Source organism: Streptomyces sp. NPDC002564 (genome assembly GCF_042889645.1).
In the GTDB taxonomy this organism is placed as follows: Bacteria; Actinomycetota; Actinomycetes; order Streptomycetales; family Streptomycetaceae; genus Streptomyces.
The window spans coordinates 338,114-560,728 of the sequence record NZ_JBIARE010000001.1; the positions used below are offsets into that span (position 1 = coordinate 338,114).

Sequence of the window (222,615 nt, forward strand, 5' to 3'; positions counted from 1 at the left end):
GGCCGGCGGCTTCGACCTGACGGCGCGCAAGCGGCTGGCAGGAGAAGCGTTCCGGCACACCGCCGCGTACGACGTGGCGGTGGCCTCCTGGTTCGCCGAGGGCTACGCGGCCGACGGCGAGTCCGGCTTCCCCGAGTTCCTCGGCGCCACGTACGCGCGCGACAACGTGCTCCGCTACGGCGAGAACCCGCACCAGGGCGCGGCCCTCTACGTCGACGGCACGGGCGGCCTCGCCGAGGCCGAGCAGCTGCACGGCAAGGAGATGTCGTACAACAACTACACGGACACGGACGCCGCGCGCCGTGCCGCGTACGACCACGACGAGCCCTGCGTCGCGATCATCAAGCACGCCAACCCGTGCGGCATCGCGATCGCCGGGAACGTCGCCGAGGCGCACCGCAAGGCGCACGCCTGCGACCCGCTCTCCGCGTTCGGCGGCGTGATCGCGGTGAACCGCCCGGTCAGCAAGGAGATGGCGGAGCAGGTCGCCGACATCTTCACCGAGGTCATCGTCGCGCCCGACTACGAGGACGGCGCGCTGGAGGCCCTCACCAAGAAGAAGAACATCCGCGTGCTGCGCGCCCGGCAGGCGCCGGGCAACGCGGTCGAGGTCAAGCAGATCGACGGCGGCGCGCTGCTGCAGGTCACCGACCGGCTGCAGGCCGACGGCGACAACCCCGCCAACTGGACGCTCGCCACGGGCGACGCGCTGAACGCGGGCGAGCTCGCGGAGCTGGCGTTCGCGTGGAAGGCGTCCCGCGCGGTGAAGTCCAACGCGATCCTGCTCGCCAAGGACGGCGCCTCGGTCGGCGTCGGCATGGGCCAGGTCAACCGCGTCGACTCCGCGAAGCTCGCGGTCGAGCGCGCGGGCGAGGAGCGGGCGCGCGGTTCCTACGCCGCGTCCGACGCGTTCTTCCCGTTCCCCGACGGGCTGGAGATCCTGACCTCCGCGGGCGTCAAGGCCGTGGTGCAGCCCGGCGGTTCGGTCCGCGACGAGCTGGTCGTGGAGGCCGCGAAGAAGGCGGGCGTCACGATGTACTTCACGGGGACGCGGCACTTCTTCCACTGAGCCGCAGCTGCATCCATAGCCGCACACGATGGTGGCCGCGCCCCCCCCGCGGGGGGCGCGGCCACCATCGTACGTACCCGACTTGCTCAGTAGCGCGGGCGGTTGAACCACGCGGCGCCCGACGGGGCGATCATCGCCGCGGCCATGATTCCGCCGAAGCCTATCCAGAGCAGAGCCCAGACCAGTCCCACGGTCGTGTCGGCGTCGGCCGAACCGATCAGGATGAGTACCCCGAACAGGGCGCCGAGGATGCCGTACACCATGGTGGTGATACGGATCCCCTGTCCCCCCTTCGAGAACTTCACGCCGAGCGTGATCGACAGCGCGGCGAGCCCGAGGAAGAGCAGAGCGATGACCAGGATGATCGCGGCCGAGTCCTGCCCGATGTCGGAGAACTCGTTGTCCCCGAAGGTGTCGGACGCCGCGTCCGAGGCGTCGTTGACGGTGGCGGCAGCGAAGATCGCGAAGAGGCCGAGCAGCACTTGCACCGCGGCGACGATGAACAGGAACACACGAGCGGTCATCATCAGACCCGGCATCGTCTGCTGCATCATGTTGCCGCCCGGGTAGCCGGGGTAGGCCGGCTGCTGCGGGTAGCCGTAGGCCTGCTGCGGCGGGACGCCGGGCGGGCCCTGCTGGGGGTAGCCGTACCCGGGAGCGGCCGGGGGCTGCTGGGGCGGCTGCCCGTAGGGGTTGTTCGGGTCGCCGTAACTCATGGCGGTCTTCCTCCGTCGGGTGGTGCGGGGACGACGCGGCACATCACGGAGGAAGGTCTTACAGATGCGGTCCGTCCCCCCGACACTGCCCGCGGCACTGTGCCGCATATCGTTCTTTAGGCGTGGCTTATTTGTCCAGCCGCATTCCCTATGTGTTGTGCAAGTGCAACCTCGCTGATCAGCGGGGGGACCGGGGTGGGGCCGGGGGAGTGCCCTGATTGGTACCGGGCGGGTCTCATCCGGGAAGATGGAGCCATGACCGCCCAGATTCTCGATGGCAAGGCCACCGCAGCCGCGATCAAGTCCGAACTGACCGCCCGCGTGGCGGCCCTGAAGGAGAAGGGCGTCACGCCCGGACTCGGTACCGTCCTGGTCGGCGACGACCCGGGCAGCCAGAAGTACGTCGCGGGCAAGCACCGCGACTGCGCGCAGGTCGGCATCGCCTCCATCCAGCGCGAACTGCCCGCCACCGCCTCCCAGGAGGAGATCGAGGCGGTCGTCCGCGAGCTCAACGACGACCCCGCGTGCACGGGCTACATCGTCCAGCTCCCGCTGCCCAAGGGCATCGACGAGAACCGCGTCCTGGAGCTCATGGACCCGGACAAGGACGCGGACGGCCTGCACCCGATGAACCTCGGCCGCCTCGTCCTGAACGAGCCGGCGCCGCTGCCCTGCACCCCGTACGGGATCATCCGGCTGCTCCGGCAGCACGACGTGGAGATCAAGGGCGCCGAGGTCGTCGTCGTCGGCCGCGGCGTGACCATCGGCCGGCCCATGCCGCTCCTGCTCACCCGCAAGTCCGAGAACGCCACGGTCACCCAGTGCCACACCGGCACCCGTGACCTCGCCGCCCACCTGAAGCGCGCCGACATCATCGTGGCCGCGGCGGGCGTGCCGCACCTGATCAAGCCCGAGGACGTGAAGCCGGGCGCCGCCGTCCTGGACGTGGGCGTCTCGCGCGACGAGAACGGCAAGATCGTCGGAGACGTCCACCCGGGCGTCGCCGAGGTCGCCGGGTGGATCTCCCCGAACCCGGGCGGCGTCGGCCCGATGACCCGCGCCCAGCTCCTGGTGAACGTCGTCGAGGCCGCGGAACGCGCCGCGCGCTGAACGAGAAAGAGGCCAGGTCATGAGCGCAGAAGCTGACCCGGGCAGCACCCCCGGGGAACCGCGGGCCAAGGGCGCGGTCAGCGCGCCCGGCCCGGACGGGCAGCCGCGGAAGGTGTCCCGCCGCTTCCCGCTGTTCACGCGCGACACCGCACGGCCCGAGGGCGGCGGCCGTGCCGCGCCGGGCGACGCCCCCGCACCGGCCCGCCAGTGGCCGCTGCTCTGCGTCGTCTCGCTGGTCGGACTGGGCCTGCTGCTCACCGCGCTCGACGTGTTCCGCGTCGGCACGATGCTCGTCGGTATCGCCCTCGTCGGCGGCGCCGTGCTGCGCTGGGCCCTGCCGGACGTGGGCATGCTGGCCGTCCGCTCGCGGTTCACGGACATGGTCACCTACGGGGCGCTCGGCCTGGCCATCGTGCTCCTCGCGATGATGGCGCAGCCCAATCCGTGGCTGGTCATCCCGTTCCTGGACGACACGCTGCACTTCACGATCTGACCGATCCGACCGACCGAGCTGACCGAGCGGCGCGTGCCGGGCGCACGTGTGACGGTGGCCCGTCCCATCCCCCGTGGAGGACGGGCCACCGTCGTCCGGGGCCCTGCGCCGCTGCCCGACGTTACGGGCGGCCTCGCCGCGGCGTCGTCACCCGCTCGGTTGACCCCGGCTGCCACGGGCGCGGTAGCCGGTCGGTTCCTACAACTTCCGCGGTACCGCCGCTGGTTGACGTTCCGCCGGTCATACGCGCGTTACGCTGCGGCGATGCGGATCCGCCCCCTCGCCGTCGACGCGCTCATCGCGGTCGCCCTGACCACGGTGGCGGTCCTCCTCGGCCAGGAGTCCGCCCAGCAGGGCTGGACCGCGCTCGACCCCCTCGGATACGCCCTGGTCGCCCTGGTCAGCGTGCCCGTCGTGGTCCGCGCCAAGGCCCCGGTCGCCGTCACGCTCGTCATCCATGCGGCGTGGTTCGGCTACGTCAGCCTCGGCTACTGGCCCGTCGTCGGGACCTTCGGGCCGATGCTCTGCGTCTACACCGTCGCCTCCCTGCGGCCCCCGCGCACCTCCCTCGCCTGCACGGGCCTCATGGCCGCCCTCTGGATCTACGCGGGCGCGATCAGCGAGGGCGCCTCCATGCCGTCCGTCGTCGGCCAGGCCGTCGGCTTCTCCCTGGTGCTGTGGCGCTTCGGGTACGTCGCGCGCCGATCGGCCGAACTGGCCCGGCAGTTGAAGCTGGAGCAGGACGAACGGGCCCGGCGGGAGGTCGCCCAGGAGCGCGGCCGGATCGCCCGCGAACTGCACGACGTGGTCGCCCACCACATGTCGGTGATATCCGTGCAGGCGGGCCTCGCCACCTTCGTGTTCGGCTCCGACCCGGCCACGGCGCGCTCCGCGCTCGGCACCATCTCCGGCACCAGCGGCGAGGCCCTGGAGGAGCTGCGCCGCATGCTGCGCGTCCTGCGCTCCGAGGACGGCGAGCCCGGCGACGGGGAGCCCGCCGCGCCGATGCCGGGCCTGGCCCGCCTGGACGAGATGGTCGAGCGGGTACGCGCCGGGGGTGTTCCCGTCACCCTGCGCGTCACGGGAACACCGCGCCCCCTCGCGCCCGGCATCGAACTCTGCGCGTACCGCGTGGTCCAGGAGGCGCTGACCAACGTGCTGAAGCACGCGCGCGGAGCCGCCGCCTCCGTCGAACTCGCCTACCGGCGCGCCCACATCGAGGTCGCGGTCACCGACGACGGGCAGGGGGTGATTTTGGACAGAGTGCGAACCGGCAGCGGGCACGGCTTGATTGGGATGCGGGAGAGGGCCAAGCTCTACGGCGGGGCGATCAGCATCGGCCCGCTGAGCGAGGGGGGTTTCGCCGTGCGCCTGACCCTGCCGACCTCGGCGCGGGCCGCGGCGCAGGGGGACGACAGGGCGGAATGACCGGATGACCGGCTCCATCAAGGTACTTGTCGTCGACGACCAGTTCCTCATTCGCGCGGGGCTCGTGGGCCTGCTGCGCGCCGCGCCCGGCATCGACGTGGTCGGCGAGGCGGGCGACGGCGACGAAGCGGTCGCGCTCGCCGCCGAGACCCGGCCCGACGTCGTCCTGATGGACATCCGGATGCCCGGCACGAACGGCATCACCGCCACCCGGCGCATCCTGGCCGCGGCCGCCGAACCGGCCCCGCGCATCCTGGTGCTGACCACCTTCGATCTCGACGAGTACGTGTACGGGGCGCTGCGGGCCGGTGCCTCCGGCTTCCTGCTCAAGGACTCCGGGCCCGAACGTCTGCTCGCCGCGGTGGCGGCCGTCGGCGGCGGCGACGCGCTCTTCGCGCCCAGCGTGACGCGGCGCCTGGTCGAGGCGTTCACGCGGCAGGCGCACGGGAACGGCTCCGACACGGGCGACGGCGGCGGACCGCCGCCGGACCTGGGGGCGTTGACCCTGCGCGAGGTCGAGGTCCTGAAGCTGATCGGGCGCGGGCTGACCAACGCGGACATCGCCGAACGGCTCTACATCAGCGAGGCCACCGTCAAGACCCATCTCAACCGCACCATGAGCAAACTCGACCTGGACAGCAGGGCGCAGGCGGTCGTGGTGGCGTACGAGACGGGGCTGGTGACGCCCGGCGGGTGAGGGCGGCGGCCCGGGTGGCGTGGCCGGGCGGGGTGGCTCGGCCGAGTGGCGTGGCCGGGCCGGGCCGGGCTGTGCTGGGCTGTGCTGGGCTCAGCAGGTGACGACCTTGCCGTAGGAGCCGCGGCCCCAGGTCCACTCCCACTGCTCGCCGTTTTGGTACGTCAGGCAGGGCGAGTCGTTGCCCCAGTCGATCACGACCTTCAGGTGCATGGCCCGGCCGCACTGGTTGGTCACCTTCACGTACTTGCGGTGCTTGACGACGTCCCGCTTGACGCAGGCGGGGGCGGTGGGGGCCGCCGAGGCGGACGGGGCCGCGGGGGCTGCGGGGGCTGCGGGGGCTGCCGCCAGGGCGAGGCCGAGGCCGAGGCCGGTGGCGAGGAGGGCGGACGCGGCGGTCCTGCCGGTGGTGGAGCGCTTGCCGTGCTTCATGTGCGGGTCCCTTCGGGGCGCGTGGCGTTGCCGCACCGAACTCTGCCGAGCGCGGGGGGCCCTGAGCCGCAAGACATGGCCGAAGTCGCCCTTTCGGGGAGGCGGTGCCCGTCCTCACCCCCGTGAGAGGGCGGGCACCGCCGGTCTGGGTGGGATGTTTCCCACTGGAATCTCCCGATATAAGCGGGGCGTTCCGCTCGTGAACCAGCGTCATGGACGCGCCATTCGCGGACAAGGGATGGCTGGTCCCTGTGGCACGGAGGTGACCATTCCGCAACGGTGTCCGGCCCGCGCTACGGGACGGGGTGCCGGGCGGGTACGAAAGGGGGGTGGAGACGAAGGGCGGTGGCGCGGCGGTGGGACACTGGGCCGGACGCCGCGCGGAGCTCGGGGAGCTCGGGGAGCGCGGGGAGTGCGCCCCCGCTCCGGGAACTGACATCCTGGCTTCGCGCATCCCTCTGGGTGGTCCGGAACGGGTCGGCGCGGGGTCGGCGGAGGTCCGACGCGGGGGCACGACAGGAACGTACGGGGGGAACAGGGGGAGTAATGCCTCGTTGGAAAGCGCTGCCGGATGAGCTCGATCCGCAGGTCAGGGAGTTCGCCAGTCAGCTGCGCAGGCTGGTCGACCGCAGCGGGCTGAGCATCGCCGCGGTGTCCGACAGGACCGGCTACAGCAAGACGTCGTGGGAGCGCTATCTGAACGGGCGGCTGCTGGCGCCGAAGGGTGCGATCGTCGCGCTCGCGGAGGTCACGGGGACGCAGCCGGTGCATCTCATCACCATGTGGGAGCTGGCGGAGCGGGCGTGGAGCCGTTCCGAGATGCGGCACGACATGACGATGCAGGCGATTCGGATCTCCCAGGCGCGGGCCGCGCTCGGGGAGTTGGGGACCCAGGCCGCGGGCGGTGGACCGGGGGGCGGATCGGGGGGTGGGGGTTCTCCTGCTTCGGGTGCTTCGGGTGTCTCGGGTGCCGCCCCCTCGTCCAGTACCTACGGGGCGTCCAGTTCGTACGGTGATGTCTCGCCGTCCGCCTTCGGCGCGCCCGGCACGGGGCAGCAGCCGTCTGCCGGCGGGAGCTCGCCCGACGGGCCGCGGCGGCGCGGGAAGCTGACGATGATCCTCGCCGGTGTGGTCGGCGTGCTCGTCGTCGTCGCGGCCGTGGTCCTGATGACCGGGCTGGGGGGCGGGGACGACAAGAACGACGACGCGGCGAAGCCTTCGGTGACGCCCTCCAAGAGTGACTCCAAGCGTCCCGCCGGGGTCGAGTGCGGCGGCAAGGACTGTGCCGGCAAGGACCCCGAGGCCATGGGCTGCGGCGGCGGTCTCGCGAGGACGACCTCGCGGGCTACGGTCGGCAAGGCGCAGGTCGAGGTGCGGTACAGCAAGGCGTGCGGGGCCGCGTGGGCGCGGATCACGCAGGCCACGCCGGGGGATGAGCTGACGATCACGGGGTCCGGCGGGGGGGCCTCGGCCAAGCAGGGCAGCAAGGTGAACGAGGACTTCGACGCGTATACGCCGATGGTGGCCGCGGAGTCGGGGACCGCGGCCAAGGCCTGCGCGACGCTGACGTCCGGGCTGAACGGCTGCACGGAGTAGGGCGTCTGCGTCCTGGGTGGGTGTCTGCGCCCCGGGTCTCGTCGTGGGGCGGGGCCGCGGGGGTATGTGCGTACTCGCTATCCCTGCGCCCCGCTGCACGAACAAAGACGCCATTGTTTCCTCGGTGCTCCGTGCGCACATACCCCCACGTCCCCTCCGGCCGGTTGGGCGGGTGCGGGTCGGTGGGGGCCCGGACGTCCCCTTGCGTCGCGCTCGCGGGTGCGGGGCGGTGGGGGCTCGTACGTCCCCTTGCGGGTGCGGGGCCGTGGGGCCCGTATGTCCTCTTGCGTCTTGCTCGCGGGTGCGGGGGCGTGGGGTTTCGGCGTTGGTTTCCCGGTGCTTCTTGTGTGGAGTCGCAGGTCGGAGGGGGGTGTTGGAGGGCGGTGGAGAAATTTTGCGGGGTGGGGCATGAGCCGGGGATCGGGGGGCAGGCGGACCGTACCCCCACGGGAGTGGTCACACCCCCATGGCGGCCGCCACGCTCCCCCCCCCGACGTGGTGGCCGCCTCCCCCCACTGGAGTGGGGCCGCCATGTCACCCCCCCCGACATGGCGGCCACCCTCCGCCCGGAGTGGGGCCGCCGCGTCACCCCCCGACACGGCGGTCACCCTCCAATGGAGTGGGGCCGCCGCGTCACCCCCCCCGACGCGGCGGCCGCCCTCCCCCTCGGGGAATCGCCCCGGCACGGGGGCCACCCGCACCGTTCAAGTCGGCGCCGTGCCCTGTGGGGCGGGCCACACCGACCCGGCGGTCAGGGGTGGCCGGGGCGCGATAGCCTGACGGCGGATCTCTCTTGATGCCAAGAGATCGATCATCGAGAGGCGATCGAGGACTCGACGAGGCGTCGGCGGGGATCCAGGAACAAGGGGATCCAAGTACGAACGTCGGGGACCCCCACCGCCAGCTGTCTTACGGAGATCGCCATGACCCGCACTCCCGTGAATGTCACCGTCACCGGCGCGGCCGGCCAGATCGGCTACGCGCTGCTCTTCCGCATCGCCTCGGGCCACCTGCTCGGCGCGGACGTGCCGGTCAACCTGCGCCTTCTCGAGATCACGCCGGCCCTGAAGGCCGCCGAGGGCACCGCCATGGAGCTCGACGACTGCGCCTTCCCGCTGCTGAACTCGATCGAGATCAGCGACGACCCCAACGTCGCCTTCGACGGTGCGAACGTCGCCCTGCTCGTCGGCGCCCGCCCCCGCACCAAGGGCATGGAGCGCGGTGACCTCCTGGAGGCCAACGGCGGCATCTTCAAGCCGCAGGGCAAGGCCATCAACGACCACGCCGCCGACGACATCAAGGTGCTCGTCGTGGGCAACCCGGCCAACACCAACGCGCTCATCGCGCAGGCCGCCGCCCCGGACGTACCGGCCGAGCGCTTCACCGCGATGACCCGCCTCGACCACAACCGCGCGCTGTCGCAGCTGGCGAAGAAGACCGGTACCTCGGTCTCCGACATCAAGCGCCTGACGATCTGGGGCAACCACTCGGCCACCCAGTACCCGGACATCTTCCACGCGGAGATCGCCGGCAAGAACGCCGCCGAGGTCGTCAACGACGAGGCCTGGCTCGCCGGTGACTTCATCCCGACCGTCGCCAAGCGCGGTGCCGCGATCATCGAGGCCCGTGGCGCCTCGTCGGCCGCCTCCGCCGCCAACGCCGCCATCGACCACGTCCACACCTGGGTCAACGGCACCGCCGCGGGCGACTGGACCTCCATGGGCATCCCGTCGGACGGCTCGTACGGCGTGCCGGAGGGCATCATCTCCTCCTTCCCCGTCACCACCAAGGACGGCAAGTACGAGATCGTCCAGGGCCTGGAGATCAACGAGTTCTCGCGTGCGCGCATCGACGCGTCCGTCAAGGAGCTCGTCGAGGAGCGCGAGGCCGTCAGCGGTCTCGGCCTCATCTGAGTCCCGTACGACGACGACCGCCCCGGCAGTTTCTGCCGGGGCGGTCGTCGTACGGGGCCTCACGTCCGGGGCGCGCTTCGGCCGTAGCCGAGGGTGACCAGCGCCGCCGCGGCGATCACGATGAGCGCCACGACGCGCAGCGCCGCCTCCATGCCGCCCGCGAAGCCGTCCGAGGTGTGCGCGGCGAGGGCCGTGCCGGTGACGGCCACGCCGAGCGCGGCACCGACCTCGCGCGCCGAGGTGCTGAGCCCGGAACCGAGACCCGCCTGGTGCGGTGGCAGTGAGCCGACGACGTTCAGCGTCAGGGTGGGCATGCACAGGCCGGTGCCCGCCGAGATGACCAGCAGCCAGCAGGCGTAGCCCGCGTACGGGGTCGAGGCGTCCGCGGTGGACGCGCCGAGCAGGCCGAGGCCGATCAGGAGCAGGCCGCCGCCCGCCGGTACCCGCGGCGACCCCTTCCAGCGCGCGGCGAGCCGGGGCACGAGCACCATGCCGAGGGTCAGCGGGACGATGGCGAGGCCCGCGCGGGCCGCCCCGAACCCCTTCTCGTACTGCAGGTACTGCGAGTTGACGTAGAAGAGCGAGAAGAGGCCGAAGAAGCTCGCGGCCGTGCCGAGGGTCGCGGCGCGCAGTCGTGGCGAGGCGAACACCCGGGGGTCGAAGAGCGGGGCGCGCGAGCGCAGCGCGTGCGCCAGGAAGAGGGCGGCGAGGAGCGCGCCGGTCGCGAAGGCGGCCAGGATGCGTGGCGACGTCCAGCCGTACAGCGGGCTCTCGATGATGCCGAAGAGCAGCGCGAGCAGGCCGCCGGTGAGCAGCAGCGTGCCGAGCGGGTCGAGGGAGGGCGCCCGCTGCCCGACCGTCCGGTCCGTGCGGGGCGCGGTGCGCGCCACGGCGAGCGCGAGCAGCGCGGCGACGGGCACGATCGCCCAGAACAGCGCGCGCCAGGACAGGTACTGCCCGGCCAGGCCCCCGGCGACGTTGCCGACCAGGCCGCCGAGCCCGGCGGCGAGGGTCCAGGAGGCGACGGCGCGCGGCCGGTCCTGCGGAGGTGCGACGCGCATCAGGATCGACATGGTCGCGGGCAGGATCAGCGCGGCGCCCGCGCCGGACAGGCCGCGCCCGGCGATCAGCGCCGCGGGTGCGGCGGCCGTCGCGCTGACGGCCGCGCCCGCCGCGAAGAGCCCGAGCCCGCCGAGCAGCGCGCCCTTGCGGCCGTACCGGTCGCCGAGCGCGCCGGCCGGGATGAGCAGGCCCGCGAAGACGATGACGTAGGCGTCGACCGTCCACAGGAGCTGACCGGACGAGGGGTGCAGGCCGGACGAACTCAGCTGCGGGACCAAGAGGTTGACGGCGGCGACCATGCCCTGCGCGACCAGGACGCAGGCGCAGAGGGTGAGCAGCGTGGAGCGCTTGAGGGATGACGGCGTGGGCGCGGCCGGGCCCGGCGGCACGGGCGGCTTCGGCGGCTTCAGGGCAGGCGAGGGCAAGGCTCCTCCTCGGGAGCGCGGTGGTGTGGGATGCCCTGTCACCGTAGGCTCGCGACGACTTGCATTCCAGTGCAACTTTCACAAGGGATTGATGCGTGTGACGCATTCCGGCAGCTCGGACCTCGATCTCAACCTGCTGCTCGCCCTCGACGTGCTGCTCGACGAGCGGAGCGTGTCCGGCGCGGCCCGCAGGCTGCACCTGTCGGAGCCCGCGACGAGCCGCACCCTCGGCCGCATCCGCAAGGCGCTCGGCGACCCCGTCCTGGTCCGCGCCGGACGCCAGATGGTGCCCACGCCGCACGCCCTCGCCGTGCAGGCGGAGGTGAGCGCGGTGGTGGAGCGGGCCCGCGCGCTGTTCGCCGGGCCCGGCGCCGTCGACCTGCGCACCGTCTCGCGCACCCTGACGATCCTCGGCTCCGACGCGATCGCCGCCGCGTACGGCCCCGAGCTCTTCGCCCGGGCCGCCGCCGAGGCCCCGGGGATCCGGCTGCGTTTCCTGGGCGAGAGCCACGTCGACGAGCCGGCGCTGCGGCAGGGCACCGCCGATCTGGAGCTCGGCGTCATCGACACGACGGCGCCCGAGGTGCGGGTGGAGCAGCTCCGCGAGGACCGGATGCTCGGCATCGCGCGGCCCGGCCACCCGCTGCTCCGGGGACCGCTCACGGCCCGCCGGTTCGCCGCGGCCGACCACGTGACCGTCTCGCGCAGGGGGCGCCTCACCGGTCCGCTGGACGCGGCGCTCGCCGGACTCGGCGTCGACCGGCGGGTGGTGGGCAGCATGGCGACCTTCTCGTCGTCCCTGTTCGTGCTGTTGCGCACGGACCTGGTGGGCCTGGCCGCGTCCTGGACCCGGCCGCTGGCGGAGGCCGTCGGCCTGGTCGCCTTCGAGATCCCGCTCGACCTGCCGCCGCTGCCGCTGGGGATGGCCTGGCACCCGCGGCACGACGCGGACCCGGCGCACGCCTGGCTGCGGGGGTGCGCGCGGGAGCTGCTGCTGCGAGGGCGGTCGTCGTAGATCTTGCTCCCCTGCTCCCGAATGTAGTACTTCTTATACATGGGCGAGCAAGTGCACAACAGGTTGGCGATGGTGCGCGCCGAACGGAAGGTGTCGCGGCAGAGCCTGGCCGAGGCGGTGGGCGCGCACTACCAGACCATCGGCTACATCGAGCGGGGGCAGTACAACCCGAGCCTCGACCTCGCGCTGAAGATCGCGACATTCTTCGGTCTTCCGGTCGAGGCGCTGTTCTCCCTCGAACCGTTCCGCCCGCTCGCGGATCAGGTCTACGGGAGGAACCAGTGATGAAGAGCGACGACCGGCGCGCCCTGACGGGCTACGACCGGCGCATGTACGCCCTCATGAACCGGCGCGAGGGCGCCTCGCTGCACGCCACCGCCGCCCGCCGCCGCACCGCCGTGGGCACCCACATCGCCCTGACCGCCGCGGCCATCGCCTGCTGGCTCGGGTCCGTGCTCGGCGAGGCGCGCTGGGCGACCTTCGGCCTGCTCGCGCTGCTGCTGCCGTGGTGCCTGGCGACCGGGATCATCAACGGCGCCACCCGCGGCCTGCTCGAACTGCGCACCCGCGCCCTGGACGAGCGCCAGCGCGCCGAGCGCGACCGCGTGGCGTCCCTCGCGCACCGCGCGATGATGTGGCTGCTGCTCGGCACGACCATCGCCGTCGGCTGCGCGGGCCTCGCGGGCGCCGGCATCGAGGGGCTCGTCTTCCCCGTGCTGTTCAGCGTCTTCGTCGTGCACTGGCTGATGCCGCTGTGGGTGGCCGGTCTGACCGCCGCCGACGAGCCGGTGGACGACGTCGCGTTCGACGAGGCGGCCGTCCACTAGCCCGCACACGGCGACGGCTCAGGTCTTCTGCAGCTGCTCCTGCAGCTTGGAGACGTCCACCGACTCGTCCGCCGACGGAGTCTTCGTCGGCACCGGCTCGTCGTACGCGGAGAACGTCGTCGTCGTGTCGTCGCCGTCGCCCTTCTCCACCGCCTTCACCAGGTACGGCTTGCCCTCGGTGGCCACGTACAGCGTGGTCTCCTTGCCGTCGTCCGTGCCCGTCAGGGGGATCACGGGCATGCCGTCCTGCGTGGTCGGCTCGCCCTTCTTCAAGGTCTTGCCGTCGTCGTCGGAATCGTCGGAGTCATCGGCGTCGTCGGCGATGTCGCGCTGGATCTCGCCGAGGTCGCACACCCCGGCGATGTCCTTGAGCATCGCGTCGCCCGTCGTGCCGTGGACCCACCGGTTCTTGAAGATCTCGGCGGCCGCCTCGCCCTCGCCGCCGGGGATCTGGGTCGTCCAGAACTGCTCGTCCGGCTTCATCCACACCTTGTCACCGCGCTTGACCAGCTCCAGCGAGGCGCCGCCCGCCATCTTCATGGAGCCGACGCAGTTGCCGTCCCGGTCCAGGGTCAGATCCATCGACGTCGGATCGTCCGCCTCGATGTCGGCGTCGGAATCCGGGGACGGATCGGCGTCCGGGGACGCGTCCCGCGTGGCGTCCGCGCCCGTCTCCCGTACCGCGATGTGCACCGACTTCGCGTCGAGCAGCTCCTGCTTCGCCCGGTCGGAGATCTCCCGCGCGCTCAGGTCCTCGACGCCGTTGCCGTCGCGCCGGTCGGCCGCCGTCGTGCCGCCCGCCCGGTCCTTCCTGCCGTCGTCGTCCGCCGAGCACCCGGGCACGGCCAGCAGCGCCAGCGCACAGACCGCCGCGCCGCCCAGCGCGCGCCGACGGGACGTTCTCCCGCGGAACACTCCGCTCATGTCGTCACCTCCGGTGACAGATCGTGCATCGAGCGTACGTTTTACGCGGAGTGCCCGCACGCGCAGTGACACGGCGCACTTTCGGCCACGGGACAGGCATGCTTTCGCCCTCCTCGGGCAGGTGCACCCGGCTACCGCGAGTGACAGGCGGGGCATATGACAGGAACGGAAGGCAAACGGGACGTGTCCGCACAACAGACCATCCATGTGGGCGGAGAGTGGCGTGCAGCCGCCTCCGGCGCCACCCGCGAGATCCTCGACCCGGCGGACGCACAGCCGTTCGCCGTGATCGCCGAGGGCTCCACGGAAGACGCGGACGCCGCCATCGCCGCCGCCCGCCGGGCCTTCGACGAGGGCCCCTGGCCCGGCACGCCCGTCGCCGAGCGCGCCGCGCTGCTGCGCCGCGTCGCCGACCTCCTCGTGCGCGACCGCGAGAAGATCGGCCTCCTGGAGAGCCGCGACGCCGGCAAGACCCTCGAAGAGGGCCGCGTCGACGTGGACTGCGTCGCCGACGCCTTCCGCTACTTCGCCGACCTCGTGATCGGCGAGGGCGCGGGCCGTGTCGTGGACGCCGGCTCCGACGACATCCACAGCGTCGTCGTGCACGAGCCGATCGGCGTCTGCACGATGATCACGCCCTGGAACTACCCGCTGCTCCAGGCCAGCTGGAAGGTCGCCCCGGCGCTCGCCGCGGGCAACACCTTCGTCATCAAGCCCAGCGAGGTCACCCCGCTGACGACGGTCGCCCTGGTCGAGCTGCTCGTCGAGGCCGGTCTGCCCGCGGGCGTCGCCAACCTCGTCACCGGCCCCGGCCACACCGTCGGCGCCCGGCTGTCCGACCACCCCGACGTCGACCTGGTCTCCTTCACCGGCGGCCTCGTCTCCGGCACCAAGGTCGCCCAGGCCGCCGCGCTCGGCGTGAAGAAGGTCGCCCTGGAGCTCGGCGGCAAGAACCCCAACGTGGTGTTCGCCGACGCCTGCGCCACCGAGGAGGGCTTCGACACCGCCGTCGACCAGGCGCTCAACGCCGCCTTCATCCACAGCGGGCAGGTCTGCTCCGCCGGTGGCCGCCTCATCATCGAGGAGTCGGTGCGCGAGCGCTTCGTCGCCGAACTCGCCCGCCGGGCCCAGAAGATCAAGCTCGGCCGCGGCACCGAGAAGGGCGTCGAGTGCGGCCCGCTCGTCTCCCAGCAGCAGCGCGAGAAGACGGAGAGCTACGTCGCCTCCGCCCTGGAGGAGGGCGCGGTGCTCCGCTCCGGCGGCAAGCGCCCCGAGCCGAGCGACGTGCGGCCCGCCGAGGGCTACTTCTACGAGCCGACCGTGCTCGACCAGTGCCACCGCGGGATGAAGGTCGTCCGGGAAGAGGTCTTCGGCCCGGTCCTGTCCGTCGAGACCTTCCGCACCGAGGACGAGGCCGTCGCCCTCGCCAACGACACCGAGTACGGCCTCGCGGGCGCCGTCTGGACCAGCGACGCGGGCCGCGCCCGCCGCATGGCCCGCCGGATGCGCCACGGCACCATCTGGATCAACGACTTCCACCCCTACCTGCCGCAGGCGGAGTGGGGCGGCTTCGGCAAGAGCGGCGTCGGGCGCGAGCTCGGCCCCGCGGGCCTCGCCGAGTACCGCGAGTCCAAGCACATCTACCAGAACCTGGCACCGCAGCCGGTGCGCTGGTTCGCCGGCTGACACCGGGCGAGCACGAGGGATGCGCGGGGCGGTACGACCGCCCCGCGCACAGCACGTTCAAGCACCCCCCGCTCATTACGCGCAAGCACCTTGGCACGACCTCGCAGGAAGAGGAGCACGTACGCATGTCTGACCAGACCGAGTTCGACTACGTCATCGTCGGTGGCGGCACCGCAGGATCGGTGATCGCGTCCCGGCTCACCGAGAACCCGGACGTCACCGTCGCCGTCATCGAGGGCGGTCCCAGCGACATCGGCCGTGAGGACGTCCTCACGCTGCGCAAGTGGCTCGGCCTGCTCGGCGGCGAGCTCGACTACGAGTACACGACCACCGAGCAGCCGCGCGGCAACTCGCACATCCTGCACAGCCGCGCCAAGGTGCTCGGCGGCTGCTCGTCGCACAACACCCTGATCTCCTTCAAGCCGCTGCCGTCCGACTGGGACGAGTGGGAAGAGGCGGGCGCCACCGGCTGGAACGCCGAGGCGATGGACCCCTACTTCGGCAAGCTGCGCAACAACATCGTGCGCGTCGCCAAGAAGGACCAGAACCAGATCGCCACCGACTGGGTCGAGGCGACGAAGACCGCGCTCGGCGTCCCCGAGGTCGTCGGCTTCAACGACCAGCCCTTCGACGAGGGCGTCGGCTTCTTCGACCTCTCGTACCACCCGGAGAACAACAAGCGGTCCTCCGCCTCGGTCGCCTACCTGCACCCCCACATGGAGGCCGGTGACCGCCCGAACCTCCACCTCTTCCTGGAGACCTGGGCCACCGGTCTTGAGCTGGACGGCACGACCGCCCGCGGCGTCCACGTCCGCACCAAGGACGGCGCCGAGAAGCTGCTGACCGCGCGCCGCGAGGTGGTGGTCTGCGCCGGTGCCGTCGACACGCCGCGGCTGCTGCTGCACTCCGGCATCGGCCCGAAGAAGGACCTGGAGGCCCTCGGCATCCCGGTCGTGCACGACCTGCCGGGCGTCGGCGAGAACCTCATCGACCACCCCGAGTCGGTCATCGTCTGGGAGACCGACGGGCCCATCCCCGGCAACTCCGCGATGGACTCGGACGCCGGTCTGTTCGTCAAGCGGGACCCGGCCCATAAGGGCCCGGACCTGATGTTCCACTTCTACCAGATCCCGTTCACGGACAACCCGGAGCGGCTCGGGTACGAACGCCCCGAGCACGGCGTCTCGATGACGCCGAACATCCCCAAGTCCCGCTCGCGCGGCCGGCTCTACCTCACGTCGGCCGACCCCGAGGTCAAGCCGGCCCTGGACTTCAAGTACTTCGAGCTGGACGAGAACGGCGTCGACTACGACGGGCAGACCCTCGTCGACGGCATCAAGCTGGCCCGCAAGGTCGCGCAGGCCCAGCCGTTCGCCAAGTGGCTCAAGCGCGAGGTGTTCCCCGGTCCCGACGTCACCGACGACGCCGAGATCAGCGAGCTCGTCCGCAAGGCCGCGCACACCGTCTACCACCCCGCGGGCACCTGCCGAATGGGTGCTTCCAGTGATGAACTCGCGGTGGTCGACCCGGAGTTGAAGATCCGGGGCATGGCAAATATCCGTATCGCGGACGCATCCGTCTTCCCGACGATGCCCGCCGTGAACCCGATGATCGGAGTACTCATGGTCGGGGAGAAATGTGCCGAGATCCTTGGTGGTGACGGCCGATGAGCGAGGCCGCCGTGAACACCACGGACACCACGACCGGCACGACCGGCACCGAGGAGCAGGGCGAGCGCCCCGTCTTCGCCGTACAGAACCTCTGGAAGGTCTTCGGGCCCAAGGCGGAGCGAATACCCGGCGACACCGAGCTGCACGGCCTGAGCCCCGCCGAACTGCGCGAGCGGACCGGCTGCACCGCCGCCGTGCGCGACGTGTCCTTCGAGGTCAAGAAGGGTGAGGTCTTCGTCGTCATGGGCCTGTCGGGCTCCGGCAAGTCCACCCTCGTACGCTGCCTGACCCGCCTCATCGAGCCGACCTCCGGCGCCGTCGCCATCGACGGCGAGGACGTCCTGGCCATGGACAAGGCCCGCCTGCGCGAACTGCGCCGCCACCGCGCCGCCATGGTCTTCCAGCACTTCGGCCTGCTGCCGCACCGCTCGGTCCTCGACAACGTCGCCTACGGCCTGGAGATCCAGGGCGTCGGCAAGGCCGAACGCCGCGCCAAGGCCCTCGAAGTCGTCAAGAAGGTCGGCCTCGAAGGCCTCGAACAGCGCAGGCCCGGCCAGCTCTCCGGCGGCCAGCAGCAGCGCGTCGGCCTGGCCCGCGCCCTCGCCGTCGACCCCGAGGTCCTCCTCTTCGACGAGCCGTTCAGCGCCCTCGACCCGCTGATCCGCCGCGACATGCAGGAAGAAGTCGTCCGCCTGCACCGTGAGGAGGGCCGCACGATGGTCTTCATCACCCACGACCTCAGCGAGGCCCTCAAGCTCGGCGACCGCATCGCCCTGATGCGCGACGGCCGCGTCGTCCAGCTCGGCACCCCCGAGGAGATCGTCGGCTCCCCGGCCGACGACTACGTCCGCGACTTCGTGGCCGACGTGGTCCGCGCCGACGTCATGAGCGTGCGCAGCGCGATGCGCCCGGCCGCCGACGACGAGGCCACCCGCGGCGCGGCCCTCGCCCCCGACGCCAAGGTCTCCGAGGCCATCGAGGCCGTCGCCCGCTCCGGCTTCCCGGTGCGCGTGATGGACGGCAAGCGCTGCCTGGGCGTCGTCGACCACGCCGGGCTGCTCGCCGTGGTCGCCGGCACCGCCGCGCCCGCGCCCGCCGTCCCCGGCCAGAGCGGGGTGGTCGTCTGATGGCCACCGTCACCGCATCGGGCCCCGTCCGGGACACCGGGATCGGCGCACTCCTGCGACACCGTGTCGTCGGCAAGCTCCTGCTGCTCGCCGTCGCCGCGGCCGTCCTCGTGCCGATCGCGAACGCCAAGTGGGCCTCCGGCGCCTGGCCGGACGCGCTCACCGTCGACCTGACCGAGCCGTTCGGCAAGGTCAGCGACTGGATCATCGACAACCGGGACAGCCACTGGCTGTTCACCTACTTCTTCGGCCACATCAGCAACGCCATCGTGCTGTCGGTGCGCGCCGTCTACCTGGTGCTCCTCGCGGGCGGCTGGGCCGGCGTCGTCGTCGGTGCCGCGCTGATCGCCTGGCGCGTCGCGGGCGTCCGCCTCGCCGCCCTCACGGCCGCCTCGTTCGCCCTGTGCGGCCTGCTCGGCATGTGGGTGCCGACGATGCAGACGCTCGCCCTGATGGTCGTCGCCGTCCTCGTCTCCGTGGTGCTCGGCGCGCTCATGGGCCTCGCGGCCGGGCTCAGCGACCGGATCTTCCGCCTGCTGCGGCCGGTCCTGGACACCATGCAGGTGCTGCCCGCCTTCTCGTACCTGCTGCCCGCCGTGCTGATCTTCGGCGTCGGCGTGCCCGCCGCGGTCCTCGCCACCGTCATCTACGCCGCCCCGCCCATGGCCCGCCTCACGGCGCTCGGCCTGCGCGGCGCCGACGGCGGCGTGATGGAGGCCGTCACCTCGCTGGGCACCACCGCCCGCCAGCGACTGTTCTCCGCGCGCCTCCCGCTGGCCCGCAAGGAGCTGCTGCTCGGCCTCAACCAGACGATCATGATGGCCCTGTCGATGGCCGTGATCGCCTCGATGATCGGCGGCGCCGGCCTCGGTGACCGCGTCTACCAGGCCCTCGGCTCCGTCGACGTCGGCGCCGCACTCGCCGCCGGCATCCCGATCGTGCTGCTCGCCGTGGTCCTCGACCGCGTCACCGGCGCGGCCGGCGAGCGCCTCGGCGCGGACCACGCCACCGGCGGCAACCCGTGGCTGACCGGCGGGCGCGGCTGGGGCCTCGCCGCCGTGGTGACCGTCGTGGTCGCCGTCGCCCTCCGCCTCGCCGACCGCCTCGACTGGCCGGAGACCTGGACGGTGAACATCGTCGAGCCGGTCAACACCGCCAAGGAGTGGATGGTCGACCACCTCTACACCGGCGTGCCCGTCGTCGGCGGCACCGCCGACTGGGCCGCGCACTTCACCACCTGGGTCCTCGACCCGGTCCGCGACGGACTGCAGTGGATGCCCTGGTGGTCGCTGCTGCTCGTGGTCGCCGCCCTCGCCTGGCTGATCGGCACCTGGCAGACCGCGCTCACCGCGGTCCTCGCGATGGCCGGCATCGGCGTGCTCGGCGTCTGGGACAAGTCCCTCGACACGCTCTCGCAGGTCCTCGCCGCCGTCGCCGTCACCATGGTGATCGGCTTCGCGGTCGGCATCGCGACCGCCCGCAGCGCCCGCTTCGAACGGCTGCTGCGGCCGGTCCTCGACATCTTCCAGACCATGCCGCAGTTCGTGTACCTGATCCCGGTCGTCGCCCTCTTCGGCATCGGCCGCGCCCCCGCGGTCGCCGCGGCCATCGTGTACGCGCTGCCCGCCGTCATCCGCATCACCACCCAGGGCCTGCGCCAGGTCAGCCCCGCGGCGATGGAGTCCTCGCGCTCCCTCGGCGCGACCAGCTGGCAGCAGCTGCGCCAGGTCCAGCTCCCGCTGGCCCGCCCGGCCCTGCTGCTCGCCGTCAACCAGGCGGTCGTCCTGGTCCTCGCCGTCGTCGTCATCGGCGGCCTGGTCGGCGGCGGCGCGCTCGGCTACGACGTGCTGTACGGCATCGCGCAGGGCGACCTGGCCTCCGGCCTGGTCGGCGGCGCCGCCATCGTGTGCCTCGGCCTGATGCTGGACCGGGTCACGCAGCCCACCGAGCGCCGTGTGAAGAAGGGGGCCTGACATGCGAGTCCGTACGCGCGCACTGAGCGCCGTGATCGCGGCCGGCACCCTGCTCGCGCTGAGCGGGTGCGGCAAGGCCGACATGACCAAGCAGTCCTCCCCGTACGCGAACGCGGCGGGCGCCAAGACCGTGACGCTGTCCGTGCAGTCCTGGGTGGGCGCGCAGGCGGACGTCGCCGTCGCCGAGTACCTGCTCGACCACGAGCTGGGCTACCGGGTCGACAAGGTCCAGATCGACGAGGTCCCCGCCTGGGACGCCCTCAGCCAGGGCCGCGTCGACGCGATCATGGAGGACTGGGGCCACCCGGAGCAGGAACAGCGCTACATCAAGGACAAGAAGACGATCGTCCCCGGCGGCGACGTCGGCGTGACCGGGCACATCGGCTGGTACGTCCCGACGTACTTCGCCAAGAAGCACCCGGACGTCACCGACTGGAAGAACCTCAACAAGTACGCGGACCAGCTCCGCACCGCGGAGAGCGGCGGCCAGGGCCAGCTGATGGACGGCTCCCCGTCCTACGTCACGAACGACAAGGCGCTCGTGAAGAACCTCGGCCTGGACTTCAAGGTCGTCTTCGCGGGCTCCGAGGCGGCGCAGATCACCCAGATCGAGCAGTTCGCCAAGCAGCGGAAGCCGTTCCTGACGTACTGGTACAAGCCGCAGTGGCTGTTCGAGAAGGTGCCGATGACGGAGGTGAAGCTGCCCGCGTACAAGGAGGGCTGCGACGCCGACCCGGCGAAGATCAAGTGCGCCTATCCGCACACGCCGCTGCAGAAGTACTTCAACGCGGACTTCGCGAAGAACGGCGGCGAGGCCGCGCGGTTCCTGAAGAAGTTCAACTGGTCGGAGGAGGACCAGAACGAGGTCTCCCTGATGATCGCCGACAAGAAGATGTCGCCGCAGGACGCCGCGAAGGCGTGGATCGACAAGAACGAGTCCAAGTGGAAGGCGTGGCTGCCCGCGTCCAAGTAGCAGCACACCGCCCACGGCAGGGGGTTCGCCGCCACGTGCCGGGTGCCTTCGCACACGTGCCGGGTGTCTCCGCAGAGGCACCCGGCACGCGGCGTCCGCGCCGGACCCGGGGCGGCTACCCCAGGTCGGCGGCGATCTCGCGCAGGGCCGCCATGGTCCGGTGCGCCAGGCCGGGCCCGAACGTGATGCGGGTGGCGCCCAGTTCGCCCAGCTCCCGCGGGGCGGGGCCGCCCGGCCGGGCCAGGACGTTGACCGGCGCCCCGATCCCCGCCCGCAGCACGGGGATCGCCTCCGCCGGCGCGAAGATCGGGTACACGCAGTCCGCGCCCGCCGCCACGTACCGGCGGGCCCGCTCGACCGCGGCCGCCGGGTCGGCGACGCCCCGCAGGAACGTGTCCACCCGCGCGTTCACGAACAGCTCCGTGCCCGCCGCCTCGCGCACCGCGGCGAGGAACTCGGCCTGCTCGGCCGGGTCCCGGAGCGTGCCCGCCCCGTCCCCGTCGCCGCAGGAGTCCTCCAGGTTGCAGCCGACCGCGCCCGTCTCCAGGAGCCGCTCCACCAGCTCCTTGGGCGCGAGGCCGTAGCCGGCCTCGACGTCCGCGCTCACCGGCACCGACACGGACCGCACGATCCGCGCGACCGCCGCGAACATCTCCCGGGGCGGCACCTGCCCGTCCTCGTACCCGAGGGACAGCGCGATCCCGGCGCTGGGCGTGGCGAGCGCCGGGTGTCCGGCCTCCTCGAAGGTCCGGGCGCTCGCCGCGTCCCACGGCCCCGGCAGGACCAGCGGGTCGCCCGGCGCCCGGCCGTGGTGCAGGGCGCGCAGGGTGTCGGCGGCGCTCACCATGCCGGGCCTCCGGGGGCGATGCGGCGGCTGACCATCAGCCGGTTCCAGCTGTTGATGACGGTGATCACGCCGATGAGGTGGGCGAGTTCCCCCTCGTCGAAGTGCGCGGCGGCCCGTTCGTACACGTCGTCCGGCACGAAGCCGCCCCCGGAGCCGGACGCCTGGGAGGTGCCCCCGGTGAGCACGGTGATCGCCTCGGTGAGCGCGAGGGCGGCGCGCTCGCGGGCGGTGAAGAGCTCCCCGGCCTCCTCCCAGGCGTTGAGGAGCGCGATGGGCTTGGTGCTCTCGCCGTTCTTCACCGCCTCGTCCACGTGCATGTCGAGGCAGAAGGCGCAGGCGTTGATCTGCGAGGCTCGCATCATCACCAGCTCGGCGAGCACGGGGTCGCCGAGACCCTTCTTCGCGGCGCCGCTCAGCGCGCCCATCGCGCCCGCGACGCGCGGGTCCAAGTGCGTGGTGCGGGGGCTCACTTGGCCTCTCCCGCCTTGTAGTGTCCCGGCACCTGGCGCGTGCTGACGCCGAAGCGGTTCCACGCGTTGATGACGGTGATCGCGGCGATGAGCTGGGTCAGCTCCGCCTCCTCGAACTGCGCGGCGGCCCGCTCGTACACGTCGTCCGGCACGAAGCCGTCGGTGAGCACGGTGATCGCCTCGGTCAGTTCGATCGCGGCGATCTCCTTGGCCGTGTAGAAGTGCCGCGACTCCTCCCACGCGCTGAGCTGGATGATCCGCTCGACGCTCTCGCCGGCCGCGAGGGCGTCCTTGGAGTGCATGTCGAGGCAGAGCGCGCAGCGGTTGATCTGCGAGGCGCGGACCTTGACGAGCTCGAAGATCACCGGGTCGAGGCCCCGACGGGCGGCCGCGTCGAGCTTCATCATGGCCTTGAAGACCTCGGGGGCGTGCCGGGCCCAGTCGAGGCGGGGCGTGTGCTCGTGGACGTGTCCCGCGGGGGCCGTCGTGCTGTCGGTGCTGGTGGTCTCGTTCGTCGTCATGCTCTCGACCCTACGATCGCGGTAGCCCACGGGTATGGTCCATTTCCATGGAAGAAACGTGGGCCACTCTGGGCGTCGACCTCCATCTGGAGACCGGCGGCGACGCGTCCCGCCACGGCGTGCGCCGGGGTCTCACGGATGCCCTGCGCGAGGCCGTGCGTGGCGGCAGGCTCGCCCCCGGCACCCGCCTGCCGTCGTCCCGCGCTCTCGCCGTCGACCTCGGCATCGCGCGCAACACGGTCGCCGACGCGTACGCCGACCTGGTCGCCGAGGGCTGGCTCACCGCCCGCCAGGGCTCGGGCACCCGGGTCGCCGAGCGCGTGGTCACCCCGCCCGCGCGGCCCCGGCCGCCCGGCCGGAAGGGCGGCGCGCCCACCTACGACCTGACCCCCGGCCGACCGGACCTGTCGGCCTTCCCGCGCGCGGAGTGGCAGAAGGCGGCCCGCCGTGCGCTCGCCGCGGCGCCCGACGACGCGCTCGGCTTCGCGGACCCGCGCGGCCGCGTCGAGCTGCGCACCGCCCTGGCCGGCTATCTCGCGCGGGCCCGCGGCGTGCACGCCGACCCCGGACGCATCGTCGTCACCGCCGGGTTCGTGCACGCCCTCGCGATCCTCGGCCGGGTGCTGCGGGCGCGCGGACTGCGCACGGTGACCGTGGAGTCGTACGGCCTCGACCTGCACTGGAACCTGCTGCACCGGGCGGGCCTGCGCACCGCCCCGCTCGGCTTCGACGCGCTCGGGACGGACGTCGCGGGCCTGGCCGCCGGGTCGTCCAAGGCGGTCCTGCTCACCTCCGCCCACCAGTTCCCGATGGGCGTGCCGCTGCACCCCGACCGGCGCGCCGCCGCCGTCGACTGGGCGCGGCGCGCGGGCGGCCTGATCCTGGAGGACGACTACGACGGTGAGTTCCGCTACGACCGCCAGCCGGTCGGTGCGCTCCAGGGCCTGGACCCCGAACACGTCGTCTACCTCGGCACGGCCAGCAAGTCCCTCGCACCGGGCCTGCGGCTCGGCTGGATGGTGCTGCCGGCCGGCGTCCACGACGAGGTGCTCGCCGCGAAGGACGCGGACGGCGCGTCCTGCGGCGCCCTGGACCAGCTGACGCTCGCGGAGTTCATCACGTCGGGGGCGTACGACCGGCACGTCCGGCGGATGCGGTTGCGCTACCGGCGCCGCAGGGACGACCTGGTGCGGGCCCTCGCCACGGCGGCCCCCCACGTCGAGGTGCACGGCCTGGCGGCCGGCCTCCACGCGGTCCTGCGGCTGCCCCCGGGTCACGAGAGGACGGTGGTCCAGGCGGCCAACTGGCAACACCTGGCCCTCCAGGGCCTGTCCCTCTTCCGCCACCCGGAGGCGACGCCCCAAGACCAGGACGGCCTGGTCGTCGGCTACGGCACCCCCGCGGAACACGCCTGGACAGGAGCACTGCAGGCACTGTGCAGGGTGCTGGCGGGGGCGGGCGGGTGAGGGGTGGGGATGGGGGGAAGCCTCTCGGGTGAGGGGGGCGCGGGGATCGGGAAAGTCCCCTGGCGGGAGGGAAAATCAGCCCCTCCGGCGTTTGAGGAGCGGGGTCCGGGGCGGAGCCCCGAGGCGGGGCCGAAGTCGGGGTGCCGCGGAGCGCAGGGGCGGGGCCGAAGTCGGGGTGCCGCGGAGCGCAGGGGCGGGGCCGAAGTCGGGGTGCCGCGGAGCGCAGGGGCGGGGCCGAAGTCGGGGCGCCGCGGAGCGCAGAGGCGGGGCCGAAGTCGGGGCGCGGAAAGACCCGTCACCGCACCCCCTCCGCCGGCGCCTCCCCGAAGCGGGCCAGCGCCAACGCCCCCGCGACGGCCACCGCGAAGCCGAGGACCGCCAGCCAGCCGAGCCCCTCGCGGGTGCGGTCGCCCAGCCAGACGACGCCCACCAGCGCGGGCCCGATCGTCTCGCCGATCACCATCCCGGCCGTCGCCGTCGTGACCGACCCCCGCTGCAGCGCGGAGGTGAGCAGCAGAAAAGCCGCACCCCCGCCCACCAGCAGCGCGTACACCGCCGGATTGGCGACCAGCGCCCCCGGCGACACGTCGTCGATGAGCCGCACGGCCACCTCGACCACGCCGAAGCCGCACCCCGCCCCCAGGCCCAGCGCCAGCGCCCGCCCCCGGTCGGGCAGCCGCCCGGCCACCGCGCCGACCAGCAGGACGGCGACGGCGATGCCCAGCATCACGTACCGCAGGGCCGTCGACCCGGCCCGGTCGCCCTCGTCGCCGGACGCCAGGCCCAGCATCGCGAGCCCCGCGCACACGACGCCCACCGCACCCCACTCGACACCGCTCAGGCGCACGCGCAGCAGCCGGGAGGCGACCACCGCGGTGACGGCGAGGCTCGCGGCGAGCGCCGCGCCCACCGCGTAGATCGGGACCGAGCGCAGCGCCACGATCTGCAGCACGAAGCCGAGTCCGTCCAGGGCGAGCCCCGCGAGGTAGCGCCACTGGCGCAGGGCGCGCAGCAGCAGCGCCGGGTCGACGCCGGAGCCGGTGCCGGGCGCGGTGGCGCGCGCGGCGACCGCCTGGAGAACCGAGGCCGTACCGAAGCAGACCGCCGAACCGAGTGCGCAAATCATCCCAAGAGACACGAAGTGACTGTAGAGGACTGCAGAGGGCAGTGAGCCGGGAGGGACAAAGGAGACCCGAGGGACATCCGGGGGAGGGGGCTGGCACGCTCCGGCGGGGCTTCCCTACGCTGACGTGCCGTACGGCTGCGTACGGCACGTACATCGCGTACGGCTACGGGGGAACGGGACACATGGCACAGAACACTCCACGACGGCTGCGCTCCAGCACGGTCGTCCTCGGCGGCATGGGCGTCCTCGCCGCGGCCCTGACCTCCTGCGGCTCGGACCCCGACCGCCGCTGCGTGGACCGGGACAGCTACGACACCATGCTCGGATACAAGATCGTCGCCGACAGCAACTGCAAGGCCGGGGCCTCCTCGGGATCGTCCGGATCAGGAAGCTCCGGCGGCTCCGGCGGTTCGTCGGCGGGCAAGGGCCGCACCGCGGGCTCCGGGGGATACGGCACCGGCAAGACCTCGGGCCGCACCGAACCCGCCTGGTACTACGACGCCGACGTGGACGGCCGCTACGCCGACTCCGGCACCTTCAGCCGCAGCGAGGCCGTCGACCGGGACGGCTTCGGCTGCTCGGGCAGCGGCAGCGGCGGCGGCTGAGCGGCACGCGAGGGAACCGGACGCGTACGCCATGGAACGCCGCACCACGCGACCCCGCCCCGGCTGGCAGCGCACGGTCGAGGAGCAGGGCCTCGTCTACCCGCTGACCCGCTACCCGGACGACAGCCTGCGCCCCTACTGGGACGAGAGTGCCTACTACGTCTTCTCGCTGCCCGAGGTGGAGGCGCTGGAGGAGGTCGTCGAGGAACTGCACGGCATGTGCCTGGCCGCCGCCGCGCACATCGTCGAGCACGACCGCCTCGCCGACCTCGGCATCACCGACCCGAGGGTGGCCGCCGCCGTCACCGAGGCCTGGCACCGCAGGGCCGAACTCCCTTCCCTGTACGGCCGTTTCGACCTCCGGTACGACGGTACGGGCCCGGCCAAGATGCTGGAGTACAACGCCGACACGCCCACCTCGCTGGTCGAGGCGGCCGGCCCGCAGTGGTTCTGGATGGAGGAGCGCTTCCCCGGCGCCGACCAGTGGAACTCCCTCCACGAGCGGCTCGTCGACGCCTGGAAGAAGCAGGCGCCGCTGCTGCCGCCCGGCGGCCCGCTGTACTTCGCGCACTCCGCGGCCGACGAGCTCGGCGAGGACCTGATGACCGTCGCGTACCTGCGCGAGACGGCCGACCAGGCGGGGCTCGCCACGGAGGCGATCTCCATGGAGGACATCGGCTGGGACCGCCTCTCGCGCCGCTTCGTCGACAAGCGCCTGCGCTTCATGCGGAGTTGCTTCAAGCTCTACCCGTGGGAGTGGCTGACCACGGACCGCTTCGCGCCGCACGTCCTGGAGACCCTCGACAACGGCGGCGGCACCGGTTCGACGCTGTGGATCGAGCCCGCCTGGAAGATGCTGCTCTCCAACAAGGCGCTGCTCGCCGTGCTGTGGGAGCTGTATCCCGGTCACCCGAACCTCCTCCCGGCCTACCTGGACGGCCCGCGCGAACTCGCCGCGGGCCGCGGCTACGTCACCAAGCCGCTGCTCGGACGCGAGGGCGCCGGGGTGACGGTGCACGAGCCGGTGGACACGTCGGCGGGAACCGCCCCGGTACCGGCCCCCATCGACGACGGCCTGCGCGACGAGCCCTGCTGCTACCAGGAGTTGGCCCCGCTGCCCGACTTCGACGGCAACCGGGTCGTGCTCGGCGCGTGGGTCGTCGAGGACGAGGCGGCGGGGCTCGGCATCCGGGAGTCGACGGGGCTGGTCACGGACGAGTACGCGAGGTTCCTCCCGCACGTCATCCTGTGAGCCGACCTTCACGTAAGGCTGGCTGCCGAGCGCCGGCGGTGGCAACGATCCCTCGACACCACCGCCTGCATCATGACCTGCGCCGACCTGCGCCGGACGCCGCGCAGGAGGCCCAAGCCTGCCCACCGGACCACCCGCCCCCCCCCGGAGGACTAGTCGTAGTACCCCTCGGTCATCTCGATGCCGACGGACTCGGACCCTTCCCCACGGCCCTCGCCCCGGTGCCTGAGGTCCATGGCGAGCGGCTCGGACTCACCCTTGAAACGGAGCTCGACGGTCCAGGTGTCGATGGAGTCGTCGGCGAAGTCGGCGACCACCGGCTTGTGCGCGGCGGCCCCCCACTCCTTCACCCACTCCCGGGCCGTCGCATCCGCCCCCGCGCTCTCCCGGGCCAGCCCCGCGAGCCCCTCGGCGTCCCGCTCCTTCAACCGCACCACGGCCTGCTCGACCACGGCGAGCGTCTCGGGTATGGGGCGCCCCGTGACGGTCAGGTCGAGCTCGGCGGTGCCGTCCCGCACATACCGGGGCGCCTTGTCGTCCTCCCTGAAGGCGACCTGGCAGGCGGCGAAAAGCCCCACCGCCGCCGCCACCAACGCGCACCAGTGCCACGCCCGAACCCCCACCGAACCCACTCCGTCACACAGCCGTACTCATCAGGGCAAAAGAGCAACAAAGCTATGCGGACCCAGGAGGACCCACCAGGGCCGAACGTCCCGAAACGGACGCGGGTGGGGGCGTGGGCGGGGGAGCGGGGCCGGGCACGCGCGAACGAACCGTGGACCCCGGGTGCGCCGGACGTGCAGGACGCACCGGACGTGCCGGACGCACGGGACGCACGGGACGCACCGGGCGTGCCGGACGCACGGAACGCACCTGACGTGCCGGACGCACGGAACGCACCTGACGTGCCGGACGCACGGAACGCACCTGACGTGCCGGACGCACGGAACGCACCGGACGTGCCGGACGCGCGCTAGCTCAGCACCGCCCGCAACTGATCCAGCCCCCAGTCCAGATCCTCCTTGCTGATCACCAGCGGCGGAGCGATCCGGATCGTCGACCCGTGCGTGTCCTTGACCAGCACCCCCTTCGCCATCAATTTCTCGGAGATCTCCCGCCCCGTCCCGTACGACGGGGCGATGTCGACACCGGCCCACAGGCCGCGTCCGCGCACCTCGGTCACCTTGCCCGCGCCGGTCAGCAGACCCAGCTCGGCGTGCAGGTGTTCGCCCAGCTCCGTGGCCCGCTGCTGGAACTCGCCCGTCGACAGCATGTCGACCACTTCGAGCCCCACCGCACAGGCGAGCGGATTGCCGCCGAACGTCGACCCGTGCTCGCCCGGCTTGAACACCCCGAGCACATCGGCGTCGGCGACCACCGCCGACACCGGCACGACCCCGCCGCCGAGCGCCTTGCCCAGGAGGTAGACGTCCGGCACCACGCCCTCGTGCTCGCACGCGAACGTGCGTCCCGTCCGGCCGAGCCCCGACTGGATCTCGTCCGCGATGAACAGGACCCCGCGCTCCCGGGTCAACTCCCGCACCCCCGGCAGATATCCGGCCGGTGGCACCAGGACCCCGGCCTCGCCCTGGATCGGCTCGATCAGCACCGCCACGGTGTCCTCCGTGACCGCCGCCCGCAGCGCCTCCAGGTCGCCGTACGGCACGATCTCGAAGCCCGGGGTGTAGGGCCCGAAGTCGGCCCGCGCCTCCTCGTCCGTGGAGAAGCTGATGACGGTCGTGGTCCGGCCGTGGAAGTTGCCCGCCGCGACGACGATCTTCGCCCGCCCGTCCGGCACCCCCTTGACCCGGTACCCCCACTTGCGCGCGGTCTTCACGGCCGTCTCGACGGCCTCCGCGCCGGTGTTCATGGGCAGCACCATCTCCTTGCCGCAGAGCTCGGCAAGGCGCGTACAGAACTCGGCGAAACGGTCGTGGTGGAAGGCCCGCGAGGTCAGCGTCACCCGCTCCAGCTGTGCCTTCGCGGCGTCGATGAGGCGGCGGTTGCCGTGCCCGAAGTTGAGCGCGGAGTACCCGGCGAGCATGTCGAGGTAACGGCGTCCCTCGACATCGGTCATCCACGCGCCCTCGGCCGTGGCGACCACGATGGGCAGCGGATGGTAGTTGTGCGCGCTGTGCGCCTCGGCCTCGGCGATGAGCCGCGCACCGGTCGGGCCGGTGCCGGATCCGGTGGCCGATGACGGCGACGGGGCTGACGACGATGACGTGCGGGGAGATGGCGTACTCGACACGGGGTCTCCGTTCGTCCTGCGGCGTGGGGCGGGTGTGGCGCCCAAGTTCTATCGTCGCTCGCATCGCGGACGAAGAAACCTGCCGTACCGGCGTGCCCGCTAGGGTGGCCCCGACAGCACGGTGACTGGCGCGCGGGGAACCGACCCCGAGGAAGCCGTGTGAGGCAGAACCTTCGAGGTGCCGCCCGCCTGGGCACCCCGGGACCACGACCGGACACTGACCGCTCGCCCCGGAGGACGCCATGACTCTCCCTTCCCTTTCCGCTGCCGCCCAGCAGCATCCCGCCCTCGCCGCCGAGGATCCCGAACTCGCCGCCCTCATCGGTGCGGAGGAGCAGCTCCAGGCCGACACGCTGCGGCTGATCCCCAGCGAGAACTACGTCTCCGCCGCGGTCCTCGAAGCGTCCGGAACCGTCCTGCAGAACAAGTACAGCGAGGGCTACCCCGGCCGCCGCTACTACGAGGGCCAGCAGAACATCGACCCCGTCGAGCGCCTGGCCATCGCCCGCGCCAAGGCCGTCTTCGGCGTCGAGCACGCCAACGTCCAGCCCTACTCCGGCTCCCCGGCCAACCTCGCCGTCTACCTCGCCTTCGCCGAGCCCGGCGACACCGTCATGGGCATGGCCCTGCCGATGGGCGGCCACCTCACCCACGGCTGGGGCGTCTCCGCCACCGGCAAGTGGTTCCGCGGTGTGCAGTACGGCGTGCGCCGGACCGCCGACCCCGCGACGAACGGCCGCATCGACCTCGACGAGGTCCGCGACCTCGCGCTCAAGGAGCGCCCCAAGCTGATCTTCTGCGGTGGCACCGCCCTCCCTCGCACCATCGACTTCGCCGCCTTCGCGGAGATCGCCCGCGAGGCGGGCGCCGTCCTGGTCGCCGACATCGCGCACATCGCCGGCCTCATCGCGGGCGGCGCCCACCCCTCACCGGTGCCGCACGCCGACGTGATCTCCACGACCACCCACAAGACCCTGCGCGGCCCGCGCGGAGCGATGCTCATGTCCCGCGAGGAGCACGCCAAGGCCATCGACAAGGCGGTCTTCCCCGGCCTGCAGGGCGGCCCGCACAACCAGACCACCGCGGCCATCGCCGTCGCCCTCCACGAGGCGTCCCGGAGCTCCTTCCGCGACTACGCCCACGCGGTCGTCGACAACGCCAAGGCCCTCGCCGACGCCTTGCTCGCCCGCGGCTTCGACCTGGTCTCCGGCGGCACCGACAACCACCTGATCCTGATGGACCTCACCCCCAAGGACGTCCCCGGCAAGGTCGCCGCCAAGGCCCTCGACCGGGCCGGGATCGTCGTCAACCACAACACCGTGCCCTTCGATCCGAGGAAGCCCTTCGACCCCTCGGGCATCCGCATCGGCACCCCCTCCCTCACCTCGCGCGGACTGGGCACCGAGCACATGGCTGCCGTCGCCGAATGGATCGACCGCGGTGTCGCCGCCGCCCGCACCGGCGACGAGGCGGCCCTGACGAAGATCAGGTCCGAGGTCGCCGACCTGATGGCCGCTCATCCGGCGCCGGGCCTGCCGACCACCTGACGCCCCCGCCCGGGTCGGCGGGGCGGCGACTCACAGGTCCCGCAGCTCCTGCCGGGGTCCCGGCTCCTGCGGGCGCCTCCGCCACGCCGACGCCGCGGCCCAGCGCCCGGCCACCGGTCGCCGCAGCAGCAGCGCGGCGACCGCGCCGGCCCCGGCGCCCGGTATCGCCCACCACCAGTCCGGGTCCGTACTCCCCGGTGCGCCGGTGCCGGCGGCGGCCGGCCGCCGGGCGCCGCCCGTCCCGGTCTCCTCCGCGGCCGTCGGCGCCGGCTTCGACCCCATGCCCGGCGCGATCCCCGAGGTGCCCCGGTCGGACGCCCTGCCCAGCAGGCCGAGCTCCTTGAACAGCGAGGTGAGGCGCCGGGGGTCCTTCGCCCGGTACCAGTCGCCGTTCATGGAGTCGGGGTCCGTCGACCGGTGCACCCAGACCTCTTTGCCCTTCTTGCCGGGCTGCGGGGGATAGACCCGGTCCACCCGCCACGGCTGCACGTCGTGGACCATCCACGTGACGTTGATCTGGCGGGTGCTCTCGCCGATGCCCAGGCCCGGTGGGTCCTCGCCGCCCCGCTTCCCTGCGGAACCGGCGGGCTGCAGCATGCGCTCCAGCGCGCCGTACTCCTCGTCGCTGTAATACAGCGCGGCGCTCCGGGTGCTCTCCGGTGACACCAGCAGCACGCTCGTCGGCCCGCCCGCCGCCGCCTCCGGCGCGCCGAAGGCCACCAGCGCCGCCGTGACACCCAGTCCTGCCGCCGCCCCGCACCAGCCCCTTGCCGTCCGCATGTCCGATCCCCCCAGCCGCCCGCCGGCGCGCCCTCCGCGCCGGGTTCACTTCTGGTACACCGCCCGAGCCGTTCAGGTTCCCGATCCGCCCGCACCGATCCGCGGTGCGTTTCCTCACGGGGCGGACCTCTCCGGGACGGACCGCGCGATCTCCACCGCCCGCTCCTTCGACGGCACGCCCTCAAGACGCAGCGTCAGGTCCGTCCCCCGCGTCCACAGCAGCGTCGGCCCCGCCGTCCGCTCGGAGCGGCGCCAGCGGTCTCCGTCCTCCTGTTCCAGCCAGAACGTGAGCCGGTGCGGCCGGGCGAACCAGAGCCCGGTCCCCCCGTCGATCCCGACCCACTCGGGCAGCCGCGGCACCGTCTTGGCGACGCCGGGGTCGAGCAGCGCGGGGAACTCGTCGAGGCGTATCGTCCCGCCGTCCTCGTACCAGCAGAGGGTGAGCAGGACGTGGGCGTCCGGGCCGCGCGTCACCGACAGCGCGTCCGGCGTGCCGAGCGACCTCGGCACCACGGGCGCGAACCCGGCCAGCCGCCGGGCCCGCGCCGCCGAAACCGGATCACCGCAGCCGCGCCCGCCGGGACCGGCCGACGGCGTCGCCGACGGGTCGTACCGCACCTCGACCCCGCCGAAGTCGAACCAGTCGACGACGGCCGCCCGCACCGGAGGCGTCAGCGCCAGGACCGTGAGCAGCCCGCACAGCCCGGCCGTCACCGTCCGCCACCGCATCCGCAGACCGCGCCGCAGCCCGCGCAGCCGCTCGCCGGGACCGGGCCGCTCGGCCACCGGCACCGGGGCCTGCTCCGCGATGATCCGGGCGAGCACCCGCTCGGCCATCGTCTCCGCGCCCGCGCCCCCGGCGTCCATCGACCGGCCGAGCGCGCGCAGCTCCGCGCGCAGCCGAGCCGCCTCCTCCGCGTCACCGCGACCGCCCTCGCGGCGCCGCTCACCCACGTCCCTCGCCTCCCGCCTCGGACAGCAGGTCGCCCAGCTTGCGCAGCGCGCGGTTCAGCCGGGACTTCACCGTGCCCCGCGGCCAGCCGAGCGCCTGGGCCGTCTCCGCCTCGTCCATCTCCAGGAGATAGCGGTAGGTGACGACCAGCCGGTGGTCGTCGCCGAGCCGGTCGACGGCGGCGAGCAGCGCGGCCCGGCGCTCGTCCGCCAGCGCGGCCACCGCCGGATCCGCCGACTCCGGTATCAGCGGCTCGGCTTCGGCGAGCGCGGCCTCCCGGCCCACGACCGACCGCTGACGCACCGCCGAACGCACTGTGTTCCTCGTCTCATTGGCCACGATCGCGAGCAGCCACGGCTTGAAGGCCGAGCCGTCCCTGAATCGCCCGAGTGAGCAGTACGCCTTGAAGAAGGCCTGCTGCACCACGTCTTCCGCGTCCGATCCCGCGCCGAGTGCCACCGCCGCCCTGAGCGCGATGCCGGTGAACGCCCGCACCAATTCCGCGTACGCCTCCGCTTCTCCGGCGCGCACGCGGGCGATCACCGCACCCTCGTCGACGACGCGGCCCCCCTCCAGGACCTCCCCCTGTGTCCTCACACTCTTGATACACCGGCCGTGGCGGATCGGTTCCCATCCGTCACACACCTGTTTCCGACCTATGAGAGTCACCTGAGAGAATGGGCACCATGGCCTCTGAACGACCTCGTGTGCTCTCCGGAATCCAGCCCACCGCCGGCTCGTTCCACCTCGGCAATTACCTCGGCGCGGTCCGCCAGTGGGTGGCGCTGCAGGAGTCCCACGACGCCTTCTACATGGTGGTGGACCTGCACGCGATCACGGTCCCGCAGGACCCCGCGGAGCTGCGCGCCAACACCCGGCTCGCCGCCGCCCAGCTGCTCGCCGCGGGTCTCGACCCGGAGCGCTGCACGCTGTTCGTGCAGAGCCACGTGCCCGAGCACGCGCAGCTCGCCTGGGTGATGAACTGCCTCACCGGTTTCGGCGAGGCCTCCCGCATGACGCAGTTCAAGGACAAGTCCGCCAAGCAGGGCGCCGACCGCGCGTCGGTCGGCCTGTTCACGTACCCGGTCCTCCAGGTCGCCGACATCCTGCTGTACCAGGCCAACGAGGTGCCGGTCGGCGAGGACCAGCGTCAGCACATCGAGCTCACCCGTGACCTCGCCGAGCGGTTCAACGGCCGCTTCGGCGAGACGTTCACCGTGCCGTCGGCGTACATCCTCAAGGAGACGGCGAAGATCTACGACCTTCAGGACCCGTCGATCAAGATGAGCAAGTCGGCGTCCACGCCGAAGGGCCTGATCAACCTGCTCGACGAGCCCAAGGCCACCGCCAAGAAGGTCAAGAGCGCGGTCACCGACACCGGCACCGAGATCCACTACGACGTGGCCGAGAAGCCCGGCATCAGCAACCTCCTCGGCGTGTACTCGACCCTCACCGGCATCGGTATCGCCGAACTGGAGCAGAAGTACGTCGGCAAGGGCTACGGTGCGCTGAAGACCGACCTCGCCGAGGTCATGGTCGAGTTCGTGACCCCCTTCCGGGACCGCACGCAGCAGTACCTGGACGACCCGGAGACGCTCGACTCGATCCTGGCCAAGGGCGCGGAGAAGGCTCGTGCGGTCGCCGCCGAGACCCTCGCGCAGGCGTACGACAAGGTGGGCTTCCTGCCCGCCAAGCACTGAGCAACCGCACCGGACGACCGCTGTACGGCGCCGCCCACCGGGCGGCGCCCCTCTGCCCATCGACACGACGACAGGAGTACGACGTGGGGACCGTAACGATCGGCGTCTCGATCGCGGTCCCGGAGCCACACGGCAGCCTGCTCCAGGAGCGGCGTGCGGGCTTCGGGGACCCCGCGGCGCACGGCATCCCCACGCACGTGACCCTGCTGCCGCCCACCGAGGTGGACGCCTCGGCGCTGCCCGCGGTCGAGGCGCACCTCATCTCGGTCGCGGCGGCCGGCCGGCCCTTCCCGATGCGGCTCTCCGGGACGGGCACGTTCCGTCCGCTGTCGCCGGTCGTGTTCGTCCAGGTGGTGGCCGGTGCCTCGGCCTGCTCCTGGCTGCAGGAGCGGGTGCGCGACGCGTCCGGTCCGATGCCACGCGAACTGCAGTTCCCGTACCACCCGCATGTCACCGTGGCGCACGGCATCTCCGAAGAGGCCATGGACCGCGCGTACGAGGAGCTCTCGGAGTACGAGGCCGAGTGGTCCTGCACCGGCTTCGCCCTCTACGAGCAGGGCGCCGACGGCATCTGGCGCAAGCTGCGCAACTTCCCCTTCGGCGGCTCCGTGGTGCCCCCTCAGGCCCCGGCCCCCGCGGCCCGGGGGACGCTGCCCGCTCGCTGACCGGGGACGCCGCCGGCCCGGACGGCTAGACCGGCAGCCGGCGGAACACCGGCCGCGGCACGTGCCGCAGTGCCGACATGACCACCCGCAGCGCGCCGGGCACCCACACGGTCTCCGAGCGGCGCCGCAGCCCGGTCTCGATGGCCTCCGCGACGGCCTCCGGAGTGGTCGCCATGGGCGCCTCCTCCAGGCCCGCCGTCATCTTCGAGCGCACGAAGCCGGGGCGCACCACCATCACGTGCACCCCGGTGCCGTGCAGGGCGTCGCCCAGGCCCTGGGTGAACGCGTCGAGGCCGGCCTTGCTGGAGCCGTAGATGAAGTTCGAGCGGCGCGCCCGCTCGCCCGCCACCGAGGAGAGCACCACCAGGGAGCCGTGCCCCTGGGACTGCAGGGCCCGTGCGCAGACCAGGCCCGCCGAGACCGCGCCCGTGTAGTTGGTCTGGGCGACGCGGACCGCGGCGAGCGGCTCGTCCTCGTCGCGGGCCTGGTCGCCGAGGATGCCGAAGGCGAGCAGCACCATGTCGATGTCGCCCTCGGTGAAGATCTTGCCGAGGGACTCCTCGTGGGACTCCGGGTCGAGCGCGTCGAAGGCGACGGTGCGCACGTCCGCGCCCATGTCGCGCAGGTCGGCCGCGGCCTTCTCCAGGTCCGGCGACGGGCGCCCGGCCAGCCACACGGTACGGGTGCGGCGGGCGACGAGGCGGCGCGCGGTGGCGAGGCCGATCTCGGAGGTGCCGCCGAGGACGAGCAGGGACTGAGGGGTGCCGAAGGCGTCTTTCATGAGTACCGGTCTCCTAGAGGGCGAGGCGGCGGGAGAGGTCCGAGCGGAACACGCCGCGCGGGTCGAGCTCGGCCCGCAGGGCGCGGAAGTCGTCGAGACGGGGGTACATGGCGGCGAGCGTCTCGGGCCGCAGACGGGAGTCCTTGGCGAGGTAGACGCGCCCGTCGGCGGCGGCCACCTCCTCGTCGAGCTCGTCGAGGAAGGCGCCGAGCCCGGGGAGGTTCGCCGGGATGTCGAGGGCCAGGGTCCAGCCGGGCATCGGGAAGGAGAGCCAGCCCGGATCGCCCTCTCCGAAGCGCTTGAGGACGGCGAGGAAGGAGGGGCAGCCCCGGTCGGAGATGCGCCGCACGATCTGGCGCAGGGCCTCTTCCTTGCCGTATCCGACGACGAACTGGTACTGCACGAACCCGCCGCGGCCGTAGATGCGGTTCCAGTGCGGGACGCCGTCCAGGGGGTGGAAGAAGGTGGAGAGCTTCTGCAGTTCGCCGGTGCGGGAGCGGGGCGCCTTGCGGTACCAGAGCTCGTTGAAGAGCCCCACCGAGGCCTTCCCGAGGAGCCCCTCGGGGACGAACGGGGGCGCGGCGGGCAGGTGCCCCGGACGGAACGCCAGAGGGGCTCTACGCGCGCGTGAGCGCCGCGGAAGGGCGTCCAGGGGAGCGTGGTCGCCGCGTGTGAGGACCGAGCGGCCCATGGCGGCGCCGCGCGCCAGGAGGTCGATCCACGCCACCGAGTAGCGGTAGCGGTGGTCGGTGGCCGTCAGGCGGGCCATCAAGTCGTCCAGATCCGTGGCCCGTTCCGTGTCGACGGACATCAAGGACGTCTGGACCGGGAGGAGTTCGACGGTCGCCGACAGGATGACGCCGGTCAGGCCCATGCCGCCGGCCGTCGCGTCGAACAGGGGGCTGCCGGGTTCGACCGTGCGGACCGTGCCGTCGGCGGTCAGCAGGTCCAGGGACAGGACGTGGCGGGAGAAGGACCCCGAGACGTGGTGGTTCTTGCCGTGGATGTCGGCGCCGATCGCGCCGCCGACGGTCACATAGCGGGTCCCCGGTGTGACCGGCACGAACCAGCCGAGGGGGAGCAGCACTTCCATCAGGTGGTGCAGGGAGACGCCCGCGTCGCAGACGACGGTGGCCGCGGGGGCGCCCGTCGGCGAGGTGCGGGTGGTGTCGATGACACGCACCCGGTCCAGGCCCGTCATGTCGAAGACGGCGCCGCCCGCGTTCTGCGCCGCGTCCCCGTACGCCCGTCCCAGGCCGCGCGCGATGCCGCCGCGCTCCCCGCAGTCGCGCACCGCCGCCGCGGCCTCCTCCGGCGTACGGGGTCTCACCAGCCGGGCGGTCGTGGGCGCGGTGCGGCCCCAGCCGGACACGGACACGGCGGGTGACGCCGGGACCGGGGCGGGGGCGAGGGAATCGGCGGGGGAGTCGGCAGGCATGCATGTGACCGTATCGCCCGCAAGTGTGCGGTTTGCTCTAAATCATCCGCTCTCTCACCGAAATGGGTGATTGAGCGAGTGTCATTCAACATTGTCGAAAATATTGGCAGTTTGCCTAGAAGAGTCGAGATGCCCAGCTCTTGCCCAGCTCTCGAATGTCCTTGAACGTCCTTGAATGTCTTCGAAAAAGAGGCGACATGCACGACATGGACCACCGGTTGCTGTCGGCCCTGCGCGACTGCGGCACCGACCCGCGCGTGGCGTCCGCCGCCCGCACCCTGTCCCGTACCGGCGAGCACGGCGCGCTCTGGATCGCCGCGGGCCTGGTGGGCGCCGCCGTCGACCGCGAGCGCCGCGGCGCCTGGCTGCGCGGCACGGCGCTCACCGCGGCCGCCCACCTGGCCAGCATGGGCGTCAAGCGGATCGTCCGCCGCCCCCGCCCGGCCGACCGCGGAGACGTCGAACCCCTCGTCCGCACCGCGGGCCGGCACTCCTTCCCCAGCTCGCACGCCACCTCGGCGGCCGCCGCCACCGTCGCCTACGGCGCGCTGCGCCCCGTCGGCGCCCATCTCGTCCCACCGCTGGCCGCCGCCATGTGCGTCTCCCGGCTGGTCGTCGGCGTCCACTACCCCACGGACGTGGCCGCCGGCGCGGCGCTCGGCGCCCTCACCGCGCGCGTGGGCGCCGCCTGGATGAACGGAGGCCGCGGCTGATGCCTGAACGTATCTCCACCGTCCTGGAGCGGCCGGGACCGCCGCAGCCGTCGCGCCCGGCGGCCACCGGGCTGCCCCTCGGCCTCCTGAAGACCGCGCGCCCCCGACAGTGGGTGAAGAACGTCCTCGTCGTCGCGGCGCCCGCCGCCGCCGGCGAGCTCTTCTCCCGGCACGCCCTGATCCAAGTCGCGATCGTCTTCGCGCTGTTCACCGCCGCCGCGTCCGCCGTCTATCTGATCAACGACGCGCGCGACGCGGACGCCGACCGCGCCCACCCCACCAAGTGCCGCAGGCCCGTCGCCGCGGGACAGGTGCCGGTGCCCGTCGCGTACGCCGTCGGCGGGCTCCTCGCCGTCCTCGCGCCCACGGCCGCCGCCGTCCTGTGCACACCGCTGACCGCGGCGCTCCTGGCCGCCTACGTAGGCATGCAACTCGCCTACTGCATCAGCCTCAAGCACGTCCTGGTCGTCGACCTCACCATCGTCACGACCGGCTTCCTGATGCGCGCCATGATCGGCGGCCTCGCCCTCGACATCCCGCTCTCGCGCTGGTTCCTCATCACGACCGGCTTCGGCGCGCTCTTCATGGTCTCCGCCAAGCGCTACTCCGAGGCCGTCCAGATGTCCGCCGACTCGGAGAAGCTGGGCGCCACGCGCGCGTTGCTCACCGAGTACACCACCGGCTACCTCCGCTTCGTGTGGCAGCTGGCCGCCGGGGTCGCCGTCCTCGCGTACTGCCTGTGGGCGATGGAGGAGGGCGGCACCGCCAACGGAAGCCTGCTGCCGTGGCGCCAGCTGTCCATGGCCGCCTTCATCCTCGCGATCCTGCGCTACGCCGTCTTCGCCGACCGGGGCACCGCGGGCGAGCCCGAGGACGTCGTGCTGCGGGACCGGGCGCTCGCGGTGATCGGCCTGGTGTGGCTCGCGATGTACGGGCTCGCGGTCACGGACTGGTGAGCTCGTCCCCGCGCGAGCGGCTGCGGGCGCTCGGCCCCGAACTGCTCGGCTTCGCCGCCGCCGGCCTCTGCGCATACGCCGCCGACCTCGGCCTCTTCGTCTGGCTGCGCGGCCCCGTGGGCCTGGACCCGCTGACCGCCAAGGCCCTGTCCTTCCTCGCGGGGTGCTCGGTGGCGTACGCCGGCAACGCGCTCGGCACCTACCGGAGCAGGACCGCGGACGTCCCGCGGCTGCGCCAGTACGCGGTGTTCTTCGCCGTCAACATCGCGGGTGCCCTCGTCCAGCTGCTGTGCATCGCCGTGTCCCACTACGGGCTCGGGCTGACCTCGCAGCGCGCGGACACCGTCTCGGGCGCCGGAATCGGCATGGCACTCGCCACTGTTCTGCGGTTCTGGGGTACACGGACCTTGGTCTTCCGCACATCGGGCAGGACATCGGACAGGACCGCAGGTACGGAGGCGTCATGGACTGGTTGAAGAAACTGCCCGGCATCGGGCCGCTCGTCGAGAAGGCGATGCGCACGCACGCGTGGCAGGCCTACGAACGGCTCGACCAGGTGCACTGGGCGCGCCTCGCGGCCGCCATGACGTTCATCAGTTTCCTCGCGCTGTTCCCGCTGCTGACCGTCGCCGCCGCGATCGCCGCGGCGACGCTCTCGAAGAAGCAGCAGGACACCCTGGAGAGCAAGATCTCCGAGCAGGTCCCCGGCATCTCCGACCAGCTCAACCTGGACGCGCTGGTGGCCAACGCGGGCACCGTGGGCCTCGTCGCGGGCGCCCTGCTGCTCTTCACCGGCATCGGCTGGGTCGGCTCGATAAGGGAGTGCCTGCGGGCCGTCTGGGAGCTGGCGGACGAGGAGGAGAACCCCGTCCTGCGCAAGGCCAAGGACGCCGGGGTCCTCATCGGGCTCGGCGGCGTGGGCCTCGCGTCGTTCGCCGCGTCGGCGCTCGCCTCGACCGCCGTCGGCTGGGCCGCCGACCTCATCGGCATCGACGAGCAGGGCTGGGGCGCGGTGTTGCTCCAGGTCATCGCGTTCGCCATCGCCGTCCTCGCGGACTTCCTGCTGCTGCTGTACGTCCTGACGCTGCTGCCCGGCGTCCAGCCGCCCCGGCGCTCGCTCATCACCGCGGGGCTGATCGGCGCGGCCGGCTTCGAACTGCTCAAACTGCTGCTCGGCGGCTACATCAAGGGCGTCGCGTCGAAGAACATGTACGGCGCCTTCGGCGTGCCCGTCGCGCTGCTCCTGTGGATCAACTTCACGGCGAAGCTGATGCTGTTCTGCGCGGCCTGGACGGCCACGCGGAAGGCGAGGACCACGGAGGACCCGGCCGCGGAGGGCGCGGCCACGGAGGACCCGGCCGCGCAGGCGGGCGCTGAGGACTCACCCGCGGAAGTCACCCGTACAGGGGACGGAAAAGGCGAAGAGGCAGTCTCCGTAGAGGCCGCCTCCTCGCCCGCTCCCTCCGAAGGAGCCACCCGCGCGGACCGCTTCTCCGAAGAGCGCCGTCAGTCCTGACGCGCGTCCTGACGCGCGCGCCGCCCGCCCTGGCCGGGCAGCGGCAGCCGGCGACGGATCACGAAGACGCCGGCGGCGAGCACCGCGAGGACGCCGCCCGTGACGGCGAGGGCGGTGCCCATGCCGGTCGACCCGTCCTCGGAGGAGTGCGCCGCGTTCTCGGTGGCGTCCTTGCCCGCGCCGCCGCTGCCCGGGGCGCCCTTGCCCGCGCCGCCCGTGTCCGCGCCCCTCGGCGCGACGAGCTCACCCACCGGGTCGACCTTGCCCGCGGCCTTGAAGCCCCAGTCGAAGAGCCGCGCGGTCTCCTTGTAGACCGCGTGCGGCTCTCCGGAGGAGGGGTTCATGACGGTCACGAGGAGGACCTTGCCGTCGCGCTCGGCCACACCGGTGAAGGTGTTTCCCGCGTTCGTGGTGCTGCCGTTCTTGACGCCGGCGATGCCCTTGTAGGGGCTGATGCCGATGTCACCGGTGAGCAGCCGGTTGGTGTTCTGGATCGCGAAGGACTCGCGCTTCGTCTTGCCCTTGTCCTTGCCCTTGGTGACCTTCTTGGTCTCGCCGGGGAACTCGGCGGTGGCCGTCGAGCAGTACTCGCGGAAGTCCTTCTTCTGCAGCCCGGAGCGGGCGAACAGCGTCAGGTCGTACGCCGAGGAGACCTGGCCCTTGGCGTCGTAGCCGTCCGGGGAGACCACGTGCGTGTCGAGGGCCTGCAGCTCGTCGGCGTGCTTCTGCATGTCCTTGACGGTCTTCGGGACGCCGTCGTTCATCGCGGACAGCACGTGCACGGCGTCGTTGCCCGACCGCAGGAAGACGCCGAGCCACAGGTCGTGGACGGTGTACGTCTCCTTCTCCTTGATGCCGACCATGCTGCTGCCCGCGCCGATGCCCGCCAGGTCGGAGAGCTCGACCTTGTGCTTCTGCGTCTTGGGGAACTTCGGCAGCACGGTGTCGGCGAAGAGCATCTTGAGGGTGCTCGCCGGGGGCAGCCGCCAGTGCGCGTTGTGCGAGGCGAGGACCTCGCCGGACTCGGCGTCCGAGACGATCCAGGAACGGCCCGACAGCTCCTTGGGCAGCACGGGGGCGTTCGCCTTGAGCTTCACCTGGGTGCCGGGCTCACCGAGCCGGGCACCGCCCACGGTGGACATCTTGGCGGGCGGCTTCGGCTGGTCCTTGTCGCCCCCCGGCTTCTCGTCCGCGAGCGCGGGAGCTGCGGTCGACATGGTCAGCAATGCGGCGGAAGCGACCAACATGGCGGTCTTTTTTACGGCAGGCACGGACGAGAACGTACAGGGCCGGGCTGTGCAAGTCGCTTCCGCGGTGGGCTGTGTCCCCTCGTCCCCACCCCGGCGGCGGTGCGACGGAGAAGCTGGCGATACTGAACGTATGAAGCTCAGCCGCCCTGTCTCCTGGTTCCTGCTCGCCTTCGGGGTGTGGAGCTGGTTCATCTGGATCACTTTCGTCAAGAACCTGTGGAAGGACGGCAGTGGGCTGGCCTTCGACGACGCGGACAACCCGACCGGGTACTTCTGGGTGCACCTGACGCTTGCCGTTGTCTCCTTTGTCTTGGGGACGGTGGTAGGGACCATCGGGTTCCGCGGAGTCCGCGCCCTGCGGAGAACGTCATAGCCGTGATCGTCCTCGTGGTCCTTGTGGCCGTGGCCGTCCTCGCGGCCTTCGCCGGTCTTCACTGGTACGTGTGGCGCCGTCTGGTGCGCGACACCACGGCCGGGCCCGGGCTCGCCCGGCGTGCGGGCACGGCGGTCTTCGTCGCCGGTCCGCTGCTGATGTTCGGCGCGCTCGTCGCCGAGCGGACCGGGGCGCCCTTCCTGCTGCAGCGGGTGCTCGCCTGGCCGGGCTTCCTGTGGATGGCCCTCGCGCTCTATCTGCTCCTCGCGGTGCTCGCGGGGGAGCTGGTGCGGCCTCTGCTGCTGCGATGGACGGAGAAAAGGGCACGCCCCGTAGAGGCGGCTTCCGGGAGCGGCTCCTCCGTAGAGGTGGATTCCGAAACCGGCTCCTCCGTAGAGGCGGATCCCGAAACCGGCCCCTCCGTAGAGGCGGGTTCCGAAACCGGCCCCTCCGTAGAGGTGGGTCCCGGGAGTGGTCCCGCTGAAGGGAGCGGCTCCACCGCCGTTCCCGTCCGCGCCGCCCCCTCCCGCCGCCTCTTCGTCTCCCGCATCGTCGGCGGGGCCGCCGCGGCCGCCGCCGTGGGGACCGTGGGCCAGGGAACGTACGGCGTACTGCGCGGCCCCGGGGTGAAGCGGGTCACCGTGCCGCTGGCGAAACTGCCGCGTGCCGCGCACGGGTTCCGGATCGCCGTGGTCAGCGACATCCACCTCGGGCCGATCCTCGGGCGCGGCTTCACGCAGCGCTTGGTCGACACCGTCAACGCCACGCAGCCCGACCTGATCGCCGTGGTGGGCGACCTGGTCGACGGCACCGTCGAGCACCTGGGCCCGGCCGCCGCCCCGCTCGCCGGACTGCGGGCGCGGCACGGCGCGTACTTCGTGACGGGCAACCACGAGTACTTCTCCGGCGCCGAGGAGTGGGTGGAGCACGTGCGCGAGCTCGGCCTGCATCCGCTGCGGAACGCCCGTACCGAACTCCCCGCCTTCGACCTCGCGGGCGTCGACGACGTGGCGGGCGAGAGCGAGGGCAAGGGCCCGGACTTCGCCGAGGCGCTCGGCGACCGCGACCGTGCGCGGGCCGCCGTCCTCCTCGCGCACCAGCCGGTCGTCATCCACGACGCCGTCGAACACGGCGTCGACCTGCAGCTCTCCGGGCATACGCACGGCGGCCAGCTCTGGCCGGGCAACCTCGTCGCGGACCTGGCCAACCCGACGCTCGCGGGCCTGGAGCGGTACGGCGACACGCAGCTCTACGTGACGCGGGGCGCGGGTGCGTGGGGCCCGCCGGTACGGGTCGGGGCGCCGTCGGACATCACCGTCGTGGAGCTCGCGTCGCGGCAGGCCTGAGCCCGGCGGTATCCGGCCAGTGCCACCCGTAGGCACCGGCATGTGGGTGGGAACTGGCCAGATATGTGCGGGACGGGCGATGACGCAGTGACATCGTCCGGTCTCCCGGCGCAGCATGGGGAGCCGGACATCTGTACGGGTTCCCGACACGTGACGTATGTGGCGTGTGTGGGGTGTGTGTCGTGGATGACGCGCGTAGAGGCGCGTCGAGGGTGGGTCGGCGGTGCGTGAGGGCGGTACGGGGGTGCCGCGCCGCCTCAGGGGAGGGGACGTGGGACTTGCTGAGACGTGATGCCTTCAGGCTGCCGCCGCACCCGGCGTCGGTGCCGCTCGCCCGGACGCGGGTGCACGACCATCTGTCGGCGTGGGGGCACACGGCGGATCACGGCACGCTCGACGAGACCGTCCTCATCGTGTCGGAGCTGGCGACGAACGCGATCGTCCACGGACTCGTCGTGGAACGGGAGTTCGAGGTCGCGGTGACGGTGCTCGCCGACGGCTCGTGCTTCATCGAGGTGTCCGACGAGAGCCCGGCGGAACTCCAGGTGCGGACGGCCGACTGGGAGGACGAGACGGGCCGCGGCCTGCGCCTCCTCGACACGATCGCCGAGACGTGGGGCGTGTGGCGGCGGAGCGGGCACGGCAAGACGGTGTGGGCACTGGTGAAGGGCTGAGCGAACCCGTCCGCCGCGACCCCGCCCGGTGACCCCGCTCAGCAGCCCACCCGGCGACCCCGCTCAGGAACTCCGCGCCAGCTCCGGCCGCTTGAGGTAGTCCGTGAAGCCCACGACGTTCCCCCAGGGGTCGGCGATCTCCACGGTCCACCCCGTGGCCACGGAGAACGGCTCGGTCAGCGGCGGGACGCCCGCCGCCGTCAGGGCCCGGCCCTTCGCGCGGGCGTCGCGGACCTCCAGCCACAGGCGCGGCGCGGGCCACGCGGGCGTGCGCGGCACGATGCCGTCCTCCACGCGCAGCAGGACGCCCGGGGTCTCCTTGCCGATCTTCAGGATGGCGAGGCCGAGCTCGTCGATCCGGAAGGCGACGGGGAAGCCGGCCCGCTCGTAGAAGGCGACGGCCTCGCCGAGGTCGCCGACGGGGAACAGGACGTTGTCGAAGCCGAGGAGCCCGGCGGACGGGTCGTCGAGCAGTGCGGTGGACTGGTCAGCGGACAGGCCGACCGACTGGTTGTCTGACATTCCGTCAGGGTAGGGCGCGGCCCGCCACGGGCCCGCAGGCGCGCATGGCCCGTACGACCGGCCGTGAATCTTCGACCGTACGGCCCCCGCCACCGGTACTACCGATATGACCGGTCAACCGGAGCCGCCACCCTTACGACCGCTCCTGCCCCAGGCCCGAGACGGCCCGGCTTCGCGTTCCGCGTCACCCACCACCTACGCCAGGACCCCGCCTCCAGACGGAAGCGGGGCCCTGGCGTACGGCCGGTGGAGGCGGTGGGGTCAGAAGCGGCGGGTGATCAGGGCGCGCTTGACTTCCTGGATCGCCTTCGTGACCTCGATGCCGCGCGGGCACGCGTCCGTGCAGTTGAACGTCGTGCGGCAGCGCCACACGCCGTCCTTGTCGTTCAGGATCTCCAGGCGCTGCTCGCCCGCCTCGTCACGCGAGTCGAAGATGAAGCGGTGGGCGTTCACGATCGCGGCCGGGCCGAAGTACTGGCCGTCGTTCCAGAACACCGGGCACGAGGACGTGCACGCGGCGCACAGGATGCACTTGGTCGTGTCGTCGAAGCGCTCGCGGTCCTCGGCGGACTGCAGACGCTCGCGCGTCGGCTCGTTGCCCTTGGTGACCAGGAACGGCATCACGTCGCGGTACGCCTGGAAGAACGGGTCCATGTCGACGACCAGGTCCTTCAGGACCGTCAGACCCTTGATCGGCTCGACCGTGATCGGCTTGGCCGGGTTGATGTCCTTGATCAGGGTCTTGCAGGCAAGACGGTTCTTGCCGTTGATCCGCATGGCGTCCGAGCCGCAGATGCCGTGCGCGCAGGAGCGGCGGAACGTCAGCGTGCCGTCCAGCTCCCACTTGATCTTGTGGAGGCCGTCGAGGACGCGCTCCTTGGGGTCGATCTCCAGCTGGAAGTCTTCCCAGGTGGCGTCCGCCGAGACCTCCGGGTTGAAGCGGCGGATGCGGAACGTCACCGTGATCAGGTGCGAGCCGTTGTCCGCTTCGAGAGCCTCGAGCTTGTCCATCGTCGGGGTAGCCATCAGTACTTACGCTCCATCGGCTGGTAGCGGGTCTGGACGACCGGCTTGTAGTCGAGACGGATCGTCTCCGTGCCGTCGTCGCCGACCTCGCGGTACGCCATGGTGTGGCGCATGAAGTTGACGTCGTCGCGGTTCGGGAAGTCCTCGCGGTAGTGGCCGCCGCGGGACTCCTTGCGGGCGAGCGCGGACTGCGCCATGACCTCGGCCAGGTCGAGCAGGTTGCCCAGCTCGATGGCCTCCAGGAGGTCGGTGTTGAACCGCTTGCCCTTGTCCTGGATCGAGACGTTCTTGTAGCGGGCGCGGAGCTCGGCGATCTTCTCCACGGCCGTCTTGATCGTCTGCTCCGTGCGGAACACCATGACGTTGGCGTCCATGGTCTCCTGCAGCTCGGTGCGGAGCTCGTGGACCCGCTCGTTGCCCGAGGCGTCGCGCAGCTGCTCGACGAGGGAGACGACGAGCTCCTCCGGGTTCTCCGGGAGCTCGACGAAGTCGTTCTTCGCGGAGTACTCGGCGGCGGCGATGCCCGCACGGCGGCCGAAGACGTTGATGTCCAGGAGCGAGTTCGTGCCGAGGCGGTTGGCGCCGTGCACGGAGACGCAGGCCACCTCGCCCGCCGCGTACAGGCCCGGGACGACGGTCGAGTTGTCCGCGAGGACCTCGCCCTCGACGTTCGTCGGGATGCCGCCCATGGCGTAGTGCGCGGTCGGCTGGATCGGGATCGGGTCCGTGTAGGGCTCGATGCCGAGGTAGGTGCGCGCGAACTCGGTGATGTCCGGGAGCTTGGCGTCCAGCTGCTCCGGCGGGAGGTGCGTCAGGTCGAGGTAGACGTGGTCGCCCTCGGGACCGCAGCCGCGGCCCTCGCGGATCTCCGTGTAGATGGAGCGCGAGACGACGTCACGGGACGCGAGGTCCTTCATGACCGGCGCGTACTTCTCCATGAAGCGCTCGCCGTCCTTGTTGCGGAGGATGCCGCCCTCGCCGCGGGCGCCCTCCGTCAGAAGGATGCCCATGCGCCAGATGCCGGTCGGGTGGAACTGGAAGAACTCCATGTCCTCCAGCGGCAGCCCGCGCCGGTAGCAGGCCGCCTGGCCGTCACCGGTGAGCGTGTGCGCGTTCGAGGTCACCTTGAAGAACTTGCCGGTGCCGCCGGACGCGTAGATCACGGACTTGGCCTGGAAGATGTGGATCTCGCCGGTCGCCAGCTCGTACGCGACGACGCCCGCGCTCCTCTTGACCCCGTCCACCTCGACGATGATCTGGTCGAGGACGTAGAACTCGTTGAAGAACTCCACACCCTCCTTGACGCAGTTCTGGTAGAGGGTCTGGAGGATCATGTGGCCGGTGCGGTCCGCGGCGTAGCACGACCGGCGCACGGCGGCCTCGCCGTGGTTGCGGGTGTGCCCGCCGAAGCGGCGCTGGTCGATGGTGCCGTTCGGGGTGCGGTTGAACGGCAGGCCCATCTTCTCGAGGTCGAGGACCGCGTCGATGGCCTCCTTCGCGAGGATCTCGGCGGCGTCCTGGTCGACCAGGTAGTCGCCGCCCTTGATCGTGTCGAAGGTGTGCCACTCCCAGTTGTCCTCCTCCACGTTGGCGAGCGCGGCGGCCATGCCGCCCTGCGCCGCGCCCGTGTGGGAACGCGTGGGGTAGAGCTTGGTGAGCACGGCGGTGCGGCTGCGCTTCGTCGCCTCGATGGCGGCGCGCATGCCGGCGCCGCCCGCGCCGACGATGACGGTGTCGTACTTGTGAATCTTCACGGAAGTCGCCTCGGCTTTAGCGGATGTTCGGGTCGAAGGTGAAGATCACCAGCGTGCCCAGAAGGATGGTGAACACCGTGGCGGTGTACAGCAGGCCCTTGAGCCACAGACGCGTGTTCGGGCGCTCCGCGTAGTCGTTGATGACCGTGCGCAGGCCGTTGGCGCCGTGCAGCATCGCGAGCCACAGCATCAGCAGGTCCCAGACCTGCCAGAACGGCGAGGCCCAGCGGCCGGCGACGAACGCGAAGCCGATCTTGGAGACACCGCCGTCGAGCACCAGCTGGATCAGCAGGTGGCCGAGGACGAGGACGACCAGGACGACGCCGGACAGGCGCATGAAGAGCCATGCGGCCATCTCGAAGTTGCCGCGGGTCGAGCGCGGGGTCTTGGAGGTGCGCTTGCGCGGCGCCTCGATGACCGGGGCCGGGTTGTCCACGTCGTAGAGGGACGCGCCCTCGACGGGACCCACTCCGGACGTTGCGGACTTGTCGAGCGTGGTGTCAGCAGACATGTCTGGCGTCAGCTCCCGAAGACTTCACGGACGGCGTGGCCGAGGACGGGGTAGAGCGCCCCGACCATCAGGACCACCCAGATGCCGACGACGGTCCAGAGCATCTGCTTCTGGTAGCGGGGACCCTTCGACCAGAAGTCGACGGCGATGACGCGCAGGCCGTTGAGCGCGTGGAAGAGGATGGCGGCGACGAGGCCGTACTCGAGGAGTGCGACGATCGGCGTCTTGTAGGTGCTGACGACATCGTCGTACGCCTCCGGGGAGACGCGGACGAGAGCGGTGTCGAGCACATGCACGAACAGGAAGAAGAAGATGAGGACGCCGGTGACTCGATGAGCCACCCATGACCACATTCCTTCCCGGCCGCGGTACAGCGTTCCAGCCGGCACGGAAGAACCCTCCGGGAGCGGGGATTGGGGCCGGCCGGCTTCTCTGTCGGACGAGCCCGGCCGGGTACGGTCCACCGGCCGCTCGTCATCGTATCGACGAGTTGTCGGTAGCCCTGCCCCGGGTCCGCAGGTGTGATCAAACAGGCAATCAAACAGGCACGTACGGGCTATCGGGACACGGGGGCGGGCGACTCTCCGTGACGGCGTGTCCGGCGCCCCGGAGCAGGGCGAGCCTGGCGAGACGGCCGCGGGCGAGGCGGCGCAGCTCGTCGGCGGCGATCGCGCGCTCGTCCTCGGGATCGTTGCCGAGGCGTGACCGAATGCCAGCGAGCAGCTGGTCCAGGGCCTCGTCCGGCGGGACGTCGTCGAGGCAGATCACGAAGGTGTGGCCGAAGCGGCTCTCGTACGCGGCGTGGGCGGCGCGCAGGGCGGTGCGGGCCGCGATGTGCGTGGCCTGCGGGGTGATCTGGTGGGGGATCACCGGATCGAGGGGTTCGCAGGCCAGGGCCTCGGCGAGGTCGGCGGGGGAGAGGTCGTAGGCCGCCTCGTCGGACGCGGCGAGCAGGGCGTCCAGGTCGGGGTAGGGGCGGTGCGCGGCGACGCGGCGGGCCCAGCGGCGGCTGCCGCAGCAGGTCAGGAGGGCGGCTTCGGCCTCGCCCGGCGCGGCGGCGTTCAGCCCGTGCGGGGTGGCGCGGTCGGCGGGACGGGGGGAACGGTGCGGGGGCAGCGTGCGCTCCTGGGCAGGGGGCGGCAAGAAGGGGCCGTACGGGGTGTGGGGGTGTTCCAACGCTATCGAGTACGTGCGGAGACGTGTCCGAAGAATGAGCGAATTTCACTCGAATGAGAGAGTTTCGCTCCGTGCCGTGGACGAGCCGCCGTCGGGAGCCCGACGTAGCGTGGATCTATGGCTCTGACTTCTGGTGTGGCGTGCCCCGGACCGCGGGGTGACCGGTGAGGCGCGGGCCGCTGGCCGCCGCGGGCGGCGCCGTGGCCGCCGGGGCCGTCGTGCTCGCCGTGGCGGTCTGGCCCGGCGGCGACGGCAGGGGCGACGCGGACCGGCCGCCCTCGGACGGGAAGTCCGCGGTGTCCTCCGCGCCGAGTCCGAGCAGGAGCTATCCGCTCTCCGAGGCCCCGGAGACCATCCCCGCGGTGCGCGAGCACACCGCCGCCCGCGGCCCCGGCTGGCGCCCCGACCAGGACAAGGGCCGGGTGGTGGTCCGCGACGACGACCTCGCCGACGAGGGACGACTGCTCGCGGGCGAGCTGAAGCTGCGGTACGGGGGCGACGCGCGGCCCCGCGCGGGCGACGTCGAGCTGGCCCTGAAGACCGACGGCGACGGCGGGAACGGCGCGGACGGCGCCGGCGACGAGTCGTACACCCTGTCGGTGAAGGGGCGGCAGGTGCGGATCACCGCGCCCGCCGAGGCCGGTGTCTTCTACGGCACCCGCACCCTCAAGCAGGAGGTGAGCGGCGGCAGGACCGCGCCGGAGGGCGTCGTACGGGACCGCCCGGCCAAGCCGCGGCGCGGCTTCATGCTCGACATCGCCCGCAAGCACTTCGACCTGAAGTGGATCGAGGACCGCGTCCGCGAGCTCGGCGACCTCAAGTACAACCAGCTGGGCCTGCACTTCTCCGACGACCAGGCGTTCCGCATCGCCTCGGACTCGCACCCCGAGATCGTCTCCTCCGACCACCTCACCAAGGATCAGGTCCGCGGCCTGGTGAAGCTGGCGCGGAGCCGGCACATCACCGTCGTGCCCGAGATCGACTCGCCGGGACACCTCGGCGCGGTCATCCGCCAGCACCCCGACCTGCAACTGCGCGACTCCCGGGGCATCGCCCAGCGCGGCGCCGTGGACATCTCCAGGCCCCGGGCCGCCGAGATCGTCGACGACCTGCTCGAGGAGTACGCCGAGCTGTTCCCCGGCGCCTACTGGCACCTGGGCGCCGACGAGTACCGCGCCCTCACGGTGAAGAACCCCGAGGCCTCCTACCCGCAGCTGGCCGCCGCCGCCCGCGAGCGCTACGGCCCCGACGGCCGGGTGCAGGACCTGGCCACGGGCTGGCTCAACGACCGGGCCGACGCCGTGCGCCCCTTCGACAAGAAGCTGACGGCCTGGAACGACGGATTCTTCCGGGGCGGGACCACCGAGGCCGCCGACGACCTGGAAGTGGCCTACTGGACGGGCAAGGAGATCGGCGCGCGCGAGCCCGCCGAGTACCTCAAGGCGGGCCGCAAGCTCCTCAACTACAACGACGAGTACCTGTACTACGTGCTCGGCCAGCCCAACACCTTCCGCTACCCGACCGGCCAGCGCATCTACGAGAGCTGGACGCCGCGCGTGATCCGCGGCTCGCAGGCGGTGGACGGGCGGTACGACGACCAGATCCTCGGCGGCACCTTCGCCGTCTGGTGCGACCTCGCGGGCGCGCAGAGCCAGGACCAGGTGGCCCAGGGCATCCGGATGCCGCTGCGGGCCACCGTCCAGAAGCTGTGGGACGACCGGAAACCCGCCATGGGCTGGAACGACTTCGTGAAACTCGCTGATACGGTCCGGTAGCCGCCATCGGCGCCCTGGGGAGGGACGCGGGCGGTTTCGTCGTCCGTGCATCGCCCGTGGGGGGTAGTCACTCATGTCGTTCGCCGCGCCGTCCCAGGACGGACCGCCGTCTTCGCAGCCTGCGCAGCCGCCGCCGGCTCCGCCGTCCCCGGCCGCCCCGCCGGGGCGGCCCGCCCGGCTGAGCTCGCCGATCGGCCTCAGCCGGGCCGTCATGGTGCTGCTCGGCGTCGTGATGGCCGTCGACCTGTACGCGCTGTGGGCGGGCACCGTCGTGCGGGACGTGATGGCGGACATGATCGGGGGGCGCATCGGCGACAGCCTGCAGGCGGACGCCGAGCACGCCGACGAGCTGTACGCCTTCTCCGGCACTCTCCAGCTCGGGGCGCTGATCACGACCTGCGTCGTCTTCCTCGTCTGGTTCCACCGGGTGCGGGTGAACGCCGAGGTGTTCGCGCCCGCCATCCACCGCAAGTCGCGCGGCTGGACGGTGGGCGGCTGGTTCGTGCCGATCGTGAACCTCTGGTTCCCCCGCCGGATCGCCGTCGACATCTGGGACGCGAGCGGCCCCCGCGAGGTGCTCCTCGCCCGCTCGATGACCCTGGACACCACGTCCCCCGGCGCCCCGCACCGGCTCCTCAACACCTGGTGGGCGCTGTGGGTGGCGGACCTGCTCGCCTCCCGGTGGGCCAGCCAGGCCTACACCCGCGCCGAGGAGCCCGAGGAGGTCAAGGCGGCCATCGAGTACCTGATGTTCGCCGACGCCCTCGACATCGTGGCCGCCGTCCTCGCCGTCCTCTTCGTGCACCGCCTCACCCGGCTGCAGGACCTCAAGGTCCGCTCCGGCCCGCCGCGGCCCGCCCCGGCGCCCGGACCCGCCGCGGCCGGCTGAACCCCGCGCGCCGCACCGGCCCCGCGCGGCGCGTACGCCCCCCCGGCCCCGGCATTTGGGCTTTTTGGTGGCGGACCCGCCGACCCGTGTGGTGTATTCGCCACGGAAAGCGGTACGAGCACGGCGGGGGGCACGGCATGGGCTACTGGGGGTACTACGTCGTCGGCAGGAGCGAGCGGCCGCTCGCCGAGCTGTCGGCGGTGGCGGGCGTACGGGACGAGCTGTCCCTCCTGGACCGGCGGCCGGACGGCTGGCAGGTGTGGGAGGTGCCGGGCGGCGACGGCACGCGCGACGTGGGGAACATGAACACGCTGGCCCTGGAGACGGGCGCGCCCGCGCTGTTCGGGTACGTGATGGACAGCGACTGCGTGGTCGTCGAGGCGGCCGCGCCACAGAGCGGCGCCTGGACGACGTGCCTGGCGCGGAACGCCATGGCGGGCTACCTCGGGGACACCGAACTGACCGTGGAGGACTACTTCCTCGAGCCGCGGGACGCCGCCCGGCGCGCGGTGGCCTGGGCGGCCGAGACGGGCAGGACGGTGTCCGCGGGGCCGCTGCTCGACGTGCTGAACGCGGACGCGCAGCCCTCGGCCGAGGAGCTCTTCTTCCGGCTCCTCGACCGGCTGGGCGTGGTCCCGCAGTGACGTTCCCGGGGGACCGCACGCAGTAAGGGTCAGTGTGTCGGGGTCCGGGACGGGAGACGTGCAGCATGAGCCTGGTGGAGCTGATCGCGCAGGCCGACGAGAGAGGCCTCGCGGCGAGCGGGCTCGCCTGCCTCGACCGGTGCGTGCCGGTGCTCGGCGGTGACGACGACCTGCTGCGCCCGCTGTGGGAGAGCCTGGCCGGGGGCGGCGACTGGGGCGGGGCGCTGGCCGACGCCCGCTCGGCGCTGGGCCCGGCGAAGGCGCCGCCCGGGGAGGCCGCCGTCCTGGCCCGGCGGATGCTCGACGCGGTCCCCGCGGCGCACTCGGGCGCGCGGGTGCGGGAGTGGGCCGACGCCTGCTCGGTCGCCGCGCTCCAGGTCCACCGCCTGCTGGACGCCGCGACGGCCGCCGCCGCCCGCCCGGTGACGGCCCGCCGCGAGGGCCGCACGGACGGCATGTCCCCGTTGGTCGCGGCCGAACTCCGCCGCCAGATACGGATCCTGGAGCTGCTCGCCGACCGGGGCGCGGGCCCGGCGGGCGGCCTGCGCCAGGCCCTGGACGTCTCGACGGAGGGCCGCCGGGTGCTGCGCGCGGTGGTGTCGCGGCGGGCGCGGGGCCGGGGCTGACGACGACGCGCCGCCGCCCGGGAAGGGCGACGGCGCGAGCGGGGCGCGTACGGCGTTACGGCGTGAGCGCCTGCCCCAGGCGGGCGCCCGACGGCGTGCCCAGGAGCGCGCTGCCGTAGTAGACGCCGCTGGAACCGGGCACGCCCGAACTGCCGCTGTCCAGCTGCAGGATCGTGCCGTCGCCCTTGTCCTCGCCGTCCGCCCCGATGGCCAGGTCCGCCCGGCCGCTGCCGGACAGCTCGGCCAGCGTCACCGCCGAGCCGAGGCGGTCGCCCGACTCGGTGGACCCCGGCACGCCGGGCTCGTCCTGCGAGAAGGCCGTCGCGCCCGTGCCGGTGAGGCCCGAGGAGCCGCCCTTCAGGAGGAGGGACGTGCCCGCGTCCTTGCGGTTGGTGCCGTCGCGGGTGATGTCCTCGTCCGGGGCGCCCGCAAGGACGTCCGCCCGGCCGTCGCCGTTGTAGTCGCCGACCGCGACCGACCAGCCCATCGCGTCGCCCGCCTCGGCGGCACCGGGCACGCCGGAGGTCGCCTGGTGGACCGTCTTCGCGCCGGCCGGCGAGAGGCCCGTCGACGAGCCGGGGACCACCGTGACCTGGCCGCCCGCGTGGGCGCCCGACTCGGCGGTGTAGGGCTGGCCGATGACCAGGTCGTCGTAGCCGTTGCCGTTGACGTCGCCCACGGCGACCGAGCGGCCGCCCGGCACGGAGAGCACGCCGACCCGGCTCAGCCCCGACCGGCCGCCGCGGAACCAGGCGATCTTGGCCTTGCCTGCCTGGTCGCGGTAGGTCAGGGCGACGTCCGCGTACCCGTCGCGGTTGAAGTCGCCGGACGCGGCGTCCGCATACGCTATGGCCGTGTCGCCCGGGGTGAGGCTGCCCGCGGACTCGTGCTCCGGGTCCAGCCGCGCGGCCCACGAGCCGCCCGTGCCGGTCGCCGCCGCGAAGACGTCCGCCTTGCCGTCGGCGTTGAAGTCGCCGGACGTGACCGCCGAGCCGAACCGGGCGCCCGGGTAGTGGAAGTCGTCCGACAGCTGCATGTCCGTGCCGGACGTGAACTTCGGGCCGTACAGCATCGTGACCGCGCCCCGGTCGGCGTGGCCGGACGAGTCGTCCTCGCCGGGCGCGCCGATGATCAGGTCCGCGTACCCGTCGCCGTTCAGGTCGCCCCAGGCCGTGGCCGCGCCCCAGTCGTCGCCCGCCTCCGAGTTGCCGGGCACGCCCGGGCTGGTCTGGGTCAGGGAGATCCTCGACGCGCCGACCGGGCCGCTCGCCCCGCCGGGCACGACGGTGACCCGGCCGCGGTTCGACGACGCCTTGGGGGTCGCCGCGATCAGGTCCGCCCGGCCGTCGCGGTTGAAGTCACCGGCCACGGCGGCGGGGGCCGCGTCGCCCGCGGTGGCGGTCACCGGGTTTCCGGTGTCGGCCACCGCGTAGCCCGCCGCTCCCGGCACGCTCAGGACGACGGCCCCCACCGTCAGGAGGGTTCTGCGCCGGAACGTCGCCGGCCGGTACGCGTGCGCGCCGTGCGGCTGCGTCCGGGCCGTGGACCTGCCGTGCTGGTCGCGAATTCTGCGCGTGGTGCGCAGGTTCAATTACCCCACCCCTTAAGACACGTTCGTCCGGCCGCGCGTCGGATGAACCGCGGGCCTTCTCCTGCGACCGACGGTACGTCCGAAGGGTTGTGGTCGAGGGGGTGTTTCGGGGCGTGATCTATCCCGCACCCGCCGGACCGGGTCCTCGGGCGGGACGGTGCACCCGAACGTGTGAGAGTTGTGCGGTTGTACGACAACGGGGTGACGGGCGGGGAATCTGATGGGCAGGAACAGCGGGTGGCTCCGGGCCGTCGCGCTCTGTCTCGCGGTGGGCGCGCTCGCGTCCTGCGGGACGGACCGGCGGGTGACGTACTCGGGCGGCACCCTGGAGCCGGTCGTGGCCGCCGACGAGAAGCGCGGCAGGGAGCTGGCCGTCGAGGGGATGCGGCTGCTCAAGGACGCCGACTCGGTGCGGATCGGCGTCGAGACGGCGGCCGCCGCGGGCCGCCGGAAGGTCTCGTTGCACATGGACCGCGACAGTAACTGCACGGGCACCTTCGACTCGGGCCCGACACAGCGCGGCGACCTCGTGATCATCTCCGGTGACGCCACCTATCTGCGGTTCAGCGACCGGGCGCTCGACGAGATGCTCGACATGGGCGCCCGGCGCGGGCCCACGGTGGCCGCGCGGGTCAGGGAGCGGGCGGCCCTCGCGCGCGGCAAGTACCTGAAGATCCCCACGGGGTCCGCCGCGCGGGGCCCCGCCGTGCCGCTGGGCAACTGCGACCTCGACCGGTTCACCGGCGCGATGCCGGGCGCCCCGGACGCCGACGACTCCTTCAAGGCCCTGCCGGAGACCCGGCGTTACGGCACCCGGGTCGTCCCCGTCGTCGAGAGCACGGCGGACCAGGAGACGACGCTGTACGTCGCCGCCCGCGGCAGGCCCTACGTCCTGGGGGTCCGGGTGGCGGAGGGCGGCGGCGACGGGGCGATGACGATGCGGTTCTCCGCGTACGACGAGCCGGTCGCCGCGCGGGCCCCGGCACCGGCGCGGACGCTCGACATCTCCGAGGTCGGCTCCGGCGGCGGTTCGCTCTTCGAGGTGTGAGCCCCGCGGCCGTGTCCGGCGGCCGCTGTGACACTTCCGCTCCCGGCGACGCTGGTGACCGTGAGAGCACAGGCGCGGTGACCTGTGCCGCGTCGGCCGGATGGGAGCGGGTTGGGCCAGCGTGGGGAACCCCGTCGCACGCAGGCGCACGACGAGGAGCTGGGCAGGGCCGTCGCGGCGGCCCAGGAGGGGGACGAGACCGCTTTCGCGGTCGCGTACCGCCTGGTCCAGCCGGGACTCGTCGGCTATCTGCGCGGGCTCGTCGGCACGGAGGGCGAGGCGGCCGAGGACGTCGCCGCCGAGGCGTGGCTGGAGATCGCCAGGGACCTCGGGCGGTTCCGCGGGGACGGGGCGGGCTTTCGCGGCTGGACCGCGACGATCGCCCGGCACCGGGCCCTGGACCACCTGCGCCGCCGCAAGACCCGGCCCCGGGACGCCGCCCTGGCGGAGTCCGCCCTGGAACTGCCGGGTCCGCACAGCACGTCGGCGGCGGCCCTGGAGGCGATCTCGACCGAGCGGGCGCTCGAACTGATCGCGACCCTGCCGCGCGACCAGGCGGAGGCGGTGCTGCTCCGTGTGGTGGTGGGCCTGGACGCCCCGGCGGCGGCGCGGGTGCTGGGCAAGCGCCCCGGCGCGGTGCGCACGGCCGCGTACCGCGGACTGCGGGCCCTGGGCGAACGGATGCGGCGGGACGGCGCGCCGCAGGCGGACCCCGGCGAGGATCCGGGCACGCCGGGGGAGGCGCGGTGAGCGGGGACGAGCGGCCGGTCCCGGCCGCCGTACTCGGCGCGCTGCTGCGGCTGCCGACGGGCGCGGACCCGGGGGACGCGGCCCAGCGCAGGGCGGTCGCCGCGTTCCGCGCGGCCCGCTACGCGGGCGCCCACCGGGCCCGCCCCCGCCCCGGCGACGACTGGCGTCCCCGGAGCCGGTGACGCGCGGCCCCCCCGTGCCGCAGCGGTCGCGGCCCGGCTCCGGCCGTCAACTCGGCCGGGGCGGCGTGAGCTTGTCGAGCTCGATGTCGATGTCGATGTCGATGTCAACGGCGACGGCGAACGGCACCGGTCGCTTCGGTGCGGTCGTGGCTTCACGCTAGCGGCTGCGGACCGGCCGGGAGCCCCGCTGCGCGGGCGTCGCCCCGGCCTCGCGGTGGCGCGTCGCCGTGCCCGCTCCGGGCCGTCGGGCATCTGCCCAGGTCACCGTCGTGTGCCGAAGAACCGGCCGGGGCCGCCACCCCCCACAGGAGAGGCCCCGGCCGGCACACGGTACGAACCGCGTGCGGTCCGTACTCCCTTCAGCGCCGCGCGTGCGTTTTCTGTCACACCGCGTTCTGTCACCCGGTAGTTGCGCGTTGTACAAACATGGACGTAGGGCTGTCCGAGCCCGTAGCGTGCTGCTTCGCGCCGGGGCCGGGCGCAGATCTCCGAGTGGCAGGATTGAGAGAGTGCTGGGGGACGACGCGGAGCTGACCGCCGCGGTGCTTGCCGCACAGGACGGGGACGAGACCGCCTTCCGGACTGTGTACCGCGCCGTGCAGCCACGGCTGTTGGGATACGTGCGCACGCTGGTGGGCGACGCGGACGCCGAGGACGTCGCCTCCGAGGCATGGCTGCAGATCGCGCGGGATCTCGACCGGTTCAGCGGGGACGCGGACCGCTTCCGGGGCTGGGCGGCGCGCATAGCGCGCAACCGCGCCCTCGACCACATACGCATGCGGGGCCGCCGTCCCGCCGTCGGCGGCGACGAGACCGAGCTGACCGGCAAGCCCGCCGACGCGGACACCGCGGGCGAGGCGATGGAGTCCCTCGCCACCGACGCGGCCCTCGCCCTGATAGCGCAGCTCCCGCAGGACCAGGCCGAGGCCGTCGTGCTCCGCGTCGTCGTCGGACTCGACGCGAAGAGCGCGGCGCAGACCCTCGGCAAGCGCCCGGGAGCCGTCCGCACGGCGGCGCACCGGGGTCTGAAACGGCTCGCGGAACTGCTCGGTCCGGAGGGGGTCGACCCCAAGGAGGCGCTCGGCGCCGTCCCGCCCCAACGGGAGCCGCGCGGGTGCGCGGTGACGTCCGCCGGTGTGACGCATTCGCGTACGCGGACGCAGAAGGACATGTGATGGCCGACGAGCAGCATCAGTGGCTGGACCGCGACGCGGCGGAGCGATTGCTGCGCGGCGAGCCCCTCGAAGGCATCGACCCCGACGCGCGCGCGGACGCCGACCGGCTCGCCCGGACCCTGGCCGCGCTGGCCGCGCAGGATCCCGGGGCCCGGCCCGGACGCCCGGCGGACGGCGCCGCGAGACCCGGTTCCGGGACCGCCGCCGAAGGCCTTCCCGGCACCCCCGTCCGGCCCGTCGGCCTCGACCCCGCCGGTGAACTCCCCGGTGAGGCCGCCGCGTTGGCCGCCTTCCGGGCCGCCGGTCCGCGTGGTCCGCGGGCCCGTGGAGCGCGGACCGCTCCCTACGCCACCGCCGCCCACGAGGCCGCCGCGAACGAGACCGTGCGGCTCGGGCTCGCCGCGGACCGGCCGCGCCCGAGCCGCTGGGGCCGTCCGGTCCGCTTCGGCCTCGCGGCGGCCCTGGCGGCCTGCATGATCGGCGGTGTCGCCGTGGCCGCGGGGACGGGCGTGCTGCCCTCGCCGTTCGGCGCGCACCACGAGCCGGGCCCCGCCACCTCCGCCTCGCCGGTCGCCACCCCCGAGGAGCCGCCCGCCTCCGAGCCGTCGGACGAGGCCGACGAGCCGTCCGGGGACATGGTCCCCGACGAGCGCACCACGCCCGAGCGGGAGCCGACCCGCGGGCCCGCCTCCAGCGCACCGCAGCGGCCCGAGGCGGACGGCGACCCCACCGGGCCCACCCGGCGGCCGGACGGCGACCGGCCGCCCCGGCGCGACGAGGCGGGGCGCTGGTACCGCAAGGCCGTGGTCGCCTGCCGTGCCTACCGCAGCGGCGAGCTCCAGGGCGAGAAGCGCCGGCGCCTTGAGGAGGCGGCCCGCGGCCCCGCCCGGGTGGCGGAGTTCTGCGGCCGGGTCCTCGGCGGCCCGGGCGGCGGCGGCCAGGGAGGCGGTCAGGGCGGCGGCGGCCAGGTCGGTGGCGGCGGCCACGGCGGTGGGCACGACGGCGGGCACGACGGTGACGGTGACGGTGACGGCGGCGGCCATGGCGGCAACGGGGCCGGCGGTGAGGGGGACGGCGCGTCGGGCGGTGACACCGGCGGCCCGCACGGGCCGCCCATGACGTCCCCCACGCTCCCCTCGGCGACGCCCGCCGCGTCCCGCAGCGCGCTGCCCGTCCTGCCGTAGCCACCGCAGGGCGGCCCGCTCCGGCGACCCGCTGTGACGTTTTCCGGCACCTTGGCGCAGTAAGGAGTGAGCCGACTGGTCATCGGCCCACGCACGAGCCGGGGGTTCCCCCCGTACCTTCGGCTCAGTGCCCTCGGCGTGGGCGGGATTCGTTCCCCCGATCCCGCCCACGCCGCTTTTCCCGTCACTTGTAGATGACGACCTTGTCGCCCTTGCGCACCTGCGCGAACAGGCTCGCGATCTTCTTCTCGTCCCGCACGTTCACACAGCCGTGCGACGCCCCGGAGTACCCGCGGGCCGCGAAGTCCGACGAGAAGTGGACGGCCTGGCCGCCGCTGAAGAACATCGCGTACGGCATGGCCGTGTCGTAGAGCGTCGAGACGTGGTGCCGCGACTTCCAGTAGACGCTGAACGTGCCCTCGCGGGTCGGCGTGTACTGCGAGCCGAACCGCACGTCCATCGTCGACACGCGCCGGCCGTCGATCATCCACGTCAGCGTGCGGCTGCTCTTGGCGATGCACAGGACCCGGCCGGTCAGGCAGCGCTTGTCGGGCGCGGCCGGTGGCATGCCGCCGCCCGCGTACCGTTCCTGGCGCGTCGGCTCGCGGGTCATGCCGAGCAGCCGCTGCCAGGTGACGGTATCCGTGGCACCGGTGACGGGCAGGCCGCGCTTGGCCTGGAAGCCCCGGACGGCCGCGGCGGTGGCCGGGCCGTACGTCCCCGTCGGGAGGGTGTGGAACCAGGCGACCTGCCGCAGTCTGGCCTGCAGTTCGCGCACCTGCCCCGCGCGGTCGCCCTGCCGCATCAGCGTCTTCGCGGGAGTGCGGGTGGGGGCCGGGTCCGGCACGGGGGCGGACGTGGGGGTGCGGGCGGGCCGCCGCTCCGACGGCTCCGCGCTCCCGGGCCGCTCCGGCCGGTCCCGTCCGGCCGGGTCCTCCCGGGCCGGTGGGCGTGTCGCCGACGCGCCCGGCCTGTCGTCCCCGCCGCCCGGCCCGCCGCCCTCCGTGTCGACGGCGACCGCCTTGCACCCCGCCGTCAGGAGCAGCACCGCCACGGCGCCCGTCGCTATCGCGCCCTTGCCCATCACGTCCCCGTCCGCAGACGACCTCGGGACGGCGCCCGGGCAGCCACCCGGACGGTCCCCTGGACAACACTCCTGGAAGTGTTTCCCGGTTTGCCGCGGGTGACGCGTCCGGTGTGCGGGCGCAAGCTGGACGCATGACACACGAGTCGGAGTCCGGACTGCCCATCGAACCCGTGTACGGCCCCGGGGCGCTCGCGGGCTGGGACCCGGCACAGAAGCTCGGCGACCCCGGCGCCTACCCGTTCACCCGGGGCGTCTACCCGACGATGTACACCGGCCGGCCCTGGACGATGCGCCAGTACGCCGGGTTCGGCACCGCCGCCGAGTCCAACGCCCGCTACCGGCAGCTGATCGAGCACGGCACCACCGGCCTGTCCGTCGCCTTCGACCTGCCGACCCAGATGGGCCACGACTCCGACGCCCCGCTCGCGGGCGGCGAGGTCGGCAAGGTGGGCGTCGCCGTCGACTCCGTCGAGGACATGCGGGTGCTGTTCGACGGGATCCCGCTGGACAAGGTCTCCACGTCGATGACGATCAACGCTCCGGCGGCGCTGCTGCTGCTCCTCTACCAACTCGTCGCCGAGGAGCAGGGCGTGGCGCCCGGCGCGCTCACCGGCACCATCCAGAACGACGTGCTCAAGGAGTACATCGCGCGCGGCACGTACATCTTCCCGCCCCGGCCGTCCCTGCGGCTCGTCGCGGACACCTTCCGGTACTGCCGGGCCGAGCTGCCCAAGTGGAACACCATCTCGATCTCCGGCTACCACATGGCGGAGGCCGGGGCCTCGCCCGTGCAGGAGATCGCCTTCACGCTGGCCGACGGCATCGAGTACGTCCGTACGGCGATCGCGGCGGGCATGGACGTGGACGACTTCGCGCCGCGCCTGTCCTTCTTCTTCGTGGCGCGCACGACGATCCTGGAGGAGGTCGCCAAGTTCCGTGCCGCCCGGCGGATCTGGGCCCGGGTGATGCGCGAGGAGTTCGGCGCCCGCGACCCCAAGTCGCTGACGCTGCGCTTCCACACGCAGACGGCGGGCGTCCAGCTCACCGCCCAGCAGCCCGAGGTGAACCTGGTCCGGGTCGCCGTCCAGGGCCTGGGCGCCGTCCTCGGTGGCACCCAGTCGCTGCACACCAACTCCTTCGACGAGGCCATCGCGCTGCCCACCGCCACCTCGGCCCGGCTGGCCCTGCGCACCCAGCAGGTGCTCGCGTACGAGACGGACGTGACGGCGACGGTGGACCCCTTCGCCGGGTCGTACGTCGTGGAGAGCATGACGGACGACGTGGAGCGGGCCGCCCTCGACCTGATGCGGCGGGTCGAGGACCTGGGCGGCGCGGTGCGCGCCATCGAGCAGGGCTTCCAGAAGGGCGAGATCGAGCGCAACGCCTACCGGATCGCGCAGGAGACGGACAGCGGCGAGCGCGTCGTCGTCGGCGTCAACCGCTTCCGGCTCGACGAGGAGGAGCCCTACGAGCCGCTGCGCGTCGACCCCGCCATCGAGGCCCGCCAGTGCGAGCGTCTTGCGGGGCTGCGCGCGGAGCGGGACGGCGCGGCGGTGGACGCGGCCCTCACGGCGCTGCGCGAGGCGGCGCGCGGCGAGGCGAACGTGCTGTACCCGATGAAGGACGCGCTGCGCGCGCGGGCCACGGTCGGCGAGGTGTGCGACGCGCTGCGGGAGGTGTGGGGCGCGTACGTGCCGACCGACGTGTTCTGAGAGGGCGGTATGCGAGTCGGTAGATCACCGCGCAAGCCGACGCGGCGAGGGAGCCCAGCCCCGGCCATAGCCGTCCGCCATCGCCCCGGCCCGCCCGCGCCCTCTGAAGGATCTTGGATCCTCGCCGTTCGGTTCCTTGTCGCCTTCGAGCGGCCTTGGCTGATTTCTACGGGGCGCCCAGTCGCTTGTTCATCGTGTCGAGTGTCGGCCACGGAGGTCCGTCGTGCAGTGCGCGCAGGAGAGCTTCTCCGTTGAGCCTCCCGTTCGGGAACTCGTCGCCCAGTTCCCAACGCCAGGCTGCGACCATCGCGAGGACGAGCTGGCGGCACTCGTCCAGCAGCCCGTGGTCGAGGTTCGGATAGTGCCCGCAGACCATCTCGGGAGCATGGGCGAGGTCGAACTCGACGGGTCCACGGCAGCACGTCTCGAAGTCGATGAACAACGGGCCGTTTGCCGTGCTGAGCACATTGCCCGGATGCGGCTCGCCGTGGAGCAGTTGCTCCACGGCGCCGCGCTCCTCGATCGCCTTGCGCAGGCTTGCGAGCCTGCCGCTGAGGAAGACGCGCTCCGTGTCGGCGAGCTCCGGCGAACGTTCCGGGTCGGCAACGACGTCTTCTGCCTCCGTGATGCGGTCGGTGAACCGTTGGCTGGGTACCCCGGCCTCGCGCATGCCGGCGTGCAGCCGCTCCAGCGCCTGGGCGTAGTCGACTGGTGAGAGGTGAGGTGTCACGGGCTCGTAGTAGATCCACAGAGTCACGGCGAAGCCGTCGCGGGTGTACACGATCGGGTCCGCCCGGGGCTCCAGGGGACACACCGGGCTTCCGACCTCGGTGAGCCGCCGAGCGAGTTCGACTTCGAACTGTGCAACCTCTTGTCCCACAGGGGCGACCCGGGCAAAGACGTCGCATGGCGTCAGCCGCAGGGCCAGCTTGTTCGAGTTGTGGAGCACGACTGCGTCGCTGACGGGCAGGCCGAGCGATACGGCGACCGCAGTCGCAGCCGCCTTCGCACGCGTAACGCTGGACATCTCCATTCCCAGATCCTGGCGTACCGGCCGCCGGTAGTCTCTTCAATTTCTGCGTCAGGCGCGGATCGGCTTGCGCGGCGGCCGCACACGTTCCGGTGACGTCCACAGGGGCATCGCGTCACCTACCGCCCTCTGAGACCGCGTCCGGGAGGCTGCCCGGTGCCGGTGCCGGTGTCCGGCAAACGGACACGGATGTCCTGATGTCGTACGTCCGTGCGAGACTCCGCCCATGCTGGGTGTCACCGATCTTCCGACCTATCTCGCGGGCCTGGCCCTGATCATTCTGCTGCCGGGGCCCAACTCGCTGTACGTGCTCTCCGTCGCCGCGCGCCGCGGCATCCGCACCGGCTACACGGCGGCCGCGGGCGTCTGGTGCGGCGACACCGTCCTGATGACGCTGTCGGCGGCGGGCGTGGCCTCGCTGCTGCAGGCCAACGCGGTGCTGTTCGGGATCGTGAAGTACGCGGGCGCGGGCTATCTGGCCTGGCTCGCGGTCGGCATGCTGCGGTCCGCCGTCGCGCTGTGGCGCACGCGGCGCGAGAAGGCGGCCGAGGCGGCGGGCGAGAGCGCGGCGTCGGCCGCCGCCGAGCGGCCCTTCCGCCGGGCGCTGGTGATCAGCCTGCTCAACCCGAAGGCGATCCTCTTCTTCATCGCGTTCTTCGTGCAGTTCGTCGACCCCGGCTACGCCTACCCGGCGCTGTCCTTCGTCGTGCTCGGCGCCTTCGCGCAGGTCGGCAGCTTCCTCTACCTCACCGCCCTGATCTTCAGCGGCACCCGGCTCGCCGACGCCTTCCGCCGCCGCAAGCGCCTCTCGGCGGGCGCCTCGTCGGCGGCGGGCGCGCTGTTCCTCGGGTTCGCGGTCAAGCTGTCGCTCAGCAGCGTCTGAGCGCCGCGGGCGGCCGGGGCCCGGCACTCAGTGGTGCCAGGCCGAGCCGCCCACGTTGTGGATCATCCGCTGGAGGACCTTCAGGGCCGCGACGTACTCCTGGTCGGTGATGCCCTCGTGTATCTCCGCGCGCAGTCCCTTCTGCCGTTCGGCCACGCGTGCCTGGAGCGCGCGGCCGTCGTCGGTGAGGGCGATGCGGGCCGCGCTCTCCGCGCTCCGGGGTGCCTCGGCGATCAGGCCGCGGTCGCGCAGCGCCCCGATGTCGTGGTGCAGGGCGCCGTCGCCGATGTCGAGGTAGCCCTTCAGGACCGAGACGACGTCGTCGCTCGGGCGGCCGTGCGCCGGGGCGGCCAGCAGCTGGTTGAGGATCCACCACTGGGGCTGGGTGAGGCCGTGCTCGGCGAGGGCCGTTCTGATGTGGTGCACGACGGCGGTGCCCGCGGCCGAGCTCCAGTAGCCGATGGGCTGGCCGGCCAGGTCGGCGTCGCTGTGCGAGTAGGTGAAGGCCGGGGAGGCCGGGGAGGGCGAGGGGGACGAGGGGGCCGGAGAAGCAGGAGAAGTGGTCATGGCCCAGAACCTAGGACCTCAAGCGGACTTGAGGTCAAGGGCGGCCAGGTACTCCGTCAGACCGTCCCGCGCGTCCTCGCCCGCCCAGCCCACGTACCCGTCGGGCCGCACCAGGAAGAGCCCCTTGCCGTAGGGCTCGTACGCGGGGACGCGGTGGACGTGGACGGTCGCGCCGGAAGCGGCGGAACCGCCGTTCAGGGGCGGCAGCTCCGCGTCGGTGCCCACCGCGAGCAGCGTCCAGTGCGGGCCCCGGAACGCGTCGAACAGGGTCCCGCTGCCGCACGGCCCGTCCGGCGCCCGGTCGCCCGCCCGCAGCGCGTCCTCCGGCAGGTCCGTGCGGGTCTCCGCGGTCAGTGACGCCTCGCGGTAGCCGATGCCGAGCTGCCGGGTGGCCGCGCCGCGGCGGGCCTCGCCCCGGTGGATGCGGGTGGACAGGCCCAGCACCTGCGCGGCGTTGGGCAGCCGCTCCTCCTCGTAGGTGTCGAGCAGGGTGCCGGGCGCGCCGTCGCGCAGCACCGCGCCCAGCTTCCAGCCCAGGTTGTAGGCGTCCTGGACGCTGGTGTTCAGGCCCTGGCCGCCGGCCGGCGAGTGGACGTGCGCCGCGTCCCCGGCGAGGAACACGCGGCCCTCGCGGAAGCGGTCCGCCAGTGCGGCGCGCGGCCGGAAGTCGGAGGACCAGCGGACCTCGGTCACCGCGTCGGCGGGCAGGTGCGTGCGGGCGGCGACGAGGTCGCGTACGCCCCGCAGGGAGAGGTCGGGCGTGGTGCCCGCCGGGAACTGGGCGGTCAGCTGGAAGTCGGGGGTGCCCGCCAGCGGGCAGATCGCCGCGAACAGGCCGCTGTCGTCGGTGGCCGGGAACATGTGCCAGTGGTCGCGGTCGAGCGCGGGGATGCGGACGTCCGCGACCAGGACCGGATTCGGGTCGACGCTCTCGCCCGCCATCGTGATGCCGAGCGCCGCGCGCAGCGTCGAGCGGCCGCCGTCCGCCGCGACCGCGTACGCCGCGCGCACCGACGCGCCCGTCGACAGGCGGGCGGTGACGCCGTGCGGGTCCTGGGCCAGGCCGGTGACCGCGGTGTCGAACGCCACGTCGCCGCCGAGTTCGCGCAGCCGTGCCAGGAGGATCTCCTGGGTGCGCCACTGGGGGAGCATGCGCGGCTCGCCGTAGGGCGCGGTCGGCGTCGGTCCGGGGGCGTCGAACATGTGGTGCTCGCCCTGCCGCTCGCCGTCCCGCCACACCATGCCGACCGGGATCGGGCCGCCCGCCGCGAGGACCGCGCCGATCACGCCGAGGTCGTCGAAGACCTCCAGGGTGCGCGGCTGCAGGCCCTTGCCGCGCGAGCCGGGGAAGAGGCCCCGGTCCCGCTCGACGACGAGGGCGGACACGCCGCGCCGGGCCAGGTCGCAGGCGAGGGTCAGGCCGGTGGGGCCCGCGCCCACGATGAGGACGCCGGTTTCCTTAACGCTGTTAAGTGCCATGCCCCAGAGGGTGCGCTTAACGGTGTTAAATTGTCAAGGTGGCTACGACGAAACTGGACCGCGCCCGAGTGGCACGCGCCGCGCTCGACCTGCTGAACGAGACCGGCCTCGAAGGGCTCACCCTGCGCGCCATCGCGCAGCGCCTCGACGTGAAGGCACCCGCCCTGTACTGGCACTTCAAGGACAAGCAGGCGCTGCTCGACGAGATGGCGACGGAGATGATGCGCCGGATGGGCGCGGAGCTGCTGGCCGCGCCGGATCCCGACTGGCGGGTGGCGATCACCGCCGCGATGCGCGGCCTGCGCACCCACCTGCTGCGCTACCGCGACGGCGCGAAGGTCTTCAGCGGCACGCACTACACGGACCTGTCGTACGCGGCCCCCATGGAGGCCATGCTGCGGGCGCTCACCGCGGCGGGCTTCGCACCGGCCGCGGCCGCCCGCGCCTGGTTCACCGCGTACAGCTACACGATCGGGTACGTCATCGAGGAGCAGGCCACGGGCCCGGGAGCGCGCGGGGGAGCCGAGGGCTACGACCTCGCGGCGCGTGCCGAGCGGCTCGCCGACTATCCGCTGGCCGCCGCCGCGGGCGAGGAGATGTTCCGCGGGCACGACCGCGGCTTCGAGACGGGGCTCGCCGCGGTCGTGGCGGGGATCGGCGCGACGGCCGTCATCGCCGGGGAGTGAGGCCCCGGCCCAGTCCCGTGCGGATCAGCGGGGTCAGGCGGTCCTCGACGCACCGGGTCAGGAGCCGGGCCAGGACCAGCATGGCGAGGACCGTCAGGGCGAACGTCGCGTACGACGGCAGGCCCAGGTGCCGGTGCAGCACCTCGACGGTCACCCAGCCCAGGTGCTCGTGGACCAGGTAGAACGGGTACGTCAGCGCCCCGGCCGCGGACAGCCAGCGCCAGTTCACCCGGTCCAGGTGGCCCAGCGCGATCAGCAGGACGGCCGCGAACCCCGCGGTGACCACCGCGATGATCCCGAGCGAGGAGCGGTGGGAGAAGAAGTCCGGGTCGGGCGCGTGCCACAGGTCCCGGACCGCGTAGTGCTGGCCGATCAGCCAGCTCACCCCCGTGATGCCCCACGCCGTCAGGTCCCGGCGGTCGCGGTGGATCAGGTGGATGCCGATGCCGCCGACGAAGAACGGCGCGTACTGCGGCATCAGGACCACGTCCAGCAGCGGCTCGTCCGCGGCCTCGGCGACGGCCGCCGACAGCGTCCACACCGCGCAGAACAGCACCACCCGCGCCCGGGTCGCGCCCGGCAGGACCACGCACAGCGCGAACAGGGCGTAGAAGCGCAGCTCGGCCCAGAGCGTCCAGCACACCCCGAGCACCCGGTCCGCGCCCAGCGGCTGCTGCAGCATGGTGAGGTTGACCAGCGCGTCGCTGGGCGAGACCGCCTCGTACGCCACGACGGGCAGCGCGAAGACCGCGGTGACCAGGACGATCGCCGCCCAGTAGGCGGGCAGCAGGCGGGCGGCGCGGGACGCGAAGAAGGCCCGCAGGGGCCGGCCCCAGCCGCTCATGCAGATCACGAAGCCGCTGATCACGAAGAAGATCTGCACGCCGAGACAGCCGTAGGCGAACCACTCGCTCGCCGTGGGGAACTGCACCCGGGGCGAGCTGCCCCAGGCCCGCGCTATCTCGCCGTCGCGTCCTCCGTAGTGGTAGGCGGCGACCATGAGCGCCGCGAGCAGGCGCAGCCCGTCCAGGGCGCGCAGCCGGGGTCGGGCACGGGCCGGGCGGGCCTGCGCGGGCGCGGGCGGGCCGGATTCCGCTCCCGGTACGGCCTTCGGGAGCGTGCTGGCGGGAGAGGTCATCCGAGCGCGGTCCGCTTGAGCGAGCGCTGCACGGAGCGGGCGCGGCGGGCGACACGGCGCACGGCCGCGTTGCGCGGGATGAACGCGAGCTGGGCGGGGACGGCGCCGGGCAGCGCGAGCGCGGTCAGGCGCCGCCGCTTGAAGTAGCGCCAGGTGGTGGCGTCCAGATGCCGTGCCAGGTAGCGCTCGGCGTCGGCGCGCAGGGCCGGATGGATCTGCGGCTGCATCGCGAAGCCGACGGCCCTGAGCAGGTGCATGAGCTCGCCGACGCCGAGGCCGGCCTCCTGCGCGCCGACCGCGGCGGCGTCGGAGAGCTCGGGCAGCAGCGCGTCGACGATCGTCACCGGGACCCGGTTGCTGTTCTGATACGGCGCGAGGCGCTCCAGGAGCAGGTCCGTGCCGGTGCGCGCGACGGGCAGGCCGTAGAGCGCGGACGCCGTGCACAGCGCCGTGGAGAAGCAGCCGACGACCAGCGCGGGCCGCATCCGCCGGTACAGCACCTCGGCGAGCACCGGGGTGTCGAGCACGGTCAGCTCGACGCCGATCTGCCGCGCCTCCTGCTCCAGGGCGCGCGAGAAGCGCGCCGGAGCGGTGGGGTGCGGCTTGAACACCACCCGGGTGTGGCCGAGCCGGGCGGCGCCGCGCACCATGCGCAGGTGCAGCTCCTCCTCTTCCTCGGCGGTGAGGATGGACAGCGCGGAGAGGTACTGGCCGAGGAGGAGGGCGGGCCCCTCGACGTCCGGCAGGGCGGGCGTGCCCGCGGGCAGCCCGGCGTCGCCGTGCGCCAGTTCGTCGAGCACCTTCAGGAACGCGTCGGTCGGCACGACCTCGGGGGCCACGCCGAACTCGGTGAGCAGCAGCGGGGTGAGGCCGGGCACCAGGTCCAGGTGGAGCAGGCGGCGCACCCGGGTGCCGACCAGCGGGTCGATCTTGTTGCGGGTGGGCCCGTAGCTCATCAGACCGTCGGCGTAGACGTCCACGGGGACGCCGGTGAAGATCTGCGCGAGCGCCAGCGACGGGTTGACCTGGATCGACTCCACGGCCAGCTCCACCTCGTCGTCGCCGAGGTCCCACAGCATCCGGACGTAGCGCTCCCACAGCACGACGTCGTCGCCGCGCGGGGCCCAACCGCCGGGGTGGAAGGGGGAGATGGCCTCGTTCCAGGAGCGCACCTCGTCGAAGCGGCCGCGCAGCCGCTCGAAGCCCGGCATCGTGTGGAGCGACGGCGTCGTCTCGGGCGTCGCCGCGTTGTTGCAGACCAGCAGGATGCGCCGGTCGGCGGGGCCGAAGCGGCCGGCGTCCAGGGCGGCGGCGAGCGTGGCGACGCCGTACAGCGTGGACGCCTGGAAGATCTGCGTACGGCGGGGCGCGCTCACGCGGCCACCTCCGCCGCCACCGGGCGCCGCCGCAGCCTGCGCAGCCGGGTCGCCCGCTGGACGTCCATGGAGTCGAGCGCGTCGTCGAGCACGCCCTGCGGCATCCGCTTCAGCGCGGCCGCACTCATTGACTTCAATTTCCGCGCCACGGATGGCTCGAACCTTTCGATGGATCCCAAATGATGGGAGATGATCGCGCAGTACGTCCGCACGGCCTTCGGCAGGAGTTTGTCCGCGTCACGGTCCTGCGCCGTTTCCCGTACCACCTGGTCGAATGCCTTGATGAAATCGAGCTGGCGCACGTCGCCGATCTGCGTCAGCGACGAAGCGACCCCGCGCCGGTAGAACACCCCGAGAAGGCCGACCGCGGCGAAGGATTCCGCCTCCCGGTGCAGCCGCCAGATCCAGGGCCGGTCCTCCGCGGTGCGCAGGCCGTCGGTGAAGTGCAGCAGCCCCGCGTCGGCCAGCCTGCGGTGGTAGATCCCCGCCCAGGCGTACGCGTAGTCGACGGACGTCGAGCGGTCGGCGGGCAGGATCACCTCGCGCGGGCTCATCACGACGCCGCGCCTGCCGTGCGGGACGCGGTGCACGGTGCGGGCCCGCGCGGTGCACTGCACATGGTCGGTGCGCACGAAGTCGCACCCCAACTCCTCGATGGAATCGACGAGTCGGCTGAAATAGCCGGGCGCGAGCCAGTCGTCACCGTCCAGGAAGGTGAGGTACTCGCCGCGCGCCGCGTCCAGGCCCGTGTTGCGGGCGGTCGCGAGGCCGCCGTTCGTCTCATGGCGGAGGTGGACGGCGCCGGGAAGCTCGCGCGCGGCACGCTCCAGGATGTCCGGGGTCTCGTCGCGCGAGCAGTCGTCGACGAGAATGAATTCGAAGTCCTCACGTGCGTTCGCACGCAGACTCCTCAAGGTGTCGGGCGCGTATTGCTGCACGTTGTAGAACGGCACGATGACGGAGAGCTTAACCACGTGGGTGACGTTAGGTGTCGGCCCGTGATTCGTGTCGACCCGCGGTGGGATGACAGGTGAACGACGTGTGGCGGAATGGTTAACCCGGCACCCGAGAAGGCAATTGCCGGGCTGATTCGCCATTCGTCGGCACGCTGTTAACCGTTTGTTGCACCTGAGTTGGGCCGCCCATCGACATGCCTTCCTAGCGTCTGGGACGTGCCAGCAAGCAACCAGAAACCGCTGCGGGTCGCCGTGCTCGCCGACTCCGACACACGATGGAAATGGGGCGCCCTCACCGCGCGCCGCATCGTGCCGGGCGGTCGGTCCGACGGTCACCGGCTCAGCGGCTACCTGCTCCGCGGCCGGGCGACTCCGACGCCCCGGCAGCTCGACGAGGTGGGCGTGCGCGCGGACTCCCTGCGCGAGGTCACCGCCGTCGAGTTCCTGCGCGAGGTGGAGCGGGACGCCCCCGACGTGATCGTGCTCGCCCTGGTGGGCGGGGCGGTCCAGGCGGTGCTGCACGGCCTCGCCCGCGTCACCCAGGACGCCCGCCTCACCGGCGGCCCCGCACGGCGCCCCGTCGTCGTCACCGGCTACGTCGGCGTCGTCTACGAGAAGCTCGCCGACGGCCTCCTGCTGCGGCACGGCGCCGACGTCGTCCTCGCCAACTCCCGCCAGGACGCCGAGCGGTTCCGCGCGGTGTACGAGGGAGTGGGCGCCGACGCGACCTCGGTGACGGAGGCCGCGCTGCCCTTCCTCGGCGGCGCCCCGTACGCGAAGCACGACCCCTACACCGTCGTCTTCGCCGCCCAGCCCTCCGTGCCGGAGACCGCGGCGCACCGCACCTACCTGCTGCGCCGCCTCGTCGAGCACGCCCGGCTGCACCCCGACCGCGAGGTCCTGCTCAAACTGCGCAGCAGGCCCGGCGAGCACACCACGCACATCGAGGAACTCCCGTACCAGAAGCTGGCGCAGCGCGTCGACGGCGGCCTGCCCGCCAACTGCCGCCTCGTCTACGGGCACATGGGCGAGGTCCTGGACCGCACCGACCTCCTGGTCACGGTCTCCTCCACGGCGGCGCTCGAATCCCTGCACCGCCGCGTGCCCACCGCCGTCCTCACCGACCTCGGGGTGCGCGAGGCGCTCGGCAACCACCACTTCACCGGGTCCGGCTGCCTCGCCTCCTGGGACCAGCTGGACGCGGGCCACCTGCCCGAGCCGGACGAGGCGTGGCTGGCCCGCCAGGGCGTCGCCGCCGACGGGGCGTACGAGAACGCCTTCGACCTGGCCAGGGACCGCGTCGCCGACCTGCTCGCCGACGCCGCCGCGGGCGGCCTGCCGCCGCTCGCCCCGTACTACCGCCTCACCACCGCCCGCGGCTATCTGCCCGGCATCCTCGCCCGCCACCACCTCGGCCCCGACGGCGCACCGCTGCCGGGCGCCCCGGCCGCCGACAAGGACCCGGGACCCGTCCGGCAGATCGTGCGCCGCGCGGCCCGCGGGGCCTACCGCCACGGAGTGCAGCGCGTGGCGCCCGTCATCCGGCGGATGGGCGAGCTGTGAGCACCCACCCCTTCCAAGGAGCCCCCATGCCCCACCTCGACCCGGCGAGCGCCCCGGCCCGCCGCGTGCTCGCCGTCATCCCCGCCCGCGGCGGCTCCAAGGGCGTCCCCGCCAAGAACCTCGCCCCGGTCGGCGGCGTGCCCCTGGTAGCCCGCGCCATCCGCGCGTGCCGCGCCGCCCGCCTGGTCACCGACGTCGTCGTCTCCACCGACGACCACGTGATCGCCGAGGCCGCCCGCGCCGCCGGTGCCGACGTGGTGCTGCGGCCCGCCGCGATCGCCGGCGACACCGCGACCAGCGAGGCCGCCGTGCTGCACGCCATGGACGCCCACGAGGCGCTGCACGGCGCGGCCGTCGACGTCGTCCTGCTCGTCCAGTGCACCAGCCCCTTCCTCACCCGCGAGGACATCGACGGCGTGGCGTCCGCGGTCGCCGAGCACGGCGCGGACACGGCCGTCACGGTCGCGCCCTTCCACGGCTTCATCTGGCGCGACGCGGCCGACGACGCGGACGACGCCGAGGACCCGGCGGGCTCCGACGCCGTCGGCGCGCGCCGCACCGACGCGGTCGGCGGCACCACGGTCCTCGCGGGCGCCACCACCCGCACCCGCGGCGGCTACGGCGTCAACCACGACAAGTCCTTCCGCCCGCGCCGCCAGGACCGCCCCCAGGACCTTCTGGAGACCGGCGCCGCCTACGCCATGGACGCGGCGGGCTTCCGCACCGAGAAGCACCGCTTCTTCGGCCGCACCGAGCCGGTGCGCACCGACCCCGCCCGCGTCCTGGAGGTCGACGACCCGCACGACCTCGCCCGGGCCCGCGCGCTCGCGCCGCTCTTCGACGCGGCCCGCCCCGGCGACGCGGCCACCCTCCCGACCGCCGCCGACATCGACGCGGTCGTCCTCGACTTCGACGGCACCCAGACGGACGACCGGGTGCTGATCGACTCCGACGGACGGGAGTTCGTCTCCGTGCACCGCGGGGACGGCCTCGGCATCGCGGCCCTCCGCAGGAGCGGCCTGTCGATCCTGATCCTGTCCACGGAACAGAACCCGGTCGTCGCCGCGCGCGCCAGGAAGCTCAGGCTCCCGGTGCTGCACGGCATCGACCGCAAGGACCTCGCACTCAAGCAGTGGTGCGAGGAGCAGGGCATCGCTCCCGAGCGCGTGCTCTACGTCGGCAACGACGTCAATGACCTCCCGTGCTTCGCCCTCGTGGGCTGGCCCGTGGCGGTCGCGAGCGCCCACGACGTCGTACGCGGCGCCGCACGCGCGGTCACCACCGTCCCCGGTGGTGAGGGCGCGATCCGAGAGATCGCCAGCTGGATCCTCGGCCCCTCTCTCGACTCCCTCCACAGTTAAGGACAGTTCTGCCATGAGCTCCATCACCCCCATCGGTGCCAACTCCCGCCTGCGTCAGTTCGGTTCGAAGACCGCGGGACCGGGCCGGCCCGTGTACATCACCGGTGAGATCGGCATCAACCACAACGGCGACCTGGAGAACGCGTTCGCGCTCATCGACGTGGCCGCCGACGCCGGCTGCGACGCCGTGAAGTTCCAGAAGCGCACCCCGGAGATCTGCACCCCGCGCGACCAGTGGGACATCGAGCGCGACACCCCCTGGGGCCGCATGACGTACATCGACTACCGCCACCGCGTGGAGTTCGGCGAGTCCGAGTACCAGGCCATCAGCGAGCACTGCGCCAAGCGCGGCATCGACTGGTTCGCCTCCCCGTGGGACACCGAGGCCGTCGCCTTCCTGGAGAAGTTCGACCTGCCCGCCCACAAGGTCGCCTCCGCCTCGCTCACCGACGACGAGCTGCTGCGCGCCCTGCGCGCCACCGGCCGCACGGTGATCCTCTCCACCGGCATGTCGACGCCGAAGCAGATCCGGCACGCCGTCGAGGTCCTCGGCTCGGACAACATCCTGCTCTGCCACGCCACGTCGACGTACCCGGCCAAGGCCGAGGAGCTCAACCTGCGGGTCATCAACACCCTGCAGGCCGAGTACCCGAACGTCCCGATCGGCTACTCCGGCCACGAGACCGGCCTGCAGACCACGCTCGCCGCGGTCGCCCTCGGCGCCACCTTCGTCGAGCGCCACATCACCCTGGACCGCGCCATGTGGGGCTCCGACCAGGCCGCGTCCGTCGAGCCGCAGGGCCTGTCCCGCCTGGTCCGCGACATCCGCACCATCGAGGCGTCCCTCGGTGACGGCGTCAAGAAGGTCTACGAGTCGGAGCTCGGCCCGATGAAGAAGCTGCGCCGCGTCGCGGGCGTGGTGGCCGAGACGGAGGCCACCGACGCCGAGCCGGTCGCGGTCTGAGCGCACGGACCACTGCGACCGGACACGGATCAACGGGAGACGGACACACGACGATGAGCCCCCGAGCCGGCCAGGCCGCCGGTGTCACCGGCGCCACCGCACCCTCCACGCTCGCCTTCGTGGAGAGCCCCGTTCAGCTGCTGAACGTCCTGGAATGGGCGCACGCCGCCGCCGCGACCGGACCGGCCGGGGGCCTCACCGTCGTCGTCCTCTCCCCGAACGACCCGATGACCCGCGGCCAGTTGCGCCGCATGGCACAGCTCGCCCGCGACGAGGGCGTCGAGGTGCGCTGGGAGGAGGCGCGCGGCGGCGCGTCGGCCCCCTTCCACACCATCGGCGGCCTCGCGGGCGTCCTGCGCAGGGCGGACCGGATCGTCATCGGCGACCCGTTCTCCCGCTACGTGCAGCTCCTGCTGACCATCACCCGGGCCCGCTCCCTGGTCGTCGTCGACGACGGCACGGCCACCATGGAGTTCATCGCCCAGCTCGCCCGCGGTGAACGCCTGCAGCGCTGGCACCGCAAGGGCGGCCGTCCGGGCCCCCGCGACCTGGTCTTCGCGCCGGTGTCCGCCTCGGCCCGGCGCCGCCTCACCCCCGGCGGGACCCGCACGGTGGAGGTCTTCTCCTCCATGCCGATCGACAGCGCGCCGGACGGCGTGACCGTGTCGGTCAACTCCTTCGCCTGGACCAGGGAACGCTTCGGGCCGCCCCGGGTCTCCAAGGGCGCGGACCTGGTCGGCACCTCGCTGGTGGAGACCGGCGTGGTCGACCCGGACCGCTATCTGGAGGCGGTCCGTGCGCTGGCCCGCACGCACGGCGCCACCCGCTACTTCGCCCACCGCAGGGAGAGCGCCGAGAAGCTGCACCGGCTCGCGGTCGAGACGGGCCTGCAGGTGGTCCGCCCCGACCTGCCGCTCGAACTCATCGCCCGCCGCGGCCCCATCGGCCGCACGATCCTCAGCTTCCCCTCGACCGTCGTCCACACCCTGCCGCTTGCCCTCGCGGGTACCGAGGTCAAGGTGGCGGTCTGCGACATCGACCCGTCCTGGCTCACCGAGACCGCCTCGCCGCGCGCCCAGGGCTTCCTGTCCGGCGTGACGGGGACGGCACGGGACGTGCACCGCCTGACATCGGTCCGCCACCCCGCACCGGCCTAGGGAGCGTCTCTCCGATCTTCGCGGGTCCGCGACGCCTGGCACGGCACCTCGCCGCACGGCCGGGCCGCCCTCGTACTGGTGGTACGAGGGCGGCCCGGCCGCACGGCGATGCACCGCACCAGACGCCGCGGCCTGTCCACGAAGATCGGAGAGACGCCCCCTAGAGCATGTCCGCCGCTACGGGGTGAAGCGGGCCACGTACCGCCGCTGCCAGGGCGTCTCCACCGCGTGCCGGTCGTAGTGCGCGCGCACATAGGCGACGGCCTCGTCGGCGGGCACCCCGTCCAGGACGGCGACGCAGGCCAGCGCGGTCCCGGTGCGCCCGCGCCCGCCCGCGCAGGCGACCTCGACGCGCTCGTCGGCGGCCCGGGTCCACACCTCGCGCAGCAGGCGGCGGGCCTGCTCGCGGTCGGCGGGCGTACGGAAGTCGGGCCAGCGCAGCCAGCGCGACTCCCAGGGCGTCCGCGGGGGCTCCTTGCCGAGGAGATAGACCCCGAACGCGGGCGCGGCCCCCTCCGGCACCGGCCGCCGCAGCCCCCGCCCCCGCACCAGCCGCCCGGACGGCAACCGCAGGACCCCGGCGTCACCGGCCGTCCAGGTGCTCTTCGCATCGGTGTCGGTCATGCCGGGAGCCTAGGCCGCTTCCGCACGGCGCACAGGGGTTCGGGCCGGTCCCGTGCGCCGGACAGGGGTTCGGGCCGGTCCCGTGGGGCGGGACCGGCCGTCGTCCGTGGCAGGGGCGTCCGGCGCCTCCCGCGGGTCAGCGGGCCGCGGGCACCTCGGGGAGCGGGACCTCGGCGGGGACGCCCGCCGCGACCGTCACCCCGCCCTTGCCCGTACGCAACCCGAACGCGCTGATCAGCGCCGCGAGCAGGGCCGCGGCCAGCGGCACCCACAGCGCCGCCCGGTAGCCGTCGAGCAGCGCGCCGGGCGCCTGCGAGGAGGTGGCCGCGACGTTGACCGCGGTGACCGCCGACAGGCCGAGCGCCGCGCCGAACTGGAAGGACGTGTAGAGCAGCGCGCCGGCCAGGCCCTGCTCCTCCTCGGCCACGCCCTCGGTGGCGACGATGGTGAGCGGGCCGTAGGCGAGGGAGAAGGCGATGCCGAGCACGATCAGGCTCGGGAACATCATCGCGTACGTCCAGTCGGCGCCGACCGGCAGGAACAGCGAGTAGGCGAGCGCGGCGAGCAGCAGTCCGCCGAAGATCACCCGGGCGTTGCCGAAGCGGTGCACGAGGCGGGGCGTGAGGACGGGGGAGAGGACCGCGTCGACCCCGATGACGATCATCGCGAAGCTGGTCTCCAGCGTCGACCAGCCCCGCAGCTCCTGCAGATAGAGCACGACGAGGAACTGGAAGCCGAAGAAGCCGCCCGCGAAGAGCAGTCCGGAGAGGTTGGCGCGGACCAGCGGGCCGCCGCGCAGGATCCCGAGCCGCACCAGCGGCTGCGCGGCACGGCGCTCCACCGCGACGAAGACGGCCAGCAGCACCAGACCCGCGCCCAGCGTGAGGGCGGTCCAGGCGGACGAGGTGTGCGTGGCGCGCTCCACGCCGAGCACCAGCAGCACGATGGCGGCGGTGACGGTGATGCCGCCCGCCAGGTCGACGCGCTGTCCCGTGCGTGCGGGGCGCGGCGACTTGGGCACCAGGGCGAGCGCGGCGACCAGGATGACGGCGGAGAGCACGACCGGCGCGAAGAACACCCAGCGCCAGTCCACCGAGGTGAGCAGCCCGCCGACGACCAGGCCGACCGAGAACCCGCCGGCCGCGGTGCCGGAGTAGAAGAGCAGCGCCTTGTTGCGGCGCGGCCCCTCCGCGAACCCGGTGGTGATGACGGAGAGCCCGGCCGGGGTCATGAAGGCCGCGGCGACGCCCGTGACGAAGCGGGCCACGATCAGCATCCAGCCCTCGGTGGCGAAGCCGCCGAGCCCGGAGAAGACCAGGAAGACGGAGAGCCACAGGACGAACATCTGGCGGCGCCCGAAGAGGTCCGCCGCCCGGCCGCCGAGCAGCATGAAGCCGCCGTAGCCCAGGACGTAGGCGCTCATCACCCACTGCAGCGAGCCGGTGGACAGGCCGAGGTCGGCGCGGATGGAGGGCAGCGCGACGTTGAGCATCGCGACGTCGATGCCCTCCAGGAAGATCGCGCCGCACAGGACGAGGAGGATGCCCCACTCGCGGCCGGTGAGGCCCTGGTCGGGGGTGTCGGGCGCGTGCGGCGCGGGGTGCTGGCTCATGGCGGCGTGCTCCTGGTCCGTGGGTGGTGATCCCGGTGGGCGGTGGGTCGGTGCCGCTTTGTTGTCGGCTCAACAACCTTCGGCCGGGGCGGGCGACGGAACAACGGCGAACATCGCAACGTTCGTTCAGCCAGACTGACCGATCCGCACCGACCTGGGGGTATGTCGATGGAACGCGATGAGCTCGAGTGCTTTCTGCTGCTCGCCGAGGAGTTGCACTTCGGCCGCACGGCCGAGCGGATGCGGCTCTCCCGCGCCCGGGTGAGCCAGCTCGTGCAGCGCCTCGAACGCCGCGTCGGCGCCCCGCTGTTCATCCGCAGCAGCCGCCGCGTGGGCCTGACCGCGCTCGGCCGGCAGCTGCGCGCCGATCTCGCGCCGCACCACCGGGCCATCGAGGAGGCCCTGGAGCGCGCCACGGCCACCGCCCGCGGCATCGACACCGTCCTGCACGTCGGCTTCGCCAACCCCCTCACCGGTGAGATCGTCATGAGGACGACGGAAGCCCTGCGCGCCAGCCACCCCGGCCTGTCCGTCGAGATCTGCGAGGTGCCGCTCGCCGACCCGTACGGGCGGCTGCGCAACGGCGAGTTCGACGTCCAGCTCACCGAGTTCCCGGTACGCGAGGACGACCTGGCCAAGGACGCGGTGCTGCTCGCGGAGGAGCGCGTCCTCGCCCTGCCCGCCGCCCACCCCCTCGCCGCGCGCGCCTCCGTGACCCCGGAGGACCTCGCGGACGTCCCGCTGCTCGCCATCGAGGGCGAGGTCCCCGACTACTGGCTGGACCACCACGTCCCCTCCCGCACCCCGGCCGGCCGCCCGATCGGCCGCGGCCCCGGCGTGACGAACATGCAGGAGGCCCTGATGCTGGTGGCCGCGGGCCGGGGCGCGCTGCTGGCCCCCGCCCACACCGCCGCGTACTTCGCCCGCCCCGGGGTCGCCTACGTCCCGTTCACCGACGCGGAACCGACGGGCTACGGCCTGGTCTGGCGCCTGGGGCACGACACGGGCGCGGTGGCCGCGTTCGCCCGGACGGCCCGCGAGGTGGCGGGGGCGATGCGGCCCTGACGCGGGCCCGCCGACGGGGCCCGACGGGGTGCGCGCTCTCCGTGGCGGCACAGAAGGTTACCCAGCGCGACCAACGCCCATGCGCCACGCGGCCACGAATTCTTCCCCTATCGGGCTGAACTTTTGTTGATCGTGGGTCAGTTGGCCCCTCGGTCGGCCTACCCTTCACAGGGTGAACCAATTGATGTCCCGCGAGTCCGAAGCCGAGCAGGGAGCGGAGTCCGCTTCCGCGGCAGTGCTGCCCGGCGCGCTGCCCGAAGAGCTGCGTGCCGAACTGGTCACCTTCCGCCGTGACTTGCACATGCACCCCGAGCTCGGCAACCAGGAGTTCCGTACCACCGCGGCCATCAAGGCCCGGCTGGAGGAGGCGGGCCTCGCGCCCCGGGTGCTCGCCATCGGCACGGGACTCATCTGCGACATCGGCGCGCACCCGGAGGAGGCCCCGGACGCCGCCGACGACGGCACCCCGCGCCGCGAGCGGGCCGTGCGCCCCATGCTCGCCCTGCGCGCCGACATCGACGCGCTGCCCATCCCGGACACCAAGCTCGGCGTGCCCTACCGCTCCACCGTGCCCGACCGCGCCCACGCCTGCGGGCACGACGTGCACACCACCGTCGTCCTCGGCGCCGGGCTCGTGCTGGCCGCCCTCGCCGAGAAGGGCCAGTTGCCCTTTCCGGTCCGGCTGATCTTCCAGCCCGCCGAGGAGGTGCTGCCCGGCGGCGCGACCGACGCCATCGAGTCGGGCGCCCTGGACGGCGTCGGCAAGATCATCGCGGTGCACTGCGACCCGCGTGTCGACGCGGGCCGGATCGGGCTGCGGCACGGCCCGATCACCTCCGCCTGCGACCGCCTGGAGGTCTCCCTCGACGGCCCCGGCGGGCACACCGCCCGCCCGCACCTGACCACCGACCTGGTCACCGCCGCCGCCAAGGTCGCCACCGAGGTGCCCGTCCTCGTCTCGCGCCGCGTCGACGCCCGCTCGGGCCTCTCGGTGACCTGGGGCCGCATCGAGGCCGGCCACGCGTGCAACGTGGTGCCGCAGCACGCCGAGCTCGCCGGCACTGTGCGCTGCCTGGACCTGCGGGCCTGGCGGGACGCGCCCGACCTGGTGCACGGCGCCGTCCAGGAGGTCGCCGACCTCTACCGCGCCAAGTCCGAGATCAACTACATCCGCGGCGTGCCCCCCGTGGTGAACGACGCGTCGGTGACCGACCTGCTGCGCGACGCCATGTCCGAGCGGCGCGGCCCGCACTCCGTCGAGGACACCGAGCAGAGTCTCGGCGGCGAGGACTTCTCCTGGTACCTGGAGCGGGTGCCCGGCGCCATGGCCCGCCTCGGCGTCCGCAGGCCCGGCGAGCGCACGGTGCGCGACCTCCACCAGGGCGACTTCGACGTCGACGAGGCCGCGATCACCGCGGGCGTCGAACTGTTCACCGCCGCCGCGCTGTTGGACGCGATGCGCTAGCGCACGGACGTACGGAAAGGGCCGGTCGCGTATCCCGCGTTCACGCGGACGTAACCGGCCCTCGGCGCGAAAAGCACGAAGAGGTAACGGCACCGCGAAAACCCGTTCCCCTCCCTTTCTACGCGCGTTAATGTGCGCCGAAATCAGCGCCGTACACGGCGCGTTGGCGATCAAGGGGTGCTTCCTGTGCGTCGTCTCTCTTCCCGGAAATCTCGCGCCACTCACATCACCGCGACACTCGCCGTGCTGGTCCTCGCCGCCGCCGGATGCGGCAAGACCAGCAGCGAGGCCTCGCAGGACGACGACGGCGGAAAGGACAAGGGCTCCGCGGGCTCGTCGTCGTACAAGGGCAAGGGCATCGGACTCGCGTACGACATCGGCGGACAGGGCGACCAGTCCTTCAACGACGCCGCCTACGCGGGCTACACGAAGGCCCGCAAGGAGTTCAAGATCGGCGGTGTGGACATGGAGCCGGGCGACGGCGAGTCCAGCGCCGACAAGGTCCAGCGCCTGGAGCAGCTCGCCCGGCAGGGCTACGACCCGGTCGTCGGGGTCGGCTTCGTCTACGCGCCCGCGGTGCAGGCCGCCGCGAAGAAGTTCCCGAAGACCACGTTCGGGATCATCGACGACAACACCGTGAAGGCGGACAACGTCGCCGACCTGGTCTTCCACGAGGAGCAGGGCTCCTATCTGGCGGGCGTCGCCGCGGCCAGGGCGAGCAAGGCCAAGCACGTCGGATTCGTCGGGGGAGTGGACATTCCGCTGATCCACAAATTCGAGGCGGGATTCGTCCAGGGCGTGAAATCCGTCGATCCCAAGATCGAGATCGAGAAGCGGTATCTGACCGAAAAGCCTGAGGAGGGTGGATTCTCCAGCCCGGACCGCGGGCAGAACGCGGCGAGCGGTCAGATCGAGGCCGGCGCCGACGTGATCTACCACGCCGCGGGACTCTCGGGGCAGGGCGTCATCCAGGAGGCCGGCGCGCAGAAGAAGTGGGCGATCGGCGTCGACTCCGACCAGTACGCGCAGAAGGCGCTCGCCAAGTACAAGGACTACATCCTCGGCTCCGCCTTCAAGGACGTCGGCGGCGCGGTCTACGACCTCACGAAGTCGGTCGTCGAGGGCAAGCCGATGAAGGGCGAGCAGCGCTACGACCTCAAGTCGGGCCGCGTCGGCTTCTCCGACTCGAACCCGAAGTACACCGCGATGAAGGACGTCGTGGCCGCCGTCGAGAAGGCCAAGAAGGACATCATCAGCGGGAAGGTCGAGGTGAAGACCGTCCCGTAGCGCGCGACCGCGGGACGTTTTACGTAGTACCTCGTGCGGCGACTGGGCGCCCCTCTCCAAGGGGGCGCCCACCCGTCGTTCGGGCTCCCGACACCCGGTGGCCACAGCTCGATAACGGACCGGACAGAAGGGTTCTTATGTCAGGTCTACGCGCGTTACGCTGCGGCGAAATCAGCGCCAGGTGAGGCGCTCGTACGTGCTTGTGCTTGCTTGACTCAAGGAGTTCGTCTCTATGCGCCGGGTGTCTCGAATAGCTGTCGCGGGCGCCGCGACCGCCGCGCTTGCCGTAACCGTCTCCGCCTGTGGTGGCACGTCCAGCGACGCCGCCGCGAGCAAGGACGACAAGAACAAGGGCGTGGCCATCGCCTATGACGTCGGCGGCGCCGGCGACCAGTCCTTCAACGACGCCGCGACCGTCGGCATGAAGAAGGCGGCCGCCGAGTTCAAGACCGGCGAGAAGGCCGTCGAGCCGGTCGACGGCGAGTCCGACGCCGACAAGACGCAGCGCCTGACGCAGCTCGCCAAGCAGGGCTACAACCCGGTCATCGGCGTGGGCTACGCCTACGCGCCCGCCATCAAGGAGGTCTCGGCGAAGTTCCCGAAGACCACCTTCGGCATCGTCGACGACGAGACCGTCAAGGCGAAGAACGTCTCCGACCTGGTCTTCAGCGAGCAGGAGGCGTCCTACCTCGCGGGCGTCGCGGCGGCCAGGACCAGCAAGTCCAAGACCGTCGGCTTCGTCGGCGGCGTGGACGTCCCGCTGATCCACAAGTTCGAGGCGGGCTTCGCGCAGGGCGTCAAGGACACCGACCCCAAGGTCAAGGTCGTCAAGCAGTACCTGACCGAGAAGGCCGAGGACGGCGGCTTCTCCAGCCCCGACAAGGGCAAGACCGCCGCCCAGGGCCAGATCGAGAAGGGCGCCGACGTGGTCTACCACGCCGCGGGCCTGTCCGGTCAGGGCGTCATCGAGGCCGCCGCCGCCAAGAAGGTCTGGGCGATCGGTGTCGACTCCGACCAGTACAAGCAGGACGCCCTCGCCAAGTACAAGAAGTACATCCTGACCTCGGCGACCAAGGACGTCGCGGGCTCGGTCTACAACCTCGCCAAGGCCGTCGAGGACGGCAGCGCCAAGGGCGGCGTCGTCCGCGCCGACCTCGCCTCCGGCGGTGTCGCGCTCGCCGACTCGAACCCCGAGTTCCAGAAGATGAAGGACGTCCAGGCCGCGCTGAAGAAGGCCGAAGAGGGCATCAAGAGCGGCAAGATCAAGGTCAAGACCACGCCGTAACGGCGCCGTCGGACCGATCCGCCTGCCGTAACGGCAGCGTGATTCACGTGCAACGGGGTGTGGGGGACGATGGTTCACCCGCGCCCCGTTCGCGCGGACCGATCGCCGATTCCCCGCCGCCCAGCGGGAGTCGGCACAGGGGAACGCCCGACCAGGGACGTTCCCCACGAGCAGGGGCACTGCGCGCGTAGGCGGCCCCTTTCCCTGTGGCCCTTCAGGCCCTATGGCCCCCGAGGAGAGTGCGCCATCGACGCGTCCACCAGCCCTCCGCCCACCGACCAGGCACCCACCGCCCCCGGTGGCATCGCCGTTGAGCTCAACGGCATCACCAAGCGCTTCCCGGGCGTCGTGGCCAACCACGACATCCACCTGACCGTCCGCAAGGGCACCGTGCACGCCCTCGTCGGCGAGAACGGCGCGGGCAAGTCGACCCTGATGAAGATCCTCTACGGCATGCAGAAGCCGGACGAGGGCACCATCACCGTCGACGGCGAGCAGGTCGCCTTCGCCAGCCCCGCCGACGCGATCGCGCGCGGCATCGGCATGGTGCACCAGCACTTCATGCTCGCCGACCAGCTCACCGTCCTGGAGAACATCGTCCTCGGCAGCGAGAAGCTGCACGGCATCGGTGCCGCGGCCCGCCGCGCGATCGCCGAGATATCCCGGCGGTACGGCCTGGGCGTGCGCCCCGACGCGTACGTGGAGGACCTCGGCGTCGCCGACCGCCAGCGCGTGGAGATCCTCAAGGTCCTCTACCGCGGCGCCACCACGCTGATCCTCGACGAGCCGACGGCCGTCCTCGTGCCGCAGGAGGTCGACGCGCTCTTCGACAACCTCCGCGAGCTCAAGTCCGAGGGCCTGTCGGTCATCTTCATCTCGCACAAGCTCGGTGAGGTCCTCTCCGTCGCCGACGACATCACCGTCATCCGGCGCGGCACGACGGTCGGCACCGCGATCCCCGCCGAGACGACCCCGCGCCAGCTCGCCGAGCTGATGGTGGGCAGCGAACTGCCCACCCCCGAGACCGCGGAGTCGACGGTCACCGACCGTCCGATGATCCAGGTCGAGGGCCTCAAGCTGCTCGCCGACGGCGAGTCGGGCCGCGCGCTCCTCGACGACATCTCGTTCACGATCCACGAGGGCGAGGTCCTCGGCATCGCGGGCGTCGAGGGCAACGGCCAGACCGAGCTGATCGACGCGCTGATCGGCCTCAAGCACGCCGACTCCGGCGTGATCCGGATGGCCGGCGAGGACATCACCGCCGTCCCCACCCGCAGGCGCCGCGAGGACGGCATCGGGTACATCCCCGAGGACCGCCACCGCCACGGACTCCTCCTGGAGTCCCCGCTGTGGGAGAACCGCATCCTCGGCCACGTCACCGAGAAGCCCAACACCCGGGGCAGGCCGAAGTTCTGGCTCGACCTCAAGAGCGCGCAGGCCGACACCCGCCGCATCGTCGAGGAGTACGACGTCCGTACGCCCGGCATCGACGTGACGGCCGCCTCGCTCTCCGGCGGCAACCAGCAGAAGCTGATCGTCGGCCGCGAGATGAGCCACTCCCCGCGCTTCCTGATCGCCGCCCACCCCACCCGGGGTGTGGACGTCGGCGCGCAGGCGCAGATCTGGGACCAGATCCGCGAGGCCCGCCGCGAGGGCCTGGCCGTCCTGCTGATCTCCGCCGACCTGGACGAGCTGATCGGCCTCTCCGACACCCTCCGGGTGATCTACCGCGGACGGCTCGTCGCGGACGCCGACCCGTCCACCATCACGCCCGAGGAGCTGGGGTCGGCCATGACGGGTGCCGCCTCCGGTCACCTGGAACACACCGAGTCCGGTGACGGCTCCGAGGAGGACGCGACCCGATGAAGAAGTTCGACAAGGAGCGCGTGCTCCTCGCGGTGGCCGGACCGGTCATCGCGCTCGTCGTGGCCGTGGCGCTGACCTCGGTCGTGCTGCTCGCCTCGGGCAAGAACCCGATCGAGCCGTACACCCTGATGCTGGAGCAGATCTCCTACTCCGACGTCCAGGTCCTGACCATCAACCAGGCCGGGATGTACTACCTGGCCGCGCTCGCGGTGGCCATCGGCTTCCGGATGAACCTGTTCAACATCGGCGTGGACGGCCAGTACCGCCTCGCCGCGATGATCACCGCGGTGGTCGGCGCGCACGTCGCGCTCCCGGCCGCCCTGCAGATCCCGCTGCTGATGGCGGTCGCCATGCTCACCGGCGCCTTCTGGGCCGGCATCGCGGGCCTGCTCAAGACGACCCGCGGAGTCAGCGAGGTCGTCGCCACGATCATGCTCAACTCCATCGCGACGAGCGTCATCGGCTACCTCACCCTCACCGAGAACTTCGGCGTGCCGGTCGGCAACAACCAGACCACCGGCGTGATGGAGAAGTCCGGCTGGTTCCCCGGCATCTCGCTGGCGGGCGGCGAGGTGTACGGCTTCGTGTTCATCGCCGTCGCCGCGGGCGTCCTGTACTGGCTGGTCCTCAACCGCACCCGGTTCGGCTTCGACCTGCGCGCCACCGGCGCCTCGGAGAGCGCCGCCGCGGCCTCCGGCGTCAACGCCAAGCGCATGGTGCTCACCGCCATGCTGATCTCCGGCGGAATGGCGGGCCTCGCGGGCATGCCGATCCTGCTCGGCGACACCCACACCTACAGCCTCAGCTTCCCCGCGGGCCTCGGCTTCACCGCCATCGGCATCGCGCTGCTCGGCCGCAACAACCCCGTCGGCATCGCCCTGGCCGCCCTCCTGTGGGCCTTCCTCGACAAGGCCTCGCCCGCCCTGGACTACGCAACCCCGGTCGCGTACGACAAGGAGATCGCGGTGATCATGCAGGGCCTCATCGTGATCGCGGTCGTCGTCTCCTCCGAGTCGGTCCGCCGCTGGGGCCTGCGCCGCCAGCAGAAGCGCGTCGGTGAGGAACTGGCCGCCGCCGCCCGGGCGAACGGCAACAACGGCAACAACGGCAACAACGACTCCGTGAAGGAGGTGGCTGCCCGATGACCACGGCATCCGTCGCCAAGCCCTCGGCCCAGCAGCCCGCGCCGGGCCGCCGCCGCGTCTCGCTCCCCGTCCTCCTGCTGATCATCGCGGGCGTCCTGGTGCTGACCTCGGTGGTCCGCATCATCACCGGCGCCGACGGCATCACCTCCACCGGGCAGATGTCGACGGCCCTCAAGCTCGCCGTGCCGATCGGCCTGGCCGGCCTCGGCGGCCTGTGGGCGGAGCGCGCGGGCGTCGTCAACATCGGTCTGGAGGGCATGCTGATCCTCGGCACCTGGTTCGGTGCCTGGGCCGGCTTCCAGTGGGGCCCCTGGGTGGGCGTCCTGTTCGGCATCCTGGGCGGCGCGCTCGGCGGTCTGCTGCACGCGATCGTCACGGTCACCTTCAACGTCAACCACATCGTCTCCGGTGTGGCCCTGAACATCCTCGCCCTGGGCGTCACGCGCTACCTGGCGACCTTCGCCTTCGAGGGCGAGGAGGGCGGCACCTCCAAGCAGTCGCCGCCCGTCGACTCGCTCGGCGACTTCTCCGTGCCGGGTCTGTCCGACTGGCTGATGGACCTCAACGGCAAGCACTGGTTCCTGGTCTCCGACCTCGCGGGCCTGCTCGGCGGCCTGTTCACCAACCTGTCGCCGCTGACCGTGGTCGCCGTCGCGATGGTGCCGCTGAGCTGGTGGGTGCTGTGGCGCACCTCGTTCGGCCTGCGCCTGCGCTCCTGCGGCGAGAACCCGATCGCCGCCGAGTCGCTCGGGGTGAACGTCTACAAGTACAAGTACCTGGCCGTGGTCATCTCCGGCGGCCTCGCGGGCCTCGGCGGTGCCTTCCTCTCGCTGGTCGCCTCCAACATCTACCTGGAGGGCCAGACCGGCGGCCGCGGCTACATCGGCCTCGCCGCGATGATCTTCGGCAACTGGATGCCGGGCGGACTCGCGCTCGGCGCGGGCCTGTTCGGTTACACCGACAGCCTGAAGCTCCGGGGTGGCGGCACGAACGTCCACGCGCTGCTGCTGCTCATCGCGATCCTGCTGGTCATCGGCGCGATCTACCTCGCCTGGCGCAAGCGGTACGTGCCCGCGGTGATCACCGCGGCCGTCTCCGCGCTGATGTTCCTGTGGTACGGCTTGACCGACGAGGTGCCCAACCAGGTCGTCACCGCCACCCCGTACGTGGTGACCCTGCTGGTCCTCTCGCTCTCCGCCCAGCGGCTGCGGATGCCGAAGGCGGACGGAATGCCCTACCGAAGGGGACAAGGCAAGTGACGACCACCGCTGTCGACGCCGACTGGGACGCCCTCAGGGAAGCCGCGCGCGAGGCCATGTCCCGCGCGTACGCGCCCTACTCGGGGTTCCCGGTCGGCGCGGCGGCCCTGGTCGACGACGGCCGCACGGTCTCCGGCTGCAACGTGGAGAACGCCTCGTACGGCCTCGGCCTGTGCGCCGAGTGCGGCCTGGTCTCCCAGCTCCAGCTCACCGGCGGCGGCCGTCTGACGCACTTCACCTGCGTGGACGGCAAGGGCGAGATCCTGATGCCCTGCGGCCGCTGTCGCCAGCTCCTGTACGAGTTCGGGGGCGCCGACCTGCTCCTGGAGACGTCGTCGGGCGTGCGGACGCTCGGCGACATGCTGCCGGACGCGTTCGGTCCGCAGCACCTGGACGAGCGGCCGGGCCGCCTCAACTGACCGCGGGCCCCGCACCCTTGGGATCTTTTCCCACCGGGTGCGGGGCTGCCTTCATCTCCGGGCTCTATGCGCGTAGAGTCGCGGCATATCTACGTACGTACGCCGTTGTACTGCTGGAAGGACCGCCATGGACGTCATCTCTGTCATCCGCACCAAGCGCGACCGGGGCGAGCTCAGCGACGAGCAGATCGACTGGGTGATCGACGCGTACACCCGGGGCGCGGTCGCCGACGAGCAGATGTCGTCCCTCGCGATGGCGATCCTGCTCAACGGCATGAACCGCAAGGAGATCGCCCGCTGGACCGCCGCGATGATCGCGTCCGGCGAGCGCATGGACTTCTCCGCGCTGTCCCGGCCCACCGCCGACAAGCACTCCACGGGCGGCGTCGGCGACAAGATCACGCTGCCGCTCGCGCCGCTGGTCGCCGCGTGCGGTGCGGCGGTCCCGCAGCTCTCCGGGCGCGGCCTCGGCCACACCGGCGGCACCCTCGACAAGCTGGAGGCCATCCCCGGCTGGCGCGCGCTGCTCTCCAACGCCGAGATGCTGGACGTCCTGGAGGGCGTCGGCTCGGTGATCTGCGCGGCGGGCGACGGCCTGGCCCCCGCCGACAAGAAGCTGTACGCGCTGCGTGACGTGACCGGCACGGTGGAGGCGATCCCGCTGATCGCCTCCTCCATCATGTCGAAGAAGATCGCCGAGGGGACGGGGTCGCTGGTCCTGGACGTGAAGGTGGGCACCGGTGCCTTCATGAAGAACCTCGACGACGCCCGTGAACTGGCCGCCACGATGGTCGAGCTGGGCACGGACAGCGGCGTCCGCACGGTGGCGCTCCTCACGGACATGTCGACCCCGCTCGGCCTGACCGCGGGCAACGCGCTGGAGGTCCGCGAGTCCGTCGAGGTCCTCGCGGGCGGCGGGCCCGCGGACGTCGTCGAGCTGACCCTCGCGCTGGCGCGGGAGATGCTGGACGCGGCCGGCCTCAAGGACGCCGACCCCGCGAAGGCCCTCGCGGACGGCTCCGCGATGGACGTGTGGCGCCGCATGATCGCGGCGCAGGGCGGCGACCCGGACGCGGAGCTGCCGGTGGCGCGGGAGCGGCATGTGGTGACGGCGCCGTCGTCCGGCGTGCTGACCCGCCTCGACGCGTACGACGTCGGCGTCGCGGCGTGGCGGCTCGGTGCGGGGCGGGCGCGCAAGGAGGACGTGGTCCAGGCCGGGGCGGGCGTCGAACTCCACGCCAAGCCGGGCGACTCCGTCGAGGCGGGGGCGCCGTTGCTCACGCTGCACACGGATACGCCCGAGCGGTTTGCGTATGCGGTGGAGGCGGTGGAGGGGGCGTACGAGATCGCTCCCGCTGGGGTGGACTTCGTGCGGTCGCCCATCGTGCGGGGCCGCGTTGGCTGAGCCCACCTAGGCCCACCGCCAACCTGCGCAGTTCCTCGCGCCCCTGGGGGCGCCTGGGGCAGTGCTCTTCGGCCTCGGGCCGACGGCGGTTGTCCGCGCAGTTCCCCGCGCCCCTGGGGGGACTTGGGGTGGTGTTCTTTGGCCTCGGGCCGGTAGTGGCTGGGCGCGCAGTTCCTCGCGCCCCTTGGGGGGCTAGGGGGGGGCTCTTTGGCCTCGGGCCGGTGGTGGTTGGCCGCGCAGTTCCTCGCGCCCCTTGGGGGGGCTTGGGGTGGTGTGTTTGGTTTCGGGCCGGTAGTGGCTGGGCGCGCGGTTCCTCGCGCCCCTCGGGGGGCTTGGCGTGCTGTGGTGGGCGCCGGGGGTGTGTTTTCAGGGGCGCGGGGAACTGCGCGAGCAACCCCCACCGGCCGTCAGCCGGAAGAAGCGACCGTAGGCGACCGATGAGGGGCGCGGGGAACTGCGCGAGTACCACCCACCGGCCGGCTGCTTGAGGACGCGACCGTAAGCGACGGTTCGGGGGCGCGGGGAACTGCGCGAGCAACCCCCACCGGCCGTCAGCCGGAAGAAGCGACCGCAGGCGACCGATGAGGGGCGCGGGGAACTGCGCGAGTACCACCCACCGGCCGTCAGCCGGAAGGCGCGACCGTAGGCGACCGGTCAGGGGCGCGGGGAACTGCGCGGGCGAGGATGTTCCCGTAGAGAGGACGCCCCCGGCCACCGGGGAGCACGAGCCTGCCCGTTCGGTCGGAACGCGTGCCCTCGTGGACCTGGACCGCCCAGGCCCGCGCAGCGTATGCAGGGAGGAGCCGCACCCCTGCCCAGGAGGGCCGCCTTGCACGACCACGACCACACCGGCACCGGACCTGACCGGGCGACCCCGCCCCGGCGGACCCCGGACCGGGACACGCCCGCGCCCGCAGGGCTGCTCGCCCTGCAACGCGGCGCGGGCAACGCGGCCGTCGTCCAGCTGCTCCGGCAGTCCGGGCACACGACCGGACAGCCGGCCGTGCAGCGTTCCGCGGTGCATGAGGTGTTGCGTGGTGGTGGGCGGCCGTTGGACTCCGGGACCCGGTCGGACATGGAGGCGCGGCTGGGCGCGGACTTCTCCGACGTGCGGGTGCACGACGACAGTGCGGCGAAGGCGTCGGCGGCGGAGGTGGGTGCCCGGGCCTATACGTCGGGCAGTCATGTGGTGATCGGTGACGGGGGAGGGGACCGGCACACGCTGGCGCACGAGCTGACGCATGTCATCCAGCAGCGGCAGGGCCCGGTGGCGGGTACGGACAACGGCGACGGTCTGAAGGTCTCCGATCCCTCGGACCGGTTCGAGCGCGAGGCGGAGGCCAACGCCACCCGTGTCCTGGCCAACGACCCCGCACCCACGGCCCACGCCGCGGAGGGCGACGCCCCGGCCGGGCACGCCCACACCCACGGCGACCGCATCCAGCGCTACGCGTCCGGCACCGTCAAGAGCCTGGTCAGCGAGCAGGACGACCGGCCCTTCTTCGAGTCGCAGTCCGCGCAGGGCGTCCTGACCCCGGACCCCGAGCGGCTGTCCAAGCACTCCGTGGACCACGTCGGCGCCCGCACCCACGACCCGTTCCAGCAGGACGTGTCCGAGGAGCAGGGCGTCCAGCTCGACGCGCCGCTCGGACTGCCGCTCAGGGTCGCGGGCGACGGCACCCTCGCGGTGCACGACACCGAGCGCGAGCCGAAGGAGTTCTACGCGAGCCGCGAGGTCCTCGCCGAGAGCAACTCCGCGCTGGACGGCGTCGGCAGCTCGTACCGCCTGGAGGCCCGCGGCCCGAAGATCACCGTGCAGCACCCGGGCAGGCCGGGCAGCTCCGTCGTCCTGGTCCGCGTCCAGCCGGTCACGGCCGACGCCCCGGAGAACGCCGGGTCCGGATTCGCGAACCTCATGAAGCACGAGTGCATCGACGTGGCCCGGGAACTGATGGGCGGCGGCAAGGAGACGGACGTCGTCCTGACCGGCCGGGACGCCATGCCCTGGCAGGACAGCACGGTCGACTCCGTGGCGGGCGGGCTCGCCGACGGCGTCGACGCGCCCGGGGGCCCCACCCCGCAGCGGTACGGCGGCGCGCTGCGCGAACACCCCGAGGAGATGGACGACGCGGCCGGCCGGCTCGGCGTGAACAAGGCCGCGGCCCCCGTGGTCGGCGAGGGCTACACCACGGTGTCCCTGGGCCAGAGCGACAAGCTCGACTACGCCGACTCCGCGACCCCCACCGAACGGCCCCAGGACATCTGGGGCTTCCACTTCGCGGGCGTCGCCGCGATGAGCGCCGACGGCCAGGACCGCGTCACGCTGGAGAACTACACCCGGACGGCGAACTCCGGTGACGCACTGAACGAGTTGTTGCCCAGGCTCGTCGAGGAGTTCAAGAAGAAGACCGCCCTTCCCCTCCTGCGCCCGGGCGGCAAGACCCCGCCCGCCTCCGCCTTCCCGATGGACCGGATGAACAAGCTGCTGCGCGAGCTGTCCGGCAGCGCCCAGCAGGCCGGCGAGGAGTTCAAGCGGCTCTCCGAGGCGAAGGCAGAGTGGAACAGCAAGTGGTTCTTCCGCATGTACGGGTCGGGGGCGGGCCAGAGCTTCCACGAGCAGCAGTACGACAACGGCCGCGGTGACTTCGTGAACCCGCTCACCCTGCGGGTCCGCAAGCGCCCGCCCCGCCAGGAGACGCCCTCCTGACGGACACGGCGCACGCGCGGGCACGGCTCGGCGGGCGGTGGCACCGATGAGTTCCGCCCGCCGCGCCGGTCAACCCTGCGTGGCTGATTCCGAAGAGCACCCCATCCGTACCGAACACCCCATCCGTACCGAACACCCCACCCGTACCGAACGCCTCGTCCGTCCGGAGAACCTCATCCGTATAGAAGGGCCCCTGCGCAAGGGCGACGTCCCGCAGCTGTGCGAGCGGGTCGCCGCCGCCCGCCATGGGCCCGGCAGCGACGTGGTCTGCGATGTCGGCGCCGTCACCACCGCCGACCTCACCACCGTCGACGCCATCGCGCGGCTGCAGCTGGCCGCCCGCCGGGCGGGGGGAAGGATCCGGCTCAGGAACCCCGCCCCCGCCCTGCTCGCGCTGCTCGGCCTGGTCGGGCTCGTCGAACTCCTCGGCCTAGTCGTCGAGATGGAGGGGCATGCCGAACAGCGGGAACCACCGCGGCGTGTCCAGGAAGCAGTGGAAGCCGGTGATCCGGCCCGCTGAGATCTCGATGACCTGGATCGCCCAGGGGGCGAAGCCGCCGTTGTCCGGGTCGGGCTTGTAGTGGGCGAAGCCCGGGGTGCCGTTCACCTCCACCGGGATCAGGCGGCTGTCGGCGCAGGAGGCGCCGATGGTGGTCATGAAGCCCGTGATGTCCGCGGTGCCGCGCAGCCACAGGTCGAACGGCGGCATCGTCATGACGGCGTCCTCGGCGAGGAGCGCGGTCAGCGCCGTCATGTCGTACCCCTCGAAGGCGGCGACATAGCGCTCCAGGAGCTTCTGCTGCTCCTCGTCCAGCGGATCGGACACGGCCGTGTCGTCCGCCGGGCGCTCGGCGAGGGTGGCGCGGGCCCGCTGCAGCGCGCTGTTCACCGAGGCGACGGAGGTGTCGATGAGCTCGGCGACCTCGCTGGCCTTCCAGGCGAGCACCTCGCGCAGGATCAGCACCGCGCGCTGCTTGGGCGGCAGGCTCTGCAGGGCCGCGACGAACGCCAGACGCACCGACTCCTTGGCCACCGCGGCCTCCGCGGGGTCGCCGGGGGTCGGCAGCACCCGGGCGTCCGGGATCGGCTCCAGCCAGGTGTTGTCCGGGCGGGGGTTGAGCGCCGCCTGGGCCAGCGGGGCGGCGGCGGTCAGGTCCATCGGGCGGGCGCGGCGATTGCCCGCGTTCAACATGTCCAGGCAGACGTTCGTCGCGATGCGGTAGAGCCAGGAGCGGACGCTGGAGCGGCCCTCGAACTTCTCGAAGCTCCGCCAGGCCCGCACCATGGTGTCCTGCACGGCGTCCTCGGCCTCGAAGGCGGAGCCGAGCATCCGGTAGCAGTACCCGGTCAGCTCGACCCGGTGTTTCTCGAGCGTCGCGTCCAGCTCGGTCGTCGTCCCTGCGATGTCACTCATCCCAACCCACCCCTGGCTTCGGCAGAGGCCCCTGTGAGGCCCCACACATCGGAAGCTACCGCAGCCCACTGACAACGGCCCCCGGAGTGGAAAAACCCGCAGGTGAAATGAGCGGAGAGCGACCGCGCCGGCCGGGCGGCGGCCCGGTGGCCCGGCTCAGCGGGCGGCCGCGACCGGCCCGCGCCGCTCCTGCGCCCGCGCCGCGCGCGAGCCCCACACGGTCACCGACACGACGCCGAGCACCGCGAGGACGCCGAGGCCCACCGTCCCGGCCCAGCCGCCCGCGTGGAAGGCGACCGCGCCGAGCGTGCCGCCCGCGCTGGAGCCCAGGTAGTACGCGGACTGGTACAGCGCGGACGCCTGCGCCCGCCCGGTCGTGGCCGTACGGCTCACCGACGAGGACGCCACCGCGTGCCCCGCGAAGAAGCCCGCGGTGATCAGCACGAGGCCCAGCAGGACCAGGACCAGCGAGGGGGACAGCGAGAGCAGCAGTCCGCCCGCCGTCGTGCTCACCGCCAGGTACAGCGCCCCGCGCCGCCCGAGCCGGGCCACCAGCTTCCCCGCGGCGGCCGAGGAGACCGTGCCGACGAGGTAGACCAGGAAGATCGAGCCGATGACGCCCTGCGGGAGCGAGAACGGCGCCTCGGTGAGGCGGTAGCCGATCACCGTGTAGACCGCGCCGAAGACGGTCATGAACAGTGCCCCGATCGCGTACAGCCTGCACAGGAGCGGGTTCGACAGGTGGGTGCGCACCGTGCGGGCCAGGGACCGGGGGCTGAGCGGGCCCGGCGTGAAGTGCCGGGGCGCGGGCAGCAGCACGCGGAACGCGACCGCGCACAGCACCGCGACGACACCGACCACGGCGACCGCCGCGCGCCACCCCCAGGCCTGCGCGACCCAGCCGGTGACGATGCGCCCGCTCATCCCGCCGATGGAGTTGCCCGCCACGAACATGCCGATCGCGGCGACCAGTGCCTTGGGCCGTACCTCTTCCGCGAGGAACGCCATCGCCGAGGCGGGCAGGCCCGCGAGGGCCGCGCCCTGCACGGCGCGCAGCGCGATCAGCACCTCGACCGAAGGGGCGAAGGGGACCAGGAGTCCGACGGCGACGGCGACGGTCAGGGACGCGGTCATCACCGCGCGGCGCCCGAAGCGCTCGCTGAGCGCGCTCAGCGGCAGCACGAAGAGGGCCAGCGCGCCGGTGGCGCCCGACACCGTCCAGCTGGCCGTGCTCGCGCTCACGCCGAAGTCCGCGGAGACGAGGGGGAGGAGGGCCTGAGTGGAGTAGAGCAGGGCGAAGGTCGCCACGCCCGCGAGGAACAGCGCGAAGCTCATCCGGCGGTAGCCGGGACCGCCGGGAGTCATCCGCGAGTCGGAGGAGGCAGCTGAGGCAGCGGAGGCGGAGGGGGACGACGGGGCCGGGGCGACCGCAGGGGTGGCGGACGCCCCGCTACTGGCAGCAGGCATGTCCATGAACGTACGACCGTCTTTTTGATGCGTCCAATGCATGGAAACGCCATAATCGATCCCATGCAGCATCAGCACAGGTCACAGCCCCGCGTGTCACAGAACAGTGACCCGGAGGACATCGTGACGCTGCTCGCGCCCCGCCTCGCGTACTTCGCGGGCGTCGCCCGCACCGAGCACGTCACGCGCGCGGCCCAGCAGATGCGGGTCCCCCAGTCGACGCTCTCCCGCGCCCTGGTCCGGCTCGAACGGGACCTGGGCGTCGACCTGTTCGTCCGCCGCGGCCGCACCGTCTCGCTCACCCCGGCGGGCCGCACCTTCCTCGGCCCGGTCGAGCGGGCGCTCGGCGAGGTGGAGCGGGCCGCGGAGTCGGTGCGCGCGGACGCCGACCCGGAGACCGGCAAGGTCGCCTTCGGCTTCCTGCACACCATGGGCTCCGAGACGGTGCCCGGCCTGATCCGTGCCTTCCGCGCCGACCACCCGCGGGTGCGCTTCAGTCTCGTGCAGAACTACGGCGAGGCGATGATCGAGCGGCTGCGCGCGGGCGAGCTCGACCTCTGCCTGACCTCGCCGGTGCCCGACGCCCCCGACCTGGTCGCCCGCCGCCTCGACGAGCAGCGGCTGCGCCTGGTGGTGCCCGACGACCACCGCCTGGCGGCCCGCAAGCGGGTGCGCCTCGCCGAGGCGGCGGAGGAGGCGTTCGTGACCCTGGAACCCGGCTACGGCCTGCGCCGCATCACCGACGACCTGTGCCGCGACGCGGGCTTCAAGCCCCGCATCGCCTTCGAGGGGGAGGAGGCGGAGACGCTGCGCGGCCTGGTCGCGGCGGGCCTCGGCGTGGCGCTCCTGCCGCCGCCCGCGGTGCCACGGCCCGGGGTGGTGGAGCTGACGGTGACGGGCCAGCGCGCGGTCCGCGAGATCGGCGTGGCCTGGCTGGGCGGCCACCCGGACACACCGCCGGTGGCGGCGTTCAAGGCGTTCTTGCTGAGCAGAAAGGGAAAGCTGCTCCCGCAGATGGGAGCGGGCCCGGTGGACATCGGCCCGTCCGGCGATTGAGTACGAACCCTGCGAACCCTGCGAACTCGGCGGAGCCGGTGAGCGGGACCGGGCGCCGTCGCCGGGTCACTTGCGCAGGGACTGCCCGAAGCCGGAGGCCAGCGGCATCCGCAGCCCCAGCGGCGGCGGAGCGGCCAGCGCGTCCTCCAACGGCCGGGCGAAGTCCGCCCCGAACAGCGTGCCCATCACGAAGTCCGAGGCCAGCGAGAGGACTTCGGACTGGTGCTGGTGCAGCCGGTGGCCGTCGGAGTGCACCTCGAACCGGCACACGTCCCGGTTCGCCTTCTTCGCCCGCTCGGCGAGCCGGAACGACAGCTCGGGGTCGGTGCGTTCGTCGTTCGTGCCGTGCACGATCAGCACCCGCCGCCCCGCGAGCTGCTTCACCGGTTCGGGCGGCGCGGCCACGTCGTCCTCGGGCAGCCAAGGCGCCAGCGCGAGCACGGAGTTGACGGCCGTGTGGCCGCCCGCCCGGAGCGCCGCCCGGCCGCCCATGTCCACGCCGGCCAGACACACGGGGACGTCGCCGTAGGTACGTACGATTTCGTCGGCGGCCCAGGTCGTGTCGCGGGCGAGCTGCGCCTGCGCGCCGTTCCAGCCCCGGCAGCGGTAGTGCACCACGTGGGTGGCCAGGCCCGCCGAGCGGCCGTCCTGGGCCAGTCTGCGGCCCAGCGCCCGCACGCCGACCCCCGCCAGCGGCGAGGGCCTGCGGGTGGAGGTCTCGGTGCCTCCGGGCAGCAGGAGCGCCACCGCGCTCACCGCCGGGGGCGCCGTACCGATCACGCGCCCGAGCCTGGCCGCGCCCGCCGGCCCCGCGGTCCCTTGGTGTGCCATGACAGAACAGTGTCAGAAGCCATCGTGTACGCCACCCGTCCGCAGGGTCACTGTTACGTATCGACCAGTGAGTTCTACGCGCGTAGGCGCTAGAGTGCCGAAATGACGAGCCAGACACCCATGACCGGTCACACGGACCGGGAGACGCCCAGCGCCGAACAGATCCGCCGAGCCCCCAAGGTGCTCCTGCACGATCACCTCGACGGCGGCCTGCGGCCCGGCACGATCGTCGACCTCGCCCGCGCCTGCGGGTACGAGGGCCTGCCCGAGACCGACCCCGACAAGCTGGGGATCTGGTTCAGGGAGGCCGCCGACTCCGGTTCCCTGCCGCGCTACCTGGAGACCTTCGCCCACACCTGCGCGGTGATGCAGACGAAGGACGCCCTCAAGCGCGTGGCCGCCGAGTGCGCCGAGGACCTCGCCGAGGACGGCGTCGTCTACGCCGAGATCCGGTACGCCCCCGAGCAGCACCTGGAGCAGGGCCTCACCCTCGAAGAGGTCGTCGAGGCGGTCAACGAGGGCTTCCGCGAGGGCGAGCGCCGCGCGAAGGAGAACGGCCACCGGATCCGCGTGGGCGCGCTGCTCACCGCCATGCGGCACGCGGCCCGCGCCCTGGAGATCGCCGAACTCGCCAACCGCTACCGCGATCTGGGCGTCGTCGGCTTCGACATCGCGGGCGCCGAGGCCGGGTTCCCGCCCACCCGCCACCTCGACGCGTTCGAGTTCCTCAAGCGCGAGAACAACCACTTCACCATCCACGCGGGCGAGGCCTTCGGCCTGCCGTCGATCTGGCAGGCCCTGCAGTGGTGCGGCGCCGACCGCCTCGGCCACGGCGTGCGCATCATCGACGACATCCAGATCGCCGACGACGGCACCGTCCAGCTCGGCCGCCTCGCCTCGTACGTGCGCGACAAGCGCATCCCGCTGGAGCTCTGCCCGACCTCCAACCTCCAGACGGGCGCGGCCACTTCGTACGCCGAGCACCCCATCGGCCTGCTGCGCAGGCTGCACTTCCGGGCGACGGTGAACACCGACAACCGCCTGATGTCGGGCACCAGCATGAGCCGCGAATTCGAGCACCTGGTCGGCACGTTCGGCTACACGCTCGACGACATGCAGTGGTTCACAGTCAATGCGATGAAATCAGCATTCATTCCTTTCGATGAACGCCTCGCCATGATCAATGACGTGATCAAGCCCGGTTACGCCGAGCTGAAGTCCGAATGGCTGTTCCGCCAGACCGTCTCGACCAGCGCTTCCGCGGTGGGCTGACGGGCATTTGCGCGCCGTTGCGCGACGCCTGTGCGGCCGGGTTCTTCGAGCCCGGCCGCTTTCGTTTGCCCATGGGCCGTGATCGGGGCTGGTTTCCGTCGTTGAACCGCTCAAACCCCTTCCGCAAACACAGTCGCAAAGACGCAAGGACGCATTGAAGATGAAGAAGTCTGCCGCCAAGACCCTCGGTGTCGCCGCTCTCGGCGCCGCCTTCGCCGCCGCCGGTGCCGGTGCCGCGAACGCCGCTCCCGCCGCCCCGGCCATCCCGGACCCCTCCGCCGCGCTGGGCCCCGTCTCCTCGCTGCTGCCCGTCGGTGACGCCGTGAAGGCGCTGCCCGCCGGCGCCAACGAGTCCCTCGCCGCCGGCCAGGGCGCCCTCGGCGGCGGCCTCGGCGGCGCGAAGGGCCCCGCCGCGGGCCTGCTCGGCGGCCTGCCCGTCGGCGGCACCGGCGTCAACGGCCTGCCGCTCGGCTGAGCCTTCTCCCGCGCACGCCGATGGGGCGCCCCTCCTGCCGGGGGGCGCCCCATCGCTGTGTCCTGCCGGGGTCACCAGGCCTGGCGGGCCTTGCCCTCGGAGGGCAGCAGGAACCACAGCGCGATGTACAGCAGGAACTGCGGCCCCGGCAGCAGGCACGAGAGCACGAAGATCACGCGCATCGTCGTCGCGGAGGTGCCGAAGCGCCGGGCCAGGGCTGCGCACACTCCGCCGATCATCCGGCCGTGGGTGGGGCGGGCAAGGGCGGTCATGTCGGGCTCCTTCACGAACCGTAGGGGTGAGGCTTCTCCGTATGCCCCGATACCTCGACGGTACGGCCGGGCAGGGGTCCCGGGCATCGCTCTACGGTGCGATGCCGACCCTGGGAATCGTCGGGGTCGACCCCTGAGAGAGCTCCTCCCGGGGGAGCGGCGCACGGCGCTCGCCGCCCCGCTCGCGACGGATGCGGGCCCGGGCCGCCGGGACGACCGCGAGGTGCACGACGGCCACCCCGAGGGTGTTCAGGAGCAGCGAGTCGACGTCGACGACCTGCCCGGGGACCCCGGTCTGCAGCAGCTCGATGCCGAGCGAGAGCAGCGCTCCGGCGGCCACCGTACGCACCAGCGAACCCCACGGGGAGACCTCCAGCCGGCCGCCGGCCAGCGGCAGCAGCGCCCCGAGCGGGGCGAGCAGCAGCATGCTCTCGCCGATCCGGCGGGCCGCCTGGAGGCCGCCCAGCGCCAGATCCGCCCTGATCCCGGCCAGCGGCCGCAGGTTCGCGGCGCTCACCCAGGGGACGTCCAGCGGGCGCAGCGTGATCCACCCGACGAGCAGAAGATGTGCGACGAGGAGGAATCCCCCCGCCGCACGGAAGCGGATGGCGGCAATGCGGCCGCCCGAGCCTTGACGCACGCCCCCCAAGACGACACGGGCGGCAGGATCGGTTCCGCGTCCTTCGCGGCAGCTACTCCACGGTCCGGGCCGGCGGTGCCTCGCTGCCCGGCCGGGCACGGACCTCCGGAGTGCACTCGTAGCTCCGCAAGGGGCTGTCCGAGGGGCCGCCCATGACCACCTCGCGGTTGTCGGCGGACGCGTTGTTGTCGGCCAGCGTGCACACGATCTGCGCGAGCGCGAACGCGGACAGTTCCTCGGGGCGGGTGCTCAGGCGCAGCGCCTGGGCGGGGTCGCCCCCGCGCGGACCGGAGGCGGTGACGCCGCCGCGCACGTCCGTGGTGAACCCGGCCTGCTTCTCGGCCTCCGAGGCCGGCGCCGCCAGCTCGTCGAGGAGCGCCTGGGCGATGCGCACCCGGTCGGTGGTCGCCTTGTCGGTGCGCAGCTGCACGGTCCGGTCGACGGTCACCAGCCGGGCCCCGCACACCAGGAAGATCTCCACCGGCACGCCGCTGCCCGACTGCGAGGCGAGGCCGCCGGAGCCCGACGTGACGCACGGCACCCGCGAGGGCGCCGCCCCGTAGTCGGTCGGCACCTCGGTCGACCTGATCCCGCACCCGGCGAGCCCCGCGACGAGTCCCGCGACGGCCGCCGCGGCACGCAGCCGCCGCCCGTTCCTGCCCCGCCCGGTCATGCCTCAGCCCCTTCGGCGCCCTCGTCCTCGGGTTCGTCGGCGCACTCGCCGTCGCGCGGCAGCCAGAGCGTGAAGACCGCGCCGCCGTCCGGCGAGTTGGCGGCGGTGATCTCGCCGCCGTGGATGTGCGCGTTCTCCAGCGCGATGGACAGGCCGAGGCCGCTGCCCTCGGACCGCGGCCGGGACGCGCTCGCCTTGTAGAACCGGTCGAACACGTGCGGCAGCACGTCCTCGGGGATGCCGGGACCGTGGTCGCGTACGGCGATGACGAGACGGTCGTCCTCCAGGCGGACCGAGACCGCCACCGGGGACCCGCCGTGCTTGAGCGCGTTGCCGATGAGGTTCGCCAGGATGACGTCCAGGCGGCGCGGGTCGAGGCGGACCATGATGCCGCGCTCGGCGTCCAGCTCCACCGCGTCCAGCCAGGCGCGGGCGTCGATGCACGCGGTGATCTGGTCGGCGATGTCGACGTCGTCGAGGACCAGGCGCGCGGTGCCCGCGTCGAAGCGGGTGACCTCCATGAGGTTCTCCACGAGGTCGTTCAGGCGGCGGGTCTCGCTCACCACGAGCCGTACGGCGGGCTCGATCATCGGGTCCACCGAGCCGGTCTCCGCGTCGAGTTCCTCCTCGAGGACCTCCGTCACGGCGGTGATCGCGGTCAGCGGGGTGCGCAGCTCGTGCGACATGTCGGCGACGAAGCGCCGGGACGCCTCCTCGCGGCCGCTCATGTCGGCGACCTTCTTCTCCAGGTTCTCCGCGGTCCGGTTGAACGTCCGGGACAGATCGGCCAGTTCGTCGGTGCCCGACACCCGCAGCCGGGTGTCCAGCTTGCCCTCGCCGAGCCGCCGCGCGGCGACCCCGAGGCGGTGCACGGGCTTGAGCACGGTCGTCGCCGCGGCCTGCGCGAGCAGCGCGGAGCCGATCAGCGCGAGCCCCGTGGCGATCGCGAGGGACCAGCCCAGCGAACTGAGGTCCTTGGCCTCCGGCTCCAGGGACTTGAGCATGTAGCCGGTCGGACCGCCGCCGATCACCGTGGCACCGCCCACCAGGTAGGGCGTGCCGTGGTCGGTGGTCCGCTGCCAGTACAGGTGGTACGGGCTCTTGTTGCCGGAGGTCAGCTGCTGCTTCTCGCCGACCGCCTTCTGCAGCGGCCCCGGCACCTTGGCGAGCGTGAAGGCGTCCAGGTCGCTGTAACCGACGATCTGGCCGCCGCCCTTCTTCTCGCCGACCAGCAGCACGCTGTAGCGCTGACTGCTGTTGGCCATCTGCTCGGCGGCCGCCTGCAGGTCCTCCTGCGAGAGGTCGGCGGGCAGCGCGCCCGCACGGTTCTGCAACTGCTGGCGGAAGTCCTTGAGCGCCGCGTCCTGCGCGCGCGTCAGCACCGCCTCGCGGTTGAGCCAGTACGCGATGCCGGAGGCGGAGACCGCCGCGGTGAGCGCCACCAGGCCGAACACCACCACGAGCCGCAGTCGCAGGCTCGTGAAGCGCAGCCCCGCCAGTATGGCCTTGCGCGCCGCGGCCCAGCCGCGGAGCTTGTCGTGCGGTTTGGTCACTGAGGGGTGTCCAGCCGGTAACCGACGCCGCGCACGGTACGGATCAGGGTCGGCGAGGACGGCACGTCCTCGACCTTGGCGCGCAGCCGCTGCACGCACGCGTCGACCAGCCGGGAGTCGCCGAGGTAGTCGTGCTCCCACACCAGCCGCAGCAGCTGCTGGCGGGACAGGGCCTGGCCGGGCCTGCGGCTCAGCTCCAGGAGCAGCCGCAGCTCGGTCGGCGTGAGCTGGAGGTCCTCGCCGTTCTTCGTCACGGTCATCGCGGCCCGGTCGATGACGAGTGAACCGAACGTCGCCGCGTCGTTGGCCTCGCGCTCGCCGCGCCGCAGCACGGCCCGGATGCGGGCGTCGAGGACGCGCCCCTGCACGGGTTTGACCACGTAGTCGTCGGCGCCGGACTCCAGGCCCACGACGACGTCGATGTCGTCGTTGCGCGCGGTCAGCAGGATGATCGGCAGCTGGTCGGTGCGCCGGATGCGACGGCACACCTCGAATCCGTCGATGCCCGGCAGCATCACATCCAGCACGATCAGGTCCGGCCGCTGCTCGCCGAGCAGCTTCAGGCCGTCCTCGCCGGTGGCAGCAGTGGCCACCCGGTGCCCCTGGCGCGTGAGCGAAAGCTCCAGGGCCGTCCGGATGGCGTCGTCGTCCTCGATCAGCAACAGGGAAGGCACGGACGTCATTCTGTCCCATGCCACGGCCCCAGTTCGACTGCCGGAGCCTTCCCGGGCTCCTAATGGGCGGGTAGGTACCCCCACCCACACGTGACCTTCACAGGCGGAAGACCTCCCGAGCCCCTGTGACAGGCCTGTGACAGTCGACGGACACCGCCATGAAGTCGCTCGGGCAGAGTTTTGGTCACACGAAGAGAGCCGGACTCCACCGACGGGGGGCGCGAGATGAATACGCTGCACAGCACCAGCTCAAGCGCAGTTGTCACGCGACTTCACGACATCGGGCGGGGATCTGAGAAGTCCGGTGCCGTGAGCGGGCGGGGGTGCGCTCGCGGCACCGGGCGTCAGCACACCGGGTTCATGACGGTGGTTGACACCTTCCAGGGGGGCCACGGGGGACACGCGGCCCAGGCCGGAACGGACGGGGGCGCCTCGTACGGGGAGGGCCCGGGGGAGCGGAAGTCCGTGTCGGAGGCGGAGTTCACCGCCTACGTCCAGGAGCGCCGCGCCTCCCTGTACGCCACCGCCTACCACCTGACCGGTGACCGCTTCGAGGCCGAGGACCTGCTGCAGAGCGCCCTCTTCTCGACGTACCGGGCCTGGGACAGGATCAGCGACAAGGCCGCGGTCGGCGGTTACCTCCGCCGCACGATGACCAATCTGCACATCAGCGCGTGGCGCCGCCGCAAGCTGAACGAGTACCCGACCGAGGAGCTGCCGGAGACGGCGGGCGACACGGACGCGATGCGCGGCACCGAGCTGCGCGCCGTGCTGTGGCAGGCCCTGGCCCGGCTGCCCGAACTCCAGCGCACGATGCTGGTCCTCCGCTACTACGAGGGCCGCACCGACCCGGAGATCGCGGACATCCTCGACATCAGCGTGGGCACGGTGAAGTCCAGCATCTGGCGCTCGCTGCGCCGGCTGCGTGAGGACGAGGTCCTCAGCTTCGGCCGTGACCAGGAGGAATCCTTCGGCGAGTTGGTCGCCTGAGGATCACGGGGGAACACGGGGGAGGTACGGGGGCCGCCGCTCCGGGGGGATGCGGCGGGAGCACGGGGGAAAGCACGGGGGGATCGGGCAGCGGGACCGGAAGGCCGGGGGGTCTTTCCGGTCCTTCTGCTGTTCCTGCCCGTCCGCCCGCTGCTGGTCTTCCTGCCGCTCGTCTCCCGCTCGCGGTCCGCCGCTTCCGGGCGGCGTCGGTGTTACGCGGCCTCGGTGGCCCGCGCCTGCACGCAGCGGCCCGCCGCCGCGGCGGCCACCCGCCCCAGCGCCTCCTCCTTGCCGCACGGGTGCGCGCCGAGCGCCGCCTGCCGCGCCACGATCGCGCGCTCGGCCCGCATCAGCCGCCAGCCCCGACGCAGCAGGAACGGCACGGACTTGCGGCCCTCCCGCAGGTCACGAAGGAGCCGTCGCCGGAAGGTGGTGGAGGGGCGACCCCGCAGGCAGAGCGCGTCGGCGAGCACGCCGAGCTCGCGGCAGCGCGCCACGATGTCCGCCGCGAAGATCCCCTCCGCGATGAACAGCGGGGTCCGCTCGATGTCCAGGGCCTCCCGGCCGACGCGCGAGCTCGTCGCGATGTCGTACACCGGCACCTGGGTGCGCCCCGTGCGGCAGAGCTCCTCGATGGCGGCGACCGCCACGTCCGCGTCCCACGAGTCGGTGGAGTCCCAGTCGATGTCCTGGCTGCCGGGGACCACCGGCAGCGTCGGGTCGCCGGCCTCCTTGTAGAAGTCGTCCAGACACAGGACGGGCAGTCCGGAGCGGGTCGCGAACGACGACTTGCCCGAGCCGGAGGGGCCGGTCAGCAGCACGACGCGGGTCGGTATCGGGGGATGGGAGCCCAATGCAGTGAACCTTTACACCTTGGGGTGGACCGCATCTCCCGACACGGCTCGTCTGCGTGGTCGTCAGCCATTATCAACCCGCGCGCCCGACGGGCCCAGCCCGCTGCCGCGTGCATCTCGCCCGGGCGCAACTCCGAGCGACGCTGCTCCAGTTCCATGTCGTGCCGTGCCTGCGCCGGGTCCCACAGGGCGGCTGCGGGCGTAGTGCGTACGGGGCCCGGGAGGCCGTCGCGCCGCACGGCCGACCGGGCGCGTCGGGCTTTGGTGACCGCGGCTCCCCTCAACTACGCTACGTGCTCGCTCGATTACCCACTACGCACGGATATGGGCGGTACCCATGGCACGACACACAGCAACGAAGTCCTCCGGCCCCCGCTCGCGCGCGCTGTTGCGGGCCGGGCTGACCGTCACGGCCGCGGGGGCCGCGCTCGGGATCGGGGGCGTGGGGAGTGCCGGTGCGGTGGAGCCCGCGCCGGTGGGGCTGCCGTCCGAGGTGGCCACGCCGCTCGGCGACGTCGACGCGGCCACGCCGCTCGCGGCGCTCACCTCGGCCGTGCGGCACTCGACGGCGGGCGGCCTCGCCCCGGCCAAGAACCTCCAGCTCGACCCGCTGGCCAACACCAGCGTCGACCCGCTCGACAACGCGATCGGCACGCAGGTCGCCGACTTCAAGCCGGTGAGCACGGCGGTCGCCACCGCCCCCATCGCGAACGGCGGCTCCCTGTCCGACGTCCCGCTGGTCGGCCGGGCGACCGGGCTGCTGCCCGGCTAGGAGGTGCTCCGCGGCGCTTCGGCCGCCGGGTCCCGCGTCGTCCGCAGCGGCACCTCGCGGACCAGCCAGGCGGCCGCGAAGGCGAGCGCGCACAGCGCCGCCGTGCCGATCACGACACCGTGCAGACCGGCGGTGACCCCGGCCCGGAAGGCGTCCCGCGCCGGCCCCGGCAGGCCGCGCAGCAGCTCGGGCGTCAGCGCGTGATCGCCCGCGAGGCGCGCGCCGTCCGGGCCGAGCCGGTCCGTGAGGACATCCGTCGTGCGGGCGCCGTGCACGGAGCCCAGCACCGCGACGCCGAGCGAGCCGCCGATGGTGCGCAGCAGCGTGTTGGTGCCGGCGGCCGCGCCCAGGTCGCGCGGTTCCGCGCTGTTCATGGTGATCAGCACCGACGGCTGCAGCAGGCAGCCGAGGCCCGCGCCGAGCACGAGCGTCAGCGCGGAGGTCACGGCGGTCGCCGTGTCCGTGCCGACGGTCAGGAGGGCGAGGGCGCCCGCGGTGGCCACGGCGCCGCCCGCGATCGGGTACGCCCGGTACCCGCCGCCGGCCGCGACCGCCCTGCCGATGGCCAGCTGCGTGCCCATCATGCCCAGCATCAGCGGGAGCAGCAGCAGCCCGCTGCGCGTCGACGACAGGCCGCGCACGTACTGCAGGTACTGCGGCAGATAGCTCGCCGCGCCCAGCATCGCGGCGCCGCCCAGGAACGTGAGTGCCTGCGCGAGCGTGAAGTTGCGGTCGTGGAACAGCCGGGGCGGGACGACGGGTTCGGGGGCGCGCCGCTCCGCGCGGACGAAGGCGGCGAGCGCGACCGCCGCGAGCAGCGCGAGGCCGGCGATCTGCGGGGAGAGCCAGGCGTACGTCGTGCCGCCCCAGGCCCCGAGCAGGGTGAGGGCCAGGATGCCCGCCGTGAGCAGGGCGGCGCCCGCGTAGTCGACGCGGGCCGCGGTGCGGGTGCGGGGGAGCCGGACGAGGAGGCCGACGATGAGGAGCGCGGCGGCGCCGACGGGCATGTTGACGTAGAAGACCCAGCGCCAGTCCAGCCGGTCGGTGAGGAAGCCGCCGAGCAGCGGGCCGCCGACCATCGCGGCGGGCAGCAGCACGCCGATCATCGACTGCGAGCGGCCGGCCTGCGCGGGCGGCAGCAGGGTGCCGAGCAGGGCCATCGCCCCGACGAAGAGGCCCCCGGCGCCCAGCCCCTGCAGGGCGCGGAAGGCGATCAACTGGCCCATGTCCTGGGCGAGACCGCAGAGCACGGACCCGACGAGGAAGACGGAGACCGCGGACAGGTAGCTGCCCTTGCGGCCGTGGAGGTCGCCCAGCTTGCCCCACAGGGGTGTGGAGACGGCGGCGGTGAGCAGGTACGCCGTCACCACCCAGGAGAAGTGGCCGAGACCGCCGAGGTCCCCGACGATCGTCGGCAGCGCGGTGCCCACGATGGTGCCGTCGAGCGTCGCGAGGACGATGCCGAGCAGCAGCCCGAGAACGACGATGCGGGGGAGCCGGGCGTCCTCTTCCGGCGGTGGTGCGGTGGTCGGTGGTGCTGTTGTCTCGTCCGCCTGCCGGTGCACGGGGCCCCCAAGGTGTGTGACGTGGCGTCAAAAGGTGGTGTGTTCAGGCGGCGTACGGCCGGACGGCCTTCGCCTCGCGCAGGGCGAGCGCCCACCAGGCGAGCTGGTCGAGCATGGTCTTGACGGCGGCGTCGCTCGCCGGGTCCGTCATGCGGCCGTCCGCGTCGAACAGTCCCCAGGCGTGCTGCAGGCTGACCGTGTTCCGGATGGTCGTCGCGTGCAACTCGGCCATCACGACCCGGAGATGTTCGACCGCGCGCAGCCCTCCGGAGAGCGCGCCGTAGGAGACGAAGCCGATCGGCTTGGCGTGCCACTGCTCGTTGTGCCAGTCGATCGCGCTCTTCAGGGACGCGGGGTAGCTGTGGTTGTACTCCGGGGTCACGAACACGAAGGCGTCCGCCGCCGCCAGTCGCGGCGAGACGCGCGCGAGCGCCTCCTCGGTGCCGGGCGCGGGCGGCTGACCGAAGGCCGGGAGGACCGTGGGCAGCGGGGTCTCGGCCAGGTCGACGACGTCGGCGCGCAGGTCCTCGCGCTGGTCGAGGTGGCGCATGAGCCACCGGGTGACGACGGGCGCGAACCGTCCCTCGCGGGTGGAGCCGACGAGGACGGCGACGCGGAGCGGGGTCGGTGCCGGGGTCGGGTTCGAGGCGGTTGCGGACATGGGTCCCCCCAGGAATGTGTACGGCGTATCGTTCGCGTACAACGTACACATCGATGTGTACGTTGTACACGCGCGATACGGTGTACGCATGGCCACACAGAAGAAGAGCGGGTCCGAGCCCTCGCTCTGGGAACGCATGGAGCGCCCGGCAGCCACGCAGCGCGCCGCGCTGACACCGCACAGGATCGCGGCCGTCGCGGTGGAGGTCGCCGACGCCGAGGGGGTCGCCGCCGTCACCATGCGCCGCCTCGCCACCGAACTGGGCGTCGCGCCGATGGCCGCCTACCGCCACGTCTCGGGCAAGGACGACCTGTGGGCGCTGATGGTCGACCGGGTCACGGCCGAGGTCGTCGTCCCCGAGGACGTGACCGGCTGGCGCGAGGTGCTGCGCGCGTACGCCGTCGGCAGCCGCCTGCTGATGCTGGCGCACCCCTGGCTCGCCCAGCTCCCCACCCCGCACTTCGCCCTGACGCCGAACCGGATGGCCATGGCGGAGCGGCAGTTGGCGGCCCTGGAGCAGCACGGCCTCGACCCCGACACGATCATGACGGCCTTCCGCACCGTCGGCGCCTATGTGCACGGCGTCGGCCAGTCGGAGGTGGCGCTGCGCCAGTACATGGCGGACCACGGCTGGACCGGCGGCGACGAGGCGCGCCAGGGGCTCGCGCCGCAGATGACGTACCTGATGGAGACCGGCCGCTACCCCGCCTACCGGCGCTACGCCCTCGCCGCGGGCCGCAAGGACGACGCCGCCTGGCAGTTCGAGACGGGGCTCGACTGCGTCCTGGACGGCATCGGGGTGCGGCTCGGTCTCGCGCCCCGGGCGTGACGGAGCCCCGGCCCCCAGGACGGCGGGGGCCGGGGCTCCGGCGGGCGGGGGCGGCTAGTAGGCCGAGCCGGACGCGCCCAGCGAACCCGTCGGGTGCCAGACCGTCTTGGTCTCCAGGAAGGCCGTCAGGCGCCGCGTGCCCGGATCGGCCGACCAGTCCACAGGCTGTGGACGCAGGACGCGCTTGAGGTTGTCGGCGGCCGCGACCTCCAGCTCGCGCGCGAGCTCCGCGTCCGCGCCCGTCAGGTCGATCGCGTTGACGTCCTGGTGGGCGGCGAGCGGCGCCGCGATCTCGGCGGTCCTGCCGGTGAGGATGTTGACCACACCGCCCGGCACGTCCGACGTCGCCAGGACCTCGCCCAGCGAGAGCGCGGGCAGCGGCGCCTTCTCGGCGGCGATCAGCACGGCGGTGTTGCCCGTCGCGATCACCGGGGCGAGCACCGAGACCAGGCCGAGGAGCGACGACTCCTGGGGCGCGAGCACGGCGACCACGCCCGTCGGCTCCGGCGTCGACAGGTTGAAGAACGGGCCCGCGACCGGGTTCGCCCCGCCCGCGACCTGGGCGATCTTGTCCGTCCAGCCCGCGTACCAGACCCAGCGGTCGATCGCCGCGTCGACCTGAGCGGCCGCCTTGGACTTGGAGATGCCCTCCGCGTCGGCGACCTCCCGCACGAACTGGTCGCGGCGGCCCTCCAGCATCTCGGCGACGCGGTAGAGGACCTGGCCGCGGTTGTACGCGGTCGCGCCCGCCCAGCCGCCCTGCGCCTTGCGGGCGGCCACGACGGCGTCCCGCGCGTCCTTGCGGGACGCCAGCGGGGCGTTCGCCAGCCACCTGTTCTTCGCGTCTGTCACCTCGTACACCCGACCGCTCTCGGAGCGGGGGAACTTGCCCCCGACGTACAGCTTGTAGGTCTTGAGAACCGTGAGTCGGTCAGACATCGAGGTACGCCTCCAGTCCGTGCCGGCCGCCCTCGCGGCCGGAGCCCGACTCCTTGTAGCCGCCGAACGGCGAGGTCGGGTCGAACTTGTTGAATGTGTTGGCCCAGACGACGCCCGCCCGGAGCTTGTTCGCGACCGCGAGGATGCGCGAGCCCTTCTCCGTCCAGATGCCGGCGGAGAGCCCGTACTGCGTGTTGTTGGCCTTCGCGACCGCCTCGTCCGGCGTACGGAAGGACAGCACGGACAGCACCGGGCCGAAGATCTCGTCGCGGGCGATGGTGTGCGCCTGCGTCACGTTCGTGAAGAGCGTCGGCGCGAACCAGTAACCGGAGGACGGCAGTTCGCACGGGGCCGACCAGCGCTCGGCGCCCTCCGCCTCACCGGTCTCGGCGAGCGCGGTGATGCGGGCGAGCTGCTCGGCGGAGTTGATCGCGCCGATGTCGGTGTTCTTGTCGAGCGGGTCGCCCAGGCGCAGCGTGGTCAGGCGCCGCTTGAGGCTGTCGAGCAGCTCCTCCTGGACCGACTCCTGTACGAGCAGGCGCGAACCGGCGCAGCACACCTGGCCCTGGTTGAAGAAGATGCCCGTGACGATGCCCTCGACGGCCTGCTCGATCGGGGCGTCGTCGAAGACGATGTTCGCGCCCTTGCCGCCCAGTTCGAGCGTGACCTTCTTGTCGGTGCCCGCGACCTGGCGGGCGATCTCCTTGCCGACGGCGGTCGAGCCGGTGAAGGCGACCTTGTTCACGTCCGGGTGGGCGGTCAGGGCCGCACCCGCGTCGCCGTACCCGGGAAGGATGTTGACGACGCCCTTGGGCAGGCCCGCCTGGCGGCAGATGTCCGCGAAGAACAGGGCGCTCAGCGGCGTGGTCTCGGCGGGCTTCAGGACGACGGTGTTGCCCGTCGCGAGCGCCGGGGCGATCTTCCAGGCCAGCATCAGGAGCGGGAAGTTCCACGGGATGACCTGGCCCGCGACGCCCAGCGGCGCCGGGTTCGGGCCGTAGCCGGCGTGGTCGAGCTTGTCGGCCCAGCCCGCGTAGTAGAAGAAGTGCGCGGCGACCAGCGGGAGGTCCGCGTCGCGGGTCTCCTTGATCGGCTTGCCGTTGTCCAGCGTCTCCAGGACGGCGAGCTCGCGGCTGCGCTCCTGGATGATCCGGGCGATGCGGAAGAGGTACTTGGCGCGCTCGGCGCCCGGCAGCGCCGACCACTTCTCGAACGCCTTGCGGGCCGCCCGCACGGCGCGGTCGACGTCCTCGGACGAGGCCCGCGCGACCTCGGAGAGGACCTCCTCGGTCGACGGGGACACCGTCTTGAAGACCTTGCCGCCGGCCGCCTCGGTGAACTCGCCGTCGATGAACAGGCCGTACGAGGGGGCGATGTCGACGACGGAGCGGGACTCGGGCGCCGGTGCGTACTCGAAGGGAGTGGAGGTCATGGGTCAGTCCACCGTCACGTAGTCGGGGCCGGAGTAGCGGCCGGTGGCCAGCTTCTGGCGCTGCATCAGCAGGTCGTTCAGGAGCGACGAGGCGCCGAAGCGGAACCAGTGGTTGTCCAGCCAGTCGGGGCCCGCCGTCTCGTTCACCAGGACGAGGAACTTCACCGCGTCCTTGGTGGAGCGGATGCCGCCCGCGGGCTTCACACCGATCTGCACCCCGGTCTGCGCGCGGAAGTCGCGCACGGCCTCCAGCATCAGGAGGGTGTTCGCCGGGGTGGCGTTCACGCCGACCTTGCCGGTCGAGGTCTTGATGAAGTCGGCGCCCGCGATCATGCCGATCCAGCTGGCGCGCTTGATGTTGTCGTACGTGGAGAGCTCGCCGGTCTCGAAGATGACCTTCAGACGGGCCGTGCCGCAGGCCTCCTTCACGGCGCGGATCTGCTCGAACACCGTCATGTAGTCGCCGGACAGGAACGCCCCGCGGTCGATGACCATGTCGATCTCGTCGGCGCCGGCGGCCACGGCCTCGCGCACGTCGCCGAGCTTCACGTCCAGGGCGGCGCGGCCCGCGGGGAAGGCGGTCGCGACGGACGCGACGAGGACCCCGCTGCCCGCGACGGCCTCCTTGGCGGTGGCGACCATGTCCGGATAGACGCAGACGGCCGCGGTGCGCGGGGTCTCCCGGTCGGTCGGGTCGGGGTTCACCGCCTTCGCGCCGAGCGCCCGGACCTTGCCCGGGGTGTCGGCGCCCTCCAGCGTGGTCAGGTCGATCATCGAGATGGCCAGGTCGATGGCGTACGCCTTGGCCGTGGTCTTGATCGAACGGGTACCGAGCGAGGCGGCACGCGCCTCCAGGCCGACCGCGTCGACGCCGGGCAGCCCGTGAAGGAAGCGGCGGAGCGTGCTGTCGGACGCGGTCACGTCAGCGAATGCAGTGGGCATGGTCACGAGGGGAGCATATCTACGCGCGTAGCTGCTGTACAGGGGTGGGTCGGCGGTGGGCGGCCTGCGGAGGCCGCCTTCGGGGTGCGTGGCGGGGGCGCGCAGGGGTGGGCCTCGGGGGTGGGTCGCGGAGGTGGGTCGCGGGGGCGGGCCTCCGGGCGGCCTCGGGGAGGTTCGCCGGAGCGGTTCCCGGGGCAGGGCGGGAGCCGGCGGCGGGTCGGGGCGGGGCGGTCGCCGGGCCGGGGCGGGGGGCCGCGCGGGGCTTCAGGCAGAATCAGGGTATGAGCGACCCCCAGAACCCCGTGGCGGAGCCCGCGTACAAGGACCGCACCTTCCGGTCCCCCGCCGGCATCGCGGGTGGCGTCCTGCTGCTCGCCCTGGGCGCCTGGCTCGGCATCGACGCCGTCATCCGGGGCGAGGGGCGCACCCCGTGGCTCGCGCTCGCCGGACTGCTCTTCGCGGTGCCGCTGGTCGTCGCGTACACCGTGCGGCCCGCCGTATACGCCAACGACGACCGGCTCCGCATCCGCAACCCCTTCCGGACCGTCACCGTGCCGTGGGCCGCCGTCGCGACGCTCCGCTCCGGGTACTCGAACGAGGTGCTGACCAACGACGGCGCCAAGTTCCAGATCTGGGCCATCCCGGTCTCGCTGCGCGGCCGCAAGAAGGCGGCGCGCAAGCAGTCGCAGGCCGCGGCGCACGGCGACCCGACGGGCGGCCGTCCCTTCCTCGACCCGCACGCCACGCCCACCCGTTCCACGGGCGACCAGTCCATGGACGAGCTCCGCGACCTGGCCGAGCAGCAGGCCGCCTCGGAGACCGCCCAGGGCGAGCCCGCGGTGCGCTGGGCCTACGAGATCCTCGCGCCGTGCGCCGCGGGCGCGGTGCTGCTCGCGGTCCTGCTCGCGGTGACGTGAGGGTGGCTGGGCTGCTCGCGGGGGTGTGAGGGTGGCTGGGCTGCTTGCGGTGATGTGAGGGCGGCTGCGCTGTTCGCGGTGGTGTGAGACGGCCGTGTTGTTCGCGGTGACGGTGCCGTCCGTCGTGGGACCAGGGGCTGTGCCGCTCGCCGTGGCGTGCGGCGCCGCGCTGTTCGCGGGGGCGTGCGGGCCGTCCGTCACGGAGGGCCGTGCCAGCCCAGGAGCATGTGGCCGCCGAACACGGCCGAGCTCAGCGCCGCCGCCGACAGCACCGTCACCAGCACCGGCGTCCTCGCGCGCGCCAGCGCCACGGCCACCGGCAGCAGCAGCGGGAAGCCGGGCAGCAGGAAGCGGGCCCGCGGGAAGTACACCCCGCTGCTGCCCAGCACGATCACCAGGAGCAGACCGGTGAACACGAGCAGCGGCACCGGCTGGCGGTCGCACACGCTCAGGACGAAGAGGACCACCGCCCCCGCGAGCGTCGCCGTCACCATCGCCAGGAACAGCGGCGGCCGTTCGACCGCGAACAGGTCGTAGGACTTGCGCAGCGTCCCCACCCCGCCGTCCCACTCGTTGCGCCACAGCTTCTGCACGGCGAAGTAGCCGTCCCAGCGGCCGAGGCGCAGCCCCACCCACCCCACGTACGCGAGCCAGCCGAGCGGGGCGAGCAGCGCGCCCGCGCACAGGCGCCGGGGGAGGCGGCCGGGTCCGGCGCGCAGCCGGCCGCGCAAGGACAGCAGCGCCGTCACCGTCACCGCCGCGGCGAGCGCCGCCCCCGTGGGACGGGTCAGGCCCGCCAGCGCGGCCAGTGCCCCCGCCCCCACCCAGCGGCCGGTCAGCACCGCGTACAGCGACCATGCCGTGAGCGCCGTGAAGAGCGACTCCGTGTACCCCATCCACTGCACCAGCGCGACCGGCAGGCTGCCCCACAGCACCGCGAGGACGAGCCCCGCCCTGCGGCCGTACAGCCGGTCGCCCACCGCGAAGATCCCCCACGCCGCGAGGAACGAGCAGAGCACCGACACGGCCAGGCCCGCCGCCCCGCGCGGGAGCCACGGCAGCAGCGTGTCGCCCGCCCTGACCAGGGCCGGGTACAGCGGGAAGAAGGCCAGGTTGTTGCCGTCGATCCGGTCGCCGAGGGCGTGCGTGTAACCGTGCTCGGCGATCCTGAGGTACCAGTCGCAGTCCCACGCCTCCATGAGGAGGTGCCGGACGCCCAGACGGCCGCGGCTGCCCGGTGGCGTCCGGTGCGCCCAGGCGGTGAACACCAGCAGGCCCAGGGTGCGCACGGCCGCGTACGCGAGGAGCGCGGGGGAGGCGTGGCGCAGGGCGCGGGCCGCCCGCCGGACGAGGGGCGGCGCGGGCGCGGGGGCGGGGGCGCCGCCCCTGGACGCGGGGACGCGGGCGGAGGCGGCGGTCGAGGGCTCGGAGATTCCGTACGGCACTGCGGCAGCTCCCGGAACGTGAACGTGCGCTACCGGTCGACCCTTCCTGGGGGACCGGCAGCGCAACGGATCACTGCGGCAGCTGCTCCGGGGAACCACTCGGACGGGTGGTCCCGGCGGACGGAGCCGGGGCGCCGTCGTGGGTGGTGCGGGTGGTGCGGGTGGTGCGGGTGGTGCGGGTGGTGCGGGTGGTGCGGGTGGTGGGTGGTGTGTGGTCGGTCGTGGGTGGGTGCGGGAGGCTCAGATGCCCGCCGCGGCCGACAGGTCGCTCTTGATCGTGGCGAGCGTCCGCGTCGCGCGCTCGCGCGCCGCCGGCAGGTCGGCCCTGGACTCCACCGGGACCACCACCTCCAGGTAGCACTTGAGCTTCGGCTCGGTGCCGCTCGGGCGGACGATCACCCGGGCGCCGTCCAGCGTGTACCGCAGGCCGTCGGTGGGCGGCAGCGTCGCCGTGCCGCGCGTCAGGTCCTCCGCGTTCGTCACCGGCAGGCCCGCGAGCGCGGTCGGCGGCTGTTCGCGCAGGCGGCGCATCGCGTCCGCGATCAGCGACAGGTCCTCCACGCGCACCGACAGCTGGTCGGTGGCGTGCAGGCCGTGCTCCAGGGCCAGGTCGTCGAGCAGGTCGAGGAACGTGCGGCCCTGCTCCTTGAGCTCGGAGGCGAGTTCGGTGAGCAGCAGCGCGGCCGTGATGCCGTCCTTGTCGCGCACGCCCTCGGGGTCCACGCAGTAGCCGAGCGCCTCCTCGTAGCCGTAGCGCAGGCCGTCCACGCGGGCGATCCACTTGAAGCCGGTCAGCGTCTCCTCGTACGGCAGGCCCGCCTTCTCCGCGATCCGGCCGAGCAGCGACGACGACACGATCGACTCCGCGAACGTGCCGCGGGCGCCGCGCCGGACCAGGTGGGCGGCGAGCAGGGCGCCCACCTCGTCGCCGCGCAGCATCCGCCAGTCCGCGCCGTCCTTGACGGCCGCCGCGCAGCGGTCCGCGTCCGGGTCGTTGGCGATGATCAGGTCGGGGGCGGGGGTGGTGCGGGCCGCCGTCGCGAAGGACAGGTCCATCGCGCCCGGCTCCTCCGGGTTCGGGAACGCGACGGTCGGGAAGTCCGGGTCGGGCTCGGCCTGTTCGGCGACGAGCGTCGGCTCGGGGAAGCCGGCCCGGGCGAACGCCGCGAGGAGCGTGTCCTTGCCGACGCCGTGCATCGCCGTGTAGACGGCGCGGGCGGTCCGGGGGGAGCCGGGGGCCAGGACGGCGTCCGTACGCGCCAGGTAGGCCTCCAGGACGTCGTCCTGGAGGGTCTCCCAGCCGCTCTCGGGGCGCGGGACGTCGTGCAGGCTCGCGATCGCGTCGATCTCGGCGGCGATCTCCGCGTCGGCGGGCGGGACGATCTGGGAGCCGTCGCCCAGGTAGACCTTGTAGCCGTTGTCGCGCGGGGGGTTGTGGCTCGCGGTGACCTCCACGCCCGCGACGGCGCCGAGGTGCCGTATGGCGAAGGCGAGGACGGGGGTGGGGAGGGGGCGGGGCAGGACGGCCGCGCGCAGGCCGGCGCCGGTCATCACGGCGGCGGTGTCGCGGGCGAAGTCCTCGGACTTGTGGCGGGCGTCGTAGCCGATGACGACGAGGCCGTCGGTCCGGCCCTTGGACTTCAGGTACGCGGCGAGGCCCGCGGCGGCGCGGATGACCACGGAGCGGTTCATGCGCAGGGGGCCCGCGCCGAGTTCGCCGCGGAGGCCGGCGGTGCCGAACTGGAGGGTGCCGGCGAAGCGTGCGGCGAGCTCGTCGAGGTCCTGGCCTTCCAGGAGCTTGGCGAGCTCCTCGCGGGTCTCGGGGTCCGGGTCCTCGGCGAGCCAGGCCTGGGCCCGTGCGATGAGGTCGGGGGTGTCCTGGGCGGTTGGCACGGTTTCTTCAGCCTCTCTCGTGGCGGGTCTCGCCTTGCGGTTGCGGGCGGGGGCGCCTTGTCCGGGGTTCGCCCCGGGTCTCGTCGTGGGGCGGGGCCGCGGGGGTATGTGCGTACTCGCTATCCCTGCGCCCCGCTGCACGAACAAAGACGCTATGGCTTGCTCGGTGCTCCGTGCGCACATACCCCCACGTCCCCTCCGGTGCGCTTGCGGGTGCGGGGCGGTGGGGGCCCGTCCGTCCCCTCGCGTCTCGCGTGCGGGTGCAGGTGCAGGTGCGGCCCGGTGGTCGGTTTCCCGGGCCGAGGCGCGGGAAAGTCCTTCGGGCACCCACCCGGCCCTACTCCCACCGAACGTCGCGGGGCAAACGGGTGGGCGGGTGGGAAAGACCCGTCGCGGAGCGGCGGTTCTGTTTGTGCGGGGGAGACGGAGAGCGGGGAGAACCCCCACCCGCCGGCCCCGCCCGCAGGGGGACGCACGGGGCGCCCACGTCACCCGTCCGCGGAGCGTCAGATGCGGCCGAGGACCTTGCCGAGCAGCTCGCCCATGCGGGTGGCGCTGTCGCGGCCCGCCTGGAGGACCTCCTCGTGGTTGAGGGGCTCGCCCGTCATGCCCGCGGCGAGGTTCGTGACCAGGGAGATGCCGAGCACCTCCGCACCCGCCTCGCGCGCGGCGATCGCCTCGAGGACCGTGGACATGCCGACCAGGTCCGCGCCGATCGTGCGGGCCATGCGGATCTCCGCGGGCGTCTCGTAGTGCGGGCCGGGGAACTGCGCGTAGACGCCCTCCTCCAGGGAGGGGTCGATCTCCTTGCACAGCGTGCGCAGCCGCGGCGAGTAGAGGTCGGTGAGGTCCACGAAGTTCGCGCCGACGATCGGGGACGTCGCCGTGAGGTTCAGGTGGTCGCTGATCAGCACCGGCTGGCCGGGGCGCATGCCCTCGCGCAGGCCGCCGCAGCCGTTGGTCAGCACGATGGTCTTGCAGCCCGCGGCGACGGCCGTACGGACGCCGTGCGCGACGGAGGCCACGCCGCGGCCCTCGTAGTAGTGGGTGCGGCCCAGGAAGACCAGCGCACGCTTGTCGCCGACCTTGAAGGAGCGGATGCGGCCCCCGTGGCCCTCGACGGCCGGCGGCGGGAAGCCGGGCAGCTCGGTGACGGGGAACTCGGCCTCGGGGGTGCCGAGCGCCTCGACGGCCGGCGCCCAGCCGGAGCCCATCACGAGGGCGACGTCGTGGGTCTCGGCGCCCGTCAGCTCACGCAGGCGCGCGGCGGCGGCGTCGGCGGCGGCGTAGGGGTCGCCCTGGATGTCGTCCGGAATAACTGAAGCGTTCACGCCGACGAGAGTAGCCGGTCATGGCCTACGCGCGTAGATGACGATGCTTACGGGATTGCGATCGTTGTCTTGTCGTTTCCCACGAGGGCACGCGGGGCGGCGCGGCCCCGCGAGTGGTGCGAAGCGCTAGCAGGGGCGCTTGCGGAGCTCCATCACGTAGTCGTGGGGCGCTCCCGCGGACTCGGCGGCATCGGCCAGCTCACCCAGGTAGCGCGCCGAGGGCAGGCCGCCCTCGTAGCCGTTGAGCACGTACACCCAGGCGGGTTCCTCGCCCTCCAGGGTGTGCACGCGCACCCGCATGCGCCGGTAGATGTCCAGGCCCACGCCCTCCCACCGGTCCATGGAGTCCTCGTCCATGGGGGCGATGTCGTAGAGGGTCACGAAGACCTGGGAGCGGGGCGCCTCGACGATGGTGGCGAGGGCTCCTTCCCATCCCATGTGCTCCCCGCCGAAGGTGAGCCGCCAGCCGTTCAGCCAGCCGGTCGCGCGCAGCGGTGAGTGCGGGGCGCGGCGTGACATGAGCCGCGGATCCAGATTGCCGGCGTACGCGGCGTAGAGCGACATGTGGTCGAGGGTACGGCAGCAATCACGTACGCCCCTCCCGTGGCGGTGGCACCGCTGGTGCGGAGGGTGGTGCCACGGACGGAGGGCCCCGGGGCGTGAGCACCTTGAAGCGTGCGGGACAATGGAGTACGTGACTCGGATCGTGATCATTGGCGGCGGACCCGGCGGATACGAGGCGGCTCTTGTGGCCGCCCAGCTCGGCGCGGAGGTGACCGTCGTCGACTGCGACGGTCTGGGCGGGGCGTCGGTGCTCACCGACTGCGTCCCGTCGAAGACCCTCATCGCGACGGCCGAGGTGATGACCACCTTCGACTCGTCGTACGAGGAGCTGGGCATCATCGTCGCCGACGACACCCCGCACATCGACACCCCCGCGCGCGTGGTGGGCGTCGACCTCGGCAAGGTCAACCGCCGTGTGAAGCGCCTCGCGCTTGCCCAGTCGCACGACATCACCGCCTCCGTCACGCGGGCGGGCGCGCGCGTGCTGCGCGGCCGCGGCCGCCTGGAGGGCCAGCAGGACACCGACGGCTCGCGCAAGGTCGTGGTGCGGGCCGCCGACGGCACCGAGGAGACCCTGGTCGCCGACGCCGTCCTGATCGCCACCGGCGGTCACCCGCGCGAGGTGCCGGACGCCCAGCCCGACGGCGAGCGGATCCTGAACTGGACCCAGGTGTACGACCTGGACGAGCTCCCCGAGGAGCTCATCGTGGTCGGCTCGGGCGTCACCGGCGCCGAGTTCGCCGGCGCCTACCAGGCCCTCGGGTCGAACGTGACGCTCGTGTCCAGCCGCGACCGGGTGCTCCCGGGCGAGGACCCGGACGCCGCCGCCGTCCTGGAGGACGTCTTCCGCCGCCGCGGCATGAACGTCATGTCCCGCTCCCGCGCCGCCTCCGCCAAGCGCGTCGGGGACCGGGTCGAGGTCACGCTCGACGACGGCCGCGTCATCTCCGGCACGCACTGCCTGATGGCCGTCGGCGCCATCCCGAACAGCAGCGGAATGGGCCTGGAGGACGCCGGGGTCAGGCTGAAGGACTCCGGGCACATCTGGACCGACAAGGTCTCCAGGACGTCCGCCCCCGGCGTGTACGCCGCCGGTGACGTCACCGGCGTCTTCGCGCTCGCCTCCGTCGCCGCCATGCAGGGGCGCATCGCGATGTACCACTTCCTGGGCGACGCGGTGCAGCCGCTGAACCTCAAGACCGTCTCGGCGAACGTCTTCACCGACCCGGAGATCGCGACCGTCGGCTACAGCCAGGCCGACGTCGACTCCGGCAAGATCGACGCCCGCGTCGTCAAGCTGCCGCTGCTGCGCAATCCGCGCGCGAAGATGCAGGGCATCCGGGACGGTTTCGTCAAGATCTTCTGCCGTCCCGGCACCGGCATCGTGGTCGGCGGTGTGGTCGTCGCGCCGCGCGCCTCGGAACTGATCCATCCCATCTCGATCGCGGTCGACAACAATCTGACGGTCGAGCAGATCGCGAATGCGTTCACCGTGTACCCATCGCTTTCGGGGTCGATCGCCGAAGTGGCGCGTCAACTCCACACCCGCAAGACGGCGGGCGAGAGCTGATCCGCGCGGCGGCCTGAATCAACTCTTCGCAGGTCACGGACTGTTGTCGCCCATTCGCGCGGCATAGGCGGGGCGGGTAGGCGTCTATACCACTTCCCGCCCTGCCGTGCGAACAACTTCTGTAATTCGGCGCAAACTGCTGAAAGCAGACGGTCGTTGGGGTTACTGTCAGTTTCGTGTTCGCTGCAGAACGTCGCCAATTGATCCTCGAAATGGTGCGGGCCAACGGGGCGGTATCGCTCCGTGAGCTCGCCCGCGTCGTCCAGACCTCCGAAGTGACCGTACGGCGGGACGTGCGCGCGCTGGAGGCAGAAGGACTCCTCGACCGCCGACATGGCGGTGCGGTATTGCCGGGCGGATTCACGCGGGAGTCCGGCTTTCCGCAGAAATCACATCTCGCGACCGCCGAGAAGACGGCCATCGCCGATCTCGCGGCGGGACTCGTCGAAGAGGGCGAAGCCATCGTCGTCGGGGCGGGTACGACCACGCAGGAGCTGGCCCGCCGGCTCGCGCGGGTACCCGGCCTGACCGTCGTCACCAACTCGCTGCTGGTGGCACAGGCGCTGGCCCACGCCAACAGGGTGGAAGTCGTCATGACCGGCGGCACCCTGCGCGGCTCCAACTACGCGCTCGTGGGCAGCGGCGCCGAGCAGTCCCTCCAGGGGCTGCGGGTGTCGCGGGCCTTCCTGTCGGGCAGTGGGCTGACCGCCGAGCGCGGCCTGTCCACGTCCAACATGCTCTCCGCGAGCGTGGACCGGGCGCTGGTCCAGGCGGCGGCCGAGGTCGTGGTCCTCGCGGACCACACCAAGCTCGGCACCGACACGATGTTCCAGACGGTGCCGACGGACGTCATCACGCGCCTGGTCACCGACGAGCCGCCGGGGCACGACGACCGGGCGGCCACGGAACTGCAGGCCCTGGCCGACCAGGGCGTACAGATCACGGTGACGGGCGGTACCACCGCCCCTAACTCCGGGCCCGGCGCCGATTCCGTCCCCGCGGGGCGTCAGCCGCGCCGGGACGTGCCCCTGCCGGGTCAGCGTCGCAACCACGGGGCGGGTCCTGGCCAGCAACTGCGCAGCGCGATCCTCGGGGAGCAGCCGCCCGGGGAGCGGGCCGCGCGGGTCGCGGACCTGCGCCGCCGCTGACCGGCCCGGCCGCGGGAGCGCCGGGCGGTGTCCGGCGGGCGGTGTCCGGTGGATGGTGTCCGGCGGGCGTGCCGCGCCGTGCTCCGGCACGGGGCGCCACGGCCGCTACGCCGCCGCCTGCCCGTCGGCCTTCAGGCCGCGCAGCGTCAGCGTGAGCAGGCGGTCGGCCAACTCCGGGTCGTCCGGGGTCTCCTCGGCCGCCAGCGAGATCGCGTTGGTCAGCTGCAACAGGTCGGAGATGGAGACGTCGGGCCGCACCGCTCCCGCCTCCTGGGCGCGCACGAGCAGTGCCGCGCCCGCCTCGCGCATGGGCATGCTGCACCGCGCCAGCGCCGAAGTGTCGTCGTGCGAGGCCGACATGAGAGCGCTCGACAGGCCGCGGTACTCACCCGCATGAGTGACGATGGCGCGCAGCCACGCCACCAGCGCCGCACAGGGCTGCGGGTCGTCGAGCAGGCCGCGCGAGCGCGCCAGCAGATCGCTCACGGCGTCCTGCCAGACCGCGCTCATCAGCGCGTGCCGGTTGGGGAAGTGCCGGTAGAGGGTGCCGATGCCGACGCCCGCGCGGCGCGCCACGTCCTCCAGGGACGCGCCCGTGCCGTGCTCGGCGAAGGCGGAGCGTGCCTCGGCGAGCAGCCGGTCGTAGTTGCGGCGGGCGTCGGCCCGCATGGTGCGCTCCGACTGCGCCGACTGCTGCGGCGCTCTCGCCTGCTGGCCCGTGCCGGTCGTCATCCCCGCACCCTTCGTGAACGTACGCGTCCCCCAAGGATGCCACTGCCCGTGCCGCGGGACCGGGCGAGGTCGGCCCCGGCGGGCGGCGGGGCGGCGCCGGTCAGGGCGTGCGGCGGGCGAAGAAGGCGTCCAGCTCCGCCCGTGCCCTGCGCTCGCGGCGGTGCGGCGGCAGGGCGCCCCCGCGCAGGTTCCGGGTCAGCCACAGGACCAGCGGGTACGTGACGCAGGTGCCGAGCAGCGCGCCGCTCAGCACCCCGGTGACCAGGTCGTTCATGATCGTCAACTCACCTTCGTACGAAGTCTTCCGGCGCCGCCTGCCGGGCCCGGGCGGATGCCGTCGAGGGCCGCGGCGATCATCGTGGCGCCGTCGTCGCGGCTGACCGCGCCGTAGCCGAGCTGCCGCCAGCGGGCGTCCACCGCGTCGCTCTCGTAGTACGGCACCGGGCCCGCCGCCGACGGGACCCTCAGCGGCGCGGGCTCGCGGGCGCAGGCGTGGCAGGCGGCGACGTCCCCGGTGCCGGACGGCTGCGGCACGCGCGTGTGGCCGCGCTCGTGCAGCGGGTTGAAGTAGCAGGGCGGGTCGGGCCGCAGCGGGCGCTCGGTGACCAGCGCCTCCAGGGCGCGCAGTCCGATGCGGGCGAACTCCACCGCCGCGACGAGTTCCCCCAGGGCGTGCGCGGTGTCGTACGCCGGGTCCGGGCTCTGCGGTTCCCCGTAGGTGGGGCGGATCACCGCGTTGCTCGCCTGGATGGACGCGGTGACGGCGAACGAGGCCAGCTCGGTGCGCAGTTCGGGCGCCAGCGTGCAGGTGTGGCGCAGGGCGTCGCCGAGCGCGGAGGCGTCGCTGAGCAGTTCCGCGGCGCGCTCGGCGTGCGGGCGCAGGGCCTCGGGGTCGCCGTCGGGGTCCGGCAGCGGGGCGCGCCAGTCGGGCGCGGGCAGGGGCAGGGCGAAGGTGTAGGGGCGGCGGCGGCCCAGCGGGAGGCGGGTGAAGCGGCGCAGCAGGGCGAGCGACAGGGTGGCGGAGAGGCCGAGGAGGAGGCCGGCCTCGTAGCGCCATGCGGGGGGTGCGGTCGTGGCGAGGGCGCTGGTCGCTGTGACGGTGGCGGTGGCGGTGAGCAGGGCGAGGGCGTCCCTCGTGCGGTTCACTGACGTCCCCCCGTGGTCCTCGGCTCTCGGCCTGTACGGCTCTCCTGTACGGCTCTCCTGTACGGCTCTCCTGTACGGCTCTCCTGTACGGCTCTACGGAGGGAGGACGCGGGTGGGGCCCGGGGCGGTTGCGGGTGGACCCGCGACGGGGTCGGCGTCTGTCGCGGGCTCCGCCGCGCTCGTCCTCAAGCGCCGGACGGGCTGATATCTCCGCCCCCGTCCCGGTTCCGTCAGGCTCCGGCTGAGGCCTGTCGCGGGCTCCGCCGCGCTCGTCCTCAAGCGCCGGACGGGCTGGAAGCGCCGCGTCTCGGCACACTTTGGCACTCGGTACAAAGCCCGTGGGCCGGCCCGGGTGTTCCGGGTCGGCCCACGAGGGTGTTTCGGGGGTGCGGTCAGTCCTTGATCTCGCAGATGACCGCGCCGGAGGTCAGGCTCGCGCCTACCTCCGCGGTGAGGCCCTTGACCGTGCCCGAGCGGTGCGCGTTCAGGGGCTGTTCCATCTTCATGGCCTCCAGGACGACGACCAGGTCGCCCTCCTTGATCTCCTGGCCCTCCTCGACCGCGACCTTGACGATCGTGCCCTGCATGGGCGAGGCGAGGGTGTCGCCGGAGGCGGCCGGACCGGACTTCTTGGCCGCGCGGCGCTTGGGGCGGGCGCCGCCCGCCGCCGCGGTGCGCGCGATCGTCATGCCGAGGGAGGACGGCAGCGAGACCTCCAGGCGCTTGCCGCCGACCTCGACGACGACCGTCTCGCGGCCCGGCTCCTCGTCCGTCTCGGCGTCCGCGGCGGCCGTGAACGGCGGGATCTCGTTGACGAACTCGGTCTCGATCCAGCGGGTGTGGACCGTGAACGGGTCGGCGGAGCCGGTCAGTTCGGGGGCGAACGCCGGGTCCGTGACGACGGCGCGGTGGAACGGGATGGCGGTCGCCATGCCCTCGACGGTGAACTCCGCGAGGGCGCGGGAGGCGCGCTGCAGCGCCTGCTCGCGGGTCGCGCCGGTGACGATCAGCTTGGCGAGGAGCGAGTCCCAGGCCGGGCCGATGACCGAGCCGGACTCGACGCCCGCGTCCAGGCGGACACCGGGGCCCGAGGGCGGCGCGAAGGTGGTGACGGTGCCGGGCGCGGGCAGGAAGTTGCGGCCCGGGTCCTCGCCGTTGATGCGGAACTCGAAGGAGTGGCCGCGCAGTTCGGGGTCGCCGTAGCCGAGCTCCTCGCCGTCGGCGATGCGGAACATCTCGCGGACCAGGTCGATGCCCGCGACCTCTTCGGTGACCGGGTGCTCCACCTGCAGACGGGTGTTGACCTCCAGGAAGGAGATCGTGCCGTCGACGCCGACGAGGAACTCGACGGTGCCCGCGCCGACGTAACCGGCCTCCTTGAGGATGGCCTTCGAGGCGCTGTAGAGCTGCTCGGTCTGCGCCTCGGAGAGGAACGGCGCCGGGGCCTCCTCGACCAGCTTCTGGTGGCGGCGCTGCAGCGAGCAGTCACGGGTCGAGACGACGACCACGTTGCCGTGCTTGTCCGCGAGGCACTGGGTCTCCACGTGCCGCGGCTTGTCGAGGTAGCGCTCGACGAAGCACTCGCCGCGGCCGAAGGCCGCCACGGCCTCGCGCACCGCGGACTCGTACAGCTCGGGGACCTCTTCGAGGGTGCGGGCGACCTTCAGACCGCGGCCGCCACCGCCGAACGCCGCCTTGATCGCGATCGGCAGGCCGTTCGCCTCGGCGAAGGCCACCACCTCGTCGGCGCCCGACACGGGGTCGGGCGTACCGGCGACCAGCGGGGCCCCGGCGCGCTGCGCGATGTGCCGCGCGGCGACCTTGTCGCCCAGGTCACGGATGGCCTGCGGCGGCGGGCCGATCCAGTTCAGGCCCGCGTCGATGACGGCCTGCGCGAAGTCGGCGTTCTCCGAAAGGAAGCCGTACCCGGGGTGGACGGCGTCCGCCCCCGCGTCCTTGGCCGCGGCCAGCACCTTGGAGATGTCCAGGTAGCTGGTGGCCGGAGTGTCACCGCCCAGCGCGAACGCCTCATCGGCTGCCCGTACATGCAGAGCGTCCCGGTCCGGGTCTGCGTAGACGGCTACGCTCGCGATCCCTGCGTCCCGGCATGCCCGGGCAACGCGGACAGCGATTTCGCCACGGTTGGCGATGAGCACCTTGCGCACGATGGCTCCCTCCTTGAAACAAGCCGAGTTTAGGGACTGCCGACACGGGCTTACGACCCGTCCCCAATGGTGAGCTTGCCCACACGGAGTGTGACTCGAGGCCGGCTAGGTCCGCGAAATCCCTTGTCGTACCGCGGTACGCAGGGTCCCTCCACCGCAGCGTAGCCCGCCGGTGTGGTCAAGGTCTCTGTGAGTCGGTGCTGCGCGGGCGCCCCATTCTTTGTGGAGTCCCTACGAATGGCCCAATGATTCTTTGCCTGCGGCCCAGCTCTTGTCCCGGGGTTTACCCGTTAGTAGCGTTCGCGATGGCTCGAACGTACTAGGGGTAACAGCAGCGGAAAGAGGGTGGGGCGCCGTGGCGCGCAGACCGGTGGCCTGGGTTGGCGCGATCGTTCTCCTCGCGGAGGCGGTCGGCATCGCGCTCCTCAACTGGTTCCTCGGCCTCGTCGTCGACAAGCAGGACATGTCCCTGGCGGGCCTCGACCCGCACGCGATGACCGTCTCGACCTGGATCGCCGGCGTCCTCTTCGGCGGCTACCTCGCGGTGTGCGCCGTGATCCTGGCCCGCACCGCCGCCCGCGACCGCGCCCCCGGCACCTTCGGCCGGCTGCTCCTGATCAGCTGCGCCGTCGTGCACGGCCTGCTCGGCGCCTTCTGCGTCGGCCTGGTCGGCTGGGCCGCCTTCGCCTTCATGATGGTCGCGCTCGGCCTGATCGTCCTGCCGCTCGTGGCCTACGAGAAGAAGGCGCAGCGCGAGGGCGCGGCGGACGGCGGCGCGGCGCCCGAGGGCGGGGCGCCGCAGCCCGCCTGAGCCCGCGCGGCCCGGCCGCCGGTCCGTGCGGGGCCGGCTACTTCTGCCACAACTCCGTGATGCTCACGCCCAGTTCGGCGAGGAGCCGGCGCAGCAGCGGCAGCGAGAGGCCGATCACGTTGCCGTGGTCGCCCTCGATGCCCTCGATGAACGGCGCCGAGCGGCCGTCCAGCGTGAACGCGCCCGCCACGTGCAGCGGTTCGCCGCTGGCGACGTAGGCGGCGACCTCGGCGTCGGTGGGCTCGCCGAAGCGGACCACGGTCGAGGCGGTCGCGGAGGCGTACCGGCCCGAGGCGGTGTCGTGGACGCAGTGGCCGGTCTGCAGGACGCCCGCGCGGCCGCGCATGTCCTTCCAGCGGGCGGTGGCCTCCTCGGCGTCGGCGGGCTTGCCGAGCGCCCGGCCGTCCAGCTCCAGGACGGAGTCGCAGCCGATCACCAGCGCGCCCTTGGCGTCGGGCCGCGCGGCGACCACCGACGCCTTGGCCTCGGCCAGGGCGAGCGCGAGCTCGGCGGGGGTGGGCGCGGACACCTTGTCCTCGTCGACGCCGCTGACGATCACCTCGGGGGCGAGGCCCGCCTGCCGGAGCAGGCCGAGCCGGGCGGGTGACTGGGAGGCGAGGACGAGACGGCGGGGCTGATCACTCATGCGGTCAGCGTAGGCGCTCCGCGGGCGGCGGGGCCGCGTTCAGTGGATGCCGAGCACGAACATCGCGACCACCATGGCGAGGGCGAGGACCAGTCCCGCACGGCGCATTTTCGCCTGCAGGTCTCGCATGTCCTTGGGAGGGTTGTCCTCCGGATCCGACCACAGCATGTCTTCGATACTGCGGGCGGGCGGACCGGGGCGCCTGAGTACGCGTACTCAGGTTCCCCGGCCCGTCTCGCCTAGCCGGGCCAGTAGGTGCGGCCCCACGCCGTGGGCGAGGGCGCGGGCAGCCGGTGCCTGGCCACCCGCGCGGGGTCGGACCAGGAGTCGGACGGCTCGGGCGCGCCGGACGGCCGCCCTGCGACCGCCGCGGCGCGCGCCTGGACCACCGCCAGGGCGGCGGCGAGCTCCTCCGGGGTCGGATTGCCCCGTACGACCTTGATCATGAGGCCCTCCCTGAGGGACTAGCGGGACTAGCGGGACTGGCTGGGGAGTGCGGGCTAGAGGGGGATGTTGCCGTGCTTCTTCGGAGGCAGGGATTCCCGCTTCGTGCGCAGTTGACGCAGTCCGCGCACCAGATGCGAGCGGGTCTCCGACGGCATGATCACCGCGTCGATGTAGCCGCGCTCGGCCGCCGTGTACGGGTTCAGCAGGGCGTCCTCGTACTCCTGGATGAGCTGCGCGCGGGTCGCCTCCTGGTCGTCGGCGGCGGCGATGGTGCGGCGGTGCAGGATGTTCACCGCGCCCTGCGCGCCCATCACCGCGATCTGCGCGGTCGGCCAGGCGAGGTTCAGGTCCGCGCCCAGGTGCTTGGAGCCCATCACGTCGTACGCGCCGCCGAAGGCCTTGCGGGTGATGACGGTGATCAGCGGGACCGTCGCCTCCGCGTAGGCGTAGATCAGCTTCGCGCCGCGCCGGATGATGCCCGTGTGCTCCTGCTCGACGCCCGGCAGGAAGCCCGGCACGTCCACGAAGGTGATCACCGGGACGTTGAACGCGTCGCAGGTGCGCACGAAGCGCGCCGCCTTCTCGGAGGCGTCGATGTTCAGACAGCCGGCGAACTGGGTCGGCTGGTTGGCGACGATGCCCACCGGGTGGCCCTCGACCCGGCCGAAGCCGGTGACGATGTTCGGCGCGAACAGCGGCTGCGTCTCGAAGAACTCCGCGTCGTCCAGCACGTGTTCGATCACGCCGTGCATGTCGTACGGCTGGTTGGCGCTGTCCGGGATCAGCGTGTCGAGGGCGAGGTCCTCGTCCGTGGGGGTGAGGTCGGCCTCCTCGGGGAAGGCCGGCGGCTCGCTGAGGTTGTTCGAAGGCAGGTACGACAGGAGGGACTTGACGTACTCGATGGCGTCCTTCTCGTCGCCCGCCATGTGGTGCGCGACGCCCGACGTGGCGTTGTGGGTGCGGGCGCCGCCCAGCTCCTCGAAGCCGACGTCCTCGCCCGTGACGGTCTTGATGACGTCGGGGCCCGTGATGAACATGTGCGAGGTCTGGTCGACCATGACCGTGAAGTCGGTGATCGCCGGGGAGTACACGGCGCCGCCGGCGCAGGGCCCGACGACCAGGCTGATCTGCGGGATCACGCCCGACGCGTGCGTGTTGCGGCGGAAGATCTCGCCGTACATGCCGAGGGCCATGACGCCCTCCTGGATGCGGGCGCCGCCGGAGTCGTTGATGCCGACGACCGGACAGCCGGTCTTCAGCGCGAAGTCCATGACCTTGACGATCTTCTGGCCGAAGACCTCGCCGAGGGCCCCGCCGAAGACGGTGAAGTCCTGCGAGAACACGGCGACCGGGCGGCCGTCGACCGTGCCGTACCCGGTCACCACGCCGTCGCCGTACGGCCGGTTCTTCTCCAGGCCGAAGTTGGTCGAGCGGTGCTGCGCGAACTCGTCGAACTCGACGAAGGAGCCCTCGTCGAGCAGGAGTTCCACGCGCTCGCGCGCCGTCAGCTTCCCCTTGGCGTGCTGCTTCTCCACCGCGCGGGCCGAGCCCGCGTGCTTGGCCTCCTCGATGCGGCGCTGCAGGTCGGCGAGCTTTCCCGCGGTCGTATGGATGTCGATGGCGCCGTCTTCGGCGGTGCGGTCTTGCGCGGGCACGTTGGGCTCTTCCGGCTCGGACATCGGGATGCGGCTCCCTGCCTGCTCAAAGGTGCTTGTCTACGGCTGTGCGGCTGGCTACTGACCCGTAGCGTATCGGCGCCGATACCGTTCGGCAGTGCGGCGTTTACCACACCTAAGGTGGCTTGCATGACGCCGCCAGATGCTTCAGACGCGTACGACGACTCCGCCGCCGGAGGCCGTGGCTCCGCCAGGGGCGGCCGCTGGTCCGACCTCGACCGGCCGCCGCTCAACGCCGCGTCCCTGCGGCGCACCCTGCTGCGGGACGGCGGCCTGTGGTCCTCCCTGGACGTGGTCGCCGCCACCGGCTCCACCAACTCCGACCTCGCGGCCCGCGCCGACGAGCTGCCCGAGGGCGCCGTGCTCGTCGCCGAGGAGCAGAGCGCGGGGCGCGGCCGGCTGGACCGCCGCTGGTCTGCGCCCGCCCGCTCCGGCCTCTTCTTCTCGGTCCTGCTCAAGCCCGACGGGGTGCCGGTCGAGCGGTGGGGCTGGCTGCCGCTGCTCACCGGCGTCGCCGTCGCCACCGGCCTCTCCCGGGCGGCCGGGGTGGACACCGCACTCAAGTGGCCCAACGACCTCCTGGTGACCGTCGGTGACCAGGAGCGCAAGGCCGGCGGCATCCTCGCGGAGCGCGCCGGTTCCGCGGACGGCGGTGGCGTCGTCGTCGGCGTCGGCCTCAATGTCACGCTGCGCGAGGACGAGCTGCCGGTGCCGACGGCGGGCTCCCTCGCGCTCGCGGGCGCCGGGGTGACCGATCGCGACCCGCTGCTGCGGGCCGTCCTGCGCTCCCTGGAGCAGTGGTACGGCGACTGGCGGGAGGCGGCGGGCGACCCGGGTGTCAGCAGGCTCCAGGAGACGTACGCCGCGGGGTGCGCCACGCTGGGACGGCAGGTCCGCGCGGAGCTGCCGGGGGACCGCTCCGTCGAGGGCGAGGCGGTCGCGGTGGACGGCGACGGGCGGCTGGTGCTCGCCACCGCGGACGGCATGCAGCAGCCGGTCGGCGCGGGCGACATCGTGCACCTTCGTCCTGCCGGGTGACGGCGGGCGGCGCCGGGTTTTCCCGGGTGATCCACGGGTACCCCGGCGCGGTCAAGAACCGGGTGGCGGGAGTCGGGAGTGAGCTGCGGCACACCTGCCGTAAAGTTGACGCCGGTCGATACTGACCGCGGCAGATCGGAAGGGCAGCAGGCGTGACCGTCGACGACACGGGCTCCGGCACGGGTGCACACCCCGCCCCCGACGGCGTTGGTGTGGTGCCCGACGGGACCGCACGACCGGCCGGGGGGCCCGGCGTCCCCGAGGTGGACGACAAGGACGAGGGGGACGCGGAGAAGGACCCGCTCGCCCTCCGGCTCGAACAGCTCATCCTCGGCGCCGACCGGCGCTACACCCCCTTCCAGGCGGCCCGCAGCGCGGGCGTCTCGATGGAGCTGGCGTCCCGGTTCTGGCGGGCCATGGGCTTTCCCGACATCGGCCAGGCCAAGGCGCTGACCGAGGCGGACGTGCTGGCCCTGCGCCGGCTCGCCGGTCTCGTCGAGGCGGGCCTGCTGAGCGAGGCCATGGCCGTGCAGGTGGCCCGCTCCACCGGGCAGACCACGGCCCGGCTCGCCGAGTGGCAGATCGACTCCTTCCTGGAGGGGCTCACCGAGCCGCCCGAGCCGGGCATGACCCGCACCGAGGTCACGTATCCGCTGGTCGAGCTGCTCCTGCCCGAGCTGGAGGAGTTCCTGGTCTATGTGTGGCGGCGCCAGCTGGCTGCGGCCACCGGCCGGGTCATGCAGGCCGCGGACGACGAGGAGATGGTCGACCGGCGGCTCGCCGTCGGCTTCGCCGACCTCGTCGGCTTCACCCGGCTGACCCGGCGCATGGAGGAGGAGGAACTGGGCGAGCTCGTCGAGGCCTTCGAGACCACCGCGGCCGACCTGGTCGCGGCGCACGGCGGCCGGCTCATCAAGACCCTCGGCGACGAGGTCCTCTACGCCGCCGACGACGCGGGCGTCGCCGCGGAGATCGCGCTGCGCCTGATCGAGACCATGGCCAACGACGAGACGATGCCGGAGCTGCGCGTCGGCATCGCCTTCGGCACCGTGACGACCCGCATGGGCGACGTCTTCGGCACCACCGTGAACCTCGCGAGCCGGCTCACCTCGATAGCGCCCCGGGACGCGGTCCTGGTCGACGGGGCCTTCGCGGAGGAGCTGACCCGCACGGGCGAGGCGCCCGCCTCCGAGGCGGAGGCCGCGGAGGAGGCCGCGCAGGCGGAGAAGGAGGGCGAGGAGCCGCCCTCGTACCGCTTCGCGCTGCAGCCGATGTGGCAGCGGCCGGTGCGCGGCCTCGGCGTCGTCGAGCCGTGGCTGCTGGCCCGCAGGGGCTGAGACCGCCCGGTGCGCGCCCGCCCCTGCGCGTGCCCGCCCGCCCCGGTCCGTTCCCCTTCCCGGGGCCCGGGTCCGCCTGACATGATCCCCGGGTAACGGTCGTTAACCGGGTGGAGGAGACGTCATGGGCGACGAGCAGCGGTACGGGGAGTACGTGGCGGTCCGGCGGCACGGCCACGTCGTCGAGCTCGTCCTGGACCGGCCCAAGGCGATGAACGCCGTCTCCTCGGAGATGGCCCGCTCCATCGCCGCCGCCTGCGCCGCCCTCGCCGACGACGCGGACGCCCGTGTCGTCGTGCTGACCTCCACCCACGAGCGGGCCTTCTGCGTGGGCGCCGACCTCAAGGAGCGGAACTCCTTCAGCGACGACGAGTTGCGCCGCCAGCGCCCCACGACCCGGGCCTCGTACACCGGCGTCCTGGAGCTGCCCATGCCGACCGTCGCGGCCGTGCACGGCTTCGCGCTCGGCGGCGGGTTCGAGCTGGCGCTCTCCTGCGACATCATCGTCGCCGACCCGTCCGCGGTGGTCGGGCTGCCCGAGGTGTCCGTCGGCGTCATCCCCGGCGGCGGCGGCACCCAGCTCCTGCCGCGCCGGGTGGGGGCCGCCCGCGCCGCCGAGCTGATCTTCTCGGCGCGCCGTGTGGAGGCCGCGGAGGCGCGGGAGTTGGGTCTGGTCGACGTGCTGGCGGGCGAGGGGGAGGCCCGCACGGAGGCGCTCGCGCTCGCGGCCCGCATCGCCGCCAACTCGCCCGTCGGGCTGCGCGCGGCCAAGCGCGCCCTGCGCCTGGGGCACGGCCTGGACCTGCGGGCGGGCCTGGAGGTGGAGGACGCGGCGTGGCGCACGGTGGCGTTCTCCGCGGACCGGGCGGAGGGCGTCGCGGCGTTCAACGAGAAGCGCACCCCGCGGTGGCCCGGCGTGTAGCGCGCGGGGCGGGCGCGGGCCGGAACGGCCGGGGAGTGGCCGTGCCGGTCCGGGGGATGTCCGGTGGTACCAAAATGACGTAAACCTCCTAATCTGGGGAAATGGGAGAGGATGTCCGGCTGCGGGCCGTGGTGGAGCTTGCGCAGGGAATGGCCGCGGCGCACACACCGCGGGAGTCCTGGCGGGCGGCCGCCGGCGGCACCTGCCGCGCGCTGAGCGGGAGTTTCGCGGCGCTGTCCGTGTGGGAGCGGGACATGGGGCGGCTGCGGGTGCTGGTGAACGCGGGGCAACGCGTCCAGGGCGAGGAGGAGTTCCCGGAGAACGAGGCGTACCCCGTCCACCAGTTCCCGGAGATCACCGAGTTCCTGCACGAGCACTGGGCGGGCGGCGGCGAGCCGCACGCCTGGGTGGAGACCGCCGAGGGCCCGTCGGGCGGCCGTGCGCCCGGCTACTGCCACCAGCGGGTGGCCGCCCTGCGCCGCCGGGGCCGCGGCTGCTGCGTGGTCGCGCCGATCGTGCTGCACGGGCGGGCGTGGGGCGAGCTGTATGTGGCGCGCCCGCCGGGGGCGCCGCTCTTCGACCGGGACGACGCCGACTTCGCCACGGTCCTCGCGGCGGTGGTCGCCGCCGGGATCGCGCAGACCGAGCGCCTGGAGGAGGCCCGCAGGCTCGCCTTCACGGACTCCCTGACGGGCCTGGCCAACCGCCGCGCGGTCGACCTCAGGCTCGACGAGGCGGTGGAGCGGCACCTGGCCGACGGGTCCGTGGTGAGCCTGGTCGTCTGTGACGTGAACGGCCTCAAGCGGGTCAACGACACCCGGGGCCACGCGGTCGGCGACCGCCTCCTGGAGCGCTTCGGCTCGGTCCTGTCGCTGTGCGGCGCGATGCTGCCGGGGACCCTCGCGGCACGCCTCGGCGGCGACGAGTTCTGCCTGCTCTCGGTCGGCCCGACCGCCGACGAGGTGGTCCGGGTCGCCGACGAACTCTGCGTACGGGCCTCGGAGTTGGAGCTCGGCGACGGGGTCGCGTGCGGGGTCGCCTCCACCGGCGACCCGATCGGCCCGGTGGGTTCGGCCCGCCGTCTCTTCCGGCTCGCCGACGCCGCGCAGTACCGCGCGAAGGCGGCCCGGGCGCCGAAGCCGGTGGTGGCCGGGCGGGAGGGGCACGAGGGGGGCGACGACCCGGTGATCCGCCTCGCCGACTCGTCCGAGGGGACGCATCCGGCGGGGGAGCGGCGCAGGTTCCGGGGCCGCGGTCCGCGTCCGGCGCCGTGACGCGGGCGCCGGTGTAAGTGGCCCTCGCCGAATCCACCCGTGACACCTGGCGATTCAAACCGTACGCTGCTGAATATGGATATGCACAGCGTGGGCACCGTGGCCCTTGGGACGTCCGGGACGACCGCGGCGGACGTCGTCGCCGTCGCGCGCGGGAACGCGCGGATCGAACTCTCCGACGAGGCGCTGGCCGCACTGGCCGCCGCCCGCGAGATCGTCGACGCGCTCGCGGCCAAGCCCGAGCCGGTGTACGGCGTCTCGACCGGCTTCGGCGCCCTGGCCAGCCGCCACATCGGCCCCGACCTGCGCGCACAGCTGCAGCGCAACATCGTGCGCTCGCACGCGGCCGGGATGGGCCCGCGGGTGGAGCGCGAGGTCGTCCGCGCGCTGATGTTCCTGCGCCTGAAGACGCTCTGCTCGGGCCACACGGGCGTGCGCCCCGAGGTCGCGCGGACCATGGCCGACGTCCTGAACGCCGGCATCACCCCGGTCGTCCACGAATACGGCTCCCTCGGCTGCTCCGGCGACCTCGCGCCGCTCAGCCACTGCGCGCTGACGCTGATGGGCGAGGGCGACGCGGAGGGCCCCGACGGCGTGGTGCGCCCGGCGGGCGAGCTGCTCGCCGCGCACGGCATCAGCCCGGTGGAGCTCCGCGAGAAGGAGGGCCTGGCGCTCCTCAACGGCACCGACGGCATGCTCGGCATGCTGGTCATGGCCCTCGCCGACCTGGAGACCCTCTACAAGTCGGCCGATGTCACGGCGGCCCTCACGCTGGAGGCGCTGCTCGGCACGGACAAGGTCCTCGCGCCCGAGCTGCACGCCATCCGCCCGCACCCGGGCCAGGCCGCCTCCGCCGCCAACATGCTGGCCGTGCTGGCCGGTTCCGGCCTCACCGGGCACCACCAGGACGACGCGCCGCGCGTGCAGGACGCGTACTCGGTGCGCTGCGCCCCGCAGGTCGCGGGCGCGGGCCGGGACACGATGGCGCACGCGCGGCTGGTCGCCGAGCGCGAACTGGCCGCCGCCGTCGACAACCCCGTGGTGCTGCCCGGGGGCCGGGTCGAGTCCAACGGCAACTTCCACGGCGCGCCCGTGGCGTACGTCCTGGACTTCCTCGCGATCGCCGCGGCCGACCTCGGCTCGATCGCCGAGCGCCGCACCGACCGGCTGCTCGACAAGAACCGCTCGCACGGCCTGCCGCCGTTCCTCGCGGACGACGCGGGCGTCGACTCCGGCCTGATGATCGCCCAGTACACGCAGGCCGCGCTGGTCAGCGAGATGAAGCGGCTCGCCGTCCCGGCGTCGGCCGACTCGATCCCGTCCTCCGCCATGCAGGAGGACCACGTCTCCATGGGCTGGTCCGCGGCCCGCAAGCTGCGCACCGCCGTCGACAACCTCGCCCGGATCGTGGCGATCGAGCTCTACGCGGCGACGCGCGCGGTCGAGCTGCGCGAGGGCCTCACCCCGGCGCCGGCCACCCGCGCGGTCATCGAGGCCGTCCGCAAGGCGGGCGTCGAGGGCCCGGGCCCGGACCGCTTCCTCGCGCCGGACCTGGCGGCGGCGGACGCGTTCGTGCGCACCGGCGCGCTCGTGGCGGCGGTGGAGCCGGTCACCGGCGCACTGGCCTAGGGAGAGGTCCCCGGCGGGGCGAGGGCGAGCCGGATGCGGGCCACGAGGGTGTCCCAGGGGCGGGCGTCGACCACGGGCAGCCCGTGCCGCGCGGCCTCGCGGGAGAGCCAGCGGGCGTACGCGGCGCCGACCTCGGCGCGCTCCGTCTGGACCCCGCCGCCGGGCTCCCGGCTCGCGTAGTTGGCGGCGATCTGCCGGGCGTCGCCCTCGTGCAGGAACACGGCCCGCACGCGGCGCCCCGCACGCTCCCCCTCCCGGACGGCGCGCGCGGCGGCGGCCGGGGTGAGGTAGTCGCCCTCGACGACGGCGGGCACGTCGACGGTCAGACGGTTGCGGACGACGCCGAGCACGGCCGGTTCCAGGGCGCGGGCCGTGGCGATCTGCAGGTCGAGGACGCGGTCGGCGGGCAGGTCGGCGTCGGACACCGTGTCGAAGTGGTGCAGCCCCTGATGCTGCTCGGCGGTCGTGATCGCCTGCACCGCCTCCACGACGTCGTCGAACTCGACGACGAACGCCCGGTGCTCCGCGGCGAGCCGCTCCGCGACCCGGCTCTTGCCGATGCCGGAGGCCCCGCCGACGAGCAGGACGTCCCAGGGGGCGGCGGTCACCGGGCGGCGCCGGACCGGCACGGGATCTGTGGTCATCGGCGACGACGGTAGCAAGCGTGACCGTGCCGCCCCGCCTAGCCCGGCACGCCCATGCGCTGGGTGCCGATGACCGACAGCAGGCGCAGCGCCTCCTCCGACGGCGAGCCGGGCGTCGCCGTGTAGATGACCACGTGCTGGTCGCGGTCGGTGATGTCCAGGACGTCGCAGCTGACGGTGACCGGGCCGACCAGCGGGTGCGCGAAGGTCTTGCACAGGGTGGGGCGGGCCGTCACGTCGTGGGCGGCCCAGAGCGCGGCGAACTCCTCGCTGCCCGTCAGGAGTTCCTCGACCAGGCCGGACACCTCCGGGTCGTGCGGGTAGCGGGCCGCGGCGGCGCGCAGGTGCTGGGCCGACGTCCGCGCGAACTCGTCCGCGTCCGAGACGCCGTACAGCCGCCGGCCGTGCGGGTGCGGACCCAGGAAGGCGCGGCGCACCAGATTGCGGTCCCGGCGCGACAGCGCGGAGAAGTCCTCCATCAGCGCGGCGGCCAGATCGTTCCAGGCGATCACCTCGTACGTCGCCGACATCACGACCGCCGCGGCCTCCGGCAGCCGCCGCAGCAGGTCGACGATGCTCTGCCGCACCTCCCGCGAGGGCCCGGGCGCGGGACCCGGCGGGGTGCCCGCCAGATGGTGCAGGTGGTCGCGCTCGGCGTCCGACAGACGCAGCGCCCGGGCCAGCTGCGCCAGCACCTCCCGGGAGGGGTGCGTGGCGCGGGCCTGTTCGAGCCGCGTGTAGTACTCCGCCGAGATGTACGCGAGCTGCGCCACCTCCTCCCGGCGCAGGCCGGGCGTGCGGCGCCGCGCCCCGGCGGGGATGCCCACGTCGGCGGGGGTGATGCGTTCGCGTCTGCTGCGCAGGAAGTCGCCCAGCTCCTGCCGTACTCGTCGGTCCACCGCCCCAGTGTGCGCGGACGCCGGGGTGCCCAGCCAGGTACTGCCGGTGCCTGGATGAGCGGCGCGGTCCGGCGCAGGCTCCTCGGCATGACCAACGCACCGATCACCACTGCCGCCGGCACGGGCCTGCTCCTCGACAAGGTCGCCCTCATCACCGGCGCGGGGCGCGGCATCGGCGCCGCCGCGGCCCGCCTGTTCGCCCGCGAGGGCGCCCGGGTGCTGCTCGCGGCCCGCACCGGGCCACAGCTGGCGGCGGTGGCCCAGGAGATCCGGGCGGCGGGCGGCACCGCGGACCACGTGGTGTGCGACCTGGCCGACCCGGCGAGCGTCCGGGCCGCCGTCGAGCGGGCCGTGGACCGGTTCGGCCGCCTCGACGTGGCCTTCAACAACGGCGCGACGGGCCAGCCGCCCGGCCCCATGGACGAGCTGTCGGAGGCCGACTTCGACCAGGTCTGCGCCGTCAACCTCAAGGGGCCCTGGCTGGCCATGAACGCCGAGATCGCCGCCATCCGCGCCACCGCGGGGCGCGGCGCCGTCGTCAACACCTCCAGCGTCGGCAGCCTGATGGCCAACCCCCAGCTGCCCGCGTACGGCGCGACGAAGGGGGCGCTGAACAGCCTCACCGCGTCGGCGGCGGCCACCTACGGTCCCGAGGGCATCCGCGTCAACGCCGTCGCGCCCGGCACCACGCTCACCGAGATGCTCCAGGAGTGGGACGCGCGGTCGCCCGGGATCATCGACCAGCTCAACGCCCGCACCCCGCTGGGCCGCGCCGCCGATCCCGAGGAGATCGCCCAGGCCGCCGCCTGGCTCCTGAGCGACCGCGCCTCGTACGTCACGGGCACGGTCCTGCGGGTCGACGGCGGCATGCTGGCGTGACGGGGTCAGGCGGTGCGCTCCCTGCGGACCGAGAGGACCACGAAGCCCGCCCCCAGGCCGAGGAAGGCCGTGCCACCGATGACGTACGGCGTGGTGTCGAAGCCGCCCGTGTCGGCGAGGCGGTCGGCGGCCGTGGTGGTCTCGCGGGCGGTGGTCTCGTGCTGGGCCGCGTTCGTGGCGGCGGGCCGCTCCTCGCGGACGGTCTCGTGCGAGGCGGGGGAGGTCGCGTTCGCGGAGGGCACGAAGCACAGGGCTCCGAGCAGGGCCCCGGCGGCGGCGGTGGTCAGCATGGATCGGCGTGCGGACACGGAATCGGATCCCCCTTGTGGCGCTGGCGAATTGGCCGTGTGGGGCGATGCTAGTGAAAGGTGCGGGTCGCGGGAAAGTCGCGGAGGGGGCGGGCCGTACGCTCCGTCCATGACTGGAGACGAGACATCACGGTTTGTTCGCCTGCGGGTGGAAATGGTCGTCGAGGTGGGCGACGCGGAGAAGCTGACCGGCGCCGCGCTCGGCCGGATCGCCGAGGACGAGCACATGCCGGCCGAGGAGCGCACCCACGCCGAGGCCACCGTCCAGGAGGACGTCGCCGAGGCCATCGCCTACCTCGTGGACCCCTTCGACCTGGTCAGCCAGGTGCCCGGGACCGAGCTCACCCAGGCTTCGTGGAGCAGCGAGCTGATCGACTACGACCCCGATTCGCCGGACTGGGACCCGGACGAGCATGATGGCGACGAGGACGACGAGCTGTAGCCCGGATTGAAAGATCCGGAATCGGGAACCCCGGGCAGCAACCGCCGCCCGGGGTTCCGTCGTCTCCGTCGGCACAGTGGTCGACCGGAGACGCTTCCCGTACCGGGAGCGTGGTGTTCCCCACACTTCTCGCGGTACTGGAACGGGACGAACCGGGCAGGACGTTATGCGGGGTTACGGGGACACTCGGGGGTTGGTCCTGGGGATTCGGCAACGATGGAGATACGTGTGATGACGGACAGTAGGCGCCGCGGGCTCGTGCGTGGGCGCAAGGGCCTCACGGCCGTGTCCGCCCTCGTGGGCGGCGTGCTCGTGCTCTCGGCGTGCAGCAGCGACGACGGCGACAAGGCCTCCGGCGGCAAGGAGTCGCAGAACCAGGTCGACGAGGCGGCGGCCAAGAAGACCTCCGCCGCGCAGATCAAGATCGCGCCGAAGAACGGTTCCGACAACGCCAGCATCAACAGCGCCGCCGCGGTCACCGTCAGCAAGGGGTCGCTCACGGACGTGACGATGAAGACCGACGACGGCACCGCCGTCGCCGGCCAGATATCGGCGGACAAGAAGAGCTGGAAGCCCAGCGGCCAGCTGGAGCGCGCCACCAAGTACAAGATCTCGGCGACCGCCGCGGACTCCGAGGGCCGCAAGGCCCACGAGAACTCGACGTTCACGACCGTCTCGAAGGCCAACAGCTTCATCGGGAACTTCACCCCCGAGGACGGCTCCACGGTCGGCGTCGGCATGCCCGTGTCGATCAACTTCGACAAGGCGATCACGAACAAGAAGGAGGTCCAGTCCGCGGTCAAGGTCTCCTCGACCGGCGGGCAGGAGATCTCCGGCCACTGGTTCGGGAACAACCGCCTGGACTTCCGGCCCGAGGACTACTGGAAGGGCAACACCACCGTCACGCTGAAGCTGAACCTGGACGGCGTCGAGGGCGCCGACGGCGTCTACGGCGTGCAGCAGAAGACGGTGCAGTTCAAGATCGGCCGCAACCAGGTCTCCGTGGTCGACGCCAAGACGAAGCAGATGAAGGTCATGCGGGACGGCAAGGTCGTCAAGACCATCCCGATCTCCGCGGGCTCGCCCGAGAACAAGACGTACAACGGCAAGATGGTGATCTCCGAGAAGTTCAAGGAGACCCGGATGGACGGCGCCACCGTCGGCTTCAAGGACGGCGACGGCAAGGGCGAGTACGACATCAAGGACGTCCCGCACGCCATGCGCCTGTCGAACTCGGGCACCTTCATCCACGGCAACTACTGGGGCTCGCCCTCGATCTTCGGCGGCGCGAACACCAGCCACGGCTGCATCGGCCTGCAGGACGCCAAGGGCGCGGGCGACAAGAGCACCCCGGGCTCCTGGTTCTACGAGAACTCGATCACCGGTGACGTCGTCGACGTCCGCAACACCGGTGACAAGACCGTCGCCCCGGACAACGGCCTGAACGGCTGGAACATGGACTGGGCGCAGTGGAAGGCCGGCTCCGCCGTCTGATCCCGCTGATCCCGCCCACCGCGGCGCACCGGCCCGCGTCCCCTCGGGGGGCGCGGGCTTCGTCGTGTCCGGCGGCGCTGTTAAGGCGTCGTGAATTCACCCCCGTACCAACTGCGCACTTCCGTATCACTGTTGAGCACGTGTTCGCCTCTCGGCATACTTCGGTGTCCGAGGGGCTCGCAGCCCCTTAACCTCCAGGGGGAGACTTGCACAGACAAGTGAAGAGAGCGTACGGGGCCAGTGTCGCCGCGGCGGTCGCCGTGGCCCTCGCGGCGGGCATGACCAGCCCGGCCTCCGCGGACCAGGCACCCGTGGGACAGCACTCCGGGGCACAGGGGGCGCTCGGCAAGGGCGAGGGCAGGAGCCACGTCACCCTGATCACCGGCGACCGGGCCGTCATCGACGCCAAGGGCCGGGTGGTCGGCCTCGACCGCGCCGAGGGGAGCGAGCGGATACCCGTACAGGTCCGGCGCAACGGCACGCACACGCTGCTGATACCCGCCGACGCGCAGCGCCTGATCGCCGACGGCACGGTCGACCAGCGGCTGTTCGACGTGACGGAGCTGAACAAGAAGCGCAACCGCGCGGTCCAGAAGAGCGGTCTGAAGGTGATCGTCGGCTACCGGGGAGCCGCCTCCGCGGCCCGGGCCGAGGTCCGCTCCGCCGGTGACACCACGCTCCGGCGCAGCCTGAAGGCGCTGAACGCCGACGCGGTCAGCACGCCGAAGCAGGACGCGCCCGACCTGTGGGCCGCGCTCACCCGCGGCAAGGAAGGCACCCGCACCGCCGCGTCCGGCATCGAGCACGTCTGGTTCGACGGCGTGCGCAAGGCGAGCCTGGACAAGAGCACCAAGCAGATCGGCGCCGACAAGGCCTGGGCGGCCGGATACGACGGCAAGGGCGTCAAGATCGCCGTGCTGGACACCGGTGTCGACGCCACCCACCCGGACCTGAAGGACCAGGTCATCGGGGAGAAGAACTTCACCGAGTCGGCCGACGCGAAGGACCGGTACGGTCACGGCACGCACGTCGCGTCGATCGCCGCGGGCACGGGGGCCAAGTCCGGGGGCAAGTTCAAGGGGGTCGCGCCCGGCGCGAAGCTCCTGAACGGCAAGGTCCTGGGCGACGACGGCTACGGCGAGGACTCGGGCATCATCGCCGCCATGGACTGGGCGGCCGAGCAGGGCGCCGACGTCGTCAACCTCAGCCTGGGCGGCGGTGACACTCCCGGCGTCGATCCGCTGGAGGCGCAGGTCGACAAGCTGTCCGCCGAGAAGGGCATCCTCTTCGCGATCGCCGCGGGCAACGACGGCGCGCCCGGCTCGGTCGGCTCGCCCGGCAGCGCGGACGCCGCGCTGACCGTCGGCGCGGTCGACGACGACGACCGGCTCGCCGACTTCTCCAGCCAGGGCCCGCGCGTCGGGGACGGCGCGATCAAGCCGGACGTGACCGCGCCCGGCGTGGCCATCACCGCGGCCGCCGCGCCCGGCTCGGTCATCGAGAAGGAGGTCGGGCAGAACCCCGAGGGGTACCTGACCATCGACGGCACCTCGATGGCCACCCCGCACGTCGCGGGCGCCGCCGCCCTGCTCAAGCAGCAGCACCCCGACTGGAAGTACACCGAGCTCAAGGGCGCCCTGACCGGCTCCACCACGCCCGGCGCGTACACGCCCTTCCAGCAGGGATCGGGCCGGATCGCGGTCGACAAGGCCATCAAGCAGTCCGTGATCGCCGACCCGTCCTCGGTCAGTTTCGGCACCCAGCAGTGGCCGCACACCGACGACAAGCCCGTCACCAAGAAGGTCACCTACCGGAACCTGGGCAAGGACGAGGTCACGCTCGACCTGACCGTCAGCGCCCTGGACCCCCAGGGCCGCCCGGCCCCGGCCGGCTTCTTCACCCTGGGCGCCAAGAAGGTCACCGTCCCCGCCGGCGGCACCGCCTCCGTGGACCTGACCGCCGACTCCCGGCTCGGCGGCACCACCGACGGCGCCTACTCCGCCTACCTCGTCGCCACCGGCGGCGGCCAGACCGTCCGCACCGCCGCCGCCCTCGACCGCGAGGTGGAGTCGTACGACCTCACGCTGAAGCACATCGGGCGTGACGGGCAGCCGACGAAGCACTACCTGGACTCGCTGCAGGGCCTCTCCGGCGGCGGCGAGGGCCAGGACTTCAGCCCCTACGACCCGTCCGGCACCGTCAAGATCCGCGTCCCCAAGGGCAGTTACGTCCTGGACGCGAACATCGCGGTCGACCTGGCGGACCTCTCCAAGGGCATCGACTGGCTCGCCCAGCCGAAGCTCACCGTCTCCAAGAACACGACGGTGACCGTCGACGCGCGGACCGCCGAGCCGGTCGACGTGAGCGTGCCCGCCACGGGCGTCACCGGGGTGCTCGCCGCGCCCGACTACACGGTGGAGACGCCGGACCGCAGCATCGGCTTCGGCTGGCTGCTCGACGAGTTCAAGAACTTCCGCACCGGCGCCGTCGGCCCCGCGCCGACCGGCGTCGACCTCACCCAGCAGTGGGCGGCCGTCTGGACCAAGGGCGACAACACCGAGTACGACACCCTTGCCGGCGGCCCGGTGAAGCAGCTCGCCACCGGCTACACCAAGCACTACAAGGCGAGCGAGCTGGCCACGGTCAAGGGCGGTCTCGGCGCCGCCGCGAGCGGCAAGAAGGGCTCGCTGCGCGCGGCCGGCGAACTGCCCTCGACCAGCAGCGCCTGGTCGATCTCCGTGCCCACCAAGCTGCCCACCACCCGCACCGTGTACGTGTCCACCGCGGACAAGGTGAAGTGGGGCCTGGAGTTCGAGCAGAACGGTCCCCTCGACGAGGGCGGCTGGCCGACGGTCGAGACGGCCTACTCGCTGGGCACGCCGCAGACCTTCAAGGCGGGCCAGAGCTACGAGAAGGTCTTCAACACGGCCGTCTTCGGCCCGCGCATCGGCGGCGCCTACGGCGTCTTCCGGCGCGGCAACGAGATCGAGGGCTACCTGCCGCTCTACGCGGACGGCAAGACCCACGCGGGCTACTCGCAGTACACCTCGGTCGCCACGACGCTGTACCGCAACGGCACCAAGGTCGGCGAGAGCGACGACCCGCTGGCCGGCGCCAAGCCGTTCAAGGTGCCGTCGGCCGACGCCGCGTACCAGCTGAAGACGTCGGTCAAGCGGTCCGTCAAGATCGGCGCGGCCAGCACGCGCATCGACGCGAGCTTCTCCTTCCGCTCCAAGAAGGCGGACAACGCGCGCCTGCCCGTCTCCGCCGTGCGGTTCGCCCCCGCGGTGGACCTGGGCAGCAGGGCGGCGGCCGGTGTCAAGCAGTCCGTGCCGGTCACGGTCCTCGGCTCGGCGGCCGGTGCCAACCTCAAGTCGCTGACCGTGTACGTCTCCTACGACTACGGCCAGACGTGGGAGAAGTCCAAGGTCACCGGCGGAAAGATCTCCGTCAAGAACCCGGCGAAGAACAAGGGCATCTCGTTCCACGCCAAGATCGCGGACAAGAAGGGCAACAAGTCGACGCTGTCGATCTACAACGCGTACTACGGCAAGTAGACGCGGATCACGGCACGGAGGAACACCCCGGTGACGCGCTTCGGCGCGTCACCGGGCGCGGCGCCGAAGGGGCCGGCGGCCATCTGTCGCCGCTGCCCGTCGGCGCCGCGTCGGTTCCCGCACCGCGGGCACCCGGGGACCGGGTGCCGCACGGGCGGCACCGGGGCCCGCTCCACAGGAAGCCGACGCCACATGACCACGCGCACCGTCGAGTACACCCGCTACCGCATACCCGCCGACCGCTCCGCGGAGTTCCTCGCCGCGTACACCCACGCGGCCGTCCCGCTCGCCGCGGCACCGCAGTGCGTCGACTACGAACTCACCCGCTGCGAGGAGGACTTCGAGCACTACGTCCTGCGGATCACCTGGACCTCGACCGAGGACCACCTGACGGACTTTCGCGGCTCGGAGCTCTCCGAGGAGTTCCTCGCGCACGTCCGGCCCTACGTCGGGTACATCGAGGAGACGCGCCACTACACGCCCACCGCCGTGCGCGGCGCGGGGGCGTCGACGCCGGCGTTCTCCGCGTGGGCGGGCGGCGAGGAGCGCTTCGCCCGCCTGACCGAGGCCTTCCGCGCGAAGGCCCGCGCCGACGACCTGCTCGCCCCGCTCTTCGCGGGCCTCGACCCCGCGCAGGCCGCGCACGTCGCCCAGTGGCTCGGCGAGGTCGTCGGCGGCCCCGCCCGCGCGGTCACCGGGCGCCCCGGCCAGGGCGTCACCGAGCCGCAGCGCCGCCGCTGGGTCGGCCTCCTCCAGGACGCGGCGGACGAGGCGGGCCTGCCGACGGACGCGGAGTTCCGCTCCGCGTTCACCGCCCACATCGAGTGGGGCACCCGCCTCGCCGTCCGGCCGTGACCGCCGCCCCTGCGTACGCTCAGCCGCCGCTGCCGTACGGCCGGGTGATGATCTCCAGGTTGTGGCCGTCCGGGTCCTCCCAGTAGACGCCCCGGCCGCCGTCGTGCGTGTTGATCTCGCCCGCGTGCCGGTGGTACGGGTCGGCCCAGTAGGGCAGGCCGCGGTCCTTGATGCGCCCGAAGATCGCGTCGAACTCGTCCTCGGAGACGAGGAAGGCGTAGTGCTGCGGCACGAACGGCCCGCCGTCGCGGTCGTGGAAGTCCAGGGTCACGCCATTGGGGATCTCCACCGGGACGAACGGGCCGAACGGCGGGCTCACCTCCAGGCCCAGGATGTCGGCGAGGAACTGGGCGGACTTCTGCTTGTCCGCGGCGGCGACGATGGTGTGGTTCAGCTCGATCGGCATCGTGTGACCTCCCGGTCGGTCCGGCCCCCGTTGCGCTGTCTGACACCGACCACGCTAGGTCCGCCCGCCGCGGCCGCGCATCGGCCGCCGGGTGCGCCGTCGGACCTAGGTCCTGTCCGCGCGGTCCCGTCTGCCGGGCGGGTTCCGGCCACGGCGCCGGGCGGGGCACGCCGACGGCCGCCGGCCGGGAGGTCCCGGCCGACGGCCGTCGGCATGCGTGGTGCGGTCCGGTGCGGTCCGGACTCAGATCGTCGCGGTGTCGATCACGAAGCGGTAGCGCACGTCGCTGGCGAGGACACGCTCGTACGCCTCGTTGATCTGGTCGGCGCGGATCAGCTCGATCTCGGAGCCGAGGCCGTGCTCCGCGCAGAAGTCCAGCATCTCCTGGGTCTCCTGGATGCCGCCGATCATGGATCCGGCCAGCGTCTTGCGGCCGGCGATCACGGAGAACAGGTTGAGGGAGACGGGCTCCTCGGGGGCGCCGACGTTCGCGAAGACGCCCTCCGCGCGCAGCAGGCCCAGGTACTTGTCCAGCGGCAGCGGCGCCGAGACGGTCGACACGATCAGGTCGAAGGTGCCGGACAGCGCCTCGAAGGTGGCCTCGTCGCTGGTCGCGTAGTAGTGGTCGGCGCCCAGCTTCAGGCCGTCGTCCTTCTTGCGCAGGGACTGCGAGAGGACGGTCACCTCGGCGCCCATGGCGTGCGCGATCTTGACGGCCATGTGGCCGAGACCGCCCAGGCCGACGACGGCGACCTTCTTGCCGGGGCCCGCGTTCCAGTGCGCCAGCGGGGAGTACGTGGTGATGCCGGCGCACAGCAGCGGCGCGGCCACGTCGAGGGAGATGCCCTCGGGGATGCGGAGGGTGAACGCCTCGTCCACGACGATGTGCGTGGAGTAACCGCCGTAGGTCGGCTCGCCGTCCTTGCCGAGCCCGTTGTACGTCGGGATGTTGCCCTGCAGGCAGTACTGCTCCAGACCGGCCTTGCAGTTCTCGCACTCGCGGCAGGAGTCGACCATGCAGCCGACGCCCACGCGGTCACCCACGGTGAACTTGGTGACACCGGGGCCGACCTCGGCGACGATGCCGGCGATCTCGTGGCCGGGGACCATCGGGTAGAGGCCCTCGCCCCAGCCGTCGCGGGCCTGGTGGATGTCCGAGTGGCAGATACCGGCGTACTTGATGTCGATCAGGACGTCGAACTCGCCGACGGCGCGACGCGGCACGGTGGTGCGCTCCAGGGGCGCCTCGGGGGCGGGAGCGGCGTAGGCGGAAACGGTGGTGATCTGCTCAGTCATGTCCTCGAGGCTGCCACTGACCTGCGATGTCACCCAGACATCCGTTCTGCCTACGACCATCGTGCCTACCACTGGCGGGGTCAGGCTCGTGGTCGTACGACCCTGGATACTGGAGGGCATGGACGAGAACCCCGAGGCCGCGGCCGACCGCACGCAGGGCCCCGCGCTGCCCGCGGGCCCCGAGGGGCGCCCGCTGGACGGCCGGGCCGAGCTGAGCGAGTTCCTGCGCACCCGCCGGGCGCGGCTGCAGCCGCAGGACGTCGGCCTGCCGAACTTCGGCCGGCACCGCAGGGTGCCCGGCCTGCGCCGCGAGGAGCTCGCGCAGCTCGCCGGGGTCTCCGTGGCGTACTACACCCGGCTCGAACAGGGCAACGGCCGCAATGTCTCGGGCGAGGTCCTCGACGCCATCGCGCGCGCCCTGCGGCTCACCGACGCCGAGCACGCCCACCTCACCCACCTCGCCAAGCCCAAGGCGCACAAGAAGAAGAAGGCCGTGCGCCCGCAGTACATGCGGCCCGTGGTGCAGCAGCTCCTCGACTCCATCGAGAGCGTGCCGGCGTACGTGGTGGGGCGCCGCTCCGACATCCTCGGCTGGAACGCGCTCGCGGCGGCCCTCTTCGGCGACTGGGGCGAGCTGGCCCCGGCCGAGCGGAACTGGGCGCGGATCTGCTTCCTCGACCCGCGCTCGCGCGAGCTCTTCGTGGACTGGGAGCAGAAGGCGTCGGACATCGTCAGCTATCTGCGGATGGACGCGGGCTGCTACCCGAACGACCCGCAGCTGTCCGGCCTGGTCGGCGAACTATCCGTGAAGAGCGAGGAGTTCAGGACCCTGTGGGCCACCCATGACGTCCAGGAGAAGGGGCACGGCGTCAAGCGGATGCGGCACGCGCTGGTCGGCGAGCTGACGCTGTCCTTCGAGACGCTGAGCCTGCCGGAGGACTGCGACCAGTCGCTGATCATGTACCACGCGGAGCCGGACTCGGCGTCGGCGCAGGGGCTGCGGCTGCTGGCGAGCTGGGGGCGGGACGCGTCGTCGGTGGGGTCGGGCAGGCCGTAGCCGCCCGGCGATTTCGCGGGCGGCGGAACGCTTCGTGCTGCCGGGGCGGCGGTGCCGCTCCTAGGCTGGGCGCGTGAGCAGCCAAGAGGCGCAAGAGACGCAGAAGCAGCGGCAGGGGCGCGGACCGGCGCCGAGGCCGGAGCAGGCCCGTGTCATCCCCCTGCGCCCACCGGGGGCGGGGCAGGGACAGCGGCAGGGGCCGCAGGGGCCTCAGGGGTCCGGCGAGGAGAAGGAGCCCCTCTGGCGGGACGTCGTCGGTGACGTCCTGCGCGGTGAGCGCCTCGCCCAGGAGCGCACGCTCAAGGACGTGGCCGACGCCGCCCGGATCTCCATGCCCTACCTCTCCGAGCTGGAGCGCGGCCGCAAGGAGGCCTCCTCCGAGGTCCTCGCGGCCGCCGCCCGCGCGCTCGGCCTGGGCCTGCCCGACCTGCTGTCCCTGGCCCAGACCCGGCTGGCCGGCCTTCCCCGCGCGAGGCCGGCCAGGGCGTCGTACCAGTCCGAGGTCCGCCTGGCCGCGTGACCCCGGCTCCCGCCGCCGCCCTCAGGCGGCGGCGGGCAGGGACCGCCTGCTGAGCACCTGGTCGGCCAGCCCGTACGCGACGGCCTCCTGCGCGGTGAAGAACTTGTCGCGGTCCATGTCCGCGCGCAGCGTCGCCACGTCGTGGTGGGTGTGGTGGGCGAGCACTTCCTCGACCTGCGAGCGGATCCGCAGCATCTCCTTGGCCTGCAGGCTGAGGTCGGAGACCGTGCCCTGCTGTCCGCGGCTCGCGGGCTGCCCGAGCAGCACGCGCGCGTGGTCGAGGACGAACCGCCGCCCCGGGTCGCCGCCGGCGAGCAGCACGGCGGCGGTGGAGGCGGCCTGCCCGACGCAGAACGTCGAGATCGGCGCGGAGACGAAGCTCATGGTGTCGTAGATCGCCATGAGCGAAGTGAAGGAACCACCGGGCGAGTTGATGTAGATCGCGACCTCGCGGTCGGGGGCGGACGACTCCAGGTGGAGCAGCTGCGCGATGACCACGTTGGCGACGCCGTCGTCGATCTCCGTCCCGAGGAAGATGATGCGCTCGGACAGCAGCCGGCTGTAGACGTCGTAGGACCGCTCGCCCTGCGGGGTGCGCTCGACGACGGTGGGGATGGTGTACTGGCTCATGTCCGACGACCCCTCAGATTCCCAGTCCGATACGGCGCTTCGACCCGGCGGGCCGCACGTCCTCCAGCGACTCGACCACCCGGTCGACCATCCCGTACTCCTTGGTCTGCTCGGCGGTGAACCACCGGTCGCGGTCGCCGTCCCGGGAGATCGTCTCCTCGCTCTGCCCGGTGTGCTCGGCGGTGATCCGCTCGATGGCCCTCTTCGTGAACTCCAGGTTCTCCGCCTGGATGGCGATGTCGGCGGTGGTGCCGCCGATGCCCGCGGACGGCTGGTGCATCATGATCCGCGCGTTGGGCAGCGCGAACCGCTTGCCGGGCGTGCCCACGCTCAGCAGGAACTGGCCCATGCTGGCCGCGAATCCCATGGCGAGCGTGGCCACGTCGTTCGGGATGAGCCGCATGGTGTCGTAGATGGCGAGCCCCGCGGTGACGGAGCCGCCCGGGCTGTTGATGTACAGACTGATGTCGGTCCTGGGGTCCTCCGCCGACAGCAACAGCATCTGCGCGCACACCCGGTTGGCCGACACCTCGTCGACCTGCGTGCCCAGGAACACGATCCGCTGGTTCAGCAACTGGGCGGCCAGATGATCGTCGAACCGCGAGCCGACGGTCTCCCCGTCCGCACCCCGCGGCCGCCCCACGTCCCACCCGCTGTCCCGCACTGACATGAGCCCTCCTCACGAACCCCGCGGCCTCGACGCCGCGCTCTGCCTCCACTGTTGCCGCGCGACGCCGCCGCTGTCACAGATCTCGGCTTGCGGCAGATTCGCTGAGGGCAGAGGGGGAGGGCCGTACCAGGGGGCGCGACGCGGTCCGTGCGCACCCGTGCGAGGTCATCAGGACCCCGGCGCAGATCGGGGGCATACGAACCGACGGCACACCTGGGCGTGGTGTGCCGTCGTGGGAGCGGTCTCTGCGCTTGTCATGGGCTCTGCGCGCGTTCGTGCCGAAGCCCAGGTCGTGGTGTCAGCCCTCGGCCCGCGCCACCCCGATCGGGCAGGAGACGCCCGTGCCGCCGATGCCGCAGTAGCCGTCGGGGTTCTTGTCCAGGTACTGCTGGTGGTACGCCTCCGCGGGCCAGAACGGGCGGTCGGCGGCCGGGAGGACCGTCGTCGTGATCGTGCCGTGGTTCGCGGCCGTCAGGACCTTCTGGTAGGCGGCCAGGGACTCCTCGGCCGTCGTCTGCTGGGCGGCGGAGTGGGTGTAGATCGCCGAGCGGTACTGCGTGCCCACGTCGTTGCCCTGGCGGAAGCCCTGCGTCGGGTTGTGGGACTCCCAGAAGAGCTTCAGGAGCGTGGCGTACGAGACCCGGGAGGGGTCGAAGACGACGCGGACCGCCTCCGTGTGGCCCGTCAGGCCGGAGCACACCTCCTCGTAGGAGGGGTTCTCGGTGAAGCCGCCCTGGTAGCCGACGTACGTCGTCCAGACGCCGTCCGTCTGCCAGAACTTGCGCTCCGCGCCCCAGAAGCAGCCGAGCGCGAAGTCCGCGACCTCCAGGCCCTCGGGGTAGGGGCCGACGAGCGGGTTGCCGAGGACCGTGTGCCGGGCGGGGACCTCGAATTCCGGGGTCGCCCGGCCCTTCAGGGCCTGCTCGGCGGTGGGGAGCTCGGGCGTGCGGCCGAAGATCATCAGGTCTCTCCTTGGGCGTGGCGGGGTGCACAGGGGAGAACGCCCGGCGGCGCCCCGGCATTCCGGGGCGCCGCCGGGGCGCTCACTGCGGGAGGGTCGCGGGGGATCCGCCGTTCGCCTCGTACCCCGCGACGGCCAGGGCGCGGTAGACCGCGTACCCCGCGGCGGGGTCCTCGGAGAGGGTCCAGGGCAGGGCGCCGACGTGGCCGTCGACGTGCACCAGCTGGTTCATCGCCTCGCCCCAGCGCTCGCTGCGGACCAGGAAGAAGACCAGGAGGTGGCGGACGTGCGCCAGCATCGGGTCGTCCGGGCGGGCGGAGTGCACCGCGAAGAGGGCGCCCTCGACGGCCTTGGTGACGACCTCGCTCTCGTAGAACCCGCGCACGAGGGTGACCTCGGGCAGGTGCTCGTAGACCGCGAAGAGGGGGAGCGCGGCGAGCAGCGAGCCGCGGGGCGCGCGGGCCGCGGCGCCCTCCGCGAAGCTGTACGCCAGGTCGCGCGAGCCGTGCCACTTCTCGCACCAGTAGTGCAGGGCCGCGAGGTGCGCGCCCATGTGCGCGGGCGCGCGGTCGAGGATCTTGAGCCAGAGCTGCTCGAACTCCTCGCGGGAGTAGGCGAGTCCGCGCGCGATGGAGAGCTCGACGATGTACGGCACGGGGTCGCCGGGGGAGAGCAGCGCGGCCTGGCCGCAGGCCTCCCTGGCCTCCTCCAGGATGATCCGGAACTCATCCGTCCCCTGGGCCGCCGTGCGCCACGCCTGCTGCACCAGGAATTCCGCGTGCACCGCGGCGCCGCCCGCGTCCTTGGGCGCCTCGGCCCGCCACACCCGCAGCCACTGCCCGCCGGGGCTGTCGCTGACGCCGCCGGGCCGCTGCTGCAGCTCCAGCGAGGCCGCGCCCGCGAAGGCCTGCACGCGCTGCCAGCGCCGCTCGCCGTGCGTCTCGGTGCCCGCGAGGAGCTGCGAGGCCGCTTTCCAGCCCTGCGTGCGCTGCACGAGGTCGAGGACCTCCAGGAGATCGGTGTCGGGTCCCGGCATGCGGATGTCCAGCTCCTCCTGGCGCAGGAAGCCGTAGTCCGCCGGGTCCGCGGCGTCCGGCGAGCCGGGGGCCACCTGCCGGATTCCGCCGCGCCTGCGCAGCAGCACGGGCCCGAGCACCGCACCGATCATGATCACCGCGAACAGGAACCAGAGAATCTCCATGGGACAAGCGAACCAGACGCGTCGGACAATTGGCCAACCTGCCCGGACGTACCCGGACCGACCCGGCGGAAGGACCCCCGCGCGCACTACGCTCAGGCCACATGAGTGACTCGCACAGCACGCAGAGCTTCGAGACCGTGGCGATCCACGCGGGCAACACCGCCGACCCCCTCACCGGCGCCGTCGTCCCGCCCATCTACCAGGTCTCGACCTACAAGCAGGACGGCGTCGGCGGTCTGCGCGGCGGCTATGAGTACAGCCGCAGCGCCAACCCGACGCGGACCGCCCTGGAAGAGAACCTGGCCGCCCTGGAGGGCGGCCGCCGCGGACTCGCCTTCGCGTCCGGACTGGCGGCCGAGGACTGCCTTCTCCGTACGCTGCTCAGCCCCGGCGACCACGTGGTCATCCCCAACGACGCGTACGGCGGCACCTTCCGCCTCTTCGCGAAGGTCGTCTCGCGCTGGGGCGTGGACTGGTCGGTGGCCGACACCTCCGACCCGGAGGCGGTGCGGGCCGCGCTGACCGACCGCACGAAGGCGATCTGGGTGGAGACCCCCTCCAACCCGCTGCTCGGCATCACCGACATCGCCGCCGTCGCCCAGATCGCCCGCGAGGCCGGCGTGCGCCTCGTCGTCGACAACACCTTCGCGAGCCCCTACCTGCAGCAGCCGCTGGCGCTCGGCGCGGACGTCGTCGTGCACTCCATGACGAAGTACATGGGCGGCCACTCGGACGTCGTCGGCGGCGCCCTCGTGGTCGACGACGCGGCGCTCGGCGAGGAGTTGGCGTACCACCAGAACGCGATGGGCGCCGTCGCGGGACCGTTCGACGCCTGGCTGGTGCTGCGCGGCATCAAGACCCTCGCGGTGCGCATGGACCGGCACAGCGAGAACGCCACCCGCGTCACCGAGATGCTCAGCCGTCACCCGCGCGTGACGCGCGTGCTCTACCCGGGCCTCGCCGAGCACCCCGGCCACGAGATCGCCGCCAAGCAGATGAGGGCGTTCGGCGGCATGGTGTCGTTCCAGGTCGAGGGCGGCGAGGCGGCGGCGGTCGAGGTCTGCAACCGCGCCGCGCTGTTCACCCTGGGCGAGTCCCTGGGCGGCGTCGAGTCGCTGATCGAGCACCCGGGCCGGATGACGCACGCCTCCGTGGCGGGCTCGGCCCTGGAGGTCCCCGCGGACCTCGTGCGGCTCTCGGTGGGCATCGAGTCGGCGGACGACCTCCTCGCCGACCTGAAGCAGGCGCTCGGATAACCGCGGCACCCGCCGGTGGGGGCGCCTACCAGCGCGTCAGGGGTGGAGTCGTGTCCGACGGCGGCTCCACCCAGGGCCGGGTGAGCGAGGCCCACACCACGAACGCCACCGCGGCGGCGAACAGCAGCGTCCAGAACAGCCGCCGTGCCGCCGTACGGCGCCGCAGCACGCGGTTGCCGCGCCGCACCGCGTCGTCGAGGAGTTCGGGCGGCACGGAGGGCGTGGTGCCCTCCAGGAGGCGCCGTATCGCGTGTTCCTTGCGCTCGTACTGACTCATGAGGGTGCCGCCCCGCTCAGCGCCCCGGCCGGGGCGGGTCCGCGCGGCGGGTGCAGGGCCGTCGCCGTCGCGCGGGCGCAGATCGCCGAGACGCGCTCGACGGGCAGGCCGAGCAGCGCCGCGGTCTGCTCCTCGGCCACGCCCTCGTACATCCGCAGGACCAGGATCAGCCGCTCCTGGGGGCTGAGCCGGGCCAGGACCCCGCCGTGGCCGCGGTGGCGGCGCCAGGCGGCGCGCGCGAAGCGGACGGCGACCTGCTGGCGGGCGCGGTCGTACGGGTCCTCGCCGCGCAGCCGGTCCCACACCGCGTACGTGTGTGCGAGGGCCGCGGTCAGCAGGGCACGCGCGCGTGGGTTGTCGTCCGGCGGCTCCGCGGTCAGCAGCGTGGCGGCATGCAGCAGCCGCCCTGCCGCGCCCGCGACGAACGCCTCGAACTCCCGGGCCCGGCGGGCGTTCTGCGACGCCTGCCGTTCTCGCACCACGCCTCCCGTACGGAGGGAAGGGGGATCCCGGTCTCATCTGAGGCCAGGCGCGGCCCGGGGTCAAGACTCCGGAGTGGCCGGAACCTCACCCGCCGGTGCCGTCTGGGACGTCTGCCGTGCCGAGAGGGCGGAATTGAAGCGTGTGAGGAGCGCGCAGAAGCTCTCGCGCTCCTCCGGGGCCCAGTCCTGCGTCAGCTCGGCCATCAGCTCGCGCCGCGAGGAGCGCACCTCGTCGAGCCGGGCCTGACCGCGCGGCGAGAGCTGGAGCACCACGGCACGCCCGTCCTCGGGGTGCGAGGTGCGCTTGACCAGGCCCGTGTCGACCAGCGGGGCGACCTGGCGGGTGACCGTCGACGAGTCGATGCCCATGCTCGCGGCGAGCGCCTTGACGCCCATCGGGCCCTCCTTGTCGAGCCGGTTGAGCAGCAGATAGGCGGCGCGGTCCATGGAATTGCGGACCTGGCCCACCCCTCCGAGGCGGGTCTGCTCCGCACGGCGGGCGAAGACCGCCACCTGGTGCTGGAGGCTGTCCAGGAGGGCGGGTGCACTGGCGGTCGTCATGTCCGGAGTTGTGGGCATGGCCGGGAGCTCACTTCATGCGAGGGCGGTGGGTTGGGGGACAGGGTACGCGGCTGACGGGCGTACCGTACCTGCGCTGCGCAAACCTACGGGGAGAACGGTCTCGTCCCTTGGTCGCAGCAGGAGGACCGGGGCGTCTGCTGCGAGACTTGTGGTCATGAGCTACCGCACGTCCGCCTCCTTGCCGACGGTCACCCTCGACGACGTCCGGGGCGCACAGAAGATGCTCTACGGAGTGGCCCGCATGACGGCGATGGAGGGCAGCAGGCACCTGTCCCAGCTGGTCGGGGCCCCGGTGCACCTCAAGTGCGAGAACCTGCAGCGGACCGGTTCGTTCAAGCTCCGCGGCGCCTACGTGCGGATCTCGGGCCTGCTCCCCGAGGAGCGGGCGGCCGGTGTGGTCGCCGCCAGCGCGGGCAACCACGCGCAGGGCGTGGCCCTGGCCTCCTCGCTCCTGGGCGTGCGCTCCACGGTCTTCATGCCGGCCGGTGCGCCGCTGCCCAAGGTCGCCGCGACCCGGGACTACGGCGCGGAGGTGCGGCTGCACGGGCAGGTGGTCGACGAGACGCTGGCCGCCGCGCAGGCGTACGCGCGCGACACGGGTGCCGTCTTCATCCACCCCTTCGACCACCCGGACATCATCGCCGGGCAGGGCACCGTCGGCCTGGAGATCCTCGAACAGTGCCCCGAGGTGCGCACGCTGGTGGTCGGCGTCGGCGGCGGGGGCCTCGCGGCGGGCATCGCGGTCGCGGTCAAGGCGCTGCGTCCGGACGTACGGGTGGTCGGCGTGCAGGCGGCGGGCGCCGCGGCCTATCCGCCCTCGCTGGCCGCGGGCCGCCCGGTCTCCGTCGCGCACCCGGCGACGATGGCCGACGGCATCAAGGTCGGGCGCCCCGGCGACGTGCCGTTCCAGCTGGTCGAGGACCTCGTGGACGACGTGGTCACGGTCTCCGAGGACGCGCTCTCCAGCGCCCTGCTGCTGTGCCTGGAGCGGGCCAAGATGGTCGTGGAACCGGCCGGGGCGAGCCCGGTGGCGGCGCTCCTGAGCGACCCGGCGGCGTTCGAGGGCCCGGTGGTGGCGCTGCTCTCCGGCGGCAACGTGGACCCGCTCCTGATGCAGCGGATCCTGCGCCACGGCATGTCGGCGGCGGGCCGCTACCTCTCGCTGCGGCTGCGCCTGACGGACCGGCCCGGCGCGCTGGCCACGCTGCTCGGGGTGCTGTCGGAGTCGGACGCCAACGTCCTGGACGTGAGCCATGTGCGCACCGACCCGCGCCTGGGGCTCACGGAGGCGGAGGTCGAGCTGCACCTGGAGACGAAGGGGCCCGTGCACTGCGCGGAGGTCGGGGCGGCGCTGCGGGCGGCGGGGTACATGGTCATCGGCTGAGGCTCACCGGATGACGGCTCACCGGCTGACGGCCGTCGGCGCCGGGGCCCGGTGCCCGTTCGCGGGTCCGGGGTGTCTTTGGAAAAACAGATGAACGGACGCGATGTATCGCGTTAGGGTGTGCCCCGCGTCACTCGGTCGCCGGGCGCGCCAAGTCCGGCAAATCTAAGCTTTTCCGTAGGAAGTCACCCACACCAGGGGAGAACCCACATGCCAGGCGCCATCTATGCCGAAGGTCTGGTGAAGACCTTCGGCGACGTACGGGCTCTGGACGGCGTCGATCTGGATGTCCCGGAAGGTACCGTGCTCGGCCTCCTCGGGCCGAACGGCGCGGGGAAGACCACGGCGGTCCGCTGCCTGACGACCCTCCTCACGCCGGACAGCGGCAAGGCGGTCGTCGCGGGCATCGACGTCCTCAAGCACCCCAACGAGGTGCGGCGCTCGATCGGACTCTCCGGCCAGTTCGCCGCCGTCGACGAGTACCTGACGGGCCGCGAGAACCTCCAGATGGTCGGCCAGCTCTACCAGATGAGGGCCAAGGAGGCGAAGGCCAGGGCGGCCGAGCTGCTCGACCGGTTCAACCTCGCCGACGCCGCCGACCGCCCCTCCAAGACGTACTCGGGCGGTATGCGCCGCCGTCTCGACCTCGCCGCGGCCCTCGTCGTCTCGCCGCCCGTCATGTTCATGGACGAGCCGACCACCGGCCTCGACCCGCGCAACCGCCAGCAGCTGTGGGAGGTCATCCAGGAGCTCGTCACGGGGGGCACGACCCTGCTCCTGACCACGCAGTACCTGGAGGAGGCCGACCACCTCGCGCACGACATCTGCGTCGTCGACCACGGCCGCGTCATCGCCCGCGGCACCTCCGACCAGCTCAAGGCGCAGACCGGCGGCGAGCGCGTCGAGGTCGTCGTGCACGACCGCGAGCACATCGCGACCGCCTCCGAGGTGCTGCGCGGCTTCGGCAAGGGCGAGGTCGCCGTCGCCGAGCACACCCGCAAGCTGACGGTCCCCGTGACCGGTGGCGCCAAGCTGCTCGCCGAGGTCATCCGCGAGCTGGACACCCGCGGCATAGAGATCGACGACATCGGCCTGCGCCGCCCCACCCTCGACGACGTCTTCATCTCGCTGACGGGACACGTCGCCGAGGAAGCGGGCGAGGCCGGCGAAGGCGCCGAGACCGGCAAGGAGGCCGACAAGTGAGCACCGTCTCCGAGGCACGCAAGGTGACCCCGCTGCCCGCGGGTGGCATCGGCCAGTCGGTCAGGGATTCCCTGGTCGTGGCCAAGCGGAACCTGATCCGCATGACCCGGATTCCGGAGATGATCCTCTTCGGGGTCATCCAGCCGGTCATGTTCGTGGTCCTGTTCACGTACGTCTTCGGCGGCTCCATCAACATCCCGGGGGCACCCGCGGGCAGCGCGAGCGCCTACAAGGAATTCCTGATGGCGGGCATCTTCGCGCAGACCGTCACCTTCGCCACCGCCGGAGCGGGCGCGGGCATCGCGGACGACATGCACAAGGGCCTCATCGACCGCTTCCGCTCGCTGCCGATGGCCCGCGGCGCGGTGCTCACCGGCCGCACGCTCGCCGACCTGGTGCAGACGGCCGTCACCCTGGCCGTGCTCGCGGGGGTCGCGCTGATCGTCGGCTGGCGCACCCACGAGAACATCGGCAAGGTGCTCGCGGGCTTCGGCCTGCTGCTGCTCCTCGGCTACGCCTTCACCTGGATCGGCGCGCTGATCGGCCTGTCCGTGCGGACGCCCGAGGCCGCGACCTCGGGTGGTCTGATCTGGCTGTTCCCGCTGACGTTCATCTCGAACGCCTTCGTCCCGGTCGACGGCATGCCGAAGTTCCTGCAGTACGTCGCCGAGTGGAACCCCTTCAGCGCGACCGTGGCGGCGGCGCGCGAGCTGTTCGGCAACACCATCGAAGGCGTCCCGAGGTCGGTCACCGGTGCGTGGCCGATGGAACACCCGGTGTGGGCCTCGCTGATCTGGTCCGTGCTGATCATCGTCGCCTTCCGCACCCTGGCCGTCCGCAAGTACCGCTCGGCCACCGCCTGACCGCGCACCGCGAGGCCGCCCACGACGAAGCCCCCGGCACCAGTGGTGCCGGGGGCTTCGTGGCCCGGAGCCGCAGCGCGGGCTAGGCCTTGTACGGCTTGGCCTCGAGGATCTTCACCGCGGCGAACTTGCCGTTCGGCAGCTCGTACTCCGCGTTCTCGCCGATCTTCTTGCCGTTCACGCCCGTGCCCAGGGGGGACTGCGGCGAGTACGTCTCGATGTCGCCGCTCGCGTACTCACGGGAGGCGAGCAGGAAGGTCAGGGTGTCGTCCTCGTCGCCGTCGAAGGCGATGGTGACGACCATGCCCGGCTCCACGACACCGTCGTCGGCCGGCGCCTCGCCGACCCGTGCGGTCTCCAGGAGCTGGGTCAGCTGGCGGACTCGGAGCTCCTGCTTGCCCTGCTCCTCCTTGGCCGCGTGGTACCCGCCGTTCTCGCGCAGGTCGCCCTCCTCACGCGCCGCCGCGATCTTGGACGCGATCTCGGTGCGCGCAGGACCAGACAGGTACTCCAGCTCCGCCTTGAGCTGGTTGTACGCCTCCTGGGTCAGCCAGGTGACGTTCTCGCTGGTCTGGGTCACAGGTGCTCCTCGTAGGTACTGGGAATACAAAGCATCGCCCTACCCAGAAGGATGTTCCTTCACGGGTGGGCGAAACCACGAGCCTAACAATTCAGGCGCCGAAGGGGGAGGACATAAGCCATCAGATTTGCGTCAACGCAGGTGAACGCGGTAGGGCCCGGCATGCCCCGGCGCAGGAATCCGGCTGGAGTCCGTCGGATGCCTCGGATCAGTCGGAGTGGCAGCCGAGGAGCTCGACGCTGGTGGCCTTGCCCGTCGTGCGCAGCGTGACGACCTTGTCGATGCGGTCCGTGCGGCGGTCGAAGCGGAAGTCCGCGCGGCCGACCTCGGCACCGGACTCGGCCTGCGAGCGCAGGGTGCAGTAGCCGCGCGCGTCGGTGTCCTTGCGTACCTCGAGATGGGCCTCGACGACGGAGTCCGAGACGACGTCGAACTTGATGACCTCGCCGCTGACCTTCGTACCGCTGATGTAGTCGTAGCCGAACCAGCCGATGACGCCCAGCAGGGCCACGCCGAGCACCGAACCGATGATCTTCAGCTTGCGGTCGGCGGCCTCGTCGGCGGTGCGCGAGCGGCCGTACCGCCCCTCGGGAAGCCCCTCGGGAACCTTCGGGCCCACCGCCGCCATGATCGTCCTCCAGGAACAGGGGATGCCGGAATTTTCCGCCCCCCGGTTCCGTCACTATAGAAGCCGCCCACAGCGCCGAAGCACACCGGGGCGCCCGATTACCTGAGGATCGAGTCTTGACTGAGCAGCTGCGACTGATGGCCGTGCACGCCCACCCCGACGACGAGTCGAGCAAGGGCGCGGCCACCATGGCCAAGTACGTTTCCGAGGGGGTGGACGTACATGTCGTGACCTGCACGGGCGGGGAGCGTGGCGACATCCTCAATCCCAAGCTCCAGGGCGACGCGTACATCCAGGCGAACATCCACGAGGTGCGCAGGAAGGAGATGGACGAGGCGCGCGAGATCCTGGGCGTCAAGCAGGACTGGCTCGGCTTCGTCGACTCCGGCCTGCCCGAGGGCGACCCGCTGCCGCCGCTGCCCGAGGGCTGCTTCGCCCTGGAGGACGTCGACAAGGCGGCCGGCGAGCTCGTCCGGCAGATCCGCTCCTTCCGGCCGCAGGTCATCACGACCTACGACGAGAACGGCGGCTACCCCCACCCCGACCACATCATGACCCACAAGATCACGATGGTGGCGTTCGACGGTGCGGCGGACCCCGAGAAGTACCCCGAGAGTGAGTTCGGCCCGGTCTTCCAGCCGCAGAAGCTCTACTACAACCAGGGCTTCAACCGGCCGCGCACCGAGGCGCTGCACCACGCGATGATCGAGCGCGGCCTGGAGTCGCCGTACGGGGACTGGCTCAAGCGCTGGGACGAGTTCGAGCGGGTCGAGCGCACGCTGACCACGCATGTTCCCTGCGCCGACTTCTACGAGGTGCGGGACCGCGCGCTCATCGCGCACGCCACGCAGATCGACCCCGACGGCGGCTGGTTCCGGGTGCCGATGGAGCTGCAGAAGGAGGTCTGGCCCACGGAGGAGTACGAGCTCGCGAAGTCGCTCGTCGATACTTCCCTCCCCGAGGACGACCTCTTTGCGGGCATCCGCGACAATGCCTAGCGTGAACGCACATCTGGCACTGACGCATCTCGTCCCTCTCGCCAAAGAGGTCGACGACGACAAGGTGACCCCCGGCGTCCTGGGCTTCATCGTCTTCGCGGTGATGGCCCTCGCCGTCTGGGGCCTGATGAAGTCGATGAACCGGCACATGGGCAAGGTCGACTTCAAGGAGCCCGGGGACACCGCCGCGAAGGCGGACCGGACGGCGGGGACGTCGTCCGACGCGGAGTCCCGGCGCGGCTGACCCGCCGCCCGCCGCGGGACGGGCCCCGGCACGTGCCGAGGCCCCGGCGGATCCCGCGCGGGTCCGCGCGCCCCGCGGCTCAGCTCGGCCGGGGCACGTCCACGCCCATGATCTCCCGCGCATGCCGGCTCGGCACCATGCCGAGCCGCCATGCCTGCCATCCCGTTTCCAGGTCGGCGCCCCGCTCCAGGAGCAGACCGTAGGCCTGGACGTACTCGGCGAGCTTGCCGTCCCGGGTCGGGTGCTCGGCCCGCTCCAGGCGGTTGAGCTCCTCCTGGGCGACGGCCGTGCCGATCTCCCAGCCGCCCGGTGAGGCGTACGGCAGCAGCGTGCAGCGCAGGAAGGCCGCCCAGTCGCCGCCGCGCCGGTCGCCGTAGGAGGCGAAGAGCCCGATCGCCTCGTCGCACAGCGCGAGCGCCTGCTGGGTGCGGTTGTTGCCCGCGTCCACGACCACCAGCTCCAGGCACGTCCAGGCCTCGCCGTGCGCGACGCCGATGCGCTGGAAGTCGGCGCGGGCGTCCACCAGGAGCTGGCGGGCGAAGCCGGAGTTGCGCAGCGAGCCCGTCTGGGCGGCACGCTGGTCGCGGGTCACGCGCGCCGAGTGGTGCCGCGCGCACGCCAGGCCGTACACGTCCCGCATCCGGGAGAACATCGTGCGCGCCCGCTCCAGGTCCCGCACCGCCTCGTCGAGGTCGCCGGTCTCCTCCCGCGCCTGCCCCAGGTAGTACAGGGACCAGGCCTCGCCGCGCGCGTCGTCGTTGTCGCGGTGCCGGGACACCGCCTGGCGCAGGCCGTCCACCGCGGGCGACGGGTCGCCGTCCACCAGCCGGGCCCGCGCCAGCTGGGTCAGGGCCCAGGCCTCGCCGCGCTGGTCGCGGGTGCGCCCGTACAGGTCGAGGGCGTCCCGCAGCTCGCCCTCCGCGCGCGGCACGTCGCCCATCCGCAGGCGGAGCTGGCCCAGCTGGAAGTGCGTCCAGGCCTCGCCGTGCACCGAGCCGCTGCCGCGGTGCAGGGCGAGCGCCGTCTCCAGCATCCCCAGGGCGTGCGCCAGGTGGGCGCGGTCCCGCTCGACGGCCGCGAGCGCGTGCAGCGTCCAGGCGCGGTCGCCCGCGAGCTCGTCCGCGGTCTGCAGGTCGAGCGCCTCCGCGAGGCGGGCCGCGGCCTCGGTGAGGTTGCCCTGGTGGTGCAGCGTGATGCCGAGGGAGCCCAGCGCGCGGGCGGCGGCCGCGTCCTGGTGGGCCTCGAAGTACAGGTCCACGACGGAGTTCAGCGTCGTGCGCGACTGGTCGAGCTCGCCGAGCTGGCGGGCCGCGATGCCGGTGCGCCACTGCACGCTGCGGCCGAGCAGGCCCTGGTCGATGGCCTGGGTCAGCTCGTTGATCTCGCCCAGCCGGTAGAGGTCGCCGCGCAGCAGGCAGTAGTCGCACAGCGCGCCCAGCAGGTTCAGCACGGCCTGCTGGTCGACGCCCTCCGCGTGCCGCAGCGCCGCCGTGATGAACGTCGACTCGTCGTCCAGCCAGCGCAGCGCCGCGTCCAGCGAGGCGAAGCCGTGCTGGCCGAACTGGTCGGCGCGGGTGGACGTCTTGCCGTCGACCAGGCGGATCACCGTGTCGGCCAGCTCCCCGTAGCTGGCGATGAGGCGCTCCTGCGCGGCGGTGCGCTCGGCCGGCTCCTCCTCGTCCAGGAGGCGGGCCCGGGCGAAGGAGCGGACGAGGTCGTGCAGGCGGTAGCGGTGCGCGGTGGCGCCCGTGGGGCTCTGCGTCCTCGGCTGGTCGACCAGGCCCGCCCGGCACAGCGCGGCCAGCTGCCGGTCCGCCTCCTGCTCGTCGGCGCCGAGCAGCGCCGCCGCGGCGGACGTGCCGAGCGAGGCCCGTCCGGCGAGCGCGAGACGGCGCAGCAGCCGCCGGGCCTGCTCCGACTGGTCGGCGTAGCGCAGCCACAGCACGCGCTCGACCGGGCCGACCTTGTCGGCGGGGCCGTAGGCGGCGAGGTCGGCGGCCAGCCCGCGCGGGCTGCGCGGTCCGAGCGAGGAGCCCGCGGCGTGCAGCGCCAGCGGCAGACCGCCGCACAACTCCCGTACCTCGTCCACCGATGCGGCGTCGTAGGGCCCGGCGAGGTCCTCGGCGGACTCCCGCAGGAGCTCCTCCGCGGCCGCCTCGTCCAGCGCGCCCAGCGGCAGCCGGTGCACCCAGGCGGGCAGGTCGGCCGGGAGCTCCAGGGGCTCGCGCGCGGTGACCAGGACGAGGCTGTCCGAGCGCTCCGGGACCAGGGTGCGGATCTGCTCGACGTCGCTCGCGTCGTCCAGCACGATCGTGACCGGGAGGCCGGTCAGGTACTGGTGGTAGAGCTCGCTGAGCCGCTTGAGCTGCTGGTCCTGCGAGGAGCGCTCGCGAAAGAGCAGCTGCTCGCGCGGGGCGCCGAGCCGGTTGAGCAGGTGCAGCAGGGCGTCCCGGGTGGACAGCGGGCTCTCCTGCGGGTTGTCGCCGCGCAGGTCCACCACGCACGCGCCGCGGAACTGGTCGCGCAGGTCGTGCGCCGCCCGCACCGCGAGCGAGGTGCGGCCCGAGCCGGGCGCGCCGTGCAGCACGACGACGGTGGGCCGGGTGTCGGTGCTGGCGCGTGCCGCGTGCACCCACTGGGCGATCCGCCCCAGCTCCGGGCGGCGGCCCACGAACGGCGCCGCGGTCTCGGGGAGTTGGGCGAAGGACTGCTCCAGCACGTTGCGCCGGCGGGCCGCCGCGCTCTTGTCCGTGCCGCGCAGCTGCGGCGCCGCCTTCTTCGCCGTACGCGCGCCGGTGGACGCGGCGAGGACCCGCTGCTGGTCGAGAAAGGGCCGGATGCCGCGCACCTCCAGCGCGGTCAGCCACTGCAGCCGCAGCTGCGCGGGCCCGCCCGGCCTGCTCAGCTCGCCCGCGCGGCGGCTGGCCGCCGGGACGTGCGCGGCCGTCACCTTCACGACGGTGGCCGCGGCCCCCGCCACCGCGACGACCGCGCCGGTGCCCAGCGCCGTGCCCACGCCGGTGCCGAACGACAGGTCCGAGACCCCGGCCGCGAGCGCGGCAACCACCGCCACGAGCAGCGGAGTTCCCGCGCCCTCCTTCGCGTACCGCTGACCGAAGGAGAGCCGCCCCGCGTCCGCCTCGTCGAGCGCCCCGGTGTACGTCGCGTACTCCTCGGCCGCCGTCTGCGCCATGGCGTCCAGCGCGCCGCGCGCCCGTGAGAGCAGCACGGCACCGTCGACCCGCCCGCCCGAGCGCCGGACCTCCTCCTCGACGGCCCGAGTCAACAGCCGCTCGGCCTCGACCCGATGGCTGTCCCGCATATGGCTTCCCCCTCCGAGATGGACAGATCCCCACGACCACAAGTGTCCTGCGTACGGGGCGCGGACGCGAGGGCGTCCGCGGATCAGGGCCCGGGCGTCGGGCGGCCCTGATCGGCATGTTCTCGAAGGGCGTCAGGACGGAGACGTGACAGCGCCCCCGGTGCCCGCGGCCGGGGCCATTCCTGTGCCGGACTCCGTCATGCGTTGTTCCTGGTGAATCGCTGAAAGAGCCGCATGTAATCGCGCTGCTCCACCACCTGGACTCCTGCACCGCTCCGTTCGTACATGACGTTCTTGTAGAAGCAGGGCTCGTGGGAAGGGGTGATCTCGACGAGTATCACGGCCCGGCCGTGGTAGTCGATGAGACTGACCCCGGAGGCGACTCGCCTCCGTAGATCCGGTGCCAGATCGGATCCCGTCAGCTTGTCGGAAATCCAGTCGAAGTAGCTCTTGAGGCTTTCACTCCGGACCGCGGCCTCTCGTTCGACGCCGACGACGTCGAAACGGTTGCCCCGGGACTTGACCGGCTCGATGGAGTCCAGCTGGCGGATGCGCTGCACATCCTTCTCGCTGTCGGCCACGCCGATGACGAGGTAACCCGTGTTGTCCGGGCCGGTGTTGGCGATGGCTGTGATGCTGCGGAGGATCTTTTCCCAGGACCCCTCGTCGAAATCTCGTGTCGCGCCCAGAGTCAGCAGGCCTTGCTTCATCTCGAAGAGGGACTGCTCAGTGACCGAGTTCTGGAGGATTCTCTCCAGGTGCGAGGCAAGGCCGAACTGTGCCGCGTCACGGCGAGATCCCGGGTCGGATTCGAAGGCGTCCCGGATCGCTCCCTTCACGGCGTCAATGTTCTTCCGCTTGTCCTGCGCGGTCCAATCCCCGCCGCCGCCCGGCACGTTGAGCGAACCGCGGGAGGTTCCGATGTCGCGGAGCTTGCGGGCGGCCTCCGGGCGCGAGGCGACGCGCATGCCGTCCCTGACGATCAGTTCCCAGAAGGCGAGGAAAACCGCTTGGAAGTAGCGCGGATAACGCCCTCCGGAGCTTCTGCCGACGACGTGCTTCACGAACTTGTCGTCGGCGACGTCCAGGACGGCGCGGAGCTCCTCGTGCACGAGCGAGAAGTGCTCCCGGACCTTCTGCTCCCCGTACACGTCGATGCATGCGGAGAGTCGCCTGTCCAACACGGCCGGAGCGCTGTCGTCGGCGTCGACCGACCCGTACACGGCGTCCCGTGTGTAGGTGCCTGACGAGACAAGGGGGTCGATGAGGCAGTCCACCAGAATGTCGAGGATCAGTTGCTCATCGAGCGAACCGCGGACGTCGATGCGTCGCAGGATCGCCTGCTGAACCCAGAAGATGTTGTCGACGTCGACGCCGTACGCCAGGTTCCGATTGTTGATGCTGAGCTTCGGCATCGCGCGCAGGGGGACGATGTCGCTGCTGCTCGAGTCCCCCCTGATGTCGCTCGCGATGACGCGTACCAACTGCGCGATCTTCGCCGTAGAGCCAACTTGGCGAAGTTCCTGTCCGGAGAGTCGGCGGCCACCTGAGTTGATGCGCCGGAATACCTTGTCCACCTGGTCCGGGTCCGATGCCTTGAACACCGACATCGGCAGGAGGTAGTTGGCTATCTTGCGGGACTGCTCGCGGGGCAGGATCGGCTTGCGCTGCACGATCTTGCCGTCGTCCAGTTGGCTCTTGGTATCGGCGAGGGCCTGCAGATCGAAGAATTCGCCATTGATGTCGAATTCGTTCTCGATGAAGGAGAAGATCGCGTTGAGGCGCTGCATGCCGTCGATCAGCTCGTAGCTGGTGCCGCTCTCGCCCGTCGTCTCCGCGACCAGGATGAGCGGAATCGGGAGGTCACTCAGTATCGAGTCGACGAGGTCGCACTTCTCCTCGACGGTCCAGACAAGTTTCCGTTGGTAGCGTCGATTTACGGAGAAGCGATCCGCGAGGTAGTCCGTGTAGAGCTTCTGGACGCTTTCGCTGCGAACGGAAAGGTCTGACAAGGGTATCGACATCAACTGCTCCCGTGTGTGTCCCAGGTGCCCCGCTGAGCCTGGTTGAGGCGGATCCTATACCTGTGGCCCTGCCACCAACACGTCGGGAACTTGCGGGTGGAGGGGCATAACGACAATGGAGCGGACGCTTACCCAGCGGGCAGTGCTGAAGGGGGAGTTCGGTCCCGGGGGCGGTCTGTCGGGTGATGGCTGGGTCGCTGAACCCGTTGTCGTCATCAAGGGCAGCATTCCGGCCGCCGGCAGATGTTTCCGGCGCGGGTCGTGCGCGCTCACAGCCGGGTGACGTGTCCAGGACACAGGGGGGCCGGTGCTTCCACAGGGGAAAAGCGTCGCCCGTCACGTGCCGGCTCACCGGGGCAAGTCCGCCGTACGGCGTGTGCCCGTACGCGTTCCGCTGGCAGCGTCAGGCGCTGTGAGAGGCTGGGGCGCATGAACCGGTTGGCTGATGTGACCTCGCCGTATCTGCTTCAGCACGCTGACAATCCGGTCGATTGGTGGCCCTGGACGCCGGAGGCTTTCGAGGAGGCGCGTCGGCGCGACGTGCCCGTGCTGCTGTCGGTCGGCTACTCCGCGTGCCACTGGTGCCACGTCATGGCGCACGAGTCCTTCGAGGACGTGGCGACGGCCGCGGTCATGAACGAGAAGTTCGTGAACATCAAGGTCGACCGCGAGGAGCGGCCCGACGTCGACGCCGTCTACATGGAGGCCGTGCAGGCCGCGACGGGGCAGGGCGGGTGGCCCATGACCGTCTTCCTGACCGCCGACGCCGAGCCGTTCTACTTCGGCACGTACTTCCCGCCGGAGCCCCGGCACGGCATGCCGTCCTTCCCGCAGGTCCTGGACGGCGTCCACCGGGCGTGGACGGACCGGCGCGGCGAGGTCGCCGAGGTCGCCGGGAAGATCGTGCGCGACCTCGGCGAGCGGCAGCTCACCCACACCTCCGACGAGAAGCCCGGCGAGGACGAGCTCGCCCAGGCGCTGCTGGGCCTGACCCGCGACTACGACGCGGCACACGGCGGCTTCGGCGGCGCGCCCAAGTTCCCGCCGTCCATGGCGGTCGAGTTCCTGCTGCGGCACTACGCCCGCACGGGCGCCGAGGGCGCGCTGCAGATGGCCGCCGACACCTGCGAGCGGATGGCCCGCGGCGGCATCTACGACCAGCTCGGCGGCGGCTTCGCGCGCTACTCGGTGGACCGCGAGTGGATCGTGCCGCACTTCGAGAAGATGCTCTACGACAACGCGCTGCTGTGCCGGGCCTACGCCCACCTGTGGCGGGCCACCGGCTCCGAGCTCGCCCGCCGGGTCGCCCTGGAGACCGCGGAGTTCATGGTCCGCGAGCTGCGCACCAACGAGGGCGGTTTCGCCTCCGCGCTCGACGCGGACAGCGAGGACGCCGCGACGGGCGAGCACGTCGAGGGCGCGTACTACGTGTGGACGCCGCAGCAGCTGCGCGAGGTGCTCGGCGAGGACGACGCGGAGCTCGCGATGAGCTGCTTCGGCGTGACGCAGGAGGGCACCTTCGAAAAGGGTGCCTCCGTCCTGCAATTGCCGCAGGCGGAGGGGCCGTTGGCGGACGCCGCGCGGCTCTCCTCCGTGCGCGGGCGGCTGCTCGCCGCGCGGCAGGGGCGGCCCGCGCCCGGCCGGGACGACAAGGTGGTCGCCGCCTGGAACGGCCTGGCGATCGCCGCGCTCGCGGAGGTCGGCGCCTACTTCGACCGGCCGGACCTGATCGCGGCCGCGGTGGGCGCGGGCGATCTCCTCGTACGCCTGCACATGGACGCCCGCGCACGCCTCGCCCGCACCTCCAAGGACGGCCAGGCCGGGGCCAACGCGGGGGTCCTCGAGGACTACGCCGACGTGGCGGAGGGCTTCCTCGTGCTGGCCTCGGTCACCGGCGAGGGGGTGTGGCTGGAGTTCGCCGGGTTCCTCCTCGACCACGTGCTGGCGCAGTTCGTGGACGCGGACACCGGCGCGCTGTACGACACGGCGGCCGACGCGGAGCGGCTCATCCGGCGCCCGCAGGACCCCACGGACAACGCGGCGCCGTCGGGCTGGACGGCGGCGGCGGGCGCGCTCCTGGCGTACGCGGCGCACACCGGTGCCGAGCCGCACCGCACGGCGGCGGAGCGGGCGCTGGGGATCGTCAAGGCGCTGGGCCCGCGGGTGCCGCGCTTCATCGGGCACGGCCTCGCGGTCGCGGAGGCGGCGCTCGACGGGCCCCGCGAGGTGGCGGTCGTGGGGGAGGTCCTCGGCGACCTGCACCGCACGGCGCTGCTGGGCACGGCGCCCGGCGCGGTGGTGGCGGCGGGCCCCGCGGGCGAGGGGGAGCTGCCGCTGCTCGCGGACCGGCCGCTGCTCGGCGGGCGCCCGGCGGCGTACGTCTGCCGCAACTTCGTCTGTGACGCGCCGACGGCGGATCCGGCCGTCCTTGCGGGGCTGCTCTCCTAGGACGTGCGGAGCCGCGCTCGCAGGGGGCGTCAGGGGCCCGGCGCGGGCGTGCGCGCGGCGGACCGGGCCCCGGCCCCGCCGAACTCCGCCACCGCGCGCCCCACGATGTCCTCCAGGCGGTCGTGGTGGGCGCCCCGCCAGAAGACCCGCGCGCAGTCCGGGCACTGCGCGAACACGTCGTAGGTGCCCTTCGTGCCGCCCTCCAGGCGGTCCGCCACCTCGTCCTTGGTGGCGGGGCGGAGCGTGCCGTTGCAGGCGCCGCAGCGGGTCCACGGGCGCAGCTCGGGGGCGAACCGGCCGAGCACGTCGCGCAGTTGGTCCTCGGGGCGGTCGCTGTACACGTACGCGCCCGCCCACAGCTCGCGGCGGCGCAGCAGTCCGCGGTCGCGGCTGAGCAGGACGCGCCGCTCGGCGGCCGAGCGGGCGGCGAGGGCCGGGTCGCCGATGTCCGTGCTCTCGTACGCGGTGTCCACGCCCAGCAGCCGCAACCGCCGGGCGAGGGTGCCCAGATGGACGTCGAGCAGGAAGCGCAGCGGGGCGCCGGGGACCGGCTGGGGGCGGGAGACGGCGCGCACGGTGACGTGCTCGTCGGCCGCGGGGACGTGTCCGGTGGTGACCTCGCGGCCGTCCACCACGAGCGCGCCGACCTCGGTGAGCGGAACGCCGAGCGACTCGACGACGTGCCCGAGCGTGGACACGCCGTCGGTGACGGCCCGGGTGGGGCCGCCGCGTCGCTCGTACGGGACGAAAAGGGCCAGCTCGGGAGCGAAGCCGACGAGGATCTCCGGACCGTTCATGCGGTCAGGATGGCACGGCGGAGCGGGCGTCAGCGGGGATTTTCCGGCTCCGTGAGCCCGCCGCCGAACAGGGCCAGGGTCCGGTCCACGAGCGCCGGCAGGTCGTCCCGGTGCCCGTGCTCGGCCCAGTACGCCGCCGCCTCGGCGAGCGCGCCGACCAGGCCCATGGCGAACGCCCGTACCTCCAGGTCGCCGGGGTCGCGGCCGGTGCGCTCCGCGATGACGCGGCACAGGGCGCGGCCGGTGACCGACATGCTCTCCAGCATCCGCGCCCGCACCGCGGGCACCTCGGTCATCAGCCGGGTCCGCAGCCGTGAGAGCTCGGGGTCGGCCGCGAGGCCGAGGCCCGCGGACCGGCGCAGGACGTGCCGCAGGGATTCCACGATCGGTTCGCCGGCGGGCCGTGCCCGCAGCTCGCTCTCCAGGAGCGGGTCGTACTCGTCGGTGAGGACGATGTCCTCCTTGGCCGGGAAGTAGCGCAGGACGGTGGAGGGGGAGACCTCCGCCGCCTCGGCGATCTGCTCGACCGTGGTCGCCTCGTACCCCTGTTCCTCGATCAGCGCGTAGGTCGCCGTGCGGATCGCGCGGCGGGTCTTGAGCTTCTTGCGCTCGCGCAGTCCCGGCCGTGCGGAGGGCTCGGCGGAGGGGGTTCGTGCGGCCGTCATGGCGTTCATTGTCGGCCATCCGGGGGGCGGACCGCCGTCCGGCGGGCGCACGTACGAGTGGCCGCGGCTGGGGAGCCGCGGCCACGGACGGGTGAAGGGGGCGGGCTCAGCCGTGCTGGTAGGCCACCAGCGAGATGCCGACGTAGTGCACGGCGAAGGCGGCGAGCGTCAGCGAGTGGAAGACCTCGTGGAAGCCGAAGAAGCGGGGCGAGGGGTTCGGGCGCTTGATGCCGTAGATCACGCCGCCCGCGCTGTAGAGCAGTCCGCCGACGACGACCAGGACGAGCACCGCGATGCCGCCCGTGCGCATGAAGTCGGGCAGGAAGAAGACGGCGGCCCAGCCCATCGCGATGTAGCAGGGGGTGTAGAGCCAGCGCGGGGCGCCGACCCAGAAGACCCGGAAGGCGATGCCCGCGACCGCGGCGCCCCAGATGCCCCAGAGCAGCCACTGGCCCGTCGCGTCGGGGAGCAGCAGCAGCGTCAGCGGGGTGTAGGTGCCCGCGATGATCAGGAAGATGTTCGAGTGGTCGAGCCTGCGCAGGACGCGGTCGGCTCTGGGGCCCCAGTTGCCCCGGTGGTACAGCGCGCTCACGCCGAACAGCAGGCACGCGGTCAGGGCGAAGATGCCGCAGGCGATCCGGCCGCGGGTGGAGTCCGCGAGGGCGGTGAGCACCAGGCCGGAGATCAGCACCGCGGGGAACATGCCGGCGTGCAGCCAGCCGCGCATCTTCGGCTTCGCCGGGAGCGGCAGGGACAGCGCGGGTGAGGCGAGGGAACCGGCGCCCGCGGGCTCCGGAATCGCTTCGGGGACGGGGGCGGTCATGAGCGGCATCGTACCTACGGGTCCGTAAGTCGGGCATCAGGCGGACGACAAAAGGGCGGATCCACCCCTTCGTCCCCCCGTCGGCGCGGAGTGGCGATGCTCACGCCGCTCAGGTGTGAGGCCCTCTGGACAGATGGGCGAATGCGACGGATGATCAAATGAGTGCGGTCGGCACCGGATGAGCGCCCAAGTAGGTACACGTGAAGCGTCCGGGTCGCAGCCCCCACGGGGCATACATTCCAAAAACCCCTCGATTAGGAGCAATCGTGGCGCGCGACATCGCGGCTCCCCTGTCCGTGGGCACTGCCCCGACCAACCACCAGGAGCTGATCTCCTGGGTCAACGAGATCGCCGAGCTCACCCAGCCGGACCAGGTCGTCTGGTGCGACGGCTCCGAGGCCGAGTACGAGCGCCTGTGCGAGGAGCTCGTCGCCAAGGGCACGTTCAAGAAGCTCGACCCGACTCTGCGCCCCAACTCGTACTACGCCGCATCGGACCCGACCGACGTCGCGCGCGTCGAGGACCGCACCTTCATCTGCTCCGAGAAGGAAGAGGACGCGGGCCCCACCAACCACTGGAAGGCCCCCGCCGAGATGCGGGAGATCTTCGCCGGCGAGAAGGGCGTCTTCCGCGGCTCGATGCGCGGCCGCACCCTGTACGTCGTGCCCTTCTGCATGGGCCCGGTCGGCTCCCCGCTGTCCGCGATCGGCGTCGAGATCACCGACTCCGCGTACGTCGCCGTCTCCATGCGCACCATGACCCGCATGGGCCGCCCGGTCCTGGACGAGCTGGGCGAGGACGGCTTCTTCGTGAAGGCCGTCCACACGCTGGGCGCCCCCCTGGAGGCGGGCGAGGCCGACGTGCCGTGGCCGTGCAACTCCACCAAGTACATCTCGCACTTCCCCGAGGACCGCGAGATCTGGTCGTACGGCTCGGGCTACGGGGGCAACGCCCTGCTCGGCAAGAAGTGCTACGCGCTGCGCATCGCGTCCGTGATGGCACGCGACGAGGGCTGGCTGGCCGAGCACATGCTGATCCTCAAGCTGACCCCGCCGCGGGGCGAGTCCAAGTACGTCGCCGCCGCGTTCCCGAGCGCCTGCGGCAAGACGAACCTCGCCATGCTGGAGCCCACGATCTCCGGCTGGACGGTCGAGACGATCGGCGACGACATCGCCTGGATGCGCTTCGGCGAGGACGGCCGCCTCTACGCGATCAACCCCGAGGCCGGCTTCTTCGGCGTCGCGCCCGGCACCGGCGAGCACACGAACGCCAACGCCATGAAGACGCTGTGGGGCAACTCCGTCTTCACCAACGTCGCGCTCACCGACGACGGCGACGTCTGGTGGGAGGGCATGACGGAGGAGACCCCGAAGCACCTCACCGACTGGAAGGGCAACGACTGGACCCCGGACTCGGGCGTCCCCGCCGCGCACCCCAACGCCCGCTTCACCACCCCGGCCGCGCAGTGCCCGATCATCGCGCCCGAGTGGGAGGACCCCAAGGGCGTGCCGATCTCGGCGATCCTCTTCGGCGGGCGCCGCGCCTCGGCCGTGCCGCTGGTGACCGAGTCCTTCGACTGGCAGCACGGCGTCTTCCTCGGCGCGAACGTCGCCTCCGAGAAGACCGCCGCCGCCGAGGGCAAGGTCGGCGAGCTGCGCCGCGACCCGTTCGCCATGCTGCCGTTCTGTGGCTACAACATGGGCGACTACATGAACCACTGGGTCAAGGTCGGCGCCGACAAGGACCCGGCGAAGCTGCCCCGGATCTACTACGTGAACTGGTTCCGCAAGAACGCGGACGGCAAGTTCGTGTGGCCCGGCTTCGGTGAGAACTCCCGCGTCCTGAAGTGGATCGTGGACCGGCTCGACGGCAGGGCCGACGGCGTCGAGACCCCCATCGGCGTGCTGCCGACGGTCGAGTCGCTGGACACCGACGGCCTGGACCTGTCCGCGTCCGACCTGGAGTTCCTGCTCACGGTCGACAAGGAGGTCTGGCGCGAGGAGGCCTCGCTGGTCCCCGAGCACCTGAACACCTTCGGCGACCGCACGCCCAAGGAGCTGTGGGACGAGTACCGCGCGCTGGTGCAGCGTCTGGGCTGACGTCCCGCGCGTTCCGGAGGGGCCCCGCACAACGGCGTGCGGGGCCCCTCCGCGCATATCCGCATCTTGCACACCTTGCCTTCACATGCCCCACACATGCTTCAATGACCCCGCACGGTGGTCCGTCGATCGACATGGGCCGCCAAATGAGCCTACGGGGGGCACAGTTGAAGAACGGTCAGCGAGGAAGACGGGGGACGGGCGCCGTGCTCGCGGTGGCGCTCGGCTCGGCCTGCCTGGTGGGCGTGGGAGCGCCCGCCGCGTCCGCGGCGACCGCCTCGGACGAGACGGCCAAGCTGCCGATCGCGTCGTTCGCGGGGCTGGTGGTCGACGACGCGCACGAGCGGCTCTACCTCACCGACGGCAGCAGGCGCAGCGGCAAGAGCGCGGTCCTGGTCTACAACTTCCAGGGCCAGAAGCTGGATTCGCTGCCCACCGACGGTCCGGTGTCCGGCCTGGCGCTCAGCGCGGACGGCGCGACCCTGCACGTGTCGCAGAGCAACCGCATGCTGACGTTCGACACGGCGACGCAGGCCGCGAGCGGCGCGTCCTACACGTCCTACGACGTCAACTGCGGCCGTGAGGTGGCCGTCGCGGGCGGCAAGACGTACTTCACCGAGACGCCGTACAACGACGCGAACTGCGACGACGCCGACAACTACACCACGCTGCAGCAGGTCGAGAACCCCTATCCGGTGAACACCGGGTGGGGCGTCCGCGGCCGGATCAAGCTGGAGTCCGGGCCCGGCGCGCCGGACCGGCTCGTGCTGGGGCAGGCGGGCGCGGCCGCCGGGACCGACGCGTTCCTCACCACGTTCGACGCGAGCGGCGACAGCCTGGTCCGCGGGCCCTCGCGGCGGTTCGCGGACGCCGGGGGCGCGGGCGCCCTCGACCTGAAGGACATCGCCCAGAGCGCCGACGGCCGGCGGATCGCCGTGGCCGACGCGGCCTACGGCACCCGGCTGCTCGACGCGGGGGACCTGGCCGACGCCCCGGCCGGCTACCAGCCGCTGCCGGAGGGCGCGAAGGCCTCGGCGGTGGCGTTCAGCGGTGACGGGAAGTACGTCGCGCGCGGCGCGGCCGCCTCCGGCAGCACGCCGGACCTGCTGATCCAGCCCGCCGACCCGGCCAAGGGCACCACCGCCCTGGAGTTCGCCTTCGAGGACGAGCTGGCCGGCCTGCGGGTGGTGCCGCAGGGGCTCGCCTGGGCCAAGGACGGCTCGCGGCTCTTCGCGGTCACCTCGGACGGCCGCGACGGGCACTGGCTGCACGTGATCAAGCCGCCGGCCGCGCAGCACGACTCCCGGTTCACCGGCACCCTCGGCACGACGCCCGCCAAGCCCGTCGTCGGCGAACCGCTCGGCATCCGGGGCCGGCTGGAGCTGGACGGGCCCGCGCCCGCCGGGCCGGTCAAGGTCGCCGCGGTCCGCGAGGACGCGGCGGGCACCCAGGAGGTGGCGGAGGCGAGGGTCGCGGCCGACGGGACCTTCACGGTCCTCGACGTGCCCGACCGGGTGGGCGCGGCGACGTACACGCTGCGCTTCCTCGGGGACGTCACGCACCGCCCGGCCGAGGACGTCGCCGTCACGGTGGACGTGGCCAAGGCGCCGACGGCGATCGAGCTGACCGCGCCCGCCGAGGCACCCCGCGCGAGCGGCGTCGTGATCACCGGCAGGCTGACCGGGCAGGGCCGCGCGCTGCCCTCCGGCATTGACCTGAAGGTGACCCGGACCGACAAGTCGGGGACCACGGGCGAGCTGACGTCGGCGGCGGTCGCGGCCGACGGCACGTTCCGGATCAAGGATCTGCCCGGCAAGCGGGGCAGGACGGTCTACGAGGTGAGCTACGGGGGCGACGCGCTGCACGCGGCCTCGTCCGCCCGGGCCACGGTGAAGATCACCTGACCGTCGGGCGGCCCGAGCCCCCGCTCAAGAGCGCCAACCGTGCGACGGGTACCCCCAGCTGTCGCCACCGTTGGTGGCACCCGGTCCGCGGCCTCCCCGGCCGCGGGCCGGGGCCGTTCAGGGGGCGCCGACCAGGCGCGTGGCGGCCGCGTGGGCGTCCATCCGGCCCGCGGCCAGGATCGCCGCCGCGGTGTCGGCGCGGGAGGCCGCCACGACCAGGGCGCGGCCCGCGAGGGCGTGCGCGCGCTGGTGCAGGGCGGCGATGCGGGGCTCGTGGACCGCGGCAGCGACGGCCGACCGCACGGGCTGCACGCCCCCGCGCAGACGGGCCACCTGCTGCGCCAACTGCTCGGCCGCGCCGTCCAGTTCGGCGGACGGCTGCAGGGCGCGCAGTTCGTCGGTGAGGGCGAGGAGCGCGGCGAGATGGCCGGCGAGCTGGATGTCCAGCTCCTCCTCGCGGGAGCGGTGCGGATAGCTCATGTCGTCGGCCATCGAGTGGACCGACTTGGTGCGGATCGGCTCGTACATGGGATGGCCTCCAGACGGTTGCTTGAAAGCCATCCTAGCTTAGATTCTGTCTAAAGTTGAGCCGGGGCCAAGAGTGCTGCCCCACTGCGGGGCCGCCGCGGGTCCGGCGCGGTCCGGCGCGGATCCTGAAGGGCCGGTCGCGGGTGCCTCAAGGCTGGCTGTAGCCGTCCAGGAAGGTCCCGATCCGGGTCACCGCGTCCGCGAGGTCGGTCGCGGCGGGCAGGGTCACGACCCGGAAGTGATCGGGTTCCGGCCAGTTGAAGCCGGTGCCGTGCACGACCATGATCTTCTCGGCGCGCAGCAGGTCGAGGACCATCTGCCGATCGTCCTTGATCTTGAAGACCTTCGGGTCGAGCCGCGGGAAGAGGTACAGCGACCCCTTCGGCTTCACGCAGGTCACCCCGGGGATCTGGGTGAGCAGGTCGTACGCCGTGTCGCGCTGTTCCAGGAGCCGGCCGCCCGGCAGCACCAGGTCGTTGATCGTCTGCCGCCCGCCGAGCGCGGCGACGACGCCGTGCTGGCCCGGCATGTTCGCGCACAGGCGCATGTTCGCCAGGATCGTCAGGCCCTCGATGTACGAGGAGGCGTGCGCCTTGGGGCCCGAGATCGACATCCAGCCGACCCGGTAGCCCGCCACGCGGTACGCCTTCGACATGCCGTTGAAGGTGAGGGTCAGCAGGTCCGGGGCGATGGCGGCGGTGGGGGTGTGCGTCGCGCCGTCGTAGAGGATCTTGTCGTAGATCTCGTCCGAGCAGACCAGCAGGTTGTGGCGGCGCGCGATGTCGGTGAGGGCGCGGACCATCGCCTCGTCGTAGACGGCGCCGGTCGGGTTGTTCGGGTTGATGATCACGAGCGCCTTGGTGCGGTCGGTGATCCTGCGCTCGATGTCGGCGAGGTCCGGCATCCAGTCGGCCTGCTCGTCGCAGCGGTAGTGCACGGCGGTGCCGCCGGACAGGGAGACGGCCGCGGTCCACAGGGGGTAGTCGGGGGCCGGGACGAGGACCTCGTCGCCGTCGTCGAGCAGGCCCTGCATGGCCATCACGATGAGCTCGGAGACGCCGTTGCCGATGAAGACGTGCTCGACGTCCGTCTCGATGCCGAGGGTCTGGTTGTGCATGACGACCGCGCGGCGGGCCGCGAGCAGGCCCTTCGCGTCGCCGTAGCCGTGCGCGTCGCCGACGTTGCGGAGGATGTCCTCCAGGATCTCGGGCGGGCACTCGAAGCCGAAGGCGGCGGGGTTGCCGGTGTTGAGCTTGAGGATGCGGTGTCCGGCCGCCTCCAGCCGCATCGCCTCCTCGAGCACCGGGCCCCGGATCTCGTAACAGACGTTGGAGAGCTTCGTCGACTGGATCACCTGCATGCCGGCGAGCGTACGCGGTCGGGCGGCGGGGGCGCGGTTCCTTTTCCGGTTCGTGGTCCCGGGGCGCGGGCGGGGCGGTGGCCCTCCCGGGGCGGTCCGGGAAGCGCCGCGGGGTGCCGTGTCCCCCAAAAGTGTTCTCTCAGCGGTCAGTTGTGTCCGTATGCGGTCTTGTCCCGGGGGCCCGGGGCCTCAACAATGCGCATGACAAAACCGATGTCACTTCGGTCACACCGCCACTCTGAGGGGACCCCCACATGAAGAAGCCTCTCGTCGGTGCGTGCTTCGCCGCTCTGATCCTGGGAGCGACCGCCGCGCCTGCGACAGCCGTCAGCAACGAAAGCCCTGCCCAGCCGAAGGCCCAGGCGGTCAATTTCGCCGGGACCGTCGCACTCAGCAACTGTTCCGGCTCCGTGGTCCGCGTACCCGACTCCCAGCCCGGCGACCCCGCGCTGGTCCTGTCCAACGGCCACTGCCTGGAGAGCGGCTTCCCCGCGCCCGGCCAGGTGATCGTCAACAAGGCCTCGACCCGGAGCTTCACGCTGCTCAACGCCTCGGGCGGCAACGCGGGCACCGTCCGCGCCAGCAAGATCGCGTACGGCACGATGACCGACACCGACATATCGCTCTACCAACTCACCAGCACCTACAGCGACATCGAGAGCCGCTACGGCATCAAGGCGCTGGAGCTGAACAGCGCGCGCCCCCAGCAGGGCCGGGCGATCACCGTCGCCTCCGGGTACTGGAAGAGGCTCTACAAGTGCAACGTCGACGGCTTCGCCTACCGCCTGAAGGAGGGGAACTGGACCTGGAAGGACTCGGTCCGCTACACCCCCGCCTGCCAGACGATCGGCGGCACCTCGGGCTCGCCGGTGATCGACGACGCGACCGGCAAGGTCGTCGCCGTCAACAACACCGGCAATGAGGACGGCGCCCGCTGCACGGACAACAACCCGTGCGAGGTCGACGAGACCGGCAAGGTCACGGTCCGCAAGGGCATCAACTACGCCCAGCAGACCTACTGGATCGTGCCCTGCGTCGGCGCCGGCAACAAGATCGACCTGAGCCGCGCGGGCTGCCAGCTGCCCAAGCCGGCCGCGGTCAAGTAGCACCGGGCGACCCCGTCCGGGGGCCGGCGCCCGCCGCGCCGGTCCCCGGACGGGGCGGCCCGCCCGGCCCCCGGCCGGAGGGGACCCGCCCGGCCGGCGGCGCGTGGCGGGTGCGCCGCCCGTTCGGCCGAGCGGCATACCTGTCGCGGCCGAAGCAGACATGGGCATACGCCGTTGGTAGCGTTCCCCCGGTGACCTCCTCGCACGGCCCCGACCGGCTCGATGACGACGACTACCCCGCCTACACGATGGGCCGGGCCGCCGAGCTGATCGGTGCCACCCCCGCCTTCCTCCGGGCCGTCGGCGACGCCCGGCTCATCACCCCGCTGCGCTCCGAGGGCGGCCACCGCCGCTACTCCCGCTACCAGCTGCGCATCGCCGCGCGCGCCCGCGACCTCGTCGACCAGGGCACGCCCGTCGAGGCCGCCTGCCGCATCGTGATCCTGGAGGACCAGCTGGAGGAGGCGCTGCGCCTCAACGAGGAACTGCGCCGCGAGGGCGGCCCCGACGCGGGGCCCCCGGCCTGACGCGTCCCGCGCCGAAGTGCCGCACGGCCGCTGCCGCATATCTGTGACGGCACATACAGGATTTCGCGGGCCGGGCGCCGGGGAATATTCGGCCACGCGGCCTGCCCCCGGAATGTCGACAGAAAAATCCCGCACCGGCGTCCGGGGCGTGCTAGTGTCGAATTCAGTTGCAGTTGTGGTTCCCAGAGACTCCAAGTGCTCCGCCGGCTTTATGTGACGGCAGGGGCACTTTGTATTGCCGGTCATTCCGGACGGGGTAATCATCGCGGCGACGTGGAGTCCGCACAGTGTGGGCTCACGGGCACTGCCCCGAAGGAGATATGACATGGCTACTGGCACCGTGAAGTGGTTCAACGCGGAAAAGGGCTTCGGCTTCATCGAGCAGGAGGGTGGCGGCGCCGACGTCTTCGCCCACTACTCGAACATCGCCACCCAGGGCTTCCGCGAGCTGCAGGAAGGCCAGAAGGTGACCTTCGACGTCACGCAGGGCCAGAAGGGCCCGCAGGCCGAGAACATCGTTCCCGCCTGACGCCGACGCTCACGCGTACTTCGTAGCTGGGGCCCGCACCTTGGGTGCGGGCCCCGGCTCGTTGCGTTTTCGGGGCGAAATCCCCGCGGACGCCCCGCAATTCACCGACCCGGACGGGATTACTTTTCTGTCCGCCGGGAATGCTTTTCTTTTTCCCCGGCCGTACCTGCGATTCTCGGCACCGGTCGGTGCCCGGCGAGAATTCCTCGATACGCGCCGCATCGAGGAAGGTTGAAGGTTCTCCATGAACCGAGCAACTCGCACACACGGCCGACGACCCCAGCGGCCCGGCCGCCGTCCCGCCGCTCTCCAGGGAGAGTTCGCGCCGCCGGTCACCGTCACCCCCGCCCTGCCGCCCGTCGAGGACTTCGCCGCGCTCGGCCTGCCCGACGCCGTCCTGAAGACCCTCACCGGCCTCGGCGTCACGGCGCCCTTCCCGATCCAGGCGGCCACGCTGCCGAACTCCCTCGCGGGCCGGGACGTCCTCGGGCGCGGGCGCACCGGCTCGGGCAAGACCCTCGCCTTCGGCCTCGCGCTGCTCACCCGCACCGCCGGACAGCGCGCGGAGCCGCGCCGCCCGCTCGCGCTGATCCTCGTCCCCACCCGTGAGCTCGCCCAGCAGGTGACCGACGCCCTCACCCCGTACGCCAGGCAGCTGCGGCTGCGCATCGCCACGGTCGTCGGCGGCATGTCGATCGGCCGGCAGGCCGGCGCGCTGCGGGCCGGTGCCGAGGTCGTCGTCGCGACGCCGGGGCGGCTCAAGGACCTCATCGAGCGGCGCGACTGCCGCCTGGACCAGGTCGCCGTCACCGTCCTCGACGAGGCCGACCAGATGGCCGACATGGGCTTCCTGCCGCAGGTCACCGAGCTTCTCGACCAGGTGCGGCCGGACGGCCAGCGGATGCTGTTCTCGGCCACCCTCGACCGCAACGTCGACCTGCTGGTCCGCCGCTACCTGAACGACCCGGTCGTCCACTCGGTCGACCCCTCGGCCGGCGCGGTCACCACGATGGAACACCACGTGCTGCACGTGCACGGCGCCGACAAGTACGCCACCACGACGGAGATCGCCGCCCGGGACGGCCGGGTGATCCTCTTCCTCGACACCAAGCACGCGGTCGACCGGCTCACCGCGCACCTGCTGGGCAGCGGGGTGCGGGCCGCGGCGCTGCACGGCGGCAAGTCCCAGCCCCAGCGCACCCGCACGCTGGCCCAGTTCAAGTCCGGCCAGGTCACCGCGCTCGTCGCCACGAACGTCGCGGCGCGCGGCATCCACGTCGACGACCTCGACCTCGTCGTCAACGTGGATCCGCCCGCCGACCACAAGGACTACCTGCACCGCGGTGGCCGCACCGCCCGCGCCGGCGGCTCGGGCAGCGTCGTCACGCTGGTCACCTCGGCGCAGCGGCGCGACATGAGCCGCCTGATGGCCGCGGCCGGTATCCGGCCGCACACGGCGCAGGTGCGCTCGGGCGAGGCGGAGCTGGCGCGCATCACCGGTGCGCAGGCCCCCTCGGGCATCCCGGTGACCATCCCGGCGCCCCCGAAGGAACCGTCCTCGCGGGGCGGCTCCGGCGCCCGCGGCCGCCGCCCCCGTGACGGCCGGGCGCGCCGCGCCTACGCCGCCCGCACGCCGGGCGGCTCCGGCGGCGAGGCCGCCGGCGGCGGCCGGGACACCGCGGGCCCCCGGGGCGGCTCGGCGGGCCGGGCGGCCTGAGGCCCGGTCCGGTCAGGACGGGCTCGGCCCGTCGGCCGTCACCGCCCCGCGCGCCGGGGCGGGCGACGGCGGGGCGGGGCGGTGCCGGCCGCGTACCGCCAGCGTCGCCGCGCCCGGGAGCCAGCCGAGGGCCAGGCCCCACAGCGCGCCGAAGGCCGCGCCGGTCAGGGGGAGCAGGAGCAGGCCCCAGCCGTCCGCCTCCAGCATCCGGGCCGCCACCAGCCCCCGCCACACGCCTGCCGCCGCCGCGCCCGCGACCAGGGCCGTCCAGCCCGCGAGCAGGCGCCGGGCGCGGCCGGCGCCGGGGCGGCGCCGCAGGTGGCGGCGCATGCGGGCGGCGGCCACCGCGACCAGGAGCAGCGCGGCGAAGTCCTCGCAGAGCTGCCAGGACCACGGCGTCGCGCCCAGCGGAGTCGCCCGCAGGCCCGGGAGCGCGAAGGGCACGCCGAGCGCGCTCGGCACGACCGCCAGGCCCGCCCGCGCCGTGAACGCCGTCAGCAGGGTCGCGCTGCCGTGCGCCAGGACGAGCAGCAGGCAGACGCAGGCCACCACGGCGGTGCCGTCCGTCCGCGCCCGCGCCCACGCCCGCACCGCGTCGATCGTCGTCCGCATGGCGCGTCACTGTAGGGGCCACCGGCCACCGCGGACAGGGGTCCGGCCGAAGAAAGTGAACAATGCTCAGGTCTGTTGCGGCCGGGGCCCCGCGCTCTACCATCCCCGCCATGAAGTCCCTTGGGGCATGGCGTACGTGGGCGGTCGGCGCCGTCGTCCTCGCCGTCGCGGCGGCCCTCCTGGTCGCCGTGGGGCCGCGCGGCGCGGGCGCCGGGGAGGCCGACACGGCGAGCGGCCACCGGTGGATCACCGACCGGCAGGGCCGCGCGCTGGTGCTGCGCGGCCTGTCCACGGCGAGCAGCGCCAAGCAGGCCGCCGACGGCATGCCGTGGATCGAGGAGAAGGACGTGGCGCGCGAACGCCGCGCGCTGGGCACGAACTTCGTCCGCTTCCTCCTCCAGTGGCGCTCGGTCGAGCCCGCCCCGGGGACGTACGACCGGGCCTATCTGGAGCGGGTCGCCGAGCGGGTGCGGTGGTACGGCGAGCGCGGCTATCACGTGCTGCTCGACATGCACCAGGACCTCTACGGCCCGAAGGTCGGCGGCAACGGCGCCCCCGCGTGGGCCACCGAGACCGACGGGCTGACCTCGGCCGCCACCGACCCCTGGGAGCTCGGCTACGCCGAGCCCGGGACCGTCCGCGCCTTCGACCGTTTCTGGGGGACGGTCGAGGGCGGCGGGCGCGATCTGCGCGGGCACTACGTCGGCGCGCTGCGGGAGGTCGCCCGGTTCTTCGCCGACGACGACACCGTCATCGGGTACGACCTGATGAACGAGCCGTGGGGCGGCAGCGTGCAGGGCCCCGCCTTCGAGGCGGGCCCCCTCGCCCGCCTCTACCAGGACGGCATCGACGCCGTGCGGACCGTCGACCGCAACCACTGGATCTTCGTCGAGCCGTCCGCCATCGGCGCCAACTGGGGCTTCGCGAACGGGCTGCCGCGCCTGGACGACCCGCGGGGCGACGGCGACGCGGCGCGCATCGCGTACGCGCCGCACCTCTACCCCCTGCCCATGGACCTCGGCGACGGCTACACCGGGGACGCCAAGGGGCAGGTCGACGCCTCCCTGCGGTCCTGGCGCGCCCAGACGGAGAAGACCGCGCGGCGGCTCGGGGCACCGGTGGTGATCGGGGAGTTCGGGCTCGACGTGGGGCTGCCGGGCGCCATGGAGTACGTCGAGAAGGTGCAGCGGATGGCCGACGAGATGGGCGCGGGCATCGCGTACTGGTCCAACGACCCCGGTTCCTGGGCGCCGTGGGACGCGGACCGGAATCCGACCGCGCTGCTGCCCGTGCTCGACCGGCCCTACCCGCGGGCCGTGGCGGGCGACCCGGTGGCCTACCGGTGGGACGCGCGGGGCAGGGCGCTGACGGTGAGCTGGCGCGGGAACCGGGGCGCGCGGGGTGGCACGGAGGTCCACCTGCCCGCCCGGCACTTCCCCGACGGCGGCCGTGTGACGGGCGGCGAACAGCGCTCCTGGGACCCGAAGTCCCGTGTCCTCACGGTCGTTTCACGACCCGGCGCGAATTCTGTCCGCATCACACCGCGTGGGTGAAAGGGAAGACTTCCCACCCCTTGTCCGGCTGCACACGGACCCCAAGAATGCCCCTGACATCCGCACGACAGGCGTACGTCACAAGGGGGGCTCCACAGATGGGAAAGATGGGCAACGCGGTCGCGGGCGGTCTGCTCGCCCTCGCACTGGCCGCGGCCGGCGCGACTCCCGCCCTCGCGGGCCCCACCGGGCCGCAGGCGCCGGGCAAGGCCGAGGCGGTCGACTTCGCGGGAACGGTGGCGCTCAGCAACTGCTCCGGCTCGGTGGTGCGCACACCGCGGTCCCGGCCGGGCGATCCCGCGCTCGTCCTCACCAACGGCCACTGCATAGAGACGGGTTTCCCCGCCGCCGGTGAGGTCATCGTCGACCAGCCGTCCACCCGCACCTTCAAGCTGCTCGACGCGAAGGCGAACGAGGTCGGCACGCTCACGGCGTCCAAGGTGTCGTACGCGACGATGACGGACACCGACATCACCCTCTACCAACTCACCAGCAGCTACCGCGACATCACCAAGAAGTACGGCATCAAGCCGCTGGAGATCGAGGACGACCACCCGGTGCAGGGGCGCGCCATCACGGTCGTCTCCGGCTACTGGAAGAAGACCTACAGCTGCCGTATCGACGGGTTCGTGCACCGCATCAAGGAGGGGGAGTGGACCTGGAAGGACTCGGTGCGCTACACCCCCGCCTGCCAGACCATCGGCGGCACGTCCGGCTCGCCCGTCATCGACCACCGGACCGGCAAGGTCACCGCGGTCAACAACACCGGCAACGAGGACGGCGAGCGCTGCACCCTCAACAACCCCTGCGAGATCGACCGCAAGGGCCGGGTGACCGTGCGCCAGGGCATCAACTACGCGCAGGAGACGTACGGGATCGTGCCGTGCGTCACCCGGCACAGCAGGATCGACCTCGACCGGCCGGGGTGCAGGCTGCCCCGGCCGGCCGAACAGCGGTAACCGGTACGCTCGTTCAGGGAGTCCGGCGTACGGCGCGTCCCGCGAGGACGTCCGTGCGCCGGCCGTCCCGCATCACGAACCGGCCGTCGATCAGCACGTGCGGGATGCCGGTGGGCAGCGTGCGGGGCGCCTCGAACGTCGATCCGGCCGCGACCGTCTCGGGGTCGAAGAGGACCAGGTCGGCGCGGTAGCCCTCGCGGACCAGGCCCCGGTCGGCCAGGCGCAGCCGGGCGGCGGGGCGTGAGGTGAGGTGCGCGACCGTCTCCTCCAGGGACATGACCCCCAGCTCCCTGGCGTAGCGCCCGAGGTACTGCGGGAACGTGCCGTACGCGCGCGGGTGCGGCTTGAAGCCCTGCAGGATGCCGTCGCTGCCGCCGGTGTGCACCGGGTGCCGCATGATCTCCCGGACGTTCTCCTCGTGCCCGACGTGCTGCAGGATCGTCGAGCCGAGCCGGTCGTTGATCAGCAGCCGGCGCGCGGTCACCCACGGCTCCTCGCCGCGCTGGGCCGCGGACCGGGCGATGGTCTTGCCGACGCAGGAGGCGAGCCCGGGGTCGCTGACGCCGGAGATCTCGATCGTGTCCCACTCGATGGGCACGCCGTGGCAGCCGTCGGCGCCGATGACCTCCATGTGGTGCCGGATCTTCTCCGCGATCGCGTCGTCCTGCAGCCGGGCGAGGATCGCCTCGGGCCCGCCCTCGCTGGCCCAGCTCGGCAGCATGGCCACGAGCGTGGTGCAGCCCGGGGTGTAGGGGTAGGTGTCGAGGGTGATGTCGGCGCCGCCGGCCAGCGCGTCGTCCAGGAGGGCCAGCAGGTCGGGCGCCTTGCCCTTGTTCACGCCGAAGTTCATGGTGGCGTGGGCCAGGTGCAGGGGACAGTTCGCGGTGCGGGTGAGGTTCACCATCTCCTCGTACGCCTGGAGGGCGCCCGCGCCGTAACTGCGGTGGTGGGGGCAGTAGTAGCCCTGGTGGGCCGCGACGACCCGGCACAGCTCGGTGAGCTCGGAGTCGTCCGCGTACATGCCCGGGGTGTAGGTCAGGCCCGACGACATGCCGACGGCGCCCTCCCGCATCCCCTCGGCGACCAGCTGCTTCATGCGGTCGGTCTCGGCGGCGGTGGCGGGGCGGTCGTCCCAGCCCAGCGCGTACATGCGGACGGTGCCCTGGGGGATGAGGTAGGCGGCGTTGACCGCGATGCCGCGGCCGCCGTGCGCGCCGTCCAGCGCGTCCAGGTAGCCGCCGACCGTGCGCCAGGTGAAGTCGATGTCGCTGCCGTCGCCGTTCCAGCCGGTGATGGCCTGGCGGACCTGGGCGAGCGTGCGGTCGTCCACGGGGGCGTAGGACAGGCCGTCCTGGCCGATGACCTCCAGGGTGACGCCCTGGGCCGCCTTCGCGCTGTGGTCCGGGTCGCGCAGCAGGGCGAGGTCGCTGTGCGCATGCATGTCGATGAAGCCGGGGGACAGGGCGAGGCCCTGGGCGTCCAGGGTCGTCCGGCCCGTCGGGCGGGGGCCGGTGTCCTCGCCCTCCCGGTGGACGGTGGCGACTCTGCCCTCGTGCACGCCGACGTCGGCGCGGTAGGAGGCACCTCCGGTGCCGTCTATGACGCGTGCGTCCCGGATCACCAGGTCCATGGGGGGTGCCTCTCTCCTTGTGCGTGCGGCAGTCTGCCGGTGTGTGCTGCACCCGGCCGCCGGCCGGGTCTGTGTGTCCCACCCGCACCGCCCGCCGCCGGGCGGCGGGCGGTGATCCCCCCGAGACCTCCGGGTCAGAAGTACGTGCGGAGGTAGTCCACGACCGTTCCGTCGCTCTCGACCAGGGGAATCAGCTGCCACTTGTCGAACGCCGTGCACGGGTGCGAGAGCCCCATCCCCAGCCAGTCGCCGACCGCGAGGTCCGCCTCCGGGGTCGTCCGGAGCCACCCGTGCTGGTCGGAGAGCCCGGTCACCGTGACCCCGGTCGCGTCCCGCTCGACGCCGTCGCGCCGTACGGCCTGCGCCTCGGGCAGGTCCAGGTCGTACGCCGCGTCCCGCTTGCCCGCGTTGGTGAACGCCTGCTCGGCGGACGGCCGCGACACGACCTGCGCCCAGAGCCGGAACGCGGGCTCCAGCGCGCCCTCCTGCGGCACCCGGTTGAACGGCGTCAGGTGCTTGTAGTGGCCGTCGTCGTGCGAGACGTACGCGCCCGAGCGCAGCAGCTTCAGGACCGGGCGGGTCAGTTCGGGGATCTCCGCGAAGACCGTCGCCACCGCGTCGAACCACGCGCTGCCGCCCGCGCTGACCACGACCTCCGGCAGGTCGGCGAACAGGGCGGCCTCGTCGAACCCGACGAGCAGGGCGACCAGGCGGCGCAGCCACGCCGTCACCGTCTCGCTCGACGCCTGCGGCACCTCGCCCTCGTACCCGGCGACGCCGACGAGGCGCAGCGTGTCCGCGCTCGCGACGGCGTTGGCGATCTCGAAGCACTCGGCCTCGGTGCGCGCGCCGGTCCGTGCGCCGTCGCCCGCGGCCAGCTCGACCACGACGTCGACGGGGCGCGTCGCGCCGGCCTCGCTGAGCGCGGCGTGCATCAGCTCGACGCCGCGTACGGAGTCGACGTAGCAGGCGAAGCGGAAGGAGGGGTCCGCGGCCAGTTCGCCGGCGAGCCAGCGCAGCGCCGCCGCGTCGACGAGCTCGTTGGCGAGGAAGATCCGCGGCACGCGGAACTCCCGGGCCACCCGCACCTGGTGGGGCACCGCGAGCGTGATGCCCCAGGCGCCGCGCGCCAGTTGGCGGGCGAAGAGCTGCGGGGACATGGAGGTCTTGCCGTGCGGCGCGAAGGCCAGGCCGTGGCGCTCGGCGTAGGTCTCCATCAGGGCGAGGTTGTGCTCCAGGCGCTCGGCGGAGAGCGCGAGGACGGGGGTGGTGAAGCCGCCCGTGAAGAGGTTCCTGCGCTGGGCCGCGAGCTCGCCGACGGTCAGGCCCGCCGCGTCCGGGGGCAGCCCCTTGAAGCGGTGGTCGACCCGCTCGTCCGCGAGGGCGGCGAGCCGCCCCGCGGGTGAATCGGCGGGACGTTCGACGGCGTTGTCGGCGGCCATGGGCGCCTCCTCCAGGAGTGCGTTGCATTATGTGCAACGGTCATTGCGTATGTCGCTTACTGCTGTCTAACATCCGAGCCAACGCCGGGTCAACGGATCCGGAGAGTCGGTTGAGGGGCTGGAAGATCGTGACCGCACAGGCAGCCGCACGGGCGGCCGCACAGGCATCGGTGGACGTCGTGGCGCTCGGCGAGTCCATGGTCACCTTCCTGCCCGCACGGCCCGGCCGCCTCGCCGACGTGCCCTCCTTCGACCGCGGCATCGGCGGCGCCGAGTCGAACGTGGCCTGCGCGCTCGCCGCCGCCGGGCACACCGCCCGCTGGGTCAGCCGCGTCGGCGCCGACGGCTTCGGCGACCACCTGGTCGAGGCCATCGCCCGCTACGGCGTGGACACCTCCGCCGTCGGCCGCGACCCGCACCGCCCCACCGGCATCTACTTCCGCACCGCCGACGACCGGGACAACGACGCCCACGAGGTCATCTACTACCGCGCCGGGTCCGCCGCCTCCGCCATGGCGCCCGGCTCCGTCGACGAGGACGCCCTCACCGACGCCCGCATCCTGCACCTGTCCGGCATCACGCCCGCGCTCTCCGCCGACTGCCTGGCGCTCGTCCGCCGCCTCTGCGCCCGGCGCGCCGACCGCGGCCCGCTCGTCTCCTTCGACGTCAACCACCGCCCCGGCCTGTGGAAGGACGCGCCCGAGGGCCCCGAGGTGCTCCTTGAGCTCGCGCGCGGCGCCGACCTCGTCTTCGTCGGCGAGGACGAGGCCGCCGCGGCCTGGGGCGTGACCGGCGGCCCGGACGCCGTCCGGGCCGCGCTGCCCGAGCCCGGCACGCTCGTCGTGAAGCAGGGCAGCCGCGGCGCCACCGTCCACGTCCACGGCCAGGACCCCGTCTTCCGGCCCGCGTTGCGCGTCGACGTCGTCGCGCCCGTCGGCGCCGGCGACGCCTTCGCGGCCGGCTACCTCTCCGCCACCCTGCGCGGCCTGCCCGCCGCGCGCTGCCTGCGCCACGGCCACCTCATGGCCGCCGCCGCGCTCACCGTCCCCGGCGACCTCGCCACGCCCCCCGCCCGCGCCCACGCCGACCGCCTCGCCGCCCTGGACGACGCCGCCTGGGAGACACTTCGTCTCGGCCCCGGCTGGACGCACCCCGTCCCGGAGGACACCGCGGCCGAGGAGGAGGTACGTACCCCATGAGCCAGACCGTCGACCGCGCGCTCTCGATCCTGCCGCTGCTCGCCGAGGGCCCCGCCGACCTGGGCCAGGTCGCCGACCGGCTCGGCGTGCACAAGTCCACGGCCCTGCGGCTCCTGCGCACCCTCCACGAGCACGGCCTGGTCTTCCGCCAGTCCGACCAGCGCTACCGGCTCGGCGCCCGCCTCTTCGCGCTCGCCCAGGAGGCCGTCGAGAACCTCGACGTGCGCGAGATCGCCCACCCCCACCTCCTCGCCCTCAACGAGAAGTGCGGCCACACGGTCCACCTCGCCGTCTACGAGGAGCAGGAAGTCCTCTACATCGACAAGGTCGAGAGCCGCTATCCGGTGCGGATGTACTCCCGTATCGGCAAGCCGGTGGCGATCACCGTCGCCGCCGTCGCCAAGCTGCTGCTCTCCGACTTTCCCGAGGCCGAGCGCCGCGCCATCGCGGAGAAGCTCGACTACCCCACCTACACGTCCCGTTCGACGCCGAACGCCGCCGCGTTCCTCAAGGAGCTGGCGGCCGTGCGCGAACAGGGCTGGGCCACCGACCTCGGTGGCCACGAGGAGTCCATCAACTGCATCGGGGCCCCCATCCGCGGTGCGGACGGCCGCGTCGTCGCCGCCATGTCGGTGTCCGCGCCGAACGTCGTCGTCACGGCCGAGGAACTCCTCACGCTGCTCCCGCTGGTACGCCGCACCGCGGACGCCATCAGCCGGGAGTACTCGGGCGCCGCGCCCGAGTCGAAAACCGCCCCTCTGAAGGAAGCCTGATCAGCATGACCGAGAAGACCGCCCTCACCCCGGCCACCCACACCACCCCGCCCGCGAAGTTCTCCCACGGCGTGAAGAAGGGCAACATCCTTCAGGTCGCCGGTCAGGTCGGCTTCCTCCCCGCCGAGGAGGGCAAGGCCCCCACCCCCGCGGGCCCGACCCTGCGCGAGCAGACCCTCCAGACGTTCGCCAACGTCAAGGCGATCCTCGAAGAGGGCGGCGCCACCTGGGACGACGTGATGATGATGCGCGTCTACCTCACGGACGTGGACCACTTCGCGGAGATGAACGAGATCTACAACGCGTACTTCGAGGAGCAGGGCCTCAAGGCCCCCGCCTCCGCCCGCACCACCGTCTACGTGGGCCTGCCCAAGGGCCTGCTCATCGAGATCGACGCGCTCGCCGTCCTGAGCTGACGCAGCCCGTCCCCTGATCACACCCCCGCAAGCCGTACGTCGTCACGGCGCGGCGCCCTCCCCGCAGGAGGCGCCGTGCCGCGATCCCCCCTGCCCCGAAAGCCCCATGCACTTACGAGGTCAACGATGTCCCCGTTCCACGCCGCCGTGCTCGCGGCCGCCCCCGCCGCCGAGACGCCACCCCACACCGGCGGGCTGCTGACGCTGATCGACGGCACGGCAGGCCTGCTGACCGTCGCCGCGCTCGGCATCCTGCTCCTGCTCTTCCTGATCATCAAGGTCAGGCTGCAGCCCTTCGTGGCACTCCTGGCGGTCTCCATAGTCGTCGGCCTCTCGGCCGGACTCTCCGTCACCGAACTCTTCGGCACCGTCCAGAAGTCCGACGCCGTCTCGGTCATCGAGTCGGGCATGGGCGGCATCCTCGGCCATGTGGCGATCATCATCGGCCTCGGCACGATGCTCGGCGCGATCCTGGAGGTCTCCGGCGGCGCCGAGGTCCTCGCCTCCCGCCTGCTGGGCATCTTCGGCGAGAAGCGCGCCCCGCTCGCGATGGGCCTGACGGGTCTGATCTTCGGTGTCCCCGTCTTCTTCGACGTCGGCATCTTCGTCCTCGCGCCGATCGTGTACGCCGCGGCCAAGCGCAGCGGCAAGTCGATCCTGCTGTACTGCCTGCCGCTGCTCGCGGGCCTGTCCATGACCCACGCGTTCCTGCCCCCGCACCCGGGCCCGGTGGCCGCCGCCGGCCTGCTGAAGGTCGACCTCGGCTGGGTCATCCTGATGGGCATCGTCTGCGGCATCCCCGCGGTCCTCGCCGCCTGGGTGTTCGCCGCCTGGATCGGCAAGCGCATCTTCGTGCCCGTGCCGCAGGACATGGTCGAGGCCGCCGACGAGGCGAAGGCCGCGGTCATCGCCGAGCAGAGCGCGGCCGGCGTGCAGCCGAGCGAGAAGCCGGTGCCGCTGGGCACGGTCTTCACGATCATCGGTACGCCGCTGGTCCTGATCCTCCTCGCGACGTTCTCCTCGATCGCCTTCGACCCCTCCACGCTCCGCTCGGTCATCGAGTTCTTCGGCAGCCCCTTCGTCGCCCTGACGATCGCCCTGCTCATGGCGTACTACCTGCTGGGCATCCGGCGCGGCTGGTCCCGCAAGTCCCTGGAGACGGTGTCGACCTCGTCCCTGAAGCCGGTCGGCAACATCCTCCTGGTGGTCGGCGCGGGCGGCATCTTCGGTGCGGTCCTCAAGGCCAGCGGCGTCGCCACGGCCATCTCCGACACCTTCCAGGACGTCGGCCTGCCGATCATCGTCCTCGCCTACCTGCTCTCCCTGATCCTGCGCGTGGCCCAGGGCTCGGCGACGGTCGCGATCGTCACGACCGCGGGCATCGTCGCCCCCCTCCTCTCCGAGGGCGACTACTCCCAGGCCTTCGTCGCCCTGGTCATCATGGCCATCTCGGCCGGTTCCATCTTCGCCTCGCACGTCAACGACGGAGGCTTCTGGATGGTCGCGAAGTACTTCGGCATCAGTGAGCGGGACACGCTCAAGACGTGGACGGTCCTGGAGTCGGTGCTGTCGCTGGCCGGGTTCGCGGTGGCGGCTGTGGTCAGTCTGTTCGTCTAGGTCCGTTCGTCCAGCGTCTGTCAGGTCTGTCAGGTCCGTTCGTGCGGGGCGGCTCGCGTCCCGTACGGGGTCAGGGGCATCCGGTGTATCGCGCCGGGTGCCCCTTTCCGCTGCGCGGGGGCGCGGGGCGGCGCCCGGGGCGACCCGTAACTGACCGGCGCGCGACCGGAGTTCGACCGGGCGGGCGTGTGCAATGGAAGGCGGAGGGAGAGACCCCGAACGGGCTTGTGATGAGGGTGACCCGGTGCGATCCTTGCCGCCATGTCAGCGCCTCCTCGCCTGCCCGACTACGGATCGGTACTCGAGGAGGTGAGGAAGGTGCGGCGGGCCGGTGTCGTCAGACTGCGTGAGATCGATACGCCCGAGCTGAGCCGTATCGCCCGGGACCACCCGGCCGGTGAGGGCGAGCCGTCGGGCGGGACCGTGGAGGGGCTGCTGCGCGCCGCCGTCTTCGGAATCGGCGGCGGCAGCCTCCAGACCGCCGCCGAGTACAGCCTCGGCCTCGCCCAGGGCACCCGCGACTGGCCGCCCGCCGACCGGCGCCGCCGCGCCGCCCAGGTGTACGGCGTCAGCGTCGAACGCTTCCGCAAGCACCACGAGCTGATGGTCCTCGGCCAGATCGCCGAACAGGTCGTCGGCCTCGCCGCCCGGCCGCCCGCCGACGCCTTCCCGGACACCGTCCGGCTGCCCGCCGCCCACCGTGACCTGCGGCTCGCCCTGCACGGCCGCACCGTCGCCGTCACCGTGCACGTCCACTCCGTGGACCTGCTGCGCGACGTCGACGTCGTCGTCTCGCCCACCAACACCTACTTCGCGCTGCCCGCCGCCTACAAGTCGTCGGTCTCGGCGACCCTGCGCCGGGCGGGCGCGCGCAAGGACCCGGCGGGGGGACTCGTCGAGGACCACGTCCACGACGAGTTACGGGGGTGGGTCGCCCGGCACGGGACACCGGGCCGGGCGGCCCTGCCGGGCACCGTCGTCGCCACCTCCGCCGGCGCCCTCGCCGACCAGGGCGTGCGCCGCATCTACCACGTGGCCGTCGCCGTGCCCCGCCCCGAGACCAACGACTACGACGTCCAATCCGCCGACATCACCCGGGGCGTCGCCCGCGTCTTCGCCCTGCTCGCCGAGGAGTCCCGCACCGCGGACCCGCCCCTCACCTCCCTGTGCCTGCCGCTGCTCGGCGCGGGCCGCGGCGGCCTCCCGCCGCTGGAGAGCTTCGGTGCCCTGTGGGCGGCCGTGGAGGCGGAACTCGCCCGCGGCGCCGACTGGGACATCCACTTCGTCGTCCGCCGCCACGCGCGGGCCGACCTCATCGAGAGGCTGCTCGCCGGACTCGCAGAACGGGGGAACCCATGAACCCGTACGCCGTGCTCGCGGCCGCCGCCGCGTTCTGGGACCGCATCGCCGACCGCCTCGACCAGCCGCTGCGTGACCGCCTTGCCGCGCTCCTCGGCATCGTGCGCGGCCGGGGCGGCGACGAGGCCGTGCGGCGGGACGCGGCCGACCGGGCGGCCCGGCTGCTGTGGGAGCGGCTGCCGGAGGAGTTCGGCGCCGGGGGCGAGGCGCGGCTCACCCTGGACGGCACGCCCGACGCGGCCGTGCAGGACATCGGCTACCAGGGCTTCCGCGTCGAGGACCTCGCCGTGCTCCTCATCGACGGCCACCGCATGGTCGGCCCCGTGCTCGGCCCGGTCCGCGAACGGCTGCTCGCCGCGCCCGCGCTGGACGCCGAGGAAGTGCTGCGGCACGGCGGCAACCCCTTCGCGCCCGAGCTGATCCGGCTGCCCGGCACCGGCGGCCTGCCGCGCCTGCCGCGCTTCCAGTTCTCCGAGGACGCGATGCCCTGGCTGGTCGTCCTCGAGGTCAACGCCCTGCTCGAGGCCGACCGCGACCCGTGGGGCGCCGCCGACTGGTGGCTGTCCGACAACGCCTGGCTCGGCACCCCGCCCGCCCGGCTGCTCGGCACCGGCCGCGACCACCGACTCGCCGACACCGCCCGGTACCTGATGGAGGGTGACTAGCCGTGCCCAACTACCGGCCGCCCGACAGACTGACCGCCACCCCCGCCAAGGCGACCCTGACCCGGGGCACGGTCCTGTACCGCGTGCACTCCGCCCGCCGCGAGCCCGCCGCGTTCAACCCGCGCCCCGCGCACTGCCTGTACGGCGGCGGCCGCTTCGACGGCACGGGCTGCGACCCGTACGGCTACCTCTACGCGGGGCTCTCCCCGGTGGCCGCGGTCTGCGAGACGCTGCTGCGCTCCCTGCCGTTCGACCCGGCGGGCGGCCCGCGCCTGGTGCCCCGGGTCGCTGTGCGCGGCCGGCGCCTGAGCACCCTGCGGCTCACCACCGACGTGAGCGTCGTGTCGCTGATGTCCGCGCAGGACCTGGCCGGGGTCCACCAGGACACCTGGCTGGTGCAGACCGAGGCGGCCGACTACGCCTACACCCGCGACTGGGCGCACTGGATCCGCGACCACACCGACCCGTGGGCGCAGGGCTTCGTCTGGCGCTCCAAGCGGGAGCCCGAGGACCGCACGGTCGCGCTCTTCGGCGACCGGTGCCCGCAGCGCGCCCTGGAGGCCACCGGCGAGGACCCGGTGGACTTCGGCACCGACGAGGGCGGGCGGTGGCTCGACTCCGTCCTGGAGCCCTACCACGCGCGGCTCGCGCCGTGAGGCGGGGCCGGGTGCCCCCTCACGCCGGGACGACCGTGCGCACCGCCACCGTGCGGGTCGACCAGCGCCCCGGCGCGCCCCCGTCGGCCCGCCCCAGCTGCCGGGTGGCCAGCGGCCGCAGCCGCAGCACTCCGTCCCGCGCCGTACGGGGGTCGGCGCGGGACGCCGAGTGCCGGGGGTCCCACTCCGGGAGGTGGAAGGGCAGCGTGTTGAGCTCGCCCTCGGCCACGACGAGCTTGAGCCAGTCCCGTACCTGCGCGCCCGGCACGGCGTCCGTGCCCGGGGGGAGCGAGAGCTGCACGGGCTCGCCGTCGAGCGCGTGGCCGGTGCCGCCGGGCGCGATGAAGTGGCCGGGGAACAGCGCGGAGTCGGCGGCATAGCCGTCGGTGAGGTCGAGCAGCAGGCACCACAGCGGGCGGGTGGGGGAGCGGTTGTGCAGCCGGACCGACACCAGCGGCGGCCGTGCCCCCTCGGGCCCCGGCGTGTAGGGGCAGACGATCTCGCCGCTGCCGTCCGGCAGGAGCGCCTCGCCCTCCGGGGCGCCCCAGGGGGTGATCTCCACGCGGACGAGGCCGTCCAGCGGGGAGGGCCGGGAGGTCAGGTCCCGCAGTTGGTGCCAGCGCGTGAGGTGGACGAGGCAGTCGGCGACCCGCGTCGCGTCACCGGGGCCGGTGAGCGGCAGCGGCGCCACGAACGGGCTGCCGTCCCGGCGCAGCACGTGCGCCGATGTGCCCCGCACCGCCACCCGGAAGTGCAGGTCGGCGGCCTCCCGGGAGGTGTCGACGACGCGCAGCAGGGGGGAGGACGAGGCGATGACACCGCGCAACTGCCCCACTCCGGGCGGCTGTTCGGGGCCCGGGTCGGCCGCTGAGACCGTCACCGTCGCCGGGGGTGTGGCGAGCGCCGAGAGGGCCACCGGGTAGACACGCCCCGCGGACGGCCGCCAGTCGCCGAGGTCGACGAGGGTGCGGTGCCCGTGCACCGTCCGCGCCCGCACGACGGGCCCGCCGCGCGCCCCCTGCACCCCGCCTGCCCCGTTCACCCCGCCCGTCCCGGCCGACGTGTCCGCCCCGCCCGAGCCGTCCGCCCCGCCCACGGCGCCCTCCGCCTCCGCGAGCACCGTGAACTCCGTCCCGGAGGCCCCCGCCCCCTCCCGCAGCCCGTGCCCGCTGCCGCAGTCCACCTCCCAGCCGTCCGCGCCGTACCGCAGCAGATACGGGCTGGGCGTGCGCGCGACGGCGCCGCCGAGGAACGGCAGGTCCGCCACGCCGCCGGGCTCGGCCGGATACAGCACCGGCTGCTGCCCGCCGCCGCCCTGCTGGACCCGTGCGTCGGCCGCGGACAGGAGCTCGCGGTAGCTGGCGCCGGGGCCCGCCTCCCGCAGGACGCCGAGCAGTGCGTGGGTGAAGGCGCCGTGCCTGCGGCCCGCGAAGTCGCCTTCGTAGGAGAGCTGGTCGAGCCTGCTCGCGGCGAGCAGCACATGCCGTGCGGGCCCCTCGGGGACGACCAGGTCCCGGGCCCCGGCGAGGTCCCAGTGCGGGGCCGGTGCCGTCCAGCGGGCGGTCAGGTCGGCGTCCCGGGTGGCGCCCCCGGAGTAGCAGCAGTCCAGGACGGCGGCGGTGTGCGCGCCGCGTGCGGCGACCGCGTCCAGCAGGGCGCCGAGCCGTTTATCGGGCAGCGGTCCGTCCACGCAGACGAGGGCCTGGTTGTGGCCGGTGGCCTCGACGAGCAGGTCCGCGCCCGTCGCCCGGGACCGTGTGCCGTGCCCGGAGAACCACAGCAGCGCGGTGTCCTCGGGGCCCGCCGAGCCCAGGTGGCGTTCGACGGCGTCCACGACGGCGGCGACGGTCGCCGCCGCGTCCAGCAGGACGACCGTCCTTGCGGTACTGCCCGCGCGCTCGGCGAGCAGCCGCCGGGCCTCGGTGATGTCGTTGACGCAGCCGCGCAGCGGGGTGGCCGTCCGCGCCGGGTAGTCGTTGATGCCCACCATGAGTGCGTAGATCGTCCCCATGGCGGAGATTGTGGCAGCGCGGCCGACGGCCCGAGGGGGGAACGGGCAAGGTCCCGGGGGACGGGTGCGGCCCCGGACCCTGACCGGTCCGGGGCCGCGGCGCGGCGGGCGTCAGCCCGTGCAGTACTGCGCTTCCTTGCCGATCGAGCGGTACATGCAGTCCGCGTTCTCCAGGAGCTGCAGGACCGCGTCGCGGTTGCGGTTCGTCTCCCGCTCGATGACCTCGTCGGGCGGGTAGAAGCCGCCGGCGCCCGCGGACGTCGGGTACATCTCGAAGGTGTAGCTGAAGATCTTCTGGTTGCCCCACAGCCAGTCGTCGATCGACCCGTCGGTGATGTAGAGGTCACTGGACTGCTCGGGCGTGTAGCCGTTGCTCGCGGCCATCTTGCGGCCGACCGCCGCGTGCGCGTCCCGGTCGTCCTGGGTCAGGCCGGGCGCGGTGTCGTTGTACGTGTAGCCGTAGGGCCACAGGACCAGCTCGCTGTACGTGTGGAAGTCGATGCCGGCCCTGATCTGCTGCTTGCCGCCGACGACCCGGCTGCGCACGAAGTCCGCGACGACCTTGACCTCGGGGGCCGACTCGCCCCGGGCGCCGCGGTAGGTCTCCGAGCCCGTGGAGCCCGAGGAGCCGCCGCAGCAGCCCCACTTGAAGTTCCAGTTGCGGTTCAGGTCGGTGCCCACGTTCGACGAACCGCTGTTGGGCTGGCGGTTCTTGCGCCAGCTGCGGTACGAGCCGGTGGCGATGTCGTACTCGCCGCCGTCGGGGTTGAGGTCCGGCACGATCCAGATCTCGCGGGAGTCGACCAGCTTCTTGATGCGGGCGTCCGTGGTGTAGTCGTCGCCCAGTTCGCGCAGCAGGTAGAGGGCCATCTCCACGGTCAGGTGCTCGCGCGCGTGCTGGTGGTGGGTGAAGAGGACCTCGGGCTCGGCCTCGTCGGTGCCGACGTTGTCGCTGATCTTGAGGGCGACGATGTCCCGGCCGGAGTAGGACTTGCCGATGACCCGCTTGCTGATCAGGTCGGGGTGGGCCGCGATGCGCTGGTCGATCTCCGCGTTCATCTCGGCGTAGTTGTGGTACCTGGCGTCGGCGGACGGGAAGTCCTTGACCGTCACGCCCCGTCCGTCGGTGCGCTTCGGGGGACCGGCCAGGGCCTTGAGCTCGTAGCCGGACCCGCGCAGCGAGGCGGCCTCCGCGGCGTCCGCCGAGACGACCACCGAGCGGGCGTCCACCTCGTCGATGGTGATGCCCGTGCGGGCGAGCGCGGTGCGGGCGGCACGGTCGTCGGCCAGCGGGATCTCGTACTGACGGGTGTCCTCGTCGGCGGCCGTCGCCGCCTTCGGGGACGTCCGGTCGGCGTCGCCCGGCGCGGCGTTGGCGGTCAGCGGGGCCGCGACGGCGAGGGCGAGCAGGGCCGCGAGTGCAGCCGATCTCCGGCCGCGTATGCGGAGTCGCATGAAGTCTCCTCGGGGGTGGGGGGTTGTTCAGTGCGACGTGCGGGATGCGGGAGTGCGGGTCGCGCGGCCCCATCGTCGAGGCCTGGCATGCACTCGTCAACGCTGTCTTTGGCCAACCTCTTGTGCCGCGCGCCGCGATGCGCTTTCTTGATCGGCATGGCTGAAACGACTGGCAGTGGCACCGCCGCCGGCGCAGCGGAACCCCCGCTCCGCAAGGCGAGCTGGAAGTACGTCGGCCCCGGCATCGTCGTCGCGGCCACCGGGGTCGGGGCGGGCGACCTCGTCGCGACGCTCATCGCGGGCAGCAAGTTCGGCTACACCCTGCTGTGGGCGGCGATCATCGGCTGCCTGGTGAAGATCTCCCTGGCCGAGGCGACCGGACGCTGGCATCTGGCCACCGGCCGCACCCTCTTCGAGGGCTGGCGCACCCTGGGCCGCTGGACCACCTACTACTTCGCCGTCTACGTGGTCATCTGGGGCTTCGTCTACGGCGCGACGGCGATGTCGTCCAGCGCGCTGCCCCTGGTGGCGCTGTTCCCGGACGGCCCGAGCCTGAAGACGTGGGCGATGATCTGCGGCCTGCTCGGCCTCGCCTTCGTCTGGTTCAACCGGTACGCCGTCTTCGAGAAGGTCATGACGGCCGTCATCGGCATGAAGTTCCTGATCGTCGTGTACGTCGCCGTGCGGGTCGCCCCCGACCTCGGCAACGCCCTCGCGGGCCTCGCGCCGGTCCTGCCGGACGGCTCGCTGCTCTACACGCTGGGCCTGATCGGCGGCGTCGGCGGCACGATCACCATGGCGGCGTACGGGTACTGGGTGAACTCCAAGGGCTGGACCGACATCAGCTGGCTCAAGGTGATGCGCCTGGACAACCGCGTCGCGTACGTCACCACCGGCGTCTTCGTCGTCGCGATGATGATCATCGGTGCCGAGCTGCTGCACTCCACGAACGTCGCCCTGACCTCCGGCGACCGGGGCCTGATCGACCTCGGCCAGGTCCTGGAGGACAAGTTCGGCGCGGTCACCGCGAACCTGTTCCTGATCGGCTTCTTCGCCACGTCCTTCGGCGCGCTGATGGGCGTGTGGCACGGCGTGAGCCTGATGTTCGCGGACTTCGTGGAGCGGCTGCGGCGCGAGCGCGGCGCGGCGTCCGGGGCGCCGGACGCGAGCGCGGCCGAGGGGGACATGGTGGGGGAGGTCGCGGCGGGCAAGCGCGAGAAGTCGGTGCCGTTCCGGGCGTACCTGCTCTGGCTGACCTTCCCGCCGATGGGCCTGCTCTTCCTGGACGAGCCGTTCGGCCTGGTCATCGCCTACGGCGTGCTGGGCGCGTTCTTCATGCCCTTCCTGGCCCTCACCCTGCTCTGGCTCCTCAACTCCTCGCGCACCCCCGAGCAGTGGCGCAACGGCATCGTGAGCAACGTGATGCTGGCGGGGGCGGGCCTGCTCTTCCTGGTCCTGTGCGTGCAGCAGGTGCGCGACCTGCCCTGGTAGGAGCGGGCGGGGCGCGGGGCGTACGGCGGGAAACAGGCGGCGCCGCCGGGAAATCGGCAGCGCCGCCGGGGGAGCGGCGGCGCTGCGGTCTCTCGGTGCCCTGCGGGCGGCTACATGCCGTGGACGTGCGCGCCCACCGCGGCGGACCAGGTGCTGCCCGCCGTGGCGTCCCAGTTCGTCGACCAGGTCATCGCGCCCCGGATGTCCGGGTACGTCCTGGACGGCTTGAAGGAGCCGCAGCCCGTGCCCTTGGCCAGGCAGTCCAGGGCGTCGTTGACGACCTCCGGCGCCACGTACCCGCCGCCCGCCGCCCGGGAGGACGCCGGGACGCCGATGCCGACCTGCGAGGGCGCCAGGCCGTTCTCCAGCTGGATGCAGGCGAGGCCGGTGAGGAAGTCGACGGTGCCCTGGCTGTAGACCTTGCCGTCGCAGCCGAGCATCGAACCGCTGTTGTAGTACTGCATGTTGACCACCGTGAGGATGTCCTTCACGGCGAGCGCGGTCTTGAAGTACTCGGTCGACGGCGACTGCATGTCGATGGTCTGCGGGGCCATCGTCAGGACCAGGCCGGAACCGGCCTTGCCCGCGAGCGACTTGAGCGCCTGCGTCATGTACGTGGAGTTGAGCCCGTTCTCCAGGTCGATGTCGACGCCGTCGAAGCCGTACTCCTGCATCAGCCCGTACACCGAGTCGGCGAAGGCGGCCGCGGACGCCGGGTCGCTGACCGACACCGCGCCCTTCTCGCCGCCGACCGAGATGATCACGGACTTCCCGGCCGCCTGCTTGGCCTTGATGTCGGCCTTGAACTGATCGACGGTGTAGCCGCCGAGGCCCGCCGAGTCGAGGGTGAAGGTCACCTGCCCCGGCGTGCCGGTCGCGTCGGCGAAGGCCACCGCGATGATGTCGTACGCGTCCTGCACGTCACCCAGCTTCTGCACCTGGGCGCCGTTGTCGAAGTTCTGCCAGTAGCCGGTCACCGCGTGCTCCGGCACGGCGCGGGTGCCCGCGGCGGCCTTCGCGCCGCCCGCGGACTGCGTACCGGCCGATCCCGTGCCGGCGGTCGCGACGCCCCCGGCGAGGACGCCGGTGAGGGTGAGGGCGAGTGCGGCCAGGGCTCCGGTGAGGGCGCCCGTCCTTCTCCTGCGTGTGCGGTCCACTGCTGCCTCCGGTGGGGGGAGAGGTACGTCGGAACGGTGGCCACCGCCGTGCTGCTTGGTCGTACAAGCTGGTCCAGACCAATTGAGTTGTCAAGGGCTCAAGCATCACTTCCTTCCCGCCGGGATCACCCACCTCCACATGAACAGTGGGAAGTTGGGTGTTGAGGCGACCATGACGTGGATATGGTGCTGAGGCAGGAGTGCAGGAGACCGGGGGTGTACGCGTTGCCGACCGCCATAGCCGTCACCGGCCCCGATCTCGTGCTGCCCTCGCCCGACCGGCACACCCCGTCGGCCGCCGTCCTGCAGTCCGCCGTGCAGTCCCCGCGCACGTACGCGCTCGACCAGGCGATCACCGAGATGGACACCCTCGTCGAGCACCACGGCTACGTGGTCGTCCTGTGCCCGGCCTCCGCGCCCGCGGCCGTCGCCCAGCGGCTGTACGCGGTCCGCTCGGTCCTGGAGAGCGACCGCATCGCCATCGTCCGCTCCGACCTGCCGCCGCTCGGACTCGCCGTGCTCGCCCTGCAGTTGCGGCAGCTCTCCGTCTGCGACTTCAGCCCCGGCGTGCTGGCCTCCGCGGCCCGCCTGCTCTCCCACTACATCTACGCGGGCGCCCTGCTCGGCTCCGTCGCCAAGCTCGACCGGGTGCCCGTCAGCCTCCAGTCGCACGCCAAGTCCTGGGTGCCGGGCGCCCAGTTCGCGGTCCTCGCCACCCCGCGGCCCGAGCTGGTCAAGGTGTCCGGCGGCGACGGGGCCCGGCTGTCGGCCCCCGGCTTCGCCACCCGGATGCTCTACGCCCCCGGCTGCCTGCCCGCCGACTGGATCACCGGGACCCTCGCCCCCGCCTGGAAGTCCCAGGACGTCACCGAGGCCCGGCTGCCCGGCGAGTCCGAGCGCTGGTGGGCCACCGGCAAGCTCGTCGAGTTCGCCGCCGCCATCCCGGACATCTCCGTCCTCTACCAGCTGGTGTCCTCCGTCCGCCGCGACGACTGCCACTGGTGCGGCCTCGAACTCATCGGCGACCGCTGCGCGTTCTGCGCCGCCCCGCTCCCGCCGCCCGGCGAACGGCCCGCGCCACCCGTGCGGGCCCTCGCCGCGCGCGGCGCGACCGCCCTGCCCCGCGGCGCCACCTAGGACGGGACCGCCCGCCCCGCCCCTCGTACGCGACCGACGACCGCACGTGCGCCACCCCGCTCACTGTCCGTAGCCAACCGCACTCGATCGAGGTAGTCCGGCCCATGAACTCACGCCAGCGCCGCGGCGTCATCCTGCTGGTCCTGTCGGTCCTGTGCGCGTTCGGCGCGTTCGCGGGCGTCCTCTCGGTGATCCGCGACGTGAACTCGAAGGTGGGCCCCGAGGTCGCCGCGTACAAGCTCAAGGGCGACATCGCGCCCTACAAGGAGCTGACCACCGACCAGTTCGAGAAGGTCGAGATGCCCGAGCGGTGGCTCTCCGGCAACGCCGTCACCGACCTCGCCGACATCCGCGGCAAGATCGCCGTCACCCAGCTGCGCAAGGGCTCGCTGCTGCAGTCCGACATGATCGTCCGCAGGCCCAAACTCGGGCCCGGCCAGCAGGAGATCGCCATCATGATCGACGCGGCCACCGGCGTCGCCGGCAAGATCACACCCGGCTCGAAGGTCAACATCTACGCCACCTTCAAGGGCGAGACCGACAAGGCGAAGGACCAGTCCAAAGTCATCGTGGAGGGCGCCAAGGTGCTCGACGTCGGCAAGCTGACCCCGCTCGAACCCGACCAGGACGACCGCACCCGCCGCCGCGCCACGGAGGCGGTGCCCATCACCTTCGCCCTCGGCACCGCCGACGCCCAGCGCGTCGCGTACGCCGAGTCGTTCGCCACCCACGTCCGGCTCGCCCTGGTCGGCGCGGGCGGCGACGCGACCGTGCCGCCCAGGGACCGGACGTACACCCTCGACGAGGACAAGTAGGAGGTCACGTATGACCACTCGGATCCTCCCCGCCGTCGGCGACATCGACGCGGCCCGCGCGCTGTCCACCCTGGTCGGCCAGCTGCCCGACACCGAACCCGCGCCCCCCGTCGGCGACTCCACCGCGCTCCTCGACACCCTCGCGCGGCTCGCCGCCGAATCCGTCGAGGAACTGCCCGAGGTCGTCCTCGTGCACGAGCGCATCGGCCCCGTCCCGGCCCTCGACCTGATCCGCGACCTCGTGCTGCGCTTCCCCGCGGTCGGCGTCGTCCTGGTCACCGCCGACACCAGCCCGGGCCTGCTGACCGCCGCCATGGACTCCGGGGCGCGCGGCATCGTCGGCCTCCCGCTCGCCTACGACGCCCTCGCCGAGCGCGTCCAGGCCGCCGCCTCCTGGTCCGCCGGGATGCGCAGGCACCTGGGCAACGGCAACGGCGGCCTGGAGCTGTACGCGGGCGGCGCCGGGCCCGGCGGCGCGGGCACCGTCGTCGCCGTCAGCGGCGCCAAGGGCGGCGTCGGCACGACCGTGACCGCCGTCCAGCTCGCGCTGGCCGCGGGCGCCTCGGGCCGCTCCGTCGCCCTCCTCGACCTCGACCTGCAGTCCGGCGACGTCGCCTCCTACCTCGACGTGCAGTTCCGGCGCTCCGTCGCCGACCTCGCGGCGATCACCGACATCACGCCCCGCGTCCTCCAGGACGCCGTCTACACCCACGAGAGCGGCATCGGCCTGCTCCTGGCCCCCGCCGACGGCGAGCGCGGCGAGGAGGTCACCGACCGCGTCGCCCGCCAGACCATCGGCGCCCTGCGCGCCCGCTACGACGTCGTGGTCGTCGACTGCGGCGCCTACGTCACCGCGGCCAGCGCCACCGCGATCGAACTCGCCGACCGGGCCCTGCTGCTCGTCACCCCCGACGTCGTCGCCGTCCGCGCCGCCAAACGCGTGGTGCGCCTCTGGGACCGCCTGCAGATCCGCAAGGCAGAGGAGACCGTCACCGTCGTCAACCGGCACGGCAAGGGCGCCGAGATCCAGCCCTCCCTGGTCGAACGCGTCACCGGCACCCGCACCGCCCGCACCACCGTCCCCGCCGGCTTCAAGGAACTGCAGGCCGCCGTCGACGCCGGCCGCATGCAGGACCTCGACAGCCGCTCCACGGTCAAGCAGGCGCTGTGGGGCCTGGCGGGCGAACTGGGCCTGGTCGACCCGGAGGCCGCGGGCGGCGCCAAGCGCTCCGGACTCGCCCTGCGCCGGAAGGCGGCGGGCGGCGACCGGGGCGCGGTCACCCTGGAGTTCGCCGGCATGTTCCCGCTGCTCCTCGTCGTCATGACGATCCTCTGGCAGTGCGCGCTGTACGGCTACTCGTACTCCCTGGCCGGGAACGCCGCGGACGAGGCGGCCCGGGCGGCCACCGCCGCGTACGCCGCGGGGGAGGGCGCGGGCGGCGCCTGCTCGACGGCCGCCCGGGAACACCTGCCCGACGCCTGGCAGGGCGCCGACGTGTCCTGCACGGACGAGGGCGCCGTGTGGAAGGCGCGCGTCTCGGTCGACGTCCCCGTGTTCTTCCCGGGCTTCGACGCGGGATGGCACGTGGACGGGGAGGCGGGGGCGGCGAAGGAAGGGGACGACGGATGAGGCGGGTGCGCAGCGTCCGGGGGCGCGGCCGGGCCGTCCCGGGCCCGCGGCGGCGCCGCTGGGACGACCGGGGCGTCTCCATGCTGGAGTTCGCCGGATTCCTGCCGATCCTGCTGCTCGTCGGCCTCGCCGCGATCCAGCTCGGCCTGGTCGGCTACGCCGCCAACCAGGCGGGCTCGGGCGCCCGCGCCGCCGCCCGCGCCGCCTCGCAGGGCGACCCGGGGGAGGCCGCGGGCGCGGCGGCCATGGACGGCGACCTCACCGCCTCCGTGGGCGTCAGCCGGGGCGGCGCCACCACGACCGCCACCGTCGAGGTCCAGGTGCCCACCCTGCTGCCCTTCGTCGACACGGACTGGAGCGTCACCAAGGAGGCGACCATGCCCAACGACGACCCCGACGACTGAGCCCGCCCGCAGAGCCGCCGACTCCCGTACGTACGAAGGAGGTTGAACCCCGACATGAGCCTGCGGGACCGCGTCGCACCCACCCACCAGCCGGAGCCGAGCCGGGACGACGGCCTCGTCGCCGTCTACCGCGCCAAGCTCCTGGAGGAGATCGACCTCGCCGAGATGTCCTCGCTCGCCGCGGCGGACCGGCGGGTCCGCCTGGAGCGCGTGCTCGGCCACATCATCAGCCGCGAGGGCCCGGTCCTCTCCACCTCCGAGCGCGCCCAGCTGATCCGCCGGGTCGTCGACGAGGCCCTCGGGCTCGGCGTCCTCGAACCGCTGCTCGCCGACGCCTCCATCACGGAGATCATGGTCAACGGCCCCGACTCGATCTTCGTCGAGCGCGCGGGGCGCGTCGAACAGCTCCCGCTGCGCTTCGCCTCCGAGGAGCAGCTGATGCAGACCATCGAACGCATCGTCTCCACCGTCAACCGCCGCGTGGACGAGTCGAACCCCATGGTCGACGCCCGCCTGCCCACCGGCGAGCGCGTCAACGTGATCATCCCGCCGCTCGCGCTGACCGGCGCCACGCTCACCATCCGCCGCTTCCCCCGCGCCTACACGCTGCCCGAACTCATCGGCCTCGGCTCGCTCGACGAGCACATGCTGATGCTGCTCGCCGCGTTCGTCCGCGCCCGCTTCAACCTCATCGTCAGCGGCGGCACGGGCACCGGCAAGACGACGCTCCTGAACGCCCTCTCCGGCCTGATCCCCGCCCACGAACGCATCATCACCATCGAGGACTCCGCCGAGCTCCAGCTCCAGCAGGAGCACGTCATCCGCCTCGAATCCCGCCCCCCGAACGTCGAGGGCAAGGGCCAGATCACCATCCGCGACCTGGTCCGCAACAGCCTGCGCATGCGCCCCGACCGCATCATCGTCGGCGAGGTCCGCGGCGGCGAGACCCTCGACATGCTCCAGGCGATGTCGACGGGCCACGACGGCTCCCTGGCGACCGTCCACGCGAACACCGCCGAGGACGCCCTGATGCGCATGCAGACCCTCGGCTCCATGTCGGAGGTCCAGATCCCCTTCGAGGCCCTGAAGGACCAGATCAACTCGGCCGTCGACGTGGTCATCCAGCTCGCCCGGCACGGCGACGGCTCCCGCAAGGTCGCCGAGATCGTGCTGCTCGTCTCGCACGGACGCCAGCAGTTCCGCATCGTCCCCGTCACCCGCTTCGTGCCCCGCCCGCTCGGCGCCGACCGCGTGGTGCACGGCTGCTTCGAGCACCTGCCGCTGCCGCGCGAGGTCGCCGACAAGCTGTACGTGGCCAACGAACCCGTGCCGCCCGCGTTCGGCGTGACGGAAGCCGTCGACGCACTGAACACGAGGGAAGCCATCGGATGAACGACCCCGCCCTCCTCGCCCTCGGCGCCACGGTCCTGACCGGCACCCTCGCCGTCGCCGGCATCCACACCTACGCCTCCGGGCGCGCCCAGCGCCAGGCCCTGGTCGACCGCCTCGCGCTCGGCCCCGGCACGGGCGACGGCGGCCCGCCCGGCCGCGCCCGCCGCTTCGCGGCCGTCGACCGCCGGCTGCGCCGCACCCGGCTCGGCCGGTCCCTGCACCTGCGGCTCTCCGCGACGGGCCTCGACCTGACGCCGGGCGAGTTCTTCACCTACGTCGTCGCGGTCGTCGTCGCGCTCTGGCTGATCGCGGCGGCCACCCTCGCGCCGTTCTTCGGCCCGATCGCGGGCCTCGTGGCGGTGTGGGGCGCGGTGGCGTTCCTCAACTGGCAGCGGCAGAAGCGCATCGAGGCCTTCATCAACCAACTCCCCGACGTGGCCCGCATCCTGGCCAACGCCACGGCGGCGGGCCTCGCCCTGCGCACGTCCCTGGCGATGGCGGCGGAGGAGCTGGAGGCCCCGGCGGGCGAGGAGCTCTCGCACGTCGCCGACCAGTTGACGATGGGCCGTTCCATCGACGACACCCTCGGCGAGCTGGCCGAGCGCCTCCCCTCCCGCGAGCTGATAGTCCTCGTCACGACGCTCGTCCTGTCCAACAAGGCGGGCGGCACGGTGGTCAACTCCCTGCGCAACCTCACGCAGACCCTGGAGGACCGCAAGGAGACCCGGCGCGAGGTCCGCACGATGCTCTCGGAGGTCCACGCGACGGCCTTCACGGTCCCGCTGCTGGGCCTCGGCTCCCTGCTCCTCATCAACTCCTCGAACGAGGGCGCCCTGGAGCGCGTGACGGGATCCCCGCTCGGCCAGACCCTGATCCTGATCTCGCTCGGCCTCTACGCGGTCGGCTTCTTCGTGATCAGACGCCTGGGCAAGATCGAGGTCTAGCGCCCACGATGACCCGAATCAGCCGAAGGGAACGGGAGTTACGGTGATGGCGCTGGTGCTGGCGGCGGTGATGGCCCTGGCCGTGGCGGGCGTGTTCCAGGGCATCCGCATGTACCGCGCGGACGCGAAGCTGCCCTCCGACCTGGCCGTGGCCCTGGAGGTCGGCGCGACCCGCGTGTCGGTGGCGGACTCGGCGGTGGACCGGCTCGGCATGCGCTTCGCCCCCCTCGTCCTGCGCGTGATGGGCCCGCGAAGGGTCGACGCCAAGCGCCGCAGGATCGACATGGCGGGCAACCCGGGCGGCCTGACGATCGACCGGTACGCGGCGCGGCGGGCGGTCTACGGCGTCTTCGGCGTCGTCCTCGGTCTGGTCTTCCTCACCAACGGCTCGCCCCTCTTCGGCCTGCTCACCCTGGCCTTCGGCGCGGTCGCGGCGGACGCGCTGATCTGGCAGGCGATCCGCGAACGCCGTGAGGTCATCGACCGCACGCTCCCCGACTTCCTGGACGTCCTCGCGGTCGTCGTCTCGGCCGGCCTGGGCTTCCGCCAGGCCCTGGACCGGGTGGCCGAGCGGTACGAGGGGCCGTGGGCGGACGAACTGCGCATCACCCTGCGCCAGATGGACATGGGCGTCAGCCGCCGCCAGGCCTTCGACGACCTGCGCCGCCGCAACGCGTCCGAACAGGTCGCCCAGTTCGTCTCCGCCCTCCAGCAGGGCGAGGAACTGGGCTCCCCGATCGCGGACACGCTCATCCAGCTCGCCACGGACATGCGCCGCACGGACGCGCAGAACTCCCGTCGCAGGGCGGCGAAGACGATCCCCAAGGCGACCATGGTGACGCTGGTCTTCATGCTCCCGGCGACGATGATCCTGATCGCCGCGGGGATGTTCCTCGGCTCGGGCTCCGACTTCGGCTCCATCCTGGGCCGTTGACATGGGCGGACCCCGTACGGCAACACCGACTTCGCGAAAGGCCTTCGCGGATGCAACTCGATGTGGGACAGTCAGGGCTGAGTTCACGGTTCGCGTGAGGGGACTTCGTGCATGGTGATCTCACCGAGGGGGAAGAGAACCCGCCAACTAGCGGGCGCCGCGCCCCGGATACTGCATACGTTGCGCAGAGTTGCTGCCGATGCACGCCTTGTGGCGTACGTTGCCTCTGACCACAAAGGGCGCGGTATCGGGTGGGAGAGAAGGAGCCGTCGTGCTGAAGGAACGCGTGCTCGGAGTCTGGTGCGACTGGACGGTCACGGTGGCGTCCCGGGTCCGGGGGAGGGACCGGGATGCGGGAGCGGGGTTCGTGGAGTATGCGGGGCTGATGATTCTTATTGCGGGGATCTTCACGTTGATCGACCAACTGGGCCTGGACGGCACGATCTCCTCTGCCATCGGGGACGCGGTCGACGACGTGGTCGGCGGCTGACGGCCGCGGTCCGCCACGGCGACCGAGGGCAGACTCTCCCCATCTACATCTGGCTGACGGGGATTCTGCTCTTCGTCGCCTTCGCCTTCTTCGCGTTCGCCCAGGCCGCTTCCGCCCGCAACGGCGCCCAGTCGGCCGCCGACGCGGCGGCGCTCGCGGCGGCCCAGGACGCCAGGGACGAGCTCGTCGACGGCCTCGAGCTGTCCATCGGCGAGAGCGACGACTGGCTCGACTGGCTGCTGGGCGACCGGTTCACCGGTGCCGGTGCCCGCGGCGCGGCCGACGCGCTGGCCGCCGACAACGACGCGACCGTCATCGGTTTCGGCCCCACCGAGGTGAACGGCCACCCGGGCTTCCGCGCGGAGATCGAGACCAGGTACACCGTCGGTGACTCGATCATTCCGGGCACGGAGTCGAAGCACGCCAAGGCCGATGCCACCGCCGTCATCGCACCGCGCTGCGACGTCGGCCCGGAGGCCGATCCGGACAAGCCCGTGGAACTCATCTGCGACGGCGGCGATCCCATCGAGATCGACCCGGACGACTTCGAGCCGGGCGACCTCCCCGACGCGTCCGTCCTCTTCGCCGTGCACCTGGCCGACTGACAAGCGATGGACGAGAGAGGGGAAGCCGTAGCAATGAACATTCGGCGCACCACGACGACCCGCAGGGCAATGACCGCTGTGGCGATCACGACTGGGCTGGTCCTCGCGGTCGCCGGCTGCGGCGGTGGGGGAGACGACGACAAGCCCGAGAAGTCCGGGTCCTCGTCGTCAGCGGCGGAGAAGGGCAAGGACGACGAGAAGCCGAAGGAGAACGAGAGCCCTCCGGAGGACGAGGCTCTCGCGGAGACCAAGGACGGTGACCTCGGCGTCACGATCACGTCGGCCCGCAGGGACGGGGGCGGCTTCGTCACCGTCTCGGGCACGGTGACGAACAACGGGAGCCGCTCGTGGATGGGTGCCGACTGGGCCAGCGACGAACGCGAGTTGCGTTCCAACGGCGGTTCCTTGTCGGGCTCCAGCCTGGTGGACACCGGTGGGAAGAAGAAGTACCTCGTCCTCAGGGACACGTCGGGGCGCTGCCTGTGCACCAAGTTCAACGGTCGGGTGAAGCAGGGCGAGACGGCCAGCTGGTTCGCCCAGTTCCCCGCCCCACCCGAAGGCACCACCAAAGTCACCTTCCAAGTCGGCGCCATGCCCCCCGCCCCCATAGAGATCTCCGAGGGCGAGTGACCCCATGACCCACCTCCCCCTCACCCGATCGCGATCCCGGTCCGGGTCGCGCCCCCGGCCCGGGCCCCGCCCGCGCACCACCACCCTGGCCGCCGCCGCGACCCTCACCGCCCTCGTCCTCTTCGCCCCGCCCGCCCTCGCCGACGACGACCCCGGCGCCCCGCCGGGCAGCACCACCACGTCGCCGCCGCCCGAGGTCGACTCCAACAGTCCCGGCCTCAAGCTCGCCGACGGGGCCACGCTGGCGCCCGCCAAGGTGCTGGACATCAAGTCCGTCGTCGAGGACCTCGGCGGCGAGGAGCGGCGCGAGGACACCAACACCGACGTGAAGTTCGCGCTGCAGGCGGAGGTCCTCTTCCCCAAGGACAGCTCGAAGCTGAACCCGGAGGCGAACGCCCGGATCAAGGCGATCGCGGAGGAGGCCAGGGCCCAGAAGGCGACGGACGTCCGCGTCTTCGGCTTCACGGACGACCTCGGCTCCTACGGGCACGGCAAGAAGCTGTCCCGGGCCCGTGCCGAGGCCGTGCACGACGAGCTGGCCACCCACCTCGGCCCCGAGGTCACCTTCTCCGTGCGCGGCTACAGCGAGGACTACCCGATCGCCGACAACGGCTCCGAGGAGGGCCGCAAGAAGAACCGCCGCGTCGAGGTGTCGTTCCCGCGCGGAGCGTCGGACGGCGGCGCAGGGGCGGCGGGGAGCCCGACGGCGAAACCCTGATGTGCCGGGGGCGTCCCCGATGTCAGGATTGCCCCATGAGCCCCGACGCCACCCCCCGCACCCCTGGCACCTCCCGCACCCCCCGAGCCCCCCGCACCTTCGACGACCTCGTCGCCGAGGCCGAGGCCGCGCCCACCGAAGGGTGGGACTTCTCCTGGTTCGAGGGCCGGGCCACCGAGGCGCGGCCCTCCTGGCGGTACGCGGAGGCGATGGCGGGGCGGCTCGCCGGGGCCTCGGCGAGCCTCGACATCCAGACGGGCGGCGGCGAGGTGCTCGCCTCGGCCGCCGTCCTGCCGCCGCTCGCCGTCGCCACCGAGGGCTGGCCGGCGAACGTCGCCAAGGCCACCGCCCTGCTGCACCCGCGGGGCGTCGCGGTCGTCGCCTCGCCCGAGGACGCGCCGCTGCCGTTCGCCGACGGCGCGTTCGACCTCGTCACCAGCCGCCACCCGGTCAAGGCGCACTTCGAGGAGATCGCCCGCGTCCTGCGCCCCGGCGGCACCTACTTCGCCCAGCACGTCGGCCCCGCCAGCGTCTTCGAGGTCGTCGAGTACTTCCTGGGCCCGCAGCCCGCCGAGGTCAGGAACGGCCGCCACCCCGACCTGGAGCGCGCCGAGGCCGAGGCGGCCGGCCTGGAGGTGGTGGACCTGCGCGCCGAGCGGCTGCGGATGGAGTTCCACGACATCGGCGCCGTCGTCCACTTCCTGCGGAAGGTGGTGTGGATGGTCCCCGGCTTCACCGTGGAGGCGTACCGTCCGCGCCTGCGCGAACTGCACGACCGGATCCAGGCGTCGGGCCCCTTCGTCGCGCACAGCACGCGCCACCTCTTCGACCTGCGCAAGCCGGTGGACGAGCCGGTACTGTCGGAGGGGTAAGTGGCCCCGGAATCCCGAGGAGTTGGTCGTGCCGAAGGTCAGGGGGACGTACACCTGCGGGCTCGATGTCGCGGTGGACGTGGTCGGCGGCAAGTGGAAGCCCATGATCCTCTGGGCGCTGCACGAGGGCGTGACGCTGCGCTTCGGCGAGCTGAGGCGGCACATCGCCGGTGTCAGCGAGAAGGTGCTGACCCAGCAGCTGCGCGAGCTGGTGTCCGACGGCATCGTGCACCGCGAGGTCTATCCGGAGGTCCCGCCGAAGGTCGAGTACTCCCTGACCGATCTCGGCGAGTCCCTCAACACCGCCCTGGTTCCCCTGGGGTTGTGGGGCGATCAGCACATGCACCAAGTGATCGCGCACAAGACCGCGGCCGCGGAAAGCGTTGCGTAGCCGATCAATTCGGGCAAGGCGCACTGATCGCGCGGAACTCCCAGAAGGTGACGTACGCCCCGGAATTGAAGCCATGATTCCGCATCGTTATCAATACTGGCTCGATCCGCCCGTCGCCTTCCCGTAAGTTCAGACCAAGGCTAATTCGCGTGAGCAAATCGCGCGTGCGGTGCCGCGCGGTGGAGGGGGCCGCGCGGCACCGCGAGCCCTCACCCGGCGCCCTGCGCCCCGCCGTGCACGACGATCAGCGCACCCGGCCGTACGCCCCACCCGGCCATCGCCCCGGCCTCCGCCTCCAGCACGTGCCGGGCCCGCGGGCGCGGCAGTCCGATCCGCCCCGGACGCATCGTCCGGACGGACAGGACGCGCAACGCACGGTCGAGATATGCCACATCGATGGCGAACCGCATCCGCACGGTGTGCACACTGCTCGCCGGCGTCAGGAGCAGCGCCCCCGGCAGGCCCGTGCGCCCGAGCAGTCCCCGGTGCCGCGCCCGCGCCGAGTCCGCGATCTCCAGCGGGACCGGCCCGGAGAGCTCCGGCGGGCCCCCGGCCGTGGGGGTGCTGACCGTCATCGTCGCCATGCCCGCGAAATTAGCGCCGCGCGCACCCGTGGCGTCAAGCGCGCGATCCTCCGGGGGGTCCCCCGTGGGAGGTACGGCCCCGCCCGGCCGAAATCCGCCCTCGAACCCCTGATTCCGCCGGTAGAACGGGATCGCGCAGTCGTCGGCCGGTCTCGGAGAGTAGTTGTGGCACGCCGATGCACCCATCCGCACTTACGAAGGGTTATGGTGGAAACCCCCCCTCGGGCCGGTCCATCTCCCCCCCATGGACCGGCCCGATTTTTTTGTGCCACGGCGCGGGCGGCCCGCATGCCCGCCGACCGCCCCCGTGAAAGAGCACGAAGGGGCGCCAAGAGGTGCGAAGGGCCGCAAAGGATCACGGAAGACCGCGGAAGATCACGGAAGATCGGCATCCGGATATCGTCAGGGACATGTCGAACCCGCACCCCCCACCCTCCGCTCCCCAGCCCGGCCCGCCCCCCGGCACCCAGCCCGGCCCGCCGCCCCCCGCCGCCCAGCCCGGCCTCCCCACCTACAACGGTCCGGCCCAGGACCCCGCCCACGCCTACGGGCCCGGCCCTGGACACGGACACGGCTACGGACACGGCTACGGACACGGCTACGGACAGGGATACGGCTACGGCTACGGCCCGATGCCTCCGCAGCAGATGCCCGGGGTCGTCCGCACCGCGCAGATCATCATCTGGACCCTCGCCGGTCTCACCGTCCTAGGCGGCGCCGCCCTGATCGGCCTGGCCAATCCGGAGACGGCGGGCGCGGCGATCGGCGTGAACATCTGCCTGCTGGTCGCGGCCGGCATGGCCTTCCGGTTCGGCAGCGCGGGCCAGGGCATCCGCGTCACCTGCATCGTCCTGATGAGCGTCCAGATAGTCCTCGGGCTCGGCGGCGCCTCCTCGGGCAACCCGGCCGGGCTGCTGCCGATGCTCGGCGCGATCGCCACGGTCATCCTGCTCTCGCAGAGCGCCGCCGGCGCGTGGTTCAAGCGGCCGCGCGCCTGACCGGGCGCCGTCCCGCCCCTCGGGACGCACGGGAGCCCCGGAGTGCAACCATCCACTCCGGGGCTCCCGTGCATCCCGGGGGGCGCGTCCCGGTCAGCTCCGCCCGGCCCAGATGTTGGTGCCCGGCGTCGACACGGCGAACGTGTCGATCGCGGTGAGCTCCTCGTCCGTCAGCTTCGGGCCCGCGAGCGCCGCCACGTTCTCCTCCAGCTGCTTGACGCTGGACGCGCCGATCAGCGCGGAGGTCATCCGCTCGTCGCGCAGCACCCAGTTGAGGGCGAGCTGCGCGAGGGACTGGCCGCGGCCCGCCGCGATGTCGTTCAGGCCGTTGAGACGGCGCACGACCTCGTCGCTCAGGAGCTGCGGGTCGAGCGACTTGCCCTGCGTGGCCCGCGAGCCCTCCGGGATGCCCGTCAGGTACTTGTTCGTGAGCAGGCCCTGGGCCAGCGGCACGAAGGAGATGCAGCCCATGCCGGCCTGCTCCAGCGTGTCGAGCAGCCCGTCGTCCTCGGTCCAGCGGTTGATCATCGAGTACGACGGCTGGTGGATGAGGGCGGGCACGCCCATCTCCCGCAGCAGCCGCGCCGCTTCGGCGGTCTGCTCGCTGTTGTACGAGGAGACACCCACGTAGAGCGCCTTGCCCTGCTGGACCGCCGAGGCGAGGGCGCCCATCGTCTCTTCCAGCGGGGTGTCCGGGTCGAAGCGGTGGGAGTAGAAGATGTCGACGTAGTCGAGACCCATCCGCTCCAGCGACGCGTCCAGCGAGGACAGCAGGTACTTGCGGCTGCCCCACTCGCCGTACGGGCCGGGGTGCATCAGATAGCCGGCCTTCGTGGAGATGACCAGCTCGTCGCGGTACGCGGCGAAGTCCTGCGCGAAGAGCTTGCCGAAGTTGAGCTCGGCCGAACCGGGCGGCGGCCCGTAGTTGTTCGCCAGGTCGAAGTGGGTGACGCCCAGGTCGAAGGCGCGGCGCAGGATCCCGCGCTGCGTCTCCAGGGCCTTGTCGTCGCCGAAGTTGTGCCAGAGGCCGAGCGAGACCGCGGGCAGCTTCAGGCCGCTGCGGCCGGTGCGCCGGTACTCCATGGAGTCGTACCGGTCCTGTGCCGCGCGATACAGAGACGTGTCGTTCATGGGTACGAAGCTACTTCAGCGCCCTGCCACCCGACTGTGGAGGGATGCTCGAGCGGCGGTAGGGTGTCGCCCTCGGGGTTGCTCTGGGCGCGCCCCTTGAGGACCGCCATCTCCTGGAGGCTGACACACGTGAACCTGCGCGACCTGGTGTACGGACTTTACGCACGCCGGGTGGAAGGCCGCCTCGACCACGACCAGGTGCCGAAGCACATCGGGGTCATCCTCGACGGCAACCGTCGTTGGGCGAAGGCTGCGGGCGGGACCACCGCAGAGGGTCACCAGGCGGGCGCGCACAAGATCGAGGAGTTCCTCGGCTGGTGCGCGGAGACGGACGTCGAGGTCGTCACGCTGTGGATGCTCTCGACCGACAACTTCGACCGCCCGGACGACGAGCTGAAGCCGCTCCTGGGCATCATCGAGGCCACCGTCCGCTCGCTCGTCGCCGACGGCCGCTGGCGCGTGCACCACGTCGGCGCGCTCGACCTGCTGCCCGCCCACACCCAGATGGTCATGAAGGAAGCCGAAGAGGCGACCCGCCACAACAAGGGAATACTGGTCAACGTGGCGGTCGGCTACGGCGGCCGCCAGGAGATCGCCGACGCGGTCCGCTCGCTGCTCCTGGAGCACGCGGACCGGGGCACCGCCCTGGAGGAGGTCGCGGAGAAGGTCGACATCGACCAGATCTCCAAGCACCTCTACACCAGCGGCCAGCCGGACCCCGACCTGGTGATCCGAACGAGTGGTGAACAGCGGCTGTCCGGGTTCATGCTCTGGCAGTCCGCTCACTCCGAGTACTACTTCTGCGAAGTCTTCTGGCCGGCCTTCCGGAAGGTCGACTTCCTGCGTGCGCTGCGTGATTACGCGGCGCGCCACCGCCGTTACGGGGGATGACCCCCGGCTGCCCCTGAGGTCGGGGTAACCCAGAGTTAACCAACGCGTCGTCATATGCCCTGGCATGGCTGCGCATGTTCGAGGGAATACCCCTTCCAGGTCGACGTCCGCGCAGTGTCCGAAAGGGACGTCGTATCTCAGCGGACGGCATGGGTCGTCCGCCCGGGAGGCCCTTTGCACCAGGACGACCGTGTGAGCAGCACGGGCGACGTGGAGGGCCGGCGCTCGGCCCGCGCATCGCGGCCCGTGACCGGTCCGGCTCACACCCGCCGGATCGCACCCGGTATCCCTCCCGTCGCTCCCCGACCTCATCCGAGGGGGTACGTCCTTCCGTGGTGACCAGCACAAAGCGCCGCATGCCCGACAGGCGCACCTATGTTCTCGACACCAGCGTCCTGCTGGCCGACCCGAACGCCCTGTCCCGCTTCGACGAGCACGAAGTCGTGCTGCCCGTCGTCGTGGTGACGGAGTTGGAGGCCAAGAGGCACCATCCGGAGCTCGGCTACTTCGCCCGGCAGGCGCTGCGCCTGCTGGACGACCTCCGTATCCGGCACGGCCGTCTGGACGCCCCGATCCCGGTCGGGGACCTGGGCGGTGCGCTGCGCGTCGAGCTCAACCACTCCGATCCCGGCGTGCTCCCGGCCGGCTACCGGTTGGGGGACAACGACTCACGGATTCTCGCCGTAGCGCGCAATCTCCAGGCCGAGGGGTACGACGTCACCGTCGTGTCCAAGGACCTGCCGCTCAGGATCAAGGCGTCCTCGGTCGGGCTCCTCGCCGAGGAGTACCGGGCGGAACTCGCCATCACGGACTCCGGCTGGACCGGAATGTCCGAACTGACCCTCTCGGCCGAACAGGTGGACCTCCTCTTCGAGGAGGACACGCTGTACGTCCCCGAGGCGGCGGACCTGCCCGTGCACACGGGCCTGACGATCCAGTCCGAGCGGGGCAAGGCGCTGGGCCGCGTGACGGCCGAGGGCAATGTCCGGCTGGTCCGCGGCGACCGGGAGGCCTTCGGCCTCAAGGGCAGGAGCGCCGAGCAGCGGGTCGCGCTCGACCTCCTCCTGGACCCGGACGTCGGGATCGTCTCGATGGGCGGCCGGGCCGGCACCGGCAAGTCGGCGCTCGCGCTCTGCGCGGGCCTGGAGGCGGTCCTGGAGCGCCGCCAGCACCAGAAGGTGATGGTCTTCCGTCCGCTGTACGCGGTCGGCGGGCAGGAGCTCGGCTATCTGCCCGGCACCGAGGCCGAGAAGATGGGCCCGTGGGCCCAGGCGGTCTTCGACACGCTGGGCTCGGTGGCGGGCAAGGAGGTCATCGAGGAGATCACGGCGCGCGGGATGCTGGAGGTGCTTCCGCTCACCCACATCCGCGGGCGCTCCCTGCACGACGCGTTCGTGATCGTGGACGAGGCGCAATCCCTGGAGCGGAACGTCCTGTTGACCGTTCTGTCCCGGATCGGGGCGAATTCACGTGTCGTGCTGACCCATGACGTGGCCCAGCGCGACAACCTCCGCGTGGGGCGGTACGACGGCGTGGTCGCCGTCGTCGAGAAGCTGAAGGGCCATCCGCTCTTCGCGCACATCACCCTCACCCGTTCGGAGCGCTCGCAGATCGCGGCGCTGGTGACCGAAATGCTGGAGGACGGTCATCTCTGAGGGGATCCGGGGGAACTGCCGCATCTGACTCTTCCGGGTCAGTTCGCGGCAGATGAGCGGTAGTTGGCGCCGTCCGGCGAAGCGAGCGATCCTAGCCGGGCGGCGTCTTCGTGCGTGTCGCTTTCCAGAAAACTCCTGGGGCAAACGGGGTGTGAGCTTTCCCACGGCATGGGGAATTGCCTTGCGACGTCCCGCTGGGGCAGAGTCTCAGTCCTGTCAGGCCCCGCATGCGACACACGTGTACCCCCAGCGGTACGACAACTCAGGCACCACAGAACTTCATAGTGACCGTCGCATGCCGCCCGCAGCACCACGCGGCTCTCCCTTCCCGGGAGTTGCCCACCGGGCCCGCGCCTCCCGTGACCGATCGCCAGCGGAGGCCAGCGCCAGGGGCACGATTGCGTCCGCGGGGTCACCGGTGCGGACGCTGCTGGAAGGAAACCGTGTGAGCCGGATTTCGGTCCGGGGATTCGCCGTGGCTTCTGCCACCGCGGTCACCACCGTCGGCGCTGTCGTGGGTGTCGCCTCGGGCGACACCCAGCCCTCGAACACGAACGATCTCGAGGCGACCGCCAGCGAAGCGACGCTCCTCGCAGAGATCCCCGCGGGACAGCAGGCCCAGGTCCAGACCGCGTCCCTGACGCAGCAGGCCGACGCCCAGGCCATGGCCGCGGACACCGCGGCCAAGAAGACCGCCGCGGAGGAGGCCCGCAAGCAGGCCGCCGCCTCGGCGATCGAGAAGCAGAAGGCCGCGGAGAAGGAGGAGGCGGCCAAGAAGGCCGCCGCCAAGAAGGAGCGCGAGGAGAAGGCCGAGGCCAAGGCCAGCCGCTCCTCCGCCCGCGACGCCAAGAGCTTCGCGCCGCAGAGCTCGTACACGGTCTCCCAGGTCCAGGCGATGGCACGGCAGATGATCCCCGGGGATCAGTTCCAGTGCTTCAGCAACATCGTCAACCACGAGTCCACGTGGAACTACAAGGCGACCAACGCCTCGTCGGGTGCCTACGGCCTCGTCCAGGCGCTGCCCGGTTCCAAGATGGCCTCGGCGGGCGCCGACTGGCAGACGAACCCGGCCACCCAGATAAAGTGGGGCCTCAACTACATGAACGACCGCTACGGCAGCCCGTGCGGAGCATGGAGCTTCTGGCAGGCGAACAACTGGTACTAGGCCCGCGTCCGGCCGTACCGCGCTCGACATCGAGGGCCCCTCACCGTCATCCGGTGGGGGGTCTTCGCCGTGTACGGTCGGTGCGACGGCTCCAGAGAGGAGTGGCGGGGAAAGTCGGGGGAAGAGGACGGAACATGTCGCGACTGCCAGGATGGCTCGGCCGGCTCGGTGCCGGACTGAGCGGGATGAACGAGCGGTTGAACGAGAAGCGTCGCGACCGGGAGGCCGAGGCGGAAGCCGACGAGTCCCGCGACCTCCTGCGCAAGCGGGGACGGGACGACGCCGGCGACCACACCTTTGCCGACGAGGACGCCGTGGAGCAGGACCACGTGCCCGCCCCGCCCGCCTACGCCCCGGCGGTCGCGGCCAGGCCCGACCCCGTGGCGGCCGTGCCGTGGGGCATGCGGGTCGCGGCCGAGGCCGGCTGGCGGCTGCTCGTGCTCGCGGGCACCCTCTGGGTGCTCATGAAGGTCATCAGCGCGGTGCAGCTGGTGGTGCTCGCCTTCGTGGCGGCCCTGCTGATCACCGCGATGCTGCAGCCCACGGTGGCCCGCCTGAGGAATCTGGGCCTGCCCCGCGGCCTGGCCACCGCGGTCACCGCGATCCTCGGCTTCGTCATCATGGGCCTGGTCGGCTGGTTCGTGGTGTGGCAGGTCATGGAGAACGCCGACGAACTGTCGCGGCAGATCCAGGACGGCATCGAGGACCTGCGCAAGTGGCTGCTCAACAGCCCCTTCCACGTGACCGAGGACCAGATCAACAAGATCGCCAAGAGCCTGCGCGACGCGGTCGGCGCCAACACGGAGGAACTCACCTCCGCGGGCCTCGAAGGCGTCACGGTCATCGTCGAGGCGATGACCGGCATCCTGCTCGCGATGTTCTCGACGCTGTTCCTGCTCTACGACGGCAAGCGGATCTGGCAGTGGACGCTGAAGCTGGTGCCCGCCCAGGCGCGGCCCGGCATCGCGGGCGCGGGCCCGAGGGCCTGGCGCACGCTCACCGCGTACGTGCGCGGCACGGTGATAGTCGCTCTGATCGACGCCATCTTCATCGGCCTCGGCATCTACTTCCTGGGTGTGCCGATGGCGGTGCCGCTCGCCGTCATCATCTTCCTTGCCGCGTTCATCCCGCTGGTGGGCGCGGTCGTGTCGGGCGCGCTCGCGGTCGTCGTCGCGCTGGTCACCCAGGGCGTGTTCACCGCGGTGATGGCGCTGGTCGTGGTCCTCGCCGTGCAGCAGATCGAGGGCCACATCCTGCAGCCGTTCATCCTGGGCCGCGCGGTGCGGGTGCACCCGCTCGCGGTGGTCCTCTCGGTCGCCGCGGGCGGTCTGGTCGCCGGGATCGGCGGCGCGGTCGTCGCGGTCCCGCTGGTCGCCGTCACGAACACCGTCGTCGGCTACCTGCGGGCGTACTCCCGGGAGACGGCCCTCAAGCAGGCGCCGCAGCCGCGGGGTGCGACCGCCGCGGACGCGTCCCCGGCCGAGCGGCCGGAGCAGGTGGAGCAGGCGGAGCGGGCGGAGTAGACCGGAGCGGTCAGGACCTACGACGAACGCCGGACGGGCTGGATCTCTCCAGCCCGTCCGGCGTTTCGCGGACGAGCCCGGCGAAGCCGGTGATCGACGGTGCGGAGGACTACTCCGCCAGGTGAGCCTCGGAGTCGAGCGTGACGCCGACCGCCTGCAGGACGGCGGCGATCTTGAACGCCTCCTGGATCGTCTCGCGGTCGACACCGGCCTTGCGCAGGACCTGCTCGTGCGAGTCCAGGCACTGGCCGCAGCCGTTGATCGCGGAGACCGCGAGGGACCACAGCTCGAAGTCGACCTTCTCCACGCCCGGGTTGCCGATGACGTTCATCCGCAGACCGGCGCGCAGCGTCCCGTACTCCGGGTCGGAGAGCAGGTGGCGCGTGCGGTAGAAGACGTTGTTCATCGCCATGACGGCGGCGGCCGACTTGGCGGCGGTGTACGCCTCGGGGGAGAGGTTCGCCTTCGCCTCGGGCTCCAGCTCGCGCAGCACCTTCGGGGAGCGGGACGCGATGGCGCAGGCCAGCACGGTGCCCCACAGCTGCTGCTGCGGCAGGTCGCTGTTGCCGATGACCGAGCCCAGGTTCAGGCGGAGGTCCTTGGCGTAGTCCGGTACGGCGGACTTCAGTTCGTCGAGTGCCATCTCAGAAGGCTCCGTTCACTCGCCGGAGAGCAGCGCGACCGGGTCGAGGGTCTCGTCGCCCTTGCTCCAGTTGCAGGGGCAGAGCTCGTCGGTCTGCAGGGCGTCGAGGACCCGGAGGACCTCCTTGGGGTTACGGCCCACGGAACCGGCGGTCACCATCGTGAACTGGATCTCGTTGTTCTGGTCGACGATGAAGACGGCGCGCTGCGCGAAGCCGTCCTCGCCCTCGATGCCGAGGTCACGCATGAGCTCGTGCTTCGAGTCGGCCAGCATCGGGAAGGGCAGGTCCGTCAGGTCCGGGTGGTCCTTGCGCCAGGCGTGGTGCACGAACTCGGAGTCGCCGGAGAAGCCGAGGATCTGGGCGTCACGGTCGGCGAACTCGTCGTTCAGCTTGCCGAAGGCCGCGATCTCGGTCGGGCACACGAAGGTGAAGTCCTTGGGCCATGCGAAGACGATCTTCCACTTGCCCTCGTAGGTCTTGTGGTTGATCTGCTCGAACTCCGCGCCCTTCTCCAGCGAGACACAGGCGGTCAGGTCGAACTCGGGGAACTTGTCACCGACAGTGAGCACACGTACTCCTTGCAGCAAAGAAAATCCCTTTTGGGGAGTTTCCTGTGGGGTTGGACTGATGTCGATGGTGGCACAGGGTGCATTGATTAGGGAAATAGCTAGAGTGGGTCATGTTGATCGGAGGTGGTTATCAGTGCGAGCCATAAATAGGGGCAAGCAGACCAGCGGCAAGCAGCCCAGCCTGGCGCAGCTGCGCGCCTTCGCCGCCGTGGCCGAGCATCTGCACTTCCGGGACGCCGCCGGGGCGATCGGCATGAGCCAGCCCGCCCTCTCGGGGGCCGTCGCCGCGCTGGAGGAGGCACTGGGTGTCAAGCTCCTGGAGCGGACCACCCGCAAGGTGCTGCTCTCGCCCGCCGGCGAGCGCCTCGCCCTGCGGGTCAACGCGGTCCTCGGCGAGGTCGAGGCGCTGCTGGAGGAGGCCGACGCCGTCAAGGCGCCGTTCACCGGCGCGCTCCGGCTCGGCGTCATCCCCACCGTCGCGCCCTACCTGCTGCCGGCGGTCATCACGCTGGTCCACGACACCTACCCCGACCTGGACCTCCAGGTGCACGAGGAGCAGACCTCCTCGCTCCTGGAGGGGCTCGCCGCCGGGCGCCTCGACCTGCTGCTGCTCGCGGTGCCGCTCGGTGTGCCGGGGATGAGCGAACTGCCGCTGTTCGACGAGGACTTCGTGCTCGTCACCCCGCTCGACCACTGGCTCGGCGGGCGCGAGGGCATCCCGCGCGAGGCACTGAAGGAGCTGAACCTGCTGCTCCTGGACGAGGGCCACTGCCTGCGCGACCAGGCCCTGGACATCTGCCGGGAGGCGGGCCGCGCCGACGCCCCCGTGACGACCACGGCCGCCGGGCTCTCCACCCTCGTCCAGCTGGTCGCGGGCGGCCTCGGGGTGACGCTGCTGCCGCGCACCGCCGTACGCGTCGAGACCAGCCGCAGCAATCAACTGCTCACCGGGTACTTCGCCGACCCGGCGCCGACCCGGCGGATCGCCCTGGTGATGCGCACCGGCGCCGCGCGGGCCGCCGAGTACGAGGAGCTGGCCGGGGCCCTGAAGGAAGCGGTGCGGCCGCTGCCGGTACGGGTCGTGTGATCCCCGTACCGGCAGCGGCCGCCCTCCTGAGGTGCCCGGCGCTCACTCCGTGCGCAGGCCCTCCGGGCGCATCATCCTGCGCAGGGGCGGCAGGCTCAGCAGGGTCACGATCGCGACCATCGCCGCGCCCGCGGCCGTCAGCGGCAGGAACGACCACCAGTCGGTGACCGACTTGTCGATCATGCGGGTCATGACCACGCCGAGGCCGAGACCGCCGACGATCGCCAGCGCGAGGCCGAGGGCGACCGGGACGGCCGTCTGCCACAGGAGCGACCAGGCCATCGACGAGCGGCGGGTGCCGAACGCGGTGAGGACGGCCAGCAGCCGCTTGCGCTCCCGCAACTGCTCGATCATCGAGACCAGCATGGACGCCGCGATCAGCGCCATCGTGGCGCTCGCGCCGATCTGCAGGCCGCGCGCGATGGACGCGTACTGCTTGTCGCGGTCGACGGACTGGAGCGTGTCCACCCCGAGGAACGGACTGATGCGGGCCGCCGTGTTGCGCACGTGGTCCTCGGCGTCCGGCACCTTTGGGTCGGTCTTGACCCAGGAGACCGTGGAGGCGTCGTCCAGCTTCTTGATGTCGACGGCGCTCGGCGTGGCGAGGATGCCGTCGATCTTCCTGCCGGACGGGTTGGCCCGGGCGTCGACGACGCCGGTGCTCGCGGGCAGGGTCCACAGGACCGGCCGGGCGCCCTGGTGGAAGTCGGGGTCGGGCCCGATGTTCACCGGCTTGCCGGGGCGCGCGGTGGTGTCCACCCACTTGTTCATCGTCCGGCTGCCCGTGTGCGCGACGAAGGTGTCGCCGTCCTTGCACGTGTCCAGGTGTGCGAGCTCGCGCAGGGTCGCGCAGGTGCCGATGGTCAGCTCCGTGGTCGGCGTGATGTCGTCGACCTTCTTGCCGCCGGGCCGGGTGACGTACGCCTGCACGGTCCCGATGACCTTCGTGACGCCGTCGGTCGCGGCGAAGTCGTCGATCATCCGCTGGGCGAGGGCGCCGTTGGCGGACCCGCTGCGGACCGTGAGCTGGGCGCGCGAGGTGTCCTGCCCGGTCATCTGGTTGAAGTCGTCGTGCATGGACGCGAACATCATCTGCAGCGCCACCGCGCCGGCCACCGCCACGGTGATCCCGCTGACCGCGCGGGACGCCGTGCCCGTCGTCAGCTGGAGCCTGCGGACGGCCAGTTGCCAGGGCACCGGGCCGCCGCGCAGCCGCCCCACGACGGCCTCCACCAGCCAGGGCAGCAGGGCGCTGAGGCCGATCAGGGAGAGCGCGGAACCCACCGCGATCGCGGGCACGTTGACGGCGCTGTTCGCCGCGGCGCGGTCGATGCGGCCCGAGTAGAGCAGGATGCCGATGCCGAGGACCGGCACGACGAGCCGCCACCACAGGCGGCGCCTGCGCTGCTTGGCACCGCGGAAGACGCCGAGCGGTTCGATGGCGACCGCGCGCAGCGAGATCAGCGTCACCAGGACCGCCGACAGCGGCACGGCCACCGCGACCAGGGCGACCAGGGCGGGCGAGGGCACCATGTCGGACGGGAAGGCGCTGACGTTCGTCAGGTCGACCACGCCCACCAGCTCCCGGAGGAGCAGGAAGAACACGGCGCCCGCGGCGAGCCCGAGGAGCGCGCCGAACAGCGCCTCGCCCGCCGCGATCCTGCGTACCGCGCGGGCGTCCGCGCCGACCAGGCGCAGGGCCGCGAGCCGCCGGTCGCGGCGGTCGCCGCCGAACCGCACGGCCGTCCCGATGAAGATCGCCACCGGTGTGAGGAGCACGACGCAGATCAGGACGACGAGCGCCATCAGGAACGGGTCGAGGGGCAGCGAGTTGTCCTGCCCGAAGCTCTCGACGCGGTAGCTGTCGCCCGACGTGCTGAGCTTGTCGCTGCCCAGGTAGTACTGCAGCTCCAGCGGTGAGACCAGGCCCGCCTCGCCGATGGTGCCGGTCACGCGGAAGTCGCGGAAGCGCTCCTTGAGCAGCTTGTTCGCCGGGTCGTCCAGCAGGTCGCGCAGCGCGGGCGAGACGACCATCTCGCCGGCCGCGGGCATCGCGTCGAGCCCCGGCGGCAGCACGGGGTGGTCGCCGTCGGCGCGCATGAAGACGCCGTTCATGCTCTTGCCGCGGAAGGTGGTGCCGGTGTTGCGCATCAGCACGGTCGTGTCGGTCGCCTTGACCGACTTCCCGTCCATCGCGGAGTGCGGCGTGCGGGCGAACTGGCGGTCGTCGCGGTTCTGCAGCAGGTTCGGCACCGAGGCGGCGCCGAGCAGCAGCGCGACGCCGAGGCCGACGCCGAGGGCGGTCAGGACCGTGCGGATCCAGCCCTCGCGGCCGCCGCCCGCCGCGAACCGTATGCCCATGCCCAGGTCGCGTATCCAGGCGGTGACCCCGGTCGGGGCCGTGTGCGCGGGCAGCACGGCGGGCGGCCGGGGGCGCACCTCGGTGTCGCTCATGCGATCCGCTCCATGTCGCGGGACTTGCCGTCGCGCACGACGATCTCGCGGTCGGAGTAGGCGGCGACGCGGGTCTCGTGGGTGACCAGGACGACGGCCGCGTTGGTCGAGCGGGCCGCATCGGTCAGCAGCTCCATCACGCGCTCGCCGTTGAGGGAGTCCAGGGCGCCGGTCGGCTCGTCGGCGAAGATCACGCGGGGGCTGGTGGCGAGGGCGCGGGCCACCGCGACGCGCTGGCCCTGGCCGCCGGAGACCTCGCCGGGCCGCTTGGCGGCGACGTCCTCGACCTCCAGGCGCGCCATCCAGGAGCGGGCGGTCGCCTCGGCGTCCTTGCGCTTGACGCCGTTCAGGCGCAGCGGGAGGGCGACGTTCTCGACGCAGGTGAGCTCGGGGACGAGCTGGCCGAACTGGAAGACGAAGCCGAACTCGCTGCGGCGCAGGGCGCTGAGGTCGGTGTCCGACATGCCGGTCAGCGAGCGGCCGTGGTACGTGATCGAGCCCTCGTCGGGCCGGACGATCCCGGCGAGGCAGTGCAGCAGGGTCGACTTTCCGGAGCCGGAGGGGCCCATGACGGCGACGACCTCGCCGGGGTGGATGGAGAACTCCGCGCCGTCGAGCGCGGTGGTCGGGCCGTACGCCTTGCGGAGTCCGGTGGCCGTGAGGAGGGAACCTGCGGGGGTCATGCGGAGCGCACCTCCTGGGCGAGCTTGCCGAGGCGTGCGGCGGCCAGCTCCAGCCAGCGCAGGTCGGCCTCGAGGTGGAAGAGCGCGTGGTCGCAGATGAGCTGGTCGGCGAGGTCGCCCTTGCGCTTGCGGTCGGTGAGGATGCGCATCAGACGCAGGTGCTCGGCGCGCTGCACGTCCAGGAGCTCGGCGGCGTCGCGGCCGGTGAGCAGCGCGAGGACGACCTTGGTGTACAGGGTCGACTGGAGGTAGGGCTCGGGCTTCTCCGGGGTGGCGAGCCATCGCTGGACGTCCGTGATCCCGGCGTCGGTGATCGCGTACCGCTTGCGCTCGGGGCCGCCGCCCGCCTCTATGCCGTCGACCTCGACGAGGCCGTTCTTCAGCAGCCGGGACATGGTCGAGTAGACCTGCCCGTAGTGCAGGGGCTTGTCGTGCCCGAACTTCTCGTCGAAGGCGCGCTTGAGGTCGTAGCCGTGCCGGGGGCCGGACTCCAGGAGACCCAGAAGGGTGTGGCCAATGGACATGCCGAGCACTCTACATGGTGTGTATACGTGCCGTGTATACGCAGGGTGTAGAGCAGGAGTGCGGGGCCCCTTTGTGCGGCGGGCGGGCAACCATCCGGGCCCCGGGATCGTCGGTTCCTTAGGGGTGGGTGCTCATTGTCACGTCCGGAAAAGACCGGATCGGCAGGAGTTTGCCCCGAGGTGCGGTGTTAGCTTCATGAGCTGACTCGACGTACGCATGTGAACTAGACGGAAGCGGAGCACTCTCAGTCATGGGCCGAGCCGAAGCACGACAAGCGCGGCAGCGCGGTGCGCGCCGGGCAGCGCGCGGGCGCCCGTCCGGCGGCAAGCGCACCGGCATACGCCGCTTCTTCACCTGGAAGAAGCTCCTGGGGACGTTCTTCGGGTTCATCCTGCTGGGCATGCTCGGCTTCGTGGTGCTCTACCTCGTCGTGGACATCCCCGAGGGCAACGCCGCGGCGAAGATGCAGAGCAACGTCTACAAGTACAGCAACGGCGACGTCATCGCGCGGACCGGCGACGTGAACCGCGAGATCGTCGACCTGGACAAGGTCCCCAAGGGCGTCCAGAAGACCTTCGTCGCCGCCGAGAACAAGTCCTTCTACAAGGACGAGGGCATCGACTTCAAGGGCACCGCCCGCGGCGTGCTCAACACGGTGACCGGCAAGGGCAAGCAGGGCGGCTCGACGATCACCCAGCAGTACGTGAAGAACTACTACCTCAGCCAGGACCAGACCGTCAGCCGCAAGCTGAAGGAACTCGTCGTCTCGCTGAAGGTGGACCGCGAGAAGAGCAAGGACGACATCCTCGCGGGCTACATCAACACCAGCTACTACGGCCGCGGCGCCTACGGCATCCAGGCCGCCGCCCAGGCCTACTACGGCGTCGACGCCCAGAAGCTCTCCGTGAACCAGGGCGCCTACCTCGCCGCCCTGCTGCAGGCCCCCAGCCAGTACGACTGGTCCTCCGCGACGCCCACCGGCAAGAAGCTGGTCAAGCAGCGCTGGAACTACGTCCTGGACAACATGGTCGAGGAGGGCTGGCTCGGCGCGGGCGACCGCGCCGACCTGAAGTTCCCCAAGCCCCAGGGCCCCAAGGCGCCGCCCGGCCGTGAGGGCCAGGTCGGCTACCTCGTCGAGGAGGCCAAGCGGGAGGTCCTGCGCAACAGCGACCTCAGCGAGGCCGAGTTCGAGGCGGGCGGCTACACGGTCACGCTGAACATCGACCCCAAGAAGCAGAAGCAGCTGCAGAAGTCCGTCGACGCGAAGCT

The 222,615-nt window shown here is 72.4% G+C and carries 212 protein-coding genes and 1 riboswitch (2 of these 213 only partly in view); of the genes, 120 read left to right on the top strand and 92 right to left on the bottom strand.

From position 1 onward, the window contains the following. Window positions 1–1,069 carry the 3' portion of a bifunctional phosphoribosylaminoimidazolecarboxamide formyltransferase/IMP cyclohydrolase gene (gene purH / locus ACFYXE_RS01650; RefSeq protein WP_389307886.1) on the top strand. 524 nt of this gene lie to the left of the window's left edge, so 1,069 of the gene's 1,593 nt are visible here — the last part of the coding sequence; the start codon falls outside the window, past its left edge; it ends in the stop codon at window positions 1,067–1,069. Window positions 1,070–1,155: 86 nt separating this feature from the next. Here purH and ACFYXE_RS01655 read toward each other — a convergent pair whose 3' ends face one another. Next, window positions 1,156–1,785 (bottom strand): hypothetical protein, encoded by a 630-nt coding sequence (locus ACFYXE_RS01655; RefSeq protein ID WP_389307888.1) that lies wholly within the window; start codon window positions 1,783–1,785, stop codon window positions 1,156–1,158. Between the two features lie 255 nt (window positions 1,786–2,040). On the opposite strand from ACFYXE_RS01655, the gene ACFYXE_RS01660 reads away from it, so the two are divergent. The 4 genes from ACFYXE_RS01660 (at window position 2,041) to ACFYXE_RS01675 (ending at window position 5,513) form a co-directional block, all read left to right on the top strand. Beyond that, complete coding sequence (locus tag ACFYXE_RS01660; protein WP_361177596.1) at window positions 2,041–2,895, top strand: bifunctional methylenetetrahydrofolate dehydrogenase/methenyltetrahydrofolate cyclohydrolase; 855 nt, start codon at window positions 2,041–2,043, stop codon at window positions 2,893–2,895. A 19-nt stretch (window positions 2,896–2,914) separates the two neighbouring features. Further along, window positions 2,915–3,388, top strand: coding sequence for a DUF3017 domain-containing protein (locus tag ACFYXE_RS01665; RefSeq protein WP_389307890.1), 474 nt, complete (start codon window positions 2,915–2,917; stop codon window positions 3,386–3,388). A 264-nt stretch (window positions 3,389–3,652) separates the two neighbouring features. Continuing rightward, window positions 3,653–4,816, top strand: coding sequence for a sensor histidine kinase (locus ACFYXE_RS01670; protein ID WP_389307892.1), 1,164 nt, complete (start codon window positions 3,653–3,655; stop codon window positions 4,814–4,816). Between the two features lie 4 nt (window positions 4,817–4,820). Next, window positions 4,821–5,513, top strand: coding sequence for a response regulator (locus tag ACFYXE_RS01675; protein WP_389307894.1), 693 nt, complete (start codon window positions 4,821–4,823; stop codon window positions 5,511–5,513). A gap of 90 nt (window positions 5,514–5,603) precedes the next feature. Here the strand turns inward: ACFYXE_RS01675 and ACFYXE_RS01680 are convergent, their stop codons facing one another. Further along, window positions 5,604–5,942, bottom strand: coding sequence for a hypothetical protein (locus ACFYXE_RS01680; protein ID WP_389307896.1), 339 nt, complete (start codon window positions 5,940–5,942; stop codon window positions 5,604–5,606). 546 nt (window positions 5,943–6,488) lie between these two features. Here ACFYXE_RS01680 and ACFYXE_RS01685 point away from each other — a divergent pair. Next, window positions 6,489–7,538 carry an XRE family transcriptional regulator gene (locus ACFYXE_RS01685; RefSeq protein ID WP_389307898.1) on the top strand — a complete coding sequence of 350 codons (1,050 nt, stop codon included), beginning with the start codon at window positions 6,489–6,491 and terminating at the stop codon, window positions 7,536–7,538. A gap of 923 nt (window positions 7,539–8,461) precedes the next feature. Then, entirely contained in the window at window positions 8,462–9,451 is a 990-nt protein-coding gene (locus ACFYXE_RS01690) for a malate dehydrogenase (protein WP_361177584.1), read from the top strand. A 59-nt stretch (window positions 9,452–9,510) separates the two neighbouring features. On the opposite strand, the gene ACFYXE_RS01695 is transcribed toward ACFYXE_RS01690, so the two are convergent. Then, window positions 9,511–10,902 (bottom strand): MFS transporter, encoded by a 1,392-nt coding sequence (locus tag ACFYXE_RS01695; RefSeq protein WP_389309443.1) that lies wholly within the window; start codon window positions 10,900–10,902, stop codon window positions 9,511–9,513. A gap of 127 nt (window positions 10,903–11,029) precedes the next feature. On the opposite strand from ACFYXE_RS01695, the gene ACFYXE_RS01700 reads away from it, so the two are divergent. Genes ACFYXE_RS01700 through ACFYXE_RS01710 form a run of 3 tightly spaced genes read left to right on the top strand, consistent with a single transcriptional unit; the run spans window position 11,030 to window position 12,780 of the window. After that, window positions 11,030–11,953 carry a LysR family transcriptional regulator gene (locus tag ACFYXE_RS01700; RefSeq protein WP_389307901.1) on the top strand — a complete coding sequence of 308 codons (924 nt, stop codon included), beginning with the start codon at window positions 11,030–11,032 and terminating at the stop codon, window positions 11,951–11,953. Window positions 11,954–11,992: 39 nt separating this feature from the next. Next, on the top strand, window positions 11,993–12,238 hold the full coding sequence (locus ACFYXE_RS01705) for a helix-turn-helix transcriptional regulator (protein ID WP_389307903.1): 246 nt from the start codon (window positions 11,993–11,995) through the stop codon (window positions 12,236–12,238). Then, entirely contained in the window at window positions 12,238–12,780 is a 543-nt protein-coding gene (locus ACFYXE_RS01710) for a hypothetical protein (protein ID WP_389307905.1), read from the top strand. Before ACFYXE_RS01705 ends, ACFYXE_RS01710 begins: the two co-directional genes overlap by 1 nt. Window positions 12,781–12,798: 18 nt before the next feature. Here the strand turns inward: ACFYXE_RS01710 and ACFYXE_RS01715 are convergent, their stop codons facing one another. Then, window positions 12,799–13,704: a hypothetical protein gene (locus tag ACFYXE_RS01715; protein ID WP_389307907.1), complete on the bottom strand. Its 906-nt coding sequence runs from the start codon at window positions 13,702–13,704 to the stop codon at window positions 12,799–12,801. A gap of 156 nt (window positions 13,705–13,860) precedes the next feature. On the opposite strand from ACFYXE_RS01715, the gene ACFYXE_RS01720 reads away from it, so the two are divergent. The 5 genes from ACFYXE_RS01720 (at window position 13,861) to ACFYXE_RS01740 (ending at window position 21,133) form a co-directional block, all read left to right on the top strand. Continuing rightward, on the top strand, window positions 13,861–15,390 hold the full coding sequence (locus ACFYXE_RS01720) for an aldehyde dehydrogenase family protein (RefSeq protein ID WP_389307909.1): 1,530 nt from the start codon (window positions 13,861–13,863) through the stop codon (window positions 15,388–15,390). 125 nt (window positions 15,391–15,515) lie between these two features. Beyond that, window positions 15,516–17,060, top strand: a complete 1,545-nt coding sequence (locus ACFYXE_RS01725; protein ID WP_389307911.1) for a GMC family oxidoreductase — start codon at window positions 15,516–15,518, stop codon at window positions 17,058–17,060. Beyond that, window positions 17,057–18,187, top strand: coding sequence for a glycine betaine/L-proline ABC transporter ATP-binding protein (locus ACFYXE_RS01730; RefSeq protein WP_361177570.1), 1,131 nt, complete (start codon window positions 17,057–17,059; stop codon window positions 18,185–18,187). The genes ACFYXE_RS01725 and ACFYXE_RS01730 overlap by 4 nt, the downstream gene beginning before the upstream one ends. Beyond that, the gene (locus tag ACFYXE_RS01735) at window positions 18,187–20,160 is read left to right on the top strand and encodes an ABC transporter permease (protein ID WP_389307913.1); all 1,974 of its coding nucleotides are present in this window, start codon (window positions 18,187–18,189) and stop codon (window positions 20,158–20,160) included. The genes ACFYXE_RS01730 and ACFYXE_RS01735 overlap by 1 nt, the downstream gene beginning before the upstream one ends. Window position 20,161: 1 nt before the next feature. After that, complete coding sequence (locus ACFYXE_RS01740) at window positions 20,162–21,133, top strand: glycine betaine ABC transporter substrate-binding protein (RefSeq protein WP_389307915.1); 972 nt, start codon at window positions 20,162–20,164, stop codon at window positions 21,131–21,133. A 115-nt stretch (window positions 21,134–21,248) separates the two neighbouring features. Here the strand turns inward: ACFYXE_RS01740 and ACFYXE_RS01745 are convergent, their stop codons facing one another. The 3 genes from ACFYXE_RS01745 to ACFYXE_RS01755 are packed head-to-tail and all read right to left on the bottom strand — an operon-like array spanning window position 21,249 to window position 22,971. Continuing rightward, the gene (locus ACFYXE_RS01745; protein ID WP_389307917.1) at window positions 21,249–21,980 is read right to left on the bottom strand and encodes an isocitrate lyase/phosphoenolpyruvate mutase family protein; all 732 of its coding nucleotides are present in this window, start codon (window positions 21,978–21,980) and stop codon (window positions 21,249–21,251) included. After that, window positions 21,974–22,450, bottom strand: coding sequence for a carboxymuconolactone decarboxylase family protein (locus tag ACFYXE_RS01750; RefSeq protein WP_389307919.1), 477 nt, complete (start codon window positions 22,448–22,450; stop codon window positions 21,974–21,976). The genes ACFYXE_RS01745 and ACFYXE_RS01750 overlap by 7 nt, the downstream gene beginning before the upstream one ends. Further along, window positions 22,447–22,971, bottom strand: coding sequence for a carboxymuconolactone decarboxylase family protein (locus ACFYXE_RS01755; RefSeq protein WP_389307921.1), 525 nt, complete (start codon window positions 22,969–22,971; stop codon window positions 22,447–22,449). Before ACFYXE_RS01755 ends, ACFYXE_RS01750 begins: the two co-directional genes overlap by 4 nt. A gap of 47 nt (window positions 22,972–23,018) precedes the next feature. Between ACFYXE_RS01755 and ACFYXE_RS01760 the strand changes: the two genes are divergently transcribed. Beyond that, window positions 23,019–24,437, top strand: coding sequence for a PLP-dependent aminotransferase family protein (locus ACFYXE_RS01760; protein ID WP_389307923.1), 1,419 nt, complete (start codon window positions 23,019–23,021; stop codon window positions 24,435–24,437). A gap of 295 nt (window positions 24,438–24,732) precedes the next feature. On the opposite strand, the gene ACFYXE_RS01765 is transcribed toward ACFYXE_RS01760, so the two are convergent. Beyond that, on the bottom strand, window positions 24,733–25,563 hold the full coding sequence (locus tag ACFYXE_RS01765; RefSeq protein WP_389309445.1) for a hypothetical protein: 831 nt from the start codon (window positions 25,561–25,563) through the stop codon (window positions 24,733–24,735). Window positions 25,564–25,745: 182 nt separating this feature from the next. Between ACFYXE_RS01765 and ACFYXE_RS01770 the strand changes: the two genes are divergently transcribed. Together ACFYXE_RS01770 and ACFYXE_RS01775 are read left to right on the top strand one after the other, a co-directional pair. Beyond that, window positions 25,746–26,168 carry a hypothetical protein gene (locus ACFYXE_RS01770; protein WP_389307925.1) on the top strand — a complete coding sequence of 141 codons (423 nt, stop codon included), beginning with the start codon at window positions 25,746–25,748 and terminating at the stop codon, window positions 26,166–26,168. Between the two features lie 31 nt (window positions 26,169–26,199). Further along, window positions 26,200–27,420, top strand: coding sequence for a glutathionylspermidine synthase family protein (locus tag ACFYXE_RS01775; RefSeq protein ID WP_389307927.1), 1,221 nt, complete (start codon window positions 26,200–26,202; stop codon window positions 27,418–27,420). A 152-nt stretch (window positions 27,421–27,572) separates the two neighbouring features. Here ACFYXE_RS01775 and ACFYXE_RS01780 read toward each other — a convergent pair whose 3' ends face one another. Together ACFYXE_RS01780 and rocD are read right to left on the bottom strand one after the other, a co-directional pair. Beyond that, on the bottom strand, window positions 27,573–28,043 hold the full coding sequence (locus tag ACFYXE_RS01780) for a hypothetical protein (RefSeq protein ID WP_389307929.1): 471 nt from the start codon (window positions 28,041–28,043) through the stop codon (window positions 27,573–27,575). A gap of 350 nt (window positions 28,044–28,393) precedes the next feature. Continuing rightward, a complete protein-coding gene (gene rocD / locus ACFYXE_RS01785) occupies window positions 28,394–29,671 on the bottom strand; it encodes an ornithine--oxo-acid transaminase (RefSeq protein WP_389307931.1) in 1,278 nt (425 codons plus the stop codon). Between the two features lie 111 nt (window positions 29,672–29,782). Continuing rightward, window positions 29,783–29,873, top strand: a riboswitch (ZMP/ZTP riboswitch). A 40-nt stretch (window positions 29,874–29,913) separates the two neighbouring features. On the opposite strand from rocD, the gene glyA reads away from it, so the two are divergent. Next, window positions 29,914–31,218, top strand: coding sequence for a serine hydroxymethyltransferase (gene glyA / locus ACFYXE_RS01790; protein WP_389307933.1), 1,305 nt, complete (start codon window positions 29,914–29,916; stop codon window positions 31,216–31,218). 30 nt (window positions 31,219–31,248) lie between these two features. Here glyA and ACFYXE_RS01795 read toward each other — a convergent pair whose 3' ends face one another. From ACFYXE_RS01795 to ACFYXE_RS01805, 3 genes are all read right to left on the bottom strand, one after another. Then, window positions 31,249–31,998 (bottom strand): hypothetical protein, encoded by a 750-nt coding sequence (locus ACFYXE_RS01795; protein WP_389307935.1) that lies wholly within the window; start codon window positions 31,996–31,998, stop codon window positions 31,249–31,251. A gap of 114 nt (window positions 31,999–32,112) precedes the next feature. After that, entirely contained in the window at window positions 32,113–32,952 is an 840-nt protein-coding gene (locus ACFYXE_RS01800) for a hypothetical protein (RefSeq protein WP_389307937.1), read from the bottom strand. Next, window positions 32,945–33,547, bottom strand: coding sequence for an RNA polymerase sigma factor (locus ACFYXE_RS01805; RefSeq protein ID WP_389307939.1), 603 nt, complete (start codon window positions 33,545–33,547; stop codon window positions 32,945–32,947). The genes ACFYXE_RS01800 and ACFYXE_RS01805 overlap by 8 nt, the downstream gene beginning before the upstream one ends. Before the next feature lie 89 nt (window positions 33,548–33,636). Between ACFYXE_RS01805 and trpS the strand changes: the two genes are divergently transcribed. Together trpS and ACFYXE_RS01815 are read left to right on the top strand one after the other, a co-directional pair. Next, complete coding sequence (gene trpS / locus ACFYXE_RS01810; protein WP_361177859.1) at window positions 33,637–34,650, top strand: tryptophan--tRNA ligase; 1,014 nt, start codon at window positions 33,637–33,639, stop codon at window positions 34,648–34,650. A gap of 83 nt (window positions 34,651–34,733) precedes the next feature. Continuing rightward, window positions 34,734–35,315, top strand: coding sequence for a 2'-5' RNA ligase family protein (locus ACFYXE_RS01815; RefSeq protein ID WP_361177857.1), 582 nt, complete (start codon window positions 34,734–34,736; stop codon window positions 35,313–35,315). Between the two features lie 25 nt (window positions 35,316–35,340). On the opposite strand, the gene ACFYXE_RS01820 is transcribed toward ACFYXE_RS01815, so the two are convergent. Then, window positions 35,341–36,096 carry a decaprenylphospho-beta-D-erythro-pentofuranosid-2-ulose 2-reductase gene (locus ACFYXE_RS01820; protein ID WP_361177856.1) on the bottom strand — a complete coding sequence of 252 codons (756 nt, stop codon included), beginning with the start codon at window positions 36,094–36,096 and terminating at the stop codon, window positions 35,341–35,343. A 13-nt stretch (window positions 36,097–36,109) separates the two neighbouring features. Continuing rightward, window positions 36,110–37,534, bottom strand: coding sequence for an FAD-binding oxidoreductase (locus tag ACFYXE_RS01825; protein ID WP_361177854.1), 1,425 nt, complete (start codon window positions 37,532–37,534; stop codon window positions 36,110–36,112). Window positions 37,535–37,731: 197 nt separating this feature from the next. Between ACFYXE_RS01825 and ACFYXE_RS01830 the strand changes: the two genes are divergently transcribed. Genes ACFYXE_RS01830 through ACFYXE_RS01845 form a run of 4 tightly spaced genes read left to right on the top strand, consistent with a single transcriptional unit; the run spans window position 37,732 to window position 40,719 of the window. Then, window positions 37,732–38,247 (top strand): phosphatase PAP2 family protein, encoded by a 516-nt coding sequence (locus tag ACFYXE_RS01830; RefSeq protein WP_389307942.1) that lies wholly within the window; start codon window positions 37,732–37,734, stop codon window positions 38,245–38,247. Further along, window positions 38,247–39,203 (top strand): decaprenyl-phosphate phosphoribosyltransferase, encoded by a 957-nt coding sequence (locus ACFYXE_RS01835; RefSeq protein ID WP_389307944.1) that lies wholly within the window; start codon window positions 38,247–38,249, stop codon window positions 39,201–39,203. The genes ACFYXE_RS01830 and ACFYXE_RS01835 overlap by 1 nt, the downstream gene beginning before the upstream one ends. Then, window positions 39,200–39,679 (top strand): GtrA family protein, encoded by a 480-nt coding sequence (locus ACFYXE_RS01840; protein WP_361177848.1) that lies wholly within the window; start codon window positions 39,200–39,202, stop codon window positions 39,677–39,679. The genes ACFYXE_RS01835 and ACFYXE_RS01840 overlap by 4 nt, the downstream gene beginning before the upstream one ends. Beyond that, window positions 39,667–40,719 (top strand): YhjD/YihY/BrkB family envelope integrity protein, encoded by a 1,053-nt coding sequence (locus tag ACFYXE_RS01845; protein ID WP_389307947.1) that lies wholly within the window; start codon window positions 39,667–39,669, stop codon window positions 40,717–40,719. Before ACFYXE_RS01840 ends, ACFYXE_RS01845 begins: the two co-directional genes overlap by 13 nt. Here the strand turns inward: ACFYXE_RS01845 and ACFYXE_RS01850 are convergent. Beyond that, entirely contained in the window at window positions 40,710–41,936 is a 1,227-nt protein-coding gene (locus ACFYXE_RS01850) for a D-alanyl-D-alanine carboxypeptidase family protein (protein ID WP_389307949.1), read from the bottom strand. The genes ACFYXE_RS01845 and ACFYXE_RS01850 overlap by 10 nt on opposite strands. Before the next feature lie 163 nt (window positions 41,937–42,099). Here ACFYXE_RS01850 and ACFYXE_RS01855 point away from each other — a divergent pair, with 163 nt between their 5' ends. From ACFYXE_RS01855 to ACFYXE_RS01865, 3 genes are all read left to right on the top strand, one after another. After that, complete coding sequence (locus tag ACFYXE_RS01855) at window positions 42,100–42,342, top strand: SCO4848 family membrane protein (RefSeq protein ID WP_055566125.1); 243 nt, start codon at window positions 42,100–42,102, stop codon at window positions 42,340–42,342. Window positions 42,343–42,344: 2 nt separating this feature from the next. Next, window positions 42,345–43,688, top strand: a complete 1,344-nt coding sequence (locus tag ACFYXE_RS01860; protein WP_389307951.1) for a metallophosphoesterase — start codon at window positions 42,345–42,347, stop codon at window positions 43,686–43,688. Between the two features lie 278 nt (window positions 43,689–43,966). After that, window positions 43,967–44,362, top strand: coding sequence for an ATP-binding protein (locus ACFYXE_RS01865; protein WP_389307953.1), 396 nt, complete (start codon window positions 43,967–43,969; stop codon window positions 44,360–44,362). A 63-nt stretch (window positions 44,363–44,425) separates the two neighbouring features. Here ACFYXE_RS01865 and ACFYXE_RS01870 read toward each other — a convergent pair whose 3' ends face one another. The 6 genes from ACFYXE_RS01870 to ACFYXE_RS01895 form a co-directional block, all read right to left on the bottom strand. After that, a complete protein-coding gene (locus ACFYXE_RS01870; RefSeq protein ID WP_389309448.1) occupies window positions 44,426–44,836 on the bottom strand; it encodes a VOC family protein in 411 nt (136 codons plus the stop codon). A gap of 309 nt (window positions 44,837–45,145) precedes the next feature. After that, window positions 45,146–45,910 carry a succinate dehydrogenase iron-sulfur subunit gene (locus tag ACFYXE_RS01875; protein ID WP_361177838.1) on the bottom strand — a complete coding sequence of 255 codons (765 nt, stop codon included), beginning with the start codon at window positions 45,908–45,910 and terminating at the stop codon, window positions 45,146–45,148. Further along, window positions 45,910–47,664 (bottom strand): succinate dehydrogenase flavoprotein subunit, encoded by a 1,755-nt coding sequence (sdhA, locus tag ACFYXE_RS01880; RefSeq protein ID WP_361177836.1) that lies wholly within the window; start codon window positions 47,662–47,664, stop codon window positions 45,910–45,912. The genes ACFYXE_RS01875 and sdhA overlap by 1 nt, the downstream gene beginning before the upstream one ends. A 16-nt stretch (window positions 47,665–47,680) precedes the next feature. Beyond that, complete coding sequence (locus ACFYXE_RS01885) at window positions 47,681–48,175, bottom strand: succinate dehydrogenase hydrophobic membrane anchor subunit (RefSeq protein WP_361177834.1); 495 nt, start codon at window positions 48,173–48,175, stop codon at window positions 47,681–47,683. Window positions 48,176–48,183: 8 nt separating this feature from the next. Continuing rightward, complete coding sequence (gene sdhC / locus ACFYXE_RS01890; protein WP_150185849.1) at window positions 48,184–48,564, bottom strand: succinate dehydrogenase, cytochrome b556 subunit; 381 nt, start codon at window positions 48,562–48,564, stop codon at window positions 48,184–48,186. A 148-nt stretch (window positions 48,565–48,712) separates the two neighbouring features. Next, a complete protein-coding gene (locus ACFYXE_RS01895) occupies window positions 48,713–49,318 on the bottom strand; it encodes a 2-oxo-4-hydroxy-4-carboxy-5-ureidoimidazoline decarboxylase (RefSeq protein WP_389307956.1) in 606 nt (201 codons plus the stop codon). A 197-nt stretch (window positions 49,319–49,515) separates the two neighbouring features. On the opposite strand from ACFYXE_RS01895, the gene ACFYXE_RS01900 reads away from it, so the two are divergent. The 4 genes from ACFYXE_RS01900 to ACFYXE_RS01915 all read left to right on the top strand — a co-directional run bounded on the left by ACFYXE_RS01900 (window position 49,516) and on the right by ACFYXE_RS01915 (window position 53,285). Beyond that, window positions 49,516–51,126, top strand: a complete 1,611-nt coding sequence (locus ACFYXE_RS01900; protein WP_389307958.1) for a glycoside hydrolase family 20 protein — start codon at window positions 49,516–49,518, stop codon at window positions 51,124–51,126. Between the two features lie 73 nt (window positions 51,127–51,199). Continuing rightward, window positions 51,200–52,015 (top strand): DUF4328 domain-containing protein, encoded by an 816-nt coding sequence (locus ACFYXE_RS01905; protein WP_389307960.1) that lies wholly within the window; start codon window positions 51,200–51,202, stop codon window positions 52,013–52,015. 137 nt (window positions 52,016–52,152) lie between these two features. Beyond that, the gene (locus tag ACFYXE_RS01910) at window positions 52,153–52,659 is read left to right on the top strand and encodes a hypothetical protein (RefSeq protein WP_361177828.1); all 507 of its coding nucleotides are present in this window, start codon (window positions 52,153–52,155) and stop codon (window positions 52,657–52,659) included. Window positions 52,660–52,724: 65 nt separating this feature from the next. Beyond that, window positions 52,725–53,285 (top strand): hypothetical protein, encoded by a 561-nt coding sequence (locus ACFYXE_RS01915; protein ID WP_389307963.1) that lies wholly within the window; start codon window positions 52,725–52,727, stop codon window positions 53,283–53,285. 55 nt (window positions 53,286–53,340) lie between these two features. Here ACFYXE_RS01915 and ACFYXE_RS01920 read toward each other — a convergent pair whose 3' ends face one another. Continuing rightward, window positions 53,341–54,876, bottom strand: a complete 1,536-nt coding sequence (locus ACFYXE_RS01920) for an FG-GAP-like repeat-containing protein (RefSeq protein ID WP_389307965.1) — start codon at window positions 54,874–54,876, stop codon at window positions 53,341–53,343. Window positions 54,877–55,096: 220 nt separating this feature from the next. Here ACFYXE_RS01920 and ACFYXE_RS01925 point away from each other — a divergent pair, with 220 nt between their 5' ends. The 5 genes from ACFYXE_RS01925 (at window position 55,097) to ACFYXE_RS01945 (ending at window position 59,215) form a co-directional block, all read left to right on the top strand. Further along, window positions 55,097–55,924, top strand: a complete 828-nt coding sequence (locus tag ACFYXE_RS01925; RefSeq protein WP_389307967.1) for a hypothetical protein — start codon at window positions 55,097–55,099, stop codon at window positions 55,922–55,924. A 111-nt stretch (window positions 55,925–56,035) separates the two neighbouring features. Beyond that, window positions 56,036–56,674 (top strand): RNA polymerase sigma factor, encoded by a 639-nt coding sequence (locus ACFYXE_RS01930; protein WP_389307969.1) that lies wholly within the window; start codon window positions 56,036–56,038, stop codon window positions 56,672–56,674. Beyond that, complete coding sequence (locus ACFYXE_RS01935; RefSeq protein ID WP_389307971.1) at window positions 56,671–56,856, top strand: hypothetical protein; 186 nt, start codon at window positions 56,671–56,673, stop codon at window positions 56,854–56,856. Before ACFYXE_RS01930 ends, ACFYXE_RS01935 begins: the two co-directional genes overlap by 4 nt. Window positions 56,857–57,365: 509 nt before the next feature. After that, window positions 57,366–58,031 carry an RNA polymerase sigma factor gene (locus ACFYXE_RS01940; RefSeq protein ID WP_361175811.1) on the top strand — a complete coding sequence of 222 codons (666 nt, stop codon included), beginning with the start codon at window positions 57,366–57,368 and terminating at the stop codon, window positions 58,029–58,031. Further along, complete coding sequence (locus ACFYXE_RS01945) at window positions 58,031–59,215, top strand: hypothetical protein (protein ID WP_389307974.1); 1,185 nt, start codon at window positions 58,031–58,033, stop codon at window positions 59,213–59,215. The genes ACFYXE_RS01940 and ACFYXE_RS01945 overlap by 1 nt, the downstream gene beginning before the upstream one ends. A gap of 184 nt (window positions 59,216–59,399) precedes the next feature. On the opposite strand, the gene ACFYXE_RS01950 is transcribed toward ACFYXE_RS01945, so the two are convergent. Beyond that, on the bottom strand, window positions 59,400–60,299 hold the full coding sequence (locus ACFYXE_RS01950) for a L,D-transpeptidase family protein (RefSeq protein ID WP_389309451.1): 900 nt from the start codon (window positions 60,297–60,299) through the stop codon (window positions 59,400–59,402). Between the two features lie 134 nt (window positions 60,300–60,433). Between ACFYXE_RS01950 and ACFYXE_RS01955 the strand changes: the two genes are divergently transcribed. Beyond that, window positions 60,434–62,014, top strand: a complete 1,581-nt coding sequence (locus ACFYXE_RS01955; protein ID WP_389307976.1) for a methylmalonyl-CoA mutase — start codon at window positions 60,434–60,436, stop codon at window positions 62,012–62,014. A gap of 166 nt (window positions 62,015–62,180) precedes the next feature. Here ACFYXE_RS01955 and ACFYXE_RS01960 read toward each other — a convergent pair whose 3' ends face one another. Continuing rightward, window positions 62,181–63,047, bottom strand: a complete 867-nt coding sequence (locus ACFYXE_RS01960; RefSeq protein ID WP_389307978.1) for an aminoglycoside phosphotransferase family protein — start codon at window positions 63,045–63,047, stop codon at window positions 62,181–62,183. A gap of 223 nt (window positions 63,048–63,270) precedes the next feature. Here ACFYXE_RS01960 and leuE point away from each other — a divergent pair, with 223 nt between their 5' ends. Then, the gene (gene leuE, locus ACFYXE_RS01965; RefSeq protein WP_361175820.1) at window positions 63,271–63,927 is read left to right on the top strand and encodes a leucine efflux protein LeuE; all 657 of its coding nucleotides are present in this window, start codon (window positions 63,271–63,273) and stop codon (window positions 63,925–63,927) included. 27 nt (window positions 63,928–63,954) lie between these two features. Here leuE and ACFYXE_RS01970 read toward each other — a convergent pair whose 3' ends face one another. Next, a complete protein-coding gene (locus ACFYXE_RS01970; RefSeq protein ID WP_389307980.1) occupies window positions 63,955–64,494 on the bottom strand; it encodes a MarR family winged helix-turn-helix transcriptional regulator in 540 nt (179 codons plus the stop codon). An 18-nt stretch (window positions 64,495–64,512) separates the two neighbouring features. After that, window positions 64,513–65,973 carry an FAD-dependent monooxygenase gene (locus ACFYXE_RS01975; protein ID WP_389307982.1) on the bottom strand — a complete coding sequence of 487 codons (1,461 nt, stop codon included), beginning with the start codon at window positions 65,971–65,973 and terminating at the stop codon, window positions 64,513–64,515. 29 nt (window positions 65,974–66,002) lie between these two features. On the opposite strand from ACFYXE_RS01975, the gene ACFYXE_RS01980 reads away from it, so the two are divergent. After that, entirely contained in the window at window positions 66,003–66,659 is a 657-nt protein-coding gene (locus ACFYXE_RS01980; protein WP_389309454.1) for a TetR/AcrR family transcriptional regulator C-terminal domain-containing protein, read from the top strand. Here ACFYXE_RS01980 and ACFYXE_RS01985 read toward each other — a convergent pair. From ACFYXE_RS01985 to ACFYXE_RS01995, 3 genes are read right to left on the bottom strand one after another with little or no spacing between them, the layout of a single operon-like run. After that, the gene (locus tag ACFYXE_RS01985) at window positions 66,643–67,797 is read right to left on the bottom strand and encodes an acyltransferase family protein (RefSeq protein WP_389307984.1); all 1,155 of its coding nucleotides are present in this window, start codon (window positions 67,795–67,797) and stop codon (window positions 66,643–66,645) included. The genes ACFYXE_RS01980 and ACFYXE_RS01985 overlap by 17 nt on opposite strands. Next, the gene (locus tag ACFYXE_RS01990; RefSeq protein ID WP_389307986.1) at window positions 67,794–69,173 is read right to left on the bottom strand and encodes an alpha-2,8-polysialyltransferase family protein; all 1,380 of its coding nucleotides are present in this window, start codon (window positions 69,171–69,173) and stop codon (window positions 67,794–67,796) included. Before ACFYXE_RS01990 ends, ACFYXE_RS01985 begins: the two co-directional genes overlap by 4 nt. After that, window positions 69,170–70,147 (bottom strand): glycosyltransferase family 2 protein, encoded by a 978-nt coding sequence (locus tag ACFYXE_RS01995; protein WP_389307988.1) that lies wholly within the window; start codon window positions 70,145–70,147, stop codon window positions 69,170–69,172. Before ACFYXE_RS01995 ends, ACFYXE_RS01990 begins: the two co-directional genes overlap by 4 nt. Before the next feature lie 198 nt (window positions 70,148–70,345). On the opposite strand from ACFYXE_RS01995, the gene ACFYXE_RS02000 reads away from it, so the two are divergent. The 4 genes from ACFYXE_RS02000 to ACFYXE_RS02015 are packed head-to-tail and all read left to right on the top strand — an operon-like array spanning window position 70,346 to window position 75,174. Continuing rightward, window positions 70,346–71,692, top strand: coding sequence for a DUF6716 putative glycosyltransferase (locus ACFYXE_RS02000; RefSeq protein WP_389307990.1), 1,347 nt, complete (start codon window positions 70,346–70,348; stop codon window positions 71,690–71,692). Window positions 71,693–71,718: 26 nt separating this feature from the next. Continuing rightward, on the top strand, window positions 71,719–73,053 hold the full coding sequence (locus tag ACFYXE_RS02005) for an N-acylneuraminate cytidylyltransferase (RefSeq protein ID WP_361175841.1): 1,335 nt from the start codon (window positions 71,719–71,721) through the stop codon (window positions 73,051–73,053). Between the two features lie 13 nt (window positions 73,054–73,066). Continuing rightward, complete coding sequence (locus ACFYXE_RS02010) at window positions 73,067–74,017, top strand: N-acetylneuraminate synthase family protein (RefSeq protein WP_361175844.1); 951 nt, start codon at window positions 73,067–73,069, stop codon at window positions 74,015–74,017. A 53-nt stretch (window positions 74,018–74,070) separates the two neighbouring features. Next, on the top strand, window positions 74,071–75,174 hold the full coding sequence (locus ACFYXE_RS02015) for a hypothetical protein (RefSeq protein WP_389307993.1): 1,104 nt from the start codon (window positions 74,071–74,073) through the stop codon (window positions 75,172–75,174). A 177-nt stretch (window positions 75,175–75,351) separates the two neighbouring features. Here ACFYXE_RS02015 and ACFYXE_RS02020 read toward each other — a convergent pair whose 3' ends face one another. Then, a complete protein-coding gene (locus ACFYXE_RS02020) occupies window positions 75,352–75,798 on the bottom strand; it encodes a protein-tyrosine phosphatase family protein (protein ID WP_389307995.1) in 447 nt (148 codons plus the stop codon). 136 nt (window positions 75,799–75,934) lie between these two features. Beyond that, entirely contained in the window at window positions 75,935–77,410 is a 1,476-nt protein-coding gene (locus tag ACFYXE_RS02025) for an MFS transporter (RefSeq protein ID WP_389307997.1), read from the bottom strand. A gap of 168 nt (window positions 77,411–77,578) precedes the next feature. Here ACFYXE_RS02025 and ACFYXE_RS02030 point away from each other — a divergent pair, with 168 nt between their 5' ends. The 11 genes from ACFYXE_RS02030 (at window position 77,579) to ACFYXE_RS02080 (ending at window position 91,833) form a co-directional block, all read left to right on the top strand. Then, window positions 77,579–78,475 (top strand): LysR family transcriptional regulator, encoded by an 897-nt coding sequence (locus tag ACFYXE_RS02030; protein WP_389307999.1) that lies wholly within the window; start codon window positions 77,579–77,581, stop codon window positions 78,473–78,475. Window positions 78,476–78,659: 184 nt separating this feature from the next. Further along, the gene (locus tag ACFYXE_RS02035; protein WP_389309457.1) at window positions 78,660–79,940 is read left to right on the top strand and encodes an amidohydrolase; all 1,281 of its coding nucleotides are present in this window, start codon (window positions 78,660–78,662) and stop codon (window positions 79,938–79,940) included. Between the two features lie 186 nt (window positions 79,941–80,126). Further along, a complete protein-coding gene (locus ACFYXE_RS02040; protein WP_361175855.1) occupies window positions 80,127–81,227 on the top strand; it encodes a BMP family ABC transporter substrate-binding protein in 1,101 nt (366 codons plus the stop codon). 232 nt (window positions 81,228–81,459) lie between these two features. Beyond that, window positions 81,460–82,512 carry a BMP family ABC transporter substrate-binding protein gene (locus ACFYXE_RS02045; RefSeq protein WP_361175858.1) on the top strand — a complete coding sequence of 351 codons (1,053 nt, stop codon included), beginning with the start codon at window positions 81,460–81,462 and terminating at the stop codon, window positions 82,510–82,512. 246 nt (window positions 82,513–82,758) lie between these two features. Continuing rightward, complete coding sequence (locus ACFYXE_RS02050) at window positions 82,759–84,378, top strand: ABC transporter ATP-binding protein (protein ID WP_389309459.1); 1,620 nt, start codon at window positions 82,759–82,761, stop codon at window positions 84,376–84,378. Beyond that, entirely contained in the window at window positions 84,375–85,523 is a 1,149-nt protein-coding gene (locus tag ACFYXE_RS02055) for an ABC transporter permease (protein ID WP_389308002.1), read from the top strand. Before ACFYXE_RS02050 ends, ACFYXE_RS02055 begins: the two co-directional genes overlap by 4 nt. After that, window positions 85,520–86,782 carry an ABC transporter permease gene (locus ACFYXE_RS02060; protein ID WP_361175864.1) on the top strand — a complete coding sequence of 421 codons (1,263 nt, stop codon included), beginning with the start codon at window positions 85,520–85,522 and terminating at the stop codon, window positions 86,780–86,782. The genes ACFYXE_RS02055 and ACFYXE_RS02060 overlap by 4 nt, the downstream gene beginning before the upstream one ends. After that, entirely contained in the window at window positions 86,779–87,201 is a 423-nt protein-coding gene (locus tag ACFYXE_RS02065; protein WP_361175867.1) for a cytidine deaminase, read from the top strand. Before ACFYXE_RS02060 ends, ACFYXE_RS02065 begins: the two co-directional genes overlap by 4 nt. A gap of 127 nt (window positions 87,202–87,328) precedes the next feature. After that, window positions 87,329–88,606 (top strand): thymidine phosphorylase, encoded by a 1,278-nt coding sequence (locus ACFYXE_RS02070; RefSeq protein ID WP_361175870.1) that lies wholly within the window; start codon window positions 87,329–87,331, stop codon window positions 88,604–88,606. Window positions 88,607–89,435: 829 nt separating this feature from the next. After that, window positions 89,436–91,313 (top strand): DUF4157 domain-containing protein, encoded by a 1,878-nt coding sequence (locus tag ACFYXE_RS02075; protein ID WP_389308005.1) that lies wholly within the window; start codon window positions 89,436–89,438, stop codon window positions 91,311–91,313. A 79-nt stretch (window positions 91,314–91,392) separates the two neighbouring features. After that, complete coding sequence (locus ACFYXE_RS02080; RefSeq protein ID WP_389308007.1) at window positions 91,393–91,833, top strand: STAS domain-containing protein; 441 nt, start codon at window positions 91,393–91,395, stop codon at window positions 91,831–91,833. Here ACFYXE_RS02080 and ACFYXE_RS02085 read toward each other — a convergent pair. Further along, window positions 91,744–92,727 carry a sigma-70 family RNA polymerase sigma factor gene (locus ACFYXE_RS02085; protein ID WP_361170531.1) on the bottom strand — a complete coding sequence of 328 codons (984 nt, stop codon included), beginning with the start codon at window positions 92,725–92,727 and terminating at the stop codon, window positions 91,744–91,746. The genes ACFYXE_RS02080 and ACFYXE_RS02085 overlap by 90 nt on opposite strands. Window positions 92,728–92,883: 156 nt before the next feature. Beyond that, entirely contained in the window at window positions 92,884–94,194 is a 1,311-nt protein-coding gene (locus ACFYXE_RS02090) for an MFS transporter (protein ID WP_389308010.1), read from the bottom strand. A 63-nt stretch (window positions 94,195–94,257) separates the two neighbouring features. Here ACFYXE_RS02090 and ACFYXE_RS02095 point away from each other — a divergent pair, with 63 nt between their 5' ends. After that, window positions 94,258–95,250 carry a LysR family transcriptional regulator gene (locus ACFYXE_RS02095; protein WP_389308012.1) on the top strand — a complete coding sequence of 331 codons (993 nt, stop codon included), beginning with the start codon at window positions 94,258–94,260 and terminating at the stop codon, window positions 95,248–95,250. Window positions 95,251–95,316: 66 nt separating this feature from the next. Here the strand turns inward: ACFYXE_RS02095 and ACFYXE_RS02100 are convergent, their stop codons facing one another. Next, a complete protein-coding gene (locus ACFYXE_RS02100) occupies window positions 95,317–96,081 on the bottom strand; it encodes an alpha/beta hydrolase (protein WP_389308014.1) in 765 nt (254 codons plus the stop codon). A 102-nt stretch (window positions 96,082–96,183) separates the two neighbouring features. Here ACFYXE_RS02100 and ACFYXE_RS02105 point away from each other — a divergent pair, with 102 nt between their 5' ends. Together ACFYXE_RS02105 and ACFYXE_RS02110 are read left to right on the top strand one after the other, a co-directional pair. Continuing rightward, window positions 96,184–97,353, top strand: coding sequence for an adenosine deaminase (locus tag ACFYXE_RS02105; protein ID WP_389308016.1), 1,170 nt, complete (start codon window positions 96,184–96,186; stop codon window positions 97,351–97,353). 160 nt (window positions 97,354–97,513) lie between these two features. After that, entirely contained in the window at window positions 97,514–97,828 is a 315-nt protein-coding gene (locus ACFYXE_RS02110; protein ID WP_361170516.1) for an ATP-binding protein, read from the top strand. 71 nt (window positions 97,829–97,899) lie between these two features. On the opposite strand, the gene ACFYXE_RS02115 is transcribed toward ACFYXE_RS02110, so the two are convergent. From ACFYXE_RS02115 to afsQ1, 5 genes are all read right to left on the bottom strand, one after another. Further along, window positions 97,900–98,100: a PspC domain-containing protein gene (locus ACFYXE_RS02115; protein WP_361170513.1), complete on the bottom strand. Its 201-nt coding sequence runs from the start codon at window positions 98,098–98,100 to the stop codon at window positions 97,900–97,902. A gap of 91 nt (window positions 98,101–98,191) precedes the next feature. Next, window positions 98,192–98,740: a VanZ family protein gene (locus ACFYXE_RS02120; protein WP_361170510.1), complete on the bottom strand. Its 549-nt coding sequence runs from the start codon at window positions 98,738–98,740 to the stop codon at window positions 98,192–98,194. Window positions 98,741–98,792: 52 nt separating this feature from the next. Continuing rightward, window positions 98,793–99,413, bottom strand: a complete 621-nt coding sequence (locus tag ACFYXE_RS02125) for a hypothetical protein (RefSeq protein WP_389308019.1) — start codon at window positions 99,411–99,413, stop codon at window positions 98,793–98,795. Continuing rightward, a complete protein-coding gene (locus ACFYXE_RS02130) occupies window positions 99,410–100,966 on the bottom strand; it encodes an ATP-binding protein (RefSeq protein WP_389308021.1) in 1,557 nt (518 codons plus the stop codon). The genes ACFYXE_RS02125 and ACFYXE_RS02130 overlap by 4 nt, the downstream gene beginning before the upstream one ends. Then, the gene (afsQ1, locus tag ACFYXE_RS02135; RefSeq protein ID WP_033264947.1) at window positions 100,963–101,640 is read right to left on the bottom strand and encodes a two-component system response regulator AfsQ1; all 678 of its coding nucleotides are present in this window, start codon (window positions 101,638–101,640) and stop codon (window positions 100,963–100,965) included. Before afsQ1 ends, ACFYXE_RS02130 begins: the two co-directional genes overlap by 4 nt. A gap of 225 nt (window positions 101,641–101,865) precedes the next feature. On the opposite strand from afsQ1, the gene ACFYXE_RS02140 reads away from it, so the two are divergent. Next, window positions 101,866–102,630, top strand: a complete 765-nt coding sequence (locus ACFYXE_RS02140; RefSeq protein ID WP_389308023.1) for a SigE family RNA polymerase sigma factor — start codon at window positions 101,866–101,868, stop codon at window positions 102,628–102,630. A gap of 212 nt (window positions 102,631–102,842) precedes the next feature. Here ACFYXE_RS02140 and ACFYXE_RS02145 read toward each other — a convergent pair whose 3' ends face one another. Continuing rightward, complete coding sequence (locus ACFYXE_RS02145; protein ID WP_389308025.1) at window positions 102,843–103,484, bottom strand: uridine kinase; 642 nt, start codon at window positions 103,482–103,484, stop codon at window positions 102,843–102,845. 337 nt (window positions 103,485–103,821) lie between these two features. Between ACFYXE_RS02145 and ACFYXE_RS02150 the strand changes: the two genes are divergently transcribed. Next, window positions 103,822–104,256, top strand: coding sequence for a hypothetical protein (locus tag ACFYXE_RS02150; protein ID WP_389308027.1), 435 nt, complete (start codon window positions 103,822–103,824; stop codon window positions 104,254–104,256). Here the strand turns inward: ACFYXE_RS02150 and ACFYXE_RS02155 are convergent. Beyond that, window positions 104,253–105,821 (bottom strand): MDR family MFS transporter, encoded by a 1,569-nt coding sequence (locus tag ACFYXE_RS02155; RefSeq protein WP_389308029.1) that lies wholly within the window; start codon window positions 105,819–105,821, stop codon window positions 104,253–104,255. The two genes, ACFYXE_RS02150 and ACFYXE_RS02155, sit on opposite strands and share 4 nt — an antisense overlap. Window positions 105,822–105,864: 43 nt before the next feature. Continuing rightward, on the bottom strand, window positions 105,865–106,482 hold the full coding sequence (locus tag ACFYXE_RS02160; protein ID WP_389308031.1) for an NADPH-dependent FMN reductase: 618 nt from the start codon (window positions 106,480–106,482) through the stop codon (window positions 105,865–105,867). An 88-nt stretch (window positions 106,483–106,570) separates the two neighbouring features. On the opposite strand from ACFYXE_RS02160, the gene ACFYXE_RS02165 reads away from it, so the two are divergent. After that, window positions 106,571–107,311: a TetR/AcrR family transcriptional regulator gene (locus ACFYXE_RS02165; protein WP_389308033.1), complete on the top strand. Its 741-nt coding sequence runs from the start codon at window positions 106,571–106,573 to the stop codon at window positions 107,309–107,311. 54 nt (window positions 107,312–107,365) lie between these two features. Here the strand turns inward: ACFYXE_RS02165 and ACFYXE_RS02170 are convergent, their stop codons facing one another. The 3 genes from ACFYXE_RS02170 to deoC are packed head-to-tail and all read right to left on the bottom strand — an operon-like array spanning window position 107,366 to window position 110,624. Then, window positions 107,366–108,250 carry an aldehyde dehydrogenase family protein gene (locus ACFYXE_RS02170; protein ID WP_389308035.1) on the bottom strand — a complete coding sequence of 295 codons (885 nt, stop codon included), beginning with the start codon at window positions 108,248–108,250 and terminating at the stop codon, window positions 107,366–107,368. Then, window positions 108,243–109,682 carry an aldehyde dehydrogenase family protein gene (locus ACFYXE_RS02175; protein ID WP_389308037.1) on the bottom strand — a complete coding sequence of 480 codons (1,440 nt, stop codon included), beginning with the start codon at window positions 109,680–109,682 and terminating at the stop codon, window positions 108,243–108,245. Before ACFYXE_RS02175 ends, ACFYXE_RS02170 begins: the two co-directional genes overlap by 8 nt. 3 nt (window positions 109,683–109,685) lie before the next feature. Beyond that, window positions 109,686–110,624, bottom strand: coding sequence for a deoxyribose-phosphate aldolase (gene deoC / locus ACFYXE_RS02180; RefSeq protein WP_361170475.1), 939 nt, complete (start codon window positions 110,622–110,624; stop codon window positions 109,686–109,688). 281 nt (window positions 110,625–110,905) lie between these two features. Between deoC and ACFYXE_RS02185 the strand changes: the two genes are divergently transcribed. Then, a complete protein-coding gene (locus ACFYXE_RS02185) occupies window positions 110,906–111,541 on the top strand; it encodes a PH domain-containing protein (protein ID WP_389308040.1) in 636 nt (211 codons plus the stop codon). Window positions 111,542–111,738: 197 nt separating this feature from the next. Here the strand turns inward: ACFYXE_RS02185 and ACFYXE_RS02190 are convergent, their stop codons facing one another. From ACFYXE_RS02190 to ACFYXE_RS02205, 4 genes are all read right to left on the bottom strand, one after another. Further along, window positions 111,739–112,986 carry a glycosyltransferase family 39 protein gene (locus ACFYXE_RS02190; RefSeq protein WP_389308042.1) on the bottom strand — a complete coding sequence of 416 codons (1,248 nt, stop codon included), beginning with the start codon at window positions 112,984–112,986 and terminating at the stop codon, window positions 111,739–111,741. Between the two features lie 240 nt (window positions 112,987–113,226). Continuing rightward, window positions 113,227–114,879 carry a phospho-sugar mutase gene (locus ACFYXE_RS02195; RefSeq protein WP_361170469.1) on the bottom strand — a complete coding sequence of 551 codons (1,653 nt, stop codon included), beginning with the start codon at window positions 114,877–114,879 and terminating at the stop codon, window positions 113,227–113,229. Window positions 114,880–115,385: 506 nt separating this feature from the next. Next, window positions 115,386–116,210, bottom strand: coding sequence for a purine-nucleoside phosphorylase (locus tag ACFYXE_RS02200; protein WP_361170466.1), 825 nt, complete (start codon window positions 116,208–116,210; stop codon window positions 115,386–115,388). Between the two features lie 126 nt (window positions 116,211–116,336). Continuing rightward, window positions 116,337–116,774, bottom strand: coding sequence for a gamma-glutamylcyclotransferase (locus tag ACFYXE_RS02205; protein ID WP_361170463.1), 438 nt, complete (start codon window positions 116,772–116,774; stop codon window positions 116,337–116,339). A 121-nt stretch (window positions 116,775–116,895) separates the two neighbouring features. On the opposite strand from ACFYXE_RS02205, the gene ACFYXE_RS02210 reads away from it, so the two are divergent. Both ACFYXE_RS02210 and ACFYXE_RS02215 read left to right on the top strand, forming a co-directional pair. Further along, a complete protein-coding gene (locus ACFYXE_RS02210) occupies window positions 116,896–118,344 on the top strand; it encodes an NAD(P)H-quinone dehydrogenase (RefSeq protein ID WP_389308045.1) in 1,449 nt (482 codons plus the stop codon). 176 nt (window positions 118,345–118,520) lie between these two features. Continuing rightward, window positions 118,521–119,492 carry a DeoR/GlpR family DNA-binding transcription regulator gene (locus ACFYXE_RS02215; RefSeq protein WP_389308047.1) on the top strand — a complete coding sequence of 324 codons (972 nt, stop codon included), beginning with the start codon at window positions 118,521–118,523 and terminating at the stop codon, window positions 119,490–119,492. A 105-nt stretch (window positions 119,493–119,597) separates the two neighbouring features. Here the strand turns inward: ACFYXE_RS02215 and ACFYXE_RS02220 are convergent, their stop codons facing one another. From ACFYXE_RS02220 to ACFYXE_RS02235, 4 genes are all read right to left on the bottom strand, one after another. Continuing rightward, entirely contained in the window at window positions 119,598–120,161 is a 564-nt protein-coding gene (locus ACFYXE_RS02220) for a helix-turn-helix domain-containing protein (RefSeq protein ID WP_361170546.1), read from the bottom strand. 163 nt (window positions 120,162–120,324) lie between these two features. Beyond that, entirely contained in the window at window positions 120,325–120,498 is a 174-nt protein-coding gene (locus ACFYXE_RS02225; RefSeq protein WP_389308049.1) for a hypothetical protein, read from the bottom strand. Window positions 120,499–120,503: 5 nt separating this feature from the next. Beyond that, window positions 120,504–121,370, bottom strand: coding sequence for a hypothetical protein (locus ACFYXE_RS02230; protein WP_389308051.1), 867 nt, complete (start codon window positions 121,368–121,370; stop codon window positions 120,504–120,506). 392 nt (window positions 121,371–121,762) lie between these two features. Next, window positions 121,763–123,535, bottom strand: coding sequence for a biotin carboxylase N-terminal domain-containing protein (locus tag ACFYXE_RS02235; RefSeq protein ID WP_361170448.1), 1,773 nt, complete (start codon window positions 123,533–123,535; stop codon window positions 121,763–121,765). A gap of 355 nt (window positions 123,536–123,890) precedes the next feature. Between ACFYXE_RS02235 and ACFYXE_RS02240 the strand changes: the two genes are divergently transcribed. After that, window positions 123,891–124,346, top strand: coding sequence for a hypothetical protein (locus tag ACFYXE_RS02240; protein ID WP_389308053.1), 456 nt, complete (start codon window positions 123,891–123,893; stop codon window positions 124,344–124,346). Between the two features lie 37 nt (window positions 124,347–124,383). Here the strand turns inward: ACFYXE_RS02240 and ACFYXE_RS02245 are convergent, their stop codons facing one another. From ACFYXE_RS02245 to ACFYXE_RS02260, 4 genes are all read right to left on the bottom strand, one after another. Beyond that, complete coding sequence (locus ACFYXE_RS02245) at window positions 124,384–124,992, bottom strand: nucleoside triphosphate pyrophosphatase (protein ID WP_361170442.1); 609 nt, start codon at window positions 124,990–124,992, stop codon at window positions 124,384–124,386. Between the two features lie 39 nt (window positions 124,993–125,031). Next, window positions 125,032–125,160, bottom strand: coding sequence for a morphogenic membrane protein MmpB (gene mmpB / locus ACFYXE_RS02250; protein ID WP_361170439.1), 129 nt, complete (start codon window positions 125,158–125,160; stop codon window positions 125,032–125,034). Between the two features lie 71 nt (window positions 125,161–125,231). Beyond that, window positions 125,232–125,438: an acyl-CoA carboxylase epsilon subunit gene (locus tag ACFYXE_RS02255; RefSeq protein WP_361170436.1), complete on the bottom strand. Its 207-nt coding sequence runs from the start codon at window positions 125,436–125,438 to the stop codon at window positions 125,232–125,234. A 54-nt stretch (window positions 125,439–125,492) separates the two neighbouring features. Then, complete coding sequence (locus ACFYXE_RS02260; RefSeq protein ID WP_361170433.1) at window positions 125,493–127,118, bottom strand: acyl-CoA carboxylase subunit beta; 1,626 nt, start codon at window positions 127,116–127,118, stop codon at window positions 125,493–125,495. A 126-nt stretch (window positions 127,119–127,244) separates the two neighbouring features. Between ACFYXE_RS02260 and ACFYXE_RS02265 the strand changes: the two genes are divergently transcribed. From ACFYXE_RS02265 to hutH, 5 genes are all read left to right on the top strand, one after another. Then, window positions 127,245–128,153 carry a biotin--[acetyl-CoA-carboxylase] ligase gene (locus tag ACFYXE_RS02265; protein WP_389308057.1) on the top strand — a complete coding sequence of 303 codons (909 nt, stop codon included), beginning with the start codon at window positions 127,245–127,247 and terminating at the stop codon, window positions 128,151–128,153. 152 nt (window positions 128,154–128,305) lie between these two features. Next, on the top strand, window positions 128,306–129,490 hold the full coding sequence (locus tag ACFYXE_RS02270) for an adenylate/guanylate cyclase domain-containing protein (RefSeq protein WP_389308059.1): 1,185 nt from the start codon (window positions 128,306–128,308) through the stop codon (window positions 129,488–129,490). Window positions 129,491–129,614: 124 nt separating this feature from the next. Then, entirely contained in the window at window positions 129,615–130,412 is a 798-nt protein-coding gene (locus ACFYXE_RS02275) for an enoyl-CoA hydratase/isomerase family protein (protein ID WP_389308061.1), read from the top strand. A 101-nt stretch (window positions 130,413–130,513) separates the two neighbouring features. Next, a complete protein-coding gene (locus ACFYXE_RS02280) occupies window positions 130,514–131,686 on the top strand; it encodes a diguanylate cyclase domain-containing protein (protein ID WP_389308063.1) in 1,173 nt (390 codons plus the stop codon). 90 nt (window positions 131,687–131,776) lie between these two features. Beyond that, window positions 131,777–133,315, top strand: a complete 1,539-nt coding sequence (hutH, locus tag ACFYXE_RS02285; protein ID WP_389309463.1) for a histidine ammonia-lyase — start codon at window positions 131,777–131,779, stop codon at window positions 133,313–133,315. On the opposite strand, the gene ACFYXE_RS02290 is transcribed toward hutH, so the two are convergent. Both ACFYXE_RS02290 and ACFYXE_RS02295 read right to left on the bottom strand, forming a co-directional pair. Then, complete coding sequence (locus ACFYXE_RS02290; RefSeq protein WP_389308065.1) at window positions 133,312–133,959, bottom strand: AAA family ATPase; 648 nt, start codon at window positions 133,957–133,959, stop codon at window positions 133,312–133,314. The two genes, hutH and ACFYXE_RS02290, sit on opposite strands and share 4 nt — an antisense overlap. A gap of 38 nt (window positions 133,960–133,997) precedes the next feature. After that, complete coding sequence (locus tag ACFYXE_RS02295) at window positions 133,998–134,858, bottom strand: helix-turn-helix transcriptional regulator (protein WP_361170418.1); 861 nt, start codon at window positions 134,856–134,858, stop codon at window positions 133,998–134,000. Between the two features lie 87 nt (window positions 134,859–134,945). On the opposite strand from ACFYXE_RS02295, the gene ACFYXE_RS02300 reads away from it, so the two are divergent. Then, window positions 134,946–135,737 carry an SDR family NAD(P)-dependent oxidoreductase gene (locus ACFYXE_RS02300; protein WP_389308067.1) on the top strand — a complete coding sequence of 264 codons (792 nt, stop codon included), beginning with the start codon at window positions 134,946–134,948 and terminating at the stop codon, window positions 135,735–135,737. Between the two features lie 5 nt (window positions 135,738–135,742). Here ACFYXE_RS02300 and ACFYXE_RS02305 read toward each other — a convergent pair whose 3' ends face one another. After that, the gene (locus tag ACFYXE_RS02305; RefSeq protein WP_389309466.1) at window positions 135,743–136,027 is read right to left on the bottom strand and encodes an LPXTG cell wall anchor domain-containing protein; all 285 of its coding nucleotides are present in this window, start codon (window positions 136,025–136,027) and stop codon (window positions 135,743–135,745) included. Between the two features lie 127 nt (window positions 136,028–136,154). Here ACFYXE_RS02305 and ACFYXE_RS02310 point away from each other — a divergent pair, with 127 nt between their 5' ends. The 4 genes from ACFYXE_RS02310 (at window position 136,155) to ACFYXE_RS02325 (ending at window position 142,393) form a co-directional block, all read left to right on the top strand. After that, window positions 136,155–136,487 carry a hypothetical protein gene (locus tag ACFYXE_RS02310; RefSeq protein WP_389308069.1) on the top strand — a complete coding sequence of 111 codons (333 nt, stop codon included), beginning with the start codon at window positions 136,155–136,157 and terminating at the stop codon, window positions 136,485–136,487. 231 nt (window positions 136,488–136,718) lie between these two features. Continuing rightward, window positions 136,719–137,981: an Ig-like domain-containing protein gene (locus ACFYXE_RS02315; RefSeq protein WP_361170409.1), complete on the top strand. Its 1,263-nt coding sequence runs from the start codon at window positions 136,719–136,721 to the stop codon at window positions 137,979–137,981. A gap of 218 nt (window positions 137,982–138,199) precedes the next feature. Further along, window positions 138,200–141,538 carry a S8 family serine peptidase gene (locus ACFYXE_RS02320; RefSeq protein WP_389308071.1) on the top strand — a complete coding sequence of 1,113 codons (3,339 nt, stop codon included), beginning with the start codon at window positions 138,200–138,202 and terminating at the stop codon, window positions 141,536–141,538. Window positions 141,539–141,730: 192 nt separating this feature from the next. Further along, on the top strand, window positions 141,731–142,393 hold the full coding sequence (locus ACFYXE_RS02325; RefSeq protein ID WP_389308073.1) for an antibiotic biosynthesis monooxygenase: 663 nt from the start codon (window positions 141,731–141,733) through the stop codon (window positions 142,391–142,393). Between the two features lie 19 nt (window positions 142,394–142,412). Here the strand turns inward: ACFYXE_RS02325 and ACFYXE_RS02330 are convergent, their stop codons facing one another. Both ACFYXE_RS02330 and ACFYXE_RS02335 read right to left on the bottom strand, forming a co-directional pair. Further along, window positions 142,413–142,799 (bottom strand): VOC family protein, encoded by a 387-nt coding sequence (locus tag ACFYXE_RS02330; protein ID WP_361170400.1) that lies wholly within the window; start codon window positions 142,797–142,799, stop codon window positions 142,413–142,415. Window positions 142,800–143,042: 243 nt separating this feature from the next. Continuing rightward, window positions 143,043–144,095 carry an NAD(P)-dependent alcohol dehydrogenase gene (locus tag ACFYXE_RS02335; RefSeq protein WP_389308075.1) on the bottom strand — a complete coding sequence of 351 codons (1,053 nt, stop codon included), beginning with the start codon at window positions 144,093–144,095 and terminating at the stop codon, window positions 143,043–143,045. 118 nt (window positions 144,096–144,213) lie between these two features. Between ACFYXE_RS02335 and ACFYXE_RS02340 the strand changes: the two genes are divergently transcribed. Both ACFYXE_RS02340 and ACFYXE_RS02345 read left to right on the top strand, forming a co-directional pair. Next, the gene (locus tag ACFYXE_RS02340; RefSeq protein WP_389308077.1) at window positions 144,214–145,152 is read left to right on the top strand and encodes a helix-turn-helix transcriptional regulator; all 939 of its coding nucleotides are present in this window, start codon (window positions 144,214–144,216) and stop codon (window positions 145,150–145,152) included. A 154-nt stretch (window positions 145,153–145,306) separates the two neighbouring features. Beyond that, on the top strand, window positions 145,307–145,672 hold the full coding sequence (locus ACFYXE_RS02345; RefSeq protein ID WP_389309469.1) for a helix-turn-helix domain-containing protein: 366 nt from the start codon (window positions 145,307–145,309) through the stop codon (window positions 145,670–145,672). A 21-nt stretch (window positions 145,673–145,693) separates the two neighbouring features. Here ACFYXE_RS02345 and ACFYXE_RS02350 read toward each other — a convergent pair whose 3' ends face one another. From ACFYXE_RS02350 to ACFYXE_RS02365, 4 genes are all read right to left on the bottom strand, one after another. Beyond that, window positions 145,694–146,302, bottom strand: coding sequence for a ClpP family protease (locus tag ACFYXE_RS02350; RefSeq protein ID WP_389308079.1), 609 nt, complete (start codon window positions 146,300–146,302; stop codon window positions 145,694–145,696). 13 nt (window positions 146,303–146,315) lie between these two features. Further along, on the bottom strand, window positions 146,316–146,972 hold the full coding sequence (locus ACFYXE_RS02355; RefSeq protein WP_389308081.1) for an ATP-dependent Clp protease proteolytic subunit: 657 nt from the start codon (window positions 146,970–146,972) through the stop codon (window positions 146,316–146,318). Window positions 146,973–147,270: 298 nt separating this feature from the next. Continuing rightward, window positions 147,271–147,933, bottom strand: coding sequence for a peptide-methionine (S)-S-oxide reductase MsrA (gene msrA, locus ACFYXE_RS02360; RefSeq protein WP_389308083.1), 663 nt, complete (start codon window positions 147,931–147,933; stop codon window positions 147,271–147,273). A gap of 82 nt (window positions 147,934–148,015) precedes the next feature. Continuing rightward, the gene (locus ACFYXE_RS02365; protein ID WP_361179105.1) at window positions 148,016–149,134 is read right to left on the bottom strand and encodes a hypothetical protein; all 1,119 of its coding nucleotides are present in this window, start codon (window positions 149,132–149,134) and stop codon (window positions 148,016–148,018) included. A 101-nt stretch (window positions 149,135–149,235) separates the two neighbouring features. On the opposite strand from ACFYXE_RS02365, the gene ACFYXE_RS02370 reads away from it, so the two are divergent. Further along, complete coding sequence (locus ACFYXE_RS02370; RefSeq protein ID WP_389308086.1) at window positions 149,236–150,390, top strand: cystathionine gamma-synthase; 1,155 nt, start codon at window positions 149,236–149,238, stop codon at window positions 150,388–150,390. Window positions 150,391–150,415: 25 nt separating this feature from the next. On the opposite strand, the gene ACFYXE_RS02375 is transcribed toward ACFYXE_RS02370, so the two are convergent. The 3 genes from ACFYXE_RS02375 to ACFYXE_RS02385 all read right to left on the bottom strand — a co-directional run bounded on the left by ACFYXE_RS02375 (window position 150,416) and on the right by ACFYXE_RS02385 (window position 151,728). Then, window positions 150,416–150,667, bottom strand: a complete 252-nt coding sequence (locus tag ACFYXE_RS02375) for a hypothetical protein (protein ID WP_361179101.1) — start codon at window positions 150,665–150,667, stop codon at window positions 150,416–150,418. Continuing rightward, window positions 150,664–151,146, bottom strand: coding sequence for a sigma factor-like helix-turn-helix DNA-binding protein (locus tag ACFYXE_RS02380; protein ID WP_361179099.1), 483 nt, complete (start codon window positions 151,144–151,146; stop codon window positions 150,664–150,666). Before ACFYXE_RS02380 ends, ACFYXE_RS02375 begins: the two co-directional genes overlap by 4 nt. Before the next feature lie 63 nt (window positions 151,147–151,209). After that, window positions 151,210–151,728, bottom strand: coding sequence for a MarR family winged helix-turn-helix transcriptional regulator (locus ACFYXE_RS02385; RefSeq protein ID WP_389308089.1), 519 nt, complete (start codon window positions 151,726–151,728; stop codon window positions 151,210–151,212). A gap of 157 nt (window positions 151,729–151,885) precedes the next feature. Here ACFYXE_RS02385 and ilvA point away from each other — a divergent pair, with 157 nt between their 5' ends. From ilvA to ACFYXE_RS02400, 3 genes are all read left to right on the top strand, one after another. Next, window positions 151,886–153,115, top strand: a complete 1,230-nt coding sequence (gene ilvA / locus ACFYXE_RS02390; RefSeq protein ID WP_361179094.1) for a threonine ammonia-lyase — start codon at window positions 151,886–151,888, stop codon at window positions 153,113–153,115. 210 nt (window positions 153,116–153,325) lie between these two features. Next, window positions 153,326–154,318: an ATP-binding cassette domain-containing protein gene (locus ACFYXE_RS02395; protein WP_389308091.1), complete on the top strand. Its 993-nt coding sequence runs from the start codon at window positions 153,326–153,328 to the stop codon at window positions 154,316–154,318. After that, window positions 154,315–155,181 carry an ABC transporter permease gene (locus ACFYXE_RS02400; protein WP_361179090.1) on the top strand — a complete coding sequence of 289 codons (867 nt, stop codon included), beginning with the start codon at window positions 154,315–154,317 and terminating at the stop codon, window positions 155,179–155,181. The genes ACFYXE_RS02395 and ACFYXE_RS02400 overlap by 4 nt, the downstream gene beginning before the upstream one ends. A gap of 82 nt (window positions 155,182–155,263) precedes the next feature. Here ACFYXE_RS02400 and greA read toward each other — a convergent pair whose 3' ends face one another. Beyond that, complete coding sequence (greA, locus tag ACFYXE_RS02405) at window positions 155,264–155,761, bottom strand: transcription elongation factor GreA (protein WP_361179088.1); 498 nt, start codon at window positions 155,759–155,761, stop codon at window positions 155,264–155,266. Between the two features lie 208 nt (window positions 155,762–155,969). Beyond that, complete coding sequence (locus ACFYXE_RS02410) at window positions 155,970–156,389, bottom strand: DUF4307 domain-containing protein (RefSeq protein ID WP_361179086.1); 420 nt, start codon at window positions 156,387–156,389, stop codon at window positions 155,970–155,972. 116 nt (window positions 156,390–156,505) lie between these two features. On the opposite strand from ACFYXE_RS02410, the gene mca reads away from it, so the two are divergent. Together mca and ACFYXE_RS02420 are read left to right on the top strand one after the other, a co-directional pair. Further along, the gene (gene mca / locus ACFYXE_RS02415) at window positions 156,506–157,387 is read left to right on the top strand and encodes a mycothiol conjugate amidase Mca (protein ID WP_361179083.1); all 882 of its coding nucleotides are present in this window, start codon (window positions 156,506–156,508) and stop codon (window positions 157,385–157,387) included. Further along, entirely contained in the window at window positions 157,380–157,631 is a 252-nt protein-coding gene (locus ACFYXE_RS02420) for a hypothetical protein (protein ID WP_361179081.1), read from the top strand. Before mca ends, ACFYXE_RS02420 begins: the two co-directional genes overlap by 8 nt. Window positions 157,632–157,710: 79 nt before the next feature. On the opposite strand, the gene ACFYXE_RS02425 is transcribed toward ACFYXE_RS02420, so the two are convergent. Further along, window positions 157,711–160,953, bottom strand: a complete 3,243-nt coding sequence (locus ACFYXE_RS02425) for a tetratricopeptide repeat protein (protein WP_389308096.1) — start codon at window positions 160,951–160,953, stop codon at window positions 157,711–157,713. A 197-nt stretch (window positions 160,954–161,150) separates the two neighbouring features. Next, on the bottom strand, window positions 161,151–162,977 hold the full coding sequence (locus ACFYXE_RS02430) for a DUF262 domain-containing protein (protein WP_389308098.1): 1,827 nt from the start codon (window positions 162,975–162,977) through the stop codon (window positions 161,151–161,153). A 429-nt stretch (window positions 162,978–163,406) separates the two neighbouring features. On the opposite strand from ACFYXE_RS02430, the gene ACFYXE_RS02435 reads away from it, so the two are divergent. Continuing rightward, window positions 163,407–165,425: a thioredoxin domain-containing protein gene (locus tag ACFYXE_RS02435; RefSeq protein WP_389308100.1), complete on the top strand. Its 2,019-nt coding sequence runs from the start codon at window positions 163,407–163,409 to the stop codon at window positions 165,423–165,425. Window positions 165,426–165,454: 29 nt separating this feature from the next. Here ACFYXE_RS02435 and ACFYXE_RS02440 read toward each other — a convergent pair whose 3' ends face one another. The 3 genes from ACFYXE_RS02440 to ACFYXE_RS02450 all read right to left on the bottom strand — a co-directional run bounded on the left by ACFYXE_RS02440 (window position 165,455) and on the right by ACFYXE_RS02450 (window position 167,710). Next, window positions 165,455–166,222: a Mut7-C RNAse domain-containing protein gene (locus ACFYXE_RS02440; protein ID WP_389308102.1), complete on the bottom strand. Its 768-nt coding sequence runs from the start codon at window positions 166,220–166,222 to the stop codon at window positions 165,455–165,457. A gap of 29 nt (window positions 166,223–166,251) precedes the next feature. Next, window positions 166,252–166,887, bottom strand: a complete 636-nt coding sequence (locus ACFYXE_RS02445) for a TetR/AcrR family transcriptional regulator (protein WP_389308104.1) — start codon at window positions 166,885–166,887, stop codon at window positions 166,252–166,254. A gap of 106 nt (window positions 166,888–166,993) precedes the next feature. Continuing rightward, on the bottom strand, window positions 166,994–167,710 hold the full coding sequence (locus ACFYXE_RS02450) for a hemolysin III family protein (RefSeq protein ID WP_389308106.1): 717 nt from the start codon (window positions 167,708–167,710) through the stop codon (window positions 166,994–166,996). A 266-nt stretch (window positions 167,711–167,976) separates the two neighbouring features. Between ACFYXE_RS02450 and ACFYXE_RS02455 the strand changes: the two genes are divergently transcribed. After that, window positions 167,977–169,809 (top strand): phosphoenolpyruvate carboxykinase (GTP), encoded by a 1,833-nt coding sequence (locus ACFYXE_RS02455; RefSeq protein ID WP_389308107.1) that lies wholly within the window; start codon window positions 167,977–167,979, stop codon window positions 169,807–169,809. 206 nt (window positions 169,810–170,015) lie between these two features. After that, window positions 170,016–171,713: an Ig-like domain repeat protein gene (locus tag ACFYXE_RS02460; RefSeq protein ID WP_389308109.1), complete on the top strand. Its 1,698-nt coding sequence runs from the start codon at window positions 170,016–170,018 to the stop codon at window positions 171,711–171,713. A gap of 117 nt (window positions 171,714–171,830) precedes the next feature. Here ACFYXE_RS02460 and ACFYXE_RS02465 read toward each other — a convergent pair whose 3' ends face one another. Together ACFYXE_RS02465 and ACFYXE_RS02470 are read right to left on the bottom strand one after the other, a co-directional pair. Next, on the bottom strand, window positions 171,831–172,241 hold the full coding sequence (locus tag ACFYXE_RS02465; RefSeq protein ID WP_389308111.1) for a hypothetical protein: 411 nt from the start codon (window positions 172,239–172,241) through the stop codon (window positions 171,831–171,833). Between the two features lie 148 nt (window positions 172,242–172,389). Next, window positions 172,390–173,601: a pyridoxal phosphate-dependent aminotransferase gene (locus ACFYXE_RS02470; RefSeq protein ID WP_389308113.1), complete on the bottom strand. Its 1,212-nt coding sequence runs from the start codon at window positions 173,599–173,601 to the stop codon at window positions 172,390–172,392. Window positions 173,602–173,855: 254 nt separating this feature from the next. Here ACFYXE_RS02470 and ACFYXE_RS02475 point away from each other — a divergent pair, with 254 nt between their 5' ends. The 4 genes from ACFYXE_RS02475 to ACFYXE_RS02490 all read left to right on the top strand — a co-directional run bounded on the left by ACFYXE_RS02475 (window position 173,856) and on the right by ACFYXE_RS02490 (window position 177,480). After that, the gene (locus ACFYXE_RS02475; protein ID WP_389308115.1) at window positions 173,856–174,707 is read left to right on the top strand and encodes a serine protease; all 852 of its coding nucleotides are present in this window, start codon (window positions 173,856–173,858) and stop codon (window positions 174,705–174,707) included. 191 nt (window positions 174,708–174,898) lie between these two features. After that, the gene (locus ACFYXE_RS02480) at window positions 174,899–175,234 is read left to right on the top strand and encodes a MerR family transcriptional regulator (protein WP_389308117.1); all 336 of its coding nucleotides are present in this window, start codon (window positions 174,899–174,901) and stop codon (window positions 175,232–175,234) included. Window positions 175,235–175,559: 325 nt separating this feature from the next. Next, window positions 175,560–175,763, top strand: coding sequence for a cold-shock protein (locus tag ACFYXE_RS02485; RefSeq protein ID WP_030788646.1), 204 nt, complete (start codon window positions 175,560–175,562; stop codon window positions 175,761–175,763). Between the two features lie 244 nt (window positions 175,764–176,007). After that, window positions 176,008–177,480, top strand: a complete 1,473-nt coding sequence (locus ACFYXE_RS02490; RefSeq protein WP_389308120.1) for a DEAD/DEAH box helicase — start codon at window positions 176,008–176,010, stop codon at window positions 177,478–177,480. Window positions 177,481–177,492: 12 nt separating this feature from the next. Here the strand turns inward: ACFYXE_RS02490 and ACFYXE_RS02495 are convergent, their stop codons facing one another. Then, window positions 177,493–178,092 (bottom strand): hypothetical protein, encoded by a 600-nt coding sequence (locus ACFYXE_RS02495; protein ID WP_389308122.1) that lies wholly within the window; start codon window positions 178,090–178,092, stop codon window positions 177,493–177,495. A gap of 110 nt (window positions 178,093–178,202) precedes the next feature. Between ACFYXE_RS02495 and ACFYXE_RS02500 the strand changes: the two genes are divergently transcribed. Both ACFYXE_RS02500 and ACFYXE_RS02505 read left to right on the top strand, forming a co-directional pair. Then, complete coding sequence (locus tag ACFYXE_RS02500; protein ID WP_389308124.1) at window positions 178,203–179,645, top strand: cellulase family glycosylhydrolase; 1,443 nt, start codon at window positions 178,203–178,205, stop codon at window positions 179,643–179,645. 107 nt (window positions 179,646–179,752) lie between these two features. Next, window positions 179,753–180,604, top strand: coding sequence for a trypsin-like serine peptidase (locus ACFYXE_RS02505; RefSeq protein ID WP_389309471.1), 852 nt, complete (start codon window positions 179,753–179,755; stop codon window positions 180,602–180,604). 13 nt (window positions 180,605–180,617) lie between these two features. On the opposite strand, the gene ACFYXE_RS02510 is transcribed toward ACFYXE_RS02505, so the two are convergent. Together ACFYXE_RS02510 and ACFYXE_RS02515 are read right to left on the bottom strand one after the other, a co-directional pair. Further along, entirely contained in the window at window positions 180,618–182,234 is a 1,617-nt protein-coding gene (locus ACFYXE_RS02510) for an amidohydrolase family protein (protein ID WP_389308126.1), read from the bottom strand. A 134-nt stretch (window positions 182,235–182,368) separates the two neighbouring features. Then, window positions 182,369–183,676, bottom strand: a complete 1,308-nt coding sequence (locus ACFYXE_RS02515) for an amino acid deaminase (protein ID WP_389308128.1) — start codon at window positions 183,674–183,676, stop codon at window positions 182,369–182,371. A gap of 128 nt (window positions 183,677–183,804) precedes the next feature. On the opposite strand from ACFYXE_RS02515, the gene ACFYXE_RS02520 reads away from it, so the two are divergent. The 7 genes from ACFYXE_RS02520 (at window position 183,805) to ACFYXE_RS02550 (ending at window position 190,361) form a co-directional block, all read left to right on the top strand. Beyond that, window positions 183,805–184,875, top strand: a complete 1,071-nt coding sequence (locus tag ACFYXE_RS02520; RefSeq protein ID WP_389308130.1) for a sugar kinase — start codon at window positions 183,805–183,807, stop codon at window positions 184,873–184,875. Then, on the top strand, window positions 184,872–185,648 hold the full coding sequence (locus tag ACFYXE_RS02525) for an IclR family transcriptional regulator (protein ID WP_389308132.1): 777 nt from the start codon (window positions 184,872–184,874) through the stop codon (window positions 185,646–185,648). The genes ACFYXE_RS02520 and ACFYXE_RS02525 overlap by 4 nt, the downstream gene beginning before the upstream one ends. Window positions 185,649–185,653: 5 nt before the next feature. Beyond that, window positions 185,654–186,064 carry a RidA family protein gene (locus tag ACFYXE_RS02530; RefSeq protein ID WP_361055398.1) on the top strand — a complete coding sequence of 137 codons (411 nt, stop codon included), beginning with the start codon at window positions 185,654–185,656 and terminating at the stop codon, window positions 186,062–186,064. A gap of 126 nt (window positions 186,065–186,190) precedes the next feature. Then, on the top strand, window positions 186,191–187,681 hold the full coding sequence (locus ACFYXE_RS02535) for a gluconate:H+ symporter (protein WP_361177374.1): 1,491 nt from the start codon (window positions 186,191–186,193) through the stop codon (window positions 187,679–187,681). 261 nt (window positions 187,682–187,942) lie between these two features. Beyond that, a complete protein-coding gene (locus ACFYXE_RS02540; RefSeq protein ID WP_389308135.1) occupies window positions 187,943–189,040 on the top strand; it encodes a hypothetical protein in 1,098 nt (365 codons plus the stop codon). Further along, the gene (locus tag ACFYXE_RS02545; RefSeq protein WP_361177377.1) at window positions 189,037–189,705 is read left to right on the top strand and encodes a hypothetical protein; all 669 of its coding nucleotides are present in this window, start codon (window positions 189,037–189,039) and stop codon (window positions 189,703–189,705) included. The genes ACFYXE_RS02540 and ACFYXE_RS02545 overlap by 4 nt, the downstream gene beginning before the upstream one ends. Before the next feature lie 2 nt (window positions 189,706–189,707). Then, complete coding sequence (locus tag ACFYXE_RS02550; RefSeq protein WP_389308137.1) at window positions 189,708–190,361, top strand: RES family NAD+ phosphorylase; 654 nt, start codon at window positions 189,708–189,710, stop codon at window positions 190,359–190,361. Between the two features lie 19 nt (window positions 190,362–190,380). Here the strand turns inward: ACFYXE_RS02550 and ACFYXE_RS02555 are convergent, their stop codons facing one another. Further along, window positions 190,381–192,372, bottom strand: a complete 1,992-nt coding sequence (locus ACFYXE_RS02555) for a caspase family protein (protein WP_389308139.1) — start codon at window positions 192,370–192,372, stop codon at window positions 190,381–190,383. Window positions 192,373–192,483: 111 nt separating this feature from the next. Beyond that, on the bottom strand, window positions 192,484–193,827 hold the full coding sequence (locus ACFYXE_RS02560; RefSeq protein WP_361177383.1) for a M14 family metallopeptidase: 1,344 nt from the start codon (window positions 193,825–193,827) through the stop codon (window positions 192,484–192,486). Window positions 193,828–193,983: 156 nt separating this feature from the next. Between ACFYXE_RS02560 and ACFYXE_RS02565 the strand changes: the two genes are divergently transcribed. After that, complete coding sequence (locus ACFYXE_RS02565) at window positions 193,984–195,318, top strand: Nramp family divalent metal transporter (protein WP_389308142.1); 1,335 nt, start codon at window positions 193,984–193,986, stop codon at window positions 195,316–195,318. Window positions 195,319–195,428: 110 nt separating this feature from the next. Here ACFYXE_RS02565 and ACFYXE_RS02570 read toward each other — a convergent pair whose 3' ends face one another. After that, window positions 195,429–196,475 carry a chitinase gene (locus ACFYXE_RS02570; RefSeq protein WP_361177387.1) on the bottom strand — a complete coding sequence of 349 codons (1,047 nt, stop codon included), beginning with the start codon at window positions 196,473–196,475 and terminating at the stop codon, window positions 195,429–195,431. A gap of 225 nt (window positions 196,476–196,700) precedes the next feature. Between ACFYXE_RS02570 and ACFYXE_RS02575 the strand changes: the two genes are divergently transcribed. The 13 genes from ACFYXE_RS02575 (at window position 196,701) to ACFYXE_RS02635 (ending at window position 207,437) form a co-directional block, all read left to right on the top strand. After that, window positions 196,701–197,612: a hypothetical protein gene (locus tag ACFYXE_RS02575; protein WP_389309474.1), complete on the top strand. Its 912-nt coding sequence runs from the start codon at window positions 196,701–196,703 to the stop codon at window positions 197,610–197,612. A 104-nt stretch (window positions 197,613–197,716) separates the two neighbouring features. After that, window positions 197,717–198,427, top strand: a complete 711-nt coding sequence (gene cpaB / locus ACFYXE_RS02580) for a Flp pilus assembly protein CpaB (protein WP_389308144.1) — start codon at window positions 197,717–197,719, stop codon at window positions 198,425–198,427. Window positions 198,428–198,437: 10 nt separating this feature from the next. After that, window positions 198,438–200,057 carry a CpaE family protein gene (locus tag ACFYXE_RS02585; RefSeq protein WP_389308146.1) on the top strand — a complete coding sequence of 540 codons (1,620 nt, stop codon included), beginning with the start codon at window positions 198,438–198,440 and terminating at the stop codon, window positions 200,055–200,057. Beyond that, window positions 200,054–200,461 carry a TadE/TadG family type IV pilus assembly protein gene (locus ACFYXE_RS02590; RefSeq protein WP_389308148.1) on the top strand — a complete coding sequence of 136 codons (408 nt, stop codon included), beginning with the start codon at window positions 200,054–200,056 and terminating at the stop codon, window positions 200,459–200,461. The genes ACFYXE_RS02585 and ACFYXE_RS02590 overlap by 4 nt, the downstream gene beginning before the upstream one ends. Before the next feature lie 54 nt (window positions 200,462–200,515). Then, window positions 200,516–201,853: a CpaF family protein gene (locus tag ACFYXE_RS02595; RefSeq protein ID WP_389308150.1), complete on the top strand. Its 1,338-nt coding sequence runs from the start codon at window positions 200,516–200,518 to the stop codon at window positions 201,851–201,853. Beyond that, window positions 201,850–202,797, top strand: coding sequence for a type II secretion system F family protein (locus ACFYXE_RS02600; RefSeq protein WP_389308152.1), 948 nt, complete (start codon window positions 201,850–201,852; stop codon window positions 202,795–202,797). Before ACFYXE_RS02595 ends, ACFYXE_RS02600 begins: the two co-directional genes overlap by 4 nt. A gap of 46 nt (window positions 202,798–202,843) precedes the next feature. Next, window positions 202,844–203,731, top strand: coding sequence for a DUF5936 domain-containing protein (locus ACFYXE_RS02605; protein ID WP_389308154.1), 888 nt, complete (start codon window positions 202,844–202,846; stop codon window positions 203,729–203,731). A gap of 286 nt (window positions 203,732–204,017) precedes the next feature. After that, window positions 204,018–204,221: a hypothetical protein gene (locus tag ACFYXE_RS02610; RefSeq protein WP_389309477.1), complete on the top strand. Its 204-nt coding sequence runs from the start codon at window positions 204,018–204,020 to the stop codon at window positions 204,219–204,221. A gap of 53 nt (window positions 204,222–204,274) precedes the next feature. Continuing rightward, window positions 204,275–204,826, top strand: a complete 552-nt coding sequence (locus ACFYXE_RS02615) for a pilus assembly protein TadG-related protein (RefSeq protein WP_389309479.1) — start codon at window positions 204,275–204,277, stop codon at window positions 204,824–204,826. A 33-nt stretch (window positions 204,827–204,859) separates the two neighbouring features. Then, complete coding sequence (locus tag ACFYXE_RS02620; RefSeq protein ID WP_389308156.1) at window positions 204,860–205,456, top strand: hypothetical protein; 597 nt, start codon at window positions 204,860–204,862, stop codon at window positions 205,454–205,456. 4 nt (window positions 205,457–205,460) lie between these two features. Next, entirely contained in the window at window positions 205,461–206,174 is a 714-nt protein-coding gene (locus ACFYXE_RS02625) for an OmpA family protein (RefSeq protein WP_389308158.1), read from the top strand. A 35-nt stretch (window positions 206,175–206,209) separates the two neighbouring features. Next, a complete protein-coding gene (locus tag ACFYXE_RS02630; RefSeq protein ID WP_389308161.1) occupies window positions 206,210–207,046 on the top strand; it encodes a class I SAM-dependent methyltransferase in 837 nt (278 codons plus the stop codon). Window positions 207,047–207,074: 28 nt separating this feature from the next. Next, window positions 207,075–207,437 carry a winged helix-turn-helix transcriptional regulator gene (locus tag ACFYXE_RS02635; protein WP_389308163.1) on the top strand — a complete coding sequence of 121 codons (363 nt, stop codon included), beginning with the start codon at window positions 207,075–207,077 and terminating at the stop codon, window positions 207,435–207,437. A gap of 209 nt (window positions 207,438–207,646) precedes the next feature. Here ACFYXE_RS02635 and ACFYXE_RS02640 read toward each other — a convergent pair whose 3' ends face one another. Continuing rightward, on the bottom strand, window positions 207,647–208,021 hold the full coding sequence (locus tag ACFYXE_RS02640) for a DUF192 domain-containing protein (protein ID WP_389308165.1): 375 nt from the start codon (window positions 208,019–208,021) through the stop codon (window positions 207,647–207,649). A 410-nt stretch (window positions 208,022–208,431) separates the two neighbouring features. On the opposite strand from ACFYXE_RS02640, the gene ACFYXE_RS02645 reads away from it, so the two are divergent. Further along, window positions 208,432–209,019: a hypothetical protein gene (locus ACFYXE_RS02645; RefSeq protein WP_389308167.1), complete on the top strand. Its 588-nt coding sequence runs from the start codon at window positions 208,432–208,434 to the stop codon at window positions 209,017–209,019. 93 nt (window positions 209,020–209,112) lie between these two features. On the opposite strand, the gene mgrA is transcribed toward ACFYXE_RS02645, so the two are convergent. Further along, complete coding sequence (mgrA, locus tag ACFYXE_RS02650) at window positions 209,113–210,150, bottom strand: L-glyceraldehyde 3-phosphate reductase (RefSeq protein WP_361180383.1); 1,038 nt, start codon at window positions 210,148–210,150, stop codon at window positions 209,113–209,115. A 129-nt stretch (window positions 210,151–210,279) separates the two neighbouring features. On the opposite strand from mgrA, the gene ACFYXE_RS02655 reads away from it, so the two are divergent. The 4 genes from ACFYXE_RS02655 (at window position 210,280) to ACFYXE_RS02670 (ending at window position 215,384) form a co-directional block, all read left to right on the top strand. Beyond that, on the top strand, window positions 210,280–211,041 hold the full coding sequence (locus ACFYXE_RS02655) for an isoprenyl transferase (RefSeq protein WP_361180385.1): 762 nt from the start codon (window positions 210,280–210,282) through the stop codon (window positions 211,039–211,041). Between the two features lie 332 nt (window positions 211,042–211,373). Next, the gene (locus ACFYXE_RS02660) at window positions 211,374–212,696 is read left to right on the top strand and encodes a PhoH family protein (protein ID WP_361180386.1); all 1,323 of its coding nucleotides are present in this window, start codon (window positions 211,374–211,376) and stop codon (window positions 212,694–212,696) included. Window positions 212,697–213,141: 445 nt separating this feature from the next. Then, on the top strand, window positions 213,142–213,861 hold the full coding sequence (locus ACFYXE_RS02665; RefSeq protein WP_361180387.1) for a lytic transglycosylase domain-containing protein: 720 nt from the start codon (window positions 213,142–213,144) through the stop codon (window positions 213,859–213,861). Between the two features lie 134 nt (window positions 213,862–213,995). Further along, window positions 213,996–215,384: an AI-2E family transporter gene (locus ACFYXE_RS02670; RefSeq protein ID WP_389308171.1), complete on the top strand. Its 1,389-nt coding sequence runs from the start codon at window positions 213,996–213,998 to the stop codon at window positions 215,382–215,384. 109 nt (window positions 215,385–215,493) lie between these two features. Here ACFYXE_RS02670 and ACFYXE_RS02675 read toward each other — a convergent pair whose 3' ends face one another. After that, the gene (locus tag ACFYXE_RS02675; RefSeq protein ID WP_361173957.1) at window positions 215,494–216,027 is read right to left on the bottom strand and encodes an alkyl hydroperoxide reductase; all 534 of its coding nucleotides are present in this window, start codon (window positions 216,025–216,027) and stop codon (window positions 215,494–215,496) included. A gap of 15 nt (window positions 216,028–216,042) precedes the next feature. Further along, entirely contained in the window at window positions 216,043–216,597 is a 555-nt protein-coding gene (locus ACFYXE_RS02680) for a peroxiredoxin (RefSeq protein WP_361173960.1), read from the bottom strand. Window positions 216,598–216,730: 133 nt separating this feature from the next. Here ACFYXE_RS02680 and ACFYXE_RS02685 point away from each other — a divergent pair, with 133 nt between their 5' ends. Beyond that, window positions 216,731–217,684, top strand: coding sequence for a LysR substrate-binding domain-containing protein (locus ACFYXE_RS02685; RefSeq protein WP_389308174.1), 954 nt, complete (start codon window positions 216,731–216,733; stop codon window positions 217,682–217,684). 42 nt (window positions 217,685–217,726) lie between these two features. Here the strand turns inward: ACFYXE_RS02685 and ACFYXE_RS02690 are convergent, their stop codons facing one another. Genes ACFYXE_RS02690 through ACFYXE_RS02700 form a run of 3 tightly spaced genes read right to left on the bottom strand, consistent with a single transcriptional unit; the run spans window position 217,727 to window position 221,345 of the window. Next, window positions 217,727–220,138, bottom strand: coding sequence for an FtsX-like permease family protein (locus ACFYXE_RS02690; RefSeq protein WP_389308176.1), 2,412 nt, complete (start codon window positions 220,136–220,138; stop codon window positions 217,727–217,729). Further along, window positions 220,135–220,821 (bottom strand): ABC transporter ATP-binding protein, encoded by a 687-nt coding sequence (locus ACFYXE_RS02695; RefSeq protein WP_389308178.1) that lies wholly within the window; start codon window positions 220,819–220,821, stop codon window positions 220,135–220,137. Before ACFYXE_RS02695 ends, ACFYXE_RS02690 begins: the two co-directional genes overlap by 4 nt. Beyond that, window positions 220,818–221,345: a PadR family transcriptional regulator gene (locus ACFYXE_RS02700; RefSeq protein ID WP_361173972.1), complete on the bottom strand. Its 528-nt coding sequence runs from the start codon at window positions 221,343–221,345 to the stop codon at window positions 220,818–220,820. Before ACFYXE_RS02700 ends, ACFYXE_RS02695 begins: the two co-directional genes overlap by 4 nt. 251 nt (window positions 221,346–221,596) lie before the next feature. Here ACFYXE_RS02700 and ACFYXE_RS02705 point away from each other — a divergent pair, with 251 nt between their 5' ends. After that, window positions 221,597–222,615, top strand: partial view of a transglycosylase domain-containing protein gene (locus ACFYXE_RS02705; protein ID WP_389308181.1) — the 5' portion only. Its footprint extends 1,225 nt past the window's final position; only the first 1,019 of its 2,244 coding nucleotides appear in the window; it begins with the start codon at window positions 221,597–221,599; its stop codon lies beyond the right edge, outside the window.

Bases quoted from the DNA above. Each gene is read 5' to 3' on its own strand.
- ACFYXE_RS02335 (WP_389308075.1), bottom strand. From the start codon at position 144,095: ATGACTGAGCAGATCACCACCGTTTCCGCCTACGCCGCTCCCGCCCCC.
- ACFYXE_RS01905 (WP_389307960.1), top strand. From the start codon at position 51,200: ATGTCGTTCGCCGCGCCGTCCCAGGACGGACCGCCGTCTTCGCAGCCT.
- ACFYXE_RS02645 (WP_389308167.1), top strand. From the start codon at position 208,432: ATGTCGAACCCGCACCCCCCACCCTCCGCTCCCCAGCCCGGCCCGCCC.
- deoC (WP_361170475.1), bottom strand. From the start codon at position 110,624: ATGCCCACTGCATTCGCTGACGTGACCGCGTCCGACAGCACGCTCCGC.
- ACFYXE_RS02115 (WP_361170513.1), bottom strand. From the start codon at position 98,100: ATGACCGCCCTTGCCCGCCCCACCCACGGCCGGATGATCGGCGGAGTG.
- ACFYXE_RS02110 (WP_361170516.1), top strand. From the start codon at position 97,514: ATGAAGAAGTCTGCCGCCAAGACCCTCGGTGTCGCCGCTCTCGGCGCC.
- ACFYXE_RS01955 (WP_389307976.1), top strand. From the start codon at position 60,434: ATGACACACGAGTCGGAGTCCGGACTGCCCATCGAACCCGTGTACGGC.
- ACFYXE_RS02515 (WP_389308128.1), bottom strand. From the start codon at position 183,676: ATGGCCGCCGACAACGCCGTCGAACGTCCCGCCGATTCACCCGCGGGG.
- ACFYXE_RS02530 (WP_361055398.1), top strand. From the start codon at position 185,654: ATGACCGAGAAGACCGCCCTCACCCCGGCCACCCACACCACCCCGCCC.
- mgrA (WP_361180383.1), bottom strand. From the start codon at position 210,150: ATGAACGACACGTCTCTGTATCGCGCGGCACAGGACCGGTACGACTCC.
- ACFYXE_RS02595 (WP_389308150.1), top strand. From the start codon at position 200,516: ATGAGCCTGCGGGACCGCGTCGCACCCACCCACCAGCCGGAGCCGAGC.
- ACFYXE_RS01855 (WP_055566125.1), top strand. From the start codon at position 42,100: ATGAAGCTCAGCCGCCCTGTCTCCTGGTTCCTGCTCGCCTTCGGGGTG.
- ACFYXE_RS02210 (WP_389308045.1), top strand. From the start codon at position 116,896: ATGGAGTACGTGACTCGGATCGTGATCATTGGCGGCGGACCCGGCGGA.
- ACFYXE_RS01950 (WP_389309451.1), bottom strand. From the start codon at position 60,299: ATGGGCAAGGGCGCGATAGCGACGGGCGCCGTGGCGGTGCTGCTCCTG.
- ACFYXE_RS01945 (WP_389307974.1), top strand. From the start codon at position 58,031: ATGGCCGACGAGCAGCATCAGTGGCTGGACCGCGACGCGGCGGAGCGA.
- ACFYXE_RS02265 (WP_389308057.1), top strand. From the start codon at position 127,245: ATGACGCCGCCAGATGCTTCAGACGCGTACGACGACTCCGCCGCCGGA.
- ACFYXE_RS02510 (WP_389308126.1), bottom strand. From the start codon at position 182,234: ATGGACCTGGTGATCCGGGACGCACGCGTCATAGACGGCACCGGAGGT.
- ACFYXE_RS01705 (WP_389307903.1), top strand. From the start codon at position 11,993: ATGGGCGAGCAAGTGCACAACAGGTTGGCGATGGTGCGCGCCGAACGG.
- ACFYXE_RS01675 (WP_389307894.1), top strand. From the start codon at position 4,821: ATGACCGGCTCCATCAAGGTACTTGTCGTCGACGACCAGTTCCTCATT.
- ACFYXE_RS02220 (WP_361170546.1), bottom strand. From the start codon at position 120,161: ATGCGGGCCGACGCCCGCCGCAACTACGACCGGCTGCTCGCCGAGGCA.
- ACFYXE_RS01885 (WP_361177834.1), bottom strand. From the start codon at position 48,175: ATGTCTGCTGACACCACGCTCGACAAGTCCGCAACGTCCGGAGTGGGT.
- ACFYXE_RS02545 (WP_361177377.1), top strand. From the start codon at position 189,037: ATGAACCCGTACGCCGTGCTCGCGGCCGCCGCCGCGTTCTGGGACCGC.
- ACFYXE_RS02245 (WP_361170442.1), bottom strand. From the start codon at position 124,992: ATGAGTGATCAGCCCCGCCGTCTCGTCCTCGCCTCCCAGTCACCCGCC.
- ACFYXE_RS02085 (WP_361170531.1), bottom strand. From the start codon at position 92,727: ATGAGTGACATCGCAGGGACGACGACCGAGCTGGACGCGACGCTCGAG.
- ACFYXE_RS02410 (WP_361179086.1), bottom strand. From the start codon at position 156,389: ATGGCGGCGGTGGGCCCGAAGGTTCCCGAGGGGCTTCCCGAGGGGCGG.
- ACFYXE_RS02370 (WP_389308086.1), top strand. From the start codon at position 149,236: ATGAGTGACTCGCACAGCACGCAGAGCTTCGAGACCGTGGCGATCCAC.
- ACFYXE_RS02385 (WP_389308089.1), bottom strand. From the start codon at position 151,728: ATGCCCACAACTCCGGACATGACGACCGCCAGTGCACCCGCCCTCCTG.
- mmpB (WP_361170439.1), bottom strand. From the start codon at position 125,160: ATGCTGTGGTCGGATCCGGAGGACAACCCTCCCAAGGACATGCGAGAC.
- ACFYXE_RS01670 (WP_389307892.1), top strand. From the start codon at position 3,653: ATGCGGATCCGCCCCCTCGCCGTCGACGCGCTCATCGCGGTCGCCCTG.
- ACFYXE_RS02185 (WP_389308040.1), top strand. From the start codon at position 110,906: ATGAGCGACCCCCAGAACCCCGTGGCGGAGCCCGCGTACAAGGACCGC.
- ACFYXE_RS01985 (WP_389307984.1), bottom strand. From the start codon at position 67,797: ATGACCTCTCCCGCCAGCACGCTCCCGAAGGCCGTACCGGGAGCGGAA.
- ACFYXE_RS01830 (WP_389307942.1), top strand. From the start codon at position 37,732: ATGCACGACATGGACCACCGGTTGCTGTCGGCCCTGCGCGACTGCGGC.
- ilvA (WP_361179094.1), top strand. From the start codon at position 151,886: ATGAGCTACCGCACGTCCGCCTCCTTGCCGACGGTCACCCTCGACGAC.
- ACFYXE_RS02060 (WP_361175864.1), top strand. From the start codon at position 85,520: ATGACCACGGCATCCGTCGCCAAGCCCTCGGCCCAGCAGCCCGCGCCG.
- ACFYXE_RS01835 (WP_389307944.1), top strand. From the start codon at position 38,247: ATGCCTGAACGTATCTCCACCGTCCTGGAGCGGCCGGGACCGCCGCAG.
- ACFYXE_RS02100 (WP_389308014.1), bottom strand. From the start codon at position 96,081: ATGGCACACCAAGGGACCGCGGGGCCGGCGGGCGCGGCCAGGCTCGGG.
- ACFYXE_RS02275 (WP_389308061.1), top strand. From the start codon at position 129,615: ATGGGCGACGAGCAGCGGTACGGGGAGTACGTGGCGGTCCGGCGGCAC.
- ACFYXE_RS02470 (WP_389308113.1), bottom strand. From the start codon at position 173,601: ATGCAGGTGATCCAGTCGACGAAGCTCTCCAACGTCTGTTACGAGATC.
- ACFYXE_RS02560 (WP_361177383.1), bottom strand. From the start codon at position 193,827: ATGCGACTCCGCATACGCGGCCGGAGATCGGCTGCACTCGCGGCCCTG.
- ACFYXE_RS02365 (WP_361179105.1), bottom strand. From the start codon at position 149,134: ATGGAGATTCTCTGGTTCCTGTTCGCGGTGATCATGATCGGTGCGGTG.
- ACFYXE_RS02300 (WP_389308067.1), top strand. From the start codon at position 134,946: ATGACCAACGCACCGATCACCACTGCCGCCGGCACGGGCCTGCTCCTC.
- ACFYXE_RS01915 (WP_389307963.1), top strand. From the start codon at position 52,725: ATGAGCCTGGTGGAGCTGATCGCGCAGGCCGACGAGAGAGGCCTCGCG.
- ACFYXE_RS02700 (WP_361173972.1), bottom strand. From the start codon at position 221,345: ATGTCCATTGGCCACACCCTTCTGGGTCTCCTGGAGTCCGGCCCCCGG.
- ACFYXE_RS02305 (WP_389309466.1), bottom strand. From the start codon at position 136,027: ATGCTGACCACCGCCGCCGCCGGGGCCCTGCTCGGAGCCCTGTGCTTC.
- ACFYXE_RS02605 (WP_389308154.1), top strand. From the start codon at position 202,844: ATGGCGCTGGTGCTGGCGGCGGTGATGGCCCTGGCCGTGGCGGGCGTG.
- ACFYXE_RS02165 (WP_389308033.1), top strand. From the start codon at position 106,571: ATGGCCACACAGAAGAAGAGCGGGTCCGAGCCCTCGCTCTGGGAACGC.
- ACFYXE_RS01820 (WP_361177856.1), bottom strand. From the start codon at position 36,096: ATGAAAGACGCCTTCGGCACCCCTCAGTCCCTGCTCGTCCTCGGCGGC.
- ACFYXE_RS01700 (WP_389307901.1), top strand. From the start codon at position 11,030: ATGCGTGTGACGCATTCCGGCAGCTCGGACCTCGATCTCAACCTGCTG.
- ACFYXE_RS02465 (WP_389308111.1), bottom strand. From the start codon at position 172,241: ATGTACGAGCCGATCCGCACCAAGTCGGTCCACTCGATGGCCGACGAC.
- ACFYXE_RS02525 (WP_389308132.1), top strand. From the start codon at position 184,872: ATGAGCCAGACCGTCGACCGCGCGCTCTCGATCCTGCCGCTGCTCGCC.
- ACFYXE_RS01775 (WP_389307927.1), top strand. From the start codon at position 26,200: ATGGAACGCCGCACCACGCGACCCCGCCCCGGCTGGCAGCGCACGGTC.
- trpS (WP_361177859.1), top strand. From the start codon at position 33,637: ATGGCCTCTGAACGACCTCGTGTGCTCTCCGGAATCCAGCCCACCGCC.
- ACFYXE_RS02475 (WP_389308115.1), top strand. From the start codon at position 173,856: ATGAAGAAGCCTCTCGTCGGTGCGTGCTTCGCCGCTCTGATCCTGGGA.
- ACFYXE_RS01825 (WP_361177854.1), bottom strand. From the start codon at position 37,534: ATGCCTGCCGACTCCCCCGCCGATTCCCTCGCCCCCGCCCCGGTCCCG.
- ACFYXE_RS02395 (WP_389308091.1), top strand. From the start codon at position 153,326: ATGCCAGGCGCCATCTATGCCGAAGGTCTGGTGAAGACCTTCGGCGAC.
- ACFYXE_RS01725 (WP_389307911.1), top strand. From the start codon at position 15,516: ATGTCTGACCAGACCGAGTTCGACTACGTCATCGTCGGTGGCGGCACC.
- ACFYXE_RS02225 (WP_389308049.1), bottom strand. From the start codon at position 120,498: ATGAACGACCTGGTCACCGGGGTGCTGAGCGGCGCGCTGCTCGGCACC.
- ACFYXE_RS02015 (WP_389307993.1), top strand. From the start codon at position 74,071: ATGAGCCCCCGAGCCGGCCAGGCCGCCGGTGTCACCGGCGCCACCGCA.
- ACFYXE_RS02260 (WP_361170433.1), bottom strand. From the start codon at position 127,118: ATGTCCGAGCCGGAAGAGCCCAACGTGCCCGCGCAAGACCGCACCGCC.
- ACFYXE_RS01655 (WP_389307888.1), bottom strand. From the start codon at position 1,785: ATGAGTTACGGCGACCCGAACAACCCCTACGGGCAGCCGCCCCAGCAG.
- ACFYXE_RS02435 (WP_389308100.1), top strand. From the start codon at position 163,407: ATGAACCGGTTGGCTGATGTGACCTCGCCGTATCTGCTTCAGCACGCT.
- ACFYXE_RS01760 (WP_389307923.1), top strand. From the start codon at position 23,019: ATGGAAGAAACGTGGGCCACTCTGGGCGTCGACCTCCATCTGGAGACC.
- ACFYXE_RS02340 (WP_389308077.1), top strand. From the start codon at position 144,214: ATGGACGAGAACCCCGAGGCCGCGGCCGACCGCACGCAGGGCCCCGCG.
- ACFYXE_RS02170 (WP_389308035.1), bottom strand. From the start codon at position 108,250: ATGTCTGACCGACTCACGGTTCTCAAGACCTACAAGCTGTACGTCGGG.
- ACFYXE_RS01765 (WP_389309445.1), bottom strand. From the start codon at position 25,563: ATGATTTGCGCACTCGGTTCGGCGGTCTGCTTCGGTACGGCCTCGGTT.
- ACFYXE_RS01715 (WP_389307907.1), bottom strand. From the start codon at position 13,704: ATGAGCGGAGTGTTCCGCGGGAGAACGTCCCGTCGGCGCGCGCTGGGC.
- ACFYXE_RS02675 (WP_361173957.1), bottom strand. From the start codon at position 216,027: ATGGCACTCGACGAACTGAAGTCCGCCGTACCGGACTACGCCAAGGAC.
- ACFYXE_RS02350 (WP_389308079.1), bottom strand. From the start codon at position 146,302: ATGAGCCAGTACACCATCCCCACCGTCGTCGAGCGCACCCCGCAGGGC.
- ACFYXE_RS02535 (WP_361177374.1), top strand. From the start codon at position 186,191: ATGTCCCCGTTCCACGCCGCCGTGCTCGCGGCCGCCCCCGCCGCCGAG.
- ACFYXE_RS02055 (WP_389308002.1), top strand. From the start codon at position 84,375: ATGAAGAAGTTCGACAAGGAGCGCGTGCTCCTCGCGGTGGCCGGACCG.
- ACFYXE_RS02600 (WP_389308152.1), top strand. From the start codon at position 201,850: ATGAACGACCCCGCCCTCCTCGCCCTCGGCGCCACGGTCCTGACCGGC.
- ACFYXE_RS02030 (WP_389307999.1), top strand. From the start codon at position 77,579: ATGGAACGCGATGAGCTCGAGTGCTTTCTGCTGCTCGCCGAGGAGTTG.
- ACFYXE_RS02280 (WP_389308063.1), top strand. From the start codon at position 130,514: ATGGGAGAGGATGTCCGGCTGCGGGCCGTGGTGGAGCTTGCGCAGGGA.
- ACFYXE_RS02325 (WP_389308073.1), top strand. From the start codon at position 141,731: ATGACCACGCGCACCGTCGAGTACACCCGCTACCGCATACCCGCCGAC.
- ACFYXE_RS01745 (WP_389307917.1), bottom strand. From the start codon at position 21,980: ATGGTGAGCGCCGCCGACACCCTGCGCGCCCTGCACCACGGCCGGGCG.
- cpaB (WP_389308144.1), top strand. From the start codon at position 197,717: ATGAACTCACGCCAGCGCCGCGGCGTCATCCTGCTGGTCCTGTCGGTC.
- ACFYXE_RS02505 (WP_389309471.1), top strand. From the start codon at position 179,753: ATGGGCAACGCGGTCGCGGGCGGTCTGCTCGCCCTCGCACTGGCCGCG.
- ACFYXE_RS01910 (WP_361177828.1), top strand. From the start codon at position 52,153: ATGGGCTACTGGGGGTACTACGTCGTCGGCAGGAGCGAGCGGCCGCTC.
- ACFYXE_RS02255 (WP_361170436.1), bottom strand. From the start codon at position 125,438: ATGATCAAGGTCGTACGGGGCAATCCGACCCCGGAGGAGCTCGCCGCC.
- ACFYXE_RS01690 (WP_361177584.1), top strand. From the start codon at position 8,462: ATGACCCGCACTCCCGTGAATGTCACCGTCACCGGCGCGGCCGGCCAG.
- ACFYXE_RS02495 (WP_389308122.1), bottom strand. From the start codon at position 178,092: ATGCGGACGACGATCGACGCGGTGCGGGCGTGGGCGCGGGCGCGGACG.
- ACFYXE_RS02090 (WP_389308010.1), bottom strand. From the start codon at position 94,194: ATGCCTGCTGCCAGTAGCGGGGCGTCCGCCACCCCTGCGGTCGCCCCG.
- ACFYXE_RS02500 (WP_389308124.1), top strand. From the start codon at position 178,203: ATGAAGTCCCTTGGGGCATGGCGTACGTGGGCGGTCGGCGCCGTCGTC.
- ACFYXE_RS02140 (WP_389308023.1), top strand. From the start codon at position 101,866: ATGAATACGCTGCACAGCACCAGCTCAAGCGCAGTTGTCACGCGACTT.
- ACFYXE_RS02330 (WP_361170400.1), bottom strand. From the start codon at position 142,799: ATGCCGATCGAGCTGAACCACACCATCGTCGCCGCCGCGGACAAGCAG.
- ACFYXE_RS02045 (WP_361175858.1), top strand. From the start codon at position 81,460: ATGCGCCGGGTGTCTCGAATAGCTGTCGCGGGCGCCGCGACCGCCGCG.
- msrA (WP_389308083.1), bottom strand. From the start codon at position 147,933: ATGATCTTCGGCCGCACGCCCGAGCTCCCCACCGCCGAGCAGGCCCTG.
- leuE (WP_361175820.1), top strand. From the start codon at position 63,271: ATGCTGGGTGTCACCGATCTTCCGACCTATCTCGCGGGCCTGGCCCTG.
- ACFYXE_RS02450 (WP_389308106.1), bottom strand. From the start codon at position 167,710: ATGACCGCCCCCGTCCCCGAAGCGATTCCGGAGCCCGCGGGCGCCGGT.
- ACFYXE_RS02430 (WP_389308098.1), bottom strand. From the start codon at position 162,977: ATGTCGATACCCTTGTCAGACCTTTCCGTTCGCAGCGAAAGCGTCCAG.
- ACFYXE_RS02540 (WP_389308135.1), top strand. From the start codon at position 187,943: ATGTCAGCGCCTCCTCGCCTGCCCGACTACGGATCGGTACTCGAGGAG.
- ACFYXE_RS02590 (WP_389308148.1), top strand. From the start codon at position 200,054: ATGAGGCGGGTGCGCAGCGTCCGGGGGCGCGGCCGGGCCGTCCCGGGC.
- ACFYXE_RS02025 (WP_389307997.1), bottom strand. From the start codon at position 77,410: ATGAGCCAGCACCCCGCGCCGCACGCGCCCGACACCCCCGACCAGGGC.
- ACFYXE_RS02010 (WP_361175844.1), top strand. From the start codon at position 73,067: ATGAGCTCCATCACCCCCATCGGTGCCAACTCCCGCCTGCGTCAGTTC.
- ACFYXE_RS01660 (WP_361177596.1), top strand. From the start codon at position 2,041: ATGACCGCCCAGATTCTCGATGGCAAGGCCACCGCAGCCGCGATCAAG.
- ACFYXE_RS02035 (WP_389309457.1), top strand. From the start codon at position 78,660: ATGTCCCGCGAGTCCGAAGCCGAGCAGGGAGCGGAGTCCGCTTCCGCG.
- ACFYXE_RS02630 (WP_389308161.1), top strand. From the start codon at position 206,210: ATGAGCCCCGACGCCACCCCCCGCACCCCTGGCACCTCCCGCACCCCC.
- ACFYXE_RS02425 (WP_389308096.1), bottom strand. From the start codon at position 160,953: ATGCGGGACAGCCATCGGGTCGAGGCCGAGCGGCTGTTGACTCGGGCC.
- ACFYXE_RS01735 (WP_389307913.1), top strand. From the start codon at position 18,187: ATGGCCACCGTCACCGCATCGGGCCCCGTCCGGGACACCGGGATCGGC.
- ACFYXE_RS02315 (WP_361170409.1), top strand. From the start codon at position 136,719: ATGACGGACAGTAGGCGCCGCGGGCTCGTGCGTGGGCGCAAGGGCCTC.
- ACFYXE_RS02310 (WP_389308069.1), top strand. From the start codon at position 136,155: ATGACTGGAGACGAGACATCACGGTTTGTTCGCCTGCGGGTGGAAATG.
- ACFYXE_RS02095 (WP_389308012.1), top strand. From the start codon at position 94,258: ATGCAGCATCAGCACAGGTCACAGCCCCGCGTGTCACAGAACAGTGAC.
- ACFYXE_RS02175 (WP_389308037.1), bottom strand. From the start codon at position 109,682: ATGACCTCCACTCCCTTCGAGTACGCACCGGCGCCCGAGTCCCGCTCC.
- ACFYXE_RS01875 (WP_361177838.1), bottom strand. From the start codon at position 45,910: ATGGCTACCCCGACGATGGACAAGCTCGAGGCTCTCGAAGCGGACAAC.
- ACFYXE_RS02620 (WP_389308156.1), top strand. From the start codon at position 204,860: ATGAACATTCGGCGCACCACGACGACCCGCAGGGCAATGACCGCTGTG.
- ACFYXE_RS01720 (WP_389307909.1), top strand. From the start codon at position 13,861: ATGACAGGAACGGAAGGCAAACGGGACGTGTCCGCACAACAGACCATC.
- ACFYXE_RS01925 (WP_389307967.1), top strand. From the start codon at position 55,097: ATGGGCAGGAACAGCGGGTGGCTCCGGGCCGTCGCGCTCTGTCTCGCG.
- ACFYXE_RS01975 (WP_389307982.1), bottom strand. From the start codon at position 65,973: ATGGCACTTAACAGCGTTAAGGAAACCGGCGTCCTCATCGTGGGCGCG.
- ACFYXE_RS02440 (WP_389308102.1), bottom strand. From the start codon at position 166,222: ATGAACGGTCCGGAGATCCTCGTCGGCTTCGCTCCCGAGCTGGCCCTT.
- ACFYXE_RS01850 (WP_389307949.1), bottom strand. From the start codon at position 41,936: ATGTCGACCGCAGCTCCCGCGCTCGCGGACGAGAAGCCGGGGGGCGAC.
- ACFYXE_RS02005 (WP_361175841.1), top strand. From the start codon at position 71,719: ATGCCCCACCTCGACCCGGCGAGCGCCCCGGCCCGCCGCGTGCTCGCC.
- ACFYXE_RS02150 (WP_389308027.1), top strand. From the start codon at position 103,822: ATGGCACGACACACAGCAACGAAGTCCTCCGGCCCCCGCTCGCGCGCG.
- ACFYXE_RS02640 (WP_389308165.1), bottom strand. From the start codon at position 208,021: ATGGCGACGATGACGGTCAGCACCCCCACGGCCGGGGGCCCGCCGGAG.
- ACFYXE_RS02105 (WP_389308016.1), top strand. From the start codon at position 96,184: ATGACGAGCCAGACACCCATGACCGGTCACACGGACCGGGAGACGCCC.
- ACFYXE_RS01845 (WP_389307947.1), top strand. From the start codon at position 39,667: ATGGACTGGTTGAAGAAACTGCCCGGCATCGGGCCGCTCGTCGAGAAG.
- glyA (WP_389307933.1), top strand. From the start codon at position 29,914: ATGACTCTCCCTTCCCTTTCCGCTGCCGCCCAGCAGCATCCCGCCCTC.
- ACFYXE_RS02355 (WP_389308081.1), bottom strand. From the start codon at position 146,972: ATGTCAGTGCGGGACAGCGGGTGGGACGTGGGGCGGCCGCGGGGTGCG.
- ACFYXE_RS02485 (WP_030788646.1), top strand. From the start codon at position 175,560: ATGGCTACTGGCACCGTGAAGTGGTTCAACGCGGAAAAGGGCTTCGGC.
- ACFYXE_RS01795 (WP_389307935.1), bottom strand. From the start codon at position 31,998: ATGCGGACGGCAAGGGGCTGGTGCGGGGCGGCGGCAGGACTGGGTGTC.
- ACFYXE_RS02625 (WP_389308158.1), top strand. From the start codon at position 205,461: ATGACCCACCTCCCCCTCACCCGATCGCGATCCCGGTCCGGGTCGCGC.
- ACFYXE_RS01770 (WP_389307925.1), top strand. From the start codon at position 25,746: ATGGCACAGAACACTCCACGACGGCTGCGCTCCAGCACGGTCGTCCTC.
- ACFYXE_RS02555 (WP_389308139.1), bottom strand. From the start codon at position 192,372: ATGGGGACGATCTACGCACTCATGGTGGGCATCAACGACTACCCGGCG.
- ACFYXE_RS02160 (WP_389308031.1), bottom strand. From the start codon at position 106,482: ATGTCCGCAACCGCCTCGAACCCGACCCCGGCACCGACCCCGCTCCGC.
- ACFYXE_RS02445 (WP_389308104.1), bottom strand. From the start codon at position 166,887: ATGACGGCCGCACGAACCCCCTCCGCCGAGCCCTCCGCACGGCCGGGA.
- ACFYXE_RS02670 (WP_389308171.1), top strand. From the start codon at position 213,996: ATGTCGCGACTGCCAGGATGGCTCGGCCGGCTCGGTGCCGGACTGAGC.
- ACFYXE_RS01960 (WP_389307978.1), bottom strand. From the start codon at position 63,047: ATGGAGATGTCCAGCGTTACGCGTGCGAAGGCGGCTGCGACTGCGGTC.
- ACFYXE_RS02585 (WP_389308146.1), top strand. From the start codon at position 198,438: ATGACCACTCGGATCCTCCCCGCCGTCGGCGACATCGACGCGGCCCGC.
- ACFYXE_RS02565 (WP_389308142.1), top strand. From the start codon at position 193,984: ATGGCTGAAACGACTGGCAGTGGCACCGCCGCCGGCGCAGCGGAACCC.
- ACFYXE_RS02205 (WP_361170463.1), bottom strand. From the start codon at position 116,774: ATGTCGCTCTACGCCGCGTACGCCGGCAATCTGGATCCGCGGCTCATG.
- ACFYXE_RS01755 (WP_389307921.1), bottom strand. From the start codon at position 22,971: ATGACGACGAACGAGACCACCAGCACCGACAGCACGACGGCCCCCGCG.
- ACFYXE_RS02695 (WP_389308178.1), bottom strand. From the start codon at position 220,821: ATGACCCCCGCAGGTTCCCTCCTCACGGCCACCGGACTCCGCAAGGCG.
- ACFYXE_RS02375 (WP_361179101.1), bottom strand. From the start codon at position 150,667: ATGAGTCAGTACGAGCGCAAGGAACACGCGATACGGCGCCTCCTGGAG.
- ACFYXE_RS01740 (WP_389307915.1), top strand. From the start codon at position 20,162: ATGCGAGTCCGTACGCGCGCACTGAGCGCCGTGATCGCGGCCGGCACC.
- ACFYXE_RS01680 (WP_389307896.1), bottom strand. From the start codon at position 5,942: ATGAAGCACGGCAAGCGCTCCACCACCGGCAGGACCGCCGCGTCCGCC.
- ACFYXE_RS02070 (WP_361175870.1), top strand. From the start codon at position 87,329: ATGGACGTCATCTCTGTCATCCGCACCAAGCGCGACCGGGGCGAGCTC.
- ACFYXE_RS02490 (WP_389308120.1), top strand. From the start codon at position 176,008: ATGAACCGAGCAACTCGCACACACGGCCGACGACCCCAGCGGCCCGGC.
- ACFYXE_RS02290 (WP_389308065.1), bottom strand. From the start codon at position 133,959: ATGACCACAGATCCCGTGCCGGTCCGGCGCCGCCCGGTGACCGCCGCC.
- ACFYXE_RS02690 (WP_389308176.1), bottom strand. From the start codon at position 220,138: ATGAGCGACACCGAGGTGCGCCCCCGGCCGCCCGCCGTGCTGCCCGCG.
- ACFYXE_RS02420 (WP_361179081.1), top strand. From the start codon at position 157,380: ATGCCTAGCGTGAACGCACATCTGGCACTGACGCATCTCGTCCCTCTC.
- ACFYXE_RS01710 (WP_389307905.1), top strand. From the start codon at position 12,238: ATGAAGAGCGACGACCGGCGCGCCCTGACGGGCTACGACCGGCGCATG.
- ACFYXE_RS01685 (WP_389307898.1), top strand. From the start codon at position 6,489: ATGCCTCGTTGGAAAGCGCTGCCGGATGAGCTCGATCCGCAGGTCAGG.
- ACFYXE_RS01970 (WP_389307980.1), bottom strand. From the start codon at position 64,494: ATGACCACTTCTCCTGCTTCTCCGGCCCCCTCGTCCCCCTCGCCCTCC.
- ACFYXE_RS01730 (WP_361177570.1), top strand. From the start codon at position 17,057: ATGAGCGAGGCCGCCGTGAACACCACGGACACCACGACCGGCACGACC.
- ACFYXE_RS02020 (WP_389307995.1), bottom strand. From the start codon at position 75,798: ATGACCGACACCGATGCGAAGAGCACCTGGACGGCCGGTGACGCCGGG.
- ACFYXE_RS01665 (WP_389307890.1), top strand. From the start codon at position 2,915: ATGAGCGCAGAAGCTGACCCGGGCAGCACCCCCGGGGAACCGCGGGCC.
- ACFYXE_RS02125 (WP_389308019.1), bottom strand. From the start codon at position 99,413: ATGACCGGGCGGGGCAGGAACGGGCGGCGGCTGCGTGCCGCGGCGGCC.